200 protein-coding genes and 9 tRNA genes (2 of these 209 only partly in view) are annotated in these 230686 nt (G+C 66.3%); 125 read left to right on the top strand and 84 right to left on the bottom strand.

Going from position 1 to position 230686, the window contains the following annotated elements; all coding sequences use genetic code 11:
* The 3 genes from CR918_RS13185 to CR918_RS13175 all read right to left on the bottom strand — a co-directional run.
* Positions 1-629, bottom strand: the beginning of a protein-coding gene (locus CR918_RS13185; RefSeq protein WP_025879291.1) for a TonB-dependent receptor. 2197 nt of this gene lie to the left of the window's left edge; 629 of the gene's 2826 nt are visible here — the first part of the coding sequence; it begins with the start codon at positions 627-629; the stop codon falls past the left edge of the window.
* A 216-nt stretch (positions 630-845) separates the two neighbouring features.
* Positions 846-1502: an energy transducer TonB gene (locus tag CR918_RS13180; RefSeq protein WP_025879290.1), complete on the bottom strand. Its 657-nt coding sequence runs from the start codon at positions 1500-1502 to the stop codon at positions 846-848.
* 219 nt (positions 1503-1721) lie between these two features.
* Entirely contained in the window at positions 1722-2459 is a 738-nt protein-coding gene (locus CR918_RS13175; RefSeq protein ID WP_099843236.1) for an SIMPL domain-containing protein, read from the bottom strand.
* Between the two features lie 130 nt (positions 2460-2589).
* Here CR918_RS13175 and CR918_RS13170 point away from each other — a divergent pair, with 130 nt between their 5' ends.
* From CR918_RS13170 to tldD, 4 genes are all read left to right on the top strand, one after another.
* Complete coding sequence (locus CR918_RS13170) at positions 2590-3198, top strand: Maf family nucleotide pyrophosphatase (protein WP_093821177.1); 609 nt, start codon at positions 2590-2592, stop codon at positions 3196-3198.
* Positions 3191-4678, top strand: a complete 1488-nt coding sequence (gene rng / locus CR918_RS13165) for a ribonuclease G (RefSeq protein ID WP_025879287.1) — start codon at positions 3191-3193, stop codon at positions 4676-4678. The genes CR918_RS13170 and rng overlap by 8 nt, the downstream gene beginning before the upstream one ends.
* Positions 4679-4708: 30 nt before the next feature.
* Entirely contained in the window at positions 4709-8578 is a 3870-nt protein-coding gene (locus CR918_RS13160; protein ID WP_099843234.1) for a YhdP family protein, read from the top strand.
* Positions 8579-8641: 63 nt separating this feature from the next.
* Complete coding sequence (gene tldD, locus CR918_RS13155; protein WP_025879285.1) at positions 8642-10087, top strand: metalloprotease TldD; 1446 nt, start codon at positions 8642-8644, stop codon at positions 10085-10087.
* 41 nt (positions 10088-10128) lie between these two features.
* On the opposite strand, the gene yjgA is transcribed toward tldD, so the two are convergent.
* Positions 10129-10719 (bottom strand): ribosome biogenesis factor YjgA, encoded by a 591-nt coding sequence (gene yjgA, locus CR918_RS13150; RefSeq protein WP_099843232.1) that lies wholly within the window; start codon positions 10717-10719, stop codon positions 10129-10131.
* A gap of 68 nt (positions 10720-10787) precedes the next feature.
* On the opposite strand from yjgA, the gene pmbA reads away from it, so the two are divergent.
* Together pmbA and CR918_RS13140 are read left to right on the top strand one after the other, a co-directional pair.
* A complete protein-coding gene (pmbA, locus tag CR918_RS13145; RefSeq protein WP_025879283.1) occupies positions 10788-12155 on the top strand; it encodes a metalloprotease PmbA in 1368 nt (455 codons plus the stop codon).
* 88 nt (positions 12156-12243) lie between these two features.
* Positions 12244-12606 (top strand): DUF4870 domain-containing protein, encoded by a 363-nt coding sequence (locus tag CR918_RS13140; RefSeq protein ID WP_025879282.1) that lies wholly within the window; start codon positions 12244-12246, stop codon positions 12604-12606.
* Positions 12607-12729: 123 nt separating this feature from the next.
* On the opposite strand, the gene CR918_RS13135 is transcribed toward CR918_RS13140, so the two are convergent.
* From CR918_RS13135 to CR918_RS13110, 5 genes are all read right to left on the bottom strand, one after another.
* Entirely contained in the window at positions 12730-13608 is an 879-nt protein-coding gene (locus tag CR918_RS13135; protein WP_099843231.1) for a polyprenyl synthetase family protein, read from the bottom strand.
* Positions 13598-13858 carry an exodeoxyribonuclease VII small subunit gene (locus CR918_RS13130; protein WP_099843229.1) on the bottom strand — a complete coding sequence of 87 codons (261 nt, stop codon included), beginning with the start codon at positions 13856-13858 and terminating at the stop codon, positions 13598-13600. Before CR918_RS13130 ends, CR918_RS13135 begins: the two co-directional genes overlap by 11 nt.
* Before the next feature lie 36 nt (positions 13859-13894).
* Positions 13895-15181 (bottom strand): tRNA lysidine(34) synthetase TilS, encoded by a 1287-nt coding sequence (tilS, locus tag CR918_RS13125; RefSeq protein WP_223486197.1) that lies wholly within the window; start codon positions 15179-15181, stop codon positions 13895-13897.
* Positions 15182-15911: 730 nt separating this feature from the next.
* Complete coding sequence (locus CR918_RS13115) at positions 15912-16457, bottom strand: WG repeat-containing protein (protein ID WP_099843223.1); 546 nt, start codon at positions 16455-16457, stop codon at positions 15912-15914.
* Positions 16454-18160, bottom strand: a complete 1707-nt coding sequence (locus tag CR918_RS13110) for an alkaline phosphatase (protein WP_093820692.1) — start codon at positions 18158-18160, stop codon at positions 16454-16456. Before CR918_RS13110 ends, CR918_RS13115 begins: the two co-directional genes overlap by 4 nt.
* 154 nt (positions 18161-18314) lie before the next feature.
* Here CR918_RS13110 and CR918_RS13105 point away from each other — a divergent pair, with 154 nt between their 5' ends.
* From CR918_RS13105 to CR918_RS13075, 7 genes are all read left to right on the top strand, one after another.
* Positions 18315-19649, top strand: coding sequence for a dicarboxylate/amino acid:cation symporter (locus CR918_RS13105; protein WP_099843221.1), 1335 nt, complete (start codon positions 18315-18317; stop codon positions 19647-19649).
* Between the two features lie 230 nt (positions 19650-19879).
* Positions 19880-20419 (top strand): hypothetical protein, encoded by a 540-nt coding sequence (locus CR918_RS13100; protein WP_099843219.1) that lies wholly within the window; start codon positions 19880-19882, stop codon positions 20417-20419.
* Positions 20416-21030: a hypothetical protein gene (locus CR918_RS13095; protein WP_049466254.1), complete on the top strand. Its 615-nt coding sequence runs from the start codon at positions 20416-20418 to the stop codon at positions 21028-21030. Before CR918_RS13100 ends, CR918_RS13095 begins: the two co-directional genes overlap by 4 nt.
* A gap of 44 nt (positions 21031-21074) precedes the next feature.
* Positions 21075-22457, top strand: coding sequence for a hypothetical protein (locus CR918_RS13090; protein WP_025876071.1), 1383 nt, complete (start codon positions 21075-21077; stop codon positions 22455-22457).
* A gap of 140 nt (positions 22458-22597) precedes the next feature.
* Positions 22598-23302, top strand: coding sequence for a C39 family peptidase (locus CR918_RS13085; RefSeq protein WP_025876073.1), 705 nt, complete (start codon positions 22598-22600; stop codon positions 23300-23302).
* Between the two features lie 13 nt (positions 23303-23315).
* A complete protein-coding gene (locus CR918_RS13080; protein WP_032975046.1) occupies positions 23316-24068 on the top strand; it encodes a hypothetical protein in 753 nt (250 codons plus the stop codon).
* Between the two features lie 45 nt (positions 24069-24113).
* On the top strand, positions 24114-25403 hold the full coding sequence (locus CR918_RS13075) for a transporter (protein WP_025876077.1): 1290 nt from the start codon (positions 24114-24116) through the stop codon (positions 25401-25403).
* 85 nt (positions 25404-25488) lie between these two features.
* On the opposite strand, the gene CR918_RS13070 is transcribed toward CR918_RS13075, so the two are convergent.
* The 3 genes from CR918_RS13070 to CR918_RS13060 form a co-directional block, all read right to left on the bottom strand.
* Complete coding sequence (locus tag CR918_RS13070; protein ID WP_099843217.1) at positions 25489-26841, bottom strand: sigma-54 interaction domain-containing protein; 1353 nt, start codon at positions 26839-26841, stop codon at positions 25489-25491.
* Positions 26842-27071: 230 nt separating this feature from the next.
* Positions 27072-27848 (bottom strand): C40 family peptidase, encoded by a 777-nt coding sequence (locus tag CR918_RS13065; RefSeq protein WP_025876080.1) that lies wholly within the window; start codon positions 27846-27848, stop codon positions 27072-27074.
* Positions 27849-27980: 132 nt separating this feature from the next.
* A complete protein-coding gene (locus CR918_RS13060; RefSeq protein WP_025876082.1) occupies positions 27981-28520 on the bottom strand; it encodes a C40 family peptidase in 540 nt (179 codons plus the stop codon).
* A 111-nt stretch (positions 28521-28631) separates the two neighbouring features.
* Here CR918_RS13060 and CR918_RS13055 point away from each other — a divergent pair, with 111 nt between their 5' ends.
* From CR918_RS13055 to CR918_RS13030, 6 genes are all read left to right on the top strand, one after another.
* A complete protein-coding gene (locus tag CR918_RS13055; RefSeq protein WP_025876084.1) occupies positions 28632-29114 on the top strand; it encodes an FKBP-type peptidyl-prolyl cis-trans isomerase in 483 nt (160 codons plus the stop codon).
* A 99-nt stretch (positions 29115-29213) separates the two neighbouring features.
* The gene (locus tag CR918_RS13050) at positions 29214-30458 is read left to right on the top strand and encodes a DUF418 domain-containing protein (RefSeq protein WP_059064750.1); all 1245 of its coding nucleotides are present in this window, start codon (positions 29214-29216) and stop codon (positions 30456-30458) included.
* A 195-nt stretch (positions 30459-30653) separates the two neighbouring features.
* The gene (gene gorA, locus CR918_RS13045) at positions 30654-32012 is read left to right on the top strand and encodes a glutathione-disulfide reductase (protein ID WP_099843215.1); all 1359 of its coding nucleotides are present in this window, start codon (positions 30654-30656) and stop codon (positions 32010-32012) included.
* A 557-nt stretch (positions 32013-32569) separates the two neighbouring features.
* The gene (locus CR918_RS13040) at positions 32570-33490 is read left to right on the top strand and encodes a DMT family transporter (protein WP_059064791.1); all 921 of its coding nucleotides are present in this window, start codon (positions 32570-32572) and stop codon (positions 33488-33490) included.
* Positions 33397-33825, top strand: coding sequence for an MGMT family protein (locus CR918_RS13035; RefSeq protein WP_394122484.1), 429 nt, complete (start codon positions 33397-33399; stop codon positions 33823-33825). Before CR918_RS13040 ends, CR918_RS13035 begins: the two co-directional genes overlap by 94 nt.
* 93 nt (positions 33826-33918) lie before the next feature.
* Positions 33919-34593, top strand: a complete 675-nt coding sequence (locus tag CR918_RS13030; protein ID WP_025876091.1) for a rhomboid family intramembrane serine protease — start codon at positions 33919-33921, stop codon at positions 34591-34593.
* A gap of 72 nt (positions 34594-34665) precedes the next feature.
* Here the strand turns inward: CR918_RS13030 and CR918_RS13025 are convergent, their stop codons facing one another.
* Together CR918_RS13025 and CR918_RS13020 are read right to left on the bottom strand one after the other, a co-directional pair.
* Entirely contained in the window at positions 34666-36252 is a 1587-nt protein-coding gene (locus CR918_RS13025) for a phytoene desaturase family protein (protein ID WP_099843213.1), read from the bottom strand.
* Complete coding sequence (locus CR918_RS13020) at positions 36249-36731, bottom strand: VOC family protein (RefSeq protein ID WP_025876095.1); 483 nt, start codon at positions 36729-36731, stop codon at positions 36249-36251. Before CR918_RS13020 ends, CR918_RS13025 begins: the two co-directional genes overlap by 4 nt.
* Before the next feature lie 125 nt (positions 36732-36856).
* Here CR918_RS13020 and CR918_RS13015 point away from each other — a divergent pair, with 125 nt between their 5' ends.
* A complete protein-coding gene (locus CR918_RS13015) occupies positions 36857-38512 on the top strand; it encodes a saccharopine dehydrogenase family protein (RefSeq protein ID WP_099843211.1) in 1656 nt (551 codons plus the stop codon).
* A 62-nt stretch (positions 38513-38574) separates the two neighbouring features.
* Here CR918_RS13015 and CR918_RS13010 read toward each other — a convergent pair whose 3' ends face one another.
* The 8 genes from CR918_RS13010 to CR918_RS12975 all read right to left on the bottom strand — a co-directional run bounded on the left by CR918_RS13010 (position 38575) and on the right by CR918_RS12975 (position 61082).
* Positions 38575-40581, bottom strand: a complete 2007-nt coding sequence (locus CR918_RS13010) for a M13 family metallopeptidase (RefSeq protein ID WP_099843209.1) — start codon at positions 40579-40581, stop codon at positions 38575-38577.
* A gap of 311 nt (positions 40582-40892) precedes the next feature.
* Positions 40893-42998: a M13 family metallopeptidase gene (locus CR918_RS13005; RefSeq protein WP_025876101.1), complete on the bottom strand. Its 2106-nt coding sequence runs from the start codon at positions 42996-42998 to the stop codon at positions 40893-40895.
* Positions 42999-43187: 189 nt separating this feature from the next.
* The gene (locus CR918_RS13000; protein ID WP_415847037.1) at positions 43188-46118 is read right to left on the bottom strand and encodes a TonB-dependent receptor domain-containing protein; all 2931 of its coding nucleotides are present in this window, start codon (positions 46116-46118) and stop codon (positions 43188-43190) included.
* A gap of 523 nt (positions 46119-46641) precedes the next feature.
* Entirely contained in the window at positions 46642-49527 is a 2886-nt protein-coding gene (locus CR918_RS12995) for a TonB-dependent receptor domain-containing protein (RefSeq protein WP_025876105.1), read from the bottom strand.
* A 181-nt stretch (positions 49528-49708) separates the two neighbouring features.
* Entirely contained in the window at positions 49709-51730 is a 2022-nt protein-coding gene (locus CR918_RS12990) for an alpha/beta hydrolase family protein (RefSeq protein WP_099843205.1), read from the bottom strand.
* Between the two features lie 190 nt (positions 51731-51920).
* Positions 51921-54725 carry a TonB-dependent receptor domain-containing protein gene (locus tag CR918_RS12985; protein ID WP_099843203.1) on the bottom strand — a complete coding sequence of 935 codons (2805 nt, stop codon included), beginning with the start codon at positions 54723-54725 and terminating at the stop codon, positions 51921-51923.
* Between the two features lie 390 nt (positions 54726-55115).
* A complete protein-coding gene (locus tag CR918_RS12980) occupies positions 55116-57923 on the bottom strand; it encodes a TonB-dependent receptor domain-containing protein (protein WP_059064743.1) in 2808 nt (935 codons plus the stop codon).
* 363 nt (positions 57924-58286) lie between these two features.
* Positions 58287-61082 (bottom strand): TonB-dependent receptor plug domain-containing protein, encoded by a 2796-nt coding sequence (locus tag CR918_RS12975; protein ID WP_099784946.1) that lies wholly within the window; start codon positions 61080-61082, stop codon positions 58287-58289.
* Positions 61083-61297: 215 nt separating this feature from the next.
* Here CR918_RS12975 and apbC point away from each other — a divergent pair, with 215 nt between their 5' ends.
* Together apbC and dcd are read left to right on the top strand one after the other, a co-directional pair.
* Positions 61298-62152: an iron-sulfur cluster carrier protein ApbC gene (apbC, locus tag CR918_RS12970; protein ID WP_025876115.1), complete on the top strand. Its 855-nt coding sequence runs from the start codon at positions 61298-61300 to the stop codon at positions 62150-62152.
* Positions 62153-62229: 77 nt separating this feature from the next.
* The gene (dcd, locus tag CR918_RS12965; protein WP_025876117.1) at positions 62230-62796 is read left to right on the top strand and encodes a dCTP deaminase; all 567 of its coding nucleotides are present in this window, start codon (positions 62230-62232) and stop codon (positions 62794-62796) included.
* A gap of 99 nt (positions 62797-62895) precedes the next feature.
* Here dcd and CR918_RS21175 read toward each other — a convergent pair whose 3' ends face one another.
* Genes CR918_RS21175 through CR918_RS12950 form a run of 3 tightly spaced genes read right to left on the bottom strand, consistent with a single transcriptional unit; the run spans position 62896 to position 64169 of the window.
* Complete coding sequence (locus tag CR918_RS21175) at positions 62896-63063, bottom strand: LiaI-LiaF-like domain-containing protein (protein WP_025876120.1); 168 nt, start codon at positions 63061-63063, stop codon at positions 62896-62898.
* 15 nt (positions 63064-63078) lie between these two features.
* Positions 63079-63501, bottom strand: a complete 423-nt coding sequence (locus tag CR918_RS12955) for an HIT domain-containing protein (RefSeq protein WP_032975033.1) — start codon at positions 63499-63501, stop codon at positions 63079-63081.
* Positions 63498-64169, bottom strand: coding sequence for a dienelactone hydrolase family protein (locus tag CR918_RS12950; protein ID WP_099784944.1), 672 nt, complete (start codon positions 64167-64169; stop codon positions 63498-63500). The genes CR918_RS12955 and CR918_RS12950 overlap by 4 nt, the downstream gene beginning before the upstream one ends.
* Positions 64170-64373: 204 nt before the next feature.
* On the opposite strand from CR918_RS12950, the gene rimO reads away from it, so the two are divergent.
* Together rimO and CR918_RS12940 are read left to right on the top strand one after the other, a co-directional pair.
* Positions 64374-65735, top strand: a complete 1362-nt coding sequence (gene rimO / locus CR918_RS12945; RefSeq protein WP_049469291.1) for a 30S ribosomal protein S12 methylthiotransferase RimO — start codon at positions 64374-64376, stop codon at positions 65733-65735.
* Positions 65732-66550: a DUF3025 domain-containing protein gene (locus CR918_RS12940; protein ID WP_099843201.1), complete on the top strand. Its 819-nt coding sequence runs from the start codon at positions 65732-65734 to the stop codon at positions 66548-66550. The genes rimO and CR918_RS12940 overlap by 4 nt, the downstream gene beginning before the upstream one ends.
* 43 nt (positions 66551-66593) lie before the next feature.
* Here CR918_RS12940 and greB read toward each other — a convergent pair whose 3' ends face one another.
* Complete coding sequence (gene greB, locus CR918_RS12935) at positions 66594-67109, bottom strand: transcription elongation factor GreB (RefSeq protein ID WP_032975018.1); 516 nt, start codon at positions 67107-67109, stop codon at positions 66594-66596.
* A gap of 79 nt (positions 67110-67188) precedes the next feature.
* Positions 67189-68694 carry a helicase HerA-like domain-containing protein gene (locus CR918_RS12930; RefSeq protein WP_025876133.1) on the bottom strand — a complete coding sequence of 502 codons (1506 nt, stop codon included), beginning with the start codon at positions 68692-68694 and terminating at the stop codon, positions 67189-67191.
* Between the two features lie 122 nt (positions 68695-68816).
* On the opposite strand from CR918_RS12930, the gene CR918_RS12925 reads away from it, so the two are divergent.
* On the top strand, positions 68817-70427 hold the full coding sequence (locus CR918_RS12925) for a transglycosylase SLT domain-containing protein (RefSeq protein WP_025876135.1): 1611 nt from the start codon (positions 68817-68819) through the stop codon (positions 70425-70427).
* Positions 70428-70450: 23 nt separating this feature from the next.
* Complete coding sequence (locus tag CR918_RS12920; RefSeq protein WP_025876137.1) at positions 70451-70798, top strand: ribonuclease E inhibitor RraB; 348 nt, start codon at positions 70451-70453, stop codon at positions 70796-70798.
* A gap of 92 nt (positions 70799-70890) precedes the next feature.
* Here the strand turns inward: CR918_RS12920 and asd are convergent, their stop codons facing one another.
* The gene (gene asd / locus CR918_RS12915) at positions 70891-71733 is read right to left on the bottom strand and encodes an archaetidylserine decarboxylase (protein WP_025876139.1); all 843 of its coding nucleotides are present in this window, start codon (positions 71731-71733) and stop codon (positions 70891-70893) included.
* Positions 71730-72380: an SCO family protein gene (locus CR918_RS12910; RefSeq protein WP_025876141.1), complete on the bottom strand. Its 651-nt coding sequence runs from the start codon at positions 72378-72380 to the stop codon at positions 71730-71732. Before CR918_RS12910 ends, asd begins: the two co-directional genes overlap by 4 nt.
* A 123-nt stretch (positions 72381-72503) precedes the next feature.
* On the opposite strand from CR918_RS12910, the gene prmB reads away from it, so the two are divergent.
* The 14 genes from prmB to CR918_RS12840 all read left to right on the top strand — a co-directional run bounded on the left by prmB (position 72504) and on the right by CR918_RS12840 (position 91593).
* On the top strand, positions 72504-73433 hold the full coding sequence (gene prmB / locus CR918_RS12905; protein ID WP_025876143.1) for a 50S ribosomal protein L3 N(5)-glutamine methyltransferase: 930 nt from the start codon (positions 72504-72506) through the stop codon (positions 73431-73433).
* Positions 73430-74533 carry a chorismate synthase gene (aroC, locus tag CR918_RS12900; RefSeq protein WP_080148350.1) on the top strand — a complete coding sequence of 368 codons (1104 nt, stop codon included), beginning with the start codon at positions 73430-73432 and terminating at the stop codon, positions 74531-74533. Before prmB ends, aroC begins: the two co-directional genes overlap by 4 nt.
* Complete coding sequence (locus CR918_RS12895; protein ID WP_099843200.1) at positions 74526-75563, top strand: 2-hydroxyacid dehydrogenase; 1038 nt, start codon at positions 74526-74528, stop codon at positions 75561-75563. The genes aroC and CR918_RS12895 overlap by 8 nt, the downstream gene beginning before the upstream one ends.
* Before the next feature lie 90 nt (positions 75564-75653).
* Positions 75654-76682, top strand: a complete 1029-nt coding sequence (locus tag CR918_RS12890) for an aspartate-semialdehyde dehydrogenase (protein ID WP_025876149.1) — start codon at positions 75654-75656, stop codon at positions 76680-76682.
* A 105-nt stretch (positions 76683-76787) separates the two neighbouring features.
* A complete protein-coding gene (locus CR918_RS12885; protein ID WP_099843198.1) occupies positions 76788-78773 on the top strand; it encodes a FimV/HubP family polar landmark protein in 1986 nt (661 codons plus the stop codon).
* A 23-nt stretch (positions 78774-78796) separates the two neighbouring features.
* Positions 78797-79156 (top strand): VOC family protein, encoded by a 360-nt coding sequence (locus CR918_RS12880; RefSeq protein ID WP_099843196.1) that lies wholly within the window; start codon positions 78797-78799, stop codon positions 79154-79156.
* Positions 79157-79188: 32 nt separating this feature from the next.
* Entirely contained in the window at positions 79189-79959 is a 771-nt protein-coding gene (gene truA, locus CR918_RS12875) for a tRNA pseudouridine(38-40) synthase TruA (RefSeq protein WP_025876154.1), read from the top strand.
* Complete coding sequence (locus tag CR918_RS12870) at positions 79956-80612, top strand: phosphoribosylanthranilate isomerase (RefSeq protein WP_025876155.1); 657 nt, start codon at positions 79956-79958, stop codon at positions 80610-80612. The genes truA and CR918_RS12870 overlap by 4 nt, the downstream gene beginning before the upstream one ends.
* 168 nt (positions 80613-80780) lie before the next feature.
* On the top strand, positions 80781-81455 hold the full coding sequence (locus tag CR918_RS12865; RefSeq protein WP_032975011.1) for a DUF1449 family protein: 675 nt from the start codon (positions 80781-80783) through the stop codon (positions 81453-81455).
* A complete protein-coding gene (locus tag CR918_RS12860) occupies positions 81452-83470 on the top strand; it encodes a flotillin family protein (protein ID WP_025876158.1) in 2019 nt (672 codons plus the stop codon). Before CR918_RS12865 ends, CR918_RS12860 begins: the two co-directional genes overlap by 4 nt.
* Positions 83471-83552: 82 nt before the next feature.
* The gene (locus tag CR918_RS12855; protein WP_099843194.1) at positions 83553-88928 is read left to right on the top strand and encodes a DNA repair ATPase; all 5376 of its coding nucleotides are present in this window, start codon (positions 83553-83555) and stop codon (positions 88926-88928) included.
* Between the two features lie 5 nt (positions 88929-88933).
* Positions 88934-89632 (top strand): hypothetical protein, encoded by a 699-nt coding sequence (locus CR918_RS12850; protein WP_223486167.1) that lies wholly within the window; start codon positions 88934-88936, stop codon positions 89630-89632.
* 43 nt (positions 89633-89675) lie between these two features.
* On the top strand, positions 89676-90785 hold the full coding sequence (locus tag CR918_RS12845) for a toxic anion resistance protein (RefSeq protein WP_099843190.1): 1110 nt from the start codon (positions 89676-89678) through the stop codon (positions 90783-90785).
* A gap of 157 nt (positions 90786-90942) precedes the next feature.
* Positions 90943-91593: a hypothetical protein gene (locus CR918_RS12840; RefSeq protein ID WP_238379109.1), complete on the top strand. Its 651-nt coding sequence runs from the start codon at positions 90943-90945 to the stop codon at positions 91591-91593.
* 52 nt (positions 91594-91645) lie between these two features.
* Here the strand turns inward: CR918_RS12840 and CR918_RS12835 are convergent, their stop codons facing one another.
* Entirely contained in the window at positions 91646-92533 is an 888-nt protein-coding gene (locus CR918_RS12835) for a LysR family transcriptional regulator (RefSeq protein WP_099843186.1), read from the bottom strand.
* A gap of 96 nt (positions 92534-92629) precedes the next feature.
* Here CR918_RS12835 and trpB point away from each other — a divergent pair, with 96 nt between their 5' ends.
* The 5 genes from trpB to glmM all read left to right on the top strand — a co-directional run bounded on the left by trpB (position 92630) and on the right by glmM (position 97780).
* The gene (gene trpB, locus CR918_RS12830) at positions 92630-93847 is read left to right on the top strand and encodes a tryptophan synthase subunit beta (RefSeq protein ID WP_032975005.1); all 1218 of its coding nucleotides are present in this window, start codon (positions 92630-92632) and stop codon (positions 93845-93847) included.
* Positions 93844-94521, top strand: coding sequence for a hypothetical protein (locus CR918_RS12825; protein WP_099843184.1), 678 nt, complete (start codon positions 93844-93846; stop codon positions 94519-94521). Before trpB ends, CR918_RS12825 begins: the two co-directional genes overlap by 4 nt.
* A 1-nt stretch (position 94522) precedes the next feature.
* Complete coding sequence (trpA, locus tag CR918_RS12820) at positions 94523-95332, top strand: tryptophan synthase subunit alpha (RefSeq protein ID WP_099843182.1); 810 nt, start codon at positions 94523-94525, stop codon at positions 95330-95332.
* A 208-nt stretch (positions 95333-95540) separates the two neighbouring features.
* Positions 95541-96416: an acetyl-CoA carboxylase, carboxyltransferase subunit beta gene (gene accD / locus CR918_RS12815; protein ID WP_032975002.1), complete on the top strand. Its 876-nt coding sequence runs from the start codon at positions 95541-95543 to the stop codon at positions 96414-96416.
* Positions 96416-97780, top strand: coding sequence for a phosphoglucosamine mutase (gene glmM, locus CR918_RS12810; protein ID WP_032975001.1), 1365 nt, complete (start codon positions 96416-96418; stop codon positions 97778-97780). The genes accD and glmM overlap by 1 nt, the downstream gene beginning before the upstream one ends.
* A 72-nt stretch (positions 97781-97852) precedes the next feature.
* Here the strand turns inward: glmM and galE are convergent, their stop codons facing one another.
* The 4 genes from galE to CR918_RS12790 form a co-directional block, all read right to left on the bottom strand.
* Entirely contained in the window at positions 97853-98860 is a 1008-nt protein-coding gene (galE, locus tag CR918_RS12805; protein ID WP_099843180.1) for a UDP-glucose 4-epimerase GalE, read from the bottom strand.
* Between the two features lie 70 nt (positions 98861-98930).
* Positions 98931-99788, bottom strand: a complete 858-nt coding sequence (locus CR918_RS12800; RefSeq protein ID WP_033831646.1) for a polysaccharide deacetylase family protein — start codon at positions 99786-99788, stop codon at positions 98931-98933.
* The gene (locus CR918_RS12795) at positions 99781-100920 is read right to left on the bottom strand and encodes a glycosyltransferase family 4 protein (RefSeq protein ID WP_099843178.1); all 1140 of its coding nucleotides are present in this window, start codon (positions 100918-100920) and stop codon (positions 99781-99783) included. The genes CR918_RS12800 and CR918_RS12795 overlap by 8 nt, the downstream gene beginning before the upstream one ends.
* 19 nt (positions 100921-100939) lie before the next feature.
* Complete coding sequence (locus CR918_RS12790; protein WP_238379108.1) at positions 100940-102823, bottom strand: DUF3413 domain-containing protein; 1884 nt, start codon at positions 102821-102823, stop codon at positions 100940-100942.
* A gap of 151 nt (positions 102824-102974) precedes the next feature.
* Here CR918_RS12790 and CR918_RS12785 point away from each other — a divergent pair, with 151 nt between their 5' ends.
* From CR918_RS12785 to CR918_RS12650, 28 genes are all read left to right on the top strand, one after another.
* Positions 102975-103952: an isopenicillin N synthase family dioxygenase gene (locus CR918_RS12785; protein ID WP_049469229.1), complete on the top strand. Its 978-nt coding sequence runs from the start codon at positions 102975-102977 to the stop codon at positions 103950-103952.
* An 835-nt stretch (positions 103953-104787) separates the two neighbouring features.
* A complete protein-coding gene (gene tpiA, locus CR918_RS12780) occupies positions 104788-105543 on the top strand; it encodes a triose-phosphate isomerase (protein ID WP_025876190.1) in 756 nt (251 codons plus the stop codon).
* A 50-nt stretch (positions 105544-105593) separates the two neighbouring features.
* Positions 105594-106031 carry a preprotein translocase subunit SecG gene (gene secG, locus CR918_RS12775; protein ID WP_025876192.1) on the top strand — a complete coding sequence of 146 codons (438 nt, stop codon included), beginning with the start codon at positions 105594-105596 and terminating at the stop codon, positions 106029-106031.
* Positions 106032-106082: 51 nt separating this feature from the next.
* A tRNA-Leu gene (locus CR918_RS12770) sits at positions 106083-106167 on the top strand.
* 112 nt (positions 106168-106279) lie between these two features.
* Positions 106280-106636: an NADH-quinone oxidoreductase subunit A gene (locus CR918_RS12765; RefSeq protein WP_005414075.1), complete on the top strand. Its 357-nt coding sequence runs from the start codon at positions 106280-106282 to the stop codon at positions 106634-106636.
* Positions 106627-107181, top strand: coding sequence for a NuoB/complex I 20 kDa subunit family protein (locus CR918_RS12760; RefSeq protein WP_025876198.1), 555 nt, complete (start codon positions 106627-106629; stop codon positions 107179-107181). The genes CR918_RS12765 and CR918_RS12760 overlap by 10 nt, the downstream gene beginning before the upstream one ends.
* Positions 107182-107214: 33 nt before the next feature.
* Positions 107215-107961 carry an NADH-quinone oxidoreductase subunit C gene (locus tag CR918_RS12755; protein WP_025876200.1) on the top strand — a complete coding sequence of 249 codons (747 nt, stop codon included), beginning with the start codon at positions 107215-107217 and terminating at the stop codon, positions 107959-107961.
* Positions 107958-109265, top strand: a complete 1308-nt coding sequence (locus CR918_RS12750; RefSeq protein ID WP_025876202.1) for an NADH-quinone oxidoreductase subunit D — start codon at positions 107958-107960, stop codon at positions 109263-109265. Before CR918_RS12755 ends, CR918_RS12750 begins: the two co-directional genes overlap by 4 nt.
* A 97-nt stretch (positions 109266-109362) precedes the next feature.
* Positions 109363-109890, top strand: a complete 528-nt coding sequence (gene nuoE, locus CR918_RS12745) for an NADH-quinone oxidoreductase subunit NuoE (RefSeq protein WP_025876204.1) — start codon at positions 109363-109365, stop codon at positions 109888-109890.
* 4 nt (positions 109891-109894) lie between these two features.
* Positions 109895-111235, top strand: a complete 1341-nt coding sequence (gene nuoF, locus CR918_RS12740; RefSeq protein ID WP_025876206.1) for an NADH-quinone oxidoreductase subunit NuoF — start codon at positions 109895-109897, stop codon at positions 111233-111235.
* Positions 111232-113466: an NADH-quinone oxidoreductase subunit NuoG gene (gene nuoG, locus CR918_RS12735; RefSeq protein ID WP_025876207.1), complete on the top strand. Its 2235-nt coding sequence runs from the start codon at positions 111232-111234 to the stop codon at positions 113464-113466. Before nuoF ends, nuoG begins: the two co-directional genes overlap by 4 nt.
* The gene (nuoH, locus tag CR918_RS12730) at positions 113463-114557 is read left to right on the top strand and encodes an NADH-quinone oxidoreductase subunit NuoH (RefSeq protein WP_025876209.1); all 1095 of its coding nucleotides are present in this window, start codon (positions 113463-113465) and stop codon (positions 114555-114557) included. Before nuoG ends, nuoH begins: the two co-directional genes overlap by 4 nt.
* A gap of 3 nt (positions 114558-114560) precedes the next feature.
* On the top strand, positions 114561-115049 hold the full coding sequence (gene nuoI / locus CR918_RS12725; protein ID WP_005417924.1) for an NADH-quinone oxidoreductase subunit NuoI: 489 nt from the start codon (positions 114561-114563) through the stop codon (positions 115047-115049).
* A gap of 9 nt (positions 115050-115058) precedes the next feature.
* Complete coding sequence (locus CR918_RS12720; protein WP_049465996.1) at positions 115059-115718, top strand: NADH-quinone oxidoreductase subunit J; 660 nt, start codon at positions 115059-115061, stop codon at positions 115716-115718.
* On the top strand, positions 115715-116026 hold the full coding sequence (gene nuoK / locus CR918_RS12715; protein WP_032951897.1) for an NADH-quinone oxidoreductase subunit NuoK: 312 nt from the start codon (positions 115715-115717) through the stop codon (positions 116024-116026). Before CR918_RS12720 ends, nuoK begins: the two co-directional genes overlap by 4 nt.
* Before the next feature lie 7 nt (positions 116027-116033).
* Positions 116034-118193 carry an NADH-quinone oxidoreductase subunit L gene (gene nuoL / locus CR918_RS12710; RefSeq protein ID WP_099843176.1) on the top strand — a complete coding sequence of 720 codons (2160 nt, stop codon included), beginning with the start codon at positions 116034-116036 and terminating at the stop codon, positions 118191-118193.
* 23 nt (positions 118194-118216) lie between these two features.
* Positions 118217-119725 carry an NADH-quinone oxidoreductase subunit M gene (locus CR918_RS12705; protein ID WP_025876221.1) on the top strand — a complete coding sequence of 503 codons (1509 nt, stop codon included), beginning with the start codon at positions 118217-118219 and terminating at the stop codon, positions 119723-119725.
* Between the two features lie 15 nt (positions 119726-119740).
* The gene (nuoN, locus tag CR918_RS12700) at positions 119741-121201 is read left to right on the top strand and encodes an NADH-quinone oxidoreductase subunit NuoN (RefSeq protein ID WP_025876222.1); all 1461 of its coding nucleotides are present in this window, start codon (positions 119741-119743) and stop codon (positions 121199-121201) included.
* A 128-nt stretch (positions 121202-121329) separates the two neighbouring features.
* A tRNA-Met gene (locus tag CR918_RS12695) sits at positions 121330-121406 on the top strand.
* Positions 121407-121490: 84 nt separating this feature from the next.
* Positions 121491-121567, top strand: a tRNA-Met gene (locus CR918_RS12690).
* Positions 121568-121967: 400 nt separating this feature from the next.
* On the top strand, positions 121968-122558 hold the full coding sequence (rimP, locus tag CR918_RS12685) for a ribosome maturation factor RimP (RefSeq protein WP_025876223.1): 591 nt from the start codon (positions 121968-121970) through the stop codon (positions 122556-122558).
* 4 nt (positions 122559-122562) lie between these two features.
* The gene (nusA, locus tag CR918_RS12680; protein WP_025876225.1) at positions 122563-124074 is read left to right on the top strand and encodes a transcription termination factor NusA; all 1512 of its coding nucleotides are present in this window, start codon (positions 122563-122565) and stop codon (positions 124072-124074) included.
* Positions 124075-124166: 92 nt separating this feature from the next.
* A complete protein-coding gene (infB, locus tag CR918_RS12675) occupies positions 124167-126809 on the top strand; it encodes a translation initiation factor IF-2 (RefSeq protein ID WP_025876227.1) in 2643 nt (880 codons plus the stop codon).
* Between the two features lie 99 nt (positions 126810-126908).
* On the top strand, positions 126909-127292 hold the full coding sequence (rbfA, locus tag CR918_RS12670; protein ID WP_099843174.1) for a 30S ribosome-binding factor RbfA: 384 nt from the start codon (positions 126909-126911) through the stop codon (positions 127290-127292).
* 109 nt (positions 127293-127401) lie between these two features.
* The gene (truB, locus tag CR918_RS12665; protein WP_099843172.1) at positions 127402-128310 is read left to right on the top strand and encodes a tRNA pseudouridine(55) synthase TruB; all 909 of its coding nucleotides are present in this window, start codon (positions 127402-127404) and stop codon (positions 128308-128310) included.
* 178 nt (positions 128311-128488) lie between these two features.
* Positions 128489-128749: a 30S ribosomal protein S15 gene (rpsO, locus tag CR918_RS12660; protein WP_005410445.1), complete on the top strand. Its 261-nt coding sequence runs from the start codon at positions 128489-128491 to the stop codon at positions 128747-128749.
* Positions 128750-128897: 148 nt separating this feature from the next.
* Entirely contained in the window at positions 128898-131006 is a 2109-nt protein-coding gene (pnp, locus tag CR918_RS12655) for a polyribonucleotide nucleotidyltransferase (RefSeq protein WP_025876239.1), read from the top strand.
* 133 nt (positions 131007-131139) lie between these two features.
* A complete protein-coding gene (locus CR918_RS12650) occupies positions 131140-132705 on the top strand; it encodes a winged helix-turn-helix transcriptional regulator (protein ID WP_099843170.1) in 1566 nt (521 codons plus the stop codon).
* Here the strand turns inward: CR918_RS12650 and CR918_RS12645 are convergent.
* Both CR918_RS12645 and CR918_RS12640 read right to left on the bottom strand, forming a co-directional pair.
* Positions 132674-133738 carry a serine hydrolase domain-containing protein gene (locus tag CR918_RS12645; protein WP_099843168.1) on the bottom strand — a complete coding sequence of 355 codons (1065 nt, stop codon included), beginning with the start codon at positions 133736-133738 and terminating at the stop codon, positions 132674-132676. The two genes, CR918_RS12650 and CR918_RS12645, sit on opposite strands and share 32 nt — an antisense overlap.
* Positions 133739-133852: 114 nt before the next feature.
* The gene (locus CR918_RS12640) at positions 133853-134836 is read right to left on the bottom strand and encodes a tetratricopeptide repeat protein (protein ID WP_080148369.1); all 984 of its coding nucleotides are present in this window, start codon (positions 134834-134836) and stop codon (positions 133853-133855) included.
* 205 nt (positions 134837-135041) lie between these two features.
* On the opposite strand from CR918_RS12640, the gene CR918_RS12635 reads away from it, so the two are divergent.
* Complete coding sequence (locus tag CR918_RS12635) at positions 135042-136232, top strand: glycoside hydrolase family 18 protein (RefSeq protein WP_099843166.1); 1191 nt, start codon at positions 135042-135044, stop codon at positions 136230-136232.
* 103 nt (positions 136233-136335) lie between these two features.
* A complete protein-coding gene (locus CR918_RS12630; RefSeq protein ID WP_025876247.1) occupies positions 136336-136728 on the top strand; it encodes a VOC family protein in 393 nt (130 codons plus the stop codon).
* A gap of 25 nt (positions 136729-136753) precedes the next feature.
* Here CR918_RS12630 and CR918_RS12625 read toward each other — a convergent pair whose 3' ends face one another.
* From CR918_RS12625 to CR918_RS12615, 3 genes are read right to left on the bottom strand one after another with little or no spacing between them, the layout of a single operon-like run.
* Positions 136754-138313 carry a PepSY-associated TM helix domain-containing protein gene (locus CR918_RS12625; protein WP_099843164.1) on the bottom strand — a complete coding sequence of 520 codons (1560 nt, stop codon included), beginning with the start codon at positions 138311-138313 and terminating at the stop codon, positions 136754-136756.
* A 10-nt stretch (positions 138314-138323) separates the two neighbouring features.
* Positions 138324-138587 (bottom strand): hypothetical protein, encoded by a 264-nt coding sequence (locus tag CR918_RS12620; RefSeq protein WP_099843162.1) that lies wholly within the window; start codon positions 138585-138587, stop codon positions 138324-138326.
* Positions 138587-138883 (bottom strand): hypothetical protein, encoded by a 297-nt coding sequence (locus tag CR918_RS12615; protein ID WP_025876254.1) that lies wholly within the window; start codon positions 138881-138883, stop codon positions 138587-138589. Before CR918_RS12615 ends, CR918_RS12620 begins: the two co-directional genes overlap by 1 nt.
* Positions 138884-139302: 419 nt before the next feature.
* Between CR918_RS12615 and thrS the strand changes: the two genes are divergently transcribed.
* From thrS to CR918_RS12560, 11 genes are all read left to right on the top strand, one after another.
* A complete protein-coding gene (gene thrS / locus CR918_RS12610; RefSeq protein WP_025876257.1) occupies positions 139303-141204 on the top strand; it encodes a threonine--tRNA ligase in 1902 nt (633 codons plus the stop codon).
* Positions 141205-141253: 49 nt separating this feature from the next.
* The gene (gene infC, locus CR918_RS12605; RefSeq protein WP_025876259.1) at positions 141254-141796 is read left to right on the top strand and encodes a translation initiation factor IF-3; all 543 of its coding nucleotides are present in this window, start codon (positions 141254-141256) and stop codon (positions 141794-141796) included.
* A gap of 273 nt (positions 141797-142069) precedes the next feature.
* Positions 142070-142267 (top strand): 50S ribosomal protein L35, encoded by a 198-nt coding sequence (rpmI, locus tag CR918_RS12600; RefSeq protein ID WP_002811096.1) that lies wholly within the window; start codon positions 142070-142072, stop codon positions 142265-142267.
* A 10-nt stretch (positions 142268-142277) separates the two neighbouring features.
* Complete coding sequence (gene rplT / locus CR918_RS12595) at positions 142278-142637, top strand: 50S ribosomal protein L20 (protein WP_005410435.1); 360 nt, start codon at positions 142278-142280, stop codon at positions 142635-142637.
* Between the two features lie 194 nt (positions 142638-142831).
* Positions 142832-143827, top strand: a complete 996-nt coding sequence (gene pheS, locus CR918_RS12590) for a phenylalanine--tRNA ligase subunit alpha (RefSeq protein ID WP_099843160.1) — start codon at positions 142832-142834, stop codon at positions 143825-143827.
* Positions 143828-143910: 83 nt separating this feature from the next.
* Positions 143911-146292: a phenylalanine--tRNA ligase subunit beta gene (gene pheT / locus CR918_RS12585; RefSeq protein WP_099843158.1), complete on the top strand. Its 2382-nt coding sequence runs from the start codon at positions 143911-143913 to the stop codon at positions 146290-146292.
* Positions 146293-146319: 27 nt separating this feature from the next.
* Complete coding sequence (locus tag CR918_RS12580; protein WP_005410432.1) at positions 146320-146619, top strand: integration host factor subunit alpha; 300 nt, start codon at positions 146320-146322, stop codon at positions 146617-146619.
* Positions 146600-146956: a MerR family transcriptional regulator gene (locus CR918_RS12575; protein ID WP_005410431.1), complete on the top strand. Its 357-nt coding sequence runs from the start codon at positions 146600-146602 to the stop codon at positions 146954-146956. Before CR918_RS12580 ends, CR918_RS12575 begins: the two co-directional genes overlap by 20 nt.
* Positions 146957-147023: 67 nt before the next feature.
* Positions 147024-147100: transfer RNA gene (locus CR918_RS12570), tRNA-Pro, on the top strand.
* A gap of 118 nt (positions 147101-147218) precedes the next feature.
* Positions 147219-147422 carry a hypothetical protein gene (locus CR918_RS12565; protein WP_025876303.1) on the top strand — a complete coding sequence of 68 codons (204 nt, stop codon included), beginning with the start codon at positions 147219-147221 and terminating at the stop codon, positions 147420-147422.
* On the top strand, positions 147416-147757 hold the full coding sequence (locus CR918_RS12560) for a low molecular weight protein tyrosine phosphatase family protein (RefSeq protein WP_099843156.1): 342 nt from the start codon (positions 147416-147418) through the stop codon (positions 147755-147757). The genes CR918_RS12565 and CR918_RS12560 overlap by 7 nt, the downstream gene beginning before the upstream one ends.
* On the opposite strand, the gene CR918_RS12555 is transcribed toward CR918_RS12560, so the two are convergent.
* The 3 genes from CR918_RS12555 to CR918_RS12545 are packed head-to-tail and all read right to left on the bottom strand — an operon-like array spanning position 147727 to position 149101.
* The gene (locus CR918_RS12555; RefSeq protein ID WP_099784898.1) at positions 147727-148176 is read right to left on the bottom strand and encodes a GNAT family N-acetyltransferase; all 450 of its coding nucleotides are present in this window, start codon (positions 148174-148176) and stop codon (positions 147727-147729) included. The two genes, CR918_RS12560 and CR918_RS12555, sit on opposite strands and share 31 nt — an antisense overlap.
* Positions 148173-148526, bottom strand: coding sequence for a DUF6713 family protein (locus tag CR918_RS12550; protein ID WP_099843154.1), 354 nt, complete (start codon positions 148524-148526; stop codon positions 148173-148175). Before CR918_RS12550 ends, CR918_RS12555 begins: the two co-directional genes overlap by 4 nt.
* Positions 148527-148585: 59 nt before the next feature.
* Complete coding sequence (locus CR918_RS12545; RefSeq protein ID WP_099843152.1) at positions 148586-149101, bottom strand: DUF3011 domain-containing protein; 516 nt, start codon at positions 149099-149101, stop codon at positions 148586-148588.
* A 324-nt stretch (positions 149102-149425) separates the two neighbouring features.
* Here CR918_RS12545 and CR918_RS12540 point away from each other — a divergent pair, with 324 nt between their 5' ends.
* Positions 149426-149743, top strand: coding sequence for a hypothetical protein (locus tag CR918_RS12540; RefSeq protein WP_223482838.1), 318 nt, complete (start codon positions 149426-149428; stop codon positions 149741-149743).
* A gap of 51 nt (positions 149744-149794) precedes the next feature.
* Here the strand turns inward: CR918_RS12540 and CR918_RS12535 are convergent, their stop codons facing one another.
* Positions 149795-150487 (bottom strand): aspartate/glutamate racemase family protein, encoded by a 693-nt coding sequence (locus CR918_RS12535; RefSeq protein ID WP_099843148.1) that lies wholly within the window; start codon positions 150485-150487, stop codon positions 149795-149797.
* A 137-nt stretch (positions 150488-150624) separates the two neighbouring features.
* Here CR918_RS12535 and CR918_RS12530 point away from each other — a divergent pair, with 137 nt between their 5' ends.
* The 3 genes from CR918_RS12530 to CR918_RS12520 all read left to right on the top strand — a co-directional run bounded on the left by CR918_RS12530 (position 150625) and on the right by CR918_RS12520 (position 152276).
* Positions 150625-151257 (top strand): cation efflux transmembrane domain-containing protein, encoded by a 633-nt coding sequence (locus CR918_RS12530; protein WP_099784888.1) that lies wholly within the window; start codon positions 150625-150627, stop codon positions 151255-151257.
* A gap of 99 nt (positions 151258-151356) precedes the next feature.
* Positions 151357-151998: a LysE family translocator gene (locus tag CR918_RS12525; RefSeq protein WP_032978625.1), complete on the top strand. Its 642-nt coding sequence runs from the start codon at positions 151357-151359 to the stop codon at positions 151996-151998.
* 104 nt (positions 151999-152102) lie between these two features.
* On the top strand, positions 152103-152276 hold the full coding sequence (locus CR918_RS12520) for a DUF1328 domain-containing protein (RefSeq protein ID WP_099843146.1): 174 nt from the start codon (positions 152103-152105) through the stop codon (positions 152274-152276).
* Positions 152277-152301: 25 nt separating this feature from the next.
* Here CR918_RS12520 and CR918_RS12515 read toward each other — a convergent pair whose 3' ends face one another.
* The 5 genes from CR918_RS12515 to CR918_RS12495 form a co-directional block, all read right to left on the bottom strand.
* A complete protein-coding gene (locus CR918_RS12515; protein ID WP_099843144.1) occupies positions 152302-152640 on the bottom strand; it encodes an SMR family transporter in 339 nt (112 codons plus the stop codon).
* Between the two features lie 13 nt (positions 152641-152653).
* The gene (locus CR918_RS12510; protein WP_099843142.1) at positions 152654-153226 is read right to left on the bottom strand and encodes a TetR/AcrR family transcriptional regulator; all 573 of its coding nucleotides are present in this window, start codon (positions 153224-153226) and stop codon (positions 152654-152656) included.
* A 77-nt stretch (positions 153227-153303) separates the two neighbouring features.
* Positions 153304-154059, bottom strand: a complete 756-nt coding sequence (locus CR918_RS12505; protein ID WP_165780904.1) for a transporter — start codon at positions 154057-154059, stop codon at positions 153304-153306.
* Positions 154060-154129: 70 nt separating this feature from the next.
* Positions 154130-154363: a DUF1653 domain-containing protein gene (locus CR918_RS12500; RefSeq protein ID WP_049468868.1), complete on the bottom strand. Its 234-nt coding sequence runs from the start codon at positions 154361-154363 to the stop codon at positions 154130-154132.
* An 11-nt stretch (positions 154364-154374) separates the two neighbouring features.
* On the bottom strand, positions 154375-154638 hold the full coding sequence (locus tag CR918_RS12495) for a hypothetical protein (RefSeq protein ID WP_033831612.1): 264 nt from the start codon (positions 154636-154638) through the stop codon (positions 154375-154377).
* Positions 154639-155055: 417 nt separating this feature from the next.
* Here CR918_RS12495 and CR918_RS12490 point away from each other — a divergent pair, with 417 nt between their 5' ends.
* The 3 genes from CR918_RS12490 (at position 155056) to CR918_RS12480 (ending at position 156334) form a co-directional block, all read left to right on the top strand.
* Positions 155056-155262, top strand: coding sequence for a hypothetical protein (locus tag CR918_RS12490; protein WP_025876332.1), 207 nt, complete (start codon positions 155056-155058; stop codon positions 155260-155262).
* Positions 155263-155392: 130 nt separating this feature from the next.
* Complete coding sequence (locus CR918_RS12485; RefSeq protein WP_089236266.1) at positions 155393-155956, top strand: DUF3011 domain-containing protein; 564 nt, start codon at positions 155393-155395, stop codon at positions 155954-155956.
* Positions 155957-156130: 174 nt separating this feature from the next.
* The gene (locus CR918_RS12480; RefSeq protein WP_032978640.1) at positions 156131-156334 is read left to right on the top strand and encodes a hypothetical protein; all 204 of its coding nucleotides are present in this window, start codon (positions 156131-156133) and stop codon (positions 156332-156334) included.
* A 150-nt stretch (positions 156335-156484) separates the two neighbouring features.
* On the opposite strand, the gene dxs is transcribed toward CR918_RS12480, so the two are convergent.
* From dxs to CR918_RS12440, 7 genes are all read right to left on the bottom strand, one after another.
* Positions 156485-158392, bottom strand: coding sequence for a 1-deoxy-D-xylulose-5-phosphate synthase (dxs, locus tag CR918_RS12475; protein WP_032951912.1), 1908 nt, complete (start codon positions 158390-158392; stop codon positions 156485-156487).
* A 105-nt stretch (positions 158393-158497) separates the two neighbouring features.
* Positions 158498-159163: an HNH endonuclease gene (locus CR918_RS12470; protein ID WP_025876340.1), complete on the bottom strand. Its 666-nt coding sequence runs from the start codon at positions 159161-159163 to the stop codon at positions 158498-158500.
* Between the two features lie 427 nt (positions 159164-159590).
* Positions 159591-161381 (bottom strand): acyl-CoA dehydrogenase C-terminal domain-containing protein, encoded by a 1791-nt coding sequence (locus CR918_RS12460; RefSeq protein ID WP_099843136.1) that lies wholly within the window; start codon positions 161379-161381, stop codon positions 159591-159593.
* 65 nt (positions 161382-161446) lie between these two features.
* Entirely contained in the window at positions 161447-161923 is a 477-nt protein-coding gene (locus tag CR918_RS12455; RefSeq protein WP_099843134.1) for an LEA/WHy family protein, read from the bottom strand.
* Between the two features lie 163 nt (positions 161924-162086).
* Complete coding sequence (locus CR918_RS12450; RefSeq protein WP_088101752.1) at positions 162087-162638, bottom strand: lipocalin family protein; 552 nt, start codon at positions 162636-162638, stop codon at positions 162087-162089.
* Between the two features lie 173 nt (positions 162639-162811).
* Positions 162812-162887: transfer RNA gene (locus CR918_RS12445), tRNA-Phe, on the bottom strand.
* A 42-nt stretch (positions 162888-162929) separates the two neighbouring features.
* A tRNA-Phe gene (locus CR918_RS12440) sits at positions 162930-163005 on the bottom strand.
* A 337-nt stretch (positions 163006-163342) separates the two neighbouring features.
* On the opposite strand from CR918_RS12440, the gene CR918_RS12435 reads away from it, so the two are divergent.
* Positions 163343-164362 (top strand): NADP-dependent oxidoreductase, encoded by a 1020-nt coding sequence (locus tag CR918_RS12435; protein WP_099843130.1) that lies wholly within the window; start codon positions 163343-163345, stop codon positions 164360-164362.
* A 257-nt stretch (positions 164363-164619) separates the two neighbouring features.
* Positions 164620-164793: a hypothetical protein gene (locus CR918_RS21170; RefSeq protein ID WP_165780408.1), complete on the top strand. Its 174-nt coding sequence runs from the start codon at positions 164620-164622 to the stop codon at positions 164791-164793.
* 37 nt (positions 164794-164830) lie between these two features.
* On the opposite strand, the gene CR918_RS12430 is transcribed toward CR918_RS21170, so the two are convergent.
* The 5 genes from CR918_RS12430 to CR918_RS12410 form a co-directional block, all read right to left on the bottom strand.
* Positions 164831-165265, bottom strand: coding sequence for a hypothetical protein (locus tag CR918_RS12430; protein ID WP_099784872.1), 435 nt, complete (start codon positions 165263-165265; stop codon positions 164831-164833).
* A 116-nt stretch (positions 165266-165381) separates the two neighbouring features.
* Positions 165382-165457, bottom strand: a tRNA-Ala gene (locus CR918_RS12425).
* 134 nt (positions 165458-165591) lie between these two features.
* Positions 165592-166506: an alpha/beta hydrolase gene (locus CR918_RS12420; RefSeq protein WP_099843128.1), complete on the bottom strand. Its 915-nt coding sequence runs from the start codon at positions 166504-166506 to the stop codon at positions 165592-165594.
* Positions 166496-167389: an alpha/beta fold hydrolase gene (locus CR918_RS12415; protein WP_099843126.1), complete on the bottom strand. Its 894-nt coding sequence runs from the start codon at positions 167387-167389 to the stop codon at positions 166496-166498. Before CR918_RS12415 ends, CR918_RS12420 begins: the two co-directional genes overlap by 11 nt.
* A 20-nt stretch (positions 167390-167409) precedes the next feature.
* A complete protein-coding gene (locus CR918_RS12410; RefSeq protein ID WP_099843124.1) occupies positions 167410-168465 on the bottom strand; it encodes a sugar phosphate isomerase/epimerase family protein in 1056 nt (351 codons plus the stop codon).
* A 101-nt stretch (positions 168466-168566) separates the two neighbouring features.
* Between CR918_RS12410 and CR918_RS12405 the strand changes: the two genes are divergently transcribed.
* Positions 168567-169157 (top strand): TetR/AcrR family transcriptional regulator, encoded by a 591-nt coding sequence (locus CR918_RS12405; RefSeq protein WP_059064683.1) that lies wholly within the window; start codon positions 168567-168569, stop codon positions 169155-169157.
* 154 nt (positions 169158-169311) lie between these two features.
* Entirely contained in the window at positions 169312-171642 is a 2331-nt protein-coding gene (locus tag CR918_RS12400) for a TonB-dependent receptor (protein ID WP_099843122.1), read from the top strand.
* 67 nt (positions 171643-171709) lie between these two features.
* Here the strand turns inward: CR918_RS12400 and rnd are convergent, their stop codons facing one another.
* Entirely contained in the window at positions 171710-172789 is a 1080-nt protein-coding gene (gene rnd, locus CR918_RS12395; RefSeq protein WP_099843120.1) for a ribonuclease D, read from the bottom strand.
* An 84-nt stretch (positions 172790-172873) separates the two neighbouring features.
* Between rnd and CR918_RS12390 the strand changes: the two genes are divergently transcribed.
* On the top strand, positions 172874-174757 hold the full coding sequence (locus CR918_RS12390; protein WP_099843118.1) for a formylglycine-generating enzyme family protein: 1884 nt from the start codon (positions 172874-172876) through the stop codon (positions 174755-174757).
* A gap of 102 nt (positions 174758-174859) precedes the next feature.
* Positions 174860-175750, top strand: coding sequence for a M48 family metallopeptidase (locus CR918_RS12385; protein WP_025876363.1), 891 nt, complete (start codon positions 174860-174862; stop codon positions 175748-175750).
* A gap of 571 nt (positions 175751-176321) precedes the next feature.
* Here the strand turns inward: CR918_RS12385 and xseA are convergent.
* Together xseA and queG are read right to left on the bottom strand one after the other, a co-directional pair.
* The gene (gene xseA / locus CR918_RS12375; protein WP_059064680.1) at positions 176322-177662 is read right to left on the bottom strand and encodes an exodeoxyribonuclease VII large subunit; all 1341 of its coding nucleotides are present in this window, start codon (positions 177660-177662) and stop codon (positions 176322-176324) included.
* Between the two features lie 45 nt (positions 177663-177707).
* Positions 177708-178778, bottom strand: a complete 1071-nt coding sequence (gene queG / locus CR918_RS12370; RefSeq protein WP_059064679.1) for a tRNA epoxyqueuosine(34) reductase QueG — start codon at positions 178776-178778, stop codon at positions 177708-177710.
* A gap of 23 nt (positions 178779-178801) precedes the next feature.
* On the opposite strand from queG, the gene CR918_RS12365 reads away from it, so the two are divergent.
* The 6 genes from CR918_RS12365 to CR918_RS12340 all read left to right on the top strand — a co-directional run bounded on the left by CR918_RS12365 (position 178802) and on the right by CR918_RS12340 (position 186338).
* Entirely contained in the window at positions 178802-180286 is a 1485-nt protein-coding gene (locus CR918_RS12365) for an NAD(P)H-hydrate dehydratase (RefSeq protein ID WP_099843116.1), read from the top strand.
* On the top strand, positions 180283-180765 hold the full coding sequence (tsaE, locus tag CR918_RS12360) for a tRNA (adenosine(37)-N6)-threonylcarbamoyltransferase complex ATPase subunit type 1 TsaE (RefSeq protein WP_025876369.1): 483 nt from the start codon (positions 180283-180285) through the stop codon (positions 180763-180765). The genes CR918_RS12365 and tsaE overlap by 4 nt, the downstream gene beginning before the upstream one ends.
* 82 nt (positions 180766-180847) lie before the next feature.
* Complete coding sequence (locus CR918_RS12355) at positions 180848-182425, top strand: N-acetylmuramoyl-L-alanine amidase (protein ID WP_099843114.1); 1578 nt, start codon at positions 180848-180850, stop codon at positions 182423-182425.
* 132 nt (positions 182426-182557) lie between these two features.
* Positions 182558-184456, top strand: a complete 1899-nt coding sequence (mutL, locus tag CR918_RS12350; protein WP_099843112.1) for a DNA mismatch repair endonuclease MutL — start codon at positions 182558-182560, stop codon at positions 184454-184456.
* An 11-nt stretch (positions 184457-184467) separates the two neighbouring features.
* Positions 184468-185397, top strand: coding sequence for a DUF1684 domain-containing protein (locus CR918_RS12345; RefSeq protein ID WP_099843110.1), 930 nt, complete (start codon positions 184468-184470; stop codon positions 185395-185397).
* A 2-nt stretch (positions 185398-185399) separates the two neighbouring features.
* Positions 185400-186338 (top strand): TraB/GumN family protein, encoded by a 939-nt coding sequence (locus tag CR918_RS12340; RefSeq protein ID WP_032978689.1) that lies wholly within the window; start codon positions 185400-185402, stop codon positions 186336-186338.
* A gap of 80 nt (positions 186339-186418) precedes the next feature.
* Here CR918_RS12340 and phaR read toward each other — a convergent pair whose 3' ends face one another.
* The 3 genes from phaR to gluQRS all read right to left on the bottom strand — a co-directional run bounded on the left by phaR (position 186419) and on the right by gluQRS (position 188821).
* Positions 186419-186964: a polyhydroxyalkanoate synthesis repressor PhaR gene (gene phaR, locus CR918_RS12335; RefSeq protein WP_025876379.1), complete on the bottom strand. Its 546-nt coding sequence runs from the start codon at positions 186962-186964 to the stop codon at positions 186419-186421.
* 178 nt (positions 186965-187142) lie between these two features.
* Positions 187143-187883 carry an acetoacetyl-CoA reductase gene (gene phbB, locus CR918_RS12330; protein WP_025876381.1) on the bottom strand — a complete coding sequence of 247 codons (741 nt, stop codon included), beginning with the start codon at positions 187881-187883 and terminating at the stop codon, positions 187143-187145.
* Positions 187884-187900: 17 nt separating this feature from the next.
* A complete protein-coding gene (gluQRS, locus tag CR918_RS12325; RefSeq protein ID WP_099843108.1) occupies positions 187901-188821 on the bottom strand; it encodes a tRNA glutamyl-Q(34) synthetase GluQRS in 921 nt (306 codons plus the stop codon).
* 92 nt (positions 188822-188913) lie between these two features.
* Here gluQRS and htpX point away from each other — a divergent pair, with 92 nt between their 5' ends.
* A complete protein-coding gene (gene htpX, locus CR918_RS12320) occupies positions 188914-189780 on the top strand; it encodes a protease HtpX (RefSeq protein WP_025876385.1) in 867 nt (288 codons plus the stop codon).
* A gap of 650 nt (positions 189781-190430) precedes the next feature.
* Here the strand turns inward: htpX and CR918_RS12315 are convergent.
* Positions 190431-191258, bottom strand: coding sequence for an inositol monophosphatase family protein (locus CR918_RS12315; protein WP_025876387.1), 828 nt, complete (start codon positions 191256-191258; stop codon positions 190431-190433).
* 120 nt (positions 191259-191378) lie between these two features.
* On the opposite strand from CR918_RS12315, the gene CR918_RS12310 reads away from it, so the two are divergent.
* Both CR918_RS12310 and CR918_RS12300 read left to right on the top strand, forming a co-directional pair.
* Positions 191379-192149, top strand: a complete 771-nt coding sequence (locus CR918_RS12310) for an RNA methyltransferase (RefSeq protein ID WP_032978697.1) — start codon at positions 191379-191381, stop codon at positions 192147-192149.
* A 413-nt stretch (positions 192150-192562) separates the two neighbouring features.
* A complete protein-coding gene (locus tag CR918_RS12300; RefSeq protein WP_080148397.1) occupies positions 192563-194689 on the top strand; it encodes a putative bifunctional diguanylate cyclase/phosphodiesterase in 2127 nt (708 codons plus the stop codon).
* A gap of 4 nt (positions 194690-194693) precedes the next feature.
* Here the strand turns inward: CR918_RS12300 and epmB are convergent, their stop codons facing one another.
* Positions 194694-195734 (bottom strand): EF-P beta-lysylation protein EpmB, encoded by a 1041-nt coding sequence (gene epmB, locus CR918_RS12295; protein ID WP_099843106.1) that lies wholly within the window; start codon positions 195732-195734, stop codon positions 194694-194696.
* Between the two features lie 97 nt (positions 195735-195831).
* Between epmB and efp the strand changes: the two genes are divergently transcribed.
* From efp to CR918_RS12270, 5 genes are all read left to right on the top strand, one after another.
* Entirely contained in the window at positions 195832-196398 is a 567-nt protein-coding gene (efp, locus tag CR918_RS12290) for an elongation factor P (RefSeq protein WP_006379771.1), read from the top strand.
* A 200-nt stretch (positions 196399-196598) separates the two neighbouring features.
* On the top strand, positions 196599-197942 hold the full coding sequence (locus CR918_RS12285; protein ID WP_025876398.1) for a TRZ/ATZ family hydrolase: 1344 nt from the start codon (positions 196599-196601) through the stop codon (positions 197940-197942).
* Positions 197943-197968: 26 nt separating this feature from the next.
* A complete protein-coding gene (gene ubiG / locus CR918_RS12280) occupies positions 197969-198685 on the top strand; it encodes a bifunctional 2-polyprenyl-6-hydroxyphenol methylase/3-demethylubiquinol 3-O-methyltransferase UbiG (protein WP_033831579.1) in 717 nt (238 codons plus the stop codon).
* Positions 198682-199377 carry a phosphoglycolate phosphatase gene (locus CR918_RS12275; protein ID WP_099843104.1) on the top strand — a complete coding sequence of 232 codons (696 nt, stop codon included), beginning with the start codon at positions 198682-198684 and terminating at the stop codon, positions 199375-199377. Before ubiG ends, CR918_RS12275 begins: the two co-directional genes overlap by 4 nt.
* An 11-nt stretch (positions 199378-199388) precedes the next feature.
* A complete protein-coding gene (locus tag CR918_RS12270; protein WP_099843102.1) occupies positions 199389-200093 on the top strand; it encodes an isoprenoid biosynthesis enzyme family protein in 705 nt (234 codons plus the stop codon).
* Positions 200094-200188: 95 nt separating this feature from the next.
* On the opposite strand, the gene CR918_RS12265 is transcribed toward CR918_RS12270, so the two are convergent.
* Genes CR918_RS12265 through yidD form a run of 3 tightly spaced genes read right to left on the bottom strand, consistent with a single transcriptional unit; the run spans position 200189 to position 202639 of the window.
* Positions 200189-201037 (bottom strand): M23 family metallopeptidase, encoded by an 849-nt coding sequence (locus CR918_RS12265; protein WP_165780903.1) that lies wholly within the window; start codon positions 201035-201037, stop codon positions 200189-200191.
* Positions 201037-202383, bottom strand: a complete 1347-nt coding sequence (locus CR918_RS12260; RefSeq protein WP_099843100.1) for a dihydroorotase — start codon at positions 202381-202383, stop codon at positions 201037-201039. The genes CR918_RS12265 and CR918_RS12260 overlap by 1 nt, the downstream gene beginning before the upstream one ends.
* A 1-nt stretch (position 202384) precedes the next feature.
* Positions 202385-202639 (bottom strand): membrane protein insertion efficiency factor YidD, encoded by a 255-nt coding sequence (gene yidD / locus CR918_RS12255; RefSeq protein ID WP_099843098.1) that lies wholly within the window; start codon positions 202637-202639, stop codon positions 202385-202387.
* A 273-nt stretch (positions 202640-202912) separates the two neighbouring features.
* Between yidD and dksA the strand changes: the two genes are divergently transcribed.
* Complete coding sequence (dksA, locus tag CR918_RS12250) at positions 202913-204133, top strand: RNA polymerase-binding protein DksA (RefSeq protein ID WP_059064669.1); 1221 nt, start codon at positions 202913-202915, stop codon at positions 204131-204133.
* Positions 204134-204769: 636 nt separating this feature from the next.
* Here the strand turns inward: dksA and CR918_RS12245 are convergent.
* The 3 genes from CR918_RS12245 to cysS are packed head-to-tail and all read right to left on the bottom strand — an operon-like array spanning position 204770 to position 207898.
* The gene (locus tag CR918_RS12245) at positions 204770-206017 is read right to left on the bottom strand and encodes an MFS transporter (RefSeq protein ID WP_032978720.1); all 1248 of its coding nucleotides are present in this window, start codon (positions 206015-206017) and stop codon (positions 204770-204772) included.
* Positions 206014-206466, bottom strand: a complete 453-nt coding sequence (locus tag CR918_RS12240; RefSeq protein ID WP_093820487.1) for a SufE family protein — start codon at positions 206464-206466, stop codon at positions 206014-206016. Before CR918_RS12240 ends, CR918_RS12245 begins: the two co-directional genes overlap by 4 nt.
* A 55-nt stretch (positions 206467-206521) precedes the next feature.
* Positions 206522-207898, bottom strand: a complete 1377-nt coding sequence (gene cysS, locus CR918_RS12235) for a cysteine--tRNA ligase (protein WP_099843096.1) — start codon at positions 207896-207898, stop codon at positions 206522-206524.
* A gap of 187 nt (positions 207899-208085) precedes the next feature.
* On the opposite strand from cysS, the gene CR918_RS12230 reads away from it, so the two are divergent.
* The 11 genes from CR918_RS12230 to CR918_RS12180 all read left to right on the top strand — a co-directional run bounded on the left by CR918_RS12230 (position 208086) and on the right by CR918_RS12180 (position 219478).
* The gene (locus CR918_RS12230) at positions 208086-208649 is read left to right on the top strand and encodes a glycine zipper 2TM domain-containing protein (protein WP_025876420.1); all 564 of its coding nucleotides are present in this window, start codon (positions 208086-208088) and stop codon (positions 208647-208649) included.
* 329 nt (positions 208650-208978) lie between these two features.
* Entirely contained in the window at positions 208979-209989 is a 1011-nt protein-coding gene (locus CR918_RS12225; protein ID WP_099843094.1) for an N-acetylornithine carbamoyltransferase, read from the top strand.
* Between the two features lie 71 nt (positions 209990-210060).
* Positions 210061-211254, top strand: a complete 1194-nt coding sequence (locus tag CR918_RS12220; RefSeq protein ID WP_093820483.1) for an argininosuccinate synthase — start codon at positions 210061-210063, stop codon at positions 211252-211254.
* A 146-nt stretch (positions 211255-211400) separates the two neighbouring features.
* Positions 211401-212489: an acetylornithine deacetylase gene (locus CR918_RS12215; RefSeq protein ID WP_099843092.1), complete on the top strand. Its 1089-nt coding sequence runs from the start codon at positions 211401-211403 to the stop codon at positions 212487-212489.
* 74 nt (positions 212490-212563) lie between these two features.
* Positions 212564-213892, top strand: coding sequence for an acetylglutamate kinase (locus CR918_RS12210; protein WP_025876427.1), 1329 nt, complete (start codon positions 212564-212566; stop codon positions 213890-213892).
* 5 nt (positions 213893-213897) lie between these two features.
* Positions 213898-214497 (top strand): GNAT family N-acetyltransferase, encoded by a 600-nt coding sequence (locus CR918_RS12205; RefSeq protein WP_099843090.1) that lies wholly within the window; start codon positions 213898-213900, stop codon positions 214495-214497.
* Between the two features lie 10 nt (positions 214498-214507).
* Entirely contained in the window at positions 214508-215464 is a 957-nt protein-coding gene (gene argC, locus CR918_RS12200) for an N-acetyl-gamma-glutamyl-phosphate reductase (protein ID WP_093820477.1), read from the top strand.
* Positions 215465-215483: 19 nt separating this feature from the next.
* Positions 215484-216779 (top strand): argininosuccinate lyase, encoded by a 1296-nt coding sequence (argH, locus tag CR918_RS12195; RefSeq protein WP_033831569.1) that lies wholly within the window; start codon positions 215484-215486, stop codon positions 216777-216779.
* Complete coding sequence (locus CR918_RS12190) at positions 216779-217042, top strand: YciI family protein (RefSeq protein ID WP_033831568.1); 264 nt, start codon at positions 216779-216781, stop codon at positions 217040-217042. Before argH ends, CR918_RS12190 begins: the two co-directional genes overlap by 1 nt.
* Before the next feature lie 10 nt (positions 217043-217052).
* Complete coding sequence (gene proB, locus CR918_RS12185) at positions 217053-218210, top strand: glutamate 5-kinase (RefSeq protein WP_025876437.1); 1158 nt, start codon at positions 217053-217055, stop codon at positions 218208-218210.
* On the top strand, positions 218207-219478 hold the full coding sequence (locus tag CR918_RS12180) for a glutamate-5-semialdehyde dehydrogenase (RefSeq protein WP_099843088.1): 1272 nt from the start codon (positions 218207-218209) through the stop codon (positions 219476-219478). The genes proB and CR918_RS12180 overlap by 4 nt, the downstream gene beginning before the upstream one ends.
* A gap of 557 nt (positions 219479-220035) precedes the next feature.
* On the opposite strand, the gene pgaD is transcribed toward CR918_RS12180, so the two are convergent.
* The 10 genes from pgaD to CR918_RS12130 all read right to left on the bottom strand — a co-directional run.
* Complete coding sequence (pgaD, locus tag CR918_RS12175) at positions 220036-220527, bottom strand: poly-beta-1,6-N-acetyl-D-glucosamine biosynthesis protein PgaD (protein ID WP_099784817.1); 492 nt, start codon at positions 220525-220527, stop codon at positions 220036-220038.
* Positions 220524-221771: a poly-beta-1,6-N-acetyl-D-glucosamine synthase gene (gene pgaC / locus CR918_RS12170; protein ID WP_189914630.1), complete on the bottom strand. Its 1248-nt coding sequence runs from the start codon at positions 221769-221771 to the stop codon at positions 220524-220526. Before pgaC ends, pgaD begins: the two co-directional genes overlap by 4 nt.
* Positions 221772-221778: 7 nt before the next feature.
* On the bottom strand, positions 221779-223686 hold the full coding sequence (pgaB, locus tag CR918_RS12165; protein WP_099843086.1) for a poly-beta-1,6-N-acetyl-D-glucosamine N-deacetylase PgaB: 1908 nt from the start codon (positions 223684-223686) through the stop codon (positions 221779-221781).
* Between the two features lies 1 nt (position 223687).
* Positions 223688-225727 (bottom strand): poly-beta-1,6 N-acetyl-D-glucosamine export porin PgaA, encoded by a 2040-nt coding sequence (gene pgaA, locus CR918_RS12160; protein WP_099843084.1) that lies wholly within the window; start codon positions 225725-225727, stop codon positions 223688-223690.
* A 375-nt stretch (positions 225728-226102) separates the two neighbouring features.
* Positions 226103-227308, bottom strand: coding sequence for a CynX/NimT family MFS transporter (locus tag CR918_RS12155; protein WP_025876450.1), 1206 nt, complete (start codon positions 227306-227308; stop codon positions 226103-226105).
* Positions 227309-227535: 227 nt separating this feature from the next.
* Positions 227536-227612: transfer RNA gene (locus CR918_RS12150), tRNA-Pro, on the bottom strand.
* Between the two features lie 138 nt (positions 227613-227750).
* Positions 227751-227827: transfer RNA gene (locus CR918_RS12145), tRNA-Pro, on the bottom strand.
* A 56-nt stretch (positions 227828-227883) separates the two neighbouring features.
* On the bottom strand, positions 227884-227997 hold the full coding sequence (gene cydX / locus CR918_RS12140; protein ID WP_025876452.1) for a cytochrome bd-I oxidase subunit CydX: 114 nt from the start codon (positions 227995-227997) through the stop codon (positions 227884-227886).
* 54 nt (positions 227998-228051) lie between these two features.
* Complete coding sequence (gene cydB / locus CR918_RS12135) at positions 228052-229206, bottom strand: cytochrome d ubiquinol oxidase subunit II (protein ID WP_025876453.1); 1155 nt, start codon at positions 229204-229206, stop codon at positions 228052-228054.
* A gap of 15 nt (positions 229207-229221) precedes the next feature.
* Positions 229222-230686, bottom strand: the 3' portion of a protein-coding gene (locus CR918_RS12130; protein ID WP_032978752.1) for a cytochrome ubiquinol oxidase subunit I. 119 nt of this gene lie beyond the right edge of the window; the window shows 1465 of its 1584 coding nt (coding positions 120-1584); the start codon falls outside the window, past its right edge; it ends in the stop codon at positions 229222-229224.

The following is a 230686-nucleotide window of genomic DNA, read 5'->3' as shown; positions in this document are numbered from 1 at the left end:
TTGGCATTGCCGTCGCCATCACCGGAGGTGCCGTAGGAGGCACGCAGGATGCCGCCCTGGAAGTCGCTGCGCAGGATGATGTTGACCACGCCGGCGATGGCATCGGAGCCATAGATCGCCGAGGCGCCATCCTTCAGCACTTCCACGCGCTCGACGGCGTCGAGGGGAATGGTGCTGAGGTCGGTGAACACCTTCTGGCCGTCATCGGCCAGGCCATAGGTCGCCATGCGGCGGCCGTTCAACAGCACCAGCGTGGAGCCGGCACCGAGGCCGCGCAGCGAAATGCCTGCGCCACCACCGGCGAAGCCGTTGCCGAAGGTCTTCGGGATCGAACCGGAACCGTCAGCGGTCAGGGTCTGCAGGTACTCGGCCACCGTGGTCTTGCCGGTGCGATCGATTTCCTGGCGGGTCACGACCTGCACCGGCGACGGTGTTTCGGTGTTGGTGCGCGGGATGTTCGAACCGGTGACGGTGATCCGGTCAAGGTTGGTGGCCTGTTCCTGCGCGAATGCAGAAGAGGAAGCCACGGCCCCGGCGAGCAGCAGGGCGCCGCCGGTAAGGATATGGGTGATGGACGTTGCCAGGTGGTTGCGGCGGCGGCTGGCGGGCCGTTGGATCGGGTGTTTCACAGCTTCTCTCCTGACTGGAAAACTCGAGCATTGAGGGCTGTCTCCGGTGTGTCCCGGGACGCGTCAATCTAGGTTTCCGGCAGGTGACGGAGGTGTGAAGTTTTACTAAATTCGTAACGGTTTTCCAACGAAGTTCAAATAACCGGGCAGCTTGGCCCTGTTCGGGCCCATTCACCGTTGTGACCGGCCCGGCGAGCTGCCGGGCCGGTCCGTGGCTCAGTCGGGCAGGGAAAACTGCACGGGCACCATGCCGATGGCGGGAACGGCCATGCCATCACGCTCGGCCGGCACGAAACGCCAGTGGCGCAGCACCTGCTGGCGGGCGGCCTGGTCCAGGCTGCGCGAGCCGCTGCTGCGTTCGATGCTGACGTTCACCGGCTGGCCACTGGGGTCCACTTCCACCCGCAGCAGCACCGTGCCCTGTTCGTGATTGCGCAGGGCCTGGATCGGGTAGCTGGGCGGCGGGTTGCTGCGGTACTGCAGCTGGGCGCCGGCCAGCGGCGTGGACGGAGCAATGGTCGGCGCAGCCTGCACCGCGGTCGGCTCGGCCGCCGGCAGGATGATGCCCTGGGCCTCCTCGACGGTCGCGGTGGGCGTCGGCAGCGGTGCGGGCACCGGCGTGGCCTGCCGCTTGTGCACCACCTCCACCTTTTCAGGCTCGGTCGGCACCGGCAGCGGCTCGATCGGCTTGGGCTCTTCCCTGGGAATGAACCGTACCGTGGTCTGATCGCGCGGCAGCGCGGTGATGGCCTGGTAGGTCGCCGGGATCAGCAACAACAGGAACGCGAGCAGATGCAGGGCGATGGCCGCACTCCAGGCGGCAACGCGGGCGGGATCGAAGTGCAGGGGTACTACGGGATACGTACGAACCATGGTCCACCTCCATGCCAGTGTCGAAGTCCTCAACGCACCAGGGCCGCCATCGGGGTTGCCGCACGCGGCTGGCAGTCAATCATTAGCGCGCCGCCTCCACCACTGCCTAGAGGCAGGGGCGGCAGCGTTGAGCTGGCCTTCATGTAACGCTGCCGGCACGACGGCGGTGGAAACGAAAACGGCGCCCCGCAGGGCGCCGTCGGTTGAACGGAAGGCGCCTCAGCGGCCCAGTTCGAACACCACGTCCAGGTTCACCGAGACGGTCGACTCGCCCGGGGCGACCGGGGTGGCCTTGTCCATTGCCATGCCGGCGGCCTGCGCACGCATCATCGGCATCGGGCGGAAACCGCCACCGGCGTTCTCGGAAATGCTGACAATGCGCCGCACCTGCAGGCCAAGCGACTTGGCATAGGTCTGGGCACGGGCCTGGGCCTTCTTCAGTGCCGCCAGGCGCGCTTCGTCATAGACCGGCTCGGGCTGGTCGATCTCGAACTGCGGGCCGTTGATCTGGTTGGCGCCCTGCGCGGCCAGCACGTCCAGCACCTTGCCCAGCTTGGCGATGTCGCGGACCTTCAGGCTGACGGTGTTGCTGGCCTGGTAGCCGGTGATCTTCGGGGCTTCGTTGTCGGCATAACGGTACTGCGGGTTGAGGCTGACGCCGCTGGTCTGCACGTCGCGCTCGGCGATGCCGGCGGCCTTGATCGCAGCCAGGACCTTGTCCATCTGCTGGGCGTTCTGACGCATGGCGCTGTTGCCGTCGGCGGCCTGGGTGACCACACCGGCCGACAGCGTGGCCACGTCCGGCACGCGGGTGGCTTCGGCGTTGGCCGAGATGTTCAGCAGGGTGCCTTCGGCCGCGGCGGCGATCGACGGCGACGACGGGTCGGCATGGGCGGTCATCGAAGCTCCAAGAGCGAGGGACAGGGCAAGCAGCAGCGGGGTGGCGGTGCGACGCATGGGATCTCCTTGTTGTGGCGGTGAGGGTGGTGTCGTAGCGATGAACGCGTTGTGAGTCCGTTCGGGGTTGCAGGCGCCGGGGAAGGATTGTCCGACGATTCAGGTACCGGCGTCAGGTTATGCTGTGTCGATGCTCTATCTTGCTTCCCGCTCCCCCCGACGCAACCAGCTGCTGGCCCGACTCGGACACCCTTTCCAGGCGTTGGACCTGGAGGTCGTCGAGCAGCGCGCGGCCTCTGAAAGTGCCCAGGACTATGTCTGCCGGGTCGCCGCCGACAAGGCGCGCGCCGGCCTGGCACGGGTGCTGGCCGATGACCCGCAGGCGCGGGTGCTGGGCTCGGATACCGAAGTGGTGCTCGATGGCGAAGTATTCGGCAAGCCGGCCGACGCCGCCGACGCGCGGGCGATGCTGGCACGGCTGGCCGGGCGCACCCATCAGGTGATGACCGCCGTGGTGGTGGTGGACGCGCGCGGGCTGGACAGCGAACTGGTTGTTTCCGAGGTCACCTTCGCCGCCATCGAGTCCGCCGACATCGCTGCCTACGTCGCCACCGGCGAGCCGCTGGACAAGGCGGGTGCCTATGCCATCCAGGGCGGTGCCGAGCGCTGGATCGAACACCTTTCCGGCAGCTACTCCGGTGTCATGGGGCTGCCGTTGCTGCATACCGATCGTCTGCTGGCCCGCTGCGGCGTGCTGGCCCCAACTGCTGATGCCGCCAGGGAGGCTGCCGATGTCTGAGGAAATCCTGGTCAATGTGACCCCGCGCGAAACCCGGGTCGCGGTGATCGAGAACGGCATGCTGCAGGAACTGCACATCGAGCGCGGTTGGCGCCGGGGTGTGGTCGGCAACATCTACAAGGGCAAGGTGCAGCGGGTCATGCCAGGCATGCAGGCGGCATTCGTCGAAGTGGGCCTGGAGCGCGCCGCGTTCCTGCACGCCAACGACGTGGTGCGGCCGGCGCCGGTGGCCAGCGCAGATACCGAGAACACGACCCTGCCGCCGCCGTCCAGCGTGCCGATCGTGGAGCTGCTGCGCGACGGCCAGGACATCGTGGTGCAGGTGGTGAAGGATCCGATCGGGACCAAGGGCGCACGCCTGACCACCCAGATCAGCATTCCCTCCCGCTACATGGTGCTGCTGCCGCAGTCGAAGGTGGTGGGCGTGTCGGCGCGCATCGAGGACGAAGGCGAGCGCGCGCGGCTGAAGGCGCTGGTGACCGAACTGTCGGCCCAGCACGGCGGCTACGGCTACATCGTGCGCACCAATGCCGAAGGCCAGCCGGCCGAGGCCATCGCCGAAGACATCGCCTACCTGTCACGGGTGTGGAACGTGGTCGAGCGCCGCGGCCGCGAGGCGGCGTCGTGCAGCAACATCTATGAAGACCTGAGCCTGCCGCTGCGTTCGGTGCGCGACCTGATCCGCAAGGACGTGGACAAGGTGAAGGTGGACTCGAAGGAGACCTTCGCCCAGCTGCAGGCGTTCGTGGCCAAGTACATGCCGGTGCTGGCGGAGAAGATCGAGCTGTACAGCGGCGATCGTCCGATCTTCGACATGTTCGGGGTCGAGGACGAGATCGGCCGTGCGCTGGACAAGCAGGTACCGCTGAAATCCGGTGGCTACCTGGTGATCGACCAGACCGAGGCGATGACCACCATCGACGTCAACACCGGCTCGTTCCTCGGCCAGCGCAACCTGGAAGAGACGGTGTTCCGCACCAACCTGGAGGCCGCGCAGGCGGTGGCCAGGCAGCTGCGCCTGCGCAACCTGGGCGGCATCATCATCATCGACTTCATCGACATGGATGACGCCGAGCATCGCCGCCAGGTGCTGCGCACGCTGGAAAAGGCGCTGGCCCGTGACCATGCCAAGACCACGGTGTACGACTTCTCGCCGCTGGGCCTGGTGGAGATGACCCGCAAGCGCACGGTGGAAAGCCTGGAGCGCCAGCTGTCGGAAACCTGCCCGCAGTGCAGTGGCCGCGGCACCATCAAGACCACCGAAACGGTGACCTACGAGATCTTCCGCGAGATCACCCGCGCGGTGCGCCAGTTCGATGCCGCGCGCCTGCTGGTTATCGCGTCCAGCAAGGTGGTGGCGCGGATCACCGATGAGGAATCCACGGCCGTGGCCGAGCTGGAGGAGTTCCTCGGCAAGAGCATCCGCTTCCAGGCGGACGAGCAGTACCTGCAGGAGCAGTTCGATGTTGTTCTGCTCTGATCCAGGCCGACTGTCTGCTTTCGGTGGCCGATGAGCGCGCCGCCGCGCCTGCGACTGCGAAGGATCCGCCGTCATTTCATCGCCGCATGCGCGGTTGGCCTGGTCGGGCTTGCCCTGCTGGTCGGCACCCTCAGCCAGCTGTTGCCGCTGGCTGAGCGCCATCCGGACCGGATCGCGGCCTGGCTGAGCACGCGCGCCGGGCAACCGGTGCGCTTCGAACGCCTGGACACCGCCTGGACCCGACGTGGTCCACTGCTGCAGTTGAAGGGCCTGCGCATCGGCGCGGGCCAGGGCCTGGCCATCGGCGATGCCGAGGTGCTGGTGTCGATGTACAGCGGCCTGTTGCCGGGCCGCTCTCTGACCGAACTGCGCCTGCGCGGCCTGGCGCTGGACCTGCAGCAGGCCGCCGATGGCCGCTGGTCGGTGCGCGGCCTGCCGCAGTCCCGCGCTGGCGGCGATCCGTTGGATGCGTTGCGCCGGCTGGGCGAACTGCAGGTGATTGGTGGCCGCCTCGGCGTGCATGCGCCAGCACTGGGTGTCGACGCCACCCTGCCACGCATCGACCTGCGCCTGCGCGTGGATGGCGACCGCCTGCGGGTGGGCGTGCGTGCCTGGGCACAGACCGACGCGTTGCCGCTGACGGCGGTGCTGGACCTGGATCGCCAGCGCGGCAACGGCGAGGCCTGGGTAGGCGCCGATCCGATCGATTTCCGTGCCTGGGCGCCGTTGTTGGCGGCCGGCGGCATGCGCCTGCGCGAGGGCAAGGGCGAGCTCAACCTGTGGCTGACCCTGCGTGATTTCGCCCCGGTGGCGCTGACCACCGATTCGGACCTGCGTGATCTGCGTGTCGAAGGCGCGCCGATGCCTGGCGTGGCGCGTCCGGAAATTCAATTGCAACGGCTGCAGGCGCGCCTGCGTTGGCAGCGGACGGCAGAAGGCTGGGCGCTGCAGGTGCCGCGCCTGCGCCTGCAGGCCGATGGCAGCCAGCAGCAGCTGGACGGGCTGCAACTGCGGGTGGGCAAGCAGATGCAGGTGCAGGCCGCAGCAGCGCAGGTGGGTACCGCATTGCGCGCGCTGGCGCTCAGCGACCGCCTGGACGCGGGCCTGCGGCATTGGCTGTACCTGGCCAAGCCCCAGCTGGACGTGGCGCAGTTGCAGTTGCGCGGCCAGCAGGATGGCCCGTTGTGGGTGCAGGGCGAACTGCAGTCGCTGGGCTTTGCCAGTGTTGGCAACTCGCCGGGCCTGCGCGGCCTGGGCGGCCGCTTCGAGGGCGATGCCAACGGCTTCAGCCTGCAGCTGCAACCCCAGCGCCAGCTGCAGTTCGATTGGCCGACCGGTTTCGGCGTGCGTCACGACCTGCACCTGGCCGGGCAGATCGTCGGTTGGCGTGACGAGGCCGGCGGCTGGCGCATCGGCACCCCGGCGATGCGTGTGGAAGGCACCGACTACGCTGCCGACGTGCGCGGTGGTCTCTGGTTCCAGGGCGATGGCACCCGGCCGTGGATGCAGCTGGCGGCCAAGCTGGACGACGTACCGATGACCGCGGCCAAGCGTTTCTGGATCCATTCCAGAATGAGCAAGGGCGCCACCGACTGGCTGGACATGGCCTTGGCCGGCGGCCAGGTGCGCAACGGCATCGGCCTGGTCAGTGGTGACCTGGACGACTGGCCGTTCGACAACAACGATGGTCGCTTCGAGGCCACCGGCCACATCAGCAAGGGTGACATCCGCTTCCAGCACGATTGGCCGTTGATGGGCCAGGTCGATGCCGATGTCGCCTTCATCGGCCCTGGCTTCCACATGCAGGGGAGCGGCGATCTGGCCGGCGTGGCAGTACAGACGTTCGAAGCCGGCATCCAGGATTTCGGCCAGCAGCCACTGTACGTCCGCGCCGACAGCCAGGGCGACGCCGGCAAGCTGCTGGCGATGCTGCGGCAGAGCCCGCTGCACAAGGAATACGGCGACACCCTGGACAACCTCGCGGCAAGCGGGCCGGCCAACGTGCATTTCGACCTGTTGCAGCCCCTGCATCATGACCAGGGCGGCGGCCACCTGCAGGGCACGGTGGACCTGGCCGGGCTGAAGCTGGTCGACAAGCGCTTCCAGCTGGAGTTCGACAACATGCGCGGGCAGGCCCGCTACAGCAACGCCGGCTTCGCCGCCGAGGAACTGGCCGTGCGCCACCTCGGCCAGGACGGCCGGCTGAGCCTGCGCGCCGGTGGTTTCGTGCGTGACCCCAAGCTGGCCTTCGAATCGGAACTGGCCGCCACGCTCGATGCGGGCGTGCTGATCGACCGCGCACCGGAAATGGCCTGGCTGAAGCCCTACATCAACGGTACCTCGCCGTGGACCATCGCGGTGAACCTGCCGAAGGTCGCGGCGGGTGCACCAGCGCCGCCCAGCGAGCTGCGCCTGCGCTCGGATCTGCTGGGCACCCGCCTGGATCTGCCGGCACCGCTGCAGAAGCCGGCCAACGAACCGCTGCCGACCACCGTGGCCGCACAGCTGCCGATGGGCGCCGGCCGCATCGATGTGGCGTTCGGCCAGCGCCTGGCGCTGGCCGCGCGCAGCCACAACAACCAGACCGGCGTTCAGGTCACCCTGGGCAGCGACCACGTTGACCGCGAACCACCGCCCAGCGGGCTGACCATCAATGGCCGCAGCCCGACCCTGGATGCGCTGGAATGGATCGGCCTGGCCCGTGGCGCCGGTGGCGATGGCGACCCGATGCCGCTGCGCGCCGTGGACGTGCAGGTCGGCCAGCTGATGCTGATCGGCGGCGTGTTCGAGCAGACCCGCCTGCAGCTGCGCCCTGGCCCGCAGGCGCTGGACGTGCGCCTGGATGGCCCCTCGCTGGCCGGCAAATTGAATGTACCCAACGCCGATGGCGGCACCATCAGCGGCCAGCTCGAGCGCGTGTACTGGCAATCGCTTCCGACCCTTCCCGGAGCCACGGCGGCACCGGCGCGGGTGCAGGCCGGTGCCGACGACATGGACCCGGCCAAGCTGCCGCCGTTCGCACTGGACATCGCCGACCTGAAGTTCGGCAAGGTCGTGCTGGGCCAGGCCGTGCTGCGTACGCGGCCGATCGTCAATGGCCTGAGCGTGGAGCAACTGCAGTTCCGCGCCCCCAGCCAGGAGATCGACATCCGTGGCCGTTGGCTTGGCAAGGGTGGCGGTTCGCGAACCGCGCTTGATGCGCAGGTGCGCAGTGAAGACCTGGGCGAGTTGTTGCAGAACCTCGACTACGGCGGCCAGCTGCGCGGCGGCTCCGGCCACGCCCAGCTGCAGGCCTCGTGGCCCGGCGGTCCGTCGGACTTCCAGCTTGGCAACCTGCAGGGCCAGCTCGATGTGAATGCCCGCAATGGCCAGCTGCTGGAGCTGGAGCCGGGTGCCGGCCGCGTGCTGGGCCTGCTCAGCGTCGCCCAGCTGCCGCGGCGGCTGATGTTCGACTTCCGCGACTTCTTCTCCAAGGGCTTTGCGTTCAACCAGGTCGAGGGCAGCGTGCAGTTCGGCGAGGGCATGGCCCGTACCGACAAGGTGTTGATCGAAGGGCCGGCAGCGAACATCACCATCCGTGGCCAGGCCGATCTGCGGAAACAGCAGTTCGACCAGACCATCGACGTCAACCCGCGCGCCGGCAACCTGCTGACCGTGGTCGGCGCGGTGGCCGGCGGCCCGGTGGGCGCAGCGCTGGGTGCAGCCACCAATGCGGTATTGTCCAAGCCATTGGGCGAGATCGGTGCCCGCACCTACAAGGTGACCGGCCCCTGGAAGGAGCCCAAGGTGGAGGTGATCGAGCGCAGCCGCGAACGTGCGCCAGTACCCGCACCGCCGCCGCGCCTGCCGCCGTTGCCGGCCGTGCCGCCGACCGTCACCGAACCACCGCCACCGCGCTGAGCGCGGCCCCCGTTTCCCCAGGGCGGCCTTGCCTGACCGCCTTCACACCCCCAGATCGAGACCATGACTGACAACGCCCTGACGCTTGCCCAAGATCGCCTGTTGCGCCCCGGTGGCCTGGATACCGCTGGCCTGGAGCGCACCTTCGGCCAACTGCTCGGCCCCGGTGTCGACTTCGGCGACCTGTACTTCCAGCATGCCCGGCGCGAAAGCTGGAGCGTGGAAGATGGCATCGTCAAGGACGGCGCCCATTCCATCGAGCAGGGCGTGGGCGTGCGCGCGATTGCCGGCGAGAAGACCGGCTTTGCCTATTCCGATGACATCCATGCCGGTGCATTGCTGACCGCAGCGCAGTCGGCACGTGCGATCTCGCGCGAAGGCGGCGCACAGACCGGACGCTCGCTGCTGCGCGGCGATGCGCGCGTGCTGTATCCAGCGCTGGACCCGATCGACGGCATCGGCAACGAAGCCAAGGTCGAGGTGCTCAAGCGCCTGGACGGCTACCTGCGCGCGGCCGACCCGCGCGTGAAGCAGGTGATGGTCAGCCTGTCCGGTGGCGTCGATACCGTGCTGGTTGCCCGCACCGATGGTGTGCTGGGCGCCGACGTGCGCCCGCTGGTGCGGTTGAACGTGCAGGTGATCGTCGAGCAGAACGGCCGCCGTGAGTCGGGTTATGCCGGCGGCGGCGGTCGCTATGGCTATGAAGCGCTGTTTGCCGATGGCCGCCCGGAAGCCTTTGCGCGCGAGGCGCTGCGGCAGGCCCTGGTGAACCTGGAAGCGGTGCCGGCGCCGGCCGGGGTGATGCCGGTGGTGCTGGGCCCGGGCTGGCCGGGCGTGCTGCTGCACGAGGCGGTCGGCCATGGCCTGGAAGGTGACTTCAACCGCAAGGGCACCAGCGTCTACGCCGGCAGGATCGGCGAGCGCGTGGCTGCCCCGGGCGTGACCATCGTCGACGACGGCACCCTGGACGGACGCCGTGGTTCACTCAACATCGATGACGAAGGCCACCCGACCCAGTGCACCACGCTGATCGAGGACGGCATCCTGGTCGGCTACATGCAGGACAGCCTCAACGCGCGGCTGATGGGCGTGGCGCCGACCGGCAACGGCCGTCGCGAATCGTTCGCGCACATGACCATGCCGCGCATGACCAACACCTACATGCGCGCCGGCCAGCATGACCCGCAGGAAATGATCCGTTCGGTGAAGAAGGGCCTGTACGCGGTCAATTTCGGCGGCGGCCAGGTCGACATCACCAGCGGCAAGTACGTGTTCTCGGCCACCGAGGCCTACCTGATCGAGGACGGCCGGATCACCGCTCCAGTGAAGGGCGCGACCCTGATCGGCAATGGCCCGGAAACCATGCAGAAGGTGCGCATGGTCGGCAACGACCTGGCCCTGGACGAGGGCGTGGGCATCTGTGGCAAGGACGGGCAGAGTGTGCCGGTCGGTGTCGGCCAGCCGTCGCTGCTGATCGAGGGCATCACCGTCGGCGGTACCCAGGCCTGAGCACGGCGATGGCCACAGCCACCGCCATGCCCGACGGGGACTCAGTCCTCGTCGGCGTCGTCGACCGGTTCGTCTGCCGCGACGTCCTCAGCGGACGCCTTCAGGCCGAGCGCGGCCGGCAGCATCAGCGCGCGCAGCACCTGGAAGATCTCGCGGTAGGCGCGCGGCGGCTTGTTCTTGGCCTTTTCGGCCTGGGCGTTGCGCACCAGCGTGCGCAACTGCTGGCGGTCGGCCTGCGGATGGTCATCCAGCAGCGCGGCCAGCGCCTTGTCGCCTTCATTCATGAGGCGTTCGCGCCAGTCTTCGACACGGTGCATCATCGCCACTTCGCGGCGCCCGGTTTCGCTGTTGGCATCCAGCGCATCGCGGATCGCGTCCAGCGCGGCATCGTCCTCGCGGCGCATGTGCTTGGCCAGGAACGCCAGCTGCCGCTTGTGCGCGATATGGGCGGTGATGCGCTTGCACTCGGCAATGTGTGGCAGCAGGTCCTCCGGGATCGGCAGGCGCGCCAGCTGGGCCGGGGTCAGCGACACCAGCTTCTCGCCCAGGGCCAGGACGTCGAGCGCATCGCGCCGGTTCTGGCTGCGGCTCTTGTCGTGGAATTCACCGGTTTCTTCGTCGCGTCCGCGCATCGTCCATACCTGATTTCAAAAAAAGTCGCCCGGCGTGATACCGGGCCCAACCCGCACAGGATAAAGCATTGAACGTGATCGCCCCTGAAGTCGCCGTCGGCGACGACAGCCCGGCCCGGCTGGAACGGCTGGCCGACATCTCCCAGCAGCTGCTGCAGCGTGCCCGCGCGCTGGGTGCCAGCCAGGCCGAGGTCAGCTGCAGCGAAGACCGTGGGCTGGAGGTCAATGTCCGTCTCGGCGAGGTCGAGACCGTGCAGTCCACCCGTGACCGCGGCATTGCCGTGACCGTCTACTTCGGCCAGCGCAAGGGCAGTGCCAGCACCGCCGACCTGCATGAGGCCAGCCTGCTGGCCACCGTCGAGCAGGCCTGCGCGATCGCCCGCCATACCGAGGACGATCCGGCCGCCGGCCTGGCGGAGGCCGACCTGATGGCCCGCGACTTCCCCGAACTGGATGGCTGGCACCCCTGGGAGCTGCAGGCCGACGAGGCGGTGGACCTGGCGCTGGCCTGCGAGGCGGCGGGCCGCCAAGCCGATGCGCAGATCCGCAATTCCGATGGCGCCTCGGTATCGAGCATGCAGAGCGTGTCGGTCTACGCCAATTCGCATGGGTTCATCGGCCGCGAGCGCGGGACCCATCATTCGATCGGCTGTGCGCTGATCGCCGGCACCGGCGATGGCATGCAGCGCGACGGCTGGTACACCGGCGCACTGGCCCGCGAGGACCTGGAAGATCCGGCCAGCGTCGGTCGCCGCGCCGCAGAGCGCACGATCGCCCGCCTGCAGCCGCGTTCGCTGCCGACCGGCAGCATGCCGGTGCTGTACGCGCCGGAAGTGGCGCGCAGCCTGGTGGGCCACCTGCTGTCGGCGGTCTCCGGCGGCGCGCTGTACCGCCAGGCGAGCTTCCTGCTGGACAGCGTCGACCAGCAGCTGTTCCCCGACTGGATGCAGATCGAGGAGCTGCCGCACCTGCGCCGTGGCCTGCGCTCGGCCGCCTTCGACGGCGACGGCGTGGCCACCCGTGCCTCGGCCCTGGTGCGTGACGGTGTGCTGCAGCGTTACGTGCTGGGCAGCTATTCGGCGCGCAAGCTGGGCCTGCAGACCACCGCCAATGCCGGCGGCGTGCACAACCTGCAGCTGGCGGCCAATGCCGGTTCGCTGCAGGACATCGCCGCGCAGATGGGCAACGGCCTGCTGGTGACCGAGCTGATGGGGCAGGGGGTGAACGGGGTGACCGGCGACTACTCGCGCGGCGCCGGCGGCTTCCGCGTGGAGAACGGCCAGATCCAGTATCCGGTGGATGGCATCACCATCGCCGGCAACCTGCGCGACATGTTCATGGCCATCGAGGCGGTCGGCAGCGATGTCGATCCGCGCTCGCATATCCGCACCGGCTCGATCCTGGTGGGACGGATGACGATCGCCGGCAATGATTGATGCCATTGATGGCGTAAGCTAGGCCCGCCTGACGCGACCGGCTTGCCGCCGGTCGGTCAAGACCACCCAATAAAAAAGGAGTTTTGTCGTGAGCGAATTCGAGAACGTCCCGGCGGCGAGCAGCGTACCCGCTGACCAGCGCACCATGGCCCTGGTGGCGCACCTGCTGGGCATCTTCACCGGTTTCATTGGTGCCCTGGTCATCTGGCTGATCAACAAGGATGACGCCAGCAAGGCCTTCGTCACCGACCAGGCCAAGGAAGCGCTGAACTTCCAGATCACCGTCGCCATCGCGATGTTCGTCTGCATCATCCTGACCTTCGTGGTCATCGGCGTGTTCCTGGCGCCGATCGTCGGCCTGCTCAGCCTGGTCTTCAGCATCATCGCTGCGGTGAAGGCGAACAATGGTGAAGCCTACCGTTACCCGTTCGCACTGCGCCTGATCAAGTAAGCGGCAACGATCAACGACGCAAAAAGAAACGCCCGGCAATGCCGGGCGTTTCCGTGTATGGCGCGTAGGGTAGCGCCGGGCCATGCCCGGCGAACGCGCAGCGCGGCAGATCCATGCCTGCAATCAGTGATCGCGTTCCACGGCCAGCGTGGCCAGCGCGCGCAGCGCATCGGCTTCTTCGTGATAGCCCGCCAGTGCCTGCTGCATGCGCGCGGAAAGTTCGCGCAGCTGCGCCTTGGCACCGTCCATGCCCAGCAGGGCAGGGAAGGTGCTCTTGTCCTGGGCCTGGTCCTTGCCGGCGGTCTTGCCCAGCTGTTCGGAACTGGCTTCGACATCGAGGATGTCATCGCGGACCTGGAAGGCCAGGCCGAGCGCATCGGCGAAACCGTCGAGCTGGGCCAGCGCGGGTTCGGGTGCATCACCGCACAACGCGCCCATGCGCACCGCAGCGCGGATCAGCGCACCGGTCTTCAGCGCATGCATGCGGGTGAGGGCTGCCAGCGACTGCTGCTGGCCGGTGGCATCGATGTCCCGCGCCTGGCCGCCGCACATGCCGGCCGCGCCGGAGGCATGGGCCAGGGTCTGCAGGCACGCCACGCGCAATGCCGCCGGCAGCGGTGCATCGGCCAGCAGGCCGAACGCACGGGTCTGCAGGGCGTCGCCGGCGAGGATCGCAGTGGCTTCGTCGAAGGCGATGTGGGTGGTGGGCTTGCCACGGCGCAGGGCATCGTCGTCCATCGCCGGCAGGTCGTCGTGCACCAGCGAGTAGGCGTGGATCAGTTCCACCGCCATCGCCGCGGCATCAAGCCTGTCCAGGGGCGCGCCGAACACCTGGCCGGCGGCATAGACCAGCAAGGGGCGCATGCGCTTGCCGCCACCGAGCACGGAATGGCGCATCGCCTGGTGCAGGCGTTGCGGGGCTTCGGCCGGTGAGGGCAGGGCGGCGTCGAGCTGGCTTTCGATACGGTCGCGCCAGCGCGCGAACAACGCCTCAGCCGTCATGGCCGGGCGGATCGAAGGGTTCGGCGGTTTCGGGCTGGGCCGGATCGCTGAGCAGGCGCACGCGCAGTTCGGCCTGCTCCAGCGCCTGCTGGCACTGGCGGTACAGACCAACACCACGTTCGTAAGCACTGAGCGAGGCTTCCAGGCTCAGCTCGCCGGTTTCCATCTGCTCCACCAGCTGTTCCAGCGATTCGAGCGACTGCTCGAACTGGGCGACCGGGGAGGCGTTTTCGGGGGACTTCTTGGCCATGCGACAAGTGTGGACGGCGCGCGCGCAAGGGTCAATTCACCAGCCGCCCGGATGCCACTGCAACTGCGCATTGCGTGCCTGCAGCCAGGCCTGCAGCGGTGCGGCAATGACTACATCGGCGGCCGCCAGCAGCTGCCCCTGGTCGAACAGCAGGGGCAGCTGTGCGCGTCGCCAGGGCGCCAGATGCTCGCGCTGCAGGCAATCCTTCAACGCGGATGAATGCGTACGGCCGGGCAGCACGATGCGCTCGCCGCCCTGGCGGGCGCGCAGGTCCAGCGGATGTTCGAAGCCGTCCGTGCCGAGCAGGCGCAGCTGGCCGCCGTCGGGCAGCTGCAGCGGCGCGCGGCCGTCCCATGCCGCCTGCCAGTCCTTCGGCAGGACCGGCAGCGCTGCCGGCAGCAGGTAGGCGTGCTGGCGCCACTGGCGGATGGCGTGCTGCTGCCAACGCACCTGCGACTGCCGATCGGCGCCTGCGGCCATCAATTCGTTCTGTACTTGCCGCAGCACATGCGCCGGCAACGGGGCTGCGCCATGGCGGCGCACCCACGCACGCAGCACGCGCGCAGCACGCTCCGGTGCAACCTGGCGCAGCAGCTCCAGCGACAGCACCCGGGGTGCCACTTCCAGGTGGGCGAGCAGTTCGGCGTCTTCTTCATCGAGCAATGCACGGGTCTGCGCGCAATGCGCGGCGCTGCCGGCCAATGCGGCAGTGGCATGCGGCCAGCGCTGGCGCAGCAGTGGCAGCACCCGCAGGCGCAGGAAATTGCGGTCGGCGTGGTCTTCGCCATTGCTGGGATCTTCGATCCACTGCAGGCCGTGTGTCGTCGCGTAAGCCTGCAGCGCGCTGCGCGGCACATCGAGCAGTGGCCGCCACAGCCGATGGCCATCGAGGCGGCTGTCAGCGGTCATCGCCGCCAGCCCATCGATGCCCGAACCGCGCAACGCACGCAGCAGGAAGGTCTCGGCCTGGTCGTCCTGGTGCTGGGCCAGCGCCAGGGTTTCCCCGGCCTGCAGCTCGGCGCTGAATGCAGCGCGACGTGCCAGCCGGGCGGCCCCTTCGATGCCATGGCCGTCATCACGGCTGACCTGCACGTGGTGCACGGCCAGTTCGATGCCCAGCACCGTGCATTGCTGCTGGCAGTGCTGCACCCAGTCATCGGCCGCCGGTTGCAGGCCATGGTGTACGTGCGTCGCACGCAGCGGCGTGCCGGCGGCCTGTGCCGATCGCCACAGCCAGTGCAGCAGCACGGTGGAATCCAGGCCGCCGCTGTAGCCGACCAGCAGCGGTGCATCAAGCGGAACGAGGGCGGGGAAGGCGGTCACGGCGGAAAGTATAGGGTGGGTGGGTGAGTCGGCAGGGCTGCGCCCTGCACCTGCCGATGCAAGGGCAACAGCCAAGGCAACAGCGGGCATACCGTGGGATGGCGGGGTGGGTCCGGTTGCGGGGGGCGCTGCAAGTCCCCCTCCGGGGCCCGGCCCAGCCGCTGGCGGCTGTGCGTTCGGGCGCTTGCGAAGCAGTGCTTCGCAAGCAAAGCGCCCTCACCCCTGTAAGCTCGGTCGCGCCTTGCTCGTGTGCGCTGTCCTGCGCACACGGCAAGACCGGGGTTGGGCGTCCTGCCCAACCCGCCCGAGGCATGCCTCGGGCCCATGGCGCTCACGCCCCCGCAACCGGACCCACCCCGCCTTCGACAGATCTCCGCGATCTGTTGGAACGGCATGGCCTGCCCTTGGTGGGTGTCGACCTTGGTCGACACGTAGATCCACGCCATGCGTGGATGAATTTCAATCGAAATTGAATATCTCGACAGTTGATCGAAGAGCATCCACGCATGGCGTGGATCTACTGGCCACCGGCCAACTGTCAGAGGTGGGGCGGTGTCGGATTGCGGGGTGTCAGCCGCATGGATGCGGCTGCCAAGCCCCCATGGATGGGTTCACGGCGTCCCCGCAATCCGACACCGCCCCGCCATCCCACGGAATGCCGCTGTTGCTGTTGCTTCGGCCGTTGCTGTTGCTTCGGCAGGTGCAGGGCGCCGCCCTGCCGATAAACCCCTTACTTCACTCGACGACCGGAACGATCGATGCGGAACCACTCGCCGCCTTCCATCGGTGTATGCCCGTCGCCATCGGGCGTGCCGCGGCGGCAGCCGTTGCAGACTTCGGCCACGCCGTCCTGGAATGGCCAGGCAAAATCGAACGTGGCCGCAATCACCTGTTCGAAGGCGGCGTTGAAGTAGCCCACGCGATCGCCGACGCGGCCGCGGAACAGGCCTTCCTGCAGTGGGTCTGCGCCGTTGTCCCAGGCGATCACCGCCTGGCTGCGGCCGCGACGGTCGACGTAGTGGAAGCCATCGGCGGTCTGTACCAGCGCCAGGCCATCGCCGTCGTAGGGGAGATCCTGCAGGGTCTCCGCGCTGATCTGCGGCTTGTCATCGACGACCTCGCAGCCGGGCAGCATCCACAACCCGTGCTCTTCGGTCATGACCTTGCAGGCCGGGCCCTGCGCCGACGCCCAGGGGCTGGCCAGCACGCCCAGCAGGGCCAGCCAGCGCGCACGGCGGAGGCTGCCCAGAGCAGAGCGTGCCGGCCGCGCCATCACTTGGCCTCGGCCTTGCGTTCGAAGGTGGCCGGTGCCGGCAGTTCCACCGGTACGCCCTTGTCGTCGCAGGTGCCGGCCTGACACAGGCGATCGCGCAGGGCCGGGGTGGCCTGCACGATCATGTGGTAGATCGCGTTCTGCTCCAGGGTGCCGCGGATCGCCTTGCTGCCCGGGCCGCGTGCCCAGATGCCGACGTCCTCGCCACCATGCGACTCGGACTTCATCGGTACCAGCGCTTCCTGCATGTAGTCGGGATGCTCGGTATCGACGTCGTGCAGGTTCGGGCGGCCGTTGGCCGGCTCGAAGCTGCTGGGGTTGTGCGGGTAACGCTTCGGACCGGCCGGCTGCTGGTTGCTGGTGCCGGTATGGCCGGGGCCGTTGGCGTAGCTCAGGGTGGTGTACGGCTGGCCGTTGCCATCCAGCGCGTAGTCGAGCTTGCCGGCGCCGTCTTCGCCACCCTTGTCCTTCACCTTGCCCAGGATCGGATTGCCGCGGGCCGGGTAGCCGACGAAGTTCAGGGTGTGCGAATGATCGGCGGTGACGATGATCAGGGTGTCATCGGCCGAGGTCAGCTCGTTGGCCACGCGCACGGCATCGGACAGGGCCACGGTTTCGGTCAGCGCACGGTAGGCGTTACCGCTGTGGTTGGCGTGGTCGATGCGCGCGCCTTCGATCATCAGCACGTAGCCTTCCTGATGGCGCGACAGGTTCTTGATCGCCGCAGCGGTCAGCTCGGCCAGGCTCGGCTCACCGGCCGGGTCCTGCGGGCGTTCGTATTCGTAGCGCATGTGGTCGGGCTCGAACAGGCCGAGGATCGCCGGAGCGTTGGCGGCGGCCTGCAGCTGCTTGCTGTTCCAGACGTAGGCGCCCTGCGGGTGCGCCTGCTGCCATTCCTGCACCAGGCTGCGGCCGTCCAGGCGCTGGCCGACTTTGTCGTCGTACTCGGGGTCGCGCTCTTCCACGGTGGTGAACTCACCGCGACCACCGCCCAGGGCGACCAGCGGGCCGCGGCCGTAACGCGAGGTCGACAGCAGCTGCTGGGCGATGTCCTTGCAGCCGGCGGCCTTGGCCGCCTCGGTCAGGTCGGTGTCGTTCTCCCAGTTGCGCTCGGGCGAATGCGCATAGGTTGCGGCCGGCGTGGCGTGGGTCAGGCGCGCAGTGGAGACCACGCCAGTGGCCAGGCCGGCGCTGTCGGCCAGCTGCAGCCAGGTCAGCAGGCCCTTGGACAGGCTGTCGGCGCAGTCGGTGCGGCTGCCGGCACTGACGCCGATCGCACCCATGTGGGTCTTCACGCCGGTGGTGATGGCGGTCATGGTGCCGGCCGAATCCGGGGTCTGCGAATCGGTGTTGTAGGTCTTGCTGAACGCGGTGGCGGGGAAACGCTCCCACGACAGCAGGTTTTCTTCACCCGAGCCACCCTTCTGCTGGCCTTCGTAGATGCGCGAGGCGGCCACGGTGGTCAGGCTCATGCCGTCACCCAGAAACAGGATGACGTTCTTGGCCTTGCCTGCCATCGCGCCGTTCGCCGCTGCCTGCGCAGCGCCGCTGCGGTACCACCACTGCGGGGTTTCACCGGCCGGGTGGGCGACGGGGGCAACGGTGACCTTCAGGCCGGCCGGGGCGGACGCGGGAGCGGTGCTGGCGCAGGCGCCGAGCAGCAGGGTCGTGGCGCAGGCGGCCAACAGGGAGACGGAACGGCGCATGGACGCTGGGATCTCACAAAGTGTAACGGGACGTTCATTATGCCCGGCCTCGCAAGGCACGCCGATGACACACTGATTTGCCACGCGGGCGGTCGTTCTGCGGCCCGCCTTGGGCTATCGTGCCAGCATCCCTTCCTACCCCCTTGGATTGCCTATGAAGCTGGTCTCTGCCTGGCTGCGGATTCCATTCTGGCAGCGCGTGGTCGGTGGCTTCGTGCTCGGTGCGCTGGCCGGCTGGGCGCTTGGCCCAGCTGCTGAAACCTGGCTCGGCCCGCTCGGCGAGCTGTACGTCACGCTGATCAAGATGATCGCGGTGCCGCTGGTGTTCTTCGCGGTCATCAACGCGATCTCTTCGCTGCACGGCCAGAAATCGGTCGCCGCGCTCAGCGGGCGCACGTTCCTGTGGTTCGTGATCACTGCCGCGCTGGCGGTATGCGTGGGCCTGGGCGTGGGTACGGTGCTGCAGCCCGGCGCCGGTGGCCTGCAGCTGTCGATGGCCAGCAACTATGTGCCGCGCGAAGTGCCCAGCGTGGTGCAGGTGCTGCTGGATGTGGTGCCATCCAACGTGTTCTACGCGCTGTCGGGTATCGGCACCAAGGTCAACGCCGCCGGTGAGACCGTGCTGGCCGCGGGCCGTGGTTCGATCCTGCCGGTGATCTTCTTCGCTGGCCTGGTCGGCTTTGCCATCGTCAAGCTTGGCGAGAAGGTGACCGAGGCGCGCAAGCTGGTCGGGCAGATGAGCGACATCATGATCCAGGTGACCCGCTTCGTGCTGGAAGTCACCCCGATCGGCACCTTCGGCCTGATTGCCGGCCTGGTCGGCAGCTACGGCTTCGAGAAGCTGCTGCCGCTGGGCCACTTCGTGCTGGCGCTGTACGTGGCCTGCGCGCTGCACATCGTGGTGGTGTACAGCGCGCTGCTGCTGGCGCATGGCCTGAACCCGCTGAAGTTTTTCCGTGGCGCGGCGCCGGGCATGCAGGTGGCCTTCGTCAGTTCCTCCAGCTTCGCGGCGATGCCGGTCGCGCTGCGCTCGATCACCCACAACCTGGGCGTGAACAAGGACTACGGTTCGTTCGCGGTGCCGCTGGGCGCGAGCATCAAGATGGACGGCTGCGGTGCGATCTATCCGGCGCTGTGCGCGGTGTTCATCGCCCAGTACAGCGGTGTGCCGCTGACGCCGGAGCAGTACGTGGTGGTGCTGATCGCTTCGGTGTTGGGCAGCTTCGGCACCGCCGGCGTGCCGGGTACGGCGGTGATCATGGCAACGGTGGTGCTGAGCGCGGCCAACCTGCCGCTGGAAACCATCGGTTACCTGTATGCGATCGACCGCATCCTGGACATGATGCGCACGATGACCAACGTGACCGGACAGATGCTGGTGCCGGTGCTGGTGGCCAAGGAAACCGGCCTGCTCGACCAGACGGTGTACGACAACCCGTCCACCAACGTCGGTATCGATGATCCCGACCCGAGTCCGCCGCGCGCCTGAAGCGGCACTGCAACGGGCTGTATCAGTACCTGTAACACTACTGATACAGCGCCGATGGCGCCTTGCGCAGTGGTGTTTCCTGCGCGTTAAGGCGAACGGAATCCGAACGAAGTTGTAACACTGTGGCGTCATGCCGCCGCGGTGTTACCCGTCAAACCCCCGCTGCGACGGACTTCCGGTGTTGGCACGAAAGCTGCTCTCTCCCTGCGCATATGCAACGGGAGAGCGGCATGGACGGCAGCACCACCCTTTTCACTGTTTCTGGCCGGCGGCTTGCGCTGCTGCTGGTGCTGGCCGTTCCGCTGGCGGCTGCGGCTTCGGGTGCCCGTCAAGGGGTGAAGGCGCAGCCGGGTGAGATCGTCCTGCTGCGCGACGTGTCTACGCGCCCGGCCTACCGCATGGCGCCGCCCGGCGTGGCGTTGATCGCCGATCCGAAACCGCAGCATGAGATCGCCGCCGCACTCGGCAGCAGCGGCGCTGCCAGCGGCATGGATGAACTCAGCGATGACGACTACGCCGGCCTCGGCGCTGGCCAGACCGGCAGCGTGCGCGCGCACGGCGTCACCACTGTCGAGCGGGTGACGCAGCAGGCCCTGGGCGGAACCCTCGGACGCTCGGGCGAGGGGATGATGAGCGGCAGCAGCCTCAGCGGTGCGATGAGCGGCCCGCTGGGGGCGGTCGGCAATACCACGCGCGGCATCGGCGATACCGTGCGTGGCGCACTGTCGCAGTTCCCGCTGGGCGCTCCGGCGCAGGCGGGTGGCAAGTGAAGCGCGCAGTGCTGCTGGCGGCCTGGCTGGCATTGCCCGCCACAGCGCTGGCCGACGACTACAGCGGGATGCTGGCCTACCTCGACGTGACCCGCATCGACGGTCGCGCGCTGGCCGGTGCCAGTGGTGCCATCGCCATCAACCAGGCGGCGGGCGATCTCAACATCCAGGCCAATCTGCATGGCATGGCCAGCGGCGACCGCGCCGACGTGGCCATCGCTGCGCGCCAGCAGCACAGCAACGACGTCGTGCTTTCGGCACCACTGGAAGCCAGCGCGCACATCGCCGGACAGGCATTGGCAGGCGCCAGCGGCATTGCATCGATCAACCAGGCCAGCGGCATCGCCAACACGACGCTCAACGTCGTCAGCGCGACGCTGGCCCGGCAAGGAATACGCGAGTCCGATGACACGGCGTTGGCCGCCTCGGACATCGCGTCAGCAGGGGGGCAGGGCGATACCGGTGACGGTGTTGCGGCGGGTATCCGCAGTGTCGGCGTTTCGTCGACGGCACTGCGGGGCTTCGACGGTGTCCTGCAACTCAATCAGATCGCGGGAGCGCGAAACGATACGGCCAATGTTCTGGGCCTGGTCGTGCAGGGCAACCCGTGAGTACCACCCACCCGAACCAATCACCTGATGAGAGAGAGGGCACCATGAAAGCGACTGTCAAAAAGACCGTACTCGCCATGGCAATTGCCACTGCCTCGACCGCTGCTGCGGCCAATGGCTGGGACAACCAGAATGCCAATGCGAACATCAACCACAACCATGTCGTGACCGAAACCCGCAACGACACGCACAACCATACCGACAACGAAGTCCGCAACTGGACCCGCACCAACACCACGGTACGCAACAACACCGACACCTCGAACGTGAGCCGTACCCGCACGGTGAACGTCAACGAGCAGGTGCAGAAGAACAGCAACATCCAGGCCGACGAGCGCAAGGAAAAGAACAACCACGGCGTCGACGTGAACCTGGAGAAGGATCTGCGGCTGAGCTCGGACATCAACTTCTCCGGCGATCCGACCATCACCGGTGACATCGACCTGGATTCGGCAGCCATCGCCGTGATCGACAACCGCCAGTCGATCAGCAACAACCTCACCGGCAACAGCCTGGTCACCAACAGTGCATCGATCGCCGATGATGTCGGTGCGGGTGCCTCCGGCAACCTCGGCTTCAACGTGGTGGCCGGCGACAACAACGCGCAGGACAATGCTGCGTCGCTGTCCGCTGCGGATGCTTCCTTCAGCTTCGGCATGGCCGACGCCGAGGTGTTCGTCAACCAGGCCGGCTTCGGCAACACCACCATGAACTCCGGCGTCACCAACGCCGCCGGCCTCGGTGGCAATGCCTTCGGCGGTGCCTCGGGCAACATCGGCGTGAACATCGCCTCGGGCAACAACAACGAGCAGAAGAACGCGCTCGCAGCCTCGGTGGCAACCAGTGCGATGGCACAGTCGAGCATCAGCTCCAACCAGGTGTCCACCGGCAACACCGTGTCCAACGCCGGCTTCGTGCAGTCCTACACCGATACGGTGCAGGTCGGCCTGAGCGGTCGCGTCGCAGGCGGTACCCTGGCCGTGGGTGCCGGTACCTATCGCGGCACCGGCAATGCCTACCAGATGGCCAACTACTACCTCGATTCGTGGAGTGGCGACCTGCCGCATCCGGGTGGCAATGCGACCGGGCACATCGATCTGGACAACGAGATCCAGAATGCAACGATGAACCCGAACCGGCCGGGAGTGGGTGGCCTGGGCTTCGATACGCGTGAAAGCGGCACCAGCCAGTTCGTCGAGCTGGGCGTGGCCGACCTGTATGCCAGCCTCAGTGGCACGGTCAGCACCACCCGCTGGGTGAACGTCAATGCGACCAACACCTCGGCACTGTCCGGCAGCGCGTTCTCCGGCGCATCCGGCAACATCGGCGTGAACGTGGCATCGGGTACCGGCAACCTGCAGGCCAACAGCCTGGCATTGGCCGTGGCGCAGCCGAGCACCGGCGGTGGGACCGGCGGCGGCGAGTGATCCACGGTGTGACCGCTTTCGCAGCGAACCTGCGTTGAGCGCAACAAGCCCGGCCATCCGCCAATGGCCGGGTTCCCCCGGGGGCCCCTGTCCCTCCTCCCCCTTGGGGCAGGGGCTCCTTCCTTCTCGTGGAGAACGGCATGGCCGGTCATCGCTGGTGGTTGCGTCTGCTGCCCTGCCTGCTGCTGCTGACCAGCGCATGTGGCTGGGCAGGCGAGGTGGTGTTCAGCGGGGTGCTGCCCAATGGCGCGCTGCTGCAGCAGAAGGTGGAAAGCATGCAGGAGCGGCGTTATCGCAACCTGGTGCGGCAGCACACCGACTACAGCTGCGGGGCGGCCGCTCTGGCCACCATCCTGCGTTATGCCTACCACCTGGACACCACCGAGGCGACGGTGATCGAGGGAATGATGGGGGTATCGGATCCACAGCTGGTCAAGGAACGCGGTTTTTCACTGCTGGACATCAAACGCTATGTCGAATCGCTGGGCATGCGTGGACGCGGTTATCGCATCGATGAATCGCGCCTGCGCACGTTGCGGGTTCCTGGACTGGTGCTGATGGATGTACGCGGCTTCCGGCATTTCGTCGTGCTCAAGCAGGTGCGCGACGGGGTGGTGGAAGTGGCCGATCCGATCCTGGGCAACCGCAGCCTGTCACTGGCCGAGTTCAGTGCCGCCTGGCCGTCACGCGCCGTTTTCGTCGTGATCGGCAGCGACTTCGATCGCAATACGGTGCTGCTGCAACCCAGCGAACGGCCCAGTGCCCGCGCGTTGTATGCGCGGCAGGGACCGATCACCGACGCCGAACTGGTCGACTTCGGCTTCAGCCACGCCGACCTGTTCTGAAGGAGGCACGATCATGCAATGCCAACGTGTAGTACTCGCTCTGCTGCTGATGTTGCCGGTGTCGCCGTTGATGGCGGCAGACGGTGCACCGGGGCGAGGCCTGAAGGAAATACCCGATCCCGAACTGAACCTGATGCGCGGCCGCTACACCGTTGGCGGCAACAACGTGGCCTGGTTCGGGGTGACGATGATTTCGCAGTGGCAGGGGCCCAACGGTGCAGTGGTGCAGGGCGCGCTGACCCTGGGCATGGATTTCCGCAATGGCGGCACCCCCAAGCTGAGCTTCCAGCCAAGCGTGCAGGTTACCGCCGCTGACGCACCGTTGCCGGCAACGGCAGGGCGCAGCATCGACAGTACCGGCCTGGCCAATGCCAGCGGACTGGTGCAGAGCGTGCAGGTGGCCGGCGATGGCAACACCGCACGCAACGTGACCACCCTGACCGTGCGTGACGGCGCGGTGCCGACCGCACTGGGCGATGACGGCAGCCGCATGGCACAGGCACAGCAGGGCGGGGCTACTGCCACCGCCATGCTCGATGGCAACCAGGCGCGCCTGCTGCTGCAGGTTGATGGGCAGAGCCTGGTACAGCAGTGGATCCGCAATGGCAGCGTGGGGCAGGGCATTGCCCTGGCCGGCGATGGACAGACCGCCAGCAACCGGCTGCAGCTGGAGCTGGTACGCAATACCGCGGCCAACAACCTGCCCTTGAGCCAGAACGTGGCCCAGGCGATCGGGATGAACCGCGGCATGGGCCCAGGCCAGTAACACGGCCTGGTCGGGGGGAACCGACGTACAACGCAGGTCACCGACATGCACACTCTCTACCGGCTTACTCCGCTGGCGCTGGCGGCGCTGGCGGCCACTGCCTTCGCCCAGCAGCCTGCGCCCAGTGATGGCGCCGACATGCAGGCATTGATCGCGCAACTGGAACAGCTCAAGGCCAATTACGCACAGGAGGTACGACGCCTGCGCGAACTGGACATGCAGGTGCAGGCGATGCAGGCGCGGCTGAGCGGTCGCGCAGGCCCCGGTACGACGCCCGCTGCGCCGTTGGCGCCGGCTGCGGCATCCGCGGTACCGCCCAGCAGCGAAGGCTATGCCAGCAGCGCGGCCGAGGCACAGCAGGCCAAGCAGGAGGCCCGGCGCAGCGTGGATGACGTCAAGCAGCAGCAGGCGGCATTGTTCTCGCGCCGGTTCACCATCGAAAACGGCCTCACCTATGCACGCTACGACCGCAAGCAGCTCACGCTCAACGGGTTCCTCGCCCTGGATGCGATCTTCCTTGGCAACATCGCGATCGAGAACGTCGAATCCGATTCGTTGACCTACAACCTGGCCGCGCGCTGGGGCGTCAGCCCCAACCTCACCTTGAACATGGACGTGCCGTACCTGGCACGGCGCACGGTCTACCAGAAGGGCGGTGCCGGCGGTGCCGCGGCGGCGATCGCGCAGGAAGAAACCAACGGCAGCGGCATCGGCGATGTCAGCCTGAGTGCCAATTACCGGCTGTTCTCCGAACGCGGCTGGCGCCCGGAGACGGTGCTGACCGGTGGCGTTACCGCACCAACGGGGCGCGCACCCTATGGGCTGGACTGGAAAGTAATCGAGCGCGATGACGATGACTACATCCGCTTCGCAGTGCCGCAGGAACAGCCGACCGGCAACGGCGTGTGGCAGGCCAACCTGGGCGTATCGATGGTGAAGACCGCCGATCCGGCGATCCTGTTCGCCAACGCCGGCTACATCCATTCGTTCCCGCGCGGTTTCAGCGATATCGACAGCAACCCGGATACGGTCAACCCCGGCGATGTGAAACTGGGCGGTTCGGTGTACTTCGGTGCCGGCGTGGCATTCGCGTTCAACGAGCGCACCAGCCTGAGCATTTCCTTCAGCGACAAGATCAGCACGCGCGCCTCGACCCGGTTCAAGGGCGGTGAATGGGTGAAGGTGATCGGCAGCGATGCCAATGCGGCCTCGCTCAATCTCGGCGTGACCTACGCGTTGAACCAGCACACCACGCTGGTGACGCTGCTGGGCATCGGCCTGACCCCGGATGCGCCGGACTTCACCCTGGCATTCAAGGTGCCGTACATGTTGTAAGCGCGGCAGCACGGCATGGCGCGGCGCTGCACGGCCGCGCTTTGCCGGTGTCGGGTCATGCCCGGCTGCGCAGGGGCCTGCGTTGTCAGCGCTGCGCCGGCAGCTCCAGATGATGCTTGCGGCACAACCGGTATATCGTGACCCGCGAGATCTGCATGTGCCGCGCACACGCCGACACGTTGTAGCCATGCTGGCGCAGGGCCTGCAGCAGTACATCGCGCTCCACCTGGCCACGCGCATCCTGCAGCAGCGCGCGCCGCGCAGGGGCGTCCGGCTCTGCCAGGTCCAGGTCAGCGGCGTTGATCAGCTCGCCTTCGGCCACGATCGCTGCCCGCTGCACGCGATTCAACAACTCACGTACGTTGCCGGGCCAGTCGAACCCGCGCATGGCCTGGCGTGCACCGGGATCAAACCCGCGTGCGCGGCCGGGGTGGCGCTGGCGGAAGGAGCGCAGGAAGTGCTCGGCCAGCAGCAGGACATCGCTGCCACGTTCGCGTAGCGCGGGCATCGGCAAGCGCAGGACATTGAGGCGGTAGTAAAGGTCCCGGCGGAAGTGGCCCTGGGCCACCGCCTGTTCGAGTTCGACGTGGGTGGCTGCCAGTACGCGCACGTCCACACGCAGCGGCTGGTTGCTGCCGACCCGTTCCAGCGTCCCCTCCTGCAGCACCCGCAGCAGGCTGGTCTGTGCGTCGGCGGGCAGGTCGCCGACTTCATCGAGGAACACGGTGCCGCCGTGGGCACTTTCAAACAGTCCGATGCGGCGTTGGGCGGCACCGGTGAAGGCCCCACGCTCGTGGCCGAACAGTTCGGACTGCACCAGATTGGCAGGGATCGCGCCGCAGTTGATCGCCAGGAACGGTTTGCCGGCGCGCCCGGACAAGGCATGCAGCGCCTGTGCGGCCAGCTCCTTGCCGGTGCCGGTCTCGCCGGTGACCAGCACCGGCAGGTCGACCGGAGCGAATTTATGCAGGGAGGCGCGCACCGACAGCAGGGCGGTGCTGTCGCCGATCAGCGCCGGCAGGTTGCCGGACTCGCGGACCATGTGCGGCAACGCGTCGTCGCCCTCGGATTGCCGCTGCATTGCCGACAGCAGATCGTGCAGTTCCAGCGGCAGCGCGAACTGGTCGCGGCACGCGCGCAGCAGCGGCCCCCACGCGGGCGGAGCGCTGCCCAGTCCAGGGGGCAGCACGGCGAGCCAGGGCAGGTGGTGATGCCGCTCGATCCACGGCAGCAGCAGCTGCACGGCGTCGGCATCAAGGTGACGCAGATCGACGATGGCCACCAGGTGGTCGCGGCCGCGCAGGCCGATGGCCATGGCAGGGGCAGGGCTGACGCAGCGCAGTTGCCAACCGGCCGCCGCCAGCGCACCCCGCTCGGCTGCCTGCGGTTGGCCGAACCAGATTGCGCAACGCGATGGAATCTCCAGGCTTGCCGCCATTCCTTTCCCCCAGGCAACACGGGCGGCCCAGCCGGGCACCCGGCGCGCCGCCCCGCGCCGGGATGCTGTGGCCGAACACGGTCGGCCTGTCGCGGTCACTGCAACCTTGACATCAAGGACCAACGCAGCAAGCGGCGGCCAGCGGCCAGCGGCCTGGTTACGGCCAGCGGCCCAATGAAAAAGCCGCTGCAGGGCAGCGGCTTTTCAGGCAATGCGCAGATGATCCCGGATCAGAGGTCGACCCGGCGGGCCTGCATGAACTTGTTGCCCCAGTAGCCACTGAGCAGGGTGTCGACGCGGACGTCCTTGCCGGTGCTTGGGGCGTGCAGGAAGCGGCCATCGCCCACGTAGATGCCGACGTGGTCGACCCGGCCCTTGCGGCCGAAGAACACCAGATCGCCTGCAGCCAGCGCGGCGCGGTCGTTGATCAGTTCGGCATTGGCGTCGTGCGCCATTTCGCGCGAGACGCGCGGCAGCTCGATGCCCAGGGCCGAGCGGAACACGTAACCGACCAGGCCACTGCAGTCGAAGCCACTGTCCGGATTGCTGCCACCCCAACGGTACGGGGTGCCGAGCAGGGTCATGGCCCGGCGCAGCAACGACTGTACCTTGCCGTTGTCGGCAGCGTTGCCGACCACGACGCTGCCATTGGCGGCGCTGCTGGTGTCGTAATTGGCGAGGAGGCGGCTGAGGTCACCGGCCACCATGGCCGAGCGGTCCATCAGGGGAATGGTGTCATTGGCGGCCAGGTGCGGCAGCAGGGCGGCCAGGGTGGCGCTGGCGGCGGCATCGGCGCGGCTGCGCTGCGGAGCGGTGGCGTCGGCCTTGGCGGCTGCGCGGGGGGCGGTCTCGGCGGTGGCAGCCGGGGTCGCATCGGTACGGGTGGGAGCGGACTGCGACCAGGCGGGAAGGCTGGTCAGACACAATGCCAGGCCCAGCAGAAGCGGGCGGACACTACGCGAAGAAGCGGCGGTCTGGCCTTGGCACGTCGGGTCGTTTGTCGTCACGCGTCGGTCACAAGGAAAAAAACGATGGGGCATCATGCCCTGTAAAAGCAGTAATAAGTTAAAAATTCCGTTAATAAATCGTTAGTTGAGCCGTGATGCTTGTCACAGTTTTGAACATATCGCCTGTTCATTTTAGCGAAGGACGCGTTTCGCCCCTGTGTAGTGGTCCTTCCAATAGGGGCCACTGAGCGAATCCAGGCGCACCGTTCCGCCGGTGCTCGGGGCGTGCACGAATCGACCTTCGCCCACGTAGATACCGACGTGGCTGACACTGCCGCGACTGCCAAAAAAGACCAGATCGCCGGTTGCCAAGCGCTTCGGGTCGATCTTCGGCCCCTGTACCGCCGCCAGGTCGCGTGAGGTCCGCGGCAGCTTCAGGTCCAGCATTTCACGATAGACGTAAGCGACCAGGCCGCTGCAGTCGAAGCCGGATTCGGGCGTGTTGCCACCGTAGCGATAGGGGGTGCCGACCAGGCTGATGGCGCGCATCAGCACTGAATTGGCGGCCTCGGGGTTGTCCGGCGTGGTGCTGGGCCAGCTGGCCGCAGGCGGCGGCGGTGCGGAACGGACGGCCTTGCCGCCGCCGCAGGCGGTCAGCAGCAGGGGCAGGGCCAGCAGCAGGGCGGGCGCGAGGAGCCGGCGCGTGCCGGACGAAACTGGCGTGATGTGCATGTTCTCCGGATAATGCGCGACCTTGGATTGGCCGTCATGATGGCGGCGTCCCCGCCGGGCGACAACCCGCCCCAACCCGCCTGCCTCCGGCAGATCCAGACAGAGTTGCGCATGAAGATCGAAAAAGACCGCGTTGTCCGCTTCCACTACACCGTCTCCGAGGCCGGCCAGGAGCCGATCGAATCGTCCAAGGACCGCGGCGAGCCGCTGGCGATCCTGATCGGCCACGGCAACATCATTCCGGGCCTGGAAAACGCCATGATGGACAAGGAAGCCGGCGCGACCTTCGACGTCGACGTCAAGGCGGCCGATGCCTACGGCGAGCGCCGTGATGGCCTGTCCCAGCGCGTGCCGAAGAAGCACTTCGGTACCGCCAAGCTGGTCCCGGGCCAGCAGGTCGTGCTGCAGACCAACTTCGGCCCGCGTGCCGTGACCGTGCAGAAGGTCGGCATGAGCGTGGTCGACGTCGACCTGAACCATCCGATGGCCGGCAAGGACCTGCATTTCGACGTCGAGATCGTCGACGTGCGCGAAGCCGGCAAGGAAGAGCTCGAACACGGCCACGTCCACGGCGACGGTGGTCACCAGCACTGATCGCACCGCGATCGTGATGGCAGCAACGGCCCGCTTCGGCGGGCCGTTGCGTATCTGGAACAGGGCGGGGTCGTCCATGGCCCGCAGGCCGGCGGCATAATGACGGACCTGCACGCCGGATGCCCCGTGAACACCGCTTCCCCTTCCCTGCAACCGGTGGCTTCCGGCGAACGCATCGCCGTGCTGGACATACTGCGTGGCTTCGCCCTGCTGGGCATCCTGCTGATGAACATCGAGGCCCTCAGCGGGCCGCTGGACCTGGCCTTTACGGGCATCGACGCGCATTGGCAGGGCATCGACTACTGGGCCGATGCCTTCGTCTATGTGTTCGTGCAGGGAAAATTCTTCACCCTGTTCTCGCTGCTGTTCGGGGCGGGCTTTGCGGTGATGGCCCAGCGCGCCGAGGCAGCGGGCCGCCAGTTCACTCCGTTCTACCTGCGCCGCAGCGCCGGGCTGCTGCTGATCGGCCTGTGCCATGCACTGCTGGTCTGGTCGGGCGACATCCTGGTGTTGTATGCGCTGGCCTCGCTGCCATTGCTGGCCTGCCGTGAGGCACCGCGCAGCTGGCTGCCCTGGATGGGGTTGCTGGTGTATGCACTGGGTGTTGCGCTGATGCTGCTGGTCGGCGCGATGGTGTCGATGGCCACCCCGCAGGACCTGCAGAAGATGCTGGTCGACGCGCAGCAGGGCATCGACCAGCAACGCCTGGTGTACGGCCAGGGTGACTGGATGCAGGCCAACGTGCAGCGCCTGCATGAGTTCGGCGCGTCGCTGGGTGGCATGTTCATCTCCGGGCCCGAAGTGCTGGGCATGTTCCTGTTGGGGGCCTGGTTCGCCGGCAGCGGCGCATTGACCGCGCCGGAGCGTTTTCCGCGGTTGTATGCCGGCCTGCGCTGGATCGCATTGCCGCTGGGCCTGCTGGCCACCCTGGCAGGTGTGTTGTGGAAGCCGTATCTGGCGCCGGGTGTCTATGACCTGCCGACCACTGCGGCAATGGCACTGGTGGCCGTGGGCGGTGTGCCGATGTGCCTGGGCTACCTGGCCTGGATCGTGCACTGGCGCGCGCGCATGGGCTGGCTGGCGCCGGTCGGTCGGATGGCGTTGACCCATTACCTTGCCCAATCGGTGGTCTGCACGCTGCTGTTCTATCACTACGGGTTGGGATGGTTCGACGTGCTGCCGCGTGCCTGGCAGCTGCTGTTGGCACTGCTGCTGTTTGCAGCGCAGGTGATCTTCAGCCATCTGTGGCTGCGCCGTTTCCGCTTTGGTCCGATGGAATGGCTGTGGCGTGCGATGACGTACCGGCAGTGGCCAGCACTGCGCCGTGGGGCCGGGCAGGCGTGATCGATGCCGGCCGCGCGCGTTTCGACCTGCGTGGCTGCATGCATCAGCAAGCGTGCCGCTGCATGCCCTCACGTCTGGCCTGCAGCGGGCCGTGGCATGCTCGCAGCAGCATGGGTGACGGCGCCAACCCGCTGCCTGCCGATCTTCGTTGCGGGCGCTCGCCCGCCATCTTCCCTGTCGACTCGAGCGATTGCGATGAATACTCCCTCTTATGATTACGATCTGATCGTCCTTGGCGGCGGTTCCGCTGGCCTGGCCGGTGCCATCCGCGCTGCGCAGCATGGCAAGCGGGTTGCCCTGCTGGAGCCGGGTGAACTGGGGGGGACCTGCGTGAATGTCGGGTGCGTGCCGAAGAAGGCGATGTGGCTGGCCGCCGATCTGGCCGAGCGCATCGGCCTGGCCAGCGCGATGGGCTTCGACGTGGCGCCGCGTCCGGCGCTGTCGTGGAAGGAACTGGTGATCCACCGCCAGGCCTACATCAGCAACATCCACACCAGCTATCACAAGCGCCTGGATGAAACCGGCGTGGTGCGCATCCCTGCCCGCGGCCATCTGCTGGATGCGCACACGGTGGCGTGCAGTGATGGCGTGCGTTACAGCGCTGCGCAGATCCTCATCGCCACCGGCGCCCATCCGCAGCGGCCGGACATTCCCGGCGCCGAACTGGGCCTGGTATCCGACGATTTCTTCGACCTGCGTGCGGCACCGGCCGAGGTCGCCATCATCGGCGGCGGCTACATCGCCGTGGAACTTGCCGGGCTGTTGCAGGCGCTGGGCAGCAAGGTGAGCCTGCTGGTACGTGGCAGCCGCCTGCTGGAGCGCTTCGACTACGAGCTGACCGCGCAGTTGGCAGAGAACCTGCGCCAGCAGGGCGTGCGCATCCACTTCGATTACCGTCTGCGTGAGTTGAAGCGCGACGGCGAACGCGTGCGCGCGTTCGGCCATGACGGCCCGATCGACAGTGTGTTCGACGCGGTGTTCTTCGCTACCGGCCGGCGCGGCAACAGCAAGGATCTCGGCCTGGAAGCACTGGGCATCGGCATCGGCGAACACCAGCAGGTGGAGGTGGACACGTGGCAGACCACGGCGGTGCCAAGCGTGCATGCGGTCGGTGACATCGCAGGCAAGGTCGGCCTGACGCCGGTCGCCGTGGCTGCAGCGCGACGCCTGATGGATCGTCTGTTTGGTGGTCGCCCGGATGCGAAGATGGATTACGACAACGTGGCCAGCGTGGTGTTCTCGCACCCGCCGCTGGGCGCGGTAGGCATGAGCGAGGAAGATGCACGTGCGCGCTTCGAGCAGGTGACCGTGTACCACAGCCGGTTCCGGCCGATGCTGCAGGCGCTGGCCAACGGCACCCAGCGCAGTCTGTTCAAGATGGTCTGCGCCGGCCCAGAGGAGCGCGTGGTGGGCGTGCACCTGCTCGGCGAAGCGGCCGACGAGATCCTGCAGGGTTTCGCGGTGGCGGTGAAGATGGGTGCGACCAAGGCCCAGTTCGACGACACGGTGGCGATTCACCCGACGTCTGCTGAAGAAGTGGTGTTGATGCGCTGAGCCGACACTCGTGGTAGTGCCGGCCGCTGGCCGGCAACCTCGACAGCAACGGCAACAGCAACAGCAAAAAGCTGGGTTCTTGTGGAATGGCGGGGTGGGTCCGGTTGCGGGGGACGCTGCAAGTCCCCCTCCGGGGCCCGGCCCAGCCGCTGGCGGCTGTGCGTTCGGGCGCTTGCGAAGCAGTGCTTCGCAAGCAAAGCGCCCTCACCCCCGCAAGCTCGGTCGCCGCTTGCTCGTGTGCGCTGTCCTGCGTACACGGCAAGACCGGGGTTGGGCGTCCTGCCCAACCCGCCCGAGGCGTGCCTCGGGCCCATGCCGCGGACACCCCCGCAACCGGACCCACCCGCCTTCGACAGACTCCTGCGATCTGTCCGAACTGCGTTCTGTGTTGCTGTTGGTGGGTGTCGACCTTGGTCGACACGTAGATCCACGCCATGCGTGTATCAGGAGTTGCAGTGAGCATGAACGGACATCGGATCGTTCGCCCGGAAGTGCCATGAGACAATTGAAAGCAATCCGGCTGCTTCCAGCCGCCCATGCGGCCCGTTTTTTTCCTGATGTCCACTTCTTCCCCCCGTATCGCCACCACGTCCCCGCGCATCGCTCTGGGCGGCATCGGCCTGGCTGCGATCGGCGCCATTGCCGCCTCTGGCAAGGCGATCATCGTCAAGCTGGGGCTGCGCCACGGCGTGGACGCGACCACGCTGCTGGCGCTGCGCATGCTGATGGCGCTGCCGCTGTTCGCGTTGATGGCGGTGTGGGCCTCGCGCCGTGCCGAGCGACTGTCCTGGGCCGACCGCGCGCGCGTGCTGTGGCTTGGCTTCACCGGTTACTACCTGTCCAGCCTGCTGGATTTCCAGGGTCTGCAGTACATCAGCGTGACCCTGGAACGGTTGATCCTGTACTTGAACCCGACCCTGGTGCTGCTGATCAACGTGCTGCTGGCGCGGCAGCGGCCGGGTCGGTGGCAGGTCGGCGCGCTGGTGCTCAGCTATCTCGGCGTGCTGATCGCGTTCGGCCATGACCTGCAGCGGGAGGGTGGGCAGATCATCCTCGGCAGCCTGCTGGTGCTGGGCAGTGCGCTCAGCTATGCGCTGTATCTGTTCGGCAGCGGCCAGGTGGTCGCCCGTATCGGCGCGGTGCGTCTGACCGCCTACGCCAGCTGCGTGGCCAGCGTACTGGTGCTGCTGCATTTCACCATTACCCATCCGCTGCCGTTGCTGTGGCAGGCCCCCGCTGCCGTGCAGTGGCTGTCGCTGATCAACGCGACGGTCTGCACCGTGCTGCCGGTGCTGGCGATCATGCTGGCGGTGCAGCGCGTCGGCTCGTCGCTGGCTGCGCAGGTGGGTATGCTGGGCCCGGTTTCCACCATCGTGATGAGCCTATGGCTGCTCGACGAACCGATGGGGCCGGCGCAGATCGCCGGCACCGTGCTGGTCCTGATCGGCGTGCTGCTGGTGACGCGGCTGCGCCGCTGACGCCGGAGCAGGCGCGTGCCCGCATCCTGGCGGTGATCCATGCGATCCCGCCAGGGCAGGTGATGGGCTACGGGCAGGTCGCGATGCGCGCCGGCCTGCCCGGACGCGCCCGGCTGACCGCACGCATCCTCGGCCAGAATGACGATCCCTCGCTGCCCTGGCACCGGGTGCTGCGCTCGGATGGGCGCATCGCCATGGCTGAAGGTTCGGCCGGCTGGCGCGAACAATCGCAGCGGCTGCGCGCCGAGGGTGTCATCGTCGAAAACGGCCGGGTGCGGATGCCCGCGACCGACCCGGCGGCGGCGCTGGATGCGGCCGTATGGGGGCCGGGCTGATCGCTGCCTGCGACTGAACGGGCGACCGTCCGCGCTGGTCAAAAAGGGCCGGTGCTGCGGCTATGATGGAGGCCGTTCCATGCCGGTGTCCCCATGTTCCCGCGACTGCCAACCGTCACCAAGGCCCTGTTGATCGCCAACGCGATCCTGTTCCTGCTGCAGCAGCCGTTCCTGCTCGGCATGCAGACCTTCGAGCCGTTCATGCTGCAGCCGCTGCAGCAGGGCTTCGATGCGTTCTCGCCGGGCGGCAATTTCCAGCCCTGGCAGCTGCTGACCTACGGCTTCCTGCATGGCAGTTTCTTCCATCTGTTCTTCAACATGCTGGCCGTCTTCATGTTCGGCGCGCCGCTGGAACAGACCTGGGGTGAGAAGCGCTTCCTGACCTACTACCTGGTGTGCGTGGTCGGCGCCGGCCTGTGCCAGTTGCTGGTCGGCACGATGCTCGACAATCCGGCCACGGTGCTGGGTGCGTCCGGTGGTGTGTTCGGCCTGCTGCTGGCTTACGGCATGCTGTTCCCCAACCAGCGGGTAATGCTGCTGTTCCCGCCGATTCCGATGAAGGCGCGTACGTTCGTGATCCTGTTCGGCGTGGGCGAGCTGGTGCTGGGCATGACCGGCTGGCAGCCGGGCGTGGCCCATTTCGCGCACCTGGGCGGCATGCTGTTCGGCTGGCTCCTGATCCGCTACTGGCGTGGCCAACCGCCGTTCAACAAGCGTCGTCCCCCGGGCCCGCCGAAGCGCCCGAACCACCTGCGCAGCGTGAAGTGAGGCGCAGGTGGGTGCCAACCTTGGTTGGCACGCCTTGACGCCGGTAGGTGCCAATCTTGATTGGCACGCATTTCATGCATCGGCCAGCACCACCTGCGCCGCGTTGTGCCCGGGCGCGCCGGTGACCCCGCCGCCCGGATGCGTACCCGCACCGCACAGGTACAGGCCGGGCAGGGCGCCGCGATAGCCTGCCTGGCCGACCATCGGCCGCGCCGAGAACAGCTGGTTGGCGCTGAGCGCACCGTGGAAGATGTCGCCACCGATCAGCCCGAACGTCCGCTCCAGATCCAAGGGTGACAGAGCCTGTCGACCAAGCACGCTGCCGGCGAAGCCGGGGGCGTAGTGATCGACGGTGGCGATCATCAGGTCGGCGACGGTGTCACGGTGATCATCCCAGTGTCGGCCATCGGGCAGCTCCGGCGCTACGTGCTGGCAGAACAGGCTGGCCACATGCTGCCCGGGTGGCGCCAGCGAATCATCCAGCGTGCTCGGAATCAGCATCTCCACGATCGGCTCGCGCGACCAGCCCTCGCGACGTGCGTCCAGCCAGGCGCGGTCCATGTAATCCAGGCTGGGCGCCATGATGATGCCGGCACTGAGGTGATCACCGGGGCCGGGCAGGGCGCGGAAATCCGGCAGCCGCGACAGCGCGACGTTCATCCGGAACGTGCCCGAGCCGCAGCGCCAGTTCGCCATGCGTTGACGGGTGGTGACAGGAACCTGGGCGGGCTGCAGCAGTTGTTCGTACAGCAGCTTCGGGTTGACGTTGGCTACCACGGCACGTGCGCGCAGGCTCTCGCCGCCGGACAGCGCGACGCCGACCACGCGCCCGTCCTCAACCAGCAGGCGCTGCACGCCGGCATCGACGCGCAGCTCGGCGCCGGCCGCACGCGCGGACGCGGCGATGGCCTGGCTGATCGCGCCCATGCCACCGATGGCGTGGCCCCACGCGCCCTTGACCCCGTTGCACTGGCCGAACACGTGATGCAGCAGTACGTAGGCGCTGCCTGGCGTGTATGGGCTGGCGTAGTTGCCAACAACGCCATCGAAACCAAACAGGGCTTTGATCGGCTCGCTTTCGAACCAGCGATCCAGGTACTCGGCGGCCGACAGCGTGAACAGGTCCAGCAGTTCCTGGCGCAGTGCAGGGTCGAGTGCGGCCAGCTCCCGTCCCAACCGGCCCATCTGCCACAACGCCGGCAACGCACGCCAGCCGGCCATCACCCCGAGGTCGGGCGGCGGACGCAGCGCCCAGTCGCGCAGCACATCGGCAAATACCTCCAGGCGCGCTTCATAGGCGGGCAGCGCCTGCGCATCGCGTTCGGAGAACTTCGCCACCTCGGCCTGGGTGCGGCCAGGTGCGGACAGCAGGTAGCGGCCATCAGGCAATGGCAGGAAGTTGTTGGCCGGCCGCGCGACGATGCGCAGCCCGTGCGCATGCAGCTGCAGCTCCTCGATCACCTTCGGCTGCAGCAGCGACACCGTGTACGAGGCCACCGAGTTGCGGAAGCCCGGGTGGAACTCCTCGGTGACAGCCGCACCGCCAAGGATGCCGCGACGCTCCAGCACCAGCACCCGTTGCCCCGCGCGCGCCAGATACGCCGCGCACACCAGCCCGTTGTGGCCGCCGCCAACGATGATCGTGTCCAACGTCGTCATGCGTTGCGGATCGCCGCTTCGATGGTGGCGATGTCGATCTTCTTCATCGGCATCATCGCGTTGAAGGCGCGCTTGGCCAGGGCCTTGTCCTTGCTGGTTACCGCTTCGATCAGCATGCGCGGGCTGATCTGCCAGGACACGCCCCATCGGTCCTTGCACCAGCCGCATTGGCTTTCCTGGCCACCGTTGCCGACGATGGCATTCCACAGGCGATCGGTCTCGGCCTGGTCCTCGGTGGAAATCTGGAACGAGAACGCTTCGCTGTGCTTGAAGGTCGGGCCACCATTGAGGCCGACGCAGGGAATGCCGCAGACCGTGAATTCGACGGTGAGCACGTCCCCCTGCTTGCCGTCGGGGAAGTCGCCGGGCGCGTGATGCACAGCGGTTACTTCGCTGTCGGGAAAGGTCTTCGCATAGAACGTGGCGGCCTCGAGCGCGCCGTTGTCATACCAGACGCAGATCGTGTTCTTGTGAGCCATGGCGGGGCTCCGCAGTGGACGAAGGCGCAGCGATAGCATGGGCGGTGTTAATGCCGGATCGTGCTGCACTGCGGGAGCTGTCGGCCCCGCGCTACCATGGCCGGACGACACGACAGGGATGATGCGTGAAGATCCTGATTCTGGGTGGATATGGGGTGTTCGGGGGGCGTCTGGTCCGCTTGCTGGCCGACCTGCCGATGCTGGAACTGCTGATCGGTGGCCGCAACCTGGCGGCGGCACAGGCCTTCTGCGCAAGCTATGTGGGGCAATCGACGCTGCGTCCACTGCAGGTCGACCGGCAACGCCTGGCCACGGCCCTGCAGGCCGAGCGACCGGACCTGGTGGTGGATGCCTCCGGTCCTTTCCAGGACTATGGCGAACACCGCTATGGCGCGATCGAAGCCTGCATCGCCGCCGGCATTGATTATCTGGACTTCGCCGACGCGGCAGACTTCGTATTCGGCGTTTCGCAGTACGACGCGCAGGCCAGGGCGGCTGGCATCTACGCACTGTCAGGCGTCAGCAGTTTCCCGGTATTGACCGCGGCAGTGCTGCGCGAGATGGCCACGCACATGGACATCGTCAGCGTGGAAGGCGGCATCGCGCCATCGCCGTATGCCGGCATCGGCCTGAACGTGATGCGGGCGGTGGTCGGCTATGCCGGTGCGCCGGTGAAGCTGCGCCGCAACGGTCGCGATGGGCACGGCATCGGCCTGGCCGAGAGTCGCCGCTTCACCGTCGCGGTGCCGGGGCGGCTGCCGCTGCGCAACCTGCATTTCTCGCTGGTGGATGTGCCGGATCTGCAGGTGTTGCCACCCGAACATCCGACGATGACCGACATCTGGATGGGGGCTGGCCCGGTGCCGGAGATCCTTCATCGCGTGCTCAATCTGCTGGCCAAGGCGCGCTTGCACCTGAAACTGCCATCGCTGGAGCCATGCTCGCGGTTGTTCTATGCCGTGTTGAACCTGATGAAGTTCGGCGAGCATCGCGGCGGCATGATCGTGCGCGCGGTGGGCACCCGCGATGGTGCGCGTGTGGAACAGAGCTGGCACCTGCTGGCCGAGGCCGATGACGGCCCGTACATCCCGTCGATGGCGATCGAAGCGGTGATCCGCAAGCAGCTGGCCGGTGATCGGCCGTCACCGGGTGCACGCCCGGCCACGCATGCGCTGGAACTGTCCGACTACGACCGGCTGTTCGACGGACGCACGATCCATACCGGTTTCCGTCGCGACATGCCCGGTGCCAGCCTGTACCAGCGCCTGCTGGGCAGCGCGTACGCGCAGCTGCCGGCCAGCGTGCAGGCGTTGCACGCACCGTCTGCCGCCAAGCGCTGGAGCGGCACGGCATCGGTCGAACGCGGTGGTGGGTTGTTGTCGCGGTTGCTGGGGAACGTGTTCGGTTTTCCGGCAGCGGGCGAGGCAGTGCCGGTCAGCGTGGAGTTCACCGCAGAGGCGGGTGGTGAGCGCTGGACACGGACCTTTGCCGGCCGTCGTTTCTCTTCGTTGCAGACGCAGGGGCAGGGGCGCAACGAAGCGCTGCTGGTCGAACGGTTCGGTGCGGTATCGGTAGCGTTGGCACTTCTGGTCGACAACGGGCGGCTGCAACTGGTGCCGCGACGCTGGTCGATCCTGGGCCTGCCGTTGCCGCAGTGGCTGTTGCCCGGGGAGAACAGTTTCGAGGGTGATGAGGATGGGCGCTTCGTCTTCGACGTGGAGATCGGCGCGCCGGTGGTGGGGCGGATCGTGCATTACCGGGGAACGTTGAAGCCCGCGTGACGTCCACCGACGAAAAAGGGCGCCACGAAGGCGCCCTTTCCGTTACCGCTGTTGCATGAACCTCAGCGCCAGACCTTGATCTGCTCGCCGTCGGTGCGCTGCATCGGCTGGCCCGGCTTGCAGCTGAAGCTGGCGCCGAACGCCGGCAGGTTCGACAGCGGGCCGTTGGTACGCCAGCGACCCGGTGCACGGATGTCGGCGGTCAGGCGGCGTGCGGCCTCGTTCGGCGACAGCTGCTGCGGCCACAGCGCGGCCCAGGCGCGGAAGAAGCCCTGCTGCTGTGCCGGCTTGGCCTTCGGCTCCTGCGCGGTGTACGCGGCCCAGGCCAGCTCCAGGCCGGCGATGTCGGCCAGGTTCTCTTCCTGGGTCAGCGTGCCGTTGACCTTGGCCCCCTTCACGCCAGGGAACTCGTAGGCGCCGTACTGGCTGGCGACACGGGTGCCGAGCAGGGTCCAGGCGGTCTTGTCGGCCGGGGTCCACCAGCTGCGCAGTTCGCCCTTGGCATCGACCAGCGCACCCTTGGCATCGATCGCACGGGTCAGCTCGTGGCCGACCAGGCCGCCGAAGCTGCCGAACTTGTCGGCGGCATCGGCCTTGGCGTTGAACACCGGGCCCTGCAGGATCGCCGCAGTGACGATCAGCCGGTTCTGCGCCAGGTCATAGGCCAGCGACGGCTGCTGCGGCAGCACGTCCCAGCGGCGGTCGGCGTTGCCCTTGCCGATGCGCTTCATTTCCTCGCGGTGGCGCCAGGTGGACGCGATCAGCATGTTGCCGCCGAACGAACCACGGCCCATCGGCTGCACGCTGTAGTCCAGGTCACGCAGCGGGGTGCCGATCTCGATCTTCAGCGCGGCCAGCTTGGCCTGCGCTTCGGTCTTGGCCTCGGCGCTCATCCAGCTGTTGTTCTTGACCGCTTCGATCTGCACTTCACGCACCTTGTCGACGATCCAGGCCGCCTGGCGGCGGTCTTCGGCGGACAGGTAACGGGCTGCGTATTCGCGGCCGACCATCGGGCCAGCGGCCACGTTGATCGCGTCCAGCACGCTTTCCCAGCGCTGCGGCGGCAGGGTTTCACCACGCAGCACGCGGCCACGGAATTCGAACTCCGCATCGCGGTACGCCTTGGACAGGTACGGCGCCATCGAGTCGCCCACGCGCCAGCGCAGGTAGGCCTTCCACTGGTCCGGCTTGAGCTTGGTGACCATGCCGTCGAGCTGCTTGAACAGCGCCGGATCGGCCAGCGACACCAAATCATCGTTGACGCCCTGCGCCTTCAGGAACGCGTCCAGCTGCAGGTTGCGGTAGCGGCTGTTGAGGTCCTTGGTGGAGATCGGCGCGTAGTTGTTGAACGGGTTGTTGATGCCCGCCAGCGACTGCGCATTGCGCGCCAGTTCGGTTTCCAGCGCGATCACCGCCTGCGACTCGGCGTCCAGCTTGGCCGCCGGGGTGCCGGTCAGTGCGAGGATCTGCTTGACGTAGTTGCGATATCGGCCCATCAACGCGACGGTGTCGGCGTCGGTGCGGGTATAGAAGGCCGGATCAGGCAGGCCCATGCCGCCCTGCATGAAGTAACCGATGTGGCGGTCCAGCGCCTTCAGGTCCACGTCCGGACCGAAGTTGAAGGCCACCGGGATGCCGACCTGGTGCAGCGCGGCGATCGAGGCCGGGACATCCTTGGCCTTCTTGATCGCGTTGATGCGGGTCAGCAGCGGTGCGATCGGGTTGGAGCCGTCGGCTTCCACGGCCGCTTCGTCCAGGCCGCTGGCCCAGAAGTCGCCCAGCAGCTTCTGCACGTTGCCCTGCGGCGCCTTCATCGAGGCGTCCAGCAGTTCACGCTGTTGCTGCCGGCTGCGGTCGACCAGCTGGCCCAGTGCGGTGGCGGCGCCGGTCTGCGGCACCGGGTTGGCCTTCAGCCAGCCTGCGTTGGTGGCGTCGTAGAAATCGCTGCACTGCGCACTGACGGCCGGGGCGCGTGGGGCCTTCTTCTTGGCGGCGAACGCATCGTGGGTCGGAACCAGGGTCGCCAGGCTGATGCCCAGGGCGATGGCAAGCGGACGGAAGTTGGGCATGTAGAACGAATCCGTGATGGATTGAGGGCGGGCGAACTATAGCAAGCCGCGCATGGGCAGGGGATGCACGCATCACGGTGGTTCCGCCGGGCATGGCCCGGCGCTACCGGGTGGGTGGCATGGGCACGGGATGCACGCCTGCTGGTGGCTCCTTTGTGCCATGCGCCGCCCAAGGTCGGCCTCTACCAGCGGCTTGGGCGAGCGCCGGCGCCAGTAGAGCCACGCCATGCGTGGCTGCGGCCACCGCGCGGAAAAACAAAGGCCCGGGAAATCCCGGGCCTCTGCAGGCAAGCCGTGGCCTCAGCCGTGGCTTACCAGATCACCACCTGCGAGTCGCCGGTGCGCGACATCGGCGTACCCGGCTTGCACTGGAAGGCCGCGGTGAAGGTCGGCAGGTTCGACGGCGCACCGACGGCACGGAACTGCGCCGGCGCGTGCGGGTCGGTTGCCAGGCGGACCTTGGCGTTCTCCGGGGTGTACTTGGTGCGCCACACGGTGGCCCAGTTGAAGAAGAAGCGCTGATCGCGGGTGAAGCCATCGATCTTCGCGTCTTCCTTGCCGGCCGACGCCTTCTGCAATGCGTCGTAGGCGGTGGCCAGGCCACCCAGGTCGGCGATGTTCTCGCCCAGGGTCAGATGGCCGTTCACGGCCTGGCCGTCGACCTTGTACTGGTCGAACTGCTTGACCAGCTTGCCGGTCAGGCCAGCGAAATTCTTCGAATCGGCTTCAGTCCACCAGTTCTCGAAGTTGCCGGTCGGCCCGAAGCGGCTGCCCTGGTCGTCGTAACCGTGGGTCATTTCGTGGCCGATGACCGCACCGATACCGCCGTAGTTCAGCGCGTCGTCCGCCTTGGCATCGAAGAACGGCGGCTGCAGGATGGCGGCCGGGAACACGATCTCGTTCTGCAGCGGGTTGTAGTAGGCGTTGACCGTCTGCGGGGTCATGCCCCACTCGGTCTTGTCCACCGGCTTGCCGATCTTGGCCAGGTTGTACTGGTAGTTGAACGCGGTGGCCGCGCGCACGTTGCCCAGGTAGCTGTCACGGTTGGTCTGCAGGCCCGACCAGTCACGCCACTTGTCCGGGTAACCGATCTTCGGAGTGAAGGTTTCCCACTTGGCGATGGCCTTGGCCTTGGTCTCTTCGCTCATCCAGGACAGGCCCTGGATGCGTTCCTTCAGCGAAGCGGCCAGGTTCTTCACCAGCTCTTCCATCTTCGCCTTGGCTTCCGGCGAGAAGGCGACCTTCACGTACAGCTGGCCGAAGGCTTCGCCGGCATCGCTCTCGATGGTGCCCAGCACACGCTTCCAGCGCGGCTTCTGTTCCTTCTGGCCATTGAGGGTCTTGCCGTAGAACTCGTAGTTTTCCTGCACGAACGCATCGGCCAGGTACGGCGAGGCGCCGTCCACGGTGTGGAAGCGCAGGTAGGCACGCCACACCGACGGGTCGGTATCGCCCAGCGCCTTGCTCACTTCCTGGTGGAAGGCCGGGATGGCCAGCGAGAACTTCTCCGGCGCGGCCACGTTCTGCGACTTGAAGAACTCGGTCCAGCTGAAGTTCGGGGTCAGCGCATCGGCTTCGGCCAGGCTGACCGGGTGGTAGTACAGCGAGACATCGCGCGACAGCTCGACGCTGGACTTGGATGCCTTGGCCAGGCGGGTCTCGAACTTGACGACTTCTTCAGCCTGCTTTGCGGCATCGGCAGCGGCCACGCCGGACAGCTCCAGCACCTTGGCCACGTGGGCCTGGTAAGCCTTCAGCTTGTCGGCCTTGGACGCATCGGTATAGAAGGTCTTGTCCGGCAGGCCCAGGCCGCCCTGGCTGGCGTAGGCCATGTTCACGGCCGAGTTCTTGAAGTCGGCTTCGGCGCCGAAGCCGAACAGCACGTTCTCGCCCTTGGCGGCGCTGGTGCGCAGGTAGTTGGCGATGGCGGCCTTGTCCTGCAGGCCGTCGATCGCGGCCAGGTCGGCCTTCAGCGGCTCGATGCCCTGGGCGTTGACCTTGGCTTCGTCCATGCCGGTGGCCCACAGGTCGCCGACGATCTTCTCGATGCCGGCCGGGTTCTTGACCTGCGCGACCTGCTCGGCCAGCTGGTGCTGCACGGCCACCGAACGCTCGTCGAGGATGGTGAAGGCGCCCCAGCTGGTGCGGTCGCCCGGAATCTCGTTGGCGGCCAGCCACTTGCCGTTGACGTAGTCGCCGAAGGCGGTGCAGGCGTCAAGGTTGCTGTCCAGATCGCTGGCCTGGAAGGCGTTGTAGGCCGGCAGCTTGCTCTCGTCGAGCTTGTAGGTGGTGGCGGCGTCGGCCGCGGCCGGCGTGGAGGCGGTGGCATCCTTTGCCGGGGTTTCGTTCTTGCCGCAGCCGACCAGCGCGGCCGAAACGGCCAGGGTCAGCAGCACGATCTTGGGAGTACGGGTCACTTGAATGGCCTCCAGGCCGAGTGAGTCAGGGAAGGGCCGGGGGAACGGCCGTGGGCCGAACGATACGCCGCCGGCCCACACTGCAAGGGTGTCGAAGGTCATGGCCGGGCGCAAGGGGGCCTTGCCGGCACCGGAAAAGACAGACCCGGCAAAAGCCGGGTCTGTCGGGGTACTGCATGTGTTGCTGGATCAGAACTTGTAGGTGGCGCCCATGTACATGTAACGGCCGATGTTGTCGTACATCGCCGAACCGACGTCGGAGCCGAAGTAGTTCACCGGCGGATCCTTGTCGAAGGCGTTGTCCACGCCCAGGTAGACGTCGATCTTGTCGCCCGGGAAGCGGTAGCCGAACTGGAAGTTGTGGTAGACGTACGAACCGTTGCGGATCGGGCTGCTCTGGCCCGGGTTGGCCTGGTAGCTCTTGGGCTGCACGCGCAGGTTGCTGCTCACGTAGTTCAGGTCCCACGACGCGCGCCACTGACCCAGCGAGTACTTGGTCTGCAGCGAACCGCGCCAGCGCGGGTCGGTCACCCAGGTGACGTTCTCGTCGTACTCGTTCGGGAAGTCCTGGAAGGCCCATTCACGCGACTGCAGCAGGCGGGTACCGACCAGGCGGATCACCGTGTCGCCCTCGGCGATCTTGAAGCGGTAGTCCATTTCCAGATCGACGCCGACGCGACGCGAGCGCGCCAGGTTTTCGTTCAGTGCAACCCAGCGGCTGATCGAATGTTCCGGGAAGGTGCGGCCGCCCGCATCGGTCTTGCCACCGACCGGTGCGCGCTCGATGAAGCCGCAGAAGCTGTTGTTGATGCCTCCCGGAGAATCCACGCAGCGGGTGGCATTGGTCTGCGCGGTCACTGCACCGATGGCATCCTTCAGGCTGATCCACCAGTAGTCCACCGACATGCCGAAGCCCTGCAGGAAATCAGGCTGCCAGACCAGGCCATAGGTGAAGCTGCGCGCGCGCTCCGGCTTCAGGTTCGGGTTGCCGCCGCTGACACCCGGGCGGGTTGCGGTGTAGGTATCGACCCAGCCCACCGGCACGCCCAGCGCCGAGCAGTTGGCCTGGCGCAGGGCCGGATCCGCTGCCGTATTGGGGCGATTGGAATTGGTGGCCAGGTAGTTGCAGGGATCGTTGACGGTGGCGAAGTTCTCGCTCTGCGGGTTGTACAGTTCGCCGATGCTCGGCGCACGCACCGCCTGCGACAGGGTGCCGCGGGCACGCAGGGACGGAATGATGGTCCAGTCCAGGCCGACCTTCCAGGTGGTGGTCTTGCCGATGCTGCTGTAGTCGGACCAGCGACCGGCAGCGTCCATGGTCAGGTTGTAGATGCCCGGGATGTCGGCCAGCAACGGCACGGTGGCTTCGACGAACGCTTCGCGCACGTCGTACTTGCCCATCCGGTTGGGGATCGCGTTGAGGAAGGTCAGGCCCTGCGCTGCCAGCGGATCAGTGATTTCGCGGCTCTTCTCGCGGCGGTATTCCACGCCACCGGCCACGCCGACGTCACCTGCCGGCAGGCTGAACAGCGAGGCGTTGGCCAGCGAGGCGCTGAACACCGACTGCTGCAGGCGCGAATAGTTGAACGAATCGACGTTCATCCAGTCGCGTGCCGCCTGGGTCACCGCGCCATTGCCGAACACCGAGAACGGCACGCAGCCTTCGCGGGCGAACTGCGAGTACACGCGGTTGCCGTTGTTGGGGTTGGTGGCGTTCGGGTTCAGCGTGGTGCGGCAGACGATCTGGCCGGTGGACGGATCGACCACGGTGTCCAGGCCTGCCTGCCAACGCTCGTTGATGCGGTTGTTGAGGTTCCAGCGCTTGACTTCGCTCTGGCCCCAGTTGCCGTACACGTCGTAGGTCCAGTTCTCGGTCAGGTTGCCTTCCACGCCAAGCACGAAGCGCTGGGTGTTGCGCTCCACGTGCTCGCCGCGCTGGCCGGCATCGACGTTGAAGCGGCTCAGGGTCAACTGGCTGGCGCCGTTGGCGGCCATCAGCGCGCGCAGCTGCGGCGAAACGTAGGCATTGTCACGCTGGATGCGCAGGGTCTGGTCGAACGACGGCTGGGCCAGGAAGTCCGAGACGGTCTCGGTGTACTTGCCTTCGAAGTACAGGCGGTGGTTGTCGGTCAGGTCGAAGTTGACGACCGCATTGACGCTCTTGCGGTCGAAGCCGGGCTGCAGATCGGCGACCGAATTGAGGTCGGCGAAGTCGCAGTTGACGCAGCTGGTGGTGCTCGGCATCACCCCGTCATAGCGCTGCGGGCGGTAGGTGCCATCCGGATTGAACTGGTAGCGGTTGCCCCAGGTCGCCTTGTTGGTGGGCGAGAACGCACCCAGCGTGAAGGTGCCGCCGAAGGAGATCGAGTGGTTGCCACCCGGGCCGCTGAGCACGGTCTGCGGATTGCTTTCGCTGGAGGGCTTGGTCGGGTCGTAGTTGGGGTTCGGCACCGACACCAGGAATTCATTGCCGATCGCGCGGTCGCTGCGGACGAAGCGGTCCTGCTTGCTGTATTCCAGTGCGATCGCGGCGTTGCCGCGGCCGTTGGCGAAATCGGTGCCGGCCGAGGCACTGATGAAGGAGCGGTTGAAGCCGCCTTCACTGGCCATGCCGGTCTGGCCACGCACTTCGGCGCCATCGAACGACTTCTTCATGATGAAGTTGACGACACCGGCCACGGCATCGGCACCGTACACAGCCGAGGCGCCACCGGTGATGACTTCAACGCGCTCGATCCACTCGACCGGAATCGTGTTGACGTCGACTGCCGAGGAGCCGGAGGTCGCGCCGACATGGCGGCGACCATTGACCAGCACCAGCGTACGCGAGGTGCCCATGCCGCGCAGATCCATCAGGCCCACGCCGGCGGTACCGATGAAGCGCGTGGAATTGCCCAGCGTATAGGTCGGGCTCAGCGCCGGCATGCGCGCCATCAGGTCGCCGATGTTGTTGGCGCCGGTGGCACGGATTTCTTCGGCCGTGATGGCGGTGACCGGCGAGGGGGTCACGAAGCCGGTACGCGCGATGCGCGAGCCGGTCACGCTGACGCGGTCCAGGTCGATCGGGTTGTTGCCGGAGCTGGCTTCCTGGGCCAGGGCCGGGGCTGCGGCAGCCATCATCAGGCCGGCGAGCAGGGCGTTGGTCAGCGGGTGGCGACCAGGCGTGCGGTGGTGCGTCATGTGGTGAATCCCCCTAGTGGATGAAGATCGTCCGCATCCCTGCGGTTGTTACGGTCATGTTCATGGTTTGTCCTGACCTTGATCGAACCTAACACGCGCTTAACGGGAAATGCATGGTTTCGTCACACTTTGTCACTCGGAATGTCAACGGCGTACATGAAATTGCAACAAATACAGATGCTTAGTCTCATTTGTGATGTGCCGAATCTGGCGGCACGGGCCATATATGAATGGCCTGTTAAGTCGCACTTTGCGCAAAAAGGTGTCTCGCCAGGACATCGCTTGCCTCCTGCGTGGCGACGGGGGAGTGGTGGGCGGTGAGCGCATTCAGGAGCCATTTGTGTGCCGCGGGGCGTGGTGTCAGCGCTGGCGGTGATCGGCGGTCACGGTGCGCCGCCCGCTTGCCGCAGGCAAAAGAAAAGGGCGGCCGGAGCCGCCCTTTTCATGTGCTGCAATGCTGCGATCAGAACTTGTAGGACACGCGCGCGAAGAACGTGCGGCCGTACCAGTCGTACTGGGATGCGTACAACGGCGTGTTGCCATAACGGGTGCCGGCGGTGTTGGAGATCAGGTCCGGCTCCTTGTCGAACAGGTTGCGCACGCCGACCATGATGTTCCAGTCATCCATGTCGTAGCCGACAGAGACACTGTGGCGGAACTGCCAGCCGGCCTTGATGTCGCGGGTCGCGTTCTGGTAGCCGGAATAGGTGAAGTTCCGGTCCAGGTCCTTGTTCTGGGTGCTGCTGACGTACGTGCCCTGCCAGTTGAACGTCCAGTCACCCCGTTCCAGGCTGACGCTGGCCAGGCCGACGGTCTTCGGCCGGCCGATGTAGCCGACCTGGTCGGAGGTGGTGATACCACTGTCAGAAGCCGAGTCGAACAGCTGGTACGTATCTTCGATGGTGTAGGTGACCTGCGCTTCGGCGGAAATCTTGCCGAAGGAGAAGTCGTTGTCGTAGTTGACCTGGAGGTCGTAGCCGCGGGTGCGCTCGCGGTTGATGTTCACGTATTTGTTGTAGATCGTGGTGATGTTGTTCGGCGCCGACGCGTTGGTCGGGCTGTTGCGCACAATCTGGTCACAGAATGCGTTGGGGAACACCGCCGAGCCGTAGCAGCCGAACACGATGTCGTACTCGTCGAGCTGAGTGATTTCACCGCGCACGTCATAGTCGAAGTAATCCAGCGCCACGTTGAGGTTGGCGAAGGTCGGGCTCCAGACCAGGCCAAGGGTCTTGGCCTTGGACGTTTCCGGCTGCAGGTTGTTCTTGCCGCCGCCACCGGAATAGATGGTGGCGCTACTGCCGCCGCCGCCGGTATAGGTGTCCGGAATGCCGGCCGCTCCGCAGTTGGCTCGGATGAAGGTGTTGTTGCTGTCGCCCCACTGGATGCAGGGGTCGATCTGGGTCTGCGGCAGGAAGCCGGTCTGATCGCCCAGGTACAGCTCGTACAGGCCCGGCGCACGGAACGAGGTGCCCATGGTGCCGCGCACGCGCAGTGACGGGATGATCTGCCAGTTCACGCCGGTCTTCCAGACGTGATCCGAGCCCGGCACCGAGTCGTACTCGAACACGCGGCCGGACAGGTTGACCGACAACGATTCAATGCCCGGGATGCCCTTCAGCAGCGGTACGTCGACTTCGGCGAACGCTTCCTTGACCTTGTCGGTGCCACGGGTCGGGCCGGCAGAGGTGGAATTCCAGGAGCGGTCCGCGAGTGCGAAATCCGACGGCGTGTCATCGATCTTGTACCTGCGGAACTCGACACCGAATGCCGAGGCGACATCGCCGGCGGGCAGGGTGAACAGGTTGCCGCTGAAGATCGCGTTGGCACTGGTCTGATCGTAAGTGGTCTTGCCGGTGTGGTACTGGCCCACGGCGGCAATCAGCTCATTCATGCGGGTGCCGTTGAGGAAGCCCGGATCGAAGTAGTTCACCGGCATGTCGTCGTCGGTATAGACGAGGTCGCCGGCGCGGTCGACATCGATCGACAGCGCGCCGTACTTGCCGGTGGAGCGGCTGAAGCCAGCGTTGACTTCCCAGGTCCAGCTGTCGGTCGACTTGAACTGGCCATCGAACTTGGTGGTGCCGTAGAAGTAGTCGACCGTGATCTTCTGGTCACTCGGGAACGGCATGATGACCTGGAAGTAGTCATCGGCCGCCTCGCTGTAGACCGTTGGGTAGAACTGGCGCCAACTGTGCGCCTTGGTCTCACGGCGGTTGTACAGGAACTGCGTCTTCCAGTTGAAACTGTCGAAGCTGAAGTCAGTGGCGGCGTACAGCGAGGCACGCTCACGCTGATTGATCACTTCCTGGTCGTGGTAGAACGGGAAGTTCAGGACATCCTGGTAGTACGCGGTGCCGCCGTTGGCGTAGGTCGGAGTCGGGCGCGGGCGCGGACGATAGCCCGGGAACGGGCCCACCGTGCTGCCATCGGGCGAGGGCACGTAGCGGATTGCCGGGTTGTTGTAGTTGATGATGGTATTGGCGTACAGGTTGCCGGTGCTGCAGCCTGCCAGGTTGCTGCCGGCCAGGATCGAGCGATCCTCACGGTCGATCCGCTTGCCGTCAGTGCCCCAGACCATGTCTTCGGCGCAGCGGAAGTAATCGCGATCACCCACGGTCAGTGCGTTCAGACGGTCCCACTGCGCAGCCGCCACGACACTGCCCTTGTCGAAGTTCCAGCCGTTGGCGATCGAGGCAGAGAACTGCTCGCCGCCACCATGCTGCGGCACGCTCATGGAGTAGGTCATCTCCGGACGGTCGATGCTCTTCTTGGTGATCAGGTTGACCACGCCGGCAAGCGCATCGGAGCCGTAGATGGAGGAGGAGCCGTCCTTGACGATTTCCAGCCGCTGCAGGATGGCCTGCGGAATGACGTTCAGATCGAACGCGGCGACCTGGCCACGGGTACCGGCCGGGCCGGGACGCTGGCCGTCGAGCAGGATCAGCGTGCGGTTCGCGCCCAGACCACGCAGCGAGACCGTCTGCACACCGGTGCCGCCTTCGACGACGAAGCCGCCGAACTGGTTGTTCATCTGCGTGGAGCCTGCAGCGATCGAAGACGTCTGCAGGAAGTCGGCGGTATCGAACTGACCGGCAGAGATCGCCTTGTCGATCGAGATGACCTGCACCGGCGACGTGGTCTCGTACTCCGGACGCTTGATCAGCGAGCCGGTGACGACGACGGTGTCAAGTTCGGTGGCGCGCTTGGATGCGGGGGTGGTACTTGACGAAGCAGCTTCCTGCTGTGGTGTTTCCTGGGCGAAAGCAGGGGCGACATGTAGACAGGCCAGAACCGCCAAGGTCAGCGGGACGCGGCTCGGCTTGGAGAGGCGAATGACGTTGCGCATTTCGGTAATTTCCCTATTTGTTACGCTTCGGTTAACGGAGTGTATGTTTGCCGTAAAGTAAATGCAAGATGAACGAAGCGTGCCTGTAATGCTTTGATGTTTAAGGGAAATTCACCTTGTGGATGCGAAACGCCCCCGCTGGCGTATGCCAGGCGGGGGCGCTCAGCGACACGATCTAGGGTCAGAGGCCGCCCGGGCCGCAATCCTTCTTCAGGAAGCCTTCGATGAGGCCCAGCGTTTCCCGTTGCTGGCGTGGGTACCACGGCATGCTGTGCTGCTGGTCGGCAATCAGGTGGTACTGCGCAGGCACCTTGTCCTTCACCGCTTCGTAGAAGCCCTGGGCGTGGAAGGAGGGTGTACGCACATCGCGGTCACCCACGAACAGCATCACCGGAATGTTGGCGCTGGCGGTGTTGCGCATCGGATCCATGCCCTTGACCGTCTGCCCTTGCAGGATGCGCTGCAGGCGGTTGTCGCTCCAGCTGGTGCCCAAGCGTGCGAGATCGGTGACCGGAGCGCCGGCAATCGCGCACTGATACGGGCTGCCTGGGCGAACGGTGGCTGCGGCAGCAGCGAAGCCGCCGTAGGAGTAGCCGAAGATCGCGATGCGGTCCTTCGCAGCGAAACCCTGCGACACCAGCCACGCCGCACCGTCATCATTGTCGTCGGACATCTTCTGGCCCCATTCGCGGTCGCCGGCAATCCACAGGTCCCGGCCCAGGCCAGAGGAGCCACGGTACTGCGGGCGAAGCACGGCATATCCGCGAGACGTCAGCAGCGCGACCCAGCCGGATGGATCCCATTGCACGTAGTCACGCGCCCAGGGGCCGCCGTGTGGATGGACGATGGCCGGCGCCGCGGCATCGCCTTCCTTCCAGCCCGCAGGGAGATCCAGGATGGCAGGAATGACCCGTCCGTCGCGTGCCTTGTAGTTCACCCAGCGTTGTTCGCCCACCGTGCCCTTGCTGATCCACGGACGCTCGCTGCCCAGGCTCACCACCTTTTTCCGATCCAGCAGCAGGAAATGGGAGGGCGGTGCATCCGGACCGGTAGCGCGGAACAGGATCCTCGAGAAATCATCGTTGTAGCGGCTGATCTCGATCTGCCTTCCCGGTGCAGCTTGCTTCAGCGTGTCCTGGATCGATTTCAGCGTCGGGTCGACGTAGACCATCTGTTGCGAAGGGCCATCGATGGTGAATCCGACCACTTGATTGAAGGTGCTCGGCTGGGTGCTGAAGACAAGGCTTGCGATGGAGAAGTTCGGATTGGCCAGCACCGGTTCGGGATCGAACTTCTGCGCCTTGGCGTCGTACAGATGTGCCTGCACCTTGTCCGAGAAGAGGTCGGTCAGGACGTAGTACTTGCCGGTGGCATCGTCCACACCAGCCAACTCGACCGTATGCCGGTTGGACAGGCGTGTCAGCAGCGGCTTCTGCAGTACGAACTGCCCGGAGCTCGGATCAAGGATCTGAATCTGCTGGTCGTAATCGCCGCTGACCGGTTCGATCTGGCTCTTGGCGAGCACCTTGCCGCTGCGCGGGTCGAACAACGCAGGCTGGGCGCGGGTGCCGCCGCGGAACAGCAGTTCGGTTTCCTTGGTCTTGAGGTTGTACAGGTAGTAATTGGCGGTCAGCGTTATCTCGCTGAGCTGGCGGATGATGACCCGGTCCGGATCCAGCGGCAGCATGTTGACCAGCGATGCGCTGCCACCCAGTTCCAGGCAGCGCTGGGTCTGTTCGCTCACGCCCAGCTTGCGCGTGTTGTCGGCGAATGCTTCGTTGAAGGTCTTCTGGCTCTGGTCGGTCAGGTAGGTCTTGACCACGAATGTCTTGGTCGCACCCGATACGCTGCCCTCGCCGCACCCCCCAAGCTGCCCGGTCCACTCCTGGCGGCCGACCGCCAGGATCTGGTCGGACTTGAGAGCGCCCACGGCAATGAACTTCATCCGGTCGCCCGAGGGCGTAACCACCTTCGGGGCGCCTCCCATTGCGTCGGTATCCCAGCTGGCCAGCGCAGTTTCTTCCGGGTTGCCCGGAGAGGGGATCAACGCGACCAGATGCTTGCCGTCCGGACTCATCGAGACCGACTGCAACGCTGGCATGCGTGCCAGGTCTTCGATCGGGATGGGAGCGGCGTGTGCCGTGGCGCCGGCCAGGGCCATGGAGAGGGCACCGCACAGGGTGCGAGCGGAAATCACGTGCATGTCTTGTCCTTTTGCTGCGCGTTGATCGGCTGAAGCTGACTGGATTGTGAACAAGGTCGAAAGGTAGCAGATCGATGACCTTCCTTGGCAGTGCCAGCGCCGCTCCCCCTCCCTTGCCGCACCGGTGCCACCCAAAGCAGAAGACCCCGCCGGAGCGGGGTCTTCTGCTGTACGGGAACGCGCTGACGGATCAGTTGTTGCCGAACTCGTACTTGGCCTGCACGTAGATGGCACGGCCATAAGCGTTGTACAGGTAGTTGTTGTACGGCTGGCCGCTGGTGCCGGCGAAGCTGTACCGCTGGTTGTCAGGCATCTTGTTGAACACGTTGTTGACCATCAGCGACAGGGTCAGGTTGTCCATCGCCCGATAGTTCACGCTCAGGTTGTAGGTGGTGTACGAACCCCACTTGCCGGCCTTGTAGCCGGAGCTGTGGACGTAGTCGTAGCCATTGCCCAGGTAGGCCATGTAGTTCGGCGTCTTGCCGATGTAGTTGGCATACAGGGTGGTGGTCCACTTGTCCTTGGCCCAGCCGATCGAACCGTCGGCGCGCACCTTGGCGTACGAGTCGTACACCCACATCGCATACGGGTCGCGCAGCAGGTCCAGGTACTCATCGCCCGGCTGCGGTTGCAGTTCGCGCTTGAGCATGTCGGTGTAGTTGCCGGAGAACTGCAGCGAACCGAAGCGGCCGATGTCCTGTACGTACTTGAAGCTGGCCGTCAGCGCCTGCAGGTTCTGGCTGGCCACGTTCATCTTGGGCGTATAGATCTCATCGAGTACGCCGGAGGCGTCGCGGGTGATCCAGTCGCTGACGTTCTGGCAGCTGGCCGAGGTGTTGTTGGTCTGGCCGTTGCGGCAGTAATACTCGGCCAGCAGCAACTGGTCGGAACTGAGGGTGTTGACCTCGTTCTTGATCTTCCAGTTGTAGTAGTCCACCGACACCGACAGATTGTTGATGGGCGCCCACACGATGCCGGCGTTCCAGACATCGGCGGTGATCGGCTCCAGGTCCGGGTTGCCGGATTGGGTGCCGAACACCGACACGCTGTCATACGGGCAGCCGGTGGTGTTGGCCGGGTCGTAGCCCAGCTGGCCGCAACGGTAGTAGTCGGTGGAGCCGTTGGCGTAGTAGCCGCTGACACCCTGGAAGGCATCGGACAGGGTGGGCGCGCGGAACGCGGTGCCGTACTTGCCACGGAACAGCAGGCTGTCGATCGGACGGAATTCCAGGCCGACGCTGTAGGTCGCCTTGTCGATGGTGTTGCCACCGATCTTGAAGGCATCGTAGCGGCCGGAGCCGGTCACCGTCAGTGATTCCAGCAACGGCATGCGCAGTTCGCTGGTCACCGCGTAGCTGCTGCGATGGCCGGCGCCGGAAACCGCGGTGGTGCCCCACACGCTGCCATCCACCAGGCGGGTATCGGGCGTGTAATCCCAGCCTTCGCTGCCGCCTTCAACCACGACTGCGAAGCCGGCGTCGCCGCCGGGTAGCTTGAACAGCGAGCCATTGGTGACCTGCGCACGCAGCAGGTTCTGCCAGGTGCGGCTCTGGCTGTAGGTGTAGCCGGTGAAGCTCTGGAAATCACCGCTCGGCAGTGGCGAGTAGAACGCTTCCCAGTCCGGGCTGTAGATATTGTACCCGGTGCTGGTGGTGCCCAGCACCGGCCCCAGCACGCGCTGCTCGAAGTAGTCGTTGATCGGATCGTTCCAGCGCACGAAGTTGCGCTCGGTCAACTTGTATTCGCCGCGGGTGAAGCTGGCACTGTAATCCCAGCTGCCGGCCGTGCCGCGGCCGCCGAGCGTGACCTGGTAAGCCTTGTTGCGATCGGTGTTCATGATGTCGCGATAGCCGCCAGCGCCGATGTCCTCCGGCGCGAACACGCGCTGCAGGTTCATGTACTGGCCGCTGTCCTGATCGTAGAAGCGGCCCCAGCCGGAGGAGGTGCCCCACCAGGTGTAGTTCGAGCCTGTGGCGTACTTCACTTCTTCCAGGCTGTAGAGCGCGTCGCCGAACAACTGGAAGTTGTCGTTCACATCGAAGGTCATCGAGCTGTAGATCTGCCCGCTTTCCTTGCCGTTCTTGATGGTCTTGTAGCCGGTGCCATAGACCGAACCGCAGGCCTGGCCGGTCGGCCGGGTGCCGAGCACGGTGGTGCCGTCGAACTGGCCCGCCACGTTGGCGCACAGGTTCGGGTCCATCATGGCGTAGCGGTTGCTGTTGGCCGGCAGCAGCACCAGGAAGTCGTTGGAGACGTACTGGGGGCTGTAGCCGTCGGGATTGTTGACCTTGGTCAGGTCACGCTGATAGCCCCAGATCGGGCTGGTCTTTTCGTACTGCACGTTGACCAGCGCATGGAATCGATCGTCGACACCGTTGAAGCCGCGCGCCGCACTGACGCGTACGCTGTTGCCGCCGCCTTCGGAATAGGCACCGCCACGGACGTTGAGCACACCGCCATCCATGCGCTCCTTGAGGATGATGTTGACCACGCCGGCGATCGCATCCGAACCGTACAGCGAAGACTGGCCGCCGGGCAGGATCTCGATGCGCTCGACGATGTCGATCGGAATGCCGCTGATGTTGTTGAAACTGTCGCTGCCGTTGTACAGCGCCGGATACGAGAGCATCGGGCGGCCGTTGATCAGGTACTTGGTGTAGCCGGGGCTGAGCCCGAACATGCCGGCGGCCTCGGCACCCTGGGTGAACGAAGCGGAGGTCTGCCCGCCCTGCAGGCCGCCGGTCGACAGCGAGGACTGCTGCAGGACGTCGGCGACGCTGGTGAAACCGCGGGTCTGGATGTCCTCGGCGGTGACGGTCAGGACCGGCGTGTGGTTCTCGATCTGCGTCTGCGGGATCAGTGAACCGGTGACGGTGACGCGGTCAAGCTGGGTCGGGCCGGTGTCCTGCGCGTGGGCTGCGCCGGAGGCGAGCAGGGTGCAGATCAGGGCAAGGGTCAGGGGGTGACGCGAAGGCGTGGAGCGATGGCGAGACATGATGGATCCCCGTAATGAGCGATGTCGTCTGGCTGATGTCCTCCCTGACATCTTCATGATGTGTTCAGTTGCAATCCATTCAGCCGGACCGTAACACGACGTTCACGTTGTCAAAACGGTCCCGTCACACGGATGTGCTGCTCATCGGAAGAAAAGTCCTTTGAAATCAGTGCGTAAACGCGATTGTCTGGGAATGTTTCAAAATGTTGCGTTGCGGAACAAAATCGATCGAAGCCGATGTTTCGTATGTAGATCAAGGGCTTGCTGCCTTCGCGGATGCTTTTCTCATTATTTAATTTATGAGACTGGTTTTGATCTTCCGTCTCAATTGATGGGCATGAAAAAGGCCCCGCCGAAGCGGGGCCTTTCCGGGCAGTGCGGGCGCGGCGCTTACTTCCCGCCGAACTCGTACTTGGCCTGCACGTACACGGCACGGCCGTAGGGGTTGTAGATGCTGCTGTTGTACGGTGCGCCGATGTTGCCGGCGTAGCTGTGGGCCTGGCCGTCAGGCATCTTGTTGAACACGTTGTTGACCATCATCGACAGCGTCAGGTTGTCCATCGCCTGGTAATTCACGCTCAGGTTGTAGGTGGTGTACGAGCCCCACTTGCCGGCCTCGTAACCAGACGGATGCACGTAGTCGTAGCCCTTGCCCAGGTACGCCATGCGGTTGGGCGTCTTGCCGATGTAGTTGAAGTACACGGTGGTGGTCCACTTGTCCTTCGCCCAGCCCACCGCACCGTCGGCACGCACCTTGGCGTACTGGTCGTAGTTCCACATCGCGTACGGGTCGCGCAGCAGGTCCAGGTACTCGTCGCCCGGCTGCGGCTGCAGTTCGCGCTTGATCATGTTGGTGTAGTTGCTGGAGAACTGCAGCGCACCGAAGCGGCCGATGTCCTGCACGTACTTGAAGCTGGCCGTGACCGCCTGCAGGTTCTGGCTGGCGATGTTCATCTTCGGCGTATAGATCTGCTCCAGCTTGCCGGTGCCATCGCGGGTGATCCAGTCGCTCACGTTCTGGCAGCTGGCCGAGGTGTTGTTGGTCTGGCCGTTGCGGCAGTAGTACTCGGCCAGCAGCAACTGGTCGGAACTGAGGGTGTTGACCTCGTTCTTGATCTTCCAGTTGTAGTAGTCCACCGACAGCGAGAGGTTGTTGATGGGCGCCCACACGATGCCGGCGTTCCAGACGTCGGCGGTGATCGCTTCCAGCTCGGGGTTGCCGGACTGCTCACCGAACACTGATTCGTTGGCATACGGGCAGCCAACCGTGTCGCTCGGGTTGAAGCCGAGCTGGCCACAGCGGTAGTAGTCGACCGAGCCGTTGGCGTAGTACCCGCTGCGGCCCTGGAAGGCATCGGACAGGCTGGGCGCGCGGAAGGCGGTGCCGTACTTGCCGCGGAACAGCAGGCTTTCAATGGGACGGAATTCCACGCCGATGCTGTAGGTCGATTTGTCGACGGTCTTGTCGGCGATCTTGAACGCGTCGTAGCGGCCCGAGGCGGTCACGGTCAACGACTCCAGCAGCGGCATGCGCAGTTCGCTGGTCAGCGCGTAGTTGCTGCGATGGCCGGCGCCGGCCACCGAGGTGGTGCCCCAGACGCTGCCATCAAGCAGGCGCTGGTCGGGGGTATAGGACCAGCCTTCGCTGCCCGCTTCGGCCACCACTGCCAGGCCCGCATCGCCACCGGGCAGCTTGAACAGCGAACCATTGGTGATCTGCGCGCGTCCCAGGTTCTGCCAGGTGCGGCTCTTGTTGTAGGTGAAGCCGGTGAAGGTCTGGAAATCGCCGGCCGGCAGCGGCGAATAGAACGCGCCCCAGTTCGGGTTGTAGATGTTGTAGCCGTCGTCGGTGACGCCCAGCACCGGACCCAGCACGCGGTCTTCGAAGTAGCTGTCGATCTCGTTGGCCCAGCGCGCGAAGCTGCGCTCGGTCAGCTTGTACTCGCCACGGCTGAAGCTGGCGCTGTAATCCCAGTTGCCGACGTTGCCGCGCCCGCCCAGCGTGATCTGGTAGGCCTTGTTGCGATCAGTGCTCATGGTGTCGCGGTAGCCGGCCGGGCTGATGTCCTCCGGCGCGAACGCGCGCTGCAGGTTCATGTATTCGCCACTGGCCTGGTCGACGAACGCACCGAAGCCGACATCGCTGCCCCAGAAGGCGTAGCCCGAACCCGAGTTGTACTGCACTTCTTCCAGGCTGTAGAGCGCGTCTGCGAACAGCTGGAAGTTGTCGTTGACGTCAAAGGACATCGACGAATAGATCTGGCTGCTTTCCTTGCCGTTCTTCAGCGTCTTGTAGCCGGCACTGAAGGGCGAGCCACAGGATTCGCCGGTGGCACGCGTGCCCAGTACGGTGGTGCCGCCGAACTGGCCGGCCACGTTGGCGCAGCGGCTCGGGTCCATCATCACGTAGGCGTTCTGCTGGTCCGGCAGGTACACCAGGAAGTCGTTGGTCGGAACCTGCGGCGTGTAGCCTTTGGTGTTGTTCTGCTTGGTCAGGTCGCGCTGGTAACCCCAGATCGGGCTGCTCTTCTCGTACTGCACGTTGACCAACGCGTGGAAGCGATCATCGAAGGCGTTGAAGCCATGCGCGCCGCTGACGCGGAAATCGTTGCCGCCACCCTCGGTGTAGGCGCCGCCGCGCACGTTCAGCACGCCGCCGTCCATGCGGTCCTTGAGGATGATGTTGACCACGCCGGCGATTGCATCCGAGCCGTACAGCGACGACTGGCCGCCGGGCAGGATCTCGATGCGCTCGACGATGTCGATCGGGATGCCGCTGAGGTTGTTGAAGGTATCGCTGCCGTTGTAGAGGGCAGGGTAGGACAGCATCGGCCGTCCGTTGATCAGGTACTTGGTGTAGCTCGGGCTGAGGCCGAACATGCCCGAGGCTTCAGCGCCCTGGGTGAACGACGCGGAGGTCTGGCCGCCCTGCAGGCCGCCGGTGGTCAGCGAGTTCTGCTGCAGCACCTCGGCAACGCTGGTGAAGCCACGGGTCTGGATGTCCTCGGCGGTGACGGTCAGGACCGGCGTGTGGTTCTCGATCTGCGTCTGCGGGATCAGTGAGCCGGTGACGGTCACGCGTCCGAGATCGGTGGGAGTGTTGTCCTGGGCGAGCGCGATCGCGCTGCTGCTGGCCAGGATCAGGCCGCTGAGGACGGCGCGGGTGAGCGGGTGACGCGGGAAGCCATTGCGAGACATGCGGTACTCCGTGTGGTCGTGAGAAACGCGTTTTCCCTTTCCTGGGAACTCATGGATGGTTCAGCAGCCGGTGGACGCAGAAAGGCGGCGTTTTTCGAACGTAACACACGCTTAACTTGTTTTTCGCGGGCTTGTCGCGCTCTCGCAATGGCTTGTCGGGAGTTAATAAAAAATTCTTTAAAAACAATTGATTGCAATATTGGTACGAATTTGCCGAGTTTGGCTTAATGAATATCCAGTAAATGTGCGGGCATTTAACAATCGAGATGTTCCCGCGGCGATCGCCGCACATGCCGCGCCAAAAAAAAAAAGGCCCCGCCGAAGCGGGGCCTGGTCCGGAATCAAACCCGGAAATCGACGGGATTACTTGCCGAAGTCGTACTTGGCCTGCACGTACACGGTGCGGCCGTAGACGTTGTACAGGTAGTTGTTGAACGGCGTGCCGGAGGTACCCTGGTAGCTGTGAGCCTGCTGCTCGGGCATCTTGTTGAACACGTTGTTGACCATCAGCGACAGGGTCAGGTCATCCTGCACGCGGTAGTTCACGCTCAGGTTGTAAGTGGTGTACGAAGCCCACTTGCCTGCCTTGTAACCCGACGCACCATGGGTGTACTCGTAGCCGTTCAGGCCCGCCAGGTAGTTCGGGGTGTGGCCGATGTAGTTCGCGTACAGCGTGGTGGTCCACTTGTCCAGCGACCAGGCCACCGACGCGTCGGAACGGACCTTGGCGTAGCTGTCGTAGTTCCACATCGACTTCGGGTTGCCCAGCAGGTCCTGGAAGTCCTCGCCCGGCTGCGCCTGCACTTCACGCTTCAGCATGTTGGTGTAGTTGCCCGAGAACTGCAGCGAACCGAAGCGGCCGATGTCCTGCAGGTACTTGAAGCCGACGGTCACGGCCTGCAGGTTCTGGCGGGCCACGTTCATCTTCGGGGTGTACAGCGAGCTCAGGTTGCCGGCCGAATCGCGCACGACCCAGTCAGCCACGTTCTGGCAGGTGGCCGAGGAGCCGTTCGGCAGGCCGTTGCGGCAGTAGTACTCGGCCAGCAGCAGCTGGTCGGTGCTGGCCGTATCGACTTCGTTCTCGATCTTCCAGTTGTAGTAGTCGGCCGAGATCGACAGGTTCGCCATCGGCGCCCAGACGATGCCCGCGTTCCAGACGTCGGCGGTGATCGGCTCCAGGTCCGGGTTGCCGGCACGCTCGGAGTAGACCGAGACGCTGTCCGCGTAGCGGCAGGCGTCGGTGTTGCCCGGCACGTAGCCCAGCTCACCGCAACGGTAGTAATCGGTGGAGTTGGCTGCGTAATAGCCGCTGCGGCCCTGGAACGCGTCGGGCAGGGTCGGCGCGCGGAAGGCGGTGCCGTACTTGCCGCGGAACAGCAGGCTTTCGATCGGACGGAACTCGACACCCACGCTGTAGGTGGCCTTGTCGACGGTGTTGTCGGCGATCTTGAAGGCGTCATAGCGACCGGAAGCGGTCACCGTCAGCGACTCCAGCAGCGGCATGCGCAGCTCGCTGGTCACCGCGTAGTTGCTGCGATGGCCGTTGCCGGCAACAGCCGACGAGCCCCACACGTCGCCGTCCAGCAGGCGCTGGTCGGGGCTGTAGTCCCAACCTTCGCTGCCGCCTTCGACGACCACGGCCAGGCCGGCATCACCGCCCGGCAGCGAGAACAGCGAGCCGTTGGTGACCTGCGCGCGTGCCAGGTTCTGCCAGGTGCGGCTGTGGTTGGTGGTGTAACCGGTGAAGCCAGCGAAATCTTCCGGCGAGATCGGCGAGTAGAACGCGCCCCAGTTGGTGTTGTAGATGCCGAAGCCATCCTGGGTGCCCAGCTGCGGGCCCAGCACCTTGTCGGCGAAGTAGCTGTTGATGGCATTGCCGAAGCGCTGGAACTTGCTCTCATCCAGGCGGTATTCGCCACGGGTGAAGCTCAGGCTGTAGTCCCAGTTGCCGACCGCACCCTTGCCGCCCAGGGTGACCTGGTAGGCACGGCTCTTGTCGTTGTTCAGGATGCCCTTGTAGCCTTCGCCGCCGATGTCTTCCGGAGCGAACGCGCGCTGCAGGTTGACCAGCTTGCCGGAGGCTTGGTCATAGAAGCCACCCATGGTGCTCTTGGTGCCCCACCAGAGGTAGTTCGAGCCCGAGGTGTATTCGGTCTTTTCCTTGCTGTACAGCACGTCGGCGAACAGCTGGAAGTTGTCGTTCACGTCGAAGGTCATCGACGAGTAGAACTGGCCGCTGTCCTTGCCGTTCTTCAGGGTCTTGTAGCCGGCGCCGAAGACCGAGCCGCAGGACTGGCCCGTCGGGCGGTTCGCCAGCACGGTGGTGCCGTCGAACTGGCCGGCAACGTTGGCGCAGTTGCTCGGGTCCATCATGTACAGCGCATTGGTCTTGGCGTCGATGACGGCGAAGTCGTTCGACGGCAGCTGCGCGGTGTAGCCGTTCGCGTTGTTCTGCTTGGTCAGGTCACGCTGGTAGCCCCAGATCGGGTTGCTGCTTTCGATCTGTACGTTGACCAGTGCATTGAAGCGGTCGTCCAGCGCCGAGAAGCCGTGTGCACCGCTGACGCGGAAGCTGTTGCCACCGCCTTCGGTGGAGGTGCCGCCACGCACGGAGAGGCTGCCGCCTTCCATGTGGTCCTTCAGGATGATGTTGACCACGCCGGCGATCGCATCCGAACCGTACAGGGAGGACTGGCCACCCGGCAGGACTTCGATGCGCTCGACGATGTCGATCGGAATGCCGCTGATGTTGTTGAACGCGTCGCCGCCGTTGTACAGCGCCGGGTAGGACATCATCGGGCGGCCGTTGATCAGGTACTTGGTGTAACCCGGATTCAGGCCGAACATGCCAGCGGCTTCAGCGCCCTGGGTGAACGAAGCGGAGGTCTGGCCACCCTGGATGCCGCCGGTGGTCAGCGAGGACTGCTGCAGCACCTCGGCGACGCTGTTGAAGCCGCGCGACTGGATGGCTTCAGCGCTGATGGTCATGACCGGGGTCTGGGTCTCGACCTGGGTCTGCGGGATCAGCGAGCCGGTGACGGTGATCTTGTCCAGATTGGTGGCCTTGTCCTGGGCCATTGCCGGCGAGGCGGCAACCAGGGCGGAGATCAAGGCGACAGCGAGGGTGTTGCGACGTGCGGAATTGCGAAGGTCTTTCATGTAGTTCCGTTCAGAGAGCAAATACGAGTACGGCACTGCGCATGCGCCATCGTGCGTGCCGTAGATCCAGCAACGCAGCCCAAAACCAGTGCTTAGCGAACGTAACATGAACTTAACAATCTGTGCACGAATCTGTAGCAATCCTGAATTTCAGTCAGCGTACGTCCAGCTAGTATGATGTTGGGTTCTTCTTGTCGATTCACCCGGAGCCCGCAGTGAACAGTTCTTCCCGTCGTCCGCATGCCAGCCAGGTGCAGAAGGGACTGGCGCCGCATGCGCGCATCCGCAACGTGATCGCGGTGGGCTCGGGAAAGGGTGGCGTGGGCAAGTCGACCACGGCGGTCAACCTGGCCGTCGCACTGCAGCAGCTGGGGGCGCGCGTAGGCGTGCTTGATGCCGATATCTACGGCCCCAGCGTGCCGGCGATGCTCGGCCTGTCCGGTCGCCCGGAAAGCCCGGACAACAAGAGCATCGAGCCGATGCGGGCCTTCGGCGTGGACACCATGTCGATCGGTTATCTGGTCGAGGATGAAACGCCGCTGATCATGCGCGCACCGCGCGCGACGGCGGCGTTGACCCAGCTGTTCGAAGACACGCTGTGGGACGACCTGGACTATCTGCTGATCGATCTGCCGCCGGGCACCGGCGACATCCAGCTGACCCTGGTGCAGAAGATCCCGCTGGCCGGCGCGGTGATCGTCACCACGCCGCAGGACATCGCTACGCTGGATGCGAAGAAGGCGCTGAAGATGTTCGAGAAGGTCGAGGTGCCGGTGCTGGGCGTGGTCGAAAACATGGCCGTGCATACCTGCAGCAACTGCGGGCATGTGGAGCATCTGTTCGGCGAAGGTGGTGGCGAGCGCATGGCGGCGCAGTACGGCGTGCCGCTGCTGGGGTCGCTGCCGCTGCAGATCGGCATCCGCGAGCAGGGCGATGCCGGTACCCCGATCACCGCCGCGCAGCCGGAATCGGCGGCGGCCCAGGCCTACCACCGTGCCGCCCAGCGTCTGGTCGAGGAAGTGGGCAAGCGCCCGCGCGCTTCGATCCCGATCCTGTCCTCGCTGCTGTAAGGGCCCGCTGGGGGCTGCGGCGGCGACGCCCGGCCCCCTGCTAGAATCCTCGCGCCCCCTCGCACCCAGGACAGAGCATGAGCATCAAGAGTGACCGTTGGATCCGCCGGATGTCCGAACAGCACGGCATGATCGAGCCGTATGAGGCCGGGCAGGTCAAGCAGGCCAACGGCGAGCGCATCGTCAGCTACGGCACTTCCAGCTACGGCTACGACGTGCGCTGCTCGCGCGAGTTCAAGGTGTTCACCAACATCAACTCGACGATCGTGGACCCCAAGCATTTCGATCCGGGCAGCTTCGTCGATATCGTCGGTGACGAGTGCATCATTCCGCCGAACAGCTTCGCGCTGGCGCGCACGGTCGAGTATTTCCGCATTCCGCGCGACACCCTGGTGGTGTGCCTGGGCAAGAGCACCTATGCGCGCTGCGGCATCATCGTCAACGTGACCCCGCTGGAGCCGGAGTGGGAAGGCCACGTGACCCTGGAATTCAGCAACACCACGCCGCTGCCGGCGCGCATCTACGCCAACGAAGGCGTGGCGCAGATGCTGTTCTTCCAGTCCGATGAAGTGTGCGAGACCTCGTACAAGGATCGCGGCGGCAAGTACCAGGGCCAGACCGGCGTGACCCTGCCGCGCACCTGACAGCTTGCGTCAGCGCGTATCGGTAGCGCCGGGCCATGCCCGGCGTTTCCGTTTTGTGGGTCCGCGCGCTGCGTTCGCCGGGCATGGCCCGGCGCTACCTTATTTGCCGCGACCGAACAGGATCGCGATGCCTACGGCCACCAGGCCGAGCGGCCACCAGGTCAGCAGCAGGCGCGACAGGTTCAGGTTGGTCCAGCCCAGGTTGCTGGCCAGCATGAACAGGCCGATCAGGATCAGCAGGATGGCGGCGACGATATTGAATCGCATCGGGTCGGCACTGGCTCAGGAATGGGCTGGATATCCTAGCCGTTCCTTCCAGTAGGCGACATGCTGGTCCAGCGCGGCCGGCTCATAGCGGTGCGCCGGGCCACTGCCCCAGACCGGTCCCGGCCACGCCGGATCGCCGTCGTGGCGGCCGATCACGTGGAAATGCAGCTGGCGCACGATGTTGCCCAGCGCGCCGATGTTGATCTTCTCCACCCCGTCCGAACCGTGCAGGGCCTTGCAGGCGCGGTTGAGCTCGGTGCGCAGCTTGTCCTGCTGCTCGCCGTCCAGCTCGATCCACTCGGTCACCCCGGCCAGACGCGGCACCAGGACCAGCCAGGGGAATCGTTCGTCGTTCATCAGTCGCACTTGCGACAACGGGCCTTCGGCCACCAGTACGCTATCGGTGGCCAGGCGTGAATCGAGTTCGAAATCGCTCATCCAAGATGCTCCGAGAAGAAGTCCAGGGTGCGTTGCAGCGCCAGGGCGGCGCTGTCTGGATCATACGCATGTCCGACCTCGCGGTTGAAGGCATGGTCGGCCGGATAGACGTAGGTCGCCATCTGCGGCAGCTTCTCACGGTGCGCTTGGATCGCCTCGGGCGGGATGCTCTTGTCCTGCGCGCCGAAGTGGAACATCACCGGGGCCTTCGGCGTCTCGTCCAGGAACTGCACGTTGCGCGCGCCGTAGTAGCTCACCGAGGGCAGGCCCAGGCGCAGCGCGGACAGCAGGGCGACGCTGCCACCCCAGCAGTAGCCGACCGTGCCGACCTTGCCGTGCGGTGCCAGCCGGGTTGCTGCGGCACGGACCACTTCCAGTGCCTTTTCCATGCCCAGCGCGGTAACCCGTTCCAGCCCATCCTTCACGCCCTCGGGGCTGTAGGGCAGGGCATCCGGGTCGGCCTCGGGGCCATCGACCAGGTCGAAGAACGAGGGGGCCAACACGGCGTAGCCCTGGGCGGCGAAGCGTTCGGCGACGCCGCGGATATGCGGGTTGGCGCCGAAGATCTCCTGCACCACCACCAGCGCGCCACGGGGTTTGCCCTCGGGCAGTGCCTGCCAGGCGCGGACCGGGCCGTAATGCGTATCCAGGATGATCCATTCGGACATCGGGGTGTACCTCGTTGCAGGGGCCAGGCCTGCATTGTCGGTGCTGGGCGGGTTAGCGCGATGTCAGCGGCTGTGCGGGATCGGGCGGCTCGCGATTCAGAGGCCGCTGCCCAACCCCGGTATACTGGCGCCCTTTCAGGCCCCGGCCCCCAGGTCCCCCTGCCATGCCGGCAGGGGCCCAGGCCCCCAGAGTCCCGCGATTCCATGTCCCAGCTGAACCCCAAAGTCGGCTTCGTCAGCCTTGGCTGCCCGAAGGCCCTCGTCGATTCCGAGCGCATCCTCACCCAGCTGCGGTCGGAAGGCTACGACATCGTCCCGTCCTACGATTCGGCCGACGTGGTGGTGGTCAACACCTGTGGCTTCATCGATTCGGCGGTGACCGAATCGCTGGATGCCATCGGCGAGGCGATGAACCAGAACGGCAAGGTCATCGTCACCGGCTGCCTGGGCAAGCGCCCGGAGCAGATCCGCGAGGCGTACCCGAACGTGCTGGCGGTGTCCGGGCCGCAGGATTACCAGAGCGTGATGGAAGCAGTGCATGCGGCGCTGCCGCCCAAGCACGACCCGTTCGTGGATCTGGTGCCGGACTACGGCATCAAGCTGACCCCGCGCCACTACGCATACCTGAAGATTTCCGAAGGCTGCAACCACCACTGCAGCTTCTGCATCATTCCGTCGATGCGCGGCAAGCTGGTCTCGCGTCCCGTGGACGAGGTGCTGCGCGAAGCCGAGCGCCTGGTGCGCGGCGGTGTGCGCGAACTGCTGGTGGTTTCGCAGGACACCTCTGCCTATGGCGTGGATGTGAAGTACGCCGAGAAGATGTGGCGCGACAAGGCCTACCAGACCCGCCTGAAGGCACTGTGCGAAGGCCTGTCCGAACTGGATGCGTGGGTGCGCATGCACTACGTCTATCCGTATCCGCACGTCGATGACGTGGTGCCGCTGATGGCCGAGAACCGGATCCTGCCGTACCTGGACATCCCGTTCCAGCACGCCAGCCCGCGCATCCTGCGCCTGATGAAGCGCCCCGGCGCGGTCGAGAAGACCCTGGAGCGGGTGCAGAACTGGCGCCGCATCGCGCCGGACATCACCGTGCGTTCGACCTTCATCGTCGGTTTCCCGGGCGAGACCGAGGCCGAGTTCGAAGAGCTGCTGTCCTTCCTGGACGAAGCGCAGCTGGACCGCGTCGGTGCGTTCGCCTACTCGCCGGTGGAGGGCGCTACGGCCAACAACCTGCCGGACCCGGTGCCGGAAGAAGTGAAGCAGGAACGACTGGCGCGCTTCATGGAGAAGCAGGCGCAGATTTCGGCTTCGCGTCTGGAAGCCAAGATCGGCACGGTGCAGCAATGCCTGGTCGATGCCATCGAAGGCGATATCGCGGTGGCCCGTTCCAGGGCCGATGCGCCGGAGATCGACGGCCTGGTGCATATCCAGAACGCAGACCAGGTGGCGTTGCGCGTGGGTGAGTTCGTCGACGTGGAAATCACCGAGAGCGACGAGCACGATCTCTACGGCGACGCACTGCCGCCGACCACGCGCCCGGCATTCGACCTCAAGGTGCTGTGACCGGGGCGGAGGCTGCTGATGGCGGCCCCCGCCGCTTCGTGCCGCCGCTGCGTGCGGCGGTGGACAGGGCTGCCTTCGATCATCCGCTGTTTGCCGGTATCGCCGGGTTCGGCGATCTGCTGACGGCAGCGGACTGGCCACGCGTGGTCGATCTGGACGCGCGCCTGGCGCTGCCGGGCAAGCGCGTTGTTGAACAGGATGCGGCGTTGCTGGCCGACGGCCTGCACTACGAAACGCGCATTGCCGAAGGGCGCATCGCAACCCGCGCGGGCAACTGGCACGACCTGTTCAACGCCTTGGTCTGGGCACGCTACCTGCCGATCAAGTGCGCACTCAACGCGCAGCAATGCCGGCACATCGAGGGCATGGCCGCAGGACAGCGCAACCGCGCGCAGGCCGCGCTGACCCAGTTCGATGAAACCGGCGTGGTGGTACGCGTGCGCGACCCGGCATTGCTTGCAGCCTGGGATGCTCACCAGTGGCGCGTGCTGTTCGAGCCGATCCATTGGCAGTCAGGACGGATCGCCATCGCCGCGGTATTCGGTCATGCCTTGATGGAACAGGCGCTGCTGCCGGGCCGGCTGCTGGTCGGCAAATGCGTGGTGCTGCAGGGCGATGACGATGCGGGCTGCATCGACACGGTCGCGCGCGCCATCGAGGAGGGCAGGGTGCTGCTCGATCCCTTGGAACTGCGTCCGCTGCCATTGGCGGGTATTCCCGGCTGGCACACCGACCAGGCGCCAGCCTTTTACGCGAACGACGATTATTTCCGTCCGCTGCGCGAAGGGCGCCGCTATCCGCCGCCGCTTCTCTAGAACCGGGCCCATGCCCGGCTGAGCGCCGCTGCCCGCCACAGGCTCAGCCGTTGGCCGCGGTCTCGTACTCCACACCGATCACCGCAAAGGTGTGGTTGCCACTGGGCAGTTCCACTGAAAACTCATCATCCAGGCGCTTCTTCAACAAGGCCCGCGCCAAGGGCGAATCGATGCTGATCCAGCCCAGCCCCGCATCGGTCTCATCCGGCCCGACGATGCGGTAGCGGCTGGTCTGCCCGCTGTCCACGTTCTCCAGCTCAACCCACGCACCGAAGAACACGGCTTGCGGATCGGTCGGCGTGGTGTCGACCACGCGCAGCGATTCCAGGCGCTTGGTCAGGTAGCGCACGCGCCGATCGATCTCGCCCAGCTGCTTCTTGCGGTAGGTGTATTCGGCATTCTCCGAGCGATCGCCTTCGGCCGCGGCTGCTGCCAGCGCCTTGACCACCTCGGGTCGACGCACCCGCCACAACTCATCCAGCTCGGTTTTCAGGCGTGCATGGCCGGCGGCGGTGATCAGTGCGGTGCTCTTTTCTGCGGGGGGACGCCAACGCGACATGTAATGCGGATTCTCGTGCGGAATGAAACAACTACGGCGCGCCGTCGCCGGCGCGCCGCAAAGGGAACTGCCGGGGCTCTCAGCGCTTGCCGCCGAAGATGCCACCGAGGATGCCGCGCACGATCTGGTTGCCCAGCTTGGTGCCGACCGTACGCGTGGTCTGCTTGGCCATCGTCTCGATCATGCCCTGGCGGCGCTTGGTACCGAAAATAGCGTCCTTGATCGACTGCCCGAAACCGCCTTCCTGCGCCTCGTCCTGCTCACGGCTGCGCGCGGCCGGCGCATCGGTTTTCTCGACGGCCTTCTGCGCGCGCTGCGCCAGCAGTTCGGCTGCCGATTCGCGGTTGACGGCAGTGTCGTAGCGCGTGCCAACCGGGCTGCCGGCACGCACCTGCGTACGTTCGGTGTCGGTGACCGGTCCCATGCGGCAGCGGGGTGGCGCGATCATCGTCTGCTGCACCGGCATCGGCACGCCCTTGTCCTGCAGCGTGGACACCAGCGCCTCGCCGGTACCGAGCTGGCTGAGCACCTTCACCACATCCAGCTTCGGGTTCGGTACGAAGGTCTCGGCGGCGGTCTTCACCGCCTTCTGGTCGCGCGGGGTGAATGCGCGCAGCGCGTGCTGTACACGGTTGCCGAGCTGGCCAAGGATGTTGGCCGGCACGTCGTCCGGGAACTGCGAGCAGAAGTACACGCCCACGCCCTTGGAACGGATCAGCCGCACCACCTGTTCGATGCGCTGTACCAGAGCGGGCGGTGCATCGTCGAACAGCAGGTGCGCTTCGTCGAAAATGAAGACCAGCTTCGGCTTGTCGAGGTCGCCCACTTCGGGCAGCTGCTCGAACAGCTCCGACAACAGCCACAGCAGGAACGTGGAGTACAGCTTGGGCTTGAGCACCAGCTGGTCGGCGGCAAGGATGCCGATGACACCGCGGCCGTCATGGTTGACCCGCATGATGTCGGCCAGTTCCAGCGCCGGTTCGCCGAAGAAGTGCTCGCCGCCGTCCTGGGCCAGCCGCAGCAGGGCGCGCTGGATGGCGGCTACCGACTGCGCGCTGACCAGGCCGTACTCGGTGGAGATGTCCTTGCGCTCCTCGGCCACCAGGCCGAGCAGGGCGCGCAGGTCGTCCATGTCCAGCAGCAGCAGGCCGCGGTCGTCGGCCAGCTTGAACACGATGTCGAGCACGCCGGCCTGGGTGTCGTTCAATTCCAGGATGCGGGCCAGCAGGGTCGGGCCCATCTCGCTCACGGTGGTGCGCACCGGGTGGCCGAGCTTGCCGTACAGGTCCCAGAACACGGTGGGGCTGGCGGCCGGGGCATAGTCGCTCACGCCGATCTCGGCCGCGCGCTTGAGCAGGTTCTCGGCGCCGGTACCCGGCACGGCCAGGCCGGAGACGTCGCCCTTCACATCGGCCAGGAACACCGGTACTCCGATCCGCGAGAAGCCCTCGGCCAGGGTCATCAGGGTCACGGTCTTGCCGGTGCCGGTGGCGCCGGCGACCAGCCCATGGCGGTTGCCGAGTTTCGGCAGCAGGGTGACAGCCACATCGTCGGTGATGCCTTTGCCGAGCAGAATCGGATCCATGGTCCAGCCCTTGTGATGAATGTGCCAATGTTAACCGCCGACAGTGACGGGCCGAAGGTCGGCTTGCCCCGACCTTGGCAGCGCCGCTACTCTGCCTGCCTGTTTCATACACAGTGCCACCAATGCCCGTTCCTGTCCTGATTTCCCGCACCTGGCCGCTGCTGGCCCTGGCTGGCCTGGTTTCCCTGGCACCGGAGGCCCACGCACAGCGGGTTTCGGCCCGGGACAAGGTGAAGGTGGATGCCCTGCAGCAGCGCATGACTGCAGCCGAGAAGCGCTACAGCGATGCCGTTCTGCTGGTGGCCAACGCCGATCCGAAGGGGCGCAACGAGGCCGATGCCGCGCTGGAGGACATGGAAGATGTCATCAGCGAATGCGTGAAGCAGAAGGGTTGCCAGATGAGCAACATGCTGGCGACCTACAAGCGCCTGCTCAAGCACGATGCCGATGCCGCCGCCGATGATGACGTGGCCGATGAAGCCGGCGACCGCCTGGAAGCCGACCCGGACCATGTCGGCCCGCTGGCTGCCGACGTGCCCGAGGCGGCCCGCGCAGCGGCGCTGCTGAACGACAAGCGCCATGCCTTCGACAACATGGTCGAGTACAACCCCGCCGTGCAGGCCGGCATCCGCCGCTGGCTGACCGACATGCGCCCGGCGCTGATGACCACTTACGAGAATTACCAGAACCTGCGTGCGGTGATGTGGCCGGAATGGGAGAAGCGCGGCCTGCCCGAGGCGTTGCTGTTCGGCATCATGGCCAAGGAATCCAACGGCCGCGTACATGCGTCCTCGCGTGCGGGCGCTGCGGGCCTGATGCAGTTCATGCCGGCCACCGGCCGCCGCTTCGGCCTCGGCCCGGACGGTACCGGTTTCGATACCCGCTTCGATGCGCGCAGCGCCGCTGAAGCCAGCGCGACGTACCTCAACGAGCGGATGCGTGAGCTCAACAACAACGTCGAACTGTCGCTGGCCGGCTACAACGGCGGTGAGGGTCGCGCAGCGCGCGTCTACAAGCAGTACCCGGGCCAGAGCTTCTGGGTGGACAGCGTCTACAACCAGTTCCCGGGCGAAACCAAGGACTACGTGCCGATGGTGATCGCCGCGTCCTGGATCTTCCTGCACCCCCAGCAGTACGGCGTGGAGTTCCCGAAGATCAACGCGCAGCCGGCCACCATCCGCCTGGCCCGCTCGACCACGATCTACGAACTGACCATCTGCCTGGGCAGCCATGGCACCCGCGATGGCTACATGCGCGCATTGCGCAACCTCAACCCGCGCTATGAGGCCGATGGCTGGATTCCGGCAGGAACCCTCATCAACGCCACCAACCGCATTGCTGGCCTGTACGCGCGCAACTGCGTCAGCGGCCCGCGTGCCGATCTGGCCCGCACCCTGATCACCGCCGACCTCAATGCCGCGATCGTGCGCCCGAGTGCTGCCAGCTACACCGGCAGCGTGGCCGTGGGCGGGGTGGTGCCGGTGGTCGATCCCAATGCCGCCAGCAGCGTGCCGACCACGCCCGCCGCGCCGGTGGCTGCGCCGCGCCCGGCGCCGGCCCCGCGCGCCAAGCCGGCCCGCAGCTACAAGGTCGGCAAGGGTGAGACCCTGGGCCGGATCGCCGCGAAGTTCCAGTGCGATGTGCCGGTGCTGGCCCGCGCCAATGGCCTCAAGGCCCCCGGCTACAGCCTGCGCCACGGCCAGGTGCTGAAGCTGCAGGGCTGCGACAAATAATCTCTCCGCACTCTGGATATCGCATGGACCTCGAAGACACCCGCAACCTGTTCACCAACCTTCGCGAGAACACCGACTGGGACCTGGACGCCCCGCTGCTGTGGGGGTACTTCTTCGTGCACTCCACCGCCGAGCCGCTGCACGCACTTGCCACCCACCTGCAGGCACAGGGTTATGTGCTGGTGGAAGTGTTCGAGCAGGAGCCGGAAGACGGTGAGGCTGCATTCCACGTGCTGCATGTGGAGCGCGTGGAAGTGCACGACGAAACCTCGCTGGACAAGCGCAACCAGGAACTGAGCGCGCTGGCCACGCAGATGGGCGTGGAAGACTACGACGGCATGGACGTCGGCCCGGCGCCGACCCTGCAGTAACGCACCTGTCCGGTAGTGCCGGCCGCTGGCCGGCAACGCTCGATGCGTTGGATCAACGGAGATGCCGGCCAGCGGCCGGCACTACCGCAGGATCAGCGCAGCTTGGCCAGTGCCTGGCCCAGCTGTACCGGATGCTCGGCATCCAGGTGCGGGGCGAATTCGGCCACGCCCGGCGGCAGCAGCACGATCACGGTCGAGCCGTAATTGAAGCGCGCCATCTCTTCAAAGCGCTGCAGCGTGATGCCGCGGCCCCGGTAATCCTTGCGGGTGATGCGGTCGCCGTAGTGCGGAATCTCTTCGCCGCTCCACACCGTTTCCACGCCCGACACCAGCAGCGCACCGACCATCACGCTGACCATCGGGCCGAAGCTGGTATCGAAATGGCAGACCAGGCGTTCGTTGCGTGCGAACAGGCCGGGCACGTTGTTCACCGCGGCCGGGCCGACGCTGAACAGGCGACCGGGCACGTGCACGGTTTCGCGCAGGGTGCCGGTCCACGGCATGTGCACGCGGTGGTAGTCGCGCGGCGACAGGTACACCGTGGCATACAGTCCCTCGTTGAACGGCTTGGCGTCCTCGGCGCTGCCCAACAGCTCGGCGGCGGTGAACGACTGCCCCTTGGCCTGGAAGATGCGCCCGGCGTCGATCTTTCCGAGCTGGCTGATGCGGCCGTCCGCCGGCATCACCAGGCTGCGCGGATCGGCATCGGCCACGCGCGCGCCGGGTTTCAGCGCGCGGGTGAAGAACTGGTTGAAGGTCGGGTAGCTGCGCGGGTCCGGATTGGCCGCTTCATCCAGGTTGACGTTGAACTTGCGGGTGACCGTGTCGATCAGCCAGCGCGATACGCGCGGGTTGTCCGAGTACGCCAGCGAACGCGCCATCGAGGACAGCAGGCGGTGGGGCAGGACGTACGTCAGGGCGGTGGTCAGACTCATGGGGCGGATTTCTCGGTCAGCTTCTGCAGGTCGCGGGCGATCGCCGGCGCATTGAACGGGGGCCGCACCAGGCCGGCGAGCCGGCCCTGCGGATCGAGCACGGCCAGGCTGGCGGAGTGCTCGAGGGTGTAATCCTCGGGATTCTCGTCGAAGTGCTTGCCCGGCACCTTCTGGAACACGAAGCCCAGCGAGGTGGCAAAGCGCTCCAGCGAGGGGATGTCGGCAGTCGCCGCCAGGGTGTCCTTGTGGAAGCCATGGGCGTACTCGCCCAGGCGCGTGGCGGTGTCGCGCTCCGGGTCGACCGAGACGAACAGCACGCGCGGGCGCAGGCCGTCGGGCAGGGCTTCCCACTGGTTCTGCGCGCCGGCCAGCTCGGCCAGGGTGGTCGGGCAGACGTCGGGACAGAACGTGAAGCCGAGGAACACCAGGGTCCAGTGGCCCTTCAGTTCGCCGGGAATCAGGCGCGTGCCGTCGGACTGGGCCAGGTTGTAGTCGGGCAGGGCGCGCGGCTGCGGGTACAGGGTGATCGCTTCGGTGGCCGGCTGCCCGGCCGGCGGCTTCGGCGCGAACACCTGCTGGGCGGCGAGCAGGCCAAGGCCCGCCGCCAGGGCGATCAGCAGGATGATGCCGACGTTGCGATTGAACATGGGATTCCGCCGCAGGAAGTGGCCACCATCATACCGGCTGCGGCTGGATCGTTTCTGCCGCAACGGATGCCGGCGCAGGCGGCAACCCCTATAATCGGGGGCCACTTTGCCCGCAGTACCGCCATGACCGCTGAAACGGCCGCCGAACTCCACACGATCATCGATCTGATCCGCTACGGCACCAGCCGTTTCAATGCTGCGGGCCTGACCTTCGGGCACAGCTACGACAATGCCCTGGACGAGGCCACCCAGCTGGTGCTGCACGGCCTGCACCTGCCGCACGACCTCGGCCCGGCCTATGGCCAGGCGCGCCTGCTGCGCGAAGAGAAGCTGGCGGTGCTGGAGCTGTTCCAGCGCCGCATCGACGAGCGCATCCCGGCCGCCTACCTGACCGGTGAAGCCTGGTTCGCCGGCCTCAGCTTCAAGAGCGACACGCGCGCCCTGGTGCCGCGTTCGCCGATCGCCGAGCTGATCGAGTGCGGCTTCGAGCCGTGGCTGGCCGGCCGCGATGTCAACCGCGCGCTGGACCTGTGCACCGGTTCGGGCTGCATCGCCATCGCCATGGGCCACTACTACCCGAACTGGGAAGTGGACGGCGTGGACCTCAGCGATGAGGCGCTGTCACTGGCCGAAGAGAACAAGGAGCGCCTGCAGGCGCACAACGTGACCCTGCTGAAGTCGGACCTGTTCAACGGCCTGACCGGTCGCCACTACGACCTGATCGTCACCAACCCGCCGTACGTCACCAACGACGAGACCGACGCCCTGCCGCAGGAATACTCCTACGAGCCGGAGATGGGCCTGCGTGCCGGCGACGATGGCCTGGACCTGGTGCTGAAGATCCTGCGCGACGCGCCGCTGCACCTGAGCGAGGACGGCCTGCTGATCTGTGAAGTGGGCGAATCCGAACAGCACCTGATCAAGCTGCTGCCGGAAGTGGATTTCGCCTGGGTCGAATTCAAGGTCGGCCAGATGGGCATCTTCGCGGTCGAGTGCCGCGAGCTGATCGCCCACAGCGCGCGCATCACCGAACTGGCGGCGCAGCGCCCGTGAGCTCCAATTCGTTCGGCAAGCTGTTCACCGTCACCACGTTCGGCGAATCACACGGGCCGGCCATCGGCTGCGTGATCGATGGCTGCCCGCCGGGGCTGGCGCTGGACGCGGCCGAATTCAACCATGACCTGCAGCGTCGCGCCACCGGCAAGAGCCGGCATACGTCGGCGCGGCGCGAGGCCGACGAGGTCGAGATCCTGTCCGGGGTGTACGAGGGCCTGACCACCGGCACCCCGATCGCGCTGCTGATCCGCAACACCGACCAGCGCAGCAAGGACTACAGCAACATCGGCCAGCAGTTCCGTCCGGGGCATGCCGACTACAGCTACTGGCACAAGTACGGCATCCGCGACCCGCGCGGCGGTGGCCGCTCCTCGGCGCGCGAGACCACCATGCGCGTGGCTGCTGGCGTGGTCGCCAAGAAATGGCTGGCCGAGCGTTTCGGCATCACCGTGCGCGGCTACCTGTCGCAGCTGGGCGGGATCACTCCGGCCGGTTTCGACTGGTCGGTAGTCGAGGAGAATCCGTTCTTCTGGCCGCACGCCGCACAGGTGCCCGAGCTGGAGGCGTACATGGATGCGCTGCGCAAGTCCGGCGATTCGGTCGGTGCCTGCGTGGACGTGGTCGCCGACAATGTACCGCCGGGCTGGGGCGAGCCGATCTACGGCAAGCTTGATGGCGAGCTCGCGGCCGCACTGATGAGCATCAACGCGGTGAAGGGCGTGGAGATCGGCGACGGTTTCGCCAGCGCCATGCAGAAGGGCACCGAACACCGTGACCTGCTGACCCCGCAGGGTTTTGCCAGCAACCATGCCGGCGGCATTCTCGGTGGCATTTCCACCGGCCAGCCGGTGGTCGCCTCGATGGTGCTCAAGCCGACCTCCAGCCTGCGCCTGCCCGGTGAATCGCTGGATACGGCCGGCAATGTGGTGGAGGTGGTCACCACCGGCCGCCATGATCCCTGCGTCGGCATCCGCGCCACGCCCATCGCCGAGGCGATGATGGCCCTGGTGCTGATGGACCAGGCGCTGCGCCACCGCGCGCAGTGCGGCGATGTCGGCACCATCACCCCGCGCATTCCCGGCCAGCTTGATGGCTGATACGCGGCCGACGGTATGGGTGAGCCAGCCGCTGATCGACGCGGCCATCGCGCCGCTGCGCGATCGCGTGCAGCTGCGCACCACCGATACCGTCACCGCCTGGTCGCCACAGCAGATCGCCGCGCAGCTGGCGGACGTTGACGGGGCGATCATCACCCTCAACGAGCGCATCGGTGCGACCCAGGTCGCCGATGCCGCGCAGTTGAAGGTGATCGCCAATGTCGGCGTCGGCTACAACAATCTGGATGTCGACGCGCTCAGCGCCGCCGGCATTCTCGCCAGCAACACCCCGGACGTTCTCACCGAGACCACCGCCGATCTCGGCTTTGCGCTGTTGATGGCCACCGCGCGCCGGATCACCGAATCCGAGCGCTGGCTGCGCGATGGCCAGTGGGGGCAGTGGTCGTTCCAGACCATGCTGGGTGCCGACATCCATGGCAGCACGCTGGGCGTCCTCGGCATGGGCCGCATCGGCCAGGGCATCGCCCGTCGCGGCGCGCACGGCTTCGGCATGAAGGTGCTCTACCACAACCGTTCGCGGCTGCCGGCCGATACCGAAGCCGCGCTCGGCGCGACCCATGTGGATCTGGACACGCTGCTGGCGCAGTCCGACCATCTGTTGACCGTGTTGCCATACACCCCCGCCTCGCACCACATCATCGATGCCGCCGCGCTGGCCAAGATGAAGCCGTCTGCCACCCTGGTGAACATCGCCCGCGGCGGCATCGTCGACGAACTGGCGCTGGCCGATGCACTGGCCAACGGTCGCCTGGCGGCGGCCGGCCTGGATGTCTACGAAGGCGAACCGAACGTGCGGCCGGAACTGCTGGCCCTGCGCAACATCGTGCTGACCCCGCATATCGGCAGCGCATCGCTGGCCACGCGTACGGCCATGGTGCAGATGGCCGTGGACAATCTGCTGGCCGGGCTGGGCCTGGATGGCAGCCCGTCGCGCATGCCGAGCGCGATCAACGCCGACGCGGCCCTTGCCGCGCGCGCGACCTCGGACAAAAAAAGCGGGAAACGATAGGGAACCTCCGCGCATCCATCCGAGGAGGCTCCCCGAACCCAGCTGTCGTGCGTGAGTTTTCCCCCTTCCCGTTTTCGTGAGAGTTCCCCCATGAGCAATGCACAACGCAGCTTCCACGTCGCCATCGTCGGCGCCACCGGCGCGGTCGGCGAGACCATGCTGGCCATCCTGGCCGAGCGCGATTTCCCGGTCGGCACCCTGAGCCTGCTCGCTTCCGAGCGCTCGGCCGGCGGCGAAGTCGAATACAACGGCAACAAGGTCAGGATCCAGGACCTGGCCACTTTCGACCCGAGTGGCGTGGACATCGCCCTGTTCTCGGCCGGCGGCAGCGTGTCCAAGGAATACGCCCCGAAGTTCGCTGCCGCTGGCGCGGTGGTGATCGACAACTCCTCGGCCTTCCGTTACGACGATGACGTGCCGCTGGTGGTGTCGGAGGTCAATCCGGACCAGGTCGCCAACCGTCCGCGCGGCATCATCGCCAACCCGAACTGCTCGACCATGCAGATGCTGGTCGCGCTGGCACCGCTGCACCGCAAGTACGGCATCGAGCGCATCAACGTGTCCACCTACCAGTCGGTATCCGGTGGTGGCCGTTCGGCACTGGAAGAACTGGGCAAGCAGACCGGCCAGCTGCTGAGCTTCCAGGAAATCGATCCGCAGCGTTTCCCGGTGCAGATCGCCTTCAACCTGATCCCGCACATCGACGACTTCCTGGACAACGGCTTCACCAAGGAAGAGATGAAGCTGGTCTGGGAGACCCGCAAGATCCTGGGCGACGACAGCATCCTCGTGAACCCGACCGCGGTGCGCGTGCCGGTGTTCTATGGCCACTCCGAATCGGTGGCGATCGAAACCCGTGACAAGGTGACCGTCGCCGAAGCGCGCGCGCTGCTGGAACAGTCGCCGGGCATCGAGGTGGTGGATCGTCACGAGGCCGGTGGCTACCCGACGCCGGTCACTCATGCCTCGGGCACCGACGCGGTGTACGTCGGCCGCATCCGCGAGGACCTGTCGCATCCGCGCGGCCTGAACCTGTGGATCGTGTCGGACAACGTGCGCAAGGGCGCAGCCCTCAACGCGGTGCAGCTGGCCGAGCTGGTCGCCGCCGAGAAGCGCTGATCCCCGCTGTTGCCTGACCGGTAGTGCCGGCCGCTGGCCGGCACTAGCGCAGTCCGCCTCCCCGGTGGGTGCGGACCGTGGTCCGCACGCTTTATAGTGTCGCCCATGAATAAACGAGCCAAGGGCGCACGGCGTCCGCTCACCTGTCTTTCCGCCGCGCTGCTGGCCCTGGTCAGCAGTTCGGCCATGGCCCTGGGCCTGGGCGACATCCGGGTCCTGTCCAAGCCGGGACAGCCGTTGCTGGCCGAGATCCCGGTGATCTCGGCCGATCCGTCCGAACTTGAGAACCTGCGCGTCGCGCTCGCTTCGCCGGTCACCTTCGAGCGCGTTGGCCTGCAGCGCCCGGCGGGTCTGGTCAGCGAACTGCAGTTCGAGCTGACCCGCAATGCGCAGGGCAGGGCGGTGGTGCGGGTGACCTCGCAGACGCCAGTGGAAACACCCTCGTTGAGCTTCCTGGTCGAGGCCGATTGGGGCCAGGGTCGGCTGGTGCGTGAGTACTCGGCGCTGGTCGATGCACCGGCCAGTGCACTGGCCGTGGCCGAACCGGAAATCGTCGCGCCGGCCGGCGTGCTGTCGGACACCATCGTCCGTGATGCGCCTGCCGCCGCTGCAACCGCACCCGAGTCGGCACCGGTCACGCCGGCCGCCGCACCTGCTGCACCGCGTCCACGGGCTGCGTCACCTGCGCAAGCACCTGCACCTGCACCAGCGCTCGCTGCAGACGGCAGTGTGACCGTGCAGCGCGGACAGACGCTTTCGCAGATCGCCGGCTCGCTGGCCCGTGGCAATCAGATCAGTCGCGACCGGGCGATGATCGCGCTGTTGCGTGCCAACCCCGAAGCCTTCATCCGTGGCAACGTCAACCTGCTCAAGCAGGGCGCGGTGCTGCGCATGCCGGGCGATACCGCACTGGCCGCGGTGGATGCGGCCGAGGCCGCCGCGCTGGTCCGCGAGCATGCCGCACAGTGGCGGCAGGCACGCACCGTGCCACAGCCGGCTGGCGCCGCGATGCCGGTGGCCAAGGCCGATGGCGCTGCTTCTTCCCCGGCTGCGGCCACCGGGGCACGACTTGAAATCGCTCCGGCGCTGGCATCCGACGCCGCGCACGCGGGCACAACCACCGGCACCAGTGCCGGCAGCGAGGGTGACATGCTGGGCAACGAACAACTGCGCCAGGCCAAGGAGGACATCGCCACTCGCGATGCCGAAATCGGCGATCTGAAGCAGCGCGTGGCGGAGCTGGAGAAGCTCAAGGAGCAGCAGCAGTCACTGATCGCGATGAAGGACAACGACCTGGCCGCCGCGCAGCAGCGTTTGGCCCAGGCGCCCGGTGCGCCCGGCGCTGGCACGCCGTGGTACTGGCTGGGCCTGCCGCTGCTCGTGCTGGTTGCCCTGGGCGCCTGGCTGCTGCGTCGTCGCAAGCCCTCGCCGCTGCCGCCGCTGCGCGAGGAACACGATGCCGCCGGCCTGGCAGCAGCGCTGCCGGCAGGTGCCGCGCTGGATACCCTGACCGAACAGGACGCCGGGGTGAACTTCGCCGCCGATGGCGGACGCCAGGAACCGGCGATGCCGGCCTGGGCTGCCACTGCCGACCATGACGTGCCAGCTGCGGACATCCATGAGGATGCCTCGCCGGCCGAGTGGCGGGCGGGTGAGCTTGATGAAGACGAACGGGTTGAACTGCCTGCTGCGGTGAACGATCTGCCGCACTGGGACGATCCTGCCGGCGCTGCCGCGGTGGCGCCCATCGAGCCAGCCGAGGTGGCCGTGCCCGAATACGCGCTGCAGGCCGAACAGGAGCCGCAGTTCCGCGGTGTGTTCGATCTGCCGGCCGAACCGCATGAGCATGAGACGGCTGCACCGGTCGACCTGCACGACGACCGTGCTGCCGCCGAGGACGCCGTCGGGTCTGCTGCAGACAATAGCCATGACTGGGAACCGCGTATCGGCCAGGAGCGGCTGGAACTGGCCATCGCCTATCTGGACCTGGGCGACGCGCAGACCGCGCGCACCCTGCTGCAGGAGGTTGCCGAAGGGGGTGACCTGCATTGCCAGGCGCAGGCCCGCGAACTGCTGGCCCGCCTGCCCTGACATCCCTTCGACAAGGACCTGCGATGACCCGCGAACGCCGTCTCGACTACGTTGAATTCGCCTCGAGCGACCCGGCTGCGAGCCGCGCGTTCTTCGAGGTCGTGTTCGGCTGGTCGTTTGTCGATTACGGCAGCGACTACACCGCTTTCGATGATGGCCGCCTGCAGGGAGGCTTCTTCCGTGGCCAACCGCAACGTGCCAGCGAAGGCGCGCCACTGCAGGTGCTGTATGCCGACCAGCTGGCGCCGATGGAAGCGGCGGTGCGCGCGGCCGGTGGTCAGATCGTGCGGACCGTGTTCTCTTTCCCTGGCGGCAGCCGTTTCCAGTTCGTCGAGCCCGGTGGCAACGAACTGGCGGTCTGGTCCGAGCGCGACCCGGCCTGAGCGCCGCCCCACCCGCAATATCGAGGTAGCACATGCGTTACGCGCTCGGCGTCGAGTACGACGGCAGCGATTTCAGGGGATGGCAGAACCTGGGCGAGGGCGGACCCAGCGTCCAGGCCAGCCTGGAACAGGCCCTGTCATCGGTGGCCGATACCCCGCTGCAGGTGGTCTGCGCCGGCCGCACCGATGCCGGCGTGCACGGCCAGTGCCAGGTCGTGCACTTTGACACCGACGTGGTGCGTGATCCGCGCGCGTGGATGCTCGGCACCACCACCCGCCTGCCGCGTTCGATCGCCGTGCGCTGGTGCGTGCCGGTGGCCGACGATTTTCATGCCCGTTTCTCCGCCCGCGCACGACGTTATCGCTACCGCCTGCTCAATCGCGAAGTGCGCCCGGCGCTGGGCCGGCAGACCCTGAGCTGGGAGCGGCGCCCGCTCGATGCCGAGCGCATGCACCTGGCCGGGCAGGCCCTGCTGGGCGAGAACGATTTCAGCGCCTTCCGCTCGGTCCAGTGCCAGGCCCTGCATGCCCGGCGAGAGCTGCAGTCGCTGCAGGTCAGCCGCCACGACGACGTCATCGAGGTGGCGGTGCGCGGCAATGCATTCCTTCATCACATGGTCCGCAATATCGTCGGTTCGTTGATACTGGTCGGCAGTGGCGAGCAGCCGGTGGAGTGGATCGCCGAACTGCTGGCCGGGCGCGACCGCACCGTGGCCGGTCCCACCGCTCCTCCGCAGGGACTGGTGTTCCTGGGGCCGCTGTACCCCGACAACTGGCATCTGCCCGCCGAGGTAACGCTATGAGCCGCTCCTACTACCGTACCCGCATCAAGTTCTGTGGCATGACCCGTGCCGGCGACGTGCGCCTGGCCGGCGAGCTGGGCGTGGATGCGGTGGGCTTCATCTTCGCCCGCGAGAGCAGCCGCCGGGTCGCGCCTGCCGAAGCGCGCGCGATGCGCCAGGCGATCGCACCGATGGTCGACGTGGTGGCGCTGTTCCGCAACAACAGCAGGGAAGAAGTGCGCGAGGTGCTGCGTACCGTGCGGCCGACCCTGCTGCAGTTCCATGGCGAGGAAGACGAGAGCTTCTGCCGCAGCTTCAACATGCCTTACCTGAAGGCGATCGCCATGGGCGGGCGCGAGGAGATCAATGCGCGCACCCTGCAGCTGCGCTACCCCAGCGCCGCCGGCTTCCTGTTCGACAGCCATGCGCCGGGCGGCGGCGGCGGTACCGGCGTGGCCTTCGACTGGTCGCGTATCCCCACCGGCCTGCACCGGCCGTTCCTGCTGGCCGGAGGCCTGACGCCGGAGAACGTGCATGACGCCGTGCTGGCGACCCTGCCGTGGGGCGTGGATGTCTCCAGTGGCATCGAACTGGAGCCGGGCATCAAGGACGGCTACAAGATGCGCACGTTCGTGGAAGAAGTCCGGCGCTCCGATTGCGCCGTGCTGGATTGAGACATGGTCACTTCCGAGGTGTCCGGTCTTCACATTTGAGCCTGCACACCCTCTTCACATAGGATGATCCCAAGCGTGCTGGCCATGAGGGCCGGCACGAGGATCGACGGAGCCGCTGGTGGCGTGCTCCGAACGGGCGCCTGGCGCCCCCGCCCAGGAAGGCAAGCGATGCAGGAATTCCTAACCGTCGTACTCGGTTATCCGACCCTCCCGTACAGCGTCGCGCTGGCGGTGGCTGTTCTGTATTGGGGGATTGCCGCCTTTGGCCTGGTCGATGACGGTTTCGGCGAGGCCGGTGCCGATGGCGCCCTTGAAGGCGATGCCCATCTCAGTGGCCTGTCAGCGCTGCTGGCGCGCTGGGGCCTGGGCGGCGTGCCGCTCATGGTGGTGGTGACGCTGCTGAGCCTGTTCGCCTGGACCCTCACCTACTTCATCCATCTGTACCTGCTGCTGCCGTTGCCCGACCTGCTGCGCTGGTCATTGGGCACCGTCGTGGCGGTGCTTGCACCCCTGCCGGCCGTGCCGGTCACCGCGCTGCTGCTGCGTCCCATCCGCCGCTTCCTGCTGCGCCTGCGCCCTGTGCCGCAGGCCTCGCTGCTGGGCCGGGTCGGCGTGGTCGCTTCGCCGAAGGTCGACGCACGCAGTGGCCATGCCACCGTCGATGACGGCGGTGCCGGCCTGGTCCTGCAGATCCGCAGCGACATCGAACTGCAGCGCGGCGAGCGCATCGTGCTGGTCGAGCACGTGGCTGCACAACACCATTACCGGGTGGTCCGCGCCGACGCGGTCGCCCTCGACTTCCAGGACAACCTGCTTCCGGGCAACAAGGAGAAACATCAATGACGTTGGCATCCGTGCTCCCCTTCCTGATCATCGTGGGCGGCGTCCTCGCCCTCCTGCTCGGCGTGGCGGGTCTGTTCAAGGCGTTCTACCGCAAGGTCGACCAGGGCGTGGCCCTGATCGTCAACGACATGAGTTCCACCCCGAAAGTGCATTTCACCGGTGCGCTGATCATTCCCGTGCTGTACCGCGCCGAGCTGATGCGGATCAGCCTGATCACCCTGCAGATCGACCGTCGCGGCAAGGAAGGCCTGATCTGCCGCGACAACATGCGCGCCGACATCGCCGTGGCGTTCTACCTGCGCGTCAACGAGACCCAGGCCGACGTACTGCGCGTGGCCAAGGCGATCGGCGCCGACCGCGCGTCGGACAAGCATGCCGTCGATGAGCTGTTCAACGCCAAGTTCTCCGAAGCACTGAAGACGGTCGGCAAGAAGTTCGATTTCACCGAGCTGTTCGAGAAGCGCCAGGAATTCCGCGACGAGATCATCGCGGTGATCGGCAACGACCTCAATGGGTATGTGCTGGAAGACGTGGCCATCGACTACCTGGAGCAGACCCCGAAGTCGCTGCTGGACCAGTTCAACATCCTCGATGCGCAGGGCATCCGCAAGATCACCGAGCTGACCGCTGCGCAGAACGTGGTGACCAACGAGCTGGAGCAGAACGAGAAGCTGGCCATCACCAAGAAGAACGTCGAAGCCCGCGAAGCACTGCTGGCCCTTGAACGGCAGCAGGCCGAAGCCGAGGCACGGCAGAAGCGCGAGATCGAGACCATCCGTGCGCGCGAGGAAGCCGAGACCGCCAAGGTGCAGGAAGAGCAGCGCCAGCTGTCCGAGAATGCCCGCATCGAAGCGCAGCAGGTGATCGACATCCGCGAGCAGAACCGCATGCGCGAAGTTGAAGTGGCCGAGCAGAACCGCCAGCGCGCCGTGGCCATCGAAGCCGAGCGCGTCGAGCGCGCACGCCAGCTGGAGCAGGTCACCACCGACCGCGAAGTGCAGCTGCAGGGCGTGGAGCGCGACAAGGTGGTCGAGCAGGGCAAGATGGACGTGGCCAACATCACCCGCGAACGCATCTCCATCGACAAGACCGTGGCGCAGGAAGAAGAGCGCATCAAGGAAGTGCGCGAAGTCTCCGAGGCCGACCGCCAGAAGCAGGTGTTGATCCTGGAAGCCGAGGCGAAGGCGCAGGAATCGCTGGTGCGCGAAGTGAAGGAAGCCCAGGCCCGCGAGACCGCCTCCAAGCATCGCGCGGTGGAGCTGACCACGCTGGCGCAGGCCGAGCACGAAGCCGCCGGCAAGCAGGCCGAGGCCAAGCGCCTGCTGGCCGACGCCTTCCGCGCCGAGCAGGCCGCACCCGGCCTGGCCGAAGCGCAGGTACGCGAAGCGTCGGCGCTGGCCATCGAGAAGGTCGGCATCGCCGAGGCGCGCGTGATCGAAGCCAAGGCCGAAGCGAACCTGAAGCAGGGCAGCAACGAGGCGCGCGTGCTGGCCGAGACGCTGCAGGCACAGGCGCAGGGCGAGGAGAAGATGGGCCTGGCCCGCGCCACCGCCACCGAATCGCTGGGCAACGCCGAAGCCGGCGTGGTGCAGAAGAAGCTGTTGGCCGAGGCCGAGGGCCTGGTCCGCAAGTTCGAGGCCATCGCCTCGCTGAGCGACCAGGCGCGCGGCCATGAAGAATTCCGCATGATGCTGGACAACAGCCTGAAGCAGGCGCTGGCCTCGATCGAAGCCGGCAAGGAAGTCTCGCGCGAGAACGCCGGCGTCATCGCCAGCGCGCTGCGCAACGCCGACATCGACCTGGTTGGCGGCGACGGCGGCATGTTCGAGAACCTGATCAAGGCGGTTTCGCTGGGCAAGTCGATCGAAGGCTTCGCCGGCAAGAGTCCGATCGTGCAGGACCTGATGCAGCGCTACCTGGGCGTCAACGTGGCCGACAATGCACCGCGGCAGATCGCCGAGGACGCAGAGACCGTGCCCGTCGCGGCGACCGTTGTGGTCGACAGCGCGCGCTGATCCACCCGGCGATGGCCATCGCCATCGCCCACCCGTGCCGGCCGCATCGACGGCCGGCCGTCCGTGAGCCGGAAACCTGCTGATGTCCGAAACCAAACCGTCCACCGAGTCCGTCGCACCAGAGGCTGCCGGCGATACCGTCGACCAGGCCGTAGCCCAGGGCGGCGCCTATGAAGTCCTGCGGCGCCGTCTCGGCGAACAGGGCCAGCGCCTGCAGGCCGTTGCCGAGCAGCTGAACCGCCAGCGCCTGGCCGAGTTCGGCGACAGCCGCCTGGAGGTGGTCGGCCGTTTCCGTATCCGCAGCGAGAACAACTGTGTCGGCCGCGACATCGTCCAGGTCGGCCCGGATCGCCTGCTGTTCGGCTACAACGTGTTCATCGGGCTCAAGACCCAGACCCGCATCGAAGATGTGTTCGGTCTGTACCGGCTGGTACAGGGCGCTGATGGCTACGACGTCGCTGCCCTTGAACTGAAGGGCAGTTTCCTCGACCAGCCCGGCTTCGTGCATGACTTCAACGAGCTGTACGCGTACTACAAGCATGCGCGCCTGCTGCAGCTGATCGTGGTGGGCGACAAGCTGCTTGCCTCGTTCCAGATCGGCGAGCGCAGCAGCGACGTGCGCGTGTTCCGCTGGGCGTTGTCACGCGAAGGTGAACTGACCTATCTCGATGCGCGCGGCGAGCGTGACATCGCCTTGCCGCCACCCTTCGATTTCGAATGGACCCGCGCCACGCGCGACCTTGCCGTCAACGGCCGCCATTCGCATCTGAACATCCTCGATACCCTGTTCGTGGAAACCACCGGTGGCGATCTCACCATCAAGGTGGAGAACAACACCGAAACCGGGCAGGGCATCTACAGCGAACCGGTGGAGGACAGCACGCAGTCGCTGGACGACGCCCAGTTCGAGTTCGCCCGGGTCGGCTCGCTGGTGCTGCTGAAAGTGCTGCCCTACCGCGAAACCGAATGGCGCGGACTGATCTACAACACGCTTACCGGCGACATCGTGCGCAACGATGCCATCGTCCAGGCCTGCGTGCAGCTGCCCGAAGACCACGGCATCATCTTCCCCGGCGGCTATTACCTGCAGGGTGGCGAGCACAAGGCGTTCGACGCCTCGATGGATGGCATGCAGTTCAAGCGCAGCATCCGTTCGCCCAACGGCGAGGACGTGCTGTACATCTTCTACGAGCGCGAAGGCGGGCGTTCGGCGCTGTTCGTCTACAACACCATCCAGCGCGTGCTGCAGAACCCCGTGTTCGGCCACGGCTATGCCTTCATGCAGGACGGGCGCATGGTGCTGTTCCATGCCGAAGGCACCGAGCCGACCCGCATCCATCCGATGCAGGTCTGGCAGACGCCTTTCAGCAGCGATGAGTTCGCCGCCAGCCGTCCGCCCGGCAATACCTTCATGGGGCGCATCGGCAACGCCGAGCTGGTTCGCGGCATCTCCAACCTGTTCAACCTGGCGCGCGAGATCGACGGCCAGGATGTATCGGTGCAGCGCTACCAGCGCCTGGTAGCCGACACCCGGCGGCTTTTCGATGCGCATCATTGGCTGGGTGACGAGGCCTGCGATGGCGCCGAGGCCCTGCTGCGGCAGATCAGTGCCACCGGCGAATCGGTGCTGGACGAATACGAAAAGGTGCAGTCGATCCGCCAGCAGTCGGCCCAGGCAATGGCCGAGGCCGAGGCCACGCACAAGGCGCTGCTGGGCCGGCTGCAGCCGGAAAACTGGAACGAGGTGCAGGCCTTCGTCGAAGCGCTCAACGCGATCACCGCACTGCGCGGTCGACTGCTGACCATCCGCGAACTGCGCTACATCGATACCGCGCGCATCGAGGCGATGGCCGCCGAGCTGGTGCAGGCGCACGACCGTGTCGGCGCCGCCACCGGTGCCTTCCTTGCCGGCGATGCAGCACTGGCCCCCTTGACCGCCCGCATGCAGGCGCTGGACGAAGCCGCACAGCAGGCCGCCAGTGCACGCCAGCTGGATGAGCAGCTGGACGGCCTGCGCGGCATGGCCGGCGATCTGGACATGCTGTCCGAGCTGATGGCCGGGCTGAAGGTCGACGATGCGACCGCGCGCACCCGCGTCGTCGAATCCATCTCGCTGCTGTACGGGCGCCTGAACCAGGCACGCGCACGCGCCGAACAGCGCCGCAAGTCGCTGGGTTCGGCCGAAGCCGTGGCCCAGTTCGCCGCCCAGTTCGCCCTGTTCTCGCAGTCGATCACCAGCGCGCTGGCGATGGCCAGCGACCCTGAGCGGGCCGACGAACAGTTGTCGCGCCTGCTGGTGCAGCTGGAAGAACTGGAAAGCCAGTTCGGCGAGCACGAGCAGTTCCTCGGCGACATCCTGAGCAAGCGCGAAGAGCTGGTCGAAGCCTTCGATACGCACAAGCAGGCCCTGCTGGACGATCGCCAGCGCAAGGCGCGCTCGGTGCTCGATGCCGCCAACCGCATCCTTGATGGCCTCGGAAAGCGTACCGAGCGGTTCGGCACGGCCGACGAGCTCAACGCTTTCTTCGCCGGCGATCCGCTGATCCTCAAGCTGCGTGAACTGGCCGAGCGCCTGCGTGCGCTGCGCGACAACGTCAAGGCAGACGATGTCGAGGCGCGCCTGAAGGGCGTGCGCGACCAGGCCGTGCGCCAGCTGCGCGACCGCAGCGACCTGTACGAGGCCGGCGGCAACGTGGTCCGCCTTGGTCCGCGCCATCGATTCAGCGTGAACACCCAGGCGCTGGACCTGACCCTGCTGCCACGGGGTGAAACCCTCGCCATCCACCTCACAGGCACCGATTTCCTGGAGACCCTGCACGATCCCGAGCTTGATGCGCTCAAGCCGTTCTGGCCGGTGACCCTGGATTCGGAATCGGCAGCGATCTACCGTGGCGAATACCTGGCCGGGTGCCTGTTGCTGGCTGCGGAGGAGGGCCGCGATGGCCTGGACCTGGCCCAGCTGCAGCACGATGCAGCCGAACCGGAAGCGCTGGGCCAGCGGGTCCGCGCCTTTGCCGCGCCCCGTTACCGCGAGGGCTACGAGCGCGGTATCCATGACCATGACGCCGCCCTGATCCTGCGCGCGCTGTTGCCGCTGCAGCAGGCCGCCGGACCGCTGCGGCATTCGCCCCATGTGCGTGCGTTGGCACTGCTGTTCTGGGCCGCGCGGCAACGCGATGAAGCCGTGGCGCAGTGGCCCGGCCGGCAGGCCGGTGCGGAGGCCATCGCGCGCCTGTTCGGTTCCGATGAGGGGCGCCAGGCCCTGCGTGCGGAAATGGCCAAGGCGCTGCATGACCATGCACTCGCGCATGCACTGCCGTTCGATGCCGCCGCCGCCGATGCAGCAGCGGCATACCTGGGCGAAGAACTGGTGGCCGGCGAGCCGGTGTTCAGCACCAGCCGGCACGCGCAGGCATTGCTGGACGCGCTGTCGCAGCAACTGGAGCAGGCGGGCCAGCGTGATGCGCTTGAACGTGCGCTGCAGCGCTCGCAGGATCCGCTGGCCATGCGCTGGGCATTGGCCGGGCAATGGCTGCGGGCGCTCGCCGGGCTGCCGGCACAGTCGGCGCATGCCGGCTATGTCGAAGAAGCAGCGGCATTGCTGCTGGTGCAGCGACAGCTGCGCACCCGTGCCAGCGATGCACCGCTGCAGGCGGAGGTCAGCGGCCTGCTGGGTGAACACGCCCGCATCCACAACGGCAGCCTGACCGTGTCGCTGGACGATTTCCTGGCACGCCTGCAGCATCACCTGCAGGCGTTCGTACCGGCCTTCCATGCCTATCAGGCGGTGCGCCAGGGCATCATCGGTCGCGAACGCGAAACCCTGCGGCTGTCGGAGTTCAAGGCCCGGCCGTTGTCGTCCTTCGTGCGCAACAAGCTGATCAACGACGTATATCTCGGCGTGATCGGCGACAACCTGGCCAAGCAGATGGGTACCGTTGGCGAGAACAAGCGCAGCGACCTGATGGGCCTGCTGATGATGATCTCGCCGCCCGGCTACGGCAAAACCACGTTGATGGAGTACGTGGCACATCGCCTCGGCCTGGTCTTCATGAAGATCAACGGCCCGGCGCTGGGCCACGAAGTGCGGTCGCTGGATCCGCAGCAGGCACCGGACGCCACCTCGCGGCAGGAGCTGGAAAAGCTCAACCTGGCGCTGGAGATGGGCAACAACACCATGCTGTATGTCGATGACATCCAGCACACGCACCCCGAGTTCCTGCAGAAGTTCATCTCGCTGTGCGATGGCACGCGCCGCATCGAAGGCGTATGGCGCGGCCGTACGCGCACCTACGACATGCGTGGCAAGAAGTTCTGCGTGGTCATGGCCGGCAACCCGTACACCGAATCCGGCGAAGTGTTCAAGATTCCGGACATGCTGGCCAACCGTGCCGACATCTACAACCTGGGCGATGTGCTCGGTGGCATGGAAGCAGCCTTCACGCTCAGCTACATCGAGAACAGCCTGACCTCCAACCCGGTATTGGCGCCGCTGGCCACGCGCGAGATGGCCGACCTGTACCTGCTGGTCGACCGCGCGATGGGCAAGGATGTGTCCACCAACGGCTTGAGCCACGCCTACAGCGGCGCCGAGATCAACGAGATCACCGCCACCGTGCAGCGCATGCTGCAGGTCCGCGATGTGGTCTACAAGGTCAACCAGCAGTACATCGCCAGCGCTGCCCAGGATGACCGCTATCGCACCGAGCCGCCCTTCCGCCTGCAGGGCAGCTACCGCAACATGAACAAGCTGGCGGAGAAGATTTCGCCGGTGATGAATGACGACGAGCTGCAGCAGCTGATCTCCGACCACTACCTGGGCGAAGCGCAGCTGCTGACCACCGGTGCCGAAGAGAATCTGCTGAAGCTGGCCGAGCTGCGTGGCGTGCTCGATGAAGAACGCGCGCAACGCTGGGCGCAGATCAAGCGTGATTTCCTGCGCAACAAGGCAATGGGTGCCGGTGACAGTGATGTCGGTGGCCGCGTGGTCGCGCAGCTGGCCGACATCGCCAGTGCGTTGCAGCTGCCACCGCCACCGCCGGCAGAGGTGGCCGTCGCACCGGAGCCTGCGCCATGGCCCGCCCTGCTGGCAGCGCTGCAGCGCCTGGCCGATGCACGTCCGGCCAGCGCGCCGGCTGCCGCCGTACCGCAGGCCGCAGCCACGCCATTGGCCGAAGACCTGCAGGCTGGTCTGGCACCGCTGCTGCAGCTGCTGGTTGCCTCGCAGGAACAGCAGGTGCAGTTGTCGCAGACGTTGGCGGCGTTTGCCGGGTGGGCCCGGCAGCAGGTAACGGCCGATGTGGCCACGACCGACACGCGTCGTCGCCCGCGGGTGCGTCGTGCAGCGACTCCGGAAGAACGTGCGCTGGACGAAGCGCTGATGCGCCACTTCTACGGTGAATCATTGCCGCCGGAAACGGTGGCTGATGACGGCCCACGGCCGCCGCCACTGCCGTGACCTGCGTGCGCTCCCTGCCCGAACCCACGCTTCCGGCGCGCGCCGATGTGGCCACGCTGGCAGCGTACGGCAGCCACTTGCTGCAGGTATTGGCCGAGCCTGCACCGTTGCAGGCCGGCGCGGAAGGCGAGGGACTGGTGGCTGCGCTGGCGCGGATCGCATTGGCGTTGCAGGCCAGCGATCCGGCGCGCCTGCGCCGGCAGGAGAGCTGGTGGGGGCGCCTGCTCGGCCGTGACGTTGAACGCCAGGCACAGGCGCAGGGGCTGCAGGCGCAGCTGGGCGTGCTGGCGCTGCAGGCGCGCGAGCAGGCGCAGGGTCTCGCGCAGCGTGTGCAGCAGCGTGCCCGGGCCATCATCGACAACGATGCCGCTGCCGCCGCGTTGGAGGCCTGGGCCACGTTCGGCGCCGCGCAGCTGGCGACACTACAGGGAGCTGCGCAGGTCGCGCTGGCCCCACGCGTGGACCATCTGCAGCGGCTTGCCACGCTGCGACGCATCGAAAGCGGGCAGTGGCGGCTGCTGCAGGAGCAGGACGAAGCCCTGCTGCAGCGCTTCGTCCGCATCCACGATGTCCTGCTGCCGGCCTGGCGCCAGGCCGCATTGGCGCGCCAGGCACTGGCGCAGGCTGCACAGGCCGAGCAGGCAGCCACGCTGCAGGCCCAGATCGACGACGAAGTAGCCGCTGCTCAGGCTAGACTGCCCTGAGCCGGCCGCCGCTGCCGCTTATCCACCGCAAGGACACTGCCCGATGACCCAGGACAGCCAGAACTCCGGCACGCTCGTGCCCGCCACCACGCCCGCCCCTGAACTTGATGACAGCACGTTGAAGGCCCTCGGCCTGGTCCGCGACGACCTGCCGCGCATCGCCGAAATCGGCCGCGAGCTGGAAGACCTGCGTCCGGGCAACCTGCAGGTGTTCGGCCGTGAAGCCGCCGCACGCACAACGGCCTTCTCCAGCCAGCTGCTGGACCAGGTGCGCAACCGTGACCTCGACGCCAATGGCGAGAAGCTCGGCGAAGTGGTGCGCATCGCGCGCGAGCTCAAGCTGGATGGTTTTTCCCAGCGCTCGAAGGTGCCGTTGATCGGTGGCCTCATCGATCGCCTGCGTTCTTCCAAGGGCGAGCTGGTGCAGAAGTTCAGCGATACCAATTCGCAGATCGAACAGCTGCTCGGCGACGTGGGTGCGCAACAGGCGCTGATGGGCAAGCGGGTAAGCGATTTCGACCGCATGCATGACATCGTCCGCGAGGAGCGTCATGCGCTGGGCCTGTATGCCGCCGCCGGCAAGCAGCGCCTGGCCCAGCTGCAGTCCGAGCAGTTGCTGGGGCAGGGCAGCGATGACCCGCAGCAGCGCATCCGCCAGAGCGAGATCGACAATGCGATCCGCCTGATCGAGAAGCGCGTCTCCGACCTGCAGCTGATGCAGCACGCGGCTGACCAGTCGCTGCCGATGATCCGCCTGATCCAGGCCAATGCGCTGCAGCTGATCGAGAAGTTCAACACCGTCCGCGACATCACCATCCCCTCGTGGAAGCGTCAGTTCGCGATCCAGTTGTCGCTGGGCGAACAGAAGAACGCTGCCGAACTGGCCAATGCCATCGACGATGCGACCAATGAGCTGATGCGACGCAATGCCGACCTGATGCGCCAGGCGTCGGTGGACATCGCACGCAGCAACCAGCGCGGCGTGATCGACGTGGCCACGCTGCGCCACGTCCACGATCAGCTGATCGCTACCGTCGAGGAAGTGCGCAGCATCCATCGCGAGGGCATGCAGCAGCGGCAGCAGGCCGAAGTCGAGCTGTCGCGCCTGCGCGAGGACCTGCAGCAGCGCCTGGCGGCGCCGACGGCGTCGTAACGGTCACCCCACATCCACCAGGCATCTGGCCGGACACAATGCACCCAACCTGCCACGGCTGGGTGCCAGCCGTGCGCGTTCCATCATCGCGCGCCGTCTGCGGTGCGACATGCCGTCAATGAGGTTGCAAATGGATATGCCCCTTCTCCGTTCGCGCATGGCCCGCATCGCCGCTGTTCCAGGTTTGCTGCTCGCTCTGGCTGCGTGCGCCGCCGGAGAATCGTCGAGCCCGGCCACTTCGTCGCCAACCATTGCAACGGCGCCCGCCACTGCTTCGACGGCCGCACCCGTGTCTGCATCAGCATCGGCCGACAGCGGGTTGGCCGCGTTGATCCAGGCCAGCGGGGTGAAATGCAGCGACGCCAGCAAGGGCGCTGGCTGCACGGCGGGTGACGTCGACAGCGGTGATTTCTACGACGTCGAGCTTTCCCCGGCCTGTGGCGAACAGGGCTTCTTCGCCGGCGTTGCCGAGGACAAGGGCGTGGACACCCTGGACGCAGTGCCGAGCACCGGCAGCAGGGTTTCGACGACCGCAAGGCTGTCGAAAGGGCAGCTGGTCTGCGTACAGGGCATCGGTCGTGCCGGACAGAATCCACTCTTCTATTACGTGGTCGCCATTCCCGCCGCAACGGTCGACAAGTGCAAAGGCAGCGCGTTGTGTGAGACCTATGGTGACAGGCCCATCAGCGGCATGAAGGAAATGGGAAGCGAAGCCTGCCACGTGGCAGGGCCGGGACACTACGCTGGCAACTGCGCGCAGGGCTGGGTCAGTGCTGACGTGCTCGACCTGTTTTCTGACGGGATGTAATCGACGTCAAGCGAGGTTGCCTGCCCTGGCGGCCACTTTGTGGCGGCGATCTTCACTTCAGCTGGGCTACCGCCCAATCGGCCAACGCGTCCACGCGCGCATCGACAGGGCCGTCCGGCCGCGCCAGCACCCAGAACCCGCCGGTCGCGGCAAATCCCCACGGTGCCACCAGCCGCCCGGCTGCCAGATCCTCGGCCACCAGTGGCTCCGGCGCGATCGCCGGGCCCAGCCCCGCTACCGCTGCTTCCAGCAGGTAGTACAGGTGTTCGAAGCCGGTGCCGAGCTGCAGCTGGGCCGGGTCCAGCCCGTGCGACTGCGCCCATGCAGGCCACGCCTGCGGGCGCGAACTGGTGTGCAGCAGCGTTTCCCGCAGCAAGGCCGACGGGGGGACATGGCGCAACCGCTGCGCCGCCGGGTGCGAGGGCGCCACCACCACACCCACCCGTTCCGGTGCCAGCTCGCGCACCTGCCAGCCGCGCGGCCATGGTCCCTGTGCCAGCAGCAGCACCGCATCCAGCGTGGCCTGCGCCTCGGTGAAACTGCCATCCAGGGCCGACCACTGCAGGCGCACGCCGGGCAGGGCAGCCTGCAGTGCCGGCAGCCGCGGAATCATCCAGCGCGCCAGCACGCTGCCGCTGCAGCCCAGCACCAGGGCCGGCTCCGCGCTTGGCCGCCGCAGTTCGCGCACGCAGTCTTCAATGCCGCCGAACGCCTCGCTGCAGGCCTGTTGAAGGCGGGTGCCGGCGGCGGTCAGGCGCAGTCCGCGGCCGGCGCGCTGGAACAGGGCCAGGCCCAGATGGTCTTCCAGCAGCTTCAGTTGCCGGCTGATCGCGCCATGGGTCACATGCAGCGCCTGGGCCGCGCGGCCAACGCCGCCCAGACGTGCGGTGGCCTCGAACGCCCGCAGGGCATTCAAGGGCGGCAGCGGTGACGTGCTCATGTGAGATTTCCTGACGGGATAGGCCAGATAATATCCATTTTCCGGACACAATCCGTGCGCTAGAGTATCCACCTGTCTGAACGACCGGTCGTCTCCATGCCTGACTCTCCCATCGCCGATTTCCATGCCTTCCCTGACGCCCAGGGCCACTTCGGCCGTTACGGTGGCAGCTTCGTCGCTGAAACCCTGGTCGGCCCGCTGCAGGAACTGGCCCAGGCCTATGACCAGGCCCGCCAGGATCCGGCGTTCCAGCTGGCCTATGACCGCGACCTGGCCCATTACGTTGGCCGGCCGAGCCCGATCTACCATGCTGAACGATTGAGTGACCACGTCGGTGGCGCCCAGATCCTGCTCAAGCGCGAGGACCTGAACCACACCGGCGCGCACAAGATCAACAACACCATCGGCCAGGCGCTGCTGGCGGCGCGGATGGGCAAGAAGCGCATCATCGCCGAGACCGGCGCCGGCCAGCATGGCGTGGCCAGTGCCACCGTCGCGGCGCGGCTGGGCCTGGAGTGCGTGGTGTACATGGGCGCCACCGACATCGAGCGGCAGAAGATCAACGTCTACCGCATGAAACTGCTCGGGGCGACGGTGGTGCCGGTGACCTCCGGCTCGGCCACCCTGAAGGACGCCCTCAACGAAGCGATGCGCGACTGGGTCACCAACGTGCAGGACACCTTCTACATCATCGGCACGGTAGCGGGTCCAGACCCGTACCCGCGCATGGTGCGCGACTTCAACGCCATCGTCGGCCGCGAGGCACGCGAGCAGATGCTGGCCGAGTACGGTCGCCTGCCTGATGCGATCACCGCCTGCGTCGGCGGCGGCAGCAATGCGATCGGCCTGTTCCATGCCTTCCTCAACGACCGCCAGGTCGAGATCGTCGGCGCTGAAGCGGCCGGTGATGGCATCCACACCGGCCGCCACGCAGCTTCCATCGCCGCCGGCCGCCCGGGCGTGCTGCACGGCAACCGCACCTATGTGCTGTGCGACGACGATGGCCAGATCATCGAGACCCATTCGGTGTCGGCCGGCCTGGATTACCCGGGTGTAGGCCCCGAGCATGCGTTCCTGGCCGACAGCGGCCGTGCGCGCTACGTCGGCATCACCGACGAAGAGGCGCTGCAGGCCTTCCATCTGCTGGCCCACACCGAAGGCATCCTGCCGGCGCTGGAGTCCAGCCATGCGCTTGCGCAGGCGATGAAGCTCGCGCGCGGGCGTCCGCGCGACCAGATCGTGCTGTGCAACCTGTCAGGACGTGGCGACAAGGACGTGCATACCATCGCGGCGCGCGAAGGGCTGGTGCTGTGAGCGCACTGATGCGCAGCACGGGCGTGCTGCTGGTGCTGGGCCTGGCCGCGTGCCAACCGCCGGAGCCGCCGGTGCTGGCGCCGGCGGCCAAGGCTGCTGCGCAACCGGCGCAGCCGATGGCGGCCAACGATGACGTCGACCCGATTGCGAGCACGCCCATCGATGATCCACCGGCCTCGGCTGTGGTCTCCAGCGATGACGCGCCCGCCGTGGCGTCGGTGGCGCTGGATCATGCCGGCGAGGTGCTGATTGGTCAGCACATGAGCGACCTGAAGGCCTTCGGGCCGTGGAAGGCAATGGGCGCGGTCGAAGCCATCGGCGGCAGCTGCGCGTACTACGACGGGAAGGGGCTGCCGCCCGGCGTGTCGATGATGACCGACGAAGACCGCGTGGTCCGTTTCGATCTTGGTCCGGGCGAGGACGCCAAGGCGCCGGTCGACCAGCCGGGTCCGTTCGGACTGCGCATCGGCATGACGCGGACGCAGGCGGTGGCGCAGTTCCCCGGTGCGCCGGTCTCCAGCCCGCATGCCTACGACGGCGATCAGGGCGAGTACCTGACCTGGCAGGATCCGGGTTCCGACCTGGGCATCCGCCTGGAAGTGTTTGAAGGGAAGGTCATCCTGATGTACTGGGGGACCAGCGAAGCGATTGAACTGATTGAAGGATGTGCCTGAGATGCCTGTTTCCCGACTCGATGACTGTTTCCAGCGCCTGCGCCAGCAGCAGCGCAAGGCCCTGATCCCCTTCATCACCGCCGGTGATCCCTCGCTGGAAGCCACGGTGCCGGTGATGCACGCGCTGGTCCAGGCCGGTGCCGATGTGATCGAACTGGGCGTGCCGTTCTCCGATCCGATGGCCGACGGCCCGACCATCCAGCGCAGCTCCGAGCGAGCGCTGGCGCGCGGTGCCGGCAACCGTTACGTGCTGCAGGCGGTGGCGCAGTTCCGGCAACAGGACACGCAGACGCCGGTGGTGCTGATGGGCTATCTCAACCCGGTGGAGATCCAAGGTTACGTGGCGTTCGCCGAAGCGGCGGTGGCGGCTGGCGTGGACGGCGTGCTGCTGGTCGACCTGCCGCCGGAAGAGGCCGGCGAAGCCCAGCAGGCCTTCGACGCTGCAGGCCTTGCGCTGGTTCTGCTGGCATCGCCGACCACCAGCGAGGCACGCGCCGACAAGCTGCTGGCGCTGGCCCGTGGTTATCTGTACTACGTCAGCTTTGCCGGGGTCACCGGCGCCTCCGAACGATTGGACAGCGACGCGGCCAGCGCACGCCTGCAGGCGCTGCGGGCCAGGGCCAGCGTGCCGGTGGTGGCCGGCTTCGGCATCAAGGACGCAGCCAGTGCGGCGGCCATGGCGCGCCAGGCCGACGGCGTGGTGGTCGGCAGCGCACTGGTGGCGGTGCTGGCCGAAGCGACCTCGACCGAGGATGCGGCGCAGCGCGCCGCAGCGTTCCTGGCTCCGCTGCGGCAGGCGTTGGATCAGTAATGGTAGCGCCGGGCCATGCCCGGCGGTGGGGCGCGGAAGAATATCCGCCGGGCATGGCCCGGCGCTACCCAGCACCTAAACGTACGTCCCAGCATGGTTTTTTCCAGCGGGCCCAAGGCCGGGCAGGGGGTGCACGGGCAGGGAAAGCGGAGCTAGACTGTCCGCCTTTGCGGCCCCCGGGCCGCCCTGAACGGAAGTGTCCTCCCGCATGAGTTGGCTCAGCAAGTTGATGCCGTCTGGCATCCGCACCGACAACACCCCCAGCAAGAAGCGCAGCGTCCCCGAGGGCCTGTGGGAAAAGTGCAGCAACTGCGGCAGTGCGTTGTACCGTCCGGAGCTGGAAGAGAATCTGGAGGTCTGCCCGAAGTGCGGCCACCATATGGCCATCCGCGCGCGCGCCCGTCTGGCTGCGCTGTTCGACGCCGACAGCACCACCGAGATCGCTGCCCGCCTGGGGCCGACCGACCTGCTGAAGTTCAAGGACCAGAAGAAGTACAGCGAGCGCATCAAGATCGCGCAGAAGAACACCGGTGAGTACGACGCGCTGATCGCCATGCGCGGCCTGCTCAAGGGCCGTCCCCTGGTGGCCTCGTCCTTCGATTTCGCCTTCATGGGGGGCTCGATGGGCTCGGTGGTCGGCGAGCGCTTCGCCCTTGCCGCCGAGACCGCCGCCGAGATCGGCGCACCGTACGTGTGCTTCTCCGCCAGTGGCGGCGCGCGCATGCAGGAGGGCCTGTTCTCGCTGATGCAGATGGCCAAGACCTCGGCCGCGCTGGGCAAACTGCGTGAAGCCGGACAGCCGTACATTTCGGTGCTGACCCACCCGACCACCGGCGGTGTGTCGGCATCGTTCGCCATGCTGGGCGACATCAACATCGCCGAACCGCGTGCACTGATCGGCTTCGCCGGCCCGCGCGTGATCGAGCAGACCGTGCGCGAGAAGCTGCCGGAAGGGTTCCAGCGTTCGGAGTTCCTGCTCGAGCACGGCGCCATCGACCAGATCTGTGACCGTCGTGAACTGCGCGACCGCCTGGCCGACCTGCTGGCGATGCTGCGTCGCGAACCGGCACCGGAGGAAGCTTGATGGGGAGCCGCAAGTACTTCGGTACCGACGGCATCCGCGGTCGAGTCGGCCAAGGGGCGATCTCGGCTGATTTCGTGCTGCGCCTGGGCAACGCCCTTGGCCGCGTGCTGGTCGCCCAGCGCGGCCAGGAGGGGCGCCGTCCGATCGTAGTGATCGGCAAGGACACGCGGATCTCCGGCTACATGTTCGAAGCCGCGCTGGAAGCCGGGCTGGTCGCTGCGGGCGCTGACGTGCAGCTGCTCGGCCCGATGCCGACCCCGGCCGTTGCTTTCCTGACCCGTACCTTGGGCGTGGACGCGGGCATCGTCATCAGTGCGTCGCACAACCCGCATTACGACAACGGCATCAAGTTCTTCTCCGCCCAGGGCGAGAAGCTCGACGATGCCACCGAGCTGGCGCTGGAAGCCGCATTGGACGTGCCGTTCACCACGGCTGTTTCGGAAAAACTCGGCAAGGCCTCGCGTGCACGCGAGGCCGTCGGCCGCTACATCGAGTTCTGCAAGTCCAGCGTGCCGCGCGCGTTCGATCTTCGCGGTGTGCGCCTGGTGCTCGACTGCGCGCATGGCGCCACCTACCAGATCGCGCCGCTGCTGTTCCGCGAACTGGGCGCGGAGGTCATCGGCATCGGTGCCGAACCCAATGGCGTCAACATCAACGACGGCGTCGGGTCGACCCACATCGACAACCTCGCTGCCAAGGTGCGTGAGACCCGCGCCGACCTGGGCATCGCCTTCGACGGCGATGGTGACCGGGTATTGATGGCCGATGACCGCGGCAACCCGGTCGACGGCGATGACCTGGTGTACATCCTGGCGCGCGCATGGCAGGCCGAAGGGCGCCTGCGCGGTCCGGTGGTCGGTACCCTGATGAGCAACTTCGGTCTGGAAAAGGCCCTGGCCGAGCTGCAGATTCCGTTCCAGCGCAGCAACGTCGGCGACCGCTACGTGCATCAGGCACTGGTGGAGGGAGGCGGCGTGCTCGGCGGCGAAGCGTCCGGCCATCTGCTGTGCCTGGACCGGGCCACCACCGGCGACGGCATCGTCAGTGCCCTGCAGGTGCTGGTGGCGCTGAAGCAGCAGGGAAAGAACCTGCGCGAAGCGCTGCAGCCGTTGTCCAAGGTGCCGCAGAAGACGGTCAACGTGCGCCTTGGCGATGTCTCGGCCAAGGCCACCGTGCAGGCCGAGAGCGTGCAGGCTGCGCTGCTCGAAGCGCAGCAGGCGGTATCCGGTCGCGGGCGTGCCTTCCTGCGTCCTTCCGGCACCGAACCGGTGGTGCGGGTCACGGTCGAGGCCGATGACGCGACGCTGATGCAGGACACCCTGGACCGGCTTTCGGCGGCGGTCAGGACAGCGGCTGCGGCCTGAACCCTGTCGCTGGATCGAACCGACAACATGGCCGCTTGTGCGGCCATGTTGCTGTCTGCCGCAAGCAAGGCATCAGACGCTGCGCGGCATCTCCGTCTGCCATTTCCAGGTGTCGCGGCACATGTCCTCCAGGCCATGGCGCGCGGTCCAGCCCAGCTCGCGCAGGGCCAGGGACGGGTCGGCAAAACTCACCGCGATGTCGCCGGTACGGCGACCGGTGATCCGGAACGGAATCGGCCGGCCGACGGTCTGCTCGAAGGCCTTGATCAGTTCCAGCACGCTGTGGCCCTGGCCGGTGCCCAGGTTCAGTGTGATGCTGCGGCGCTTGTCGCGCAGGTACTGCAGCGCCAGCACATGGGCCCGCGCCACGTCCTGCACATGGATGTAGTCGCGTACGCCGGTGCCGTCACAGGTCGGATAGTCATCGCCGAATACCTGCACTTCGGGCAGCAGGCCGGCGGCCACCTGGGCGATGTAGGGCATCAGGTTGCTGGGCGTTCCGTGCGGCAGCTCGCCGATCAGCGCGCTTGAATGCGCCCCCACCGGGTTGAAGTAGCGCAGCGTTGCCACATGCAGCGACGTATCGGCGCCGACCAGGTCGGACAGCAGCTGCTCCACCACCAGCTTCGAACGGCCATAGGGCGTCATCGCGCAGGTCGAGGCCGTTTCGGCCACCGGGCAATGGTCCTGGTCGCCGTACACGGTTGCCGACGAGCTGAACACGAACGTGCCCACGCCGGCATCGCGCATGGCGCCGAGCAGGGCGAGGGTGCCGCTGATGTTGTTGTCGAAGTAGTCCAACGGCATCTGCCGCGATTCGCCAACCGATTTCAGCGCGGCAAAATGCAGTACCGCATCGATCGAATGCTCGCGCAGCACCGCGGTGATCCGCGCACGGTCACGCACGTCGGCCTGTACGAACAGCGGCGCGATGCCGGTGATGTCGCCGATCCGGCCGATCACCCCTGCGTCGCTGTTGCACAGTGAATCGACGACGACCACCGCATGGCCCTGCTGCTGCAGTTCCACGCACGTGTGGGAGCCGATGAATCCAGCGCCGCCGGTAACCAGAACGTTCATTTCCTGTAGTCCTTCCACTCTGTTGGAGCTTCCTTGCCGAAGCTGTGCCAGCCCAGTGCTGGCAGCGCCATCACGGCCCCGGCACCATCTTCTTCTGCCGCGCCTTGAAGCCGTTGAACAGCGGTGCGATCAACGGGTTGTAGCTCCACGCGATGCGCTTGCGCAGCCAGCTTGCCGGCCGGTTGCGGATGGCGAAGCGGTAGATGCGCTCGGGATCGCCGCCGACCACGTTGCGGCCGAAGGGATGGGTGGTATGCAGGTAGCGGAACCCCTGCTCACGTGCCACTTCGATGTAGTCCTGGTCGAAATCGCCGTACGGCCAGCACAGGGTGTCCGACACTTCGCCCAGCTTCTCCAGCAGCACTTCCCTGGCCATCGACAGGTCGCCACTGATGCCGGCGCGGCGCTGGGCGCGATCCAGGTCCTGGCGGCGCAGCCAGCGCGTATGGGTGTGGGTGTGGCAATGGATCTCGAACGTGCCCGCCTCGATGGCTGCACGTGCTTCGCTCCAGCGCATCATCACCTCGTCACTGCGGCCCTGCTTGTAGATCAGGTCTTCGCAGGCGCGATGTTCGGGCGTTTCCGGCAGCGTGGCGCCGGCGATGCCGGCATGCGGGCGCATCGGCCCCTCGTGCATCCAGCCGGTCACCACGAACACTACCGCGTGCATGCCGTACTTCTGCAGGATCGGATGGGCGTAGACCCAGTTATCCAGGTAGCCATCATCGAAGGTGATCACGATCGATTTGCGCGGCACCGGCTTGCCGGCCAGGAAGCCGGCGTACTGGTCCAGCGTCAACGAGGTCCAGCCGGTGCGCGCCAGCCAGGCGATCTGGCTTTCGAAATTCTCCGGCGACACCGTGATCATGCCGGGCGAGTTGCTGACGTGGTGATGCATCAGCACCGGTACGGTTCTGGCATTAGCCATGACCCAGCTCCTTCATCCATTGGTGGTAATAGTGTTCGGTGGCTTCAGCGTGGCCTTCGGGGCTGAAACGCTTGGCGCTGCGGATCCAGTCCCAGCCGGAACGTCCCATCTGCCGGCGACGCTCGGGATCGTCCACCAGCAGCCGCAACGCGCCGGTGAGGGCGCCGCTGTCACCCAGTCGAGTGAGGATGGCATTGCTGCCTTCCACCAGCATTTCAGGCACGCCGCCGACCCGATGCGACACGATCGGCAGGCCGGCCTGGGCCGCTTCCAGGAACACCGTGCCCGATGCTTCCTTGTGTGTGGCCAGGGCGAAGATGTCAAAGCCGGGCATCAGCTGGCTGGCATCGCTGCGGAAGCCCAGCAGATGGACCTGGTGCTGCAGGTCGTGCTCGGCGCACGTGGCCTGCAGGCGCTGCATCACTGCCTGGCCATCGCCGACCACCACCAGATGCAGGCGGGGATTGGCCTTGCACAGCGGCACCATGGCCTGCAGCAGTTCGGCGTGGCCCTTGGGTTCGCGCAGCACGGCCACGCAGCCCACTACGATGTCCTGTTCGTCGAATCCGAGCTCGGCGCGCACGCGTGCGCGCGCCTCCTGCAACGCCTGCCAGGAGGGCTCATGCATGGCGTCGGTTGGCGCAACCGCCATCGGCGGCACGATGCCGATGTGATCGGCGGGAATGCCACGGTCGGCCAGCAGTTGCTTGACGAAATTGCTCACCGTGATGACCCGGTGCGGCAGGCCGGTGTAGGTCAGCAGCGAATTCACCGGGCTCATCAGGTGGCGCGAGCGCACTACCAGCGGTGTGCCGCCCAGGCGTGCGCCCGCGGCGGCAATCAATGCATCGCGACGGCTGGTGGTGTTGACCACGTCGTAGCGCTCGCGGCGGACCAGCCGTGACACCGACCAGATGCCGCGCAGCAGCCGGGCCAGGCCGCCCATGCGCAGCGTATGCACGGTGAAGCCATCATCGCGCGCGCGCTTTGCCAGGCGCGCGTCCGGCTGGCACAGCAGGGCGACGTCATGGCCGCGCGCGCGCATCACCTGCATGTGGCGGAAAATGTAGATCTCCTGCCCACCCATGCCTTTGGCGGCTTCGGTATGCAGGATGCGCAGCGGACGGTTCATGGTGGATCGGTCCTTGGATTCAGCGGTTGCGGAAGCGCGTCAGCGCTTCCCATGCCGCGCGGATGCTGGCGGCGTCGGGGGTCTGTTGCGGCAGGGGGCGGTAGCGCGCATCGAGCGCGGTGGCGTTGCCGAATTTGTCGAACACGTAGATCGCCTCGCCATTGCGCACCGCACGCTGCGACCAGCTTTCCACCACCAGCGCACGCTTGCCGGTCGGTGCAGCCAGCAGGTCGTGGCCGGTGCTGTAGTCGGTCAATGCGTTCTCGCAGCCCAGGCCGTGGCGCATCAGCGTCGGCACCCAGTCTTCATGCGAACTGACCCGCGCGTCGCGGCCGCCACCCTGGCCGGGCCAATGCAGCACGAAAGGCACCTGCAGCTGGTGGTTGGAGAAGTTGCCGTTGTGGCCCCAGTAGTTGAGTTTGAGGTCGTTGAATTCCTCGGCGTGGTCACCGGTCACCAGCACGATCGTGTCCTGGTCCAGTCCCTGTGCACGCAGGTCATCCAGCAGCGATCCAATCAGGCTGTCGGCGTAATGCACCGCGGTGTGATAACGGTTCAATTCCGGCGTTGGATCGTGCTCGGGGCCGAACTTGAGAAAATCGATGGCATCGGCCATCGGCGTAGCGAGCGGCGGATAGCCGGCCGGCATGTGGTAGGGCGCGTGGGTGGAATCGAGGAACACGAAACCAAACCACGGGCGCTGCGCAGCCTGGCTGGCGCGGATGTCCTTCTGCAGTCCAGCGACGATGGCGGCATCACGGCCGTCGGAGGTCAGTTCGGACGGCCCCTGGTGCAACTGGTCGCGGACATCGGCGAACGCTGTGCGATCGAACTCCGGGCTGTACAGCGGCGCGCTGCCATACAGATGCAGGTCATAGCCCTGCTGTCCCAGCACCTTGAACAACTGCGAGCCGCGCTGCTCGTCGAGCATGCTGGGCCAGTAGCCACCCGGCAGGCCGTACAGCAGCCCGAACAGACCATAACGGGTGGCGTTGCCAGTGCTGAAATGATGTTCGTATACCCGCGAGGACCGGGCCAGTTGCGACACGTTGGGCATGAACTGCGGGGTGAGCACGTCATGGCGCAACGACTCCAGTACCACCATCAGCACGTTCGGCCGCTGGTGGCTCTGGCAGCGCAGGGGCTGCAACGGATAGTTGAGCTGGGCATGGCGCGGATCGGGCAGGCCGACCTGGTGCTGGCTGACCACGCCGAAGCGGCGCATCGCGCTCTTGGCGGTGATCGGCTGCGCCCATGGCAGGTAGTTCCATTGGCTGATCACTGCGCGTTCGCCGAGCGCGTCGTAGTAGGCAGTGGCGACCTGGCCGCCGCCCATCAGCAGGGCAACCACCGCCCAGGCCTGCAGTACCCGCCGCCGCCGTGGCGCTGCGGGCAGCAGCTTCCAGCACGCCCAGGCCAGCAGGCCCTGCGCGGCGAAAATCGCCGATACCAGAGCCGCCGCCTGCAGCCAGGTCTTCCAGGACAGGCTGACCTGATCCTGCAGGGCGCCGCCGAACACCATGTTGGCAACCATCGCGTTGAGGTGGAAGCGATACAGCGCGAAGACCTTGGCATCCACCAGCAGCAGGCACAGCCACAGGCCCTGGCAGATCACCGCCGAGACGCTCAATGCGCGCGCGCTGCGCGGCCACAGGCCGATGGCCAGCGGCAGCAGGCCAGCCAAGGCACCGAACGCGAGCAGGTGGCCGGGCAGGGCGAACGCCAGGTAGGCCAGGCCGAGCGTGCCGCCGGGGTTATCGCGTAGCGGCACGTTGCCCAGCGCGATGAGCGCGGCCAGCACGGCGTTGGCGGCCACGAACAAGGACCACCAGGCCAGCCGGCGCCAGCGTCGGGCAGGGCCGGAAATAACAGCGGCGGTGGCGTCGGGCAGGGCGGCATCCATGGCGGGGCGGGTTCAGGTGGGCAACGGGGCGATTCCCGGCGTGACGAAGTCGTTAAACCGCGCGCGGGTGGCGCATTGTATCGGTTTGTTTCAGCGTGTCGGTGGCGTGTTCCGATCTATCTGTCACAATGTTCAGATCGGTCGCCATTGCATGGCGGGCCCGTACCGACTCAACGACAAGCCAGGAACCGCTGTGAGCCAGATCCCCACCCTCGACATCACCCGTTTCGACAGTGACCGCGACGCCTTCGTGGCCGAGCTGGGGGCGGCATATCGCCAATGGGGGTTTGCTGGCATCCGCAACCACGGCATCCCGCAGGCCGACATCGATGCGGCCTACGACGTCTTCAAGGCCTTCTTCGCACTGCCGGATGAGACGAAGCGGAAGTACCACGTGGCTGGCAGCGGCGGCGCCCGTGGCTATACCCCGTTCGGTGTGGAGACCGCCAAGGGCTCCAAGCACTTCGACCTGAAGGAGTTCTGGCACATCGGCCGCGAGATCGCCGACGACTCCAAGTATCGGGACGTGATGGCGCCGAACCTGTGGCCGTCCGAGGTCGAGGGCTTCCGTGAGCGTGGTTACGGCCTGTACCAGGCGTTGGACAACCTGGGTTCGCGCGTGCTTTCGGCCCTGGCCCTGCACATCGGCCTGCCGGAGCACTTCTTCGCCGACAAGACCAATTTCGGCAATTCGATCCTGCGCCCGATCCACTACCCGCCGATCACCACCGACGACATTCCCAACGTGCGCGCTGGTGCGCATGGCGACATCAACTTCATCACGCTGCTGGTCGGTGCCAGCGCGGCAGGCCTGGAAGTGCAGTCGCATGACGGGGACTGGGTGCCGTTCACCTCGGACGCGGACACCATCGTGGTCAACATCGGCGACATGCTGCAGCGCCTGACCAACCACGTGTATCCGTCGACCATCCACCGGGTGGTCAATCCCCCGGGTGAGCTGGCCCGCCAGCCGCGCTATTCGGTGCCGTTCTTCCTGCACCCGAACCCGGATTTCCTGATCGACGTGCTGCCTTCGTGCATCACCGAGGAGAACCCGAGCCGGTACCCGGAACCGATCACCGCGCACGGCTTCCTCGAAGAGCGTCTGCGCGAGATCAAGCTGAAGTAACAAGAAGGCCGCCGAAAGGCGGCCTTCTTGTTACGGGTAGCGCCGGGCCATGCCCGGCGAGCGCAGCGGAGGGGGTTCGGCAGGGTTGCACCCTGCACCCGCAGAGGCCAGAGCCAAAGCCAATGCCAAAGCCAAAGCCAAAGCCAAAGCCAAAGCGGCTCTGGGCTTCTGTGGGTTGGGCGGGGCGGTGTGGCCTGGCAGGACACGCCGTAAACCCATCCCTGGGGGCTCGATGGCGCCTTGCTCGTGTGCGCTGTCCTGCGCGCACGGCAAGACCGGGGTTGGGCGTCCTGCCCAACCCGCCCGAGGCATGCCTCGGGCCCATGGCGCCAACGGTCCTGCCAACCCACACCGCCCCGCCCCCGACAATTTCCCGCGGCTGTTGGTAGGTGTCGACCTTGGTCGACACGATCTATCTATTTATCCACGCCATGCGTGGATGAGATCTGTCAGGTCTCGAAGCAGGGAGGGGTTGAAGCTCTGCTTTCGCTTTCGCTTTCGCTTTCGCTTTTGCTCTTGATCTTCTTTTTTCCTTCCGTGGAGGGCGGAATCGCCGGAATGTGTCAGGGGCCGGCCGGGTGGGCTGCGCAGGGGCACAGGCGGCATGGATGGCGCCTACGAGCTTACAAGGACGTACTTGCAGCGTCCCCTGCGCAGCCCACCCGACCGGCCAGCCTCCAGATCCCCACCGCGCTCTCCGCGACCAACCAACCCCAACCCCCGCCACGAGGGGCTGCGCCGTTGGCTGAAAATCCATGTAACCGCTTACACGGAAACGGTTTTTTGCCGCAGCAGGTATCATGGGCGGCTGAGTTCACACAGGAGCCACCCGCTCATGCGCCGCAAGATCGTCGCTGGAAACTGGAAGCTGCACGGCAGCCGTCAATTCGCCACCGAACTGCTGGGGCAGGTCGCTGCCGGGCTGCCCAAGAGCGGGGTGGAGGTGGTCATCCTGCCGCCGATGCCCTATCTGGGTGAGCTGGTCGAAGACTTCGGCGAGACCGGCCTGGCCTTTGGTGCACAGGACGTCAGCAGCAACGAGAAGGGCGCCTACACCGGTGAGGTCTGTGCGGCCATGCTGCACGAGGTGGGTGCCCGCTATGGTCTGGTCGGCCACTCCGAGCGCCGCCAGTACCACAACGAGAGCAGCGAACTGGTCGCGCGCAAGTTCGCTGCCGCCCTGCATGCTGGCCTGGTGCCGGTGCTGTGCGTCGGTGAAACCCTTGAGCAGCGCGAGGCCGGGCAGACCGAGGCGGTCATCGCCAGCCAGCTGGCCCCGGTGCTCGAGCTTGTCGGGGCCGCAGGCTTCGCCAATGCCGTGGTCGCCTACGAGCCGGTCTGGGCGATCGGAACCGGCCGTACCGCAACCAAGGAGCAGGCGCAGCAGGTGCACGCGTTCATTCGTGGCGAAGTCGCGCGCATCGATGCTAGAATTGCTGATTCACTGCCCATTGTTTACGGCGGTAGCGTGAAGCCCGACAATGCCGGGGAACTGTTCGCGCAGCCGGATGTCGATGGTGGGCTGGTTGGTGGTGCCTCCCTGGTGGCCGCCGACTTCCTGGCCATCGCAGAGGCGGCGGCAAACAATTAGTTACGGTTGCCGGCTAGCCGCCGGCACTCTAGTCCGAGGGCGGATTTCCAATGCTGATGTTGATCCTCAATGTCGTCTACGTGCTGGTTGCCGTGGCCATGGTCGCGCTGATCCTGATGCAGCGTGGCTCGGGTGCGGCGGCAGGTTCGGGCTTTGGCGCTGGCGCCTCGGGGACCGTGTTCGGTGCGCGTGGCGCGTCCAACTTCCTGTCCAAGTCGACCAAGTGGCTGGCCGTGGTGTTCTTCGGCATCAGCCTCTTCATGGCCTGGTACGCCGGCCATGGCAACCGCCCGGCCGCCGATCAGGATCTGGGTCTGATGTCCGCCCCGGCGGCCAGCGCTCCGGCCGCTCCGGCGGGCGAATTGCCGGCCGTTCCGAAGGCCGATGCGGTCCCGGCCGCCCCGGTTCCGGCCGCAACTGTGCCGGCTCAGGCGGAATCTTCGGTTTCTGGTGAAGAAAAGCCTTCGGAAGGCTCCCAGAAAGACTGAAGCCGGTTACAATACGCGGCGCATCGGGAAGATAGTCTGATGTGATCGTTTGCCCAGGTGGCGGAATTGGTAGACGCACTACCTTGAGGTGGTAGCGACTTAGGTCGTAGGGGTTCGAGTCCCCTCTTGGGCACCATTTAGTAAGTAAAGCGGGTTGGTCTGGCGCGCAAGGCGCCAGGCAGCTTCCCGTCCACTCCCCCATGCCAAAGCGCCTGCAGGCGCAGCGGCAGAGGCAAGAGAGAATCGCTGTGCTGGCCGAATATTTGCCGTCTCTGCTGTTTCTGATCGTTGCCACCGGTATCGGCATTACGCTGATGCTGGTTGGTCGATTCCTCGGTCCCCGCCGCCCCGATCTGGAAAAGCTGTCGCCGTACGAGTGCGGCTTCGAAGCCTTCGAAGACGCGCGTATGAAGTTCGACGTGCGCTACTACCTGATCGCGATCCAGTTCATCGTCTTCGACCTGGAAATCATCTTCATCGTGCCGTGGACGCAGGTCTTCATGGAGCTTGGCGCGCGTTCGCTCGTCACCATGGGTCTGTTCGTCGGCATGCTGTTCCTCGGTTTCATCTATGTCTGGAAGAAGGGAGCGCTGGAATGGGAGTGATTCAGACTCTCGATGGCCTGATGACCAATCCTGTCCCGGAAGGGCGGGTTGACGACATCCTGCGGCCGGAAGGCGACAACCCGCTCCTGGAAAAGGGCTTTGTCACCACCAGCGTCGATGCGCTGCTGAACTGGGCACGCACCGGCTCGATGTGGCCCATGACCTTCGGTCTGGCCTGCTGTGCGGTCGAAATGATGCACGCAGGTGCAGCGCGCCTGGACCTTGACCGCTACGGTGTGGTGTTCCGCCCGTCGCCGCGCCAGTCCGACGTGATGATCGTCGCCGGCACCCTGGTCAACAAGATGGCCCCGGCGCTGCGCAAGGTCTATGACCAGATGCCCGACCCCAAGTGGGTGATCTCCATGGGCAGCTGCGCCAATGGCGGTGGTTACTACCACTATTCCTATTCTGTGGTGCGCGGCTGTGATCGCGTGGTGCCGGTGGACGTCTACGTCCCGGGCTGCCCGCCGACCGCCGAGGCGCTGGTGTACGGGATCCTGCAGCTGCAGAAGAAGATCTGGCGTACACAGACCATCGCCCGCTGACCCCTTCACCTGACAAGAGCGCGCCAAGCCCCCATGGCAGAGCAAGCATCCTTCATCGACCGACTCTCCGCACGTTTCGCTGGTGCGAAGGTCATCGTGGTCGAACCCCGCGGCGAAGTGACGCTGGAAGTGCCTGCCGCTGAGTGGCACGCCACCGCCCTCGCGCTGCGTGACGAGTTTGGTTTCGAGCAGGCCGTGGACCTCTGCGGCGTCGATTACCTCGGTTATGGCTCCGATGAGTGGGACACCGCCGACGTGTCCTCGCAGGGCTTCAGCCGCGGTGTCGAGGGCAAGGCCCAGGGCCGCTTCGCCTGGGGCGAGTTCCCCAGCGAAGAGAGCGCCGACGGTGCCCGTCCGCAGCACATGCCGACCCAGCGCTTTGCCGTGGTCGCACAGCTGCGTTCGTACCAGCACAACCTGATGATGCACCTGCGCTGCTTCGCGCCTGACGAAGCGCTGCCGGTGGTGTCCTCGCTGACCAGCATCTGGCCGGGCCTGAACTGGTTCGAGCGCGAGGCGTTCGATCTGTATGGCGTGATCTTCGAAGGTCACCCGGACCTGCGTCGGATCCTGACCGACTACGGTTTCGTCGGCCATCCGTTCCGCAAGGACTTCCCGCTGATCGGCAACGTCGAAGTCCGCTACGACGAAGAAAAGAAGCGTGTCATCTACGAACCGGTCACCTCGGTGGAGCCGCGCGTCGGCGTGCCGCGCGTGATCCGCGACGACGCCCGCCTGCAGACCGCTGCCGGCGAGCGCTCGCAGGAGGCAGTGAAGTGAGTCACGTACACCAGGCCGGCGAAGCATTCGCCAGCAACGCTGCCGAAAGCCGGCAGGAAATCCGCAACTACACCATGAACTTCGGCCCGCAGCATCCGGCCGCGCACGGTGTGCTGCGCCTGATCCTGGAGATGGACGGCGAGACCATCATGCGTGCCGACCCGCACGTGGGTCTGCTGCACCGGGGTACCGAGAAGCTGGCCGAATCCAAGCCCTTCAACCAGTCGATCGGCTACATGGATCGCCTGGATTACGTGTCGATGATGTGCAACGAGCACGCCTACGTGCGCTCGATCGAGACCCTGATGGGCATCGAGGCGCCGGAGCGCGCGCAGTACATCCGCACGATGTTCGACGAGATCACCCGCATCCTGAACCACTTGATGTGGCTGGGTTCCAACGCGCTCGACCTGGGTGCGATGGCGGTGATGCTGTACGCCTTCCGCGAGCGCGAAGAGCTGATGGACTGCTACGAAGCGGTCTCCGGCGCGCGCATGCACGCGGCGTACTACCGTCCGGGCGGTGTCTACCGCGACCTGCCGGACCACATGCCGAAGTACAAGGAATCGCGCTGGCACAAGGGCAAGGCCCTGAAGAACCTCAACGCCTCGCGCGAAGGTTCGCTGCTGGACTTCCTGGAGAACTTCACCAATGAGTTCCCGGGCCGTGTCGACGAATACGAGACCCTGCTGACCGACAACCGTATCTGGAAGCAGCGTACCGTCGGCATCGGCGTGGTCACCCCGGAGCTGGCCCACCAGTGGGGCATGACCGGCGTGATGCTGCGTGGCTCGGGCGTCGCCTGGGATCTGCGCAAGAAGCGCCCCTATGCGAAGTACGATGCCGTCGATTTCGACATCCCGCTGGGCAAGGAAGGCGATTGCTACGATCGCTACCTGTGCCGCGTTGCCGAAATGCGCGAGTCCAACCGCATCATCAAGCAGTGCGTGGCATGGCTGAAGGCCAACCCCGGCCCGGTCATGGTCAAGAACTTCAAGGTCGCTCCGCCCAAGCGCGAGGACATGAAGGACGACATGGAAGCGCTGATCCATCACTTCAAGCTGTTCAGTGAAGGCTATTGCGTGCCGGCCGGCGAGACCTACGCTGCGGTTGAAGCGCCCAAGGGCGAATTCGGCTGCTACCTGGTTTCCGACGGCGCCAACAAGCCGTTCCGCGTACACCTTCGTGCGCCGGGCTTTGCCCACCTGTCCTCGATCGATTCGATCGTGCGCGGCCACATGCTGGCCGACGTGGTGGCGATGATCGGTACCTACGATCTGGTGTTCGGCGAGGTTGACCGGTAATGCCGTCCGCCACGCCAACGCCCGCTGCAGGCAGCCGGCGCAAGCCGGCGCCGCAGTTTCTGCAATTTCACGTTATGCATTTCGCTGAGGTCGGCCGATGAAGGCGACAGGTAATTTCGAGGCGGCGCGCGACGTCGACCCGATGGTGGTGTTGAGCGACAAAACCCGCGCTCACATCGATCACTGGCTGTCCAAGTTCCCGCCGGACCGCAAGCGCTCTGCCGTGCTGCAGGGTCTGCATGCTGCCCAGGAGCAGAACCAGGGCTGGCTGACCGACGAGCTGATCGCCGGCGTGGCCAAGTACCTGGACCTGCCGCCGGTGTGGGCCTACGAGGTTGCCAGCTTCTACTCGATGTTCGAGACCGAGAAGGTGGGTCGCAACAACGTGGCCATCTGCACGAACATCAGCTGCTGGCTCAATGGCGCCGAAGACATCGTGCGCCATTGCGAGAAGAAGCTGGGCATCAAGAACGGTCAGTCGACCGCTGACGGCCGCGTCTACCTCAAGCGCGAGGAAGAGTGCCTGGCCGGCTGCGCGGGTGCACCGATGATGGTCATCAATGGTCACTACCATGAGCGTCTGACCCTGGAAAAGGTCGACGAGCTTCTGGACGGGCTGGAGTAAGGGCATGGCACATCACCACGAATCCAAGGGTCCGGTCGGCCCCGCGCCGCTGCCGCACCAGGTGGTCTACACCACCCTGCATTACGACACCCCGTGGTCGTACGAAAGCTATCTGAAGACCGGTGGCTACGCTGCCCTGCGCAAGATCCTCGAAGAGAAGATCCCGCCGGAGCAGGTCATCGAGATGGTCAAGGCCTCGGGCCTGCGCGGCCGCGGCGGCGCCGGTTTCCCGACCGGCCTGAAGTGGTCCTTCATGCCCAAGGGCAACGTGCAGAAGTACATCCTCTGCAACTCGGATGAATCCGAGCCGGGCACCTGCAAGGATCGCGACATCCTGCGCTACAACCCGCATTCGGTGGTCGAAGGCATGGCGATTGCCTGCTACGCCACCGGTTCGACCGTGGGCTACAACTACCTGCGCGGTGAATTCCACCACGAGCCGTTCGAGCACTTCGAGCAGGCCCTGGCCGATGCCTATGCAAACGGCTGGCTGGGCAAGAACGTGCTGGGCTCGGGCGTGGATATCGACATCTACGGCGCCTTGGGTGCCGGCGCCTACATCTGCGGCGAAGAAACCGCGCTGATGGAATCGCTGGAAGGCAAGAAGGGCCAGCCGCGCTACAAGCCGCCGTTCCCGGCCAATTTCGGCCTGTATGGCAAGCCGTCGACGATCAACAACACCGAAACCTACGGTTCGGTGCCGGCGATCATCCGCAATGGTCCGGAGTGGTTCAAGGGCCTGAGCCTGACCGCCAATGGCGGCCCGAAGTGCTTCTCGGTGTCCGGCTGCGTGCAGAAGGGCGGCAATTTCGAAGTGCCGCTGGGCACCACCTTCGACGACCTGCTGGAAATGGCCGGCGGCCTCAAGCCGGGTCGCAAGCTCAAGGGCGCGATCCCGGGCGGCGTGTCCATGCCGGTGCTGACCGCGGCCGAGCTGAAGGGCCTGCCGATGGACTACGACACCATCCGTGCGCTGGGCTCCGGCCTGGGCTCCGGTGCGGTCGTGGTGCTGGATGACAGCGTCTGCTGCGTCAAGTTCGCCTGCCGCATCAGCCAGTTCTTCCACAAGGAATCCTGTGGCCAGTGCACCCCGTGCCGCGAAGGTACCGGCTGGATGCACCGCGTGCTGGAGCGCATCGTCGCCGGCAAGGCCACGATGGAAGACCTGCACCAGTTGAAGACCGTGGCCGGCCAGATCGAAGGCCATACCATCTGTGCGTTCGGCGAAGCGGCGGCATGGCCCATCCAGGGCTTCCTGCGCCAGTTCTGGGACGAATTCGAGTACTACATCGTCAACGGTCATTCGATGGTTGACGGCAAGAAGGTGGAGGCAGCCGCTGCATGAGCGCGCAACCCATAAATCCCAGCGTGCCACCGGACCACGTCACCATCGAGATCGATGGCAAGTCGCTGGTCGTGCCCAAGGGTTCGATGATCATCCAGGCCGCCGACAAGGCGGGCATTTCGATTCCGCGCTTCTGCTACCACGAGAAGCTGCCGATCGCTGCCAACTGCCGCATGTGCCTGGTGGATGTGGAAAAGTCGCCGAAGCCGGCACCGGCCTGCGCCACGCCGGTGATGGAAGGCATGAAGGTCGCCACCCGCAGTGAAAAGGCGCTGAAGTTCCAGCGCTCGGTGATGGAGTTCCTGCTGATCAACCACCCGCTGGATTGCCCGATCTGCGATCAGGGCGGCGAGTGCGAACTGCAGGACGTGTCGCTGGGCTACGGCCGTTCGGTCAGCCGCTTCAACGAGCGCAAGCGCGTGGTGGCCGACGAGGACATGGGCCCGCTGGTCGCCACCGAGATGACCCGCTGCATCCAGTGCACCCGCTGCGTGCGCTTCACCGCTGACGTTGCCGGTACCTATGAACTGGGTGGCATGTACCGCGGTGAAAACCTGCAGATCGGCACCTACGACGGCAAGCCGCTGACCACCGAGCTTTCGGGCAACGTCGTCGACGTGTGCCCGGTCGGCGCGCTGACCAACAAGGTGTTCCAGTTCCGCGCCCGTCCGTGGGAACTGACCGCGCGCGAATCGCTGGGCTACCACGATGCGATGGGCTCGAACCTGTTCCTGCACGTACGTCGCGGCGAAGTGCTGCGTACCGTGCCGCGCGACAACGAGGCGGTCAACGAGTGCTGGCTGTCCGATCGTGACCGTTATTCGCACCAGGGCCTGTACAGCGAAGACCGTGCGGTCAAGCCGCTGCGCAAGGTCAACGGCGAGTGGAAGGAAGTGAGCTGGGCTGAAGGCCTGGCCGCGGCCGCCGAGATCCTCAAGGCCAACCAGGGCGACAACCTGGGCGTGCTGGTGCACCCGTCGACGTCGAACGAAGAGGGCGCACTGCTGGCCCGCCTGGCCACCGGCCTGGGTTCGGCCAACATCGACCACCGCATCAACAACCGCGACTTCTCCGACGCCGCTACTGCCGAAGTGTTCGGCCTGCCGCTGGCCGAGATCGAAGGCGCGGACCGCATCGTCGTGCTCGGCAGCAACATCCGCCACGAGCTGCCGCTGCTGCACGCCCGCCTGCGCAAGGCGCAGACCCAGAACGGCGCGAAGATCCACGTGGTCAACCCGGTCGACTTCGACTTCGCGTTCAGCGTTGCCGGCAAGCAGATCGTGGCTCCGTCGAAGTTCGCCGATGCGCTGGCCAACGCCGAGCTGCGTTCGGCGGTGCAGGGCGGTACCAATACGGTGCTGATCGTCGGTGGCATCGCCGAGAACCATCCGCAGGCTGCCGCGATCCGCGCCGCTGCGCGTGATTTCGCCGCCGCCACCGGTGCCAAGCTGTGCCGCATCCCGCAGGGCGCCAATGCGATCGGCCTGACCCGCGCCGGCGTACTGCCGGCCGGCAAGGACGTCGCTGCGATGCTGGCCGATCCGCGCAAGGCCTACGTGGTCTACGGCTTGGAACCGGGCCTGGACTTCGCCGATGCTCCGGCCGCGCGCAAGGCGCTGGTCGGCGCACAGGTGGTGGCCTTCAGCCAGTTCGCCTGCGCCTCGACCCGCGACGTTGCCGACGTGATCCTGCCGATCGGTGCGCTGCCGGAAATCGATGCCACCCTGACCAACCTCGATGGTCGCGAGCAGTCGGCGCGTGCCGGCGGCAAGCTGCCGGGCGAGGCCCGCGAGGGCTGGCGCGTGCTGCGTGCACTCGGCGGTGAGCTGGCCGTGGCCGGTTTCGAGTTCATCGACCTGGCCGGCCTGCGCGCCAGCCTGGCACCGGTGAACGTGCAGGTGTCCGCTTCGGCACAGCCGGTGCTGGCGGGCGAGGGCATGGAAGTGGCCTCGACCGCTGCGATCTACCGCACCGATGCGGTGGTCCGTCGCGCCCCGGCGCTGCAGTCGCATCCGCTCAACAACGCCCCGCGCATCGTGCTCAACGCTGACGATGCCGCCCGCCTGCAGCTGCAGGAAGGGCAGATGGCCAAGGTCGGCACCGATGCCGGCAAGGCCACCCTGCCGGTGGTGGTCGACGCCCGCGTCGCTGCGGGTTCGGTCTGGATTGAATCGGGCCACGGCGCAACCGCGCCGCTGGGTGCCGCTCGTGTTTCGGTGGTGGCTGCATGAACGAATTGCTGATTAACGCGGTCGATCCGCTGCACCAGTGGCTGCTTGGCCTGGGTGACATCGGCGCGCTGATCTGGATCATCCTGAAGATCCTGGTGATCACCGTCCCGGTGATCGTCTCGGTGGCCTTCTACGTGGTCTGGGAACGCAAGCTGATCGGCTGGATGCACGTCCGCCACGGCCCGATGTACGTGGGCATGGGCATCTTCCAGGCCTTCGCCGACGTCTTCAAGCTGCTGTTCAAGGAAGTCCTGCAGCCCAGCAGCGCCAACAAGGCGATCTTCCTGCTGGCGCCGCTGATCACCCTGGCCCCGGCCTTCGCCGCGTGGTCGGTGGTGCCGTTCGACCATCAGCTGGTGCTGTCCAACGCCAATGCCGGCCTGCTGTACCTGCTGGCGATGACCTCGCTGGGCATCTACGGCATCATCCTTGCCGGTTGGGCCTCCAACTCGAAGTACGCGTTCCTGGGTGCCATGCGCGCCTCGGCGCAGATGATCAGCTACGAAATCGCGATGGGCTTCGCCCTGGTCGGCGTGATGATCGCTTCGGGCAGCCTCAATCTCAGCAACATCGTGATGGCCCAGGCCGGCAGCTCCGGCTTCTTCGACTGGTTCCTGATCCCGCTGTTCCCGCTGTTCGTCGTGTACTGGGTGTCCGGCGTCGCCGAAACCAACCGCGCGCCGTTCGACGTGGTGGAAGGCGAGTCGGAAATCGTCGCCGGCCACATGGTCGAGTACTCCGGCGGTGCGTTCGCCCTGTTCTTCCTGGCCGAATACGCGAACATGATCCTGATCAGCTTCCTGATCTCGATCTTCTTCCTCGGCGGCTGGCTGAGCCCGATCCAGGGCTGGGTCAACCCGGGCGAGATCTCGCCGTTCATCGACTGGATCTGGAAGGGCGGCTGGCCGTGGCTGTTCGTCAAGGTCTTCTTCTTCGCCAGCGCCTACATCTGGTTCCGAGCAAGCTTCCCGCGCTTCCGCTATGACCAGATCATGCGCCTGGGCTGGAAGGTCTTCATCCCGCTGACCATTTTCTGGATCGCGGTTACCGCCGTCATGGTGTTCTTCGGCGTGATTCAAAAGGGCGTCTAAGTGATGAACAGGATTACCCATTACTTCAAGAGCCTGCTGCTGCTCGAACTGCTGGCCGGTCTCTGGCTGACGCTGAAGTACAGCTTCAAGCCGAAGTACACGATGATGTACCCGATGGAGAAGTTCCCGCAGTCGCCGCGCTTCCGTGGCCTGCATGCCCTGCGCCGTTATCCCAACGGTGAAGAGCGCTGCATCGCCTGCAAGCTGTGCGAAGCGGTGTGCCCGGCATTGGCCATCACCATCGATTCGGCCAAGCGCGAGGACGGCACCCGCCGTACCACGCGTTACGACATCGATCTGTTCAAGTGCATCTTCTGCGGCTTCTGTGAGGAAAGCTGCCCGGTGGACTCGATCGTCGAGACCCACATCCTCGAGTACCACTTCGAGAATCGTGGCGAAAACATCGTTACCAAGCCGCAGCTGCTGGCCCTGGGCGACCGTCTCGAATCCGAGATCGCCGAGCGTCGTGCCGCCGATGCCGCTTACCGCTGAGGTCGAGAGATGGATTGGGTAAATATCGCTTTCTGGGTCTTCGCCATCGCGGCAACGGTTTCGGCCGGTGCGGTGATCAGCGTGCGCAACCCCGTGCACGCCGTCCTGTGCCTGGTGCTGACCTTCTTCTCCATCGCCTGCGTGTGGCTGCTGGTCGGCGCCGAGTTCCTCGGCGTGGCACTGGTGCTGGTCTACGTTGGTGCGGTGATGGTGTTGTTCCTGTTCGTGGTGATGATGCTCGACATCGATCCGGACAAGCTGCGTGAAGGCTGGGTGCGCTACCTGCCGGTCGGCCTGATCGTGGCCGTGGCGATGCTGGTGCAGATGCTGATCCTGATCGGCGTGAAGGGCAGGACGGTCAACCCGTTCCCGGCCGACAACGCCGCCGCGCTCGCCGCCGACAGTTCCAACGTCACCTGGCTGGCACGCAGCCTGTTCACCGAGTACCTGCTGCCGTTCGAGTTCGCCGCCGTCATCCTGACCGTGGCCGTGGTCGCCGCGGTGATGCTGACCCTGCGCCGTCGTGAAGGCCTGAAGACGCAGAACCCGTCGCAGCAGACCATGGTCAAGGCACACGACCGCCTGCGCATGGTCAAGATGGACGCCGAACAGCCGCAGATCCACAGCAACACCACGCCGGCCGCGGGCGACGAGGAGACCAAGGCATGATCTCGATCACTCTGGGCCACATCCTGGCGCTGGGCGCGGTGCTGTTCTGCATCAGCCTCGCCGGCATCTTCCTCAACCGAAAGAACATCATCGTCCTGCTGATGTCCATCGAGTTGATGCTGCTGTCGGTCAACATCAATTTCGTCGGGTTCTCCCGGGAACTGGGGGACACGGCCGGCCAGCTGTTCGTGTTCTTCATCCTGACCGTGGCTGCTGCCGAGGCCGCCATTGGCCTGGCGATCCTGGTGACCCTGTTCCGTACACGCCGCACGATCAATGTCGGCGAAGTCGATTCGTTGAAGGGCTGATCCACAGATGGAAATCACTCTCTCCAAGAGTCTGTTGATCGCAGTGGTGCTTGCACCGCTGTTCGGCAGCATCATCGCCGGCCTGTTCGGTCGCCAGGTCAAGCGCTTCGGCGCGCAGACCATCACGATCCTCGGTGTCGCGGTTGCCTGCGGCCTGTCGATGCACACGCTCTACCAGCTGCTGTGGGGCGGGGCGCAGCCGTTCAACCAGAACCTGTACACGTTCTTCGACGTCGGCCAGTACTCGGCCCACGTCGGCTTCATGGTCGACAAGCTGACCGCGATGATGATGGTGGTGGTGACCTTCGTGTCGCTGCTGGTCCACATCTACACGATCGGCTACATGCAGGATGATCCGGGTTACCAGCGGTTCTTCAGCTACATCTCGCTGTTCACCTTCTCGATGCTCACCCTGGTGATGAGCAACAACTTCCTGCAGCTGTTCTTCGGCTGGGAAGCAGTGGGCCTGGTGTCGTACCTGCTGATCGGTTTCTGGTTCAAGCGCCCGACCGCGATCTTCGCCAACATGAAGGCGTTCCTGGTCAACCGCGTCGGCGACTTCGGCTTCCTGCTGGGCATCGCTGGCGTGTTGTGGGTGTTCGGTACCCTGGACTATTCGCAGGTGTTCTCGCAGGCCGGCATGCTCGCCGACCCGCGCGCCCAGCTGCAGATCTGGGACGGCACCATGTTCGGCATGCAGCTGCTGAACGAGCCGGTGATCTGGTCGATCGCCACCGTCATCTGCATCGGCCTGTTCATCGGTGCGATGGGCAAGTCGGCCCAGGTTCCGCTGCACGTCTGGCTGCCTGATTCGATGGAAGGCCCGACCCCGATCTCGGCACTGATCCACGCCGCGACGATGGTGACCGCCGGTATCTTCATGGTCACCCGCATGTCGCCGCTGTTCGAGCTGTCGCAGACCGCGTTGAACTTCATCCTGTTCATCGGTGCCACCACCGCGTTCTTCACCGGCCTGATCGGCATCGTGCAGAACGACATCAAGCGCGTCGTCGCGTACTCCACGCTGTCCCAGCTGGGTTACATGACCGTGGCGCTGGGCGTGTCGGCGTACTCCGCTGCCGTGTTCCACCTGATGACCCATGCCTTCTTCAAGGCGCTGCTGTTCCTGGGTGCCGGCTCGGTCATCATCGCGATGCACCACGAGCAGGACATGCGCAAGATGGGCGGCCTGCGCAAGTACATGCCGATCACCTTCATCACCATGTGGATCGGTACCCTGGCCCTGGTCGGTACGCCGTTCTTCTCCGGCTTCTACTCGAAGGACACCATCATCGAGGCCGCCGAGATCCACGCCCACATGCAGAACAGCTGGGTGGCCACCTATGGTTACTGGGCGGTGCTGGGTGGCGTGCTGGTGACCAGCTTCTACAGCTTCCGCCTGCTGTTCCTGACCTTCCACGGCAAGGAACGCTTCCGCGACGCGCATGACGATCATGGCCATGGTCATGACGACCACCATGCTGCCGATGCACATCATGCCGACGCGCATGACGACCACGGCCATGGCCACGGTCCGCATGAGCCGCATGAAACGCCGTGGGTGGTGACGCTGCCGCTGATCCTGCTGGCCATCCCGTCGATCGCCATCGGTTTCTTCAGCATCGGTCCGATGCTGCATGGCACCGACTGGGCCGGTCACCACGCCCATGCGGCGATCAAGGGCCAGGTCAACACGTTCTTCACCGGCATCGTCGATTTCTACGATCCGGCCAAGAACACCGTGGCCTTCCTGGGCGAGGAGTTCCATGGTCCGGTGGCGTTCGCGCTGCACGGCATGATGCTGCCGCCGTTCTGGCTGACCCTGGCAGGCTTCCTGCTGGCTGCGTTGTTCTACCTGTGGAAGCCGGACCTGTCGGGCAAGGCACGCAAGACCTTCGCCCCGGTGGTGTCCGTGCTGGAAAACAAGTACGGCTTCGACAAGCTGTGGATCGATGGCTTTGCCGGTGGCAGCGTCAAGCTGGGCAAGGTCTCGCGCTGGATCGACAGCAACATCGTCGACGGTGTGGTCAATCTCTCGGCACGTGTTGTGGACGTCGCAGCCAGCGTGCTGCGCCGTACCCAATCCGGTTTCCTCTATCACTACGCCTTCGCGATGATCATCGGCCTGATTGCCCTCCTGGGCGTGCTGATGCATTACCTGCGTTGATGACCTGTACGGAATAAGAAGACGTGTCGAACTGGCCTCTACTCAGTGTCCTCATCTGGCTGCCGATCCTCGGCGGTGCCCTGATCCTTGCGATCCGTGATGCGCAGACCGCCCGCTGGGCGTCGCTGGGCGTCGCGGTGCTGACCTTCGTGGCGAGTCTGTCGCTGCTGGGCGGCTACAACCCGGGCATCGACGCGCTGCAGTTCGTCGAGACCCACGCCTGGATCCCGACCTACAACATCGGCTACAACCTGGGCGTGGACGGCATCGCCGTAGCGCTGATCCTGCTCACCACGCTGGTCAGCGTGCTCGCCCTGATCGGCGCCTGGAGCGCGATCGACAAGCGCGTGAACCAGTACGTGGCCGCTTTCCTGATCCTGGAAGGTGTCACCGTCGGCATCTTCGCCGCCACGGACGCGATGCTGTTCTACGTGTTCTTCGAGGCGATGCTGATCCCGATGTTCCTGATCATCGGTGTCTGGGGTGGCCCGCGTCGCATCTACGCCGCACTGAAGTTCTTCCTGTACACCTTCCTCGGCTCGGTGCTGATGCTGGTGGCGCTGATCTACCTGTACATGAAGGGCGGCAGCTTCCAGCTGGCCGACCTCTACGCACTGCAGCTGTCGGGCAAGGAACAGACCTGGATCTTCTTCGCCTTCCTGATCGCGTTCGCGGTCAAGGTGCCGATGTTCCCGGTGCATACCTGGCTGCCGGACGCGCACGTGGAAGCGCCGACCGCCGGTTCGGTGATCCTGGCCGCCATCGCGCTGAAGATCGGTGGCTACGGCTTCCTGCGCTTCAACCTGCCGATCGTTCCCGATGCCTCGCAGGAATGGGCATGGCTGGTCATCGCGCTGTCGCTGATCGCAGTGATCTACGTCGGCCTGGTCGCCCTGGTGCAGGACGACATGAAGAAGCTGATCGCCTATTCGTCGATCGCGCACATGGGCTTTGTCACCCTGGGTACCTTCATCGCCCTGTGGCTGGTGCGTGAAGCCGGCAACGTCGATGCGGCCCGCCTGGGCCTGCAGGGCGCCATGGTGCAGATGATCTCGCACGGCTTCGTGTCCGGCGCGATGTTCTCCTGCGTCGGGGTGCTGTACGACCGCATGCACAGCCGCCGCATCGCCGATTACGGCGGCGTGGTCAACGTGATGCCGTGGTTCGCCACGTTCGCCATGCTGTTCTTCATGGCCAACGCCGGCCTGCCGGGCACCAGCGGTTTCGTCGGTGAATTCATGGTCATCCTGTCGGCGTTCCAGCGGAACCCGTGGATCGCCCTGGGCGCAGCCACCACCCTGATCATCGGTGCGGCCTACACCCTGTGGCTGTACAAGCGCATCTTCTTCGGTGAGGTGGCCAACAGCCACGTCGCCGAACTGAAGGACATCAACGGCCGCGAATGGCTGGTGCTGGGCGTGTTCGCCATTGGCGTACTGGCCCTGGGCATCTACCCCAAGCCGCTGACCGACCTGATGGAGCCCTCGATCGCAAAGCTGGCGATGCAGATCGCATCCAGCAAGTTGCTGTAATTCCAGGATTTGATGATGACCACCTCGCCGCTGCTGCCACTGACCGCTGCTGACCTGCCACCGCTCGCTCCCGAGCTGGTGCTGATCGGCAGTGCCTTCGCCCTGATGATCCTCGACCTGTTCGTCAGCGAACGGAACAAGATCGTCACCCACCTGTTCTCGGTCGCCGCACTGGCCGTGGTGCTGTTCATGCTGGCCACCGGCGTGGGCGGGCAGGGGGAGGTCTTCCATGGCATGTTCGTGCGCGATACCGCCGCGGACGTGATGAAGACCGGGATCGTGCTGCTCAGCGGCCTGACCCTGATCTACGGCTGGGGCTACCTGCGCGAGCGCAAGCTGTTCCAGGGCGAGATTCCGGTGCTGATCCTGTTCGGCACCGCCGGCATGATGATCCTGGTGTCCGCCGGCAGCCTGCTGATGGTGTACCTGGGCCTGGAACTGCTGGCCCTGTGCTCCTACGCACTGGTTGCCAGCAACCGTGACAACGGCTTGGCCTCGGAAGCGGCGATGAAGTACATCGTGCTCGGTTCGCTGGCCTCGGGCCTGCTGCTGTACGGCATGTCGCTGATCTACGGTGCCACCGGCAGCCTGCACCTGGACGCCATCCAGGCCGCCATCCCGCACTCGGAAGAGCGCGTGCTGCTGGTCACCGGCGCGGTGTTCATGATTGCCGGCGTTGCCTTCAAGCTGGGTGCCGCACCGTTCCACATGTGGCTGCCCGACGTGTACCAGGGTGCCCCGGCGCCGGTCGCGCTGTTCATCAGCTCGGCGCCGAAGCTGGCCGCCTTCGGCATGGCCTACCGCCTGCTGGAAATGGGCGTGGGCCCGCTGTCCACCGAACTGCAGCTGCTGATCGCTGGCCTGGCCGCGGTCTCGCTGGTGATCGGCAACCTGATGGCCATTGCGCAGAGCAACCTCAAGCGCATGCTGGCGTTCTCCACGGTCTCGCATATCGGCTTCCTGCTGATGGGCATCGCCGGCGGCGGTTCGCAGGGCTATGCGGCCGCGCTGTTCTACGCCCTGGCCTACGCGATCATGTCGACTGCTGCTTTCGGCGCGATCATCGCGCTGTCGCGCGCCGGTTTCGAGGCCGAGAACATCGAGGACTTCAAGGGCCTGAACGCCCGCAACCCGTGGATGGCCGGCCTGGTGCTGTGCATCATGGCGTCGCTGGCAGGCATTCCGCCGTTCCTCGGTTTCTGGACCAAGCTGGCCGTACTCGGCGCTGCCATCAATGGCGGCCTGCTGTGGCTGGCGATCCTGGGCGTGCTGTGTGCCGTGGTCGGCTGCTTCTACTACCTGCGTGTCATCAAGGTCATGTACTTCGATGAGCCGGTGGGCGAGGCCATGCCGCGCAGCAAGGATCGCGTGCTGGGTGTCGTGCTGGGGGTGAACGCACTGGCATTGCTGGCGCTCGGCCTGGCCTGGAACCCGATCATGGTCTGGTGCCAGCAGGCATTTGCGCATCTTGCATAAAAGTTGACACAAAGCTGCGCGATTCGTGTAATATACGCAGCTTGAGTTGTCACTGCAGCGGTTCAGCCAGAACATCGTTGCGGAGCGCCTCCCTCGCCAGAGTGGGGCAGCGGTTCAAACACTTCCGGTGCGGGGTGGAGCAGTCTGGCAGCTCGTCGGGCTCATAACCCGAAGGTCGCAGGTTCAAATCCTGCCCCCGCTACCAACACATCGAATCGGCGCCAACCAATTCGATGAATGAGGAAAAGCTTGCAGGTTTTGAAGTTATCCCTCATAATTCCGCTTCTGATGCGGGGTGGAGCAGTCTGGCAGCTCGTCGGGCTCATAACCCGAAGGTCGCAGGTTCAAATCCTGCCCCCGCTACCAAGTAAAGGATGCGCCTTCGAAGCTCTGCTTCGAGGGCGTTTTTCTTTGCGGCTTCCGCCGATCCGCCGGGCATGGTCCGGCGCTACCATCGCGCGGTCACCCGGTAGCGCCGGGCCATGCCCGGCGAGTGCAGCGGAGGGTTTCAGGACGGCCGCAGCCTTGCACCAGAGCGGTGCAGGGGCTATCATCAGCGGCCTAGAAGTACCCCTGACGGCGGCACTCCCCATCGGAGATCCACCCGGAAGGAGGGCCGCAGCACGCTTGTTCAGCGCGTTGCAACCGGAATCCAGTCACCGGAGTCTTTCCGGAAAAGGGGCCCAGCGGGCCCTTCGTCGTTTTCGGGGCGTCATGTTTCCATGCTGGCCAAGGCCGGCACCCAACCAAGAGATCAAGGCAGGCTGTGAGCGACAAGGCAACCGACATCGCGAATCTGCTCGCCCCGACCGTTGTGTCGCTGGGCCTGGAGCTGCTGGGCGTTGAGTATCTGCCGGCCCCCGGCGGTGCGACCCTTCGCCTTTACATCGACGTGCCGCTGGCGGAACAGCCGGAGCGCATCATCAATGTGGACGACTGTGAGCGGGTAAGCCGCGAAGTGTCCGCACAGATGGACGTCGAAGACCCGATCAGCGGCAATTACACGCTGGAAGTGTCTTCGCCGGGCGTGGATCGCCCGCTGTTCAACCTGGAGCAGTTCGGTCGTCACCTTGGCGAATCGGCCAAGGTCACCCTGAAGCTGCCGCAGGAAAACCGTCGTCGCCTGCAGGGTCGCATCGAAGCGATCGATGAGGCGCAGGGCAGCATCACCTTCATCGTCGACAACGCCGCACTGGTGGTGTCGGCCGACAACATCGACAAGGCGCGGATCATGCCTGACTGGGTGGCGCTGGGGCTGGCCCCGAGCAAGCCGACCGGTCCGGCACCGAAGCGTCCGAAGCCGAACAAGAATTCTTCTTCCAACGAGCCGGCGGCAAAGAAGCCGCGCGCGGAGTGAGCCAATGAGCAAGGAACTGTTGCTGGTAGTGGACGCGGTCGCCAACGAGAAGGGCGTGCCGCGTGAAGTGATCTTCGATGCCATCGAGGCCGCCCTGGCCTCGGCAGCGAAGAAGCGCTATCCCGACGAGGAAGTGCTGACCCGCGTGGTCATCGACCACAAGGATGGCAACTACGAAACCTTCCGCCGCTGGGAAGTGGTGGCCGACGACGTAGTGATGGAATCGCCGGATCGCCAGATCCGCCTGATGGACGCCATCGACGAAGCCGAAGGCGTGGATGTCGGCGATTACATCGAAGAGCAGATCGAGAACCCCGACTTCGGTCGCATCGCCGCCCAGGCCGCCAAGCAGGTGATCGTGCAGCGCGTGCGCGAAGCCGAGCGCCAGCAGGTGGTCGATGCCTGGGCCGATCGCGTCGGTGAGCTGATCACCGGCGTGGTCAAGCGCGCTGAGCGCGGCAACATCTATGTCGACCTGGGCGGCAACGCCGAAGGCTTCATTCCGAAGGACAAGGGCATTCCGCGTGATGTCCTGCGTGCCGGCGACCGCGTCCGCGGCTACCTGGCCGAAGTGCGTTCGGAGCCGCGTGGCCCGCAGCTGTTCATCAGCCGCGCAGCGCCGGAATTCATGATCGAGCTGTTCAAGCTGGAAGTGCCGGAAGTCGGCCAGGGCCTGGTGGAAATCAAGGCCTGCGCCCGCGATCCGGGCGACCGCGCCAAGATCGCCGTGCTCGCCCACGATGCCCGCACCGATCCGATCGGCGCCTGCATCGGCATGCGTGGTTCGCGCGTGCAGGCCGTGTCCAACGAGCTCAATGGCGAGCGCGTGGACATCGTCCTGTGGAACGAGAACCCGGCCAACTTCGTCATCAACGCGATGGCGCCGGCCGAAGTGCAGTCGATCATCGTCGATGAAGACAAGCATTCGATGGACCTGGCCGTTGCTGAAGACCGCCTGGCCCAGGCGATCGGCAAGGGCGGCCAGAACGTGCGCCTGGCCAGCCGCCTGACCGGTTGGCAGCTGAACGTGATGACCCAGGACCAGGTGACCGCCAAGTCGGAAGCCGAGCAGGCTTCGGCTCGCCAGCTGTTCATGGACAAGCTGGAAGTGGACGAGGAAATCGCTGGCATCCTGGTCAGCGAAGGCTTCGGCACGGTCGAGGAAATCGCATATGTACCGGTCGGCGAACTGCTGGCCGTGGAAGGTTTCGACGAAGACATCGTCGAAGAGCTGCGCGCACGTGCCCGCGATGCGCTGCTCAATGAGGCCCTGGCAGTCGAGGAAGGCCTGGAGGACGGCCAGCCGGCGCAGGACCTGCTGTCCCTGAAGGGCATGGACGAAGCCACCGCATATGCGTTGGCCGGCCACGGCGTGCGTACCAGCGAGGACTTGTCCGACCTGGCCGCCGACGAGGTCATGGACTTCGGCATCGAAGGGCTGGACCAGGAGCGCGCCGCGGCGCTGATCCTGGCCGCGCGTGCCGAGGAAATCGCCCGACTGGAACGCGGCGAATGAGCCGGCAATGAACAGGGCCCTGAGCCGATCAGGGCGTAGAATCCGCGCCACCTCCAGATGCGGGGGGGCGCCCACAAGATCATAGGATCCGAATGTCGCAGCAAACCACCATCCGCAAGCTTGCTGAACTGGTCAATACACCGGTCGAAAAACTGCTGGAACAGCTGGCTGGTGCCGGCATGAAGTTCAGCGGTCCCGACCAGGTCGTGACCAGCTCCGAGAAAGTGAAGCTCCTGGGCTTCCTTCGTCGCTCGCATGGCAAGCCCGAGCAGGCCCCGGAAGAGACTGATCAGTCTGCCAAGAAGATCACCCTCAACCGTCGCAAGCAGCAGGAAGTGACGGTCAATTCCGGTCGCAGCAAGACAACCGTGAACGTGGAAGTGCGCCAGAAGCGCACCTACGTCAAGGCCGATGGTGGTCGCGCGATGACCCCGGACGAAGAGCGTGCCGATATCCTGCGCAAGCTGGAAGAGTCGCGCGCACGCAACCTCGCCGAGCAGCAGGCACTGGCCGAGAAGGACCGCCTGCGTGACGAGGAAATCGTCCGCAAGCGCGAGGAAGAGGTCGCTGCCAAGGAGCGTGCCGAGGCCGAGAAGAAGGCGGCCGAGGAAGCTGCGGTCGCCGCCAAGGCTGCCGAGGCATTGGCTGCCAGCCAGCCGAAGGTGCGCGCACCGATCGACGAAACCGCGCCGCGCCCGCCGCGCGCTCCGGCTGCAGCCCCGGCTGCTCCGCGTAGTGCGCCGCCGCGCAGCGACGACCGCAACAATCGCAACGCGCCGCGCAACGAGCGTGGCCCGGGTGATCGCTTTGCCGGTCAGATGCACTTGTCCGCCGCCGATCGTGCGCGCCGTGGCAACAGCAACAACAGCAACAACCGTGGTCGCCCGGGCAGCCGTCCGACGTCCGGCCGCCGCGACATGTCGCGCGGCGGTGGCAACTCCGGCCCGCACGCCTTCGAACGTCCGACCGCACCGGTCGTGCGTGAAGTGGCGATCGGCGACACCATCACCGTGGCCGACCTGGCGCAGAAGCTCGCGCTGAAGGGCGGCGAGGTGGTGAAGGCGCTGTTCAAGATGGGCGTGATGGCCACCATCACCCAGTCCATCGACCACGACACTGCGGCACTGGTCACCGAAGAGCTGGGTCACAAGGCGATCCGCGCCAGCGACAACGACGCCGAAGACGCGCTGTTGGCATCGGCCGGCGAGAACCAGGGCGAGGCCGTGCAGCGCCCGCCGGTGGTCACCATCATGGGCCACGTCGATCACGGCAAGACCTCGCTGCTGGATTACATCCGTCGCACCAAGGTCGCCACCGGCGAAGCCGGCGGCATCACCCAGCACATCGGTGCGTACCACGTTGAAACGCCGAAGGGCGTCATCAGCTTCCTGGATACCCCGGGCCACGCCGCGTTCACCTCGATGCGTGCCCGCGGTGCCAAGCTGACCGATATCGTGGTGCTGGTCGTGGCTGCCGATGACGGCGTCATGCCGCAGACCAAGGAAGCGATCCAGCACGCCCGTTCGGCGGGTGTGCCGCTGATCGTGGCGATCAACAAGATCGACAAGTCCGGTGCCGACCCGATGCGGGTCAAGAACGAGCTGCTCTCCGAGCAGGTCGTGGCCGAAGACTTCGGTGGCGACACCCAGATGGTGGAGATCTCGGCCAAGACCGGCCTGGGCATCGACGATCTGCTGGAAGCTGTTTCGGTCCAGGCTGAACTGCTGGAACTGAAGGCGGTCGACGACGGTCGTGCCAACGGCGTGGTCATCGAATCTTCGCTGGACAAGGGCCGTGGCCCGATCGCGACGGTGCTGGTGCAGCAGGGCCGCCTGAAGAAGGGCGATTACCTGGTGTGCGGCATCCAGTACGGCCGCGTGCGTGCGCTGTTCGACGAAACCGGCAAGCAGCCGGAGTTCGCTGGACCGTCCATTCCGGTACAGGTCCTGGGCCTGTCCGGCGTGCCGGAAGCCGGTGACGACTTCGTCGTCGTCGACGACGAGCGTCTGGCCAAGGACGTTGCCCAGCAGCGTGAGACCAAGCGCCGCGAATCGCGCCTGGTCGCCACCGCTGGCAGCCGCATGGAAGACATCATGGCGACCCTGGGCAAGGGCGAGGGCCAGCAGGTCCTCAACCTGGTCATCAAGGCCGACGTGCAGGGTTCGGTGCAGGCGTTGAGCCAGGCCCTGGTGGCGCTGTCCAACGACGACATCCGCATCAACGTGATCCACTCCGGCGTGGGCGGCATCACCGAGTCGGATGCCAATTCGGCTGCCGCTTCGAAGGCCACCGTCATCGGCTTCAACGTGCGTGCGGATGCTTCGGCCCGTCGCATCATCGAATCCAACGGCGTGGACCTGCGTTACTTCTCGATCATCTATGACGTGATCGATCAGGTGAAGCAGGTGGCCTCCGGTCTGCTGGGCGTGGAGATCCGCGAAGAGATCATCGGTATCGCCGAGGTCCGCGACGTCTTCCGCAGCTCCAAGCTGGGTGCCGTCGCCGGCAGCATGGTCATCGAGGGCGTGGTCAAGCGCAACAAGCCGATCCGCGTCCTGCGCGACAGCGTGGTGATCTTCGAAGGCGAGCTGGAATCGCTGCGCCGCTTCAAGGAAAACGTCGAGGAAGTCCGCAACGGTACCGAATGCGGTATCGCGGTGAAGGCCTACAACGACGTCAAGCCGGGTGACCAGATCGAGTGCTTCGAGCGTATCGAAGTGCCGCGCACCCTGTAATGCTGCAACGGACCGGCCCTCACGGGCCGGTCTCGTTTCATCCCGTAAACTGTAGGGCCTGACCTTGGTCGGGCCACAATCGAATCAAGAGCCTGCCGCGTGCCCAAGACTTTCCATCGAACCGACCGTGTCTCCGCCCAGCTGCGCCGTGAACTCGGCACCCTGGTGCACAACGCCGTGCGTGAGCACGGGTTGCCCTCGGTGAGCGTGTCCGACGTGGAAATCACCCGCGACATGGCCCACGCCAAGGTGTTCGTCACCGCGCTGATACCGGAACGTTCGGTTGAAGCCGTGAAGGGCCTGAAGGAACTGGCCTGGGGCCTGCGCATGGAGCTGGCGCGCGCGATGAAGCTGCGGCACGTGCCGGAGCTGCATTTCCACTACGACGACTCGGTCGATCGTGGCGAGCGCATCGACAACCTGTTGCGCGACCTGCCCGATACCGTGGCCGCCGAAAAGCGTCGCGAAGGCGACGAAGAATAACCGCGCGACGCCGGGCATGCCCGGCGTTGTTGCATTCCGGCTGCGCGATGTCTGATGCAGACCGCGCTGCGCGCTCGCTGGGCATGGCCCGGCGCTACCCATACCTGTCATGACCCGAATTCAGTTCCGCCGCCTGGATGGCATCCTGCTGCTCGACAAGCCGACCGGCATGAGCTCCAACGCCGCGCTGCAGGTCGCCCGTCGCCTGTTCCGTGCGGAGAAGGGTGGCCACACCGGCAGCCTTGACCCGTTGGCCACTGGCCTGTTGCCGCTGTGCTTCGGCGAGGCCACCAAGATCGCCGGCCTGCTGCTGGGCTCGGCCAAGGCCTACGACGCCGAGATCGTGCTGGGCCAGACCACCGATACCGACGACGCCGAGGGCCAGGTGCTGCTCGAGCGGTCGGTGCCCGTGATCAGCGCCGAGGCCCTGCAGGCGGCGATCGCGCCGCTGCTTGGCGACATCCTGCAGCGTGCGCCGATCTATTCCGCGCTCAAGCAGGGCGGGGAGCCGCTGTATGTGAAGGCCCGCCGTGGCGACGCCGTCGAGGCGCCCGAGCGCCAGGTCAAGGTCCACGCCATCGAGATTCTGGAGCAGCACCCCGAGCGGCTGCGGCTGCGGGTCACCTGCGGCTCGGGCACCTATATCCGCAGTCTGGCCCGTGACCTGGGTGAAACGCTGGGCTGTGGCGCGCACATCAGCGCCCTGCGGCGCCTGTGGGTGGAACCGTTCCACGAACCGGCGATGGTCACCCTGGAGCAGCTGAGGGCTCTGGTGGAAGCGCAGGATGAGGCCGCCATGGACGCGCTGCTGCTGCCGCTGGCGGCGGGCCTGTCCGAATACCCCCGGGTTGACCTGGACGCCGAGCAGACCCAGCGCTTCTGCGTGGGCCAGCGCCAGCGCGACCTCTCCTGGCCGCGCGGCCTGGTGGCGGTGTTTGGCCCTGGATCGGTGGTGCAGGGCCTGGGCCAGGTCGACGACAGCGGTCTGCTGGCCCCGCAGCGCCGCTTCAACCTCTGAACGGGGAGGCCCGGTTCAGCCCCGGACCTTGTTCCAGAGCCCCCTGGCCGTTACAATTCCGCGGCCGTTTTACGGCAGCCTGCCGAAGGCGGGTTTCATCCATTTGTTGGTTCACGGCGAGCCAGGCGGTGCGCGAAAGCGCGTTCCTGCCGGCCACGCATCACAGAGAAAAAAAGACATGTCGATCGACACCCAGAAGGTCATTGAAGACAACAAGCGCAGCTCGGCTGATACCGGCTCCCCGGAAGTCCAGGTTGCACTGCTGACCGCCCGCATCGAACTGCTGACCGGCCACTTCAAGACCCACAAGAAGGATCACCACAGCCGCCGTGGTCTGCTGCAGATGGTCAACCGCCGCCGCAGCCTGCTCGACTACCTGAAGAAGAAGGACGTCGAGCGTTACAAGGCCCTGATCGAGAAGCTTGGCCTGCGTCGCTAAGCAACGAATCCCCCGCGGCGCAGCGATGCGCCGCGGTTTTGTTTTGTAGCACCGCAATACCTTTTTCAGATCGGAATGACCGGTCATCCGTTGGCGGCAAGGGTCGCCCACGGTCCATTCGCAGACAGCATCCCCAAGGACACCCTCCGTGGCAAAAATCACCAAAACCTTCCAGTACGGCAAGCACACCGTCACGCTTGAGACCGGCGAAATCGCCCGCCAGGCCGGTGGCGCCGTCATCGTCAAGTTCGACGACACCGTGCTGCTGGTCTCCGCCGTTGCCGCCAAGAGCGCGCGTGAGGGCCAGGACTTCTTCCCCCTGACCTGTGACTACCAGGAGAAGTTCTACGCCGGTGGCCGTATCCCGGGTGGCTTCTTCAAGCGCGAAGGCCGCGCGACCGAGAAGGAAACCCTGATCTCGCGTCTGATCGATCGTCCGATCCGTCCGCTGTTCCCGGAAGACTACAAGAACGAAGTCCAGATCATCGCCACCGTGATGTCGCTGAACCCGGACATCGACGGTGACATCCCGGCCCTGATCGGTGCCTCGGCTGCGCTGTCGCTGGCCGGCACCCCGTTCAAGGGTCCGATCGCCGCCGCCAAGGTGGGTTACAAGAACGGTGAGTACATCCTCAACCCGACCGTGACCGAACTGAAGGATTCGGAGCTGGAGCTGGTCGTTGCCGGTACCGCCAACGCCGTGCTGATGGTGGAATCCGAAGCCGCGCTGCTGTCCGAAGACGTGATGCTGGGCGCCGTGACCTTCGGTCACCGCGAAATGCAGAAGGTCATCAACGCGATCAACGAACTGACCGTGGAAGCCGGCACCAAGCCGTCGACCTGGGTGGCCCCGGCCAAGAACGACGTGCTGATCAGCGCCCTGCAGGAAGCCATCGGCCCGCGTCTGGGCGAGGCCTTCCAGGTGCGCGACAAGCTGCAGCGCCGCGACGCCATCTCGGCGATCAAGAAGGACGTGGTCGAGTCGCTGGCCGGCCGCGTTGCCGCTGAAGGCTGGAACCCGGCCGAGCTGTCGAAGGAATTCGGCGAGCTGGAATACAGCACCATGCGCAACTCGGTGCTGGACACCAAGGTACGCATCGACGGCCGTGCGCTGGACACCGTCCGCCCGATCGCAGTGAAGACCGGCATCCTGCCGCGTACCCACGGCTCCTCGCTGTTCACCCGCGGTGAAACGCAGGCCATCGTGACCATCACCCTGGGCACCGCCCGTGATGGCCAGGTCATCGATGCCGTCTCCGGTGAGTACAAAGAGAACTTCCTGTTCCATTACAACTTCCCCCCCTACTCGGTGGGTGAAACCGGCCGCATGATGGGCCCGAAGCGTCGCGAGATCGGCCACGGCCGTCTGGCCAAGCGCGGCGTGCTGGCAGTGATGCCGTCGCTGGAATCCTTCCCGTACACCATCCGCGTCGTCTCGGAAATCACCGAGTCGAACGGTTCCTCGTCGATGGCGTCGGTCTGCGGCTCGTCGCTGGCCCTGATGGACGCCGGCGTGCCGGTGAAGGCTCCGGTGGCCGGCATTGCCATGGGCCTGGTCAAGGAAGGCGATCGCTTCGTCGTCCTGTCCGACATCCTGGGTGACGAAGATCACCTGGGCGACATGGACTTCAAGGTTGCCGGTACCGCTGAGGGCATCTCCGCCCTGCAGATGGACATCAAGATCGAAGGCATCACCGAAGAGATCATGAAGCAGGCTCTGCAGCAGGCCAAGGCTGGCCGTCTGCACATCCTGGGCGAAATGGCCCACGGCCTGACCGCCCCGCGTGAGGAGCTGTCGGACTACGCGCCGCGCCTGCTGACCATCAAGATCCACCCGGACAAGATCCGCGAAGTGATCGGCAAGGGTGGTTCGACCATCCAGGCCATCACCAAGGAAACCGGCACCCAGATCGACATCCAGGATGACGGCACCATCGTCATCGCTTCGGTCAATGCCATCGCTGCCCAGGCCGCCAAGGCCCGCATCGAGCAGATCACCTCGGACGTCGAGCCGGGCCGCATCTACGAAGGCAAGGTCGCCAAGATCATGGACTTCGGTGCATTCGTCACCATCCTGCCGGGCAAGGACGGCCTGGTCCACGTGTCGCAGATCTCCAGCGACCGCGTCGAGAAGGTCGGCGACGTGCTGAAGGAAGGCGATGTGGTCAAGGTCAAGGTGTTGGAAGTCGACAAGCAGGGCCGTATCCGCCTGTCGATGAAGGCCGTCGAGGAAGGCGAAGGCGCCACCGCCGAGTAATCGACCGTAGGTCGATGACGGTAGGTGTCAACCTTGGTTGACACGCCAGAATGAAAAAGCGGGCTTCGGCCCGCTTTTTCTTTGCCTGTCGTCCGGCGCTGCCGGCGTCGTGCCGCGGCGCTATGCTTCACCCATGGACACCCTGCGCCTGCTTGACCTGCAGATCGACCGCCCCGCGCAGCGGGTCAGCCGCGCCGGCGACGTGCTGCCGATCCAGGGGCTGAGCTGGCGCCTGTTCGACGTGCTGCTGGCACACGGCAACGACGTTGTCGACTTCGACACGCTGGCTGCACAGGTGTGGGCACCTGCAGTGGTTGGGGAGGATGCGGTCAGCCAGCGGGTCAAGCTGTTGCGGCAGGCGCTGGGTGATGACAGCCGACGCCCGCGCTACATCCGTTCGGTACGCGGGCGCGGCTATCAGTTGTGTGCAGTGCCGACCATCGCACCGCCGGCAGCGGCGGTGCCCATTACCGGGCACCGGAAGAAATGGCCATGGCTTGCAGGTGCCGGTGTCGTCGTTCTTGCCGCTGCCGCCTCGTTCTGGCCGCGCACGCCGGCGGCCGGTGGCCCGCTGCCGTTGCTGCAGCGCGCCGACTATTACGCCAGCATCGGCCAGGCCAGCAACAACGAGCGCGCCATCGCCCTGTACCGGCAGGCATTGCAGGTGGACCCTGATTCAAGTCCGGCGCGCCGCGGCCTGTCACGAGCGTTGTCCGCGCAGGGCTGTCTGTTCAATGGATCGCCCGAGCAGGTCCAGGAAGGGCTGGCGCTGGCCAACATCGAACGTGAACTCGCGCCGCAGGAGGGTGCTGTGTACGCGCTTCGAGGTTATGCCTACGACTGCCTCGGGCAGATGCCGCAGGCCATTTCCGAATACGAGCGGGCGATCGCGCTGGATCCGGACGACGAGCGCACCCGTGCCTCGCTCGCCTACCTGCACCAGGAGCGCGGCCACCTTGCCCTGGCCCTGCGTGCCAATCTTGCATTGACGGCGCCCGAGCGCCTGCGCTTCCGTGATGTGCAGGTGGCGCGCGAACTGGAGCTGCTCGGTTTCACTCACGCGGCCGCGCAGCGCCACGCGCGAAATTTCCAGCTGTATCCGGACAACGTCTTCGCCAACATCGCCTGGCCGCGCAGTCTGTTCGCGGCAGGTGACCCGGGCCGGGCGAGGCAGGCGTTGACCGAGGCGCTGGCACGCGGCACGCCACATCCGCAGTTGCTGCGGCTGCAGGGCGAACTGGCGCTGCTGGCGGGCGATCACGCCGCTGCTGCCGATGCCTTCGAGCGCGGGCGGCAGCTGCGTCCACAGCAATCGCTCGGTCAATCGCTGGCGGCCTTGTACGCGCAGCCCGCGGCATCGCCGGAGTGGGTGGCTTCGCGTCTTGCAACGTTACAGGCGCAGCGCGGCGACGGTTGGTCCGATGCCGCGCTTGAGCGGGCCCTGCTGCTGCAGGCGCAAGGCGACCTGGAGGCTGCCGTCACCGCGCTGCAACAGGCGGTCGATGATGGCTTCCGCGATGCGGCGTGGTTGCGTTCCACGCCGCTGTTTGCGTCCCTGCACGAGGCGCGCGGCTGGGCGCCGCTGCTGGCGCGCATCGATGCCGATATCGGCCGCCAGCGTGCGCAGGTGCTGGCGGCCGACTGGCGTCCCGCCGGGCTGGCCGACCTCAGCGCAGCGCCGGCAGCAGGAATTCGGTGAGGATGCGGCGCGACTGCGGGTGAGCGATGCTGCGGTTGTAGGCCTGGCTGGTCACCACCGCGACAGCGCGCTGTTGCGGCAGCAGGAACACGTAGTTGCCGCCGTTGCCGGACATCGCCCATACGGTCTGTGGCTGGCCACCGACAGTCAGTTTCAGGCCCCACCATTGATAGCCGTAATCGCTGCCGTCGCCGGCCGTTGCCTGCGGTGACAGCATCGCGGCGACGTAGTCGCGTGGAACCAGCTGGCGCCCCTGCCAACGACCGCCATCAAGCACGAGCTGGCCAAGGCGGGCCAGGTCCCGGCTGCGGTAGCGTGTGCCGCCTCCGCCCATGCCGATGCCCTCGGGGGAACGGTTCCACAGGCTGTGGGTGATGCCCAGTGGTCGTTCCAGTGCATGGGCTGCGTAATCGGCCAGCGGTTGTCCGGTCGCACGTTCCAGTACCGCGCCGAGCACGAAGGAGTTGGCGGTGCAGTAGGCAAACGCGCGACCGTGAGGACTGTCCTCCGGGCGCGCCATCCAGGGCGCGAAGCCCTTCACCGGCAGCGCCAGGGCAAAATCGAGCCAGCGCTCGCCGACGTACATGCGCTCCTCGTGGCCGGCCGAGAACGGGTTCTCGTCGTCGCACTCCCACAGCGTGCTCATCGCCAGCAGGTCCTCCACCGTGGTGCCACGCAGGCGGGGATCCACGTCGTGCTGGGCGACGAAGGCCGGGAAGTAGTCGTACACCTTCGCGCGAACGCCCGGCAGCCGGCCGTCGCCGATCGCTGCGCCGACCAGCAGGGCGGTCACGCTTTTACTGGCCGAGCGCACGTCGTGCAGGGTCTGCGCATCGGCACCGTTGAAATAGCCCTCGTACACGACCTGTCCATCAACCTGCAGCAGCACGCTGCGGATCTGTTTCAGCTCATCGCTGGCGATGGCCTGCTCCAGCGCGCGCATGCGGCCAGGATCAGGGTGGGCAGGGCCGGCGATGCAGGGGAGGGCGTACAGGCACAGCAGCAGGGCGGACACAGGCAGGGGCGAACGCATGATCGGACTCCATCGAAAGGAGTGCCGATTCGGCCAGAGGGCTGGCTGAAGTGCTGGAAGGACGCCTGAAGAATTCTGAAAGCCTTGTGCCGCAAGGCCTGCAGCGCCCTGCCGTCATGCGTCCGCTTGTTCGTGACCCAGCCACCACACCTGGCCCGGCTGCGGACCCTGCTGCGGGTGCTCACGGTGTTCGATCGCATCGAGCGTGCGCCCGGTGCCTGCCGCGGCCCAGGCCGACATCAGTTTTTCGACCGCAGCGCGGCCTTGTGCGGCAATACCGAGATTGCGCTCGCGCACCCAGCCGCCGTCATCCTCGTGGCTGTCGTCATCGTGCTGGTGCGGTGCGCCATAGCTGCAACGCAGGCACAGGTGACGTACCGAATGGGTCCAGTCTTCGACCAGGCCGATGCCGGGCAACGTCATTGCGCGCAGCGCGGCGATGTCGTCCGGCGAACCGCATTGCACGAACACGGCGTAGGTCGCCATGTCCGACTGCTGCAGGCGCTGCATGGCATTGAACACCGGTACTTCGCGCTCGCCGTAGGTCCGGCGCCCGGTGGAGGCGCCGTCGTGCAGCACGATGTCGCCGAAGCGGAACCCGCTCTCCGCAAGCGGCACGTTTTCCAGCCGCGCGCGTACCGGATCGAGCCGGCGCATGTACACGGTCTCGCCGCTGGACCACGGATTCAGGCGAACACAGGCAACGCCGAAATTGCCGTTGATCGGGCCTTCGCCCTCGGGGAGGGTGATGCCGCAGCGGGTCCATTGCCGGCGCGCCTCGGCCCAGTCGCCGGCGCCGGTGGCGGCAATTCCCGCATTCCACGCGGTCGCCTCATCGACTTCATCGCGCAGCTGCTCGGAGCGGAGATTGTCCTGCAGCGACAACGCCCACTCGCGCAGGTACTTGTGTGCCAGCCCGCGCATGTAGTGCAGGTGGGGGATGTCGGGTGTCCATTCGACGAGCTGGCCGAACAGCATTGCTGCGTCAGCCAGGTCGCCCGCATCAAAGGCCGCATAGGCGCGGGCCTCCAGCGCCTGCAGCTTTTCGAGGGTTTCGTCGTCCAGCAGTTCGCCGTCTGCGTCGTGGTCTGCGGTCATGTCCGTGTGCCAGTGAAGATCCAGCGCCACCTTAGCTCAGGCAGGTCGTGTGTTGTCCTGCAGCGAAGTGCTTTCGACGTTGTGCAGCCACGACCGTGTCAGCTTCCAGCGGCACGCCACTGTCCAGCGGACGACATGCACGGACATCCGCACCACGGGCCGATCTGTTTGCTAACGTGGCGGCGCCTTTGACCCGGGAGTTTCCATGTTCCGCCAGACCTTGGCCGTACTTGCAGTGCTGATCGCCGGCACCCTGCCCATTGCCGCGCAGGCGCAACCGGCGCAACCGCCGATCTTCGGTGCGTACTATCCCGGCGGTTCCGCCGAGCGCTATCCGGTATCGAGCATCCCGGCCGAACGACTCACCCATCTGTTCTATGCGTTTTCCACCATCGAGGACGGACGCTGTGCGATCGGTGCCGAGGCGCCAGCCAACTTCGCCGCATTGGCCGAGCTCAAGCGCAGGCATCCGCATCTGCGCACGTTGATTTCGATCGGGGGCTGGGGCGCGGGCGGATTCTCCGATGCGGCGCTGACCGAGACCAGCCGCAGGCGCCTGGTCGATTCGTGCATGGCGTTGTTCTTCGAGCGCCATGCCGGCAGTTTCGATGGCGTGGACATCGACTGGGAGTTCCCCGTCAGCGGTGGCCCGAAGGAACTGGCGCACCGCCCGCAGGACCGTGCCAACCTGACCAAGCTTGCGCAGGCCTTCCGGCTGGCGCTGGATGCCCGCGGCAGAAAGGCGGGGCAGCCGATGCTGCTGACCGCCGCGCTGGCCGCTGGCCGTCTGCAGACCGATGGACCATACAACCCCGCCGCCAGCTACGATCTGCCGGCGTTGGCCAAGGTGTTCGATTTCATCAACCTGATGAGCTACGACATGGGCACCGGCTTCTCATCGGTATCGACCTTCAATGCCCCCCTGCATGAAGTGCCAGCCGACCCGCTGGCGCCGGAGCTGCGGCGCTGGAACAACGTGGCCGGTGCCGTGCAGTACTACCGCGAGCATGGCGTGCCGGCGGCCAAGCTGGTGCTGGGCGTGCCGTTCTACGGGCGCGGCTTCAAGGTCACCGGCGAGTCGGCGGACGGCCTGTACCAGGCCTACAGCGCGCCGGCCGACGCCGGTGACTGGCGGGTGATCAAGGCGCGCTATCTCGACCAGCCGGGTTGGACGAAGCATTGGCAACCGCAGGCGCAGAGTCCGTGGCTGTACAACCCGGCGCAGAAGATCTTCATCAGTTACGAGGATCCGCGCTCCATCGGCCTGCGTGCGCAGTTCGCGCGCGAGCAGGGCCTGGCCGGTGTCTTCATGTGGGAGCTGACCGGTGACGACGAGCAGGCCAGCCTGCTCAACGCCATGCTCGCTCCGTGGCAGAAGGCCCGCGTCGGCGACTGACCGGTTCGACATCTCCGGACCGGGGCTGGTACGGCGGTGACGGGCAAACGCTGTGGCCTGAAACCGCACATCGGCGCCATGCACGCAGCGCTAAGCTGCGTGCATGATCATCATCGACCGCCTGGACCATCTGGTGCTTACCGTTGCCGACATCGAGCGCAGCTGCGACTTCTACCAGCGCGTGCTGGGCATGCAGGTCGTGCGCTTCGGCGCCGGCCGCGTCGCCCTGCAGTTCGGCCAGCAGAAGATCAACCTGCACCCGGCCAGCGCGCCGTTGCAGCCCCACGCGCTGCTGCCGACCCGTGGCAGTGCCGATCTGTGCCTGATCACCCCGCTGGGCGTACAGGCGGTGCTGGCCCACCTGCAGGCCCAGCAGGTAACGATTGAAGAAGGGCCGGTGCCGCGTACCGGAGCGCTTGGGCCGATCGAGTCGGTGTACTTCCGTGATCCGGATGGGAACCTGATCGAAGTGGCCCGCTACGTGGAAGCCATGTAAACCCGCGTGCTTCGAGCTGGCCCGGTCAGTTCGCCCACACGCTGTTGGGGTCATCGTTGCGGGCCCGCCGCTGGCTCGCATACGCCAGACGGGCAAAGCCAAAGGCCATCGCCAGTGCCATCGCATCGATCCAGAACAACGGCCAGTGGCCGCGTGCGGCGGCCAGCCACAGCCAGTCACCGTTGAGGGCGCCGTGCGCCACCGGCACCAGCGCGGTGCTGATCGCCGCAGCCCACAGCAGCTCGCGCGCCGCCTGTGCCGGGCGGCGCAGGGCTGCCCACAGCGCACACGCCGCCCAGGTCACGAAGCAGGCCCAGCGGATGCCGTGGTCGACCTGGGCAGGCGCTACCCGCTCCAGCACCAGCGCGGCCACGAAGGCCACCGAGATCGCCACACACAGGCCGATGCAGACGCCCACCGTGGCCCGCGCCATGTTGATGGCTGCGCGTGACTGCTGCGGCTGACGGCGCTTGCGGCGCGATTCGATCCACAGCAGGTTGCCCGAATAGAACAGGAAGGCGCCGCCGAGGCCGAGCAGGAAGTACAGCCAGACCACCACGCCGTTGCCGAACTCGCCGAAATGCAGGGCGTAGGCGGCACTGAGCGTGGCGTGATTGGCATCGCGCTGGCCGGGCAGCTGGCTGGCCAGCACGCGGCCGCTTTCGACATCCAGCGCGACAGCGCCGAGCGGGCCAAGCGTACCGCTGGCCTCGCCGGTGATTTCGATGGTCGCGTTGGCATCACCGCCATTGGCCAGTTTCAGGTAGGCCGGTTCGAAGTTGGCCACGCCCTGCGCGCGGGCCACTTCCAGCGCCCGCGCGTGCAGTTCGCGCAGGCTGCCCGGTGCGGCAGGGATGCCACTGGCTTCGCGCAGCGGCGCGGTATCCATCGCCGTCGGTACCGCCTGCAGCGCCTTGCCGTCGTAGATCAGGGGATCGAGTACCGCCATCTGCATGAACACCAGGCAGAGCAGGGCGCCGGTCACCGCGAACATCAGGTGGAACGGCAGGCTGAGCACGCCGATCACGTTGTGCGCGTCCTGCCACTGCTGCTTGAGATTGCGGCCCGGGCGCAGCGCGAACAGATCGCCCAGCAGCTTGGGCAGATGGATCACCAGCCCGCTGAGCAGGGCCATGCCGTACAGCAAGCTGACGATGCCCATCACGTAGATCCCGGCCACCGGCAGGCCCAAGCTGTAATGCAGTTCGTTGACCAGTTCGGCCAGCCCGGTCTGCGGTGGCGTCGGACTGCCGCTGATCTGTCCCGGCCATGCATAGCGCCAGCTGCCGTCTTCGGCCTGCCAGTAGGCCAACGGCTGCGGATGATCGGCGCCCGGGAAGGTCATGCCGACGTGGCGACGCGCTTCCGCATGCGTGGCCAGCACGTCGTCGAGCAGGTACTGGGCGTCATCCAGGCCGGCCGGCAATGCGGTTGCCGCGCCAGGCGTCTGCCACAGCGGGAGGTCATGGTGGAACAGGGTCAGTGCGCCGGCATAGAACGCCACGAACAGCCCGAAGCCGGCGACCAGGCCGACCCAGGTGTGCAGGGTGGTGAACGTGCGCAGGGTCTGTGAACTGAATTTCATGCAGTCGATCTCATTGCACTGCGCCGGCCAGGCGCAGCAGGCCGAGTAAGGCGAAGCCCAGGGCCGCGCAACCGGTCAGGGTCAGCCAGGCGCGCAACGGGCTGCGGAAACTGAAGGCCCACAGCGCGGCCAGCATCCACAACGGGACGAACGCGATCAGGCTCGGCACCAGGGCTTTCTGCCAGGGCCCCGGCGGCAGCCATGCGACCAGGCCGGTCGCCGCAGCGGCAAGGAAGAAGCCGGCGAAGATGCCGGCCAGTGCGCGCGACCACATCAGCGCGGCTCCACATCGGGACGGTGCCACGCGGCCAGTGCCGGCAGCAGCATGGCGGCCAGCATCCAGGTGCACAGCATCGCCACCAGGCCGGCGGCAAAGCCCAGTTCGGCCATCCACAGCCACAGCGCAGCGACTGCAGCGACCAGGCCGATCTGCCGGCCCAGGCGCCCGGCACGGCGCAGGCGTGGCCAGCGGCAGTGCGGGGAGGCGGCATAGAAGGCCAGCGCGGAGAACATCGCCGACAGCATGCCGAGGCTGCAGAAGCCCAGGGTCGACAGGCCAACGGTGATCATCGGCGGCTCCGGGCCCGGCATAGGGCCGGTGAACGCGGGGCACGGGCGGGACCGGCAGGCGCCGGTCGGGGCGGGTGGCGCATTGCAGGATCCTGGGGGGAAGCGGGCAGGCCGGCACGGGGCGGGCTGCGCGGACATGGTAATCATTGCGTTTTCACGCCGCCAGCCAGCGCCATTCAGGCACCGCTTGGGCTTTGTCCGCCGCTGGTTTAAGATCACGGGCAACCACATCCTGGAACCAAGGTGGCCCGCGCACTGCGCCGGCCGAGCGTGCGACATGAGCACTACCACCGCCCACTGTTGACCTGCCCCGAAGGCCCTGCATTCCAGGCGCCCTCGCGGCGCTTTTTTATTGCCCGGACGACAGCCCGGGAGCGCTTTCCAGCCCGCCACGGCGGGCCCCGCATGAAGCCATTGCAATGATCACGATTACCCTTCCCGACGGCAGCCGCCGCGAATTCGAAAACCCCGTCAGCGTCATGGACGTCGCCCAGTCGATCGGCGCCGGCCTGGCCAAGGCCACCATCGCCGGTTCGGTGGATGGCGTGCTGGTCGATGCCAGTGACGTCATCGACCACGATGCGTCCCTGCGCATCATCACCGCCAAGGACGAGGAGGGCGTGGAAATCATCCGCCACTCCAGTGCCCACCTGGTCGGCCACGCGGTCAAGCAGCTCTATCCGGACGTGAAGATGGTGATCGGCCCGGTGATCGCCGAGGGCTTCTACTACGACATCTACTCCGAGCGCCCGTTCACCCCCGAAGACATGGCGGCGATCGAAAAGCGCATGGGCGAGCTGATCGCGCAGGACTACGACGTCATCAAGAAAGTGACGCCGCGCGCGGAAGTCATCGAGATCTTCAAGGCCCGTGGCGAGGACTACAAGCTGCGCCTGATCGAGGACATGTCGCCTGACATCCAGGCGATGGGCATGTACTACCACCAGGAATACGTGGACATGTGCCGCGGCCCGCACGTGCCGAACACGCGCTTCCTGAAGGCCTTCAAGCTGACCCGCATTTCCGGCGCCTATTGGCGCGGCGACGCGCAGAACGAGCAGCTGCAGCGCGTCTACGGCACCGCCTGGGCCGACAAGAAGCAGCTCGATGCGTACATCAAGCGCATCGAAGAAGCGGAGATGCGCGACCACCGTCGCATCGGCAAGCAGCAGGACCTGTTCCACCTGCAGGAAGAGGCCCCGGGCCTGGTGTTCTGGCACCCGAAGGGCTGGGCGCTGTGGCAGGTGGTCGAGCAGTACATGCGCAAGGTGTACCGCAGCACCGGCTACGGCGAAGTGCGCTGCCCGCAGATCCTGGACGTGTCGCTGTGGCAGAAATCGGGCCACTGGGACAACTACCAGGACGCGATGTTCTTCACCGAGTCGGAGAAGCGTACCTACGCGCTCAAGCCGATGAACTGCCCGGGTCACGTGCAGGTGTTCAACCAGGGGCTGCACAGCTACCGCGATCTGCCGATCCGCTACGGTGAGTTTGGCGCCTGCCACCGCAACGAGCCCTCCGGCGCGCTGCACGGCATCCTGCGCGTGCGTGGCTTCACCCAGGACGACGGTCACGTGTTCTGCACCGAAGACCAGGTCGAGGCGGAAGTGACCGCGTTCCACCAGCAGGCGCTGGCGGTGTACCAGCACTTCGGCTTCGAGGAGATCCAGGTCAAGATCGCGCTGCGCCCCGAATCGCGCCTGGGCGATGACGCCACCTGGGACAAGGCAGAGGGCGCGCTGCGCTCGGCGCTGTCCAGCTGCGGGGTGGAATGGCAGGAGCTGCCGGGCGAGGGCGCCTTCTATGGCCCGAAGATCGAGTACCACCTGAAGGACGCCATCGGTCGCACCTGGCAGCTGGGCACCATGCAGGTCGATTTCATGATGCCTGGCCGTCTGGGCGCTGAATACGTGGACGAAAACAGCCAGAAGAAGCATCCGGTGATGCTGCACCGGGCCATCGTCGGCTCGATGGAGCGTTTCCTGGGCATCCTGATCGAGCACCATGCCGGCCAGTTCCCGGCCTGGCTGGCGCCGACCCAGGTGGTGGTGGCCAATATCACCGATGCGCAGGCTGAATACGTCTCTGCGGTGACCAAAAGCCTTGCGGATCAAGGCTTCCGCGTCAGCGCCGATTTGCGTAACGAGAAGATCGGCTATAAGATTCGCGAGCACACGCTGCAGCGCGTGCCGTACCTGCTGGTCATTGGTGACCGCGAGAAGGAAAACGGCGCTGTGGCGGTGCGTACGCGTTCTGGCGAAGATCTCGGCAGCATGAGCCTCCAGGCTTTCACCGAGCGGCTCCAGGCCGAGGGCGCGTAAACAAAGGTCCGGCCCGTGCGCAATGGCGCCCGGGCCGGGTTCGACACCCTTGGGAGATCGCAATATCAGTACCCCTGACAACAAACAGAACCGCAAGAATCAGGAAATCCGTGTGCCGCGCGTCCGCGTGATCGGCAGTGACGGAGAAATGATCGGCGTGTTGACGCGAGACGAAGCGTTGTCCATGGCCGAAGATGAAGGCCTGGACCTGGTCGAGATCCAGCCGCAGGCCGACCCGCCGGTGTGCAAGATCATGGACTTCGGCAAGTTCAAGTTCGAAGCCCAGAAGAAGGCCAGCGAGGCCAAGAAGAAGACCAAGCAGGTCGAGATCAAGGAAGTGAAGTTCCGTCCGGTCACGGACGAGGGCGACTACCAGATCAAGCTGCGCAAGATGCGCGGTTTCCTTGAAGAAGGCGACAAGATCAAGGTCAACATCCGTTTCCGTGGCCGTGAAATGAGCCACCAGGAACTGGGCCGCGAGATGGCTGGCCGGATCGAAGCCGATCTGGGCGAAGACATCGTCATCGAATCCCGTCCGCGCCTGGAAGGGCGTCAGATGGTGATGATGATCGCGCCGAAGAAGAAGACCTGACGCCTGACGGGCTGCCTCGCGGGGCGCCTGGCGGCTGAATGGATGAAGGTGAAGGGACGCCGCTGGCGTCCTTTTGCTTTTCCGGGGCGGGCAGGGCCGGTCTCGGTGTGAAAACGGTGTGGGGGCTGGTTACAGGGCGGATTTGCCTGTATCATGCCCGGCTCGACCCACCCAGGACGGGTCGTACGCCGATCATGGCAGGACGGAAAGAGCGGCCCAGGCCGCCGCCAGATCAGTCAGAAACCAGGGTCATATCCCATCAAGGACATTGCAATGCCCAAGATCAAGACCAACCGGGCAGCGGCCAAGCGTTTCCGCAAGACCGCCTCGGGCAAGTACAAGTGCGGCCACGCCAACCGTAGCCACATCCTCACGAAGAAAGCGACCAAGCGTAAGCGTAACCTGCGTCAGACGAATCACGTCCGCGCAGAAGACGCAGGCCGTCTGGACCGCATGCTTCCCTACCTCTGAGGACTGATACATGGCACGAGTAAAGCGTGGCGTACAGGCGCGTCGCCGCCACAAGAAAATCCTTGATCTGGCGAAGGGCTACTACAATGCCCGTCGCAAGGTCTTCCGCGTCGCCAAGCAGGCGGTCATCAAGGCACAGCAGTACGCCTACATCGGCCGTAAGCAGAAGAAGCGCAACTTCCGTTCGCTGTGGATCACCCGCATCAACGCGGCTGCCCGCATCAACGGCCTGAGCTACAGCCGTTTCATGAACGGCCTGCTGAAGGCTGGCATCACCCTGGACCGCAAGGTTCTGGCTGACATCGCCGTGCACGACGCAGCTGGCTTTGCTGCACTGGCCGAAAAGGCCAAGGGCGCACTGGCGGCATAAGTCCTTCCCGATGCCGTTGCCGTTCACGGAGAACGGTGTCAGGTAGAGGCAATGCATGGGGAAGGGCGCAAGTCCTTCCCCATTCTTTTTTGTGCCGGGCGCAGCCGTGCAGATGGCGGGCGACCGGCAAGCGGTTGCGACGGCGCGGCCCTTCGCGCATCGCGATGGCAGACCGACTGGAGTTCCGGCTACCCATGAGCGACATCCAATCCCTCACTTCCCAGGCGCTGGCCGATGTGGCCGCCGCGCAGAGCCCGGACGCGCTGGAGCAGCTGCGCGTGGCCCTGCTTGGCAAGAGCGGCAGCATCACCTCGCAGCTCAAGCAGCTCGGTGCGCTGCCGGCCGACGAGCGCAAGGCGGCCGGTGAGGCCATCAACCGGGCCCGCGACGCGCTGAGCAGCGCGCTGGGCGAGCGCAAGGCGGTGCTGGAAGATGCTGCGCTTGATGCGCGGCTGGCGGCCGAGGCGATCGACATCACGCTGCCGGGCCGCAGTGGCGAACGCGCCGGCCTGCACCCGATCACCCGCACCCTCGAGCGCATCACCGGCATCTTCGGCCGGCTGGGCTACGAGTTGTCCGAAGGGCCGGAGATCGAGGACGACTGGCACAACTTCGAGGCGCTGAACTTCCCGCCGCACCATCCGGCGCGCGCCATGCATGACACCTTCTACTTCGGTGACGGCCGGCTGCTGCGCACGCATACCTCCGGTGTGCAGGTGCGCTACATGGGCGAACACCAGCCGCCGCTGCGCATGATCGCCGCCGGCAAGGTCTACCGCAGCGACAGCGACCAGACCCATTCGCCGATGTTCCACCAGGTCGAAGGCCTGCTGGTTGACGAGCATTCGACCTTCGCCGACCTGAAGGGCACGCTGTCCGAGTTCGTGCGTGCGTTCTTCGAGCGCGATTTCGAGATGCGCTTCCGCCCCAGCTACTTCCCGTTCGTTGAACCCGGCGCGGAAGTGGACATCGCCTGGCAGCAGCCCGATGGCAGCACCCGCTGGCTGGAAGTGCTCGGCTGCGGCATGGTGCATCCGAACGTGCTGCGCAACGTCGGCATCGATCCGGAACGCTACACCGGCTTTGCCTTCGGCATGGGCGTGGAGCGTTTCGCGATGCTGCGCTACGGCGTCAACGACCTGCGCGCGTTCTTCGAAAATGACGTGCGCTTCCTCAAGCAGTTCGCGTAACGCATCAGGTAGCGCCGGGCCATGCCCGGCGGACTCAACAACGCAGGCCCAGGCGCATGCGCCGGGCCCACCAGGGTGAACCCATGAAATTCTCCGAAAACTGGCTGCGCAGCCACGTCCCGACCACTGCCTCGCGCGATGAGCTCAGCGCGGTGCTGACCGCCATCGGCCTGGAAGTGGAAGACGTGACCGCGCTTGGCGATGGCCTGCAGCACGTGGTCGTCGCGCGTATCGTCGAAGCCGAGCGCCATCCCGAAGCCGACCGCCTGCAGGTGTGCAAGGTTGATGCGGGGCAGGCTGAGTTGCTGCAGATCGTCTGTGGTGCGCCGAATGCACGACCGGGCCTGGTCGCGCCGCTGGCGATGGTCGGTGCGCAGATCGGTGAGTTGAAGATCAAGCCGGCCAAGCTCCGCGGCGTCGAATCCAACGGCATGCTGTGCTCGGCCAAGGAGCTGGGCCTGGACAACGATGCCTCCGGTTTGCTGGAACTGCCGGACGACGCGCCGGTCGGCCAGTCCCTGGTGGAGTACCTCGGCCTGCCGGATGCCAGCATCGAGATCAAGCTGACCCCCAACCGCGCCGACTGCTTCAGCATCCGCGGCATCGCCTATGACGTCGCCGCAGCGACGCGCAGCGAGGTACTGGATTTCATCGCAGCGCCGATCGCTGCCCAGAGCAGCCGCGAGCTGGCAATCCAGCTCGATGCAGGTGCCGAAGCGCCGCGCTATCTGGGTCGTGTCATCGAAGATGTCAACGCCGCGGCGAAGACCCCGTTGTGGATGGCCGAGCGCCTGCGCCGCAGTGGCGTGCGCCCGGTATCGCTGCTGGTCGACATCACCCAGTACGTCATGCTCGAGCTGGGCCAGCCGATGCATGCCTACGATCTCGGCACCCTGCAGGGCACGATCGGTGTGCGCCGTTCGCGCGCAGGCGAAAGCCTGAAGCTGCTGGATGGCCGTGATGCTGCGCTGGACGACAGCTTCCTGGTGGTCACCGACGCTGATCGCGCGGTCGGCCTGGCCGGCCTGATGGGCGGCTTCGATACGCGCGTCACCGATGCGACCACCGCCGTGTTCCTGGAAGCGGCGCACTTCGCGCCGGCCGCGATCATGGGCCGCGGCCGCAAGCTGGGCCTGCACACCGATGCCGGCCACCGCTTCGAGCGTGGCGTCGACCCGGCGCTGCCGCGTACTGCCATCGAATACGCCACCCGCCTGGTGCTGGACCTGGCCGGCGGTACCCCCGCACCGGTTACCGAAGCGGTACGAGAGGCCGACCTGCCGCAGCCGGCGACGATCCTGCTGCGCCGCGCGCGCATCACCCGCGTGCTGGGCATCACCATCGAAGACGCCGAAGTCGAGCGCATCCTGCGCGCGCTGGGCATGCAGGTGGTGGACGCTGGCGAAGGCTGGCAGGTCACCGCGCCGAGCCGCCGCTTCGACATCGCCATCGAAGAAGACCTGATCGAGGAGCTGGCCCGGATCCACGGTTATGAGCAGATCCCGACCACGCTGCCGGGTGGCGCATCGCGTGTCGCGATGCCGTCCGAGACCCAGCTGGACGCGCTGAGCGTGCGCCGCCAGCTGATCGCACGCGATCTTCAGGAAACCGTCAATTTCGCCTTCGTCGACGATGGCCTGCTGGGCCAGTGGCAGCTGCGCGAGGATCTGGTGCCGCTGGCCAACCCGCTGTCGGCCGAACTGGCGGTGATGCGCCCGTCTCTGCTGCCGGGCCTGGTTGCCACGCTGGGCCGCAACGCCGCCCGCCAGCTCGGCCGGGTGCGCCTGTTCGAGCTCGGCCGGGTGTTCGCGCAGCAGGCCGGAGACGGCCAGCCGGCGCCGCTGGAAACCCCGCGCGTGGCCGCTGCGGTCTGCGGTGAAGCGCAGGCGGTGCAGTGGGGCCTGCCGACCCGCAAGGTCGATTTCCATGACCTGAAGGGCGACCTGGAATCGCTGGCCGCGGCCAGTGGCGCGGTCCTGGAGTTCCGCCCATCCTCGCGTGCCTACGGCCATCCGGTGCGTTCGGCCGAGGTGTTCCGCGACGGCCTGGCCATCGGCTGGATCGGCCAGATCCACCCGCGCCTGGCCAAGGCGATGGACATCGACGTGGACGTGTACGCCTTCGAGCTGGATCTTGAAGCGCTGTCCGCCCGTGCGCTGCCGCGCGCCGGTGAACTGTCGCGCTATCCGGCGGTGCGCCGCGACCTGGCCTTCCTGGTGCCTGAACAGGTGGCCTGGAGTGACCTGGCCGCGACCATCCGCCAGGCTGCCGGCCCGTTGCTGCGCGAGCTGAACCTGTTCGACCGCTATGTCGGCCAGGGCGTCGAGCCGGGATTCAAGAGTCTCGCTATGGGCTTGATTTTGCAGGACAAGTCGCGCACTCTGACGGACCGCGACGTGGAAGCGGTAGTGGCCGAGGCGGTCACTGCCATCGAGCGTGAACACCACGCCCGGATCCGCGGCTGAGCGGGCAGCACTCGGGGGTAGCAGGCAATGGCATTGACCAAGGCGGAGATGGCGGAAAAGCTGTTCGACGAAGTCGGTCTGAACAAGCGGGAAGCCAAGGAATTCGTCGACGCGTTCTTCGATGTGCTGCGTGAAGCATTGGAACAGGGACGTCAGGTGAAGCTGTCGGGCTTTGGCAATTTCGACCTGCGGCGCAAGAACCAGCGCCCGGGTCGCAACCCCAAGACCGGCGAGGAAATTCCGATTTCCGCCCGTACGGTGGTTACCTTCCGTCCGGGCCAGAAGCTCAAGGAGAGGGTGGAAGCTTATGCTGGATCCGGGCAGTAACCGCGAACTTCCGCCGATTCCGGCCAAGCGCTACTTCACCATTGGTGAAGTCAGCGAACTGTGCGACGTCAAGCCGCACGTGCTGCGCTACTGGGAAACCGAGTTTCCCAGTCTCGAGCCGGCCAAGCGCCGTGGCAACCGTCGTTACTACCAGCGCCACGACGTGCTGATGGTGCGGCAGATCCGCAGCCTGCTGTACGAACAGGGCTACACCATCGGTGGCGCGCGCCTGCGCCTGGATGGTCCGGATGCGCGCGAGGAATCGGCCTTGAGCAACCAGATCATCAAGCAGGTGCGGATGGAACTGGAAGAAGTGCTGCAACTGCTGCGTCGCTGACCCATTTCCGCCGTAATCCGCTATACTTCACGGCCCGCCGCACTGGCGGGCACATCGCAGCATCAGTCGGGGCGTAGCGCAGCCTGGTAGCGCATCTGCCTGGGGGGCAGAGGGTCGTCGGTTCGAATCCGGCCGTCCCGACCACTGTGATGTAACAGACAAGCCTGCGCAGCGATGCGTGGGCTTTTTTGTTGCGGCGTTGTATCCTGCGCGCACTCGTACTACCGCGGCTGCTGAACCCGGTACTCACGAGAACACGATCATGGAAACGCAAAGGAACCGCGCCTGGAGGCGCTCGCAGTCGCGCCACCACGCTGGCGACCACACGGCAGCACCGTCGATCTTCAAGCCGGAAAAGAACTGGAAGCTGATGTATACGCGCGGCGACAAGCTGCTGCGGGCGCGCCAGCTGGGTTTCACCTATCCAGTCCTCAGCCCGCGGCAACTGCTGGACCAGGAATGTTGAACCTGTTGTTTGTCTGCAGTCGCAACCAGCTGCGCAGCCCCACCGCTGAAGCGATGTGGCAGCGCCGGCCAAGTATCAGTGCGCGCTCGGCAGGCACCAGCCCGCATGCGCGCCGGCCCATCAGCCCAGCGGATATCCGCTGGGCTGATGTCATCTTCGTGATGGAGCCCAAGCACCAGCATCGGCTGCAGGCGAAATTTGCCCGCCTGCTTGAACACACGCCGCTGCACTGCCTGGATATCCCCGACGACTATCGCTGCATGGATCCGGCGCTGATGGCGCTGCTTGAAGCGAAGGTCGCGCCTTACCTCACATCGTCAGTAGCGAAGCGGTAGATCAACTCCGGATCGCCTTCGTCGAGGCCGTGCACGATGCCGCACTGCTGGAAACCAGCGGCTGCCAGCAGCCGCTGCATGTTGGCGTTGGATTGGTTGGTGGAGGTGAAAAGCCTGGCACCTGCGCTGCACGACGTGGCATGCAGAAGCAGCGCGCTGCCGACGCCGTGTCCGCGCAGTGGCGAGGCGACCATCAGCATCTCGATGAAGGCTTCACCGAAGAAGTGCCGGTGCTGGACCCGGTAGCCGGCCAGCGTGTCGTCGAGTTCGGCGACGTGCATGTGGCCATCCGCCAGCCATTGGCCGATCTGCACGGCACGCCGTGGGTCATCGGCCGCAACGCTGTCCAGGGAGATCAGTGCCGGAAGATCCGTGCACACGGCCGCGCGTATCCGAACTGCTGGAGCCCGCACGTTCATCGCCGACGGCTGCGCAGCATCAAACCGCTGCCGCTGACCAGGCAGGCCAGAAGCGTGAGCAGCGACAGCGGCAGGTGGAATTCACCACGACCGGCCGCAGCGAAGCCTGCATGGATGAGGGCTGTGCCGATACCCAGCGCGCCGCACAGCAGTGCGTAGCGGCGCGCAGAGCCCAGGCCGAGCACGACCTGACGGTAACCGTGCAGCAGTACGCCGATGGCAAGCAGATTGAAAAGCAGGAATCCCTGGATGCCGCCGGGCACCTGGAACATCCGCCACTCCTGCCAGAACGCGGCATCGATCTGATGCAGCAGCAAGGACATCATCGTTGCCAGGTACCAGCGTTCCATGCGGTGTTTCCTGCTGCGGGAGCTTCATTCTAGCGATGATGGGCCCGCAGCCATCGCACTCAGTAGACGCGGAATTCGGCGCGGCAGCCGTCGCTGACCCATACACCGCGTCGGTCCCAGCCCCAGTTGCGGTCCTCGGTGCAGGGGGTGACCGATTTCTGCTTGACCAGCCGCACGTCATGACGGACGCGGATGCGGCACTGTTTCTCCTTGTTTTCGTAGGATTCGCAGACCAGGCGCTCGCCATCGCGATCACGGTCACGCCCCCGCCCACGCCCAGGCCAGCGGCCACGCCCGCGTTCTTCGGCGACGAATTCGGCGCGGCAGCCGTCGGTAACCCACAGCATGCCGCGGCGCTGTCCCCAGTTGTCATCTTCAACGCATCGCGTCACCGACAGCTGCCGCGCCAGTCGCGCGCGTCCTTCGAACGGGCACTGCTGGGTCTTGTTGAAGTGCGATTCGCAGGTCGTGCGCGGCGACGATTCGCTGTCGTAATCCTGGGCCGAGACAGTCGTTGCGGCCAGCAGCAGGGCAAGTGCAGAGCCGCCCAAGGGCAGTAGCAGGCGAAGGCTCATTGAAACCTCGGTTTGGGGATGGGACGCAAGAATGGCGCACGTATGGCGCGCTGCGACGACTGCGGGCTGCGCTGGCTCAGGACGGATTTATAAGTGTGCGACGGCGCATGCAGGGCGTTACATCCCGTATCATCCCGGGCACATCCGATTGCATCGGTTTACAGTTTTTTACACGTTCCAGCGCTTTCGGACGCGGCCTTCGGGCATCGCCCGTGGCCGCTGGCGCGGGTGCGGACAAGGATGTGCGGACCACGACGACCACAGGGGGTTGCGTTGATCAGCAGTATCGTCATTCATCGGTCGGCCGGCACAGGCACGGCCGACGTGCAGGTCCTGGACACGACGTTCAAGGGCAAGCGTGTTTTTGTTGCGTGGGGCCTGCGTGGCCTGGAACTGACCCGCGAAGCCGAGCCGGAAGATACGGTTGCGGCCCGCGATGCCTTGCGGCGGGTTTCCCGCCAGGCCGACGGGCCGCGCAGCAGCGAGATTTTCATTGCCAGCCAATCGGGCGTGGCCATCAGTGTCTACCGGATGCTGACCGAAGCCCGCAGCGGTGACGCCGTGTTCTTCCTGTGCGATTCGCCACCGGTGGTGGAATGGCTGGTTACTTCGCTGGAAGTGCAACCCGAATCGCCTGCGTGACCGGACGCCTGACCGTGCAGTCGAGCCTGCTCGACTGCATCCCGCCGTGGGTTACGCCAACGCTGCGTCCACTGCCGCGCGCGCATGCAGGGTCGTGGTGTCGAACAGCGGCACCGGGCTGTCTTCGGCGCGTACCAGCAGCATGATCTCGGTACAGCCGAGGATGATCGCCTCGGCACCGCGGGCAACGAGGCGTTCAATCACTTCGACGTACACCTGCCGTGATCGCTCGTTGACCACCCCGGCGATCAACTCCTCGTAGATGATCGCGTGTACCTCGCGGCGGTCATCGGCCTCCGGAACCAGTACGTCCAGGCCGAAGCGCTCGCTCAGGCGGCCACGGTAGAAGTCTTCCTCCATGGTGAAGGCGGTGCCGAGCAGGCCGACGCGCTGCAGACCGGCCTGCACGATCGCCGTGGCGGTCGGGTCGGCGATATGCAGCAAGGGCAGCGGGCAGGCCGCCTCGATCTCAGCAACGAGTTTGTGCATGGTGTTGGTGCAGATCAGCAGCAGGTCGGCGCCACCGGCCTGCAGCCGCCGTGCGGCATCGACCATTTCGTTGCCCAGGGCATTCCAGTCGCCGTCGTGCTGCAGTTGCTTGATGCGGGCGAAATCCAGCGACCACATCAGCAACTGCGCCGAATGCGCGCCGCCCAACCGCGCGCGTACCTCTTCATTGATGAGGCGGTAGTACTGCGCCGAACTTTCCCAGCTCATGCCACCGATCAGGCCAAGCGTCTTCATGCGTGTCTCCGTGCCGGGGAAGCGCCATTGCAGCACAACATGGGCCGGGGCGTGCAATTGTGGGTGGAGCCGTCGCAGCAGCAGCCGACGGGCCTGATCGGCGTGATAATGGGGTACGACAGGCAGAGGGCAGGGCGATGGGCGAGTGCTGTGGCTGCGGCAAGACGCTGGATGTGGCAGCCATGCAGGCGCGCCACCGGCGCGTGCTGTGGGTCGTCCTGCTGATCAACCTGGCGACCTTCCTGATGATGGTCGGCGCGTCCTGGTACAGCCATTCGTCCTCGTTGCTCTCCGGTGCGCTGGACAACCTGGGCGATGCGGCGACCTATCTGCTGAGCCTGCTGGTGGTGGGGGCCGGCGTGGCGGCCAAGGCGCGGGTTGCGTTGTTCAAGGGCGTGCTGATCCTGGCTGCGGCCGTGGCAGTGGCCGTGCAGATTGGATGGCGGCTGGCGCATCCGCAGGTCCCCCTGTTTGAAAGCATGGGCCTGGCCGCGCTGTTGAACCTTGCTGCCAACGGTTTCTGCCTGTGGCTGCTGACGCCGTATCGCAATGATGACGTGAACCTGGCATCGGCCTGGGAATGCGCACGCAACGATATCTTCGAGGGCGTTTCGGTGGTGCTGGCGGCGGGGCTGGTGGCGCTGTTCGGTGCCGGTTGGCCGGACCTGCTGGTCGCCATCGCGCTGCTGGTCGTGTTCCTGCGCTCGGCGCTGCGGGTGCTGCGCATCGCGATGACCGAGCTGCGCGCATCGCGCATTGCCAGCAGCTGAGCCGCAGCAGCTGTAACCGTCGAATCGACCCCGGACTGTACATGGTGGTGACAGCCGCTGCGCACTATCCTTGCAGGGATTATTACGGTGGATGAAGTGATGGCCCTGCATACCTGGTGGTGGTTCCTGGCGACAGTCTTCGTGCTGTGTGGCACGCCGGGCCCGAACATGCTGCACATCCTGGGGCGCAGCGTCGGCCTGGGCTTCCGTCGCAGCGTGCCGGCCATGGCCGGTTGCCTGCTGGCGATGCTGCTGGTGCTTGCGGCGTCCGCGGCCGGCCTGAGCGCGGTGCTGCGATCATCGCCGATGCTGTTCGATGTGCTGCGTTACCTGGGTGTGGCCTACCTGGCCTGGCTGGGCATCAAGGCGTGGCGGGACAGCTACCGGCAGGCGCCGGTGGCGACAGACGTCGATGCAGCAGCGCTGGCGCCGGTGCACGGTGCCTGGGCAGTGTTCCGTGGTGGCCTGCTGGTGGGGTTGAGCAATCCCAAGCTGCTGCTGTTCGCCGCCGCGTTCCTGCCGCAGTTCGTCGACCCCGCGCGTGGCCAGGCCGTGCAGTACACGGTGCTGGTGGCGACCTTCGCCACCTGCGAACTGTTCTGGTACGTGATGTATGCCGCAGGCGGACATGGGCTGCGCCGTTGGCTGGCAAAGCCATTTGCGCAACGCTGGTTCGAACGCCTGGTCGGCAGCGTGTTCCTCGCTTTCGCAGTGGCGCTGCTGCGCTTCCGGCCGCGCTGAGCGGGTTCGTTTCACGCCGCGCCTGCGACCTGTTCACGCGTGTGGCATCGCGGCGTACCTAACCTGATCCCACCTTCAGCATTCCCGCCAGGGAGAGGATCGACATGATCAAGTGGGCCATCATTTTCGCCATCATCGGCCTGATCGCCGGTGCGCTGGGTTTCGGCGGCGTCGCCGGCGCTGCCGTGGGCATCGCCAAGTTCCTGTTCTGGGCCGGCATCATCATTGCCGTCGTACTTTTCGTGCTTGGCATGACCGTCGCCAAGAAGGTCGCCTAGCCCGGGTGTTCGTGCAGCAGCGCGTTCAATGCGCGCTGCTGTGCGAGAACAGGTTGATGACCAGCACGCCGGCACAGATCAGGCCGATACCGATCAGCGCCGGAGCGTCCAGGCGCTGCTTGAACACCAGCAGCCCGATCAGCGAAATCAGCACGATGCCGACGCCGGACCAGATCGCATAGGCGATGCCGGTGGGGATCGACTTCATCGTCAGCGACAGCGACAGCAGGTAGAAGCACACACCGTAACCGGCAAGCGCGCCCAGCCTGGGACCGAGCCGGGTCATGCCTTCGGATGCCTTGAGCAGGGACGTGGCGATCACCTCCAGCACGATCGCACCGGCCAGGTAGACATATGGGTTCATCGAATCCTCCTGCTCATGCCGGTTCGCACAGCTTCAGTGCCTCCAGGGCCATCGCCTGGGCGCTCTGCCGCTCGTCTTCGTCCAGCGGCCGCCCATAGACGGTGGCCCAGTAACCATCGGCAACGCAACGCGCGGCGTACAGGCGCGGATCGCTGGCTTCATCCGGGAACTCGGCGAGCATGCCGCGCAGCCACGTGCGCCAGTACACCAGAAGTGCCGGCTCCAGCATGTTGCCCATGGTGAGCCCGATGTCGTTGATCTGCTCCTGCTGCAGCAGATGTTCGAAATTCACCTGCACATAGGCACGGCTGAAGCCGCCATGTCGGCTCGGGGACTGTCGCAGCACCGCACGCACTCTGTCCTCGAAGTCGGCGATGAGCGAGGTCAGCGTCGCCTCGACCAGGTCCTGCTTGCTGCTGAAGTGATGGAACAGCGCGCCCTTGCTGACACCGGCGGCGTCGGCGACGTCCTGCACGGTGAGGGCCGCCAGCCCATTCTGGCCGAGGGTATGGGCGGTTGCGTGCAGCAGTGCCTGGCGCACGCTGTCGGGCGCCTTGCGGCGGGAGCGAGGAGGGGATTCTGTCATGGGGGGACGAAACCGACTGGACGGTATGATTGTAGCGCGAGGGCGATGCGCCCGGGGCGCACGAGCAGGTCTTGAGCTCACTGCAGATAGAACGCGATGCCGGTGCCGAGCTGCAGGTCGGGGCTGTTACGATTGAGGCCCAGGTCGAACGAGGCGTCCAGCTGCACGTTCGGCCGCAGCATCCAGGTCAGCCCTGCGCCGGCGATGGCCTGGTCAGGTTGCTGGTTGGCGTGGGTGAAACCGGCTTCGAGATAGGTGCCAAGCCGCTCGGTCACGCTCAACGAGAGGCTGGGCGACCAGGTGGTGCTGCGCTGGCCGGCGCCACGCTGATGACTGCCATACAGCGCGCCGCTCCAGCGGTCGTTGAAGCTGTGCTCGACGCTGGCGGCCAGCGCGTACTGGCGGCCGTCGCTGAAGGCTGCATCGCCACGCGCGATCACCCCGCTGGCCAGCAGCGCCCACGCCGTGCGCTCGGTACTGCCGGGACCTGCCCATTTCAGTCCGACGGTGCTGTCGCCGGCGCCGCGCTGCTGCGTGCGCGGCATGTCGGGGCCACGTTCTCGCTGACGCTGCCATGGCGAGGACGCCAACTGCAGTTCCCAGCCCGGCGCCAGGCCCGTGCGCAGCAGCAGGTCGCTGGACAGCGTCGTCGTGCGCAGGCCGTCGCGATCACGCTCGCGTTGATAGCTGGGCAGGCCCAGTTCGACGGCAAGGCCGCCACGCGGCACCGTGTCGGTGCCGAAGCCGATGCCGGGACGATCGAAGCTGGGAGGTTCCGCGCCCAGCACCGGGGTGCTGGCCAGCGACAGGGCGATCAACAGGGTGTGGCGCATGCGGGTTCCGTCTCGCAGGGGGTCTTCAGCATGCCCGGCGATACCGTGCGCGCGGCGTGAGCCGCACCGCTCAGTCGCTGATGCGGGCGAAACGCGCCTGCGGGCCGTGCTCGCCGGGCACCTGCTCAATGAACATCGTATAGGGCCGCACCCACAGGCCGCCCTCGCCATACAGAGCGCGGTAGAGAACCATCGGCTGCAGCGTCTCACTGCTGCGGACGATGTCGATCACTTCGTACTCGCCACCCTTGAAGTGGCGGTAGCGGCCAGGTGCCAGCGCGGGCAGCGGGGTCAGGTCGGTCATTGGTGGGCCCGTTACCTGCGTGCCGGCGACGCCGGAGTGGCGCAGTAGGCATCGATGGCTTCGGCGGTGTTGGCCAGGCCCTGCGCCTGTGCCAGTTCCCACGGGCGCTCGCAGCGCTGGCTGCGTTCGCACCACTGATAGCCGGCCGAACCGATGCAACCGTGCGCATCGCGATCGCCACCGACCACGGGTGTGGCGGCGTCATGGGTGACTGGTTTTTCCGGGCTGGCACACGCGGCCAGAGCCAGCAGCGGGATCAGCATCAGGACTTTCATGGGCGCGGCTCCGTGCCGTAAACCGACAGTCTGTTCGGTCCCGGCAGCCGCGGCAAGCATCGCTGGCCGATCCTCAACTCAGCGATGCGCGGACCAGTTCCTCGATCAATACCACGTAGCTGGCGGCGAAATAGAACTTCAGCAGCGTCGAACGCTGCAGTGGAAGCGAGGTGCGCATGTGGAAGGGGCCCCTGTTGATGACGATAGTGTGAAGCGCGGCTGACTTCGTGACAAGGGTCACGGAACGAGTTTCCTAAATGGCCTCAGGGATGTGATGGGGGGCGCGTTCTGAGGCGATGGTGGGGAGTTTTCGGATAAATCCGATAGGTCTTCTCCGGGGCGCTGGCTAGGCTGGTCGGGCATCGGAGATCGGCCTTGCGCCGGTCCCCCGATTTCCCAGAAACGCAGGAGCCCACCATGGTCATCACTGTCCAATGCACCGCCCAGCGCTGGTCCGTCCTGGATCCGCAGACACGCGCGACCGAAGTGTTCAGCACCGGTGCGGCCGCCTTCGATGCCGCTGCCTCGCGGGCCAGCGAGCATCACTGCCGTACCGGCCAGCACAGCACCGTACGCGTGGAAGCGCTGGGCACCGCGGTCGACGCGCTGCACTTCGGCCGCTGAGCCACCGCAGCCGCAGTCAGTTGCGGTTGGGTTGGTTGAATGGGGGAAAAACCGCCGTCGCGGCTCCCTCTGTGCGGCACGCCGGGAATCCCTGATGCTTGCCTCCACCGTATTCACCTGGAGACAAGGGATGGGCAAGGGACTCACTTGGCGCACCGTGGCGTGCACCCTGTTGCCGATGATGGCTGCTGCTGGCGGCGTGCAGGCGCAGAACTATGGCTACGACGATCGCTACGATGATCGTGGTGGCAATGGCATCGTGCGCTGCGAATCGATCAAGAACCGCAGCAACGAGTGCCGGCTGGAAGGGCGTGCGCGCATGATCCGCCAGTTATCCGGCTCCCCCTGTGTGGAAGGTGAGACCTGGGGCCAGTCCCGTTACGGTGTCTGGGTTACCCAGGGCTGCCGTGCCGAATTCGTCGGTGAATACCGGCGGCCGGGCGGTGGCGGCGGTGGTTGGGGTGGCGGTGGTGGCAACGGCTGGGGCGGAAGCCAGTGGGGTGGTGGTGGCCAGGTGATTGCCTGCCATTCCAATGACCGGCGCCAGCAGTACTGCGATGCGCAGGTTCGTCGCGGCGTGCGTCTGGTACGACAGGAATCGCGCAGTGCCTGCATCGAAGGCCAGTCCTGGGGCTGGGACCGCCGTGGCATCTGGGTCAGCAATGGCTGCAGGGCCCAGTTCCAGGTGAATTGAGCGGCTGTCGCAATCGGCTCAAGATCAGAAAAATCTGATAGCGATCACACTTCTTTCCTCGTATTGTCGACTCCCGGGACGCCTTGCGCGTCCCGGTTCGCACTGGCCATTCCTGTCGCGCCTGGTGCGGTCATTCTCTCGTCGTCGATACGCTGTTCAAGGAGTGAGCAACGCATGTTGATCCGACTGCAATGTGAGCAGCGCCAATGGCGCGTGCTGCACCCGGACAAGCCGGAGCCGATCGAGTTCCGCGATGGCGTCCGTGCCTTCGATTTCGCCGAAACCCTGGCCCGCCTGCATTTCACCGATACCGGCCAGCGCGCCTCGGTGCGGGTGGAGTCCAGCGGTGCGTTTGTCGAGGCGATCAGCTACGGCTGAGCACGCCGCGTGTCCGCACGGTCCGCGCCATCCACGCATGGCGTGGATCTGCTTTTGCGCCACCAGCAATCTGGTAGATCCACGCCATGCGTGGATGAGGAACCTGGGGAGCCACGCATGGCCTGGCCCCACCAGACCCCTGCAACGCTCTCAGCCCGCCGCGCTCAACGGCGGGTTGCCGGCGGCCAGCTGCGGCCAGCGCTTGAGCAGGGCCGCACGGATGCCGGCCGCATCGATGCCGGCCTCGGCCAGCAGGTCCTCGCGGCTGGCGTGATGCTGGAAGGCATCGGGCAGGCCCAGGTGCAGGATCGGACGCAGCACGTCCTCGGCATTGAGCAGTTCGGCCACGGCCGAACCTGCGCCGCCCGCCACCACGTTGTCTTCGATCGTCACCAGGGCGTCGTGCTGGTTGGCCATGGCCAGCACCAGCTCGCGATCGAGTGGCTTGATGAAACGCATGTTGACCACGCTCAAACCCAGTTCGCGACCCACCTGTTCGGCGGCGGCGACGGTGCTGCCGAACGCGAGCAGGGCGACGCGGTTGCCTTGCAGGCGCAGCTCGCCCTTGCCGATCGGCAGGGTCGACAGATCGCTGCCGGCATCCACGCCGGTACCGCTGCCGCGCGGGTAGCGCACCGCAGCCGGGCCGGGGTGCTGCAGGCCGGTGCTGAGCATCTGCCGGCACTCGGCCTCGTTGGAGGGTGCCATCACCACCATGTTCGGCACGCAGCGCAGGAAGCTGAGGTCGAGGTTGCCGGCGTGGGTTGCACCATCCGGGCCGACGACGCCGGCGCGATCGATCGCGAACAGCACATCCAGGTCCTGGATGGCCACGTCATGCACCAACTGGTCGTACGCGCGCTGCAGGAAGGTGGAATAGATCGCCACCACCGGCTTGCCGCCCTGGGTGGCCATGCCTGCGGCCAGGGTCACCGCGTGCTGCTCTGCGATGGCTACGTCGAAGTAGCGCTGCGGATATTCCCTGCTGAAGCGCACCAGGCCCGAGCCTTCGCGCATTGCCGGAGTGATGCCATACAGACGCGGCTCGGCCGCGGCGGCGTCACACAACCAGTCGCCAAACACATCGGTATAGGTGGGCTTCTTCGCGCCGGTCTTGGCCACCAGGCCCTTGTCCGGATCGAACGGGCCCACCGCGTGGTAACCGATCTGGTCGCCTTCAGCCGGCTCGTAACCCTTGCCCTTGGTGGTCATCACATGCAGCAGCTTCGGGCCCTTGGAGGCACGCAGCGTCTTCAGCGCGGACAGCAGCGCCGGCAGGTCATGGCCATCGATCGGGCCGGTGTAATGGAAGCCCATTTCCTCGAACATCGTGGACGGCACGAACATGCCCTTCCAGTGTTCTTCCCAGCGCTTCACGAAACGCGCGGGATTGTTCTTCTTGTCGCCAAGGATCTTCTTGCCGCCTTCGCGCAGCGCATTGAGCGTGCGGCTGCCGGTGGCGCGGCCGAGCATCTTGGTCAGCCCGCCCACTGCCTCGGAGATCGACATGTTGTTGTCGTTGAGGATCACCAGCAGGTTCGGTTCCGGTTCCATGCCGCCGGCGTGCATCAGCGCTTCGAACGCCATGCCGGCGGTCATCGCACCGTCGCCGATCACGGCCACGACCTTGCGATCATCACCTTCGGTCTGGCGCGCGATGGCCATGCCCAGTGCCGCCGAGATCGAGGTCGAGGAGTGGCCGACACCGAAGGTGTCGTACTCGCTTTCCTCGCGCTTGGGGAACGGCGCGACGCCATCCTTCTGCTTGACGGTATGGATCTCGTCGCGGCGACCGGTGAGGATCTTGTGCGGATAGGTCTGGTGGCCGACGTCCCAGACCAGCTGGTCGACCGGGGTCTGGTACAGGTAGTGCAGGGCCACGGTGAGCTCGATCACGCCCAGGCCGGCGGCGAAATGGCCACCGCTTTTGCCGACCGATTCGATCAGGTAGGCACGCAGTTCATCGGCGACCGCCGTCAGTTCGGATTCGTCGAACGTGCGCAGGTCATCCGGTGTCTGGATGCGCGCGAGGCGGGGATAGCGGGCAGAGTCGATCATCATGTTCGCACTTGTTCTGAACGCCCATTTTCGCCCTCAAACGGGGGTGGGGCAAGCAAACGCCGCCGCCCGTGACAGGACGGTGAGGGTTGCATTCCCCGATGTTCAGGTGCAGAGCTTGGAACGCTTGGGCAGCTGGGCCCTCAGGAACGCCATCTGGTCGGCCAGGATGTTGCGGTTGGACAGGATCAGGTGCTCGATCCAGCTCGGCCGGTACGGCACCGCCAGCAGCGGCATGCCGGCCTGTTGCGGGGTGCGGTCGCTCTTGCGCGAATTGCAGTGGAAGCAGGCGGTGACTACGTTTTCCCAGGTATCCAGGCCGCCTTTGGACAAGGGCATGACGTGGTCGCGGGTCAGAGTCGGGCGTCCGAACTGCTGTCCACAGTAAAGACAGAGATGGGCATCGCGGGCGAACAGGGCCGGGTTGGTCAGGTTCGGTGTCGGGTCCAATGCACGCGAGCGGGCATGGCCGCGCGCGGCGATGATCGGGTGCAGGTCCATTCCGCTCTGCATGCCACTGCGACGATTGGTCCCACCGTGGATGTGCAGGCAGGGATCGCCGAGGGTCCAGGCGACGGCATCGCGGGCGTAGAGGCAGGCGGCGTCCTGCCAGGTGATCCAATCCAGGACCCGGCCATGACCATCCAGTGAGAGCAACCGGACCGTGCCGGGGCGATGCAGCGTCGTGGCGTTGGGCGATGCTTCGGCGCCCGGAGCAGAAAACGGAGCTCCGGCTTCGATCAGACCCAAGCGTGTAGTGTCTGTCTCCATCGGGAAAACAGCTTATACCTGAATCATTGCGATTTGGGTATCGCCCGGAGGGCGATACCCAAATCGCAATGATTCAGGTCCGCGCATTCTTCCTATTCCCCGCGCCTGTCGGCGCGCCCCCTTTAACAAAAGGGGGCTTTTCTCCAGAGGCATTACGGGTGGTTTCCATCCACGCTTGGTGTGGATCTACCGGGAAATTGTCGAAGGCGGGGTGGGGCCGGTTGCGGGGGCGTGAGCCGCATGGATGCGGCGACCGAGCTTACATGGACGTACTTGCAGCGTCCCCCGCAATTGGACCCACCCCGCCATCCCGCAGGAAACCAGCTGTTGCTGTTGCTCCAGCTGTTGCGGTTGCCGGCCAGCGGCCGGCACTACCGTGGGTGCCGGGTGCCGGGTGCCGGGTGCCGGGTGCCGGCTGCGGCCCGGCTCAGGCGCCGAAGCGTTCGTCGTCCATTGCCATCAGCGGTGCGGCGCCCGCCTGGATGGCGGCGGCGTGGCTGAGGGTGCGCGGCAGCACGCGGGCGAAGTAGAAGCGCGCGGTCTCGCGCTTGCCTTGGGCAAACGCCGCACCGTGTGCGCTGGCATCGGCGGCGGCAACGCTGCGGGCCCACCAGTAGGCCAGCACCACATAACCCGAATAGAACAGGTAGTCGTAGCTCGCTGCGCCCAGTTCGTCCGGATTGGCGGCCGAACGCTGCAGCACGTCCATCGTCAGCTTGCCCCATTCGGCGGCCTTGGCGCGCAGCGGGCCGATGAACTCGGCCAGGCTCTCGTTGCCTTCATTCGCCTTGGCGAACGCCTCGATCTCGGCCAGCATCAGCTTCAGGCCAGCGCCCTGGCTGGACGCGGTCTTGCGGCCGATCAGGTCCAGCGCCTGGATGCCGGTGGTGCCTTCATACAAGGTGGTGATGCGGGCATCGCGGGCCAGCTGTTCCATGCCGTGCTCGCGGATGTAGCCGTGGCCGCCGAAGCACTGCAGGGCGTTGTAGGTGTTCTCGATGCCCCATTCGGTCTGGCAGGCCTTGGAGATCGGGGTCAGGAAGCTCACCAGGGTGTCAGAGCGCTCGCGTTCACCGGCATCTTCCGCATGGTGGGCGACGTCGATCAGGGTGGCCGCATGCAGGGCCAGCAGGCGGCTGCCTTCCACCAGCGACTTGATGGTCAGCAACATGCGGCGCACGTCCGGATGCACCAGGATCGGGTCGGCCGGCTTGTCCGGGAACTTGGCGCCGCTGAGCGAACGCGACTGCAGGCGCTCACGGCTGTACTTCAGCGCGTTCTGGTAGGCGCGCTCGGACAGGCCGATGCCCTGCAGGCCGACACCCAGGCGAGCAGTGTTCATCATGGTGAACATCGCCTGCAGGCCCTTGTGCGGCTGGCCGACCAGGTAGCCCTGGGCGCCATCGAAATTCATCACGCAGGTGACCGAGCCCTTGATGCCCATCTTGTGCTCGATCGAGCCGCAGCGCAGCGCGTTGCGCTCACCGACGTTGCCGTCGCGGTCGACCTTGAACTTCGGGGTGACGAACAGCGAGATGCCCTTGGCGCCCGGGGGAGCATCGGGCAGCTTGGCCAGCACCAGGTGCACGATGTTGCCGGTCAGGTCGTGCTCGCCGGCGGTGATGAAGATCTTGGTGCCGGTGATCGAATAGCTGCCATCGGCGTTCGGCTCGGCCTTGGTCTTGAGCAGGCCCAGGTCGGTGCCGCAATGCGGCTCGGTCAGGCACATGGTGCCGGTCCAGCGGCCCTCGATCAGCGGCTTCAGGAAGGCCTCGTGCTGCCAGGCTTCGCCATGCTGCTTCAGTGCTTCGATGGCGCCGTGCGACAGCAGCGGGAAGTTGCCCCAGGCCAGGTTGGCGGCGTTGATCATTTCATTGAGCGGCACGCCCAGCGTGTGCGGCAGGCCCTGGCCGCCCAGTTCCGGCGATGCGGTCAGGCCGGTCCAGCCGCCGTCGACGAACTGGTCGTAGGCCTGCTTGAAGCCGGGTGGCGTGGTCACTTCGCCGCTGGCCTGGTCGAGCACGCAGCCGATCTCGTCGCCCACGCTGTTGAGCGGGGCCAGCACGCTGGCGCTGAAGCGGCCGGCTTCTTCCAGCACGGCATCGACGACATCGGCGGTGGCGTCGGTGAAGCCAAGACGGGCGAACAGCGGCTCGACCTTCAGCACATCGTGCAGGCCGAAACGAAGGTCGGAAAGCGGGGCGGTGTAGCTGCTCATCGGTGCGTCTCGATTTGATCAGTAACAGGGGGAGCGGCGCGATGCGTCGCGGCGGAAAGCGGAGATCAGCGCAGCACGCCGGGCAGGCCCGGGGCCTGGTTGAGCGTGCTGCGGCTGTTGATATCGAAGGTGCGCTGCTTCTTTTCCTGCGGCGTGGCCGACACCGTGCCCTTCAGGCTGTAGGCGAGGGTGCGGTTGCTGGCCAGTGCGTCGGCGATCACCAGGCGCGCGGCCGGGCTGGGCTTGAAGTTGACGTTGATGACATCGGCAGAGACGCCGCCGATGGAGATACCCGGCTTGGCCGACAGCGGGCCGGCCTCGGTGTCGCCGATGGTCAGGGTCAGTGCGACGTCGTCGAAACTCATCGGCATCGAACTGTAGTTCTGCAGGCGCAGAGCGACAGTCCAGTCACCATTGGCCTGCACGGTCAGCTGCTGCAGGCTCGCGGCCGGTTCCGAAACACGCTTGACGATGCCATCGCCGCAAGCGACCAGGGCCAGGGTGCACAGGACGATCAAGACGGTACGGAAGCGGTGGAACATGGGCGCAGGTCCTCTGAAGGCGGTGCGTGGGATAAGCATACTACGGCGTATGGTGGAAAGGGTCGCCCGCGGCGACCGGCCACAGAGGGTAGCGTGTGAAGATGCACGGGAGGCGTGCGCGATGCTGGATTGCGGACGTTGCGTGCGCCGGTTGGGCGGCGGCTCAGTCGGCGGGCGCGTCGCGCACGGGCGCCATCAGACGCAGCGGCGCCAGGTCGTAGCCCATCGCTTGCGCCTTCGCCTTGAGCTGGTCGAACAGGGCGCGGTCCATCTCCGGCAGGCGCGCGAGGATCCACAGATACCTGCGGCCGGGCTCACCGACCATTGCCCACTGGTAGTCCGGGTCCAGCGCGATCACCCAGTAGTCGGCCCAGACCAGAGGCACCCAGCTCAGCCAGTCGGGAACGAAGCGTACCTGCAGCTGGCCGGGCTGCCCCGCAACGGGCCGCGCCACACCCTCGGCGACAATCCGCTCGCCATCGGCCTTGCGGCAGGCGTTGGTGACGCTGATCCGGCCATCGCGGCGCAGCCCGTAGTTGGCAGTGATCTCGCCCACGCACTGCTTCTGGAACGACACCGGCAGATGTGCGATCTCGTGCCACTGGCCGGCATAGCGATCGATGTCCAGTTCGCTGACCGCGCGCACGGGCTCGGCAGCGAGTGCCGGTGCGGCGAAAAGCAGCAGGCAGGCGAGCAGGGCAGGGTGCAAGCGCATTGGTCGGCTCCGGGCAGGAGTCTGGAGCGTAGGTTGCGAAGCACGCGGAGGTGTGAATGTTTCGTCAACCCTCGTGCCGCATCCGTGCAGGATCGGTGCGGCGCGATCCATGTCGTGCGTGGACGGAACGTCACGGACAAAAAAAGACCTGCATTTCTGCAGGTCTTTGAACATGGTGGCCGAGGACGGAATCGAACCGCCGACACGGGGATTTTCAATCCCCTGCTCTACCAACTGAGCTACTCGGCCATGTAGAAAAAAAAGACCCGCATTTCTGCAGGTCTTCGAAAGTGGTGGCCGAGGACGGAATCGAACCGCCGACACGGGGATTTTCAATCCCCTGCTCTACCAACTGAGCTACTCGGCCACTTGTTTCGTTGCAGCGATGTCGCTGCCGAGGACGCGCATATTACGGACGTAGGACAGGTTCGGCAAGCGTTTTGGAAAAAAACCTTCACATTGGTGTCTGCGGCCAGCGGAAGTACCTGCAAGTGGTTGATCCTGCGTTGAGCCGGCCTGACCGGGAATGCCGGACGCGGAAAACAGCGGCCCGTCGCTGGCGCCAAAGGCGACGGGGCAAGCGATGCAGCGGCGGAGTGGGGAAGGCACCGATGGAACGCTGTTTTCATGGCACCCACGAGGGCAGGGCGCGGCGTACTGTCGCGGTTCCTCTCCCGACGCTGCCCGCAGCAGAGCCATTGGACATGTCCGATTCAACCACCCGCATCGTGCTTGCCTCGCGCCCCCAAGGTGCGCCGGTCGCCGCCAATTTCCTCCTCGAACAGGTGCCGCTGCCGGCATTGGCCCCGGGCCAGGTGCTGCTGCGCAACCGCTACCTGTCGTTGGATCCGTACATGCGCGGACGCATGGACGATGGCCCGTCGTACGCACCGCCGGTGGCAGTGGATGCGGTGATGGAGGGCCAGACCGTGGCCGAGGTGCTGCAGTCGCAGGCGCCCGGCCTGGCGGTGGGCGAGCTGGTGCTGGCCCCCGGTGGCTGGCAGACGCATGCCGTGGTGGCGGGTGATGCGATCAGCCGGCACCTGGATCCGGCCGGGCTGCCGCTGAGCACAGCGTTGGGCGTGTACGGCATGCCGGGGTTCACCGCGTACTCCAGCCTGATCGAAATCGGCAAGCTGCAACCCGGCGAGACCCTGGTGGTGGCCGCTGCCAGTGGACCGGTCGGCGCCACCGTGGCCCAGTTGGCAAAGCTGCAGGGCGCGCGGGTGGTTGCTATCGCCGGCGGTGAGGCCAAGCGTGCCTATCTGGAAACACTGGGCGTGGACGTGGCGCTGGACCATCGCGCCTCTGGTTTTGCCGAACAGCTGAGCGCTGCCGTGCCGGATGGCATCGACGTGTACTTCGAGAACGTGGGTGGGCATGTGCTCGATGCCGTGCTGCCGCTGCTCAATGATTTCGCGCGCATTCCGGTGTGCGGCACCATCGCCACCTACAACGCCCGCGGCGTCGCGCAGCCTGGACCGGACCGGCTGCCAGCGCTGTTCAGCCAGATCCTGCGCCAGCGCCTGACCGTGCGTGGCTTCATCGTGCATGACTTCAAGCATCTGTGGCCGGAATTCGAGCGCGACATGCCGCAGTGGCTGCGCGATGGGCGCATCAAGTACCGCGAAGACGTCGTGCAGGGTCTGGAGAATGCACCCGAAGCCTTCTTCGGCCTGCTGCAGGGGCGCAACTTCGGCAAGCTGGTGGTGAAGCTGGATTGAGCGATCGCTTCATTGAAGGCACCGGAACATTCCGGTGCCTCCCTTCTTCTAACGCACGCCGTTCGTTGGCCTACTGGGCGAAACGCAGCTGATTGGCGGCGCGTATCTGGATCTGGTAGATGTTGAGCGGGTGGCGGTAATTGCCGGGGTGTGATGGCTGCACGCGCTGTTCGCAGGCAGCTGACCGTCACATCACGCAGTCGCCGCTAGCGTGTCTGCGTCACGCTGGCCTGTTGCCGGCGCCGTCGGAGCGATGCATGAGCGAACATGACAAGAAGCCCTCCCACGCACGCGAAGGTGTGCAGGAGAGTCGGCAGGACCGGCAGCAGGATGAAGTGGCCAAGCAGCGTCCCGGCCAGCAGGACCAGAAGGTGCGCGATGCACATTCGCGCGCGCCCATGCGCAAGGACGGCGGGCAGGACCCGGCCTGAGCGGCTGTCAAGCTGACGCCGCGTTGGCGATGACCGCTCAGAACGCCGTTGGGGTAATCTGGTAGGTGCCATCCCGGGTAAAGCCCAAGCGAAGCTTGAGGGTGCCACCGGCAACGATGTCAAAGCTCGCTTCCCGCAGGTGCGCGGTCCTGCTGACCACGCCACATACTCCGCTGCCTGCCGGGCCGGAACCGAAGATGTGGCTGCCGGAGGGGACATGCAGCGTCATCGTCTGACCGTTGTCCACATGAGCCGCGACCTTGCCATCGACATAGAAGGCGACGGGGCACTTTGATCCTGACAGACCGATGTCCCGGGTGACGACCACGGTGCCGGCGCGCGCATCAGGTTGGTTGTAGGCGAAGATCTGATTGGCTGGTACAGGCTTGGCCGCGTCCGCCGAGATGGGGCGGGTGGCCGAGCATCCAGCAAGCAGAAGCGAAACGGCAACAGTTGCAATGATTCCCTTCATGGAATTCTCCGCAGTGATGAGTGATGGTCGACGGCGTGATCGCTATCTTCATCATTATTCTGCGCCCTGCGCAAAACAGAAAGCCCCGGCAGTGCCGGGGCTTTCTGTTTTTCATATGGTGGAGCCAAGGAGGATCGAACTCCTGACCTCGTCATTGCGAACGACGCGCTCTCCCAGCTGAGCTATGGCCCCATGGGGGTGTTGCATCCCGTGGGCAGCGGAGCTGGCGCCACGTGACGACCCTAGCATAGCGCTGGCCGGTGCCGGCTGCAAAGGGGCGGGCCGGACACAGCGGCGCAGGTGCTCTGCGCCGCTGCAGGCCTGGCTCAGGGCAGCAGGGCCGCCGCGCGCTGGATCGCGATGTCGGTCGCCGCCGACACACCATGCAGGTGGATGCAGGCGTGGATCATCCCCGGCAGGCGCTCCAGCGTGCAGTCCACACCCGCTTCCCGGAGGTTGGCGGCGTACTGTTCAGCTTCGTCGCGCAGCGGATCGAACTCACAGCTCAGCACCGTGGCCGCCGGCAGGCCGCGCAGATCGCGGGCGTGCAGGGGCGAAGCCAGCGCCTGTCGGCGGTCACTGTCGCCGAGGTAGGCCTGCCAGCAGCGCTGCATCAGTTCGGCGCTGAGGTAGTAGCCGTCGGCGAACTCGCGGTAGGAGCCGCTGGCCATGGCGGCATCCAGTGCCGGGTACAGCAGCAGTTGATGCGATGGCAACGGCAGTCCCTGATCGCGCAGCAGCAGGCAGCACGCGGCGGCGAGATTGCCGCCGGCGCTGTCGCCGCCGATGACCAGCCGTGCCGGATCAAGACCCAGCGCGGCGGCATGGGCCTGCAGCCACAGCCACGCATCGGCGACGTCGTGCAGCGGCGTCGGGAACGGATGCTCCGGCGCCAGGCGATAGCCGACGGCAGCGACGACATGGCCGCTGGCATTGGCCAGGGCCCGGCAGGGGCCGTCATAGACCGCCAGCGAGCACTGGAACCAACCACCGCCGTGGGCGAACAACAGGGCAGGGCGCAGCTCGGTGCCGTTGGCTGCGGGCGTATACAGGCGCACGACGAGCGCATGGCCGTCGCGTGCGCTGATGACGTGCTCCACGACATGCGATACCGCCTCGGTGGCACCCTGCAGCGTGGGCAGCGCCTGTTCGCTGAGTGCACGCAGTTCCAGCAGATCGTCTGGCAGTGGTTGCGCCGCCACCGCATCCACGAACGATTGCAACGCGGGTTCAAGCGGCATGGTCAGCCTCCTGCAGGAACGGCAGCAGCTGGGCGAGGAAGGCGTGCGGTGCTTCTTCCATGATGAAGTGGCCACACCCCGGCACGACGCTGCCGCGCAGGTCATCGGCGTGCGGCTGCAGGGTCAGCATGGGGGCGTTGCCGGTGGCGTGCTCGGCGCCGATGGCCAGCACCGGCATCGTCAGCCGGCGTTGTGCGCGGAGCTGGTTCTGGCGGATGGTTTCCGGAATCGCGCGGTACCAGGCAAACCCTGCACGCAACGCGCCGGGGCGGCTGTAGGCGGCGATGTAGGTTTCGCTGGCCACCGCGTCGCGCCGGTACGACCAGCGGTCGAACATGAAGTCCAGGTAGGCACGTTCGCGACCGGTGATGAGGGCCTCGGGAAGATCGGCCACCTGGTTGAACATGAAGTGCCACAGGAAGATGTTGTCGGCCGGCGTGGCGAAGATGCCCGGCTCAGGCGCCAACCCGGGAATCACCGCTTCGGTCACGGCCAGGCGCTGCACCGCCTGCGGCTGGTCGCTGGCCAATGCATAGGCGATCCACATGCCGATGTCATGGCCGACCACCTGATAGCGCTCGTGGCCCAGCGCCTGCATGGTCTGGTGCAGTACTGCGGCGGCGCTGCCGGTGTCGTAGCCGTGCGCAGGGCGATCGGATTCGCCGATGCCGGGCGGGTCGACCGCGATCGCTTCGAAGCCGGCCTCGGCCAGGGCATGCAGCACGTGGCGCCAGGCGTACCAGGTCTGCGGCCAGCCGGGAATCAACAGCACCGGTTGACCGCTGCCGGCGGAAACGCAATGCACGCGCTGGCCGTCGATGCGCAGGTAGTGGTGGCGCACGGTGTCGTCGCCGGGGGTACCAGCGGTGGAAAAATTCGTCATGGGGATGTTCCTGTGGGGGCTCAGGCGATGCCGAGCATGTGCTGCAGCTGGGCGCTGCTGATCGGCGCGCCGGCGAAGTCGTCGAAGATCTTGTCGGTGACCGGGATGATGTGGTCGCGGATGAAGGCGGCACCTTCGCGCGCACCGGCTTCCTGGTCCTTCAGGCAGCACTCCCATTCCAGCGTTGCCCAGCCGGCGTAGTCGTACTGCGCCAGCTTGGAGAAGATCGACTTGAAATCGACCTGGCCATCGCCCAGCGAGCGGAAGCGGCCCGCGCGTTCGGTCCAGTCGGCGTAGCCACCGTAGATGCCCTGGCGACCATTGGGACGGAACTCCGCATCCTTGACGTGGAACATGCGGATCAGCGGATGGTAGATGTCCAGGAACTGCAGGTAATCCAGCTGCTGCAGGACGAAGTGGCTGGGATCGAACAGGATGCGGCAGCGCTCGTGCTGGCCCACACGCTCGAAGAAGCGTTCGAAGCTGGTGCCATCGTGCAGGTCTTCGCTGGGATGGATTTCGTAGCAGAGGTTGATGCCGTTGTCCCCGCAGGTATCGAGGATCGGCCGCCAGCGGCGTGCCAGCTCATCGAATGCGGCATCGATCAGGCCCGGCGGACGCTGCGGGAAGGGGAACAGGTAGGGCCAGGCGAATGAGCCGGAGAAGGTGCCCATGTCCTGCAGCCCGAGCCGGCGCGAGGCGCGGGCGGCCAGATGCAGCTGCTGCTGTGCCCATTCGCTGCGTGCCTGCGGGTTGCCGCGCAGTGCTTCCGGTGCAAAACCATCGCACAGCTCATCGTAGGCCGGATGCACCGCCACCAGCTGGCCCAGGATGTGGGTGGTCAGCTCGCTGACCTGCAGGCCGTGCTCGGCCAGGGTGCCACGCAGGTCATCGCAGTAGTCCTGGCTGTCGGCGGCGGTGGCCAGGTCGAACAGGCGCGCTTCCCATGCCGGAATCTGCAGGGCCTTGAAACCATGACCGGCCGCCCAGGCGGCGATGCCGGACAGGCTGTCGAACGGCGCCTGGTCGCCAGCGAACTGCGCCAGATGCAGGCTGGGGCCTTTGAGGGTTTGCATGTGTTGCTCCAATTGTTTGTCGGTCGCCAAAGAATAGGCGCGTGCATCGGGATGGTCAACACCCGCGTTACACTGCGCGCCTCAGAACGGCAGGCAGGCAGATGGCAGGGCGACCGCGCGAATTCGACAGGGACCAGGCATTGCGCAAGGCGATGCTGCTGTTCTGGCAGCACGGCTATGAGGGCACCTCGATGTCGGCCCTGGTCGAAGCGCTTGGCATTGCCTCGGCGCGCATCTACGCCGCGTTCGGCAGCAAGGAGCAGCTGTTCCGCGAAGCGGTGGCGCTGTACGAGGAAGGCGAGGGCGGCTTCGCGCCGCGCGCGCTGGAGCAGGCGTCACTGCGCGATGCGATCGGCAGCATGCTGCGGGATGCCGTGTTGACCTACACTCGTCGCGGTCGTCCGCATGGCTGCCTGGTGGTGTCCTCGGCCAGCAGCGTGTCACCGGATGGCGAGGGCGTGCGCGACTGGCTGGCCGGCCACCGCCGCCAGCGCACGGCAGCGATCATCGCGCGGCTGCAGCAGGCGCAGGCGGCTGGCGAGCTGGCCGCCGATCTGTCGGTGCAGGCGCTGGGCGATCATTTCGCCACGGTGCTGCATGGAATTTCGGTGCAGGCGCGAGACGGCATCAGCCGCGAACGCCTGCTGGCGATGGTCGAGGTTGCGCTGGCGCCGTTACCGCAGCACGGCTGAGGCGGGGACTGTGCCGAAAGCGGCCTGATCCCCCTGCTGCCCAGCGGCGCAACGAAATTGTAACAATTTGGAGGATAATGGCCGCTTGCGCAGTTTTCCTCCTATTTGCCGCCCGGTCAGCGCAGGCCGCACGGACGCCTCCTCAGAGCTTTCGATGCCTTCCCATTCCGATTCCCGCCGTTCGTCGGGCATGTCGTCCTCCTTCGTTTCCTTCCGTCGCCATCCGCTGGCCCTGGCCTGTGCAGGCCTGGCGCTGGCTGCCAGCTTCGGTGCTGCCGCGCAGGACAGTGCACCGACCCCGACCGGGCTGGACACCATCACCGTGACCGCCGAGCACCGCGAGCAGAACCTGCAGGAAGTGCCGGTGTCGGTAGGCGTGGTGCAGGGCGAGCGCATGCGCGACTTCACCGCCGGCGGCGACGACACCCTGCTGGCGCTGTCCGGCCGCGTGCCGAGCCTGTATGCGGAAACCACCACCGGCCGCATCTTCCCGCGCTTCTACATCCGCGGCCTGGGCAACATCGATTTCTACCTCGGTGCCTCGCAGCCGGTGTCGATCATCCAGGACGACGTCGTGCTGGAGCACGTGGTGCTGAAGTCCAACCCGGTCTATGACGTGGACCAGGTGGAAGTGCTGCGCGGTCCGCAGGGCTCGCTGTTCGGCCGCAACACCACCGCCGGCATCGTCAAGTTCGACACCCTCAAGCCGACCCAGGACTACAGCGGTCGCGTCAGCGCCAGCTATGCCTCCTACAACAGCGTGTCGATCGACGGTGGCTTCGGCGGCCCGATCAACGACATCGCATCGTTCCGCGTGTCGGCGCTGTACCAGCACCGCGACGACTACGTCGACAACACCTACACCGGCCCCAGCGCCGATGGCACGGTCAGCCCCAAAAAGAACGCCATGGGCGGCTTCGACGACCGCAACGTGCGTGCGCAGCTGCTGCTGACCCCCAGCGACGAGTTCTCGATCCTTGCTTCGGCCCACGCCCGCGACTACGAAGGCACCTCGACCCTGTTCCTGCGCAACGCACTGACCAAGGGCTCGAACAAGACCGACGTGCCGCGTGACCAGGTCGCCTACGACGAGGCCGACAACAACCCGCAGGCGTACAAGACCTACGGCGGTTCGGTGAAGGCGCGTTATGACTTCGGCGCGATCGACTTCACCTCGATCACCGCTTACGAGACCACTTCCGGCTACAGCCGCGGTGACACCGACGGCGGCGCTGCGGTCAACTTCCCGGTCAATGGCGTGCCGAACGGCTACGGCCAGTCGATGGGTCAGATCCGTGACCTGGACCAGTGGACCCAGGAGTTCCGCCTGGCCAGCCATGACGACAGCGCCCTGCAGTGGCAGGCCGGTGCGTTCTACTTCAACGGCAGCGACACCACCGACTTCTACCAGCGCGCCTGGTTCCTGAAGGGCGCTGCGCGCAACCCGAACAACTGGGTGCGCCTGCGCAACAAGAACACCTCCTGGGCCGGTTTCGGCCAGCTCAGCTACGCCTTCACCGACAAGTTCACCGTCACCGCCGGCCTGCGCCAGACCCGCGATGAGAAGCACACCCGCCTGCTGAAGACGGCCGATACCGCTGCCGGCCTGGTCACCTACAAGGGCCGCACCGACGTCAAGATGACCGACACCACCCCGAGCTGGGATCTGAGCGCGATGTATCAGATCACCCCGGACGTGAGCGTCTATGCGAAGGTCGCCCGCGGCTTCCGTGGCCCGACCATCCAGGGCCGTTCGGCGGTGTTCAATGCCGACTTCACCACCGCCGATTCGGAGACGATCCTGTCGTGGGAAGCGGGCGTGAAGAGCAGCCTGTGGGACAACCGCCTGCGCCTGAACGCCACCGCGTTCACCTACGCCGTCAACGACATCCAGCTCAACGGCAACGATTCGGACGGCAACGGCGTGCTGTTCAACGCAGACAAGGCCAAGGCCTACGGCTTCGAAGCGGACATGGAGCTGCGCCCGATCCAGAACCTGACCCTGAGCGCCGGCCTGAGCCTGCTGCACAGCGAGATCAAGGACAAGCGCGTCTACGCGCAGGTCTGCGGCCTGAACGGCCAGGTGGTGTGCACGGTGAACGATCCGACCATCAAGGTCGGTGCCAACACCTTCGCGCAGATCGATGGCAACCCGCTGCCGAACGCGCCGAAGTACAACATCAACCTGGCAGCGCGTTACGACTTCCCGGTCAGCGACGCGGCCACGATGTTCGTGTCCACCGACTGGAACAAGCAGGGCTACACCAGCTTCGTGCTGTACGACAGCAGGGAGTTCAACTCCAAGGGTGATTTCGAGGGTGGCCTGAAGATCGGCTATTCGGGCAACTACGGTGCCTACGAAGTGGCGCTGTTCGCGCGCAACATCACCAACGAGAAGAACCTCAAGGGTGTGATCGAGAACTACATGGCCGCGGTCTACAACGAACCGCGCACCGTGGGTGTTTCGCTGAACATGAACTGGTAAGCACTACCGGTTGGAGTATCGAAAACGGCGCTCATCGAGCGCCGTTTTTCGTTGTCCGCCAGGTTCCTCAGACTGCGGGCAACAACGCCTGCAACCGCGGCTCCAGTTCCTGCTGGCGCCAGCCGGCCAGTGCAGCCGGCCACTGCTGACGCTCCAGATAGCTTTCCAGATGCTTGCGTGAAGCCAGCACGCCGTCGGCCAGGCCGAGCTCGCGGCTGCGTTCGGCCACCGCATCCTGCAGCTTCTTCAGCAGATGCTTGCTGGCATCGCTGGCCTGCATCGCCAACGGCGCATCGGCTTCGTCGGCCAGCGGCGTGTCCAGCGCCTGCCATACCGCAGCGGCCAGCTTGCGCGGCGCCTTCGGGAACTGTTCGAACAGCTTGCTCACTGCAGCGGCATCGGCTGGCGGGGTGCGTGCCAGGGTGGCGGCCAGTTCGTTGTCCAGGATCCAGCTGCGCGGGCGGTCGCTGGCGCGCGCCTGCACGTCGCGCCAACGCAGCAGGCGCAGCAGGCGGCGCTGCGCGGGCGCGTCCAGGAACTGCGCCGAGCGCATGCCCAGGTGGGGCCAGCGGTCTTCGTCATTTGCCACGCTGGCCAGCAGGCGCTCGCCATCGTCGTGCAGCCACTGCTGGCGCCCCAGCGCTTCCAGCTTGGCGGAGATGGCGTCGTGCATCGCGAACAGATGCTCGACGTCGTCGGCGGCGTACTTCAGCTGGGAGTCCGACAACGGCCTGCGCATCCAGTCAGAGCGGGTTTCGCCCTTTTCCAGTGCCACGCCGGTGATCTCCTGCACCAGCTTCTGGTAGCCCATGCCAGCACCGATGCCAGCCAGCGCGGCGCCGATCTGGGTGTCGAACAACGGACGCGGCAGCACGCCACAGGTCCACTTGAACGCCACCAGGTCTTCGCTTGCGCTGTGCATCACCTTGGTGATGGATTCATCGGCCAGCCACGGCGCCAAGGCCTCGGGCATTCCGGGAATCAACGGGTCGATCAGCAGGATGTCCTGGCCGACGGCCATCTGCACCAGCGCCAGCTGTGGCCAGAAGGTGCGTTCACGGATGAATTCGGTATCCAGGCCGATGCGGGTCGGCCGCTGCTGGCGGTATGTGTCCAGCTCGGCGGGGGTGGTGATCCAGGTTGCCACGTGTCAGGGCCTACTACTCGGGTTTGCTCAGGCAGGGGAGAATAGCCTAACGTCGGTCCGCATCCGTGCCGAAGGAGGCCCTGCTTGCGTTTTCTGCTGTCGCCCGCGCTGTTTACCGCCTTGGCCGTGAGCCTGGCCGGTTGCACGCCGTCGCCCCCTGCGCAGACCGCCGGTGCCACCGCAGCCCAGCCGGCCGATGCCGCACCAGAGGCCGGTCCGGCGCGTGGTACCGGGCGGGGCACGGTGACCATTGCCGGTGACGACGCGGCCGAGGACATCCAGCAGTGGACGCCGCCGCGGGTTGATCGCCAGGGACGTACGCTGGCACAGCTGCGCCGGGCTGCCGACCAGGCATTCGCGCGGGGGCATCTGTATGAAGATGGCGATGCGGCCGTGCCCCTGTGGCTGGCAGTGCAGGAGGAGGAACCCGACGATCGGCAGGCGCGCCTGGGCCTGCAACGCGCGAAACAGAAGCTGCAGCAGCAGGCCGATGCGTTGCTGCAGCAGCCATTGCATCAGCGTGAAGCGCTGGCTGAAGCCGGGCGCCAGGCGCTGGTGCTGCTGACCCTGGCGCCGAAGGACGAGAAGGTGCGCGCGCTGCAGGGGCGGGTCGAGACCGCGCAGCGTGTGGTCGCCTACAACCGCGCGGGCGAAGACGATCTGCGTGCCGACCGTATCGGCGAAGCGGGGGATGGTGCGATTGGCAACTTCCGTGAGGCACTTGCGCTGGACCCGGCGAATCGTCGCGCGCGGCAGGGCCTGGCAGCTGCGGAAAGTGGGCTGATCCGGCGTGCCGAGGATGCCGCGCGTATCCGCGATTTCGCCAGTGCCGGCGCGTGGTTGGCAGAAGCCAGCAAGGTGCGGGACTCGTCACCGACCATCGCCGATGCGTTCGAGCGCATCGAGCAGATCCGTGCAGCGGCACTGGTCCAGCTGCGCGATGGCGGCCTGCATGATCTGACCACCCCGCAGGGGCTGAAGCCTGCGCGCGAGAAGTTGGCCGAAGCGCTGCGCATTGCCTTGCCGGGCGACGCGGTGGTGGCGCAGCTGCGCGAACGCATCGAACTGGCCACCCATTACGGCAGCTTCCGGCCGGGGCAGGTGTTCAGCGATGCGCTGCGTGATGGCGGCCGTGGACCGCAGATGATCGTGGTGCCGCATGGCGGATTCCAGATGGGCGCCAGTGATACCGAACCGGGCGCAACCGACGCAGAGCGGCCATCCCACTATGTGCGTTTCGAGCGAGGGTACGCGATGGCGATCACCGAGATCACCGTGGGTGACTTCGAGCGCTATGTGAAGGCGACCAATGCCCGCCCACGTGCGACCCGGCGTGGACATTCGGTGGTCTATGACGAGCGCAGCGGCAATTTCATCCGTCGCAGCGGCGTGGACTGGCGGTCCGACTATGACGGCGGGCGGGCACTGGGCAATTCGCCGGTGATGCACGTGAGCGTTCGTGATGCCGAGAACTACGCGAACTGGCTGTCCGAACAGACCGGCCGCAGCTACCGCCTGCCCAGCGAGGCCGAGTTCGAGTACGCGATGCGTGCCGGCAGCAGTGGCCGCTACCCGTGGGGCGATGCCGGGCTGCCGCCGGAAGGCAGTGGTAATTACACCGGCAGCAAGGATGTTTCGCCTTCGGGCAGGCATTGGCACAACGCCTTCGTCGGCTATGGCGATGGTTGGTGGGGACCGGCCCCGGTCGCCAGCTTCCAGGCCAACGCCTTCGGGCTGCATGACATGGGCGGCAATCTGAGCGAGTGGGTGGCCGATTGCTGGCATGCCAGCTATCGGCGCGCGCCGGCTGATGGTGTGGCGTGGTTCAACCCGGGCTGCCGTTCACGGGTGATCCGGGGTGGCAACTGGGCCAATGCGCCGGAGCAGACCCGGGCGGCGTGGCGGCAATCGCAGGATTCGGATACCACCAACGCGCGCATCGGCTTCCGACTGGTGCGAGGGATCTGACGGGCACGACTGGATCGGCGCCGGTTTCACCCGCCGCAGGCAGCGCCGCACTAAGATTGCGCCGTACCCGCCGGCCGGCGGGGTCAGCCGGAAGACCAGCCGATGCGCAACGATCCTTTTTCCCGCTCGCCGCAGCAGCGGCGTGGCCTGTTCGGCAACATCCGCTGGTGGGTGCTGCTGCTGGCCGCCGGCTACGCGGCGTTCTACTGGTTCTCCAACCGTGCGGTCGACCCCTATACCGGCGAAAAGGTGCTGATCGACAGCAGCCTGGACGCCAGCCAGGAGAAGGCGCTGGGCCTGCAGGCCTACCAGCAGATCCTGTCGCAGGAGCGCCCTTTGGGCCCGAATGAACAGGTCTCGCGGGATGTCCGGGCGATTGCCGAGCGACTGATCGCCAAAGTGGATGTTGTCGAAACCGCGCTGGCGCAGGAACACGGGCTGCAGCCGGCACACTTCGCACGCGACTTCGAGTGGGAAGTGAACGTGATTCCGTCCGAGCAGGCCAATGCTTTCTGCCTGCCCGGTGGCAAGATGGCGGTCTACACGGGGCTGATCCCGGTGGCGCGCACCCGCGATGCGATGGCGGTGGTGATGGGCCATGAGATCGCCCACGCATTGCTGCGCCATGGTGCACAGCGCATGGCCCAGCAGAAGCTGACCCAGATCGGCCAGGTAGCCGGCGCCGCCAGTGGCATGGATGCGCAGCAGCAACAGATGATGATGTCGGCGATGGGCTATGGGTATCTGTTGCCGTATGCACGCAGCCACGAGACGCAGGCCGATGAAGTGGGCCTGATGCTGGCGGCCGCGGCGTGCTTCGACCCGCGCGAGGCGGTGCCGCTGTGGCAGCGCATGGGCCAGGCCGGTGGTGGCCAGTCGCCGCCGGAGTTCGCCTCGACCCACCCCAATCCGGGTACCCGTATCCAGAACCTGCAGGCGTTGATGCCGAAGGCACTGGAGTATCGGCAGAAGTTCTGCGAGCAGGCAAGGTAAAGGGTGGTTCGGCAGGGCTGCGCCCTGCACCCGCCGAAGCGGTAGTGCCGGCCGCTGGCCGGCAACCTCAACAGCAAAAGCTGGCTTCCTGTGGGATGGCGGGGTGGGTCCGGTTGCGGGGGACGCCGTGAACCCGTCCATGGGGGCTTGGCAGCCGCATCCATGCGGCTGACACCCCCGCAACCGGACCCACCCCGCCTTCGACAGATTTCGCGATCTGTCGGAACGGCATGGCCTGCCCTTGGTGGGTGTCGACCTTGGTCGACACGGTAGATCCACGCCATGCGTGGATGCATTTCGATCAATTGTCGAAATATTCGATCTCGATGGAGATTCATTCACGCATGGCATGGATGTACCAACCGCCACCGGGAAACTCTCGAAGGCGGGGTGGGTCCGGTTGCGGGGGCGTGAGCGCCATGGATGGCGCGACCGAGCTTACATGGACGTACTTGCAGCGTCCCCCGCAACCGGGCCCACCCCGCCATCCCTCAGTAAACCCGCTTCTGCCGTTGCTTCGGCTGCTGCCGTTGCTTCTGCGGGTGCAGGGCGCAGCCCTGCCGAACCCCCCTTACTTGACTGCAGTCACTTGGACGTCGATCACGCCGTCGCCGACCCGGGCCTGCAGTGCGTCACCCGGTTGCACCTGCTCGATCCGGCGCACGAGTGCGCCATCCTCTGCACGGGTCACGATGCTGTAGCCACGCGCGACGGTCGCCAGCGGACTGACCGCTTCCAGCGAACGTGCAAGGCCACGCAGGCGCAGCGCATCACGCTGCAGCAGGCGCTGCAGCGCCGCTTGTGGGCGCCCGCCCAACGCGGCAAGGCGACGTCGCAGCGCCTCCATCTGCCGCTGCGGGTGATGGCCCCGCAACACTGCGGCAGCGTGGCGCAAACGGGCTGCGCGACGCTCCTGCTGCTGGTTGTGCGCCGCATGCAAGCGACGTCCGAGGTCCAGCTGACGACGGCGCAGCAGATCCAGTCGTGCCTGCGGACTCTGTGCGTTCAAGCGCAGCAGGGCGCGATCAGCGCGCTGCATGGCCTGCTGCATGGCGTGGCGTTGCAGCTGCACCATGCGAGCCGCGTTGCGGCGCAGGCGCAGGGCCAGGTCGCGCTGATCGGGTACCAGCAGTTCCGCGGCCACCGATGGCGTAGGCGCGCGCAGGTCAGCAGCGAAATCGCTGAGACTGAAGTCGGTTTCGTGACCCACCGCCGAGACCACCGGCGTGCCGCTGGCGGCGATTGCGCGGGCCAGCGCTTCATCGTTGAACGCCCACAGGTCTTCCAGCGAGCCACCACCACGGGTCAGCAGGATCACGTCATAGCGGCCGCTGGCATCGGCGGCCTGCAGCAGGCGGGTGATCTGCGCGGCAGCGGTTGCGCCCTGCACCAGGGTCGGCAGCAGATCCACTTCCAGCAACGGGAAGCGGCGGCCGAGCACGCTCAGCACATCGCGCACGGCGGCACCGGTGGGCGAGGTGATCACCGCCAGGCGCTGCACGTGGGCCGGCATCTGCCGCTTGCGGGCTGGGTCGAACAGTCCCTCGGCTTCCAGCCGCGCCTTCAGTTCCTCGAACGCGCGACGCAGCGCGCCTTCGCCGGCTTCCTCCATGTGGTCCAGCACCATCTGGTACTCGCCACGGGCGTCGTACAGGGTCACCTTGCCGCGCACCAGCACGCGCATGCCCTCGCGCGGAACGAACTTCAGGTACTGCGCCTTCATCCTGAACATCGCAGCGCGCAACTGTGCACGCGCGTCCTTCAGGGTGAAATACAGATGGCCGGACGCCGGCCGCGCCACGCTGCCCAGTTCGGCTTCCACCCAGATCGCCGGGAAGCTGCCTTCCAGCAGGTCGCGCGCCAGGGTGTTGAGCTGGCTGGGGGTGAAGACGTCGTTGTTGCGTGGCTGCATGGTGACGGCGTGGGGCAGATGGAGCAGGGGGCTCAGGATCGCACGTCAGCGCTGGCCGTGCTGGGCCAGTGCCCATTGCACGTGTTCGCGGACTACGGGTGAAGCAGCCTCGGCGCGCGTCTGCAGCGCCGACAGCGTCTCAGCCGTGGTTGGCGCATTGCCCAGTGCCACGGCGATGTTGCGCAGCCAGCGCTCATGGCCACTGCGGCGGATCGGGCTGCCTTCGGTACGGCGCAGGAATTCAGCTTCGTCCCAGGCGAACAACTGGTCCAGGCGTGCGGTGTCCAGGTTGTTGCGGGCGCGGAAGTCAGCTTCGTCGGTGCGCTTGGCGAACTTGTTCCAGGGGCAGACCAGCTGGCAGTCGTCGCAGCCATAGATGCGGTTGCCGATCAGCGGTCGCATCTCCACTGGAATCGCACCGTCATGCTCGATGGTCAGGTAGGAGATGCAGCGGCGCGCATCCAGCCGCTGCGGGGCGGTGATGGCCTGGGTCGGGCAGACGTCGATGCAGCGCGTACAGGTGCCGCAGTGCGCGCTGGCCGGCGTGTCGATCGGCAGCGGCAGGTCGATGTAGATCTCGCCGATGAAGAACCACGAGCCGCCGTGGCGGTCGATCAGGCAGGTGTGCTTGCCGATCCAGCCCAGCCCCGCGTTGCGTGCCAGCGCGCGTTCCAGCACTGGCGCCGAATCGACGAAGACGCGGTAGCCCAGCGGCGCCACTTCATCGTTGATCTGCGTGGCCAGCTTCTGCAGGCGGTTGCGCATCAGCTTGTGGTAATCGCGGCCTAGCGCGTAGCGGGCGACGTAGGCGCGCCCCGGATCGGCCAGGGTCGCCCACGCTTCGGTGTCGTCCCTGTGGCTGTAGTCCATGCCCACCGAGATCACCCGCACGGTGCCGGGAAGCAGTTCTGCCGGGCGCGCCCGCAGGGTGCCGTGGCGTGCCATCCAGTCCATCGTGCCGTACAGGCCCTGGCCCAGCCAGTCGGCCAGGTGCGCCTCGTCCTCGCCCAGTTCGATGCCGGCGATACCGCAGCGCTGGAAGCCATGCGCGCGCGCCAGATCGCGGATGCGCTGTACGGCCAGGGCCGGATCGAGGGGGGCAGGGACGGGGGACATGTGCACCAGTATAAAATCCCCGCATGGCCAACCTCGCCGATCTGTTCGATTCCCGTGCCGCACGCACACTCGATGCCCAGGCCTCCGCGCTGGATGGCGATGGTGGCTGGGGCCTGATGGCCCAGGCGGGCCAGGCGGCCTGGCAGAGCCTGCTGCAGCACTGGCCGCAGGCGCGGCGGATCGGCGTGGTGGTTGGCAGCGGCAACAATGGCGGCGATGGCTATGTGCTGGCCTGTCATGCGCTGCAGGCCGGGCGGCAGGTGCAGCTGATCGCGCTGCCGGGCAGCCCACCTTCCACGGCGTTGGCGCAGCGCGCCGCAGCGGATTTCAGGTCCGCGGGCGGCACCGTCACTGATTCCAACGGCGAACTGGCCCAGGCCGATATATGGGTCGATGCCCTGTTCGGCCTTGGCTTCTCCAAGGCACCAGAGGGCGCGGCACTGGCCTTGATCGAGGCGCTGAACGCGCAGCAGGCGCCGGTGTTGGCGTTGGACGTACCCAGCGGTGTCGACGCCGACCATGGCTGCGTGCCGGGCGCAGCCGTACGCGCGGCCCTGACAGTGCAGTTCATCGTCGCCCACCGCGGCCTGTACACCGGCGATGCACTGGAATACACCGGGCGCAGGCACCTGGCACCACTGGCGCTGGCCGATGCGGCCTGGCAGGGTGTCGTCGCTGCTGCAGAGTGCTGGACGCAGTCGCGCCTGCCTGATCTGCTGCCGCCGCGCCGTGCCAACAGCCACAAGGGTGAATCCGGCCACGTGCTGTGCGTGGGCGGCAACCATGGCAGCGGCGGTGCCATCGCGATGGCCGCCGAAGCTGCGCTGCGCGCTGGCGCGGGCCTGCTGAGCATCGGCACCCGCCGCGACCATGTCGGCCCGCTGCTGGCGAGGTTGCCTGAAGCGATGACGCACGCGCTGGAAGATGGCTCAGCGCTGCCGGCGTTGCTGGCAAAAGCCAGGGTGGTGGCGATCGGCCCGGGCCTGGGCCAGGACGAATGGGCGCGCGCGCTGTATGCGCGTGTGCTGCAGTCAGGCCTGCCGCTTGTGATCGACGCCGATGCGTTGAACCTGCTGGCGCAGGATGCACATGCGCTGCCCGATGCGATCCTGACCCCGCACCCCGGCGAAGCCGCGCGCCTGCTGGAAACCACCACGGCGGCAGTCCAGGCTGATCGCTATGCCAGCGCGCAGGCGCTGGCCGAGCGCTATCACGCGGTGGTGGTGCTGAAAGGGGCAGGCAGCATCGTCGCCGCGCCCGGCCATGCACCGCGACTGATTGCGGCCGGCAACCCGGGAATGGCGGTGGGTGGCATGGGCGACCTGTTGACCGGCATCATCGCCAGCCTGCGCGCGCAGGGCCTGCCTGCGTTCGATGCGGCGGCAGGCGGTGCGCTGCTGCATGCCCTGGCCGGCGATGTCGCCGCCGCCGACGGTGCCCGCGGCCTGCTTCCCACTGATCTGCTGGCGCCCCTGCGGCGGCTGGCCAACCCGGAACGTTCCCGATGACCGAATTCTTCCTTGCTGACAGCAACGCCACCGAACTGCTGGGGCAATGGCTGGCAGCCACCCGTCCGCCGCAGGCGCTGGTCGAGCTGCGCGGTGATCTTGGCGCCGGCAAATCGACCACGGCGCGCGCGCTGTTGCGAGCGCTGGGCGTGCAGGGGGCGATCCGCAGCCCCACCTATACCCTGGTCGAGCGCTATCCGTTGTCCAGTGGCGGCGAGGCCTGGCACATGGACCTGTATCGCATCGGCCAGGCCGGCGAGCTGGATTTCCTCGGGCTGGACGAGGGCAGTGCCGTGCTGTGGCTGGTCGAATGGCCGGAGCGCGGTGCCGGTGCGCTGCCGCCAACCGATCTGGTGGTCGCACTGGAGATTGAAGGTCAGGGGCGTCGCGTGCGTCTCACTGGCATCAGCGACACGGGACGTGAATGGCTGCAGCGGCTTCCCGAAGGTGGCGACTTGCAGGCCCTTTCTGTCGGCTGACGAGAACAAACACCGGCAGGTTACGGATTATTAAGGAAAAAGGTGTTGCATTCCGTTCAGTGCGGTGATTGAATCCTGAGTCATGCGCCCGGGGAATCGACTCATTGCCATCTGTGCCGCCGTCGGACTTGGTCTGGCGAGCGTCAGTGCGTGGGCCGGTGAGGTCCGCCAGGTACTGCTCAATACCGGTGCGACCGGAACCCGCGCGGAAATCGCCCTGGTCGGCAGTGGTGGCTACAAGACCCTGTCGCTGGCCGGCCCGAACCGGCTGGTGGTTGATTTCCCTGATTCCAGCGCGGTGCGCAACCTGAAGATGCCGTCGCCGCAGGGCGTGGTGACTGCGGTGCGCACCGGGCAGCCGGTGCCGGGCACTTTCCGTGTCGTATTCGACCTGGCCGAGACGGTCGCCCCCTTCCGCCCGCAGATGCAGCGCGAAGGCAATGAATCCAAGCTGGTGATCGAGTGGCCGGGCGATGGCCCGGCCGTGGCCGCCAGTCGCCCCGCGCCGACGCCTGCGCAGCCGCAGCCGCCAGCGCCGTCTTCGGTGAGTCCGGCTCCGGTCCCGGGCCCGACCCCGGCACAAACCGCACAGTCCCGTGGTGATGCCGCGCGAGCCACTGCGCTGTTGACCGCGCAGGTCCAGCAGCAGGCCAGTGCCAGCGCTGCGGCACCCGCCGCGCCGACGCCGGCACCCAGCACCACCCCGGTGCAGATGGCGGCAGCAGGCACCACCGCCAGCAGCACCCCGACGTCGTCGCCGGCAGCCATCCTGGCTGGACAGGCCACCACTGCAGTTGTGGCCACCCAGCCGAAACCGGTGCCGACACCTGTTGCGCCGACCGAGTCGCCGCGTCCGACCATGCCCAGCGATGCCTCGCGCATCCGCATGCAGCCGGGCATGCGTCACCTGGTGGTGGCGATCGATCCGGGCCATGGCGGTCAGGATCCGGGCGCCATCGGCCCGACCGGCAAGCGCGAGAAGGATGTCACCCTGGCGGTGGCGCGTGAACTGGCTCGCCAGGTCAACGCTACGCCTGGCCTGAAAGCCTTCCTCACCCGCGACAGCGATGTGTTCATCCCGCTGCCGATGCGTGCGCAGAAGGCGCGTGCGAACAAGGCCGACATCTTCATTTCGATTCATGCCGACGCTGCCGAAAACCGCTCGGCCACTGGTTCGTCGGTGTATGTGCTGTCGACCAAGGGTGCGTCCTCGCAGCGTGCCCGCTGGCTGGCGGACAAGGAAAACGCCGCCGATCTGGTCGGTGGCGTGCGCCTGCAGCAGACCGAAGGCACGCTGGCCAACGTTCTGCTGGACCTGGCCCAGAGCGGTTACATGAAATCCTCCGAGGACGCAGCCGGGCACGTGCTGGGCGGCCTGAAGCGTATCGGCAACAACCACAAGCCGAACATCGAGCGCGCCAACTTCGCCGTGCTGCGCACTTCGGACATGCCGGCGATGCTGGTGGAAACCGCGTTCATCTCCAACCCGGATGAAGAGCGCCGCCTGATCGACCCGGCCTACCAGCGCAAGGTCGCCGGTGCGGTGCTGGATGGCGTGCACACCTTCTTCAGCCGCCAACCGCCGCCGGGCACGTTGTACGCCGCGCGCGCGCAGGCCGAGATCGACGCTGCAAGCACCGTGGCGGGCGGCAGCAAGTAACCCGCTGGATCGCCCGCGTCCGCTGGAGCCAGGCCACGCTTGGCTGGCTGGCGCCGCGTACACTGCATCTCGACTCTACCTGGCGCCGCTCCGCTATCATCGTGGCATGACGTCTGCCTGCCTTGCCTGCCCATGAACGCGCCCGATCCGCGTCCGATCCGGCCGCTGCCGGAAATCCTGATCAACCAGATTGCCGCCGGTGAAGTGGTCGAACGACCCGCATCGGTGGTCAAGGAACTGGTTGAGAACGCGATCGATGCCGGCGCCAGCCGCGTCGATATCGAGTTGGAAGAAGGCGGTGTGCGCCTGATCCGCATTCGCGACAACGGCAGCGGCATTGCCGCAGAACAGTTGCCGCTGGCGGTTTCGCGGCACGCCACCAGCAAGATCGCCAACCTGGATGAGCTGGAAGCAGTGGCCACGCTGGGTTTCCGTGGCGAAGCGCTGCCGTCGATCGCCTCGGTCAGTCGTTTCACCCTGGCCTCGCGCCGTGCCCATGATGAGCACGGTTCGGCACTGCAGATCGAAGGCGGCAAGATCGGCGAGGTGACCCCGCGCGCGCATGCGCCCGGCACCACGGTGGAAGTGCGCGAGCTGTTCTACAACGTGCCGGCGCGGCGCAAGTTCCTGCGCGCCGAGCGCACCGAACTGGGGCATATCGAAGAGTGGCTGCGTTCGTTGGCGCTGGCCCGTCCCGATGTCGAGCTGCGCGTCTCGCACAACGGCAAGGCCTCGCGTCGCTACAAGCCGGGCGACCTGTATTCGGACGTGCGCCTGGCCGAGACCTTGGGCGAGGACTTCGCCAACCAGGCCGTGCGCGTGGACCACAGCAGTGCCGGCCTGCGCCTGCATGGCTGGATCGCGCAGCCGCATTATTCGCGCGCCAGCACCGACCAGCAGTACCTGTACGTCAACGGCCGTTCCGTACGTGACCGCAGTGTCGCCCATGCAGTGAAGATGGCCTACGGCGACGTGCTGTACCACGGCCGCCAGCCAGCGTATGTGCTGTTCCTGGAGCTGGACCCGACGCGCGTTGATGTGAACGTGCATCCGGCCAAGCACGAGGTGCGCTTCCGCGATTCGCGGCTGGTGCATGACTTCGTCTACCGCACCCTGAAGGATGCACTGGCCGACACCCGTGCCGGCATGACCGCGCAGGAGATCGGTGCCGGCGCGGGGCATCCGGCCGAAGGCGCCAGCGCGTCTGCGATGCCGGGGGCCACGGCCTCCAGCTTCGGCTACGTGCGCGGTCCGGCACCGGGTGCGGGACAGGGCGGTGGTGGCTTTTCCGGTTGGCGCCCGCAGCAGCCGCTGGGCCTGCAGGTGGCCGATGCACCCGCCGCCTATGCTGCGTTGTATGCGTCGCCAGCGGGTGCCGAGCGTGGTGCGGCACTGCCGCCGATGCCGATGGAGAACGGACTGCCGGTCACCAGTGCCGACGCCGGCGTACCCCCGCTGGGTTACGCCGTTGCCCAGCTGCACGGCATCTACATCCTGGCCGAGAACGCCGAAGGCCTGATCGTGGTCGACATGCATGCGGCGCACGAACGCATCGGCTACGAGCGGTTGAAGAATGCGCACGATGGCATCGGCCTGCAGTCGCAGCCGTTGCTGGTGCCGATCACCCTGGCGGTGGGCGAGCGCGAGGCCGATACCGCCGAGGCGGAGGCCGATACGCTGGCTGCGCTCGGGTTCGAGATCACCCGTGCCGGACCGGGCGCGCTGCACGTGCGCAGCATCCCGGCGCTGCTGGCCCATGCCGAACCCGAAGGCCTGCTGCGCGATGTGCTGACCGACCTGCGCGAGCACGGCCAGAGCCGTCGCATCGCCACAGCGCGCGATGAGCTGCTGTCGACCATGGCCTGCCATGGCGCGGTGCGTGCGAACCGGCGCCTGACCGTGCCGGAAATGAACGCGCTGCTGCGCGACATGGAAATCACCGAGCGGTCCGGCCAGTGCAACCACGGCCGACCGACCTGGGCCCGTTTTTCGCTGGCGGAGATCGACCGCTGGTTCCTGCGCGGACGTTGAGGGGAGCACCGATGCGATTTTGCCGAATGGGCAGCCTGCTGGCGGCCCTGCTGTTGGTGGCCTGCAGCCCGGCATCCACGCCGGCACCGGCCGTCGTTGAGGATCCGGCCTTCGCCGCACAGCAACAGCAATGGCGGGTGCGGCGCTACCAGGACCTGACCCGGCCCGATGGCTGGACCGCGCTGGTCGGCCTGCACTGGTTGCAGAACCGATCGCACTTCGTCGGCAGCGGCGACACCAGCGGCATCCGCCTGGCGGTGGGGCCGGCCAAGCTGGGCCTGCTGCGCCGTGACGGCGACCAGTGGTGGTTCACGCCGGAGTCCGGCACGGATGTCACTCTTGACGGACAGCCCGTGCGCGGGCGTGTGCGCATGGATACCGACAAGGATCCGCAGCCGACCCTGCTGGCCTTCGATGGTGGCAAGGGCCAGCTCAGCCTGATCCGTCGCGGCCCGCGTGACGCACTGCGGGTCAAGCATGCCGATGCACCGGCGCGCCGCGATTTCGCTGGCCTGCAGTACTGGCCCGGTGGCACGCAATGGCAGGTGCAGGCGCGCTTCATCGCGCATCCGCCAGGCAAGACCCTGCCGATCGTGGACATCACCGGCCTGACCACAGAGATGCCCAACGCCGGTGCCGTGGAATTCGATCACGACGGCCGCAGCTGGCGGCTGGAAGCGATCGGCGAACCGGGGCAGCCGCTGTTCCTGATCTTTGCCGACCGTACCAGTGGCCACGGCAGCTACCCTGCCGGCCGCTATCTGGATACCGATGCGCCCACGGCCGACGGCCACGTGACGATCGACTTCAACCACGCCCACAACCCACCGTGCGCGTTCACCGCCTATGCGACCTGTCCGTTGGCGCCGCCGGAAAACCGCCTGGACCTGCGCGTGGAAGCGGGTGAAAAGACGTATCACCTGCCTGAAGGAGAGGGTTGAACATGTTGATGAAACTGTTGCTGCGCAGTGCCGTTTTTCTCGCTGCCTGCGCCGTCGGTCCGTTGGCCGTCGCGCGCGATGCGCCAGCCGAAGCCACGGCCGGCAAGCCGCCGGTGCCGCTGCTGTGGAAGGTCACCGGGCAGGGAGATGCACGCCTGTACCTGCTGGGTTCCTTCCATCTGTTGAAGCCGCAGGACTATCCACTGTCGACCGAGGTCGAGCAGGCATTCGAAGCCTCGCAGCGTGTGCTGTTCGAAGTGACCCCTGAGGAACTGCAGTCGCCGCAGATGGCCAGCCAGATGGTGCAGGTGGCTACCCGCAAGGACGGCAGCGAACTCAAGCGTGACCTGGATGCGCCGACCTGGCAGAAGCTGCAGGCCTATGCGACGCAGAACCAATTGCCATTGGCGCAGTTGCAGGGCATGAAAGCGTGGTTCGTCGGCCTGACCATCACCGTCGGGCAGATGCAGAAACTGGGCCTGGACCCCGAGCTGGGGCTGGACCGGCACTTCATGCAGCGGGCGCAGAAGGCCGGCAAGAAGACCGCAGGCCTGGAAGACATGTCCAGCCAGATCAACCTGCTTGATGGCATGAGCGTGCAGGAGCAGCGGCAGATGCTGTCCGAGGCGCTGGACGAAGCGGGCAAGGGTGATGCCCAGGCGCAGATGCTGCATGAGGCCTGGCGCCGCGGCGACGATCGCCTGCTGTGGAGCCGGATGGGCGTGGAGATGCGCCAGAAGTATCCGCAGCTGTACCAGCGCATCAATACCGACCGCAACGATGCGTGGGTGCCCAAGCTGCTGCCGTACCTGCAGGCCGGGCAGGGCGGCACGCTGGTGGTGGTGGGCGGCCTGCACCTGCTGGGCAACGACGGCGTGGTCGAGAAGCTGCGGGCGAAGGGGTACAAGGTCGAGCGGGTCTGCAAGGGCTGCAGGAAGTAGAACCACGCCCCGCGTGGAGGCGTTCAAAACAGAACGGCGCGCCGATGGCGCGCCGTTTTCGTATCCGCCGGGGCGGGGGCTCAGCGGCGGGTCTTGCCGCCGGTGCCGGTGCCGCCGGTCGGATCGTTCGGCTTGCCGGCCGTACCGGCGCCGGTGCCCGTTCCGGTGCCACCCGGACGCGGGCCACCGAAACCGCTGCCCATGTTGCGCTGGAATTCCTGCCACAGTTCCAGGTTGCGCTCGGTCAGCTGGTTCATCATCGCCCACGGCGTCTGCCCCAGAAGGTTGCCCATCTGCTGGCGGAACTGCTGCTGCTGGTCGAGGAAGACCTGCATGCTGCGCTCCAGGTAGTTGCCCATGAAGCCCTGCAGGGAATCGCCGTAGAAGCGGATCAGCTGGCTCAGCAGCTGGGTGGAGAGCATCGGTTCACCGTCCTGCTCCTGGTCGGCGATGATCTGCAGCAGGACCGATCGGGTCAGGTCGTCGCCGCTCTTGGCGTCGCGGACTTCGAAGTCTTCGCCGTCGAGGATCAGCTGGCGCACGTCCTCAATGGTGATGTAGCTGGAGATCTCGGTGTCGTACAGACGGCGGTTCGGATACTTCTTGATGATGCGGGTCGCAGCCATGAAGCGGTACTCGTCACAGTAGACGCGCAGCATGGCGCAGTGCAGCAGCGGTTGCAACCGCCCCAGCCCCCGCCAGGCTTGGCTTTCCGTTGCCGGAATGTTGCGCAGCAAGGCTTTGCGTGCTGCGCAGCATGACCAACGGCAGGGTGCAGCACGGGCTTTCAGGCCCTGGCGCCGTTTACCAGCCCATGTGATGGCCGCCGTTGATGTCCAGGTTGCTGCCGGTGATCCACGAGGCCTCTTCGGCCACCAGGAAGGACACGCCGTAGGCGATTTCTTCCGGCTTGCCCAGGCGCCCGGTCGGGATGTCGGCAATGATCTTGGCGCGCACTTCCTCGGGCACCGCCATCACCATGTCGGTGGCCACGTAACCGGGCGAGATCGTGTTCACGGTGATGCCGAAGCCTGCGTTCTCGCGCGCCAGCGAGATGGTGAAGCCATGCATGCCGGCCTTGGCGGCGGCGTAGTTGGCCTGCCCGTACTGGCCCTTCAGGCCGTTGATCGAGCTGATCTGGATGACCCGGCCCCAGCCGCGTCGACGCATGCCCTCGATGACCGGACGGGTGACGTTGAACACCGAATTGAGGTTGGTGTTGATCACATCGTGCCACTGCTCCGCGCGCATGCGGTGGAAGGTGGTGTCGCGGGTGATGCCGGCGTTGTTGACCAGGATCTCGACCGGGCCCAGTTCGGCCTCGACCGCGCGGATCAGGCCTTCGGCGCTGGCAGAGTCGGAGACATCGCCCGGGAAGATCGCCACGTGGTAGCCGCGTTCGGTCATCGCCTGCTGCCAGGCGCGGGCCTTGGTCTCATCGCGGTAGTTGGTGGCGACCCGGTGGCCCTGGTCGGCCAGGCGTTGGCAGATGGCGGTACCGATGCCGCCGGTTCCGCCGGTGACCAGTGCGACGCGAGATGTCATGGAAAGCTGTCCGGATGTCAGGTGGGGGAAGGGGGATTCTGCAACATCGGCGCGGAAAGTGCGCCGGCCGGCAGCAGAATGTCCGCGCGCGGCAGCAGGCCGGGGTTGAAGCTGCGCTGCGCGGCGGCCAACAGCGCGTCGCGGTCGTCGATGCCGTCCAGTGCGGTGCCCGGCTGGCCCTGCAGTTCCCACAACCGGCGCAGCACCGGTACCGGCTCGCCGGCATCCACCGGCAGCGCGGCCAGTGACTTGGACAGTTTGTGGCCCGGTGCATCCAGCAGCAGCGGCAGGTGCCAGTAGCGCGGCGTCGGCAGGTCCAGCGCCTGCTGCAGCAGGATCTGCCGGGCGGTGGAATCGAGCAGGTCGGCGCCGCGCACGACTTCGTTCACGCCCTGCGCGGCATCGTCGACGACCACCGCCAACTGGTAGGCCCAGCAGCCGTCGGCGCGGCGCAGTACGAAGTCACCGACCTCGGCATGGACATCCTGTTGCTGCGGGCCGCGCAGGCCATCCTCGAAGCGCACGATGCTGCCGGGCGGCACGCGGAAGCGGACGGCCGGGTCCGGTCTTGCCTGCCGCGCGACGCAGCGATGGTGGATGCCGCCATTGGTGGCCAGATCGCTCCGACTGCAGTGGCAGACGAACGCGTGGCCATCGGCCAACAGGCGGTCCAGCGCGGTCTGGTAGGCGTCGCCACGCGCGCTCTGCCAGATCACCGGCCCGTCATGAAGCAGGCCGAAGGCGGCCAGCGCCTGCAGTTGCGCCTGTGCGGCGCCGGCAACCGTGCGGGGTGGGTCGACGTCTTCGATGCGCAACCGCCACAGGCCGCCATGGTGGCGCGCAAGCAGCCAGCTGCCGAAGGCGGCAAGCAGCGAGCCGGGATGCAGCAGGCCGGTGGGCGAGGGCGCGAAGCGGCCGCAGGAGAGGGAGGAGGTCATGCAGCTGAATCGTCGGTCAGGTTGGCGCTTGAATTCAAGCTGACTGCACCGCAGATTGACGGATATCGACCCCTTCCGAGCCGGAATTTCCCATGTTCACCCGTATTGCCCTCTTTCTAGCGACCAACCTCGCGGTGCTGATCCTCGCGAGCATCGTGATGTCAATCCTGGGCGTGGACTCCCGTTCGATGAGCGGCCTGCTGGTCATGGCTGCCATCTTCGGTTTTGGTGGTTCGCTCATCTCGCTGCTGCTGTCCAAGTGGATGGCCAAGCGCTCCACCGGTGCGGTGGTGATCACCGAGCCGCGCAACCAGACCGAGCGCTGGCTGCTGGCCACCGTCGAGCGCCAGGCCAAGGCAGCCGGTATCGGCATGCCGGAAGTGGCGGTGTATGACGGCCCGGAGATCAACGCGTTCGCCACCGGTGCCAACCGCAACAACGCGCTGGTGGCGGTGTCCACCGGTCTGCTGCACAACATGAGCGAGGACGAAGCCGAAGCCGTGCTCGGCCACGAGATCGCCCACGTCGCCAACGGAGACATGATCACCATGGCGCTGCTGCAGGGTGTGCTGAACACCTTCGTGATCGTGCTGGCCCGCGTAGTCGGCGGGGTGATCGACAGCGCGCTGTCGGGCAACCGCGAAGGTGGTGGCCGTGGCTTTGCGTATTACATCATCGTGTTCGTGCTGGAGATGGTGTTCGGCCTGTTCGCCACGATGATCTCGATGTGGTTCTCGCGCCACCGCGAATTCCGTGCCGATGCCGGCGGTGCATCGCTGGCCGGTCGCCAGAAGATGATCTCGGCGCTGGAGCGGCTGCAGCTCAACCACGGCCAGAGCACCCTGCCGACGCAGATCGCCGCGTTCGGTATTGCCGGTTCGACGGCGAAGAAACTGTTCATGAGCCACCCGCCGCTGGAAGAGCGCATCGCCGCGCTGCGGGCGTCGACGGTGGCATAAGCCTCCGCGTGTAGAGCAGTGCAGGAACGCCTGGCCTCGCGCCGGGCGTTTTTGTTTGCGCGCCCACGCGTCGGTAGCGCCGGGCCATGCCCGGCGGATCGTTTCCGCGCCTGCGGGGAGGTGTCACTTTCTTTGCTCGTGCAAAGAAAGTAACCAAAGAAACACGCCGCCAGTATGCGAGCCGGTGCTGCGCACCGGTGCCCTGCGCTTCTCGGCGAATCAGGGGACGGCGCCGAACTCGCTGCGCTCAGACATCGGCGCCTCTGCGCCCCTGATTCCCCTGCGATGCTCGGCTCGCTGCAAGGCGGACCCGAGATCAAACGCCACAGCTGCACCCGGTACCACGCCATGCGTGGATGCTCTTGCCGTTGATCTTGATCTTTCGGCCCGCCTTATAGCGAGCCGAGCACCGCAGGTCCGGCGAGGGCGAAGAGGTGCGGGTGTCTGAGCGCAGCGAGTTCCCGCACCGTCCCTCGGCGGACCGAGGAGCGCAGGGCACCGGCGTGCGCAGCACGTCGGCTCGCGGCCGGCGGCGTGTTTCTTTGGTTACTTTCTTTGCACGAGCAAAGAAAGTGACAAGCACGATCACTGCGGATACGAAAACGGCACCTTCGCAGGTGCCGTCTCCATGAACCGCTTTACGCGCGAACTCAGAACTTCGCGTCGAACTCGGCAGCGTAGCCGGTGTTGACCAGCACCTTCTGCAGCGACTCGGCCACCTTCAGGTTGCCGGCCACGATCTGCTGGGTGTCCGGGCCACGGTTGTCCATGCGGGCCGGGGTCGCGCCCTTGAAGTCGCAGACCTTGCCACCGGCTTCGCGCACCAGCAGCACGCCGGCAGCGATGTCCCAGGCCTTCACGCCGGCCTCGAAGTAGGCGTCGGCGCGGCCACAGGCGACGTAGGCCAGGTCCAGCGCGGCCGAACCCGAGCGGCGGATGTCCTCGGCGTGCACCAGCAGGGCGTCCAGCGACTTCAGCTGCGCACTGGCGCGGGCACGCTCGCGCGGGGCAAAACCGGTGTGGATCATGGTGCCTTCCAGATCCTTGCGGTCGGCCACGCGGATGCGGCGGTCGTTGAGCACGGCGCCGGCACCACGGCTGGCGGTGAACAGTTCATTGCGCAGCGGGTCGAAGATCACCGCGTCGGTCGGCTCGCCGTTCTCGACCAGGGCGATCGACACGCAGTAGTGCGGCACGCCGCGCAGGTAGTTGCTGGTGCCGTCCAGCGGGTCGATGACCCACATGTGGCGACGCTCGCTCTGCACGCCACCTTCTTCACCGAAGATGCCGTACTCGGGGTAAGCGCGCTTGAGTTCCTTGACGATCACCTTTTCCGCGTCCGCATCGACTTCGCTGGCGTAGTCCATGCGGCCCTTCTGGACTACATTCAGTGCCTCGAGCTTGTTGATGTTGCGCAAGAGGACGTTGCCGGCGAGGCGGGCGGCCTTGACCATGACGGTGACGGCGGGTTTCTGCATGGCATGGGCTCCCGGAAGGGCAGAAGAGAAGGGCTGGCGGGGGAAAAGAGCGGGTCCGGCGCAGTGGCCGGCCGCACAGTTTACCATTGGTCTTCGTCCAGCTCGACATTTTCCCTGTTCATGTCCCAGTTTCCTGTCGCCACCCGCCTCCGATTCGTCCTTGTCGGTACCCAACACCCCGGCAACATGGGGGCCGCCGCCCGTGCCCTGAAGACCATGGGCCTGGCCCGCCTGGTGCTGGTGGCGCCGGAGAAGCCGCTTGATGAAGAGGCCTTCCGGCGCTCGGCCGGTGCCGAGGACGTGCTCGGCGACGCACCGGTGGTGGCCACGCTGGCCGAAGCCGTGGCCGACTGCCGCTTCGTGCTGGGGTGCACCGCACGTGCGCGCCGGGTCCAGCTGGAGGAGTTCCTGCCGGCAGATGCCGCCGCCCGCGCAGTGGCCAAGGCCAGCGAGGGTGCCGAGGTGGCGCTGGTGTTCGGTCGCGAGCGTACCGGCCTGACCAACGAGGAGCTGCAGCTGTGCCATGCCGCCGTGCACATTCCGTCCGACCCGGAGTTCAGCTCGCTCAACCTGGCCGCCGCAGTGCAGGTGCTGGCCTATGAGGTGCGCATGCAGCTGCTGGGCGCACAGCCGGTGGCTGCGACAGAGCCGGACAACCGCGAGCAGGTTGCCAGCCACGATCAGATGGAGAGCTTCTTCGCCCAACTTGGCGAGACTCTGGACGAGATCGATTTCCACAAGGGACGCGCGCCCGAGTCGGCGATGCGCAAGCTGCGCCGCCTGTTCCTGCGCAGCGAGCCCAGCGAGCAGGAAGTGCGCCTGCTGCGCGGCATCCTGGCCGATACCCAGCGCATGGCGCGGCTGGCGCAGAAGAACGGCAAGGACAGCTGACGACGGTCTCATTTTTTCGGGTAGTCTGTCCGGATACCCCGGGGGGATGATGCTTGTGTCGGGTCTGCGTAGGGCAATGCAGGGGGAACTGCTGCGCCTGGCCTTGGCCCTGCTGGCCGGGACGGCGCATGCTGCGCCCGGTTCACAGAAGGGGCGTTGGGCAGCGATGAGGGGCAACTCGCGATGACGCAGGATCATGCGCTTTGCAGTGTGGACCGGCAGGGTGCCGGACCGGCGCCGGGGGTATCAGGCCGGGCGTCCGCCGGGTTGTCGGGTGTCGTCTGTCTTCGGCGGGTGCAGGGTGCGTTGCAGGGGTTGTTGGGGGCTGCCGGTTTCCGCCGCGTCGATGCGCATGCGCAGCCGTGGCGGGATGATTTGAAACAAGGGTCGACGCGCGTGCGGATGGAAGTGGAATGAAGTTGCTCGGCTCGGGGATGCAGGCCCGATTCCTGCTTGCGATGGGCGGGGCGATGCTGGTGGTGGTGGCGATCCTGGCCGTGCTGCTGGGGCGGCAGGCGGCGATGCAGGGCGAGGTGAGGTCGCTCAGCAACGGCGTCATCCACGAACTGTTCGACCGCAGCGTGCGCAGCCGTGGCGAGGCCATGGTGCGCGAGCTGTCCGATGCGCTTGCCGGTCCGCTCCACAACAACGACCTGGACCAGGTCGGGGCGCTGGTGCGCAGCATTTCGCGGCAGCCGGTGGTGCGCTACGTACTGGTGTTCGACGACCGCGGGCGGCTGGTCCACGACGGCTCGGCCGGAGTGCCCGGATCCGGGCGGCCGATGACCGATCCGTTGGCGGCCGGGGCGGTTGCCGCGCAGTCGCTGGTGGTGCAGCAGTCGCCCACGGTGCTCGACAACGCGATGCCGATCAGGATGGGCAAACAGCGCATCGGTGGTGTCCGCGTCGGCATGGCACTGGATGAAGTGCTGCAGCGTGAGCAGGCGGCCAACGCGACACTCGGTGAGCGGCTGCAGCAGATGGGAAGCCGGCATCTGGGCTGGCTGCTGCTGATGCTTGGCCTGCTGGTGGTGATCGGCGTGGTGGTGATCCTGTACGTACAGCGCACGCTGGTGGCGCCGATCCGCGAGCTGGCCGCGGCCGCCCGGCGCATCGAAGCGGGCGACTACCAGGCGCCGCTGCGCGAAAACACCCGCGACGACGAAGTCGGAGAACTGGTGCGCGGCTTTGCCCGCATGCGTGATGCGATCGCCCGCCACGATCGCGAAGTGCGGCGCATGGCCTACACCGACGCCTTGACCGGGCTCACCAACCGCCTGGCGTTCCGCGAGGCGCTGGACCATCGATTGATGGCCGCACGTGCGTCCAATCACCGGTTGGGTCTGCTGTTTGCCGATATCGATGATTTCAAGCGGGTCAATGACACGCTGGGCCATGAGGCCGGCGACGAGGCGTTGCTGCAGTTCGCCCAGCGCATCGGCCGCGCAGTGACCGAGGCCGGCGGTGACGATGCCGTGCTGGCGCGGTTCGGCGGCGACGAATTCGTGATCCTCGTTGGTGATGGCGATGTTGCGGCCAATGCGCGGTTGCTGGCCGAAGTGCTGGTGCGCGAGCTGGGCAAACCGCTGGTGGTGCAGGGAAGGGAACTGTTCCTGGGCACCTCGATCGGCGTGACCCTGTTCCCCGACGATGCCGCAGATGCGACGACGCTGCTGAAGAACGGCGACATCGCGATGTACCAGGCAAAGATGGCCGGCAAGAACTGCTATCGCTATTACAGCCGGGCCATGGATCACGCGGTCGAGCGGCGCGTGCACATGGAACAGGAGCTGCGTGGCGCCTGGGAGCGCGGCGAGCTGCGGCTGGCCTACCAGCCGATCTTCCGCATGCGTGACCGCCGCATGGTCGGTGTCGAAGTGCTGCTGCGCTGGCAGCACCCGACGCTGGGCACGATTCCGCCATCGGTGTTCATCGAGGTGGCCGAGCAGAGTGGCCTGATCGAGATCATCGGTCCGAAGGTGCTGCGTGCTGCCTGCATGGAAGCGGTGCAGTGGCCGCGGGGCGTGGCCGGTGACGAGTTGTTCGTCTCGGTCAATGTGTCGCCACGGCAGTTGCGCGGCGGGGAGCTGCCGGCGTTGGTTGCGCAGTGCCTGCAGGAGTCGGGCCTGCCGGCCTCGCGCCTGCACCTGGAGCTGACCGAGACGGCGGTGATCGGCGATGAGATGCTGGCCGCGCAGCTGTTGGACCGCCTGCACCGGGCCGGGGTGAAGGTGTGGCTGGACGACTTCGGCACCGGTTTCTCCGGTCTCAGCCACCTGCGGCAGGTGCCGGTGGACGGCGTCAAGATCGACAAAAGCTTCGTCGCCGACATGCAGCGCGACCCGGACGACCTGGCCCTGACCACGGCGATCATCGCCATGGCCCACGCACTGGGCATCACGGTGGTGGCCGAGGGTATCGAACAGGAGGCCCAGTTCGAGCTGCTGGCCCAGCGTGGCTGCGACCTGGGTCAAGGCTACCGGCTGAGCCACCCGGTCACCGCCACCGAAGTGGTGCGGATGATCGAATCGGGCGCGTGAGGCGCTACAGCGGGCGCTTGCTCGGGTCGCCGGGCAGTTCGCGGACCAGCTTGGGCACCAGGTAGCCGGACAGCCGGGCAGTGAGGCCGGCAATCAGGGCCTTGGCCTGGATGTCGTCCACTTCGAAGTGGGCCACGCCCTCGACGCGATCCAACTGGTGCAGGTAATACGGCAGCACGCCGGCGGCGAAGCTGCGTTCGCTCAGGTCCTGCAGGGCCTGCACGCTGTCGTTGACCCCGCGCAGCAGCACCGCCTGGTTCAGCAGCTGGGCGCCGATACCACGCAGGCGGGCCATCGCCATGTCGACGCTGGCGTCGAATTCATTGGCGTGGTTGGCATGGACCACGATCGCCAGTGGCCACGGCAGGCTGCCCAGCCAGGCCAGCAGTTCCTCGTCCACGCGCTCGGGCAGCACGATCGGCAGGCGCGTGTGGATGCGCAACCGGCGGATGTGCGGGATCTGGCGCAGCGCATCGGTCAGCTCGGCCAGCTTGTGCGTAGCCAGCGACAGCGGGTCGCCGCCGGACAGGATCACCTCATCGATGTCCGGGTCTGCGGCGATGGCCTCCACGGCCTCCTGCCAGCCCCCCTTGGCGGCGTTCTCGGCGCCATAGTCGAAATGCCGGCGGAAGCAGTAGCGGCAGTTGATGGCACAGCTGCCGGTGGCCACCAGCAGGGCCCGGCCACGGTATTTCTGGATGACCCCGGTGGCCTTTCTGGCCGCGCCGTCGCCCACCGCGTCAAAGCTGAACCCGGGCGCCGGGCGCATCTCGGCGTCGATCGGCAACACCTGCCGCAGCAGCGGATCGTGGGCGTCGCCACGGCGCATGCGGGCGACGAAACCCTCCGGCACGCGCAGCGCGAACTGGGCGATGGCCGCCTCCGATACGCCCAGCGCCGCGGCATCCAGATCCAGCCGGGCCAGCAGCGTCTGCGGGTCGCGCAGGGCCTGCCGCCACAGCTGCTGCCAGCGCGCGGGCGCGCTTGGCGACTGGGTCCGGGGGAAGGCGGAAAGCTGCATGGAGAGGGGGCCTGCGGTTATCATGGACACATAAACAGTTGCCCGCCGGGGTTCCGGTGGGCTTTCCATTCTATCCGGCTCGCCGCACGCGCGGCGGTTTCGCCATTTGAGGAGCTTGAGCATGGCCACTGCGGGCATGAACGATGTCAAGAACGGGATGAAGATCCTGGTCAACAATGAACCGGCCGTCATCTCCGAGACCGAGTTCATCAAGCCGGGCAAGGGCCAGGCCTTCACCCGCGTGCGCTATCGCTTCATCAAGTCGGGCCGCACGGTCGAAATGACCATGAAGGCGACCGACGACGTGGAAGTGGCCGATGTGGTCGATACCAACATGGACTACATGTACAGCGACGGCGAGTACTGGCATTTCATGGACCCGGAGACCTTCGAGCAGGTGCAGGCCGACAAGGCCGGCATGGGCGGCGCCGAGAAGTGGCTGAAGGGCGAGGAGTCCTGCATCGTGACCCTGTTCAACGGTTCGCCGATCTTCGTGCAGCCGCCGAATTTCGTTGAACTGAAGATCACCGAGACCGATCCGGGCGTCCGCGGTGACACCTCGGGCGGCGGCGGCAAGCCGGCCACCCTGGAAACCGGCGCCGTGGTGCGCGTGCCGCTGTTCGTCAACCAGGATGAAATCATCAAGGTCGACACCCGTTCGGGCGAGTACTCCTCGCGCGTCAAGTAATCCGGCGCAGCCGGATTACGGTAGTGCCGGCCGCTGGCCGGGTAGGCGCCGGCGCATTCGCGCTGGCGCTCCCATGATCTGCTTCGGCAGATCATGGGCGCCGCTTTACGAGTCTCCAGACCCCGCCGCTTCGCGGCAGCCCCTGACTCAGGGGCGTGTCCCCCAGCAGCATCTCGCCGCCCCCCAGCCAGTGAGCCCGCATGAGCGATAGCCCGCACCTCCCCGAAGCCTGCGACCTGCTCATCGAAGCCGGTTATGTCGTTCCGATCGAGCCGCATGCGGTGGTGCTGGAAGACCATGCCGTGGCCATCCGTGGCAGCGAGATCGTGGCCATCCTGCCGCGCGCCGAAGCGCGTGCGCGGTTCCGCGCCACCCAGGTTGTCAGCCGCCCAGAGGCGGCGCTGATGCCGGGCCTGGTCAACGCGCATACGCACAACCCGATGACCCTGCTGCGCGGCGTCGCCGACGACCTGCCGCTGATGACCTGGCTGCAGCAGCACATCTGGCCGGTGGAAGCGGCGGTGATCGGTCCCGAATTCGTGGCCGACGGCACCACCCTTGCCATCGCCGAGATGCTGCGTGGCGGCACCACCTGCGCCAACGAGAACTATTTCTTCGGTGACGTGCAGGCCGCCGTCTACAAGAAGCACGGTTTCCGCGCGCTGGTCGGCGCGGTCATCATCGATTTCCCCACCGCCTGGGCCAAGACCGACGACGAGTACTTCGCCAAGGCCGGTGAACTGCATGACCAGTGGCGCACCGACCCGCTGATCGGCACCGCATTCGCGCCGCATGCGCCGTACACGGTCAACGATGCCAATTTCGAGCGGGTGCGGATGCTGTCCGACCAGCTGGACATGCAGGTGCATCTGCATACCCATGAAACCGCGCAGGAAATCACCGATTCGATCAAGCTGCACGGCCAGCGTCCGCTGGCGCGGCTGGATCGCCTCGGCCTGGTCAACGACCGCCTGATCGCGGTGCACATGACCCAGCTGACCGAGGCCGAGATCCACCTGTGCGCCGAGCGCGGCGTCAGCGTGGTGCATTGCCCGGAATCGAACCTGAAGCTGGCCTCTGGTTTCTGCCCGGCCTGCGCCCTGCAGCGCGCCGGCGTGAACCTGGCCATCGGCACCGACGGCTGCGCCAGCAACAACGACCTGGACATGTTCAGCGAGAACCGCACGGCGGCGATCCTGGCCAAGGCAGTGGCCGACGATGCCACCGCGCTGGACGCGGCGACCACGTTGCGCGCCTCCACCCTCGGCGGCGCCCGCGCCCTGGGCTTCGGCGAGCGCATCGGCTCGATCGAGGTCGGCAAGCAGGCCGACCTGGTCTGCGTTGATCTGTCCGCGCTGGAAACCCAGCCGCTGCACAACGTGCTGTCGCAGCTGGTGTACGCCACCGGCCGCCAGCAGGTCAGCGACGTCTGGATCGCCGGCAAGCCCAAGCTGGTGCAGCGCGAGCTGGTCGGCATGGACCTGCCGGGCATCATCGCCAACGCGCGCCAGTGGCGCGAGCGCATCCGTCATATCCGCGCCTGAGTGCAGGCGCCGCAAGGACAACCGTCATGACTGCCCCCCACGCTTCTTCCAATTTCGATCAGGCCGAGCTGGACAAGTTCGCTGCGCTGGCCAACCGCTGGTGGGACGCCGACGGCCCGCAGAAGCCGCTGCACGCACTGAATCCGGTGCGCCTGCAGTACGTGGCCGACCGCGCGCCGCTGCGAGGTGCGCGCGTGCTCGACATCGGTTGCGGTGGCGGGCTGCTGAGTGAAGCGCTGGCCCAGGCCGGTGCCGAAGTGACCGCCATCGACCTGGCGCCGGAGCTGGTCAAGGTTGCGCGCCTGCATGCCCTGGAAAGCGGCGTCAGCGTCGACTACCGGGTGCAGGCCGCCGAGGACCTGGCCGCCGAACAACCGGGCAGCTTCGATGTGGTGACCTGCATGGAAATGCTCGAGCACGTGCCCGATCCGGGCGCGATCATCGAGGCCTGCAAGCGCCTGCTGAAGCCGGGTGGCCATCTGTTCCTGTCCACCATCAACCGCACCGCAGCCGCATTCGCCGTGGCCATCGTCGGTGCCGAGTACGTGGCACGGCTGCTGCCCAAGGGCACCCACCACTACCAGGAATTCATCAAGCCGGCCGAGCTGGCGCGTTGGCTGCGCGAGGCCGACCTGCAGCTGGCCGATGTCAGCGGCATGGCCTATGAGCCGTGGCGCAACCGCGCCCGCCTGAGCAGCCGCACCGACATCAACTACCTGGCCCACGCGGTCAAGGCGCCGTGACCACCGCCGTGTTCCCGCGTGCGGTGCTGTTCGACCTGGACGGTACGCTGCTGGACAGCGCCCCGGATTTCGTCGCCACCCTTGATGCGATGCTGGCCGAGCGCGGTCGCGCACCGATCGATCCTGCGCAGTTGCGGCCAGTGGTGTCCAAGGGTTCACGGGCGATGGTGTCGGCCGCGTTTCCAGAGCTGGAAGCAGCCGAGCGCGATGCACTGATTCCCGAGTTCCTGCAGCGCTACGAAGCCTCGATCGGCCAGCATGCCGTGCTGTTCGACGGCGTCGCCGGCATGCTCGGTGCGCTGGACGAAGCCGGCACCGTGTGGGGCATCGTCACCAACAAGCCCGAATACCTGGCGCGGCTGATCGTGCCGCAGTACGGCTGGCAGCAGCGCTGCGCCGTGCTGGTCGGGGGTGACACCCTGGCCGAACGCAAGCCGCATCCGTTGCCGCTGCTGCACGCCGCGCAGCTGATCGGCATCGCAGCGGAAGACTGCGTGTACGTCGGCGACGATGAGCGCGACATCATCGCCGCGCGTGCTGCCGGCATGCCGTCGGTGGCGGCGCTGTGGGGCTACCGCCTGCACAGCGATGACCCGTTGGCCTGGCAGGCCGATGTGCTGGTCGAGAATGCCGGACTTCTGCAACTGGCCAGTCTCTGGCCGAGCCGGCCGGCGACCCCGGCCCAGCCGTAAGGAACAACGTAGTGAGCAGTACAGCGCTGGATAGTTTCCTCGACAAGTGGCGCAGCCGTTGGCCGGAATGGTCGGTGGCCGAGCCGTTCGTGGCCGAATCGCAGCGCCATGTGGCGCTGGCGTGGTTCGCGCTGCTGCAGGAATTCGACGACATGCTCAACACCGCTGGCGACCCGCTGCCGGCGGACGCCAAGCTGGCGTGGTGGGGCGAGGAACTGCGCAGCTGGGCCGCGCAGCGTTCGCGGCATCCGCTGGGACGCGTGCTGGAGCCGGTGCGGGCACCGTGGGTGCAGCTGGCCGAGGCGCTGCCGGATCTGGTCGAGGCGCGCACCGTAGCGCTGGACGCTGCCGGTGCCGAACGCGCACTGGGCAACTATGCCGACGCGGTGGCTGCGGTCGAGGCCGTGGTGTTTGCCGACAAGCCGCGCAAGGGGGCTGGCCATGCCGTGCTGCTGCAGACCCTGGCCCAGCGCCTGCAGGACGCTGGCGTGGCCGGGGTTCCGCGCAGCCTGCTGGACGAAGATGCCGGCAACGCTGCACAGCGTTGGGCGCAGCAGTTGCTGAAAGGGTGGGGCACCCGCGTGCCCGGTCCACGTGCACGCCGGGTGTGGTCGAGCCTGGCGCGTGCACGTCTGGCGGCGCAGGCCGCCGGCAAACCGATTGAAGCCACGCCCGTGCGCACGTTGCTGCGCGTGTGGTGGGCCGCGCGCGGCTGAACCATCGGCCGCTGCGCTCGCCGGGCGTGGCCCGGCGCTACCGTGCATGATGATCGGGTAGCGCCGGGCCATGCCCGGCGGGGAGCCCGCATGCGTTATTTCCGCTCCAGCACCAGCAGCGGATCGATGCGGGTGTCGAACCAGTTCATGCCCCAGTGCAGGTGCGGCCCGGTAGCGCGGCCGGTGGCGCCGACGGCGGCGATCACCTGGCCCTGTTCGACGCGATCACCGACCTTTACGTCGATGCGCGACAGGTGCAGGAAGTTCGAACTGACGCCGAAGCCGTGGTCGAGCAGCAGCGTGCCACCGGTCAGGTACAGGTCCGGCCCGGCGAACGTCACCACACCGGCCGCCGGTGCCTTCACCGGGGTGCCGGTCGGCACGGCGATGTCCATGCCGGAGTGGCCGGCACCGGGCTGGCCGTTGTACACGCGGGCGTTGCCGAAGCGGCCGCTGATGCGGCCCTGCACCGGCCAGATGAAGGTCTGGGTGAAATCGGTGCGGTTGTCGTCGCGCGCACGCGCAGCGGTGACCTGCGCCTGTTCGCGCTTGATCCGCTCGGCGATGGCCGGCGGCGGATTGACCGTCTTCGGCGGTACGCCGTTCACCCGCTCGGTCGGCCAGTCGCGCGTGGTCACGGCGATGGCGGCCGTCTCGCTGCTGCCATCCGGTCGGCGGATCTGCACCTGCAGCGGGCCCTTCTCATCGCGACCGATGCCGAACACCACGCTGCCGTAGCTGCTCACGCGCAGGTCGCGGCCTGCATAGCGCACGCTGCTGCCGGCGGGAACCTTGCCTATCACCAGCGCGCCCTGCGACGCGCTGGCCGGGAACACCACGCGGCTGTCGATCAGGTTGCCGATGCCGTCCTGTGCCTGGGCTGCGGGTGCGGAGAGCAGGGGCGCTGCCAGCAGCAGCGCCGCGAACATGAGTGCCGGACGCATCAGCGGTCGTAGGTCATGCGCTGGCCGGCGGGCTTGCCCACCAGCGTGCTGCCGTCCCACACCAGCTGGCCGTTGACCCAGGTGGACGCCACGCGCGAACGGAACGTTGTGCCCTCGAACGGCGACCAGCCGCACTTGGACAGCACGTCCTCGCGCTTGACCGTGAACGGCACATCTTCCACCAGCACCAGGTCGGCAAAGTAACCTTCGCGCAGGAAGCCTCGCTCTTCCACATCGAACAACTGGGCTGGGGCATGGGCGAATTTCTGCACGACCTGCTCGCGGGTCAGCTTGCCTTCGTGCACGCGTTCCAGTGCGGCGACCAGCGCGTACTGCACCAGCGGCAGGCCGGACGGCGCCTGCGCATAGGGCTTCTGCTTCTCTTCCCAGGTATGCGGGGCGTGGTCGGTGGCCAGCACGTCCAGCACGTCGTCAGCCAACGCGGCCGTGATCGCCTCGCGATCGGCCACGTCCTTGATCGCCGGATTGCACTTGATCAGGTTGGCCTTGGTCGCATAATCCGGACGGGCGAAGTGCAGGAAGTGCACGCAGGTCTCGGCGGTGATCTGCTTGCGGCTGCCGTCGGCGCGGATCAGCGGGCCCTTCTCGAACAGCGCCAGTTCGTCGGCGGTGGAGATGTGCAGCACGTGCAGGCGGGTGCCGTGCTTGCGCGCCAGCGACATGGCCAGCCGCGTCGACTTGATGCAGGCTTCGCGCGAACGGATGTCCGGGTGCATCTCCGGGGTCAGTGCGTCGCCGTACTTTTCCTGGAATGCTTTCAGGTTGGCATCGATCATCGGCGTGTCTTCGCAGTGCGTGATGATCGGGGTGGGGCACTCGCGGAAGATCGCGTCCAGGGTTTCGGGGTTGTCGACCAGCATGTTGCCGGTGGACGCGCCCATGAACACCTTCACGCCCGGCGCCTTCTTCGGATCGAGCGCACGGATGGCGTCGAGGTTGTCGTTGCTGGCACCGTGGTAGAAACCGTAGTTGGCCCAGGCACGGCCGCGCGCCAGCTCGTACTTGGCTTCCAGGATGGTCGAATCCAGGGTCGGCGGGTTGGTGTTGGGCATGTCCATGAAGCTGGTCAGGCCACCGGCCACGGCCGCGGCCGATTCGCTGGCGATGTCACCCTTGTGGGTCAGGCCGGGTTCGCGGAAGTGCACCTGGTCGTCGATCATCCCGGGCAGCAGCCAGCGCCCGGCCGCATCCACCACCTGTTCGCCATCACGCGGAGTCAAACCCTTGCCGATCTGCGCGATGCGGTCGTTCTCGATACGCAGGTCGCCTTCGAAGGTGCGGCCTTCGTTGACCAGGCGGGCATTGGTGATGAGCGTGGAGGACATGTCAGTGTTTTCCTGTGCAACGGCAAGAAGGGGCGTTGGGAGATTCGGGCACTGGATCGAAGCCGCCGGGATGGAACGGATGGCAGCGGCCCAGCCGTCGCGCCGCCAGCCAGCTGCCGCGCAGCGGGCCGTGCCGGGAGATGGCATCCATGGCGTATTCAGAGCAGCTCGGCACGAAACGGCAGCGAGGCCCCAGCAGCGGGCTGATGAAGCGCTTGTAGAAGCGCAGCACGGCGATGAGCAGGCGCGAGATCACGCAGTCATCTTAAGCCAGTTGGCATGAAGGCCGCATTTGTGCAGGATGGGCCGTTGGTCGCATGTCGTAGATGGCCTGCGACCGCTAGCGGCACCCCTCCAGGTGCCGGACAGGTTCCGTACCGCGCAAGGCGGTCCGTGTTCGTCGGACCGCACCTTGGACCCGTTGACTCCTGGACTGAATGGAGCGGGCCCCCAAGGTTGCTGCTGCGGGTCGGGTAGGCTATAAAGGCCCGCTTTCCCGGGCCCCGGGGAATCCAAGGAAGAGCGTTTCGTGGCTGCTAAAAAAACTGCAAAGAAGGCCGTCAAGGCCGCCAAGAAAACCGCCAAGCCTGTTGTGAAGAAGTTGGCGGCCAAGCCCGTTGCCAAGAAGCCGGCCAGCAAGCCGGCGACCAAGGCGGCATCCTCACAGCCGGCGGCCAGGAAGGCCACCGCAAAGAAAGCGCCGGTGAAATCCGGCAAGCCGGCAGTGGCGAAGAAGCCCGCTGCGCCGGTCAAGGCCAAACCTGCCGCTGCCAGCAAGAAGGCGCCGGTGGTGAAGAAGGTTGCCAGCAAGGCTGCGCCGGTGAAGAAGGCCGCTGCCAAGCCGGCACCGAAGAAGGCAGCAGCCAAGCCAACGCCGAAGGCAGTGGTGAAGAAGGTTGCCGCCGCGCCTGCTGCCAAGCCGGCAGCAAAGAAGGTGGCGCCTGCCAAGCCGGCACCGGCCAAGAAGGTTGCCAAGAATGTCGCCCCGCCGGCTGCCAAGCCGACGCCGGCCCCTGTAGTGAAGTCCGCACCGAAGCCAGCTGCGAAGCCGGCCCCGGCCAAGTCTGTCCCGGCCAAGACCGCGGCAGTGGCGGCAGCCAAACCGGCCCCCAAGCCGGCCCCGGCCGCCGCTTCTGCAGCATCGACCGCCCCGCAATCCAAGAATCCCGTGCCCGTTTCGAAATCGCCTGCCAAAACCGCCGTGAAATCCGATTCCGCTCCGAAGACCGTGACCCGCCCCGTGGGCAAGGTCGCCGTGGCCGTTGCCGCCCGTTCGACGGCACCTGCGCCGCGCAGCAAGTACAAGGTCGTCGAATACAAGACCGACGAGGCCACTGGCCGCCCGATCCTGCCGGCAGGCTACAAGCCGGCCTCGGACGAGGAGTACATGAGCCCGCTGCAGCAGGAGTACTTCCGTCAGCGCCTGCAGAACTGGCGCGCCGACCTGGTGGAAGAGTCCAAGCAGACCATCGAGAACCTGCGTGAGGAAGTGCGTGACATCGGCGATGAAGCCGAGCGCGCGACCCGCGAAACCGAGAACTCGCTGGAGCTGCGCACCCGTGACCGTTACCGCAAGCTGATCGGCAAGATCGACAGCACCCTCAAGCGCCTGGAAGCAGGCGATTACGGGTACTGCGTGGACACCGGTGAAGAGATCGGCCTGGAGCGCCTTGAAGCGCGCTTGACCGCCGAGCGCACCATCGACGCCCAGGAGCGTTGGGAGCACCTGCAGAAGCAGCAGGGCGACTGATTCCGGTTCGTTGTGATGTCATGCAAAAAGCCCGGCTTCGGCCGGGTTTTTTGTTGGGTGATGGTTGGCTGCGTAGAGCGGCGCCTTGGTTGTTCCGTGAGCGAGCGGGCGGGTCACCCGGGCCAGGACACGCCGTAAACCCATCCCTGGGGGCTCGGCCGCGCCATCCATGGCGCGAACGGTCCTGGCCCGGGTGACCCGCCCGCTCCAGACAGTTCCCGAGTGCGGCCGCTGTAGAGCCGAGCCCACGCTCGGCTCAGGCCGAAGCCGGCGGGTAGGGAAGAGCAAGAACAAGAACAAGAGCAAGAGCAAGAGCAGCTAAGCATGGCTTGGCTCTACCAGGAGCGGCCATGCGTATGCTCGCGGCTGTTGGGTCCGCCTTGTAGCGAGCCGAGCACCGCAGGGGAATCAGGGGCGAAGAGGCGCCGCTGTTTGAGCGCAGCGAGTTCGGTGCCGTCCCCTGATTCACCGAGGAGCGCAGGGCACCGGTGCGCAGCACCGGCTCGCGGATGGCGGCGCGTTTCTTTGGTTACTTTCTTTGCGCGCGCAAAGAAAGTGACACCCCGCCGCGGTCGCGGAAAGCGCCCGCCGGGCATGGCCCGGCGCTACCGGCGCGTGTGCGCACGGAAATCCGCTCTATTGCAGATCGCGCAGATTCAATTTCCGCAGCGTCGGGTTCTTCCATGCAGTGACCCCGGCCACGCTCAGCACCGCGAATCCGCCCAGTACCACCGCCGGTACCAGCCCCAGCACCTTGGCCATGGTGCCGGCATAGAACGCGCCCAGTTCGTTGGACGAACTGATGAAGATGCCGTTGATAGACGATACCCGGCCGCGCATCTCTTCCGGCGTGGCCAGCTGCAGGATGGTGGAGCGGATCACCACCGACACGCCGTCGAAGGCGCCGTAGAACAGCAGGATCAACGCCGACAGCCAGAAGTGCTGGGACAGGCCGAAGCCGATCACGCACAGGCCGAAGCCGGCGACCGCGAACAGCAGCACCCGACCGGCATTGCGGTGCAGGGGGTGGCGCGCCAGCCACAGGCCCACGCACACCGAACCCAGTGCCGGCGCCGCGCGCAGGATGCCCAAGCCCTCCGGGCCGTGATGCAGGATCTCGTGCAGGAACGCCGGCAGCATCGCCACCACACCGCCCAGCAGTACCGAGAACATGTCCAGCGCCATGGCGCCGACCATGATCCGGTTGCCGACCACGAAGCGCGCGCCTTCGGCAATGCTCTTGAAGATCGGGGCGGCTGGGCCGGCATGCACCGGCTCTTCCACCTTCAGCGTGGCCAGGCAGCCCATCGCCACCAGCGCGAAGGCCGTGGCCACCGCATAGGACAGGCCCTTGCCACCGAAGCCGACCAGCACGCCACCCAGTGCCGGGCCGGCGATCATGCCGGCCTGGAACACCACGGCGCCAAGGCCGGCGCCACGGGCGAAGTGCTCGCGTGCCAACACCCGGGCGAACAGTGCGTTGTAGATCGGCGACAGGAAGGCGCGGACCATGCCGGTCAGTGCGATCGCCGCATAGATCGGCCACACGCCCTCAACCGGCAGCCAGCCCTTGGCCACGCTGGTCAGCACCAGCGCAGTGGCGACCAGGCCGGAACAGGCGACCATGCCCAGCTTGCGGCGCGGCAGATGATCCACCAGATAACCGGCGAACGGGGCCACGCAGAAGAACGGCAGCACCTCGGCCAGGCCGATCAGGCCCAGCGAGAACGGATTGCGGGTGACTTCGTAGATGTGCCAACCGACGGTGACCGCGACCACCTGGTAGGACAGCATCGCGAAGATGCGATACGCCAGCAGCCTGGCGAAACCGGGTCGGGACAGCAGGCCCAGCGCGGTGTCTTCGGCCGTGGCGGGCTCGCTCACGACGGATCGCGCTGCAGCTGGGCCTGCGCGGTCTCGCGGATGAACGCCAGCATCGCCGCCACGCCGTTGCTGCGGGTCGGCGACAGGTGGCGGGCCAGACCGATGTCCTGGATATAGCTGGGTTCGGTGGCCAGGATCTCCTGCGCGCTGCGCCCGGAGTACACGCGCAGCGCCAGGAAGATCAGGCCGGAAACGATGGCCGAATCGCTGATGGCGTGGAAGCGCAGCGACTGCGCGTTGCCTTCCGGCACGATCCAGACCATCGACTGGCAACCGAGCAGGCGGTGCTCTTCGGTCTTCCACGCGTCCGGGAAGGCGGGCAGCTTGCGGCCGAGGTCGATCAGGTACTGGTAGCGCTCGGACCAGTCGCCGAAGAAACCGAATTCCTCGGCGATGGCCGTCTGTGCCTCGGCGGCGGTGGGTTCAAGCGGGAACGGGGAGTCGATCACAACAGTCTCTACAGTAGGGAGCGTGGCCGGCGGACCGGCCACGGGGCAGGGCAGGTCAGCCGCGCTTGCGCGACCAGCGCACGCCCTGCGGGGTGTCTTCCAGCACGATGCCTTCGGCGGCCAGCTGGTCGCGGATGGCGTCGGAACGGGCGAAGTCACGTGCCTGCTTGGCTGCCGCGCGTTCGTCGATCAGGCCCTGGATACGCGCATCGTCGTCGCTGTCGCCGGCGGCGTTGCCGAACCATTGCGCCGGATCGGCCTGCAGCAGGCCCAGGGCGAGGCCGGCGCCAAGCAGTTCACTCTTCAACCGTGCGCGTTCGCCAGGATCGGTGGCGCGGCGCGCTTCACCGGCGATACGGGCCACTTCGGCCAGCGCCTGCGGCGTGTTGAGATCGTCATCCAATGCCGCTTCGATCTCTGCCGGGATCACCGCGGTGGCGGCAACGTCGGCCAGCTCGCGCAGGGTGCCGTACAGGCGGTCGAGGGTGCGGCCGGACTGTTCGATCAGCGCATCGGACCAGTCCAGCGGCTGCCGGTAGTGGGCCGACAGCAACGCCAGGCGCAGCGCCTCGGGGGCATGCCTGCGCACCAGGTCGTGGACGCGCTCGATGTTGCCGATCGACTTGCTCATCTTGGCGCCGCCGAAGTTGAGCATGCCGTTGTGCAGCCAGAAGCGCGCGAACACCTTGCCGCCGTGCGCGCACTCGCTCTGTGCGATCTCGTTTTCGTGGTGCGGGAACTGCAGGTCGACGCCGCCGGCATGGATGTCGATGGTCTCGCCCAGGTGCGCGGCGGCCATCGCCGAGCATTCGATGTGCCAGCCCGGACGGCCGCGGCCCCAGGGCGATTCCCAGCCCGGCAGGTCGTCGCTGGACGGCTTCCACAGCACGAAGTCGCCGGGGGCGCGCTTGTAGGGAGCGACCTCGACCCGGGCGCCGGCCAGCATCTCGTCCGGATCGCGGCGCGACAGCTTGCCGTAGCCCTCGAAACTGCCGACGGCGAACAGCACGTGGCCCTCGGCGGCGTAGGCATGCCCGCTGCTGACCAGCTGCTCGATCATGGTGATGATCTGCGCCATGTGCGCGGTCACTTCCGGCTCGATGTCCGGCGGCACCACGCCCAGCGCGGCCATGTCTTCACGGTAGGCAGCAGCGAAACGGTCGGTGATGGTGCTGATCGGCACGTCCTGCTCGCGCGCGGCGGTGTTGATCTTGTCGTCCACGTCGGTGATGTTGCGGGCGTAGCGCAGGGCACCGAAGCGCCGACGCAGCAGGTCGGCCAGCACCCCGAACACCACCGGCCCACGGGCGTTGCCGATGTGTACGTAGTTGTAGACCGTCGGGCCGCACACATACAGGGTCGGACAGGCCGGATCGAGCGGGGTGAACGGTTCGAGCTGGCGAGTCAGGTTGTTGTGCAGGCGCAGGGTCATGGGTCTGTGACTGGGGGACAAGCCTGTGATTTTAGAACGTGTCGGGGCCCTTTGGGGGGACCGTTGCCACCGGTGGACGTCACCGGCGGCCGGGGTGGGGTGGGCAGGAACGGCGCGGACGGGTAATGTTCAGCCCCTTGCGGTCACCACTGCCTACACTATTGCCGTGTCCCTGCTCCCTTCGCCAATGAAAACCACCGCGTTGCTGACCCTGGCCTGCCTGTCGGCGCTGCCCGCCGTGGTCCTGGCCCAGGAGGCCGAGCCGCGCAACCGGGTGGTGATCGTGGAGAACGTGAAGTTCGACTACGCCCAGGTGCTCAACGTGGAGCCGGTGTTCCAGACCCTGCGTGCCACCCGCACCGAGGAGCACTGCGAGCCGGTCTCGACCCGTACCCTGGCCCCGGTCAACGTCACCGGCGAGGAGCCGGTGGAGGACAAGGGCCGCATCGGCCGCCTCTGGGATTCGGTTCGCTCGATGTTCAAGCGCAGCGACGAGGAGGTGCTGGAGGAACTGCCGGCCGAAGCCCCCGCCCCGGCGCCCGCCAACACGGGCCCGATGCTGACCCGGGACTGTCGTATCGTGCCCGTCGGACGCGAGTTCCGCCGCCCCATCGCCTATGACGTGGACTATGTCTACAAGGGCACCAAGTACCGTTCACGGCTGCCGGAAGACCCGGGCAACCGGCTGAAGATCCGGGTTTCGATCACCCCCTGGGTTGGCCCGGAGCAGGCTGCCGCCGGCACCCCCTGATTCTGCGACGCCGGCCTCTTGCGCCGGCCCCGGCCGCATGTAAAGATTGCCGACCAATGAAGCTCACCGACTTCCAGCACGACAGCAGCGCCGCCCGCCAGGCCACTGGCATGACGTCGCGTGCCCGTCGACCGGAACCCCACATTCTCGCTGGGTAATCCGGAGCTTTCTGCTGTTCGTCCGAAAAAAACCCAGCCCGCCGGCTGGGTTTTTTCGTTTCCGCGTTCTGAAAGCTTCATCTGCAACCTTTTCGTACAACCCTGGTTCCCGGTTTTCCCTTCCACCTTCCACCGCGTCGACCCTCGGCGCCGCTCATGCAAGGAATGATGATGTCCCCCAAGCACTTCCTGAACACCCAGGACTGGAGCCGCAGCGAACTTGACGCGCTGCTGACCCAGGCTGCGCTGTTCAAGCGCAACAAGCTCGGCGACCAGCTCAAGGGCAAGTCGATCGCGCTGGTGTTCTTCAATCCGTCCATGCGCACCCGCACCAGTTTCGAGCTGGGCGCGTTCCAGCTCGGTGCCCACGCAGTGGTGCTGCAGCCGGGCAAGGATGCATGGCCGATCGAGTTCAACCTCGGCACGGTGATGGACGGCGATACCGAAGAGCACATCGCTGAAGTAGCCAAGGTGCTCGGCCGCTACTGCGACATCATCGCCGTGCGCGCGTTCCCGAAGTTCGTCGACTGGGCCTACGACCGCCAGGACGTCGTGCTCGAGAGTTTCGCCAGATACTCGCCGGTGCCGGTGATCAACATGGAGACCATCACCCATCCGTGCCAGGAACTGGCGCACGTGATGGCCCTGCAGGAGCATTTCGGTACCCAGGACCTGCGCGGCAAGAAGTACGTGCTGACCTGGACCTACCACCCCAAGCCGCTGAACACCGCAGTGGCCAACTCGGCGCTGACCATCGCCACCCGCATGGGCATGGACGTGACGCTGCTGTGCCCGACCGCCGACTACATCCTCGACGAGCGCTACATGGGCTGGGCCGAGCAGAACGTGGCCGAGAGCGGCGGTTCGCTGAAGATCAGCCATGACATCGACAGTGCCTATGTCGGTGCCGACGTGGTCTACGCCAAGAGCTGGGGCGCGCTGCCGTTCTTCGGCAACTGGGAGCCGGAGAAGCCGATCCGCGACCAGTTCAAGCACTTCATCGTCGACGAGCGGAAGATGGCCCTGACCAACAACGGCGTGTTCAGCCACTGCCTGCCGCTGCGTCGCAACGTCAAGGCGACCGACGGCGTGATGGATTCGCCGCAGTGCATCGCCATCAACGAAGCCGAGAATCGCCTGCATGTGCAGAAGGCGATCATGGCTGCTGTTGCCGGCCGCTGATTTTCGTACGTCGTTCACGCATTCCAGACAATCCGCCGGGCATGGCCCGGCGCTACCAGGACATACCCCCCATGAGCAACAAAGACGTCGTTCTCGCCTTCTCCGGCGGCCTTGATACCAGCTTCTGCGTGCCGTACCTGCAGGAGCGCGGCTACAACGTGCATACCGTGTTCGCCGATACCGGCGGCGTGGATGACGAAGAGCGCGATTTCATCGAGAAGCGTGCCGCCGAGCTGGGTGTCACCAGCCACCAGACCGTCGATGGCGGTCCGGCCATCTGGTCCGGCTTCGTCAAGCCGTTCGTGTGGGCCGGCGAGGGCTACCAGGGCCAGTACCCGCTGCTGGTGTCGGACCGTTACCTGATTGTCGATGCCGCGCTCAAGCGCGCTGCCGAACTGGGCACCAACATCATCGCCCACGGCTGCACCGGCATGGGCAACGACCAGGTGCGCTTCGACCTGGCAGTGAAGGCCCTGGGCGACTACCAGATCATCGCGCCGATCCGCGAGATCCAGAAGGAACACACACAGACCCGCGCCTACGAGCAGAAGTACCTGGAAGAGCGTGGCTTCGGCGTGCGCGCCAAGCAGCAGGCCTACACCATCAACGAGAACCTGCTGGGCCTGACCATGTCCGGCGGCGAGATCGATCGTTGGGAAGCACCGGGCGAGGGCGCCCGTGGCTGGTGCGCACCGCGCGCCGAGTGGCCGGAACAGGCGCTGACTGTCACCCTGAAGTTCGTCGAAGGCGAAGCCGTCGAGCTCAATGGCAAGGCACTGCCGGGCGAGCAGATCCTGGCCCAGCTCAACAAGCTGTTCGCCCCCTACGGCGTCGGCCGTGGCGTGTACACCGGCGACACCGTGATCGGCCTGAAGGGCCGCATCGTGTTCGAGGCACCGGGCCTGGTCTCGCTGCTGGCCGCGCACCGCGCGCTGGAAGATGCGGTGCTGACCAAGCAGCAGAACCGCTTCAAGCCGGACGTGGCGCGCAAGTGGGTGGAACTGGTGTACGAAGGCTTCTACCACGACCCGCTGAAGACCGACATCGAAGCCTTCCTGAAGTCTTCGCAGGCCAAGGTCAACGGCGAAGTGGTGCTGGAAACCCGTGGCGGCCGCGTCGACGCCGTTGCGGTGAAGTCGCCGCACCTGCTCAACACCAAGGGCGCCACCTATGCGCAGTCGGCCGACTGGGGCGTGGAAGAAGCCGAGGGCTTCATCAAGCTGTTCGGCATGAGCTCCACCCTCTACGCGCAGGTCAACCGCTGAGCGGTTGACCACGCATTCCACCTTAACCCTGCGCCGTTGGCGCGGCGCACGCATTCCGGTAGCGCCGGGCCATGCCCGGCGGATGCTGGCAGCACGATATCCATGCCGGGCCATGCCCGGCGGAATTCCACAGGAACTGTTGATTCATGCTTGAACAGACGCTCGATCACCTGCAGGCACTGGTGTCCTTCGACACCCGCAACCCGCCGCGTGCGATCACCACCGGTGGCATCTTCGATTACCTGCGCGACAACCTGCCCGGGTTCAATGTGGAGGTGATCGACCATGGCGCCGGCGCGGTCAGCCTGTATGCCGTGCGCGGCACGCCGAAGTACCTGTTCAACGTGCATCTGGACACCGTGCCGGACTCGCCGCACTGGAGTGCCGACCCGCACGTGATGCGCCGCCTGGACGACCGCGTGGTCGGCCTTGGCGTGTGTGACATCAAGGGCGCGGCCGCGGCGCTGGTGGCGGCCGCCAATGCCAGTGATGGCGACGCGGCCTTCCTGTTCTCCAGCGATGAAGAAGCCAACGATCCGCGCTGCATCGCGGCGTTCCTGGCCCGGGGCATTGCGTACGAAGCGGTGCTGGTGGCCGAACCGACCATGAGCGAGGCGGTGCTCGCGCATCGTGGCATCAGCTCGGTACTGATGCAGTTCGCCGGCCGTGCTGGCCATGCGTCGGGCAAGCAGGATGCAGCCGCCAGTGCGCTGCACCAGGCGATGCGCTGGGGCAACCGCGCGCTGGACCATGTCCAATCGCTGGCCTCGGCACGCTTCGGTGGATTGACCGGCCTGCGCTTCAACATCGGGCGCGTGGAAGGTGGCATCAAGGCCAACATGATCGCACCGGCGGCGGAAGTGCGTTTTGGTTTCCGGCCGCTGCCGTCGATGGATATCGATGTGCTGCTGGCGACCTTTGCCGGCTTTGCCGAACCGGAAGCGGCGCTGTTCACCGAAACCTTCCGTGGCCCCAGCCTGCCGGCAGGGGATATCGCCGAAGCCGAGCACCGCCGCCTGCTGGCGCGCGACGTGGCCGACGCGCTGGACCTGCCGATCGGCAACGCGGTGGACTTCTGGACCGAGGCGTCGCTGTTCTCGGCCGGTGGCTACACCACGATGGTGTTCGGTCCGGGCGACATCGCCCAGGCCCACACCGCCGATGAGTTCGTGACGCTGGAGCAGCTGCAGCGCTATACCGACGCCGTACACCGGATCATCGCCGCCGGCGCCTGATCGACCCACAACGCCGCTGCGCTTCTGCGCGGCGGAACTGCAACGCGGCGACCGCCGCCTGTGACGAAACCGAAATGTCTCCTGCCCTCCAGCCCCACCGCCAGACCCGCCAGACCATCGTGCGCCTGCTTTCGAGCATGGCCAGCGCGAAGGAGATCAGCCAGTACCTCAAGCGCTTTTCGCAGCTGGACGCCAAGCGCTTCGCCGTGGTCAAGGTCGGCGGCGCGGTGCTGCGCGACGATCTCGACGCGCTGACCTCCTCGCTGTCGTTCCTGCAGGAAGTCGGCCTGACCCCGATCGTGCTGCATGGCGCCGGCCCGCAGCTGGATGCGGAACTGTCGGCCGCCGGCATTGAAAAGCAGACGGTCAACGGCCTGCGGGTGACCTCGCCGGAAGCGCTGGCGATCGTGCGCCGGGTGTTCCAGCAATCCAACCTGCGCCTGGTCGAAGCGCTGCAGCAGAACGGCGCGCGCGCCACCTCCATCACCGGCGGCGTGTTCGAGGCGGAGTACCTGGGCCTGGACACCTACGGCCTGGTCGGCGAGGTGAAGAAGGTCAACCTGGCGCCGATCGAGGCCAGCCTGCGTGCCGGCTCGATCCCGGTCATCACCAGCCTGGGCGAGACCGCCGGTGGGCAGATCCTCAACGTCAATGCCGACTTCGCCGCCAACGAACTGGTGCAGGAGCTGCAGCCGTACAAGATCATCTTCCTGACCGGTACCGGCGGCCTGCTGGACGAGCAGGGCAGCGTGATTGATTCGATCAACCTGTCCACCGAGTACGACCACCTGATCGCGCAACCGTGGATCCACGGTGGCATGAAGGTGAAGATCGAACAGATCAAGTCCCTGCTGGACCGGTTGCCGCTGGAATCGTCGGTGTCGATCACCCGGCCGGCCGACCTGGCCAAGGAACTGTTCACCCACAAGGGCTCGGGAACGCTGGTGCGCAAGGGCGAGAAGGTGCTGCGTGCAACCGCTTGGAGCGAGCTGGACCTGCCGCGCCTGAAGGGCCTGATCGAATCCAGTTTCGGCCGCACCCTGGTGCCGGACTATTTCGAGAGGACCACGCTGCTGCGCGCGTACGTCAGCGAGAACTACCGCACGGCGGTGATCCTCACCGATGAGGCCGAGGGCGTGTACCTGGACAAGTTCGCCGTGCTCGATGATGCGCAGGGCGAAGGGCTTGGCCGCGCGGTCTGGAACGTGATGCGCGAGGAAACCCCGCAGCTGTTCTGGCGCTCGCGCAACGGCAACCCGATCAACCACTTCTACTACGCCGAGTCCGATGGCTGCTACAAGCAGGGTCATTGGAAGGTGTTCTGGTACGGTGCCGATGGCATCGACCGGATCAGGACCTATGTCGACCACTGCGCGGTGCGTGCGCCGAGCCTGGAGGGCTGAGCGCGATGAACCACGCAGACTGGACCCGGGTACCCACGTTGACCGGCACGCATGCGCGGCTGGAACCGCTGCAGATGAGCCACATCGATGGCCTGCGCGGCGCGTTGGGCGAAGGCGCGCTGTCCAGGCTCTGGTACACCCAGGTGCCCGATGCGAAGGCCATGACCTGCTATGTGCAGGCGGCGCTGCAGGCACAGGCCGAAGGCAAGGTGCTGCCGTTCGTGGTGTTCGATGCCAACGACCAGATCGTCGGCACCACCCGTTACTACGATCTGCAACCGGACGTACCGCGGCTGAGCATCGGCTACACCTGGTATGGCGAATCGGTGCAGCGCACCGGGGTCAACTCCGAAACCAAGCTGATGCTGCTCAGCCATGCCTTCGAGCGGCTGGAATGCCTGAGCGTGGTGTTTGAAACCAGCTGGTTCAACTTCACCTCGCGCACCGCGATCGCACGCCTGGGCGCCAAGCAGGATGGCGTGCTGCGCAATCACCGCCGGCATCCCGACGGCACGCCGCGCGACACCGTCATCTTCTCCATCATCGATGCGGAATGGCAGGGCGTGAAACGCCACCTGCAGCACCGCCTCGATTCGCACGCATGAGCACGCACGCATGAGCACTTCCTCCTCGTTCACCGTCGGCATCGTCGGCGCCCGCGGCCATACCGGCGCCGAGCTGATCCGCCTGGTGGCAGCGCATCCGAACCTGCAGCTGGGTTTCGTGTCCTCGCGCGAACTGGCCGGGCAGCGCGTGTCCGACCACTACCCGCAATGGCAGGGCGAACTGCAGTTCGAGAATCTCGACGCCGACGCCGTTGCCGCCAAGGGCGTGGACGCGGTGATCCTGGCCCTGCCCAACGGCCTGGCCGCGCCGTTCGTGGCGGCGCTGGAAACGGCGAAGCCGGACACGGTGATCGTCGACCTGTCGGCCGACTACCGTTTCGACAACACCTGGTACTACGGCCTGCCCGAGCTTACCCGCAGCCGTTACCGCGGACAGAAGCACATCAGCAACCCCGGCTGCTATGCCACCGCGATGCAGCTGGCGATCCATCCGCTGCTGGATCTGCTGGCTGGTCCGCCGCAGTGCTTCGGCGTTTCCGGCTACTCGGGTGCGGGCACCTCGCCGTCGGACAAGAACAACGTTGAACTGCTGGCCGACAACCTGATGCCGTACGCGCTGACCAACCACGTGCATGAGCGCGAGGTTTCCGTGCAGCTGGGCGTGGCGGTCGAATTCATGCCGCACGTCGCGCCGCATTTCCGTGGCATCACCCTCACCGCCAACCTGTGGTTGAACCGCGTGCAGACCCGCGAGCAGATCGTCGAGCGCTTCCAGCAGGCCTACGCCGGTGAAGCACTCATCGAGGTCGTGGACGAGGCGCCGTGGGTGAGCCGCATCGCTGGCCGCCACGGTGCCCAGGTCGGCGGCTTCACGCTCGCCCCGGGCGGCAAGCGGGTGGTGGTGGTGGCGACCCTGGACAACCTGCTCAAGGGCGCGGCCACCCAGGCCATGCAGAACCTCAATCTTGCGCTGGGCATCGACGAACTGACGTCGATCCCGCACTGAAACCGTACAGGAGCTCCCCATGGCAGACCTTCTTTGGCAGAAGCCAGGCGTCGCTGTCGATGCCCAGATCCAGACCTTCCTCGCTGGCGACGACGTGATCCTCGATCGCGAGTTCTTCCTGCATGACATTGCTGCCAGTGCCGCGCATGCGCAGGGCTTGCAGCACATCGGCATCCTCAGCGCCGACGAACTGGCCGGGTTGCTGCGTGAACTTGAGGTGCTGGCACAGGACTTCCGCGAAGGCCGTTTCGTGCTGGATACGCAGTATGAGGATGGCCATTCGGCGATCGAGGCACGGTTGACCGAGCGCCTTGGCGATGCCGGCCGCAAGATCCACACCGGCCGCAGCCGCAACGACCAGATCCTGGTCGCCACCCGGCTGTGGTTGAAGGAAAAGCTGCAGCGCGTGGCGCAGGTCAGCGCCGAAGTGGCAAAGGTGGCACTTGACCGTGCGCAGGCCGAGCAGCATCTGCCGATTCCCGGTTACACCCACATCCAGCGTGCCGTGGTGTCCTCGGCCGGCATGTGGTGGGCCGGTTGGGCCGAAGCCTTCATCGACAACGCCGTGCGTGCCCGCGATACCCATGCACTGGTCGATGCCAATCCGCTTGGCACCGCCGCCGGTTACGGCGTGAACCTGCCGCTGGATCGCGAGCACACCACCGCCGCGCTCGGCTTTGCGCGCATGCAGATCTCGCCGATCTACGCGCAGCTGTCGCGTGGCAAGTTCGAACTGGCCGCGCTGGAAGCGCTGGGCGGTGCCACCCTGGACCTGCGCCGCATTGCCTGGGACCTGTCGCTGTTCACCAGCGCCGAATTCGGTTTCGTCGCGTTGCCGGCGCAGTACACCACCGGCAGTTCGATCATGCCCAACAAGCGCAATCCGGACGTGATCGAGCTGATGCGCGCGACCCATGCCAGCGTCGCCGCTGCACGCACCGAAATCGAGCAGCTGCTGTCGCTGCCGTCGGGCTACCACCGCGACCTGCAGTCGTCCAAGGGCGCCATCTTCCACGGCTTCGGGCGCGGCCTGGCCGCGCTTGAACTGCTGCCGGCGCTGCTGGCCAACCTGGAATGGCGCGATGACAAGCTGCGTGCAGCGATCGATTCGGGCATGTATGCCACCGATGTCGCGGTGGAAGCTGCGGTAGCGGGCGTACCGTTCCGCGAGGCCTACAAGGCTGCTGCTGCCGGTGCCGACAGTGCAGGGCAGGGGCGCACGCCGGAAGGCAGCCTGGCGGCGCGCGTATCGCCGGGTTCGGCGTCGGACCTGCGCCTGGATGAACTGCGCGCGCGCTGGCAGGCGCTGTCCTGATGGCCGGCACCGTCTACCTGGTGCTGGCGATGCGCCTGCCGGGCTTCAACGACGCCGTGGTGCAGCCGCACCGCGACTTCCTCGATGCGTTGCAGGCCGAGGGCCGGCTGCAGCTGACCGGCGGCTTTGCCGACGGCAGTGGTGGCGCCTATGTGCTGTGCAACCTCGACAGCCTCGCGCAGGCGCAGGCCATCGTCGCCACAGATCCGCTGGTGACGATGCAGGCATCGGCGCTGAGCGTCCATGAATGGAATACCCGCTGAGGCGCCCCTGATGACTGTCCACGCCGCCCACGTTGCATCGCCGTTCCCCGAACAAGCGCTGCCGTCGTGGCGGCGCGCCGTGCTCAAGGTCGGCAGCAGCCTGCTGGCCGCCGACGGTGGTGGCCTGTCGCCGCGCCACGCGCTGGGCCTGGCCCAGTTCGTTTCGGCCAACGTGCTGGCCGGGCGCGAGGTCGTCATCGTCTCCTCCGGCGCGGTCGCTGCCGGCCGCGCGATCCTGCCCCGGGCCGATGAACCCGGTGCGGCGATGGCGGCGCGGCAGGCGTTGGCGGCCCTGGGCCAGGCGCAGCTGATCGGTCTGTGGCAGCGCTTCTTCGAGCGCCCGGTGGCGCAGGTGCTGCTGACCCATGACGATCTGCGCAACCGCCGCCGCTATCTCAATGCGCGGGCAACCCTCAACGAGCTGCTGCGGCTTGGCGCGCTGCCGGTGGTCAACGAGAACGACACCGTTTCGGTGGATGAGCTCAAGCTCGGTGACAACGACAACCTGGCCGCGACGGTGGCAGCGCTGGTCGATGCCGATGCACTGTTCATCGCCACCGACATCGACGGTCTCTACAGTGCCGATCCGCGCACGCATGCCGATGCGCGGCCACTGCATGAAGTGGCCGAGTTGAACGATGCCGTGCTGGCGATGGCTGGCGGCGCCGGTTCGGTCGCCGGTACCGGCGGCATGCGCACCAAGCTGGAGGCCGCAGCCAAGGCCGGCCGTGTCGGCATCGAAACCTACCTGTTCAATGGCCGCAGCGGCGAGGTGGTGCGCGCGCTGGCGCAGGATCGCCTGTTCGGTACCCGTATCCATGCAGCACGCAGCCGTGAGGCGGCCCGCAAGCACTGGCTGCGCCACGCTCCGCTCGCCGAAGGCGCGATCCTGATCGATGCCGGCGCCGCCCAGGCGATGCGCGAGAAGGGGGCCTCGCTGTTGCCCGGTGGCATCACCGGTGCCGACGGCGCGTTCCGGCGCGGTGACATGGTGCAGGTATGCTGGAACACCGACGCCGGCCGGGTGTGCGTGGCCCGTGGTGTGAGCCAGTACGCCGCCGATGACGTGCGCCGCATTGCCGGCCGCCACACCCGCGACATCCAGACCGTGCTCGGCTACAACTACGGCGGTACCGTCGTCCATCGCGACGATCTGGTGCTGCCATGAACCCACTGCAGGATATGCCGATGAGTGAAATCGAATCGCAGGCCCGTGCCTGCCGCGACGCGGCCCAGGTGGTTGCCGGCCTGGACAGCGATGCGCGCAGGGCACTGCTGCAGGCGATGGCGCAGGCGCTGGAGGTCAATGCCGGACAGATTCTTGCAGGCAATGCACGCGACCTGGCCGCCGCCCGCGACAAAGGCGTGGGCAGCGCGATGCTCGACCGCCTGGCACTTGACCCCGCGCGCCTGCTGGCGATGGCCGACGCCGTGCGCGAGGTGGCCGGCCTGCCGGACCCGGTCGGGCAGGTGACCCGCGACGACGTGCGTCCGAACGGCATCCGCGTACAGAAGGTGCGCGTGCCGCTGGGGGTGATCGCGATGATCTACGAAGCTCGCCCGAACGTGACCGCCGAAGCCGCCGCGCTGTGCCTGAAGGCGGGCAACGGCGTGATCCTGCGTGGAGGCTCGGAGGCGATCCATTCCAATACCGCCATCGCCCAGGCGTTGGCGGGGGCATTGAAGGCCAACGGCGTGCCCCCTGCCGCTGTGACGGTGCTGACCGACCTGCGTCGCGAAGCAATGCTGGAACTGCTGCAGCTGCACGAACTGATCGACCTGGCCATCCCGCGCGGTGGCGAAGGCCTGATCCGCTTCGTCGCCGAGCACGCACGGGTACCGGTGATCAAGCACTACAAGGGCGTCTGCCACCTGTTCGTCGATGCCAGTGCCGATCTCGACAAGTCAGTCGATCTGCTGGTGGACGGCAAGTGCAGTCGCCCGTCCGCGTGCAATTCACTGGAAACCCTGCTGGTGCACCGGGACATTGCCGCAGCGTTCCTGCCGCGTGCTGCACAGGCGCTGGCCGAACGTGGCGTGCAGCTGCGCGCAGACGAGCGCGCGCAGCCATTGCTGCCGGGGAGCACCGCGGCCAGCGAAGACGACTATGCCGCCGAATTCCTTGATCTGGTACTGGCGGTCCGCGTGGTCGACGATCTTGATGCAGCGATCGCGCACATCCGTACCTATACCTCCGACCACACCGAAGTGATCGCCACTGAAGACGTAGCCAGTGCCGAGCGTTTCGTCAGCGCATTGCGCTCGGCGGTGGTGATGGTCAACGCGTCTTCGCGTTTTTCCGATGGTGGCCAGCTTGGCCTCGGCAGCGAGATCGGCATCTCCACCACGCGCCTGCACGCCTATGGCCCGATGGGGCTGGAAGCGCTGACAGTCGAACGGTTCGTGGTACGCGGCGAAGGCCAGGTCCGAAGGTAGGGTCACAGCCGGGCTGCGCCCGGCACCCGCAGAGGCCACGGCAACAGCGGAAGCAACCGCAAATGCAACGGCAACGGCAACAGCGGGGTTCCTGCGGGATGGCGGGGTGGGTCCGGTTGCGGGGGACGCCGTGAACCCGTCCATGGGGGCTTGGCCGCGGCATCCATGCCGCGGACACCCCCGCAACCGGACCCACCCCGCCTTCGACAGATCTCCGCAATCTGTCGGGATGGCATGACTTGCTCTTGGTGGGTGTCGACCTTGGTCGACACGTAGATCCACGCCATGCGTGGATGCTTTTCGTTCAATTGTCGAATATTCGATTTCGATTTCGATTTCGATTGAGATGGACCCACCGTCACCGGGAATCTGTCGAAGGTGGGGCGGTGTCGGATTGCGGGGTGTCAGCCGCATGGATGCGGCTGCCAAGCCTACAAGGACGTACTTGCGGCGTCCCCGCAATCCGACACCGCCCCGCCTCCCACGGAATGCCAGCTGTTGCTGTTGCCTTGGCCGCTGCCTCTGCGGGTGCCGGGCACCGCCCGGCCGAACCCCCGTTACCTCAACAGCTGCGCGGTCATGCCCAGCGGCCGTGCATGCTCATCCATGTGCAGGGTGATGGCCTTGGCACCGAACATCTGTTCGGCAAGCTGATCGCTGGCACCCAGCGAATGGGCGATCTCCGCACGACTTGCGTCCTCGTGCGGGCCGCGCCGTTCCTTGCCGGCGAAGCGGTAGCGGTTGTACTCGGCCCAGGCGATCAGCAGCAGCGCACAGCACGCCAGGATCACCGGCAGGGCGATGATCACGAACGGGTCCAGATGCTGCTTGCGCTCGTACAGCTGCAGCCACGCCAGCTGCCCACCGAGCAACCAGGACACCAGCGTGACCAGCGGTGCCCACAGGTAGAAGTAGAACCCCCAGAATGCCAGGGTCACAAAGCCCCAGGCAGTACGCTGCAGGCGAGGCTGCTTGCGCGGTTTCTGGATCAGGCGCGAGTCGAAGCGGTTGGACGGCGTCCTGGCAGTCGTCTGGCGATGTGCGTTCATCGGATACCTCTGTCTGGGCTGACCCAGGTGGCACGCTTGCCACGCCGCCGGAGAAGGGTCTTCGGCAGCGCCACCAGCGTGGTGAACAGGCTGATCAACCAGTACGCCATCGGGTACCAGATGACCCAGAAATAGTTGCGGCCGATATGCGTTTCGTAACGCCTGTCGATGATCAGACTGCTGGCGAACTGCAGCAGGCAGACCAGGGCCAGGATCACGCCATGCCATTGCGGCAGCAACGTGTCGATGTACAGCGACGGCGGCATCGGGATGAACTTGCCCACTGCCCACAGCAGGATGATCACCAGCATGGTGTAGGCCCACAGCACGCTGAGGATGTATTCCAGCAGCACGCCCCACATCCGCCGCTTGCGCCAGCTGAACAACGAGGAGCCGTGGCGCAGCAGGACTTCCACGCCGCCCTGTGCCCAGCGCAGTCGCTGCCGCCACAGGCCCTTCAGCGTTTCCGGCATCAGGATGAAGCACAGCGCATTGGGCTCGTAACGGATGTCCCAATGATCCAGCTGCAGCCGCCAGCTGATGTCGATGTCCTCGGTGACCATGTCATCGGCCCAGTAGCCGATGCGATGCAGGGCGGTGCGACGGAACGCGGCAATGACGCCGGACACGGTGAAGATGCGACCGTACACGCGTTGGGCGCGCTTGATCATGCCGATGATCGAGGAGAACTCCGCCACCTGCAGGCGGCCGAGCAGGGTGGAGCGGTTGCGGATGCGCGGGTTGCCGGTCACCGCACCCACGCGTGGGCCGCTGGTCAGGTGCCAGACCATCCAGTGCATGGCGAACTCTTCCAGCATGGCATCACCATCGATGCACACCAGGTACTCCGACCTCGCGGCCAGCGCGCCCATGCGCAACGCGTTGGCCTTGCCCAGGTTGCGGTCCAGGTGGACCACGCGCAGGCGCGGATGAAGCGCTGCAAGCGCGTCCAGGCGGGTGCCGGTGTCGTCGGTGCTGCCATCGTTGATGGCGATCACCTCAAAGTCCGGATAGCGCTGGGCCAATGCCGCGCCGAGGGTGTCGTCCAGGTTCGCCGATTCGTTGTGGCACGGGATCAGCAGGCTGGCGAACGGATACTCCGCCATCGGTGGTGGGTCGTTGCGCGGCCGCGACTTCCGCTCACGGCGGAAGAAGTAGTACAGGCCCCCGGACATCCAGAAGAACGCCATCACCATGGGGTAGAAGAAGGCGAACTGGAACATGGCGTTGAGCCACGGATTCATGTCCACGTCACTTCTCCGGGTACGGGAAGTTGCGCGCGGACATCGCCGCGCGTGCATCCTGGGTCGACGGCTTGTCGGCGATGAAATCGTCCGGGTACCACGCGAAATGGCGCACGCCCTGTGCCTGCAGGCGGCGGATCTGCGCGCGCAGCTGTTCGCCGCTGATCGGCCGCTGCGTGCGCCAGTCCACGGTCTGCAGCTCGAACATCGTGTGCTTCAGCTCGGGGTCGTGCGCACGCACGGCCACCACCAGCTTGTCCAGCCAACGCTGCGGGCGGCGGCTGCCTTCCATCCATGGCATCGCCATCAGCGCGGTGCGGTCGTAGGCCTTGTTGAACAGGTCCAGGCGCTGGGCGAACCACGCCGCGCTCTGCGGCTCCAGCACCGGCTGCGCGTACAGGTTGCGCACGGTGCCCAGCTTGGGGCGCCAGCGTTGTGCGCTGTCACGCAGTTCCAGGGTGAAATCAATCAGCGCCTGGGTGCGGCCGCCGTCGCTGCCTTCCTGCGGCAGCTGGGCAAGTTCGGTATCGCGCACGTAGCCGTCATCGTGGAACAGCAGGCCTTCGAAATACGAATTGATCGCCAGGTCTTCGTAGATGTCCTTGATGATCTGCCGTGCCTGCGGCCTGGTGAAATCCAGGCGGTACATGCCATCGCGTTCCGGGCTCTGGATGCCCAGCGCCGCACGCTGCGCAGCGTCGGGCAGTTCATAGCCCAGCACCGGCAACCACGCATACACCTTCACCCCGGCACGGGTTTTCAGCTGCCAGGCGACGCGGTTGAACAGGTCCGCGCGCATCGGCAGGTGGCGGTTCGGGAAGTACAGGGCATCGGCGGTGTTGTTGCCGTCCGGATCGGCGAAGGCCTGCAGGTAGACATGGGTCGGGCCGATCCGCTTCACCCGCTCGATCAGCGCATCCAGGTTGCGCGCCTGCTGTGCAGGGTCGCTGTCGTAGACCGAGTCCATATCGATCTGCAGTGCACGGGTGCCGTCCAGATTGACGTTGCGGCGCAGCTCGAAAGCCAGCGAGGTGATGTTCGGATTGCTGGTCACCAGCAGGCGTGCCAGGCCATGCAGGTCGGCCGTCACCGGCGTGCTGCGACCTTCCAGGTCGAAGGACACCGGCATGCCCAGCTGCTCGGCGATGTCGTTGCTCAACTGGTTGTAGGCGGCATACGGCCAGACGATCGCTTTCGGGCGTACACCCAGCTCCTTCTCGATGCGCTGCACGCTGCGGCCGAGATCGTCGCGCAGGCGCTTCTCGTACTCCTGCGCGCTTTCATAGCGCTGCGCCTTGGGGTCGTAGATGCGGGTGATCACCGCCGGGGTCTGGTTGCCCTGTGGGTTGGACTGCACGCCGTGGTGCAGGTTGTCGGTATGGCTGGCCAGTTCGATCAGGCCGCTGGCCTGCATCTCGCGCAGCTGGTCCCAGGTCAGGAAGTCGTCATGGCCGAAGGGACGGTAGCCGTAGTCGATGGTGCGGCCCGGTGCCATGTCGACGTAGTCGGTGATCACCGCCACCAGCGCCGGATAGTTGTACGCGCGCAGCAGCGGATAGACGCGGCTGTACACGCTGCGCAGGCCGTCGTCGAAGGTCAGCAGCACCGGCCGCGGCGGCAGCGTTGCCTCACCGCGCGAGGCCTTGATCAGCTGTGACAGCGAGACCGGGTGATAGCCATGGGCGGACAGCCAGTCCAGGTGTGCGGCGAAGTTCTGCGTGCTGACCGCGTAGGCGTCGCCGTCGGATTTTTCCAGCACATCATCGCGCACGTCGTGGTAGCTGAGGACCAGCAGGCCGTTGTCGGCCGCGTCCAGTTCCGCGGCCGAGCTGGCGCGCTGGGCTGCGGCAGGCAGGGCGAGGGCCAGCAGCGCCAGCAGCAGTACGGTCGTCAGGTTACGAAGCATCCGTTCCATCTCATTCTCCCCAGCGCAGCGCGGCATCGAAGCCGATATGTCGTTCACGTTGGCCGTCGTAGACCGGCCGCGACCAACTCACGCCGTACTCGAGGATCCGCCCTTGATCGAACTGCCATTCGTGGCGATAGGCCACGGTCGGAATGATTGAACTGCCAAAACCTTCCTGCCAGTAGTTGCCCACCGAGACCGTCAGGCGATGGCGGAAGTGGCGCTCGTAATGGCGCCACAGCTGTTGGTCGATGCGCAGGCCCACTTCCACCGAGCGATCCCGCGAGGGGTTGAAGTAGGGCGCATCGTCGCGGCTGCCACGGCTGGTGTAGACGCTGCCCAGGCCATCGATCAGCAGGCGCGGGCGGGTCAGCAGCCGTTGTTCGATCGCACTGTTCAGCGTATCGCGGCGGTTGCCATCGTCGTAACGGAACCGGCTGCCACCGAAGCTCCAGTGGGTGCGCTCGTTGCGCGTGTAGTCCACTGCAACCGCAACACTGTCAGCGGTGATGCCGGCCACGCGTGCCTGCATCGAGGCTTCCGGGTCATTGCGGGCAGCGGTTACGCCGGCATGCCAGCGATCATTGAACTGCCAGCCGAAGCCGCCGCGCAGGCCGGTGTCGCCGATGCTGTCGTTGGGGCGCATCACCGCCGCCTCGGCATCGAGGCGGTCGAAGCGGTAGCGCACGCCGGCACCGATCCACAGCGGATCGATGTCCTGGTCCTGGAAGCTGACCGAACGGCGGTCGGCGAAGGCAAACAGGCGCCAGCGGTCGTTGAGAACCGGCGAGGCCACTTCCACGCCGTAGTGCAGGTCGTCGTTGCCCAGCGGCGAGGTGCCGCCACCGCCGGAACTGCGGCCACCCTCGACCTTGGCCAGCAGCTGCCAGCCGCGATGGGCGCGCCAGTCACGGTCCATGCGTTGCACCGCCGGCTGGCTTGGATAGCGTGCCAGCAGGTCGTCATGCAGCGGCCGCGCCAGGTCGTCGCGTTGCAGCTGCACGTAGGATTCGTACATGCCCAGGCGCGGCGCGATGTCACGCGGGTCCAGGGTATAGGCCATCTGGTGGCGCTCAAGTGCCCGCCGTGGCCAACCGCGCATCTGGTAGACGCTGCCCAGTGAAGTCTGCAGGCTGCCATTGCCCGGGCCGACCTCGACCAGGGCTTCCAGTTCGCGCTGGGCCGTGGGCAGGTCGCCGCTGTAGGCCCGCACCATCCCCAGGTTCAGGTCGGCCTCGTAACGCGCCCAGTTCTGGAAGGGGGTCTTGCCGCCGCCCCAGCGCCAGGCCGGTTCGTCCTTCTGCCAGGCCTGCAGGTAGCCCACCGCCTTCTCCGCCTGCTCGGTTTCCAGATATGCATAGGCCAGCTCCGAGCGTGTCTCGAAGCGTGAGGGATCGTTCTTTGCGGCGGCCTCCAGCAAGGGAATGGCCTCCTCCGGGTTCTGGGTGGCCATCAGCGAGTCGCCTACGGCTGGCAGCACGTAATCGGGCAGGGCATGGCCTTCGCGCTGCAGCGCCCGCGCCTCGTCGCGCACCTGCGCGTGGCGGGCCAGGCGGTTGAGCAGGATCAGCCGGTCCATGCGGATACGCAGCGGCGCCTGCGCCTGCGCGGTGCCATCGCGCTCGACGTACTGCTCCATTTCCGCCAGCGAAGCCTCGGCCTCGACAAGCCGGGTGTCTTCGCTTTCCCCGTAGGCCAGGCTCCAGTTGACCAGCTTGGCCACGTAGTTGGCCTCCAGCCGCGCTTTCTGGTCCTGGTCGAACAGGTTGGGCCGGGCCTGGTAAAGCCGCCAGGCGCGATGGGCGTTGCCGATGTCGCCCAGGGTCAGGACCTGCAGCTTGTACAGCAGGTCGTCGTTGGGCTCGCGCAGCTGCGCCCGCTCGATCGCTGCCAGCGCATCGACCCAGCGTGCCTGGTCACGGTAGTGCCCGATCTCGGCGAGCCGGTCGGCGCGCGTGATGACGGTGGGCGGCGAGGCCGCGTGGGCCCAGCACGCCAGAGTGGCGCAGGCCAGGCCGACGCACAGCGCCAGCGGACGATGAACAACCATGAGACCCCCTAAGCATCCATTGCTGAACGATGCGCTCAAAAGTGTGACGCACATCACATGCCAACTATAGCTGACGCTTTGCCGAAGCGCCTACTTCCTATCCGTACCTTGTTGACGGAGAGTCCTTGGATGACCGGCCAGCCCTGTCGCAACGCGTTGTCGCGCATACACTTTTCTGCTGTCCACTGTGGAACGGCGCGGGGCAGCCCGGGGCCGCCCTGTGGGGGCGTACCACGCTGGCAGGGCCGGTTCTGGACACGAAACGGGTCAGCTTTGGACACGCTACGTCACCCGCTGCGGTGGCGGTGTGTAGATCGCGGTAGTGGGGTGTGTGGGTCCAGCTTCACGGCGGCGGGCGTCAGCCCGCCGGTCCGGTCACCACAGATCTTCCAGCTTGCGCGGCTTGCAGGCCACCCACGAGGCGCACAGCATCAGCAGCGCGCAGCCGAACAGGAAGGCGAAGGGCAGGGTCCAGCCCTCGCTGACGGTATGCAGCCAGCCGACCAGGAACGGGCCCAGGCAGCTGAAGCTGTAGCCCACGCCCTGCATGAAGCCGGACAGGGCCGCCGAACCGGTGGGGGTGCGCGTGCGCAGATTGATCAGGGTCAGCGCCAGCGGGAACGTGGACGGCCCGACGCCCAGCAGGCAGGCCCACAGCAACGGCGCCTTCATCGGGGCGAACAGCAGGCCGGCGAAGGCGATGACGAAGGCGGAGAAGCCGATCAGCACCAGCGGGAAGGGATTCTGCAGGCGCACCGCCAGCGATGGGATCACCAGCGATGGCAGCAGGCCCAGTGCCGAAAACACCGCGACCATCACCCCGCCGAAAGCGGGCGTGGCGCCGGCTTCGACCACGATGCGCGGCAGCCAGGTGAACATCGAATATGTCATCAGCGAGGTCATGCCGAACATCAGCGTCATGCTCCAGCCCAACGACGTACGCCAGACCTTGCCGTGCGGCTGCGCGGTGGGGTCGTTGCTGTCCAGCACCGGCCTGGGCGCACTGCGTGCCAGCAGCATCCATGGCAGGGTCGCAGCCAGCGCCAGCAGCGCCCACATGCCCAGCGACACCCGCCAGCCTGCGGCGTTGGCCACCGGCACCGCCAACAGCGCCGGCATCATCGTGCCCAGCTGCAGTACGCTGATGTACAGCGTGCTCATGGTGCCGACCTTGTTGGCGAAGTAGCGCTTCACCAGCGGCGGCACCACCACGTTGCCGATGCCCATGCCCGCCAGTGCGATCACCGAGCCCAGCAGCAGGGTGCCGACATTGCCGGCGCTGGAGCGCAGCAGCAGGCCGGCGGCAGCCATCAGCATCGCCAGCAGGGTGGTGCGCTCAAGGCCCAGGCGTCGTGCCAGCGCCGGGGTGGCGACGCCGAACAGTGCGAACGACGCGGTCGGCAGCATGCCCAGCACGCCGGTCATGGTGGTGCCGAAGCCGAACTGCTGGCCCAGCACGTCCAGCAACGGGGTGATGGAGGTGACGGCGGTACGCAGGTTGACCGCCGCCAGCAGGATCGCGGCGAACGCCAGCACGCGCCCGTGCAGCAGTGGTGGCGAAGGGGAGGTGGGCGAGGTCATGCGGTGTTCCTTGCAGGTGGCGCACGTCATGCAGAATGACGTGCAGCGCCCGCACCGGGCGCGGCCGGTGTGGCAGGTGGGGGAGTGGCGGCCATTGTACGTGGCCGGGCCGGGTCAGGTCCCCGGCGGCATGTGCTGATGGCGGCGTAGCCGGGTGTTCCGGATTCCAGGTACAAAAAAACCCGGAGGACACTGATGTCTTCCAGGCTTCTTGGTGACCACCGGAGTGGTCGGGGAGACAGGATTCGAACCTGCGACCTCTACGTCCCGAACGTAGCGCTCTACCAGACTGAGCTACACCCCGAAGGGAGCCGCCTATTCTAGCCATTTCCCCCGATGGCGGCAAGGGGGAAGGCCGTTCTGCTTCGCTGCCGTGGCAGCGACTCCTGCGGGAACAAAAAAGCCTGGAAGACTTCACCAGGCTTCAATGCGACCACCGAAGTGGTCGGGGAGACAGGATTCGAACCTGCGACCTCTACGTCCCGAACGTAGCGCTCTACCAGACTGAGCTACACCCCGAAGGAGCCGCCAAGAATACGGTGTGAAGGCCGTATCGGCAACCCTTTTTTACAGTTTCAACGCACTTCCTTGTCGGCGCGGGCGCTTTCGCGCGCTTCGAACCACATCCCGTTGAGGATGGCCACGACCGAAGCCAGGCCGGCGCCGAGAATCCAAGCGAAATACCACATGGTCAATCTCCTGTGTGCGAGGGGTGTGCCGACCCTGGGCCGGCACACGGGCAATCAGTACGCGTTGGGGTTGTCGTCCATGTCCTCGACCGTCGTCTTGCCCTTCAGCACGCGGTACACCCAGGTGGTGTAGGCGAGGATGATCGGCAGGAAGATGGCCGTGGCCAGCAGCATGACCCACAGCGTGAGGTGGCTGGACGAACTGTCCCAGACGGTCAGGCTGGAGGTGGGCTGGCTGGAGGACGGCAGCAGGAACGGGAAGATCGCAAAGCCGACGGTGAGGATGATGCCGGCAATGGACGCGCCCGAGGCGATGAAGGCCAGGCCGCCACGACGTGCGCGCAGCAGCACCGCGCTGGCAAGCGCACCCAGCAGGCCCAGCACCGGGAATACCAGCGTTGCCGGCATGCTGCTGTAGTTGCGCAGCCAGCCACCTGCGGCGGACCCCAGTTCGGCGGTCTTCAGCAGCGGATTGGTTGGCCCGTCGGTCACCACCTGCGAAGTGATCTGGTAGCCCGGCAGGCCGAAGGCCACCCAGGCGCCGGCAGCGGCGAACAGCACGAAGCTGATGATGGCGGCGATGCTGCCATAGCGCGCTGCACGTTCGGCCACCGGGCCGTCGGTCTTCAGCACCAGCATGGCCGCACCGTGCGACACCAGCATGGCCACGCTGATCAGGCCGGCGATGAGCGCGAACGGCGTGAGCAGGCCGAAGAACGAACCGGTGTAGGTCACGCGCAGGGTGTCATCGAAGTGGAACGGCACACCCAGCAGCACGTTGCCCACCGCGACGCCGGCAATCAGGCCCGGCAGCAGGCCACCGACGAACAGCACGCGGTCCCAGTTGTCGCGCCAGCGCTTGGACGGCAGCTTGCTGCGGTACTTGAAGCCGACCGGGCGCAGGATCAACCCGAACAGCATCGCAAACACCGCCAGGTAGAAGCCGGAGAAGCTGACCGCGTACAGCGGCGGCCATGCGGCGAAGATCGCGCCGCCACCCAGCACCAACCAGACCTGGTTGCCTTCCCAGACCGGGCCGACGGTGTTGATCACCAGCCGGCGTTCTTCATCGGTCTTTGCCACGAACGGCAGCAGCGTGCCGACGCCGAGGTCGAAACCATCCATGACGGCCCAGCCGACCAGCAGGATGCCGAGCAGCAGCCACCAGATCACGCGGAGCGTGGTGTAATCAAGTGCAATGAATTCCATCTGGATTCTCCTGCCTCAGGCCTGGCCGGGGGCAACGGCATTGGGGGAAACAGGGCGGATGTCGGCCTGCAGCGTCGGCAGGATGTCGTCCGGGCCCTTGCGGACCGCCTTCAGCATCAGCTTGATTTCGATGATCAGCAGCACCGTGTACAGGCTGGTGAACACCGCCAGCGTGGTCAGGATTTCATGCAGTGCCAGGCCCGATGCCGCGTAGAACGTGGGCAGCACGCCATCCACCGCCCACGGCTGGCGGCCGTACTCGGCCACGAACCAACCGCATTCGATCGCGATCCACGGCGCCGGCAGGCTCCACACCGCCAGCTTCAGGAACCAGCGCTTGTCCTGGAAGTTGTTGCGGCACGAGAAATAGAAGGCCAGCGCGAAGAAGGCGATCAGGTAGAAGCCCAGCCCGGCCATGATGCGGAAGGTCCAGAACAGCGGCGCCACGCGCGGCACGGTATCCATCGCCGCCTTGGAGATTTCCTCCGGCGTCGCGTTGAGGATGTCTTCGCGGTAACGCTTCAGCAGCAGGCCATGGCCGAGGTCCTGCCAATGGCGATCGAACATTTCACGCGCTGCAAGATCGGTCTTGTCCTTCTTCACCCGTTCCAGTGCGCCATAGGCGATCTGGCCACCGCGGATGCGGTGCTCCGCACGCTCCACCAGCTCCAGGATGCCCGGAATCGGCTGGTCCAGCGAACGGGTGGCGATCAGGCCCATCAGGTACGGGATCTTGATCGCGTAGTCGTTGGTGTGGGTGTCCTGGTTGGGAATGCCGAAGGCGGTGAAGTCGGCCGGCGCACGCTCGGTCTCCCACATCGCTTCGATCGCCGCCAGCTTCATCTTCTGGTGCTCGCTGGCGGCATAGCCGCTCTCGTCACCCAGCACCACCACCGACAGCGAGGACAGCAGGCCGAAGGCTGCGGCGACCGCGAACGAACGGCGGGCCATGTCCCTGTGCTTGTTGCGCAGCAGGTACAGGGCGCTGATGGACATCACGAAGATCGCACCGGTCACGTAACCGGCACTGACGGTGTGCACGAACTTGGCCTGCGCCACCGGGTTCAGCAGCACCGCGGCGAAGTCGACCACTTCCATGCGCATGGTTTCGGGGTTGAACACCGCACCGGTCGGGTTCTGCATCCAGCCGTTGGCGATCAGGATCCACACCGCCGACAGGTTGGTGCCCAGCGCCATCAGCCAGGTCACGGTGAGGTGCTTGACCGGGCTCAGGCGCTTCCAGCCGAAGAAGAACAGGCCGATGAAGGTCGCTTCCAGGAAGAACGCCATCAGGCCTTCGATGGCCAGCGGCGCCCCGAAGATGTCACCCACGTAGTGACTGTAGTACGACCAGTTCATGCCGAACTGGAACTCCATCACCAGGCCGGTGGCCACGCCGATGGCGAAGTTGATGCCGAACAGGGTGCCCCAGAACAGGGTCATCTGCCGCCAGACCTGCTTGCGGGTCATGACGTACACG

Origin of the sequence: Stenotrophomonas indicatrix (assembly GCF_002750975.1) — a bacterium.
In the GTDB taxonomy this organism is placed as follows: Bacteria; Pseudomonadota; Gammaproteobacteria; order Xanthomonadales; family Xanthomonadaceae; genus Stenotrophomonas; species Stenotrophomonas indicatrix.
This window is presented reverse-complemented; position numbering and strand designations above follow the sequence as displayed.

Coding starts and splice junctions, on each gene's coding strand:
- htpX (WP_025876385.1), top strand. CDS start 188,914: ATGTTCACCCGTATTGCCCTCTTTCTAGCGACCAACCTCGCGGTGCTG.
- CR918_RS12545 (WP_099843152.1), bottom strand. CDS start 149,101: ATGAGCCTTCGCCTGCTACTGCCCTTGGGCGGCTCTGCACTTGCCCTG.
- rng (WP_025879287.1), top strand. CDS start 3,191: ATGTCTGAGGAAATCCTGGTCAATGTGACCCCGCGCGAAACCCGGGTC.
- CR918_RS12510 (WP_099843142.1), bottom strand. CDS start 153,226: ATGACAGAATCCCCTCCTCGCTCCCGCCGCAAGGCGCCCGACAGCGTG.
- asd (WP_025876139.1), bottom strand. CDS start 71,733: ATGAGTCTGACCACCGCCCTGACGTACGTCCTGCCCCACCGCCTGCTG.
- CR918_RS12955 (WP_032975033.1), bottom strand. CDS start 63,501: ATGAGCGATTTCGAACTCGATTCACGCCTGGCCACCGATAGCGTACTG.
- CR918_RS12485 (WP_089236266.1), top strand. CDS start 155,393: ATGGGCAAGGGACTCACTTGGCGCACCGTGGCGTGCACCCTGTTGCCG.
- cydB (WP_025876453.1), bottom strand. CDS start 229,206: ATGGAATTCATTGCACTTGATTACACCACGCTCCGCGTGATCTGGTGG.
- CR918_RS12865 (WP_032975011.1), top strand. CDS start 80,781: ATGCAGGAATTCCTAACCGTCGTACTCGGTTATCCGACCCTCCCGTAC.
- CR918_RS13160 (WP_099843234.1), top strand. CDS start 4,709: ATGAGCGCGCCGCCGCGCCTGCGACTGCGAAGGATCCGCCGTCATTTC.
- CR918_RS13060 (WP_025876082.1), bottom strand. CDS start 28,520: ATGCACATCACGCCAGTTTCGTCCGGCACGCGCCGGCTCCTCGCGCCC.
- tpiA (WP_025876190.1), top strand. CDS start 104,788: ATGCGCCGCAAGATCGTCGCTGGAAACTGGAAGCTGCACGGCAGCCGT.
- CR918_RS12860 (WP_025876158.1), top strand. CDS start 81,452: ATGACGTTGGCATCCGTGCTCCCCTTCCTGATCATCGTGGGCGGCGTC.
- thrS (WP_025876257.1), top strand. CDS start 139,303: ATGATCACGATTACCCTTCCCGACGGCAGCCGCCGCGAATTCGAAAAC.
- nuoI (WP_005417924.1), top strand. CDS start 114,561: ATGAACAGGATTACCCATTACTTCAAGAGCCTGCTGCTGCTCGAACTG.
- CR918_RS12215 (WP_099843092.1), top strand. CDS start 211,401: ATGCTTGAACAGACGCTCGATCACCTGCAGGCACTGGTGTCCTTCGAC.
- argH (WP_033831569.1), top strand. CDS start 215,484: ATGGCAGACCTTCTTTGGCAGAAGCCAGGCGTCGCTGTCGATGCCCAG.
- CR918_RS12355 (WP_099843114.1), top strand. CDS start 180,848: ATGCGCCCGGGGAATCGACTCATTGCCATCTGTGCCGCCGTCGGACTT.
- CR918_RS21170 (WP_165780408.1), top strand. CDS start 164,620: ATGAGCGAACATGACAAGAAGCCCTCCCACGCACGCGAAGGTGTGCAG.
- CR918_RS12895 (WP_099843200.1), top strand. CDS start 74,526: ATGGCTGATACGCGGCCGACGGTATGGGTGAGCCAGCCGCTGATCGAC.
- CR918_RS12520 (WP_099843146.1), top strand. CDS start 152,103: ATGATCAAGTGGGCCATCATTTTCGCCATCATCGGCCTGATCGCCGGT.
- tldD (WP_025879285.1), top strand. CDS start 8,642: ATGACTGACAACGCCCTGACGCTTGCCCAAGATCGCCTGTTGCGCCCC.
- CR918_RS12650 (WP_099843170.1), top strand. CDS start 131,140: ATGGACACCCTGCGCCTGCTTGACCTGCAGATCGACCGCCCCGCGCAG.
- CR918_RS12340 (WP_032978689.1), top strand. CDS start 185,400: ATGTTGATGAAACTGTTGCTGCGCAGTGCCGTTTTTCTCGCTGCCTGC.
- CR918_RS13035 (WP_394122484.1), top strand. CDS start 33,397: ATGGCTGCTCGACGAACCGATGGGGCCGGCGCAGATCGCCGGCACCGT.
- CR918_RS12525 (WP_032978625.1), top strand. CDS start 151,357: ATGGCCCTGCATACCTGGTGGTGGTTCCTGGCGACAGTCTTCGTGCTG.
- CR918_RS13180 (WP_025879290.1), bottom strand. CDS start 1,502: ATGGTTCGTACGTATCCCGTAGTACCCCTGCACTTCGATCCCGCCCGC.
- CR918_RS12435 (WP_099843130.1), top strand. CDS start 163,343: ATGTCCGATTCAACCACCCGCATCGTGCTTGCCTCGCGCCCCCAAGGT.
- CR918_RS12205 (WP_099843090.1), top strand. CDS start 213,898: ATGAACCACGCAGACTGGACCCGGGTACCCACGTTGACCGGCACGCAT.
- CR918_RS13025 (WP_099843213.1), bottom strand. CDS start 36,252: ATGACGACGTTGGACACGATCATCGTTGGCGGCGGCCACAACGGGCTG.
- CR918_RS21175 (WP_025876120.1), bottom strand. CDS start 63,063: ATGCGATTCAATATCGTCGCCGCCATCCTGCTGATCCTGATCGGCCTG.
- CR918_RS12530 (WP_099784888.1), top strand. CDS start 150,625: ATGGGCGAGTGCTGTGGCTGCGGCAAGACGCTGGATGTGGCAGCCATG.
- CR918_RS12405 (WP_059064683.1), top strand. CDS start 168,567: ATGGCAGGGCGACCGCGCGAATTCGACAGGGACCAGGCATTGCGCAAG.
- CR918_RS13050 (WP_059064750.1), top strand. CDS start 29,214: ATGACGGACCTGCACGCCGGATGCCCCGTGAACACCGCTTCCCCTTCC.
- CR918_RS12515 (WP_099843144.1), bottom strand. CDS start 152,640: ATGAACCCATATGTCTACCTGGCCGGTGCGATCGTGCTGGAGGTGATC.
- galE (WP_099843180.1), bottom strand. CDS start 98,860: ATGAACGTTCTGGTTACCGGCGGCGCTGGATTCATCGGCTCCCACACG.
- CR918_RS13020 (WP_025876095.1), bottom strand. CDS start 36,731: ATGGCTCACAAGAACACGATCTGCGTCTGGTATGACAACGGCGCGCTC.
- CR918_RS12560 (WP_099843156.1), top strand. CDS start 147,416: ATGTTGAACCTGTTGTTTGTCTGCAGTCGCAACCAGCTGCGCAGCCCC.
- CR918_RS12365 (WP_099843116.1), top strand. CDS start 178,802: ATGGCCAACCTCGCCGATCTGTTCGATTCCCGTGCCGCACGCACACTC.
- CR918_RS12840 (WP_238379109.1), top strand. CDS start 90,943: ATGGCCCGCATCGCCGCTGTTCCAGGTTTGCTGCTCGCTCTGGCTGCG.
- rpmI (WP_002811096.1), top strand. CDS start 142,070: ATGCCCAAGATCAAGACCAACCGGGCAGCGGCCAAGCGTTTCCGCAAG.
- CR918_RS12285 (WP_025876398.1), top strand. CDS start 196,599: ATGAGCGATAGCCCGCACCTCCCCGAAGCCTGCGACCTGCTCATCGAA.
- gorA (WP_099843215.1), top strand. CDS start 30,654: ATGAATACTCCCTCTTATGATTACGATCTGATCGTCCTTGGCGGCGGT.
- nuoE (WP_025876204.1), top strand. CDS start 109,363: ATGAAGGCGACAGGTAATTTCGAGGCGGCGCGCGACGTCGACCCGATG.
- CR918_RS12415 (WP_099843126.1), bottom strand. CDS start 167,389: ATGACGAATTTTTCCACCGCTGGTACCCCCGGCGACGACACCGTGCGC.
- CR918_RS12845 (WP_099843190.1), top strand. CDS start 89,676: ATGACCCAGGACAGCCAGAACTCCGGCACGCTCGTGCCCGCCACCACG.
- CR918_RS12420 (WP_099843128.1), bottom strand. CDS start 166,506: ATGCCGCTTGAACCCGCGTTGCAATCGTTCGTGGATGCGGTGGCGGCG.
- gluQRS (WP_099843108.1), bottom strand. CDS start 188,821: ATGACCTCCTCCCTCTCCTGCGGCCGCTTCGCGCCCTCGCCCACCGGC.
- trpB (WP_032975005.1), top strand. CDS start 92,630: ATGCCTGACTCTCCCATCGCCGATTTCCATGCCTTCCCTGACGCCCAG.
- nuoK (WP_032951897.1), top strand. CDS start 115,715: ATGATCTCGATCACTCTGGGCCACATCCTGGCGCTGGGCGCGGTGCTG.
- CR918_RS12495 (WP_033831612.1), bottom strand. CDS start 154,638: ATGAAAGTCCTGATGCTGATCCCGCTGCTGGCTCTGGCCGCGTGTGCC.
- efp (WP_006379771.1), top strand. CDS start 195,832: ATGGCCACTGCGGGCATGAACGATGTCAAGAACGGGATGAAGATCCTG.
- CR918_RS12645 (WP_099843168.1), bottom strand. CDS start 133,738: ATGCGTTCGCCCCTGCCTGTGTCCGCCCTGCTGCTGTGCCTGTACGCC.
- CR918_RS12855 (WP_099843194.1), top strand. CDS start 83,553: ATGTCCGAAACCAAACCGTCCACCGAGTCCGTCGCACCAGAGGCTGCC.
- CR918_RS13080 (WP_032975046.1), top strand. CDS start 23,316: ATGCAATGCCAACGTGTAGTACTCGCTCTGCTGCTGATGTTGCCGGTG.
- pgaC (WP_189914630.1), bottom strand. CDS start 221,771: ATGAATCCGTGGCTCAACGCCATGTTCCAGTTCGCCTTCTTCTACCCC.
- CR918_RS12930 (WP_025876133.1), bottom strand. CDS start 68,694: ATGGATCCGATTCTGCTCGGCAAAGGCATCACCGACGATGTGGCTGTC.
- CR918_RS12910 (WP_025876141.1), bottom strand. CDS start 72,380: ATGTTCAATCGCAACGTCGGCATCATCCTGCTGATCGCCCTGGCGGCG.
- CR918_RS12890 (WP_025876149.1), top strand. CDS start 75,654: ATGAGCAATGCACAACGCAGCTTCCACGTCGCCATCGTCGGCGCCACC.
- CR918_RS12795 (WP_099843178.1), bottom strand. CDS start 100,920: ATGAACCGTCCGCTGCGCATCCTGCATACCGAAGCCGCCAAAGGCATG.
- CR918_RS12885 (WP_099843198.1), top strand. CDS start 76,788: ATGAATAAACGAGCCAAGGGCGCACGGCGTCCGCTCACCTGTCTTTCC.
- epmB (WP_099843106.1), bottom strand. CDS start 195,734: ATGATAACCGCAGGCCCCCTCTCCATGCAGCTTTCCGCCTTCCCCCGG.
- CR918_RS12490 (WP_025876332.1), top strand. CDS start 155,056: ATGGTCATCACTGTCCAATGCACCGCCCAGCGCTGGTCCGTCCTGGAT.
- CR918_RS13130 (WP_099843229.1), bottom strand. CDS start 13,858: ATGGCCAAGAAGTCCCCCGAAAACGCCTCCCCGGTCGCCCAGTTCGAG.
- CR918_RS12315 (WP_025876387.1), bottom strand. CDS start 191,258: ATGCAGAAACCCGCCGTCACCGTCATGGTCAAGGCCGCCCGCCTCGCC.
- queG (WP_059064679.1), bottom strand. CDS start 178,778: ATGTCCCCCGTCCCTGCCCCCCTCGATCCGGCCCTGGCCGTACAGCGC.
- CR918_RS12985 (WP_099843203.1), bottom strand. CDS start 54,725: ATGTCTCGCCATCGCTCCACGCCTTCGCGTCACCCCCTGACCCTTGCC.
- CR918_RS13040 (WP_059064791.1), top strand. CDS start 32,570: ATGTCCACTTCTTCCCCCCGTATCGCCACCACGTCCCCGCGCATCGCT.
- pgaD (WP_099784817.1), bottom strand. CDS start 220,527: ATGAACGCACATCGCCAGACGACTGCCAGGACGCCGTCCAACCGCTTC.
- truA (WP_025876154.1), top strand. CDS start 79,189: ATGCGTTACGCGCTCGGCGTCGAGTACGACGGCAGCGATTTCAGGGGA.
- CR918_RS12720 (WP_049465996.1), top strand. CDS start 115,059: ATGGATTGGGTAAATATCGCTTTCTGGGTCTTCGCCATCGCGGCAACG.
- cydX (WP_025876452.1), bottom strand. CDS start 227,997: ATGTGGTATTTCGCTTGGATTCTCGGCGCCGGCCTGGCTTCGGTCGTG.
- CR918_RS12760 (WP_025876198.1), top strand. CDS start 106,627: ATGGGAGTGATTCAGACTCTCGATGGCCTGATGACCAATCCTGTCCCG.
- CR918_RS13100 (WP_099843219.1), top strand. CDS start 19,880: ATGGACGGCAGCACCACCCTTTTCACTGTTTCTGGCCGGCGGCTTGCG.
- yjgA (WP_099843232.1), bottom strand. CDS start 10,719: ATGCGCGGACGCGACGAAGAAACCGGTGAATTCCACGACAAGAGCCGC.
- CR918_RS12210 (WP_025876427.1), top strand. CDS start 212,564: ATGTCTCCTGCCCTCCAGCCCCACCGCCAGACCCGCCAGACCATCGTG.
- CR918_RS12470 (WP_025876340.1), bottom strand. CDS start 159,163: ATGGAGACAGACACTACACGCTTGGGTCTGATCGAAGCCGGAGCTCCG.
- CR918_RS12950 (WP_099784944.1), bottom strand. CDS start 64,169: ATGTCCGAATGGATCATCCTGGATACGCATTACGGCCCGGTCCGCGCC.
- CR918_RS12565 (WP_025876303.1), top strand. CDS start 147,219: ATGGAAACGCAAAGGAACCGCGCCTGGAGGCGCTCGCAGTCGCGCCAC.
- CR918_RS12155 (WP_025876450.1), bottom strand. CDS start 227,308: ATGACCTCGCCCACCTCCCCTTCGCCACCACTGCTGCACGGGCGCGTG.
- CR918_RS12620 (WP_099843162.1), bottom strand. CDS start 138,587: ATGTGGTCGCGCGCACTGGCCGGCATCTTCGCCGGCTTCTTCCTTGCC.
- CR918_RS13010 (WP_099843209.1), bottom strand. CDS start 40,581: ATGCCCAACTTCCGTCCGCTTGCCATCGCCCTGGGCATCAGCCTGGCG.
- CR918_RS12835 (WP_099843186.1), bottom strand. CDS start 92,533: ATGAGCACGTCACCGCTGCCGCCCTTGAATGCCCTGCGGGCGTTCGAG.
- CR918_RS12785 (WP_049469229.1), top strand. CDS start 102,975: ATGGCGGGCCCGTACCGACTCAACGACAAGCCAGGAACCGCTGTGAGC.
- CR918_RS12505 (WP_165780904.1), bottom strand. CDS start 154,059: ATGCGCCACACCCTGTTGATCGCCCTGTCGCTGGCCAGCACCCCGGTG.
- CR918_RS13030 (WP_025876091.1), top strand. CDS start 33,919: ATGTTCCCGCGACTGCCAACCGTCACCAAGGCCCTGTTGATCGCCAAC.
- CR918_RS12990 (WP_099843205.1), bottom strand. CDS start 51,730: ATGCACGTGATTTCCGCTCGCACCCTGTGCGGTGCCCTCTCCATGGCC.
- CR918_RS12500 (WP_049468868.1), bottom strand. CDS start 154,363: ATGACCGACCTGACCCCGCTGCCCGCGCTGGCACCTGGCCGCTACCGC.
- nuoF (WP_025876206.1), top strand. CDS start 109,895: ATGGCACATCACCACGAATCCAAGGGTCCGGTCGGCCCCGCGCCGCTG.
- CR918_RS12265 (WP_165780903.1), bottom strand. CDS start 201,037: ATGCGTCCGGCACTCATGTTCGCGGCGCTGCTGCTGGCAGCGCCCCTG.
- CR918_RS13170 (WP_093821177.1), top strand. CDS start 2,590: ATGCTCTATCTTGCTTCCCGCTCCCCCCGACGCAACCAGCTGCTGGCC.
- greB (WP_032975018.1), bottom strand. CDS start 67,109: ATGTCGCGTTGGCGTCCCCCCGCAGAAAAGAGCACCGCACTGATCACC.
- CR918_RS12925 (WP_025876135.1), top strand. CDS start 68,817: ATGCCCGTTCCTGTCCTGATTTCCCGCACCTGGCCGCTGCTGGCCCTG.
- nuoL (WP_099843176.1), top strand. CDS start 116,034: ATGGAAATCACTCTCTCCAAGAGTCTGTTGATCGCAGTGGTGCTTGCA.
- CR918_RS12555 (WP_099784898.1), bottom strand. CDS start 148,176: ATGAACGTGCGGGCTCCAGCAGTTCGGATACGCGCGGCCGTGTGCACG.
- CR918_RS13110 (WP_093820692.1), bottom strand. CDS start 18,160: ATGCGCCGTTCCGTCTCCCTGTTGGCCGCCTGCGCCACGACCCTGCTG.
- CR918_RS12400 (WP_099843122.1), top strand. CDS start 169,312: ATGCCTTCCCATTCCGATTCCCGCCGTTCGTCGGGCATGTCGTCCTCC.
- CR918_RS12385 (WP_025876363.1), top strand. CDS start 174,860: ATGCGCAACGATCCTTTTTCCCGCTCGCCGCAGCAGCGGCGTGGCCTG.
- CR918_RS12790 (WP_238379108.1), bottom strand. CDS start 102,823: ATGGATGCCGCCCTGCCCGACGCCACCGCCGCTGTTATTTCCGGCCCT.
- pgaA (WP_099843084.1), bottom strand. CDS start 225,727: ATGGTTGTTCATCGTCCGCTGGCGCTGTGCGTCGGCCTGGCCTGCGCC.
- dxs (WP_032951912.1), bottom strand. CDS start 158,392: ATGATCGACTCTGCCCGCTATCCCCGCCTCGCGCGCATCCAGACACCG.
- CR918_RS12345 (WP_099843110.1), top strand. CDS start 184,468: ATGCGATTTTGCCGAATGGGCAGCCTGCTGGCGGCCCTGCTGTTGGTG.
- CR918_RS12575 (WP_005410431.1), top strand. CDS start 146,600: ATGCTGGATCCGGGCAGTAACCGCGAACTTCCGCCGATTCCGGCCAAG.
- CR918_RS12410 (WP_099843124.1), bottom strand. CDS start 168,465: ATGCAAACCCTCAAAGGCCCCAGCCTGCATCTGGCGCAGTTCGCTGGC.
- CR918_RS13135 (WP_099843231.1), bottom strand. CDS start 13,608: ATGACGGCTGAGGCGTTGTTCGCGCGCTGGCGCGACCGTATCGAAAGC.
- CR918_RS12870 (WP_025876155.1), top strand. CDS start 79,956: ATGAGCCGCTCCTACTACCGTACCCGCATCAAGTTCTGTGGCATGACC.
- CR918_RS12625 (WP_099843164.1), bottom strand. CDS start 138,313: ATGAAATTCAGTTCACAGACCCTGCGCACGTTCACCACCCTGCACACC.
- pgaB (WP_099843086.1), bottom strand. CDS start 223,686: ATGGAACGGATGCTTCGTAACCTGACGACCGTACTGCTGCTGGCGCTG.
- CR918_RS12580 (WP_005410432.1), top strand. CDS start 146,320: ATGGCATTGACCAAGGCGGAGATGGCGGAAAAGCTGTTCGACGAAGTC.
- CR918_RS12755 (WP_025876200.1), top strand. CDS start 107,215: ATGGCAGAGCAAGCATCCTTCATCGACCGACTCTCCGCACGTTTCGCT.
- CR918_RS12180 (WP_099843088.1), top strand. CDS start 218,207: ATGAACCCACTGCAGGATATGCCGATGAGTGAAATCGAATCGCAGGCC.
- CR918_RS13175 (WP_099843236.1), bottom strand. CDS start 2,459: ATGCGTCGCACCGCCACCCCGCTGCTGCTTGCCCTGTCCCTCGCTCTT.
- CR918_RS13090 (WP_025876071.1), top strand. CDS start 21,075: ATGAAAGCGACTGTCAAAAAGACCGTACTCGCCATGGCAATTGCCACT.
- CR918_RS13000 (WP_415847037.1), bottom strand. CDS start 46,118: ATGATGGCTGCCGCAGCCCCGGCCCTGGCCCAGGAAGCCAGCTCCGGC.
- rimO (WP_049469291.1), top strand. CDS start 64,374: ATGTCCCAGCTGAACCCCAAAGTCGGCTTCGTCAGCCTTGGCTGCCCG.
- CR918_RS12550 (WP_099843154.1), bottom strand. CDS start 148,526: ATGGAACGCTGGTACCTGGCAACGATGATGTCCTTGCTGCTGCATCAG.
- nuoN (WP_025876222.1), top strand. CDS start 119,741: ATGACCACCTCGCCGCTGCTGCCACTGACCGCTGCTGACCTGCCACCG.
- cysS (WP_099843096.1), bottom strand. CDS start 207,898: ATGACCCTGCGCCTGCACAACAACCTGACTCGCCAGCTCGAACCGTTC.
- CR918_RS12230 (WP_025876420.1), top strand. CDS start 208,086: ATGAAAACCACCGCGTTGCTGACCCTGGCCTGCCTGTCGGCGCTGCCC.
- mutL (WP_099843112.1), top strand. CDS start 182,558: ATGAACGCGCCCGATCCGCGTCCGATCCGGCCGCTGCCGGAAATCCTG.
- CR918_RS12975 (WP_099784946.1), bottom strand. CDS start 61,082: ATGAAAGACCTTCGCAATTCCGCACGTCGCAACACCCTCGCTGTCGCC.
- rpsO (WP_005410445.1), top strand. CDS start 128,489: ATGTCGATCGACACCCAGAAGGTCATTGAAGACAACAAGCGCAGCTCG.
- CR918_RS12535 (WP_099843148.1), bottom strand. CDS start 150,487: ATGAAGACGCTTGGCCTGATCGGTGGCATGAGCTGGGAAAGTTCGGCG.
- CR918_RS12220 (WP_093820483.1), top strand. CDS start 210,061: ATGAGCAACAAAGACGTCGTTCTCGCCTTCTCCGGCGGCCTTGATACC.
- trpA (WP_099843182.1), top strand. CDS start 94,523: ATGCCTGTTTCCCGACTCGATGACTGTTTCCAGCGCCTGCGCCAGCAG.
- CR918_RS12995 (WP_025876105.1), bottom strand. CDS start 49,527: ATGCGCAACGTCATTCGCCTCTCCAAGCCGAGCCGCGTCCCGCTGACC.
- rplT (WP_005410435.1), top strand. CDS start 142,278: ATGGCACGAGTAAAGCGTGGCGTACAGGCGCGTCGCCGCCACAAGAAA.
- phaR (WP_025876379.1), bottom strand. CDS start 186,964: ATGGCTGCGACCCGCATCATCAAGAAGTATCCGAACCGCCGTCTGTAC.
- nuoH (WP_025876209.1), top strand. CDS start 113,463: ATGAACGAATTGCTGATTAACGCGGTCGATCCGCTGCACCAGTGGCTG.
- glmM (WP_032975001.1), top strand. CDS start 96,416: ATGGGGAGCCGCAAGTACTTCGGTACCGACGGCATCCGCGGTCGAGTC.
- CR918_RS13055 (WP_025876084.1), top strand. CDS start 28,632: ATGAAGATCGAAAAAGACCGCGTTGTCCGCTTCCACTACACCGTCTCC.
- phbB (WP_025876381.1), bottom strand. CDS start 187,883: ATGACATCTCGCGTCGCACTGGTCACCGGCGGAACCGGCGGCATCGGT.
- nuoG (WP_025876207.1), top strand. CDS start 111,232: ATGAGCGCGCAACCCATAAATCCCAGCGTGCCACCGGACCACGTCACC.
- dcd (WP_025876117.1), top strand. CDS start 62,230: ATGAGCATCAAGAGTGACCGTTGGATCCGCCGGATGTCCGAACAGCAC.
- CR918_RS12460 (WP_099843136.1), bottom strand. CDS start 161,381: ATGAGCAGCTACACCGCCCCGCTTTCCGACCTTCGTTTCGGCCTGCAC.
- CR918_RS12260 (WP_099843100.1), bottom strand. CDS start 202,383: ATGTCCTCCACGCTCATCACCAATGCCCGCCTGGTCAACGAAGGCCGC.
- pheT (WP_099843158.1), top strand. CDS start 143,911: ATGAAATTCTCCGAAAACTGGCTGCGCAGCCACGTCCCGACCACTGCC.
- CR918_RS12310 (WP_032978697.1), top strand. CDS start 191,379: ATGTCCCAGTTTCCTGTCGCCACCCGCCTCCGATTCGTCCTTGTCGGT.
- xseA (WP_059064680.1), bottom strand. CDS start 177,662: ATGCAGCCACGCAACAACGACGTCTTCACCCCCAGCCAGCTCAACACC.
- CR918_RS12480 (WP_032978640.1), top strand. CDS start 156,131: ATGTTGATCCGACTGCAATGTGAGCAGCGCCAATGGCGCGTGCTGCAC.
- CR918_RS12630 (WP_025876247.1), top strand. CDS start 136,336: ATGATCATCATCGACCGCCTGGACCATCTGGTGCTTACCGTTGCCGAC.
- CR918_RS13070 (WP_099843217.1), bottom strand. CDS start 26,841: ATGGCGGCAAGCCTGGAGATTCCATCGCGTTGCGCAATCTGGTTCGGC.
- proB (WP_025876437.1), top strand. CDS start 217,053: ATGACTGTCCACGCCGCCCACGTTGCATCGCCGTTCCCCGAACAAGCG.
- CR918_RS12300 (WP_080148397.1), top strand. CDS start 192,563: ATGAAGTTGCTCGGCTCGGGGATGCAGGCCCGATTCCTGCTTGCGATG.
- secG (WP_025876192.1), top strand. CDS start 105,594: ATGCTGATGTTGATCCTCAATGTCGTCTACGTGCTGGTTGCCGTGGCC.
- CR918_RS12190 (WP_033831568.1), top strand. CDS start 216,779: ATGGCCGGCACCGTCTACCTGGTGCTGGCGATGCGCCTGCCGGGCTTC.
- CR918_RS12640 (WP_080148369.1), bottom strand. CDS start 134,836: ATGACCGCAGACCACGACGCAGACGGCGAACTGCTGGACGACGAAACC.
- CR918_RS12920 (WP_025876137.1), top strand. CDS start 70,451: ATGGACCTCGAAGACACCCGCAACCTGTTCACCAACCTTCGCGAGAAC.
- CR918_RS12980 (WP_059064743.1), bottom strand. CDS start 57,923: ATGTCTCGCAATGGCTTCCCGCGTCACCCGCTCACCCGCGCCGTCCTC.
- prmB (WP_025876143.1), top strand. CDS start 72,504: ATGACCGCTGAAACGGCCGCCGAACTCCACACGATCATCGATCTGATC.
- argC (WP_093820477.1), top strand. CDS start 214,508: ATGAGCACTTCCTCCTCGTTCACCGTCGGCATCGTCGGCGCCCGCGGC.
- accD (WP_032975002.1), top strand. CDS start 95,541: ATGAGTTGGCTCAGCAAGTTGATGCCGTCTGGCATCCGCACCGACAAC.
- pheS (WP_099843160.1), top strand. CDS start 142,832: ATGAGCGACATCCAATCCCTCACTTCCCAGGCGCTGGCCGATGTGGCC.
- nusA (WP_025876225.1), top strand. CDS start 122,563: ATGAGCAAGGAACTGTTGCTGGTAGTGGACGCGGTCGCCAACGAGAAG.
- CR918_RS12800 (WP_033831646.1), bottom strand. CDS start 99,788: ATGGCTAATGCCAGAACCGTACCGGTGCTGATGCATCACCACGTCAGC.
- CR918_RS12635 (WP_099843166.1), top strand. CDS start 135,042: ATGTTCCGCCAGACCTTGGCCGTACTTGCAGTGCTGATCGCCGGCACC.
- ubiG (WP_033831579.1), top strand. CDS start 197,969: ATGACTGCCCCCCACGCTTCTTCCAATTTCGATCAGGCCGAGCTGGAC.
- tsaE (WP_025876369.1), top strand. CDS start 180,283: ATGACCGAATTCTTCCTTGCTGACAGCAACGCCACCGAACTGCTGGGG.
- truB (WP_099843172.1), top strand. CDS start 127,402: ATGACCCGAATTCAGTTCCGCCGCCTGGATGGCATCCTGCTGCTCGAC.
- CR918_RS13105 (WP_099843221.1), top strand. CDS start 18,315: ATGAAGCTGGTCTCTGCCTGGCTGCGGATTCCATTCTGGCAGCGCGTG.
- CR918_RS13075 (WP_025876077.1), top strand. CDS start 24,114: ATGCACACTCTCTACCGGCTTACTCCGCTGGCGCTGGCGGCGCTGGCG.
- CR918_RS12430 (WP_099784872.1), bottom strand. CDS start 165,265: ATGAAGGGAATCATTGCAACTGTTGCCGTTTCGCTTCTGCTTGCTGGA.
- CR918_RS12225 (WP_099843094.1), top strand. CDS start 208,979: ATGTCCCCCAAGCACTTCCTGAACACCCAGGACTGGAGCCGCAGCGAA.
- CR918_RS12615 (WP_025876254.1), bottom strand. CDS start 138,883: ATGATCACCGTTGGCCTGTCGACCCTGGGCTTCTGCAGCCTCGGCATG.
- CR918_RS13085 (WP_025876073.1), top strand. CDS start 22,598: ATGGCCGGTCATCGCTGGTGGTTGCGTCTGCTGCCCTGCCTGCTGCTG.
- infB (WP_025876227.1), top strand. CDS start 124,167: ATGTCGCAGCAAACCACCATCCGCAAGCTTGCTGAACTGGTCAATACA.
- CR918_RS12450 (WP_088101752.1), bottom strand. CDS start 162,638: ATGCGCTTGCACCCTGCCCTGCTCGCCTGCCTGCTGCTTTTCGCCGCA.
- CR918_RS12455 (WP_099843134.1), bottom strand. CDS start 161,923: ATGTTCCACCGCTTCCGTACCGTCTTGATCGTCCTGTGCACCCTGGCC.
- CR918_RS12880 (WP_099843196.1), top strand. CDS start 78,797: ATGACCCGCGAACGCCGTCTCGACTACGTTGAATTCGCCTCGAGCGAC.